General features: G+C 59.6%; 219 protein-coding genes, 2 tRNA genes and 10 pseudogenes. 127 read left to right on the top strand and 104 right to left on the bottom strand.

Annotated elements, in window-relative coordinates; genetic code table 11:
• The first annotated feature begins 242 nt into the window (after positions 1-242).
• A complete protein-coding gene (locus CWE01_RS09465) occupies positions 243-1,112 on the top strand; it encodes a GyrI-like domain-containing protein (RefSeq protein ID WP_100940262.1) in 870 nt (289 codons plus the stop codon).
• 222 nt (positions 1,113-1,334) lie between these two features.
• Here the strand turns inward: CWE01_RS09465 and ilvD are convergent, their stop codons facing one another.
• On the bottom strand, positions 1,335-3,215 hold the full coding sequence (gene ilvD / locus CWE01_RS09460) for a dihydroxy-acid dehydratase (RefSeq protein ID WP_100940261.1): 1,881 nt from the start codon (positions 3,213-3,215) through the stop codon (positions 1,335-1,337).
• Between the two features lie 101 nt (positions 3,216-3,316).
• Between ilvD and CWE01_RS09455 the strand changes: the two genes are divergently transcribed.
• Positions 3,317-4,234, top strand: a complete 918-nt coding sequence (locus tag CWE01_RS09455) for a LysR family transcriptional regulator (protein WP_100940260.1) — start codon at positions 3,317-3,319, stop codon at positions 4,232-4,234.
• A gap of 52 nt (positions 4,235-4,286) precedes the next feature.
• On the opposite strand, the gene CWE01_RS09450 is transcribed toward CWE01_RS09455, so the two are convergent.
• From CWE01_RS09450 to hpaA, 6 genes are all read right to left on the bottom strand, one after another.
• Positions 4,287-4,640, bottom strand: coding sequence for a VOC family protein (locus CWE01_RS09450; RefSeq protein ID WP_100940259.1), 354 nt, complete (start codon positions 4,638-4,640; stop codon positions 4,287-4,289).
• A 256-nt stretch (positions 4,641-4,896) separates the two neighbouring features.
• Positions 4,897-5,712, bottom strand: a complete 816-nt coding sequence (locus tag CWE01_RS09445; protein ID WP_100940258.1) for a DUF4824 family protein — start codon at positions 5,710-5,712, stop codon at positions 4,897-4,899.
• Positions 5,709-6,776 carry a DUF2157 domain-containing protein gene (locus CWE01_RS09440; RefSeq protein ID WP_100940257.1) on the bottom strand — a complete coding sequence of 356 codons (1,068 nt, stop codon included), beginning with the start codon at positions 6,774-6,776 and terminating at the stop codon, positions 5,709-5,711. The genes CWE01_RS09445 and CWE01_RS09440 overlap by 4 nt, the downstream gene beginning before the upstream one ends.
• Positions 6,777-6,958: 182 nt before the next feature.
• Positions 6,959-7,759: a PhzF family phenazine biosynthesis protein gene (locus CWE01_RS09435; RefSeq protein WP_100940256.1), complete on the bottom strand. Its 801-nt coding sequence runs from the start codon at positions 7,757-7,759 to the stop codon at positions 6,959-6,961.
• A gap of 706 nt (positions 7,760-8,465) precedes the next feature.
• Positions 8,466-8,888: a homoprotocatechuate degradation operon regulator HpaR gene (gene hpaR / locus CWE01_RS09430; RefSeq protein WP_100940255.1), complete on the bottom strand. Its 423-nt coding sequence runs from the start codon at positions 8,886-8,888 to the stop codon at positions 8,466-8,468.
• A 237-nt stretch (positions 8,889-9,125) separates the two neighbouring features.
• Complete coding sequence (gene hpaA / locus CWE01_RS09425; RefSeq protein ID WP_100940254.1) at positions 9,126-10,028, bottom strand: 4-hydroxyphenylacetate catabolism regulatory protein HpaA; 903 nt, start codon at positions 10,026-10,028, stop codon at positions 9,126-9,128.
• 189 nt (positions 10,029-10,217) lie between these two features.
• Between hpaA and CWE01_RS09420 the strand changes: the two genes are divergently transcribed.
• The 7 genes from CWE01_RS09420 (at position 10,218) to hpaI (ending at position 16,201) form a co-directional block, all read left to right on the top strand.
• The gene (locus CWE01_RS09420; protein ID WP_100940253.1) at positions 10,218-10,874 is read left to right on the top strand and encodes a fumarylacetoacetate hydrolase family protein; all 657 of its coding nucleotides are present in this window, start codon (positions 10,218-10,220) and stop codon (positions 10,872-10,874) included.
• Positions 10,875-10,885: 11 nt separating this feature from the next.
• Complete coding sequence (locus CWE01_RS09415; RefSeq protein ID WP_100940252.1) at positions 10,886-11,656, top strand: fumarylacetoacetate hydrolase family protein; 771 nt, start codon at positions 10,886-10,888, stop codon at positions 11,654-11,656.
• Between the two features lie 5 nt (positions 11,657-11,661).
• Positions 11,662-13,122, top strand: a complete 1,461-nt coding sequence (gene hpaE, locus CWE01_RS09410; protein ID WP_100940251.1) for a 5-carboxymethyl-2-hydroxymuconate semialdehyde dehydrogenase — start codon at positions 11,662-11,664, stop codon at positions 13,120-13,122.
• Between the two features lie 107 nt (positions 13,123-13,229).
• Entirely contained in the window at positions 13,230-14,087 is an 858-nt protein-coding gene (gene hpaD, locus CWE01_RS09405) for a 3,4-dihydroxyphenylacetate 2,3-dioxygenase (RefSeq protein ID WP_100940250.1), read from the top strand.
• Positions 14,088-14,136: 49 nt separating this feature from the next.
• The gene (locus CWE01_RS09400; RefSeq protein ID WP_100940249.1) at positions 14,137-14,529 is read left to right on the top strand and encodes a 5-carboxymethyl-2-hydroxymuconate Delta-isomerase; all 393 of its coding nucleotides are present in this window, start codon (positions 14,137-14,139) and stop codon (positions 14,527-14,529) included.
• 49 nt (positions 14,530-14,578) lie between these two features.
• Positions 14,579-15,382 (top strand): 2-oxo-hept-4-ene-1,7-dioate hydratase, encoded by an 804-nt coding sequence (hpaH, locus tag CWE01_RS09395; RefSeq protein ID WP_100940248.1) that lies wholly within the window; start codon positions 14,579-14,581, stop codon positions 15,380-15,382.
• 18 nt (positions 15,383-15,400) lie between these two features.
• Positions 15,401-16,201 (top strand): 4-hydroxy-2-oxoheptanedioate aldolase, encoded by an 801-nt coding sequence (gene hpaI / locus CWE01_RS09390; RefSeq protein WP_100940247.1) that lies wholly within the window; start codon positions 15,401-15,403, stop codon positions 16,199-16,201.
• Between the two features lie 102 nt (positions 16,202-16,303).
• On the opposite strand, the gene hpaR (CWE01_RS09385) is transcribed toward hpaI, so the two are convergent.
• Positions 16,304-16,726: a homoprotocatechuate degradation operon regulator HpaR gene (gene hpaR, locus CWE01_RS09385; RefSeq protein WP_100940319.1), complete on the bottom strand. Its 423-nt coding sequence runs from the start codon at positions 16,724-16,726 to the stop codon at positions 16,304-16,306.
• A 233-nt stretch (positions 16,727-16,959) separates the two neighbouring features.
• Between hpaR (CWE01_RS09385) and CWE01_RS09380 the strand changes: the two genes are divergently transcribed.
• From CWE01_RS09380 to CWE01_RS09355, 6 genes are all read left to right on the top strand, one after another.
• The gene (locus CWE01_RS09380; RefSeq protein ID WP_100940246.1) at positions 16,960-18,258 is read left to right on the top strand and encodes an FAD-binding oxidoreductase; all 1,299 of its coding nucleotides are present in this window, start codon (positions 16,960-16,962) and stop codon (positions 18,256-18,258) included.
• Between the two features lie 50 nt (positions 18,259-18,308).
• Positions 18,309-18,674, top strand: a complete 366-nt coding sequence (locus tag CWE01_RS09375; protein ID WP_100940245.1) for a cupin domain-containing protein — start codon at positions 18,309-18,311, stop codon at positions 18,672-18,674.
• Between the two features lie 52 nt (positions 18,675-18,726).
• The gene (locus CWE01_RS09370; RefSeq protein WP_100940244.1) at positions 18,727-19,386 is read left to right on the top strand and encodes a helix-turn-helix transcriptional regulator; all 660 of its coding nucleotides are present in this window, start codon (positions 18,727-18,729) and stop codon (positions 19,384-19,386) included.
• An 85-nt stretch (positions 19,387-19,471) separates the two neighbouring features.
• On the top strand, positions 19,472-20,293 hold the full coding sequence (locus CWE01_RS09365; protein WP_100940243.1) for a molybdenum cofactor biosynthesis F family protein: 822 nt from the start codon (positions 19,472-19,474) through the stop codon (positions 20,291-20,293).
• Positions 20,286-21,086 (top strand): SDR family NAD(P)-dependent oxidoreductase, encoded by an 801-nt coding sequence (locus tag CWE01_RS09360; protein WP_100940242.1) that lies wholly within the window; start codon positions 20,286-20,288, stop codon positions 21,084-21,086. Before CWE01_RS09365 ends, CWE01_RS09360 begins: the two co-directional genes overlap by 8 nt.
• Positions 21,079-21,846 carry an SDR family oxidoreductase gene (locus CWE01_RS09355; protein WP_100940241.1) on the top strand — a complete coding sequence of 256 codons (768 nt, stop codon included), beginning with the start codon at positions 21,079-21,081 and terminating at the stop codon, positions 21,844-21,846. Before CWE01_RS09360 ends, CWE01_RS09355 begins: the two co-directional genes overlap by 8 nt.
• Positions 21,847-21,907: 61 nt before the next feature.
• Here CWE01_RS09355 and feaR read toward each other — a convergent pair whose 3' ends face one another.
• From feaR to CWE01_RS09325, 6 genes are all read right to left on the bottom strand, one after another.
• Positions 21,908-22,870, bottom strand: a complete 963-nt coding sequence (feaR, locus tag CWE01_RS09350) for a transcriptional regulator FeaR (protein ID WP_100940240.1) — start codon at positions 22,868-22,870, stop codon at positions 21,908-21,910.
• 123 nt (positions 22,871-22,993) lie between these two features.
• On the bottom strand, positions 22,994-23,578 hold the full coding sequence (locus CWE01_RS09345) for a DUF3156 family protein (RefSeq protein WP_100940318.1): 585 nt from the start codon (positions 23,576-23,578) through the stop codon (positions 22,994-22,996).
• A complete protein-coding gene (locus tag CWE01_RS09340; RefSeq protein ID WP_100940239.1) occupies positions 23,559-25,058 on the bottom strand; it encodes an APC family permease in 1,500 nt (499 codons plus the stop codon). The genes CWE01_RS09345 and CWE01_RS09340 overlap by 20 nt, the downstream gene beginning before the upstream one ends.
• A gap of 260 nt (positions 25,059-25,318) precedes the next feature.
• Positions 25,319-26,224 (bottom strand): PAS domain-containing methyl-accepting chemotaxis protein, encoded by a 906-nt coding sequence (locus tag CWE01_RS34065; protein ID WP_100940238.1) that lies wholly within the window; start codon positions 26,222-26,224, stop codon positions 25,319-25,321.
• A gap of 146 nt (positions 26,225-26,370) precedes the next feature.
• Positions 26,371-27,327, bottom strand: coding sequence for a p-hydroxyphenylacetate 3-hydroxylase reductase component (locus CWE01_RS09330; protein WP_100940237.1), 957 nt, complete (start codon positions 27,325-27,327; stop codon positions 26,371-26,373).
• Positions 27,328-27,395: 68 nt separating this feature from the next.
• Positions 27,396-28,565, bottom strand: a complete 1,170-nt coding sequence (locus CWE01_RS09325; RefSeq protein ID WP_100940236.1) for a p-hydroxyphenylacetate 3-hydroxylase oxygenase component — start codon at positions 28,563-28,565, stop codon at positions 27,396-27,398.
• A gap of 273 nt (positions 28,566-28,838) precedes the next feature.
• Between CWE01_RS09325 and CWE01_RS09315 the strand changes: the two genes are divergently transcribed.
• The gene (locus tag CWE01_RS09315) at positions 28,839-30,326 is read left to right on the top strand and encodes an aldehyde dehydrogenase family protein (protein WP_100940234.1); all 1,488 of its coding nucleotides are present in this window, start codon (positions 28,839-28,841) and stop codon (positions 30,324-30,326) included.
• 312 nt (positions 30,327-30,638) lie between these two features.
• Here CWE01_RS09315 and CWE01_RS09310 read toward each other — a convergent pair whose 3' ends face one another.
• Positions 30,639-31,610, bottom strand: a complete 972-nt coding sequence (locus CWE01_RS09310) for a helix-turn-helix domain-containing protein (RefSeq protein ID WP_100940233.1) — start codon at positions 31,608-31,610, stop codon at positions 30,639-30,641.
• Positions 31,611-31,855: 245 nt separating this feature from the next.
• On the opposite strand from CWE01_RS09310, the gene CWE01_RS09305 reads away from it, so the two are divergent.
• From CWE01_RS09305 to CWE01_RS09280, 6 genes and pseudogenes are all read left to right on the top strand, one after another.
• Entirely contained in the window at positions 31,856-32,389 is a 534-nt protein-coding gene (locus tag CWE01_RS09305) for a 2,4'-dihydroxyacetophenone dioxygenase family protein (RefSeq protein WP_100940232.1), read from the top strand.
• Between the two features lie 22 nt (positions 32,390-32,411).
• Entirely contained in the window at positions 32,412-33,662 is a 1,251-nt protein-coding gene (locus CWE01_RS09300; RefSeq protein ID WP_100940231.1) for an MFS transporter, read from the top strand.
• A complete protein-coding gene (locus CWE01_RS09295; RefSeq protein WP_100940230.1) occupies positions 33,659-34,723 on the top strand; it encodes a 2,3-butanediol dehydrogenase in 1,065 nt (354 codons plus the stop codon). The genes CWE01_RS09300 and CWE01_RS09295 overlap by 4 nt, the downstream gene beginning before the upstream one ends.
• Before the next feature lie 43 nt (positions 34,724-34,766).
• Complete coding sequence (locus tag CWE01_RS09290) at positions 34,767-36,035, top strand: carbohydrate porin (protein WP_100940229.1); 1,269 nt, start codon at positions 34,767-34,769, stop codon at positions 36,033-36,035.
• 33 nt (positions 36,036-36,068) lie between these two features.
• A complete protein-coding gene (locus tag CWE01_RS09285; RefSeq protein WP_100940228.1) occupies positions 36,069-37,745 on the top strand; it encodes a GMC family oxidoreductase in 1,677 nt (558 codons plus the stop codon).
• Positions 37,746-37,757: 12 nt separating this feature from the next.
• A pseudogene (locus CWE01_RS09280) lies at positions 37,758-37,943 on the top strand (GyrI-like domain-containing protein); the annotation flags it as partial.
• Between the two features lie 130 nt (positions 37,944-38,073).
• Here the strand turns inward: CWE01_RS09280 and CWE01_RS09275 are convergent.
• Entirely contained in the window at positions 38,074-38,526 is a 453-nt protein-coding gene (locus CWE01_RS09275) for a helix-turn-helix domain-containing protein (protein ID WP_100940227.1), read from the bottom strand.
• A gap of 146 nt (positions 38,527-38,672) precedes the next feature.
• Here CWE01_RS09275 and CWE01_RS09270 point away from each other — a divergent pair, with 146 nt between their 5' ends.
• The 5 genes from CWE01_RS09270 (at position 38,673) to CWE01_RS09250 (ending at position 42,854) form a co-directional block, all read left to right on the top strand.
• Complete coding sequence (locus tag CWE01_RS09270; protein ID WP_100940226.1) at positions 38,673-39,641, top strand: SDR family oxidoreductase; 969 nt, start codon at positions 38,673-38,675, stop codon at positions 39,639-39,641.
• An 84-nt stretch (positions 39,642-39,725) separates the two neighbouring features.
• Entirely contained in the window at positions 39,726-40,667 is a 942-nt protein-coding gene (locus tag CWE01_RS09265; protein WP_100940225.1) for an SDR family oxidoreductase, read from the top strand.
• A 113-nt stretch (positions 40,668-40,780) separates the two neighbouring features.
• Positions 40,781-41,401, top strand: coding sequence for an NADPH-dependent F420 reductase (locus CWE01_RS09260; protein ID WP_100940224.1), 621 nt, complete (start codon positions 40,781-40,783; stop codon positions 41,399-41,401).
• Positions 41,402-41,685: 284 nt separating this feature from the next.
• On the top strand, positions 41,686-42,099 hold the full coding sequence (locus CWE01_RS09255; RefSeq protein WP_100940223.1) for a hypothetical protein: 414 nt from the start codon (positions 41,686-41,688) through the stop codon (positions 42,097-42,099).
• 287 nt (positions 42,100-42,386) lie between these two features.
• Positions 42,387-42,854: a GNAT family N-acetyltransferase gene (locus CWE01_RS09250; protein ID WP_100940222.1), complete on the top strand. Its 468-nt coding sequence runs from the start codon at positions 42,387-42,389 to the stop codon at positions 42,852-42,854.
• Positions 42,855-43,298: 444 nt separating this feature from the next.
• On the opposite strand, the gene CWE01_RS09245 is transcribed toward CWE01_RS09250, so the two are convergent.
• On the bottom strand, positions 43,299-43,619 hold the full coding sequence (locus tag CWE01_RS09245; RefSeq protein ID WP_100940221.1) for a hypothetical protein: 321 nt from the start codon (positions 43,617-43,619) through the stop codon (positions 43,299-43,301).
• Positions 43,620-43,860: 241 nt separating this feature from the next.
• Entirely contained in the window at positions 43,861-44,211 is a 351-nt protein-coding gene (locus CWE01_RS09240; protein ID WP_157815202.1) for a hypothetical protein, read from the bottom strand.
• An 852-nt stretch (positions 44,212-45,063) separates the two neighbouring features.
• Between CWE01_RS09240 and CWE01_RS09235 the strand changes: the two genes are divergently transcribed.
• From CWE01_RS09235 to CWE01_RS09225, 3 genes are read left to right on the top strand one after another with little or no spacing between them, the layout of a single operon-like run.
• Positions 45,064-46,416 carry a hypothetical protein gene (locus CWE01_RS09235; protein ID WP_100940219.1) on the top strand — a complete coding sequence of 451 codons (1,353 nt, stop codon included), beginning with the start codon at positions 45,064-45,066 and terminating at the stop codon, positions 46,414-46,416.
• A 12-nt stretch (positions 46,417-46,428) separates the two neighbouring features.
• Entirely contained in the window at positions 46,429-47,346 is a 918-nt protein-coding gene (locus CWE01_RS09230; RefSeq protein ID WP_100940218.1) for a DMT family transporter, read from the top strand.
• Entirely contained in the window at positions 47,346-48,239 is an 894-nt protein-coding gene (locus CWE01_RS09225) for a hypothetical protein (protein WP_100940217.1), read from the top strand. Before CWE01_RS09230 ends, CWE01_RS09225 begins: the two co-directional genes overlap by 1 nt.
• A 39-nt stretch (positions 48,240-48,278) precedes the next feature.
• Here CWE01_RS09225 and CWE01_RS09220 read toward each other — a convergent pair whose 3' ends face one another.
• The 3 genes from CWE01_RS09220 to CWE01_RS09210 all read right to left on the bottom strand — a co-directional run bounded on the left by CWE01_RS09220 (position 48,279) and on the right by CWE01_RS09210 (position 49,977).
• The gene (locus CWE01_RS09220) at positions 48,279-49,187 is read right to left on the bottom strand and encodes a LysR family transcriptional regulator (RefSeq protein WP_100940216.1); all 909 of its coding nucleotides are present in this window, start codon (positions 49,185-49,187) and stop codon (positions 48,279-48,281) included.
• A gap of 174 nt (positions 49,188-49,361) precedes the next feature.
• Positions 49,362-49,613 (bottom strand): hypothetical protein, encoded by a 252-nt coding sequence (locus CWE01_RS09215; protein WP_100940215.1) that lies wholly within the window; start codon positions 49,611-49,613, stop codon positions 49,362-49,364.
• Between the two features lie 91 nt (positions 49,614-49,704).
• A complete protein-coding gene (locus tag CWE01_RS09210) occupies positions 49,705-49,977 on the bottom strand; it encodes a hypothetical protein (RefSeq protein ID WP_100940214.1) in 273 nt (90 codons plus the stop codon).
• 546 nt (positions 49,978-50,523) lie between these two features.
• On the opposite strand from CWE01_RS09210, the gene CWE01_RS09205 reads away from it, so the two are divergent.
• The 3 genes from CWE01_RS09205 to CWE01_RS33280 all read left to right on the top strand — a co-directional run bounded on the left by CWE01_RS09205 (position 50,524) and on the right by CWE01_RS33280 (position 52,680).
• Positions 50,524-50,871 carry a DUF6124 family protein gene (locus CWE01_RS09205; RefSeq protein ID WP_100940213.1) on the top strand — a complete coding sequence of 116 codons (348 nt, stop codon included), beginning with the start codon at positions 50,524-50,526 and terminating at the stop codon, positions 50,869-50,871.
• 462 nt (positions 50,872-51,333) lie between these two features.
• Positions 51,334-52,164 carry a hypothetical protein gene (locus CWE01_RS09200; RefSeq protein WP_157815201.1) on the top strand — a complete coding sequence of 277 codons (831 nt, stop codon included), beginning with the start codon at positions 51,334-51,336 and terminating at the stop codon, positions 52,162-52,164.
• A gap of 324 nt (positions 52,165-52,488) precedes the next feature.
• On the top strand, positions 52,489-52,680 hold the full coding sequence (locus tag CWE01_RS33280) for a hypothetical protein (protein WP_157815200.1): 192 nt from the start codon (positions 52,489-52,491) through the stop codon (positions 52,678-52,680).
• Here CWE01_RS33280 and CWE01_RS09195 read toward each other — a convergent pair.
• Entirely contained in the window at positions 52,677-55,607 is a 2,931-nt protein-coding gene (locus CWE01_RS09195) for a DEAD/DEAH box helicase (RefSeq protein ID WP_100940211.1), read from the bottom strand. The genes CWE01_RS33280 and CWE01_RS09195 overlap by 4 nt on opposite strands.
• Positions 55,608-56,216: 609 nt before the next feature.
• On the opposite strand from CWE01_RS09195, the gene CWE01_RS33275 reads away from it, so the two are divergent.
• Both CWE01_RS33275 and CWE01_RS09190 read left to right on the top strand, forming a co-directional pair.
• Positions 56,217-56,510, top strand: coding sequence for a hypothetical protein (locus CWE01_RS33275; protein WP_157815199.1), 294 nt, complete (start codon positions 56,217-56,219; stop codon positions 56,508-56,510).
• A gap of 100 nt (positions 56,511-56,610) precedes the next feature.
• On the top strand, positions 56,611-57,396 hold the full coding sequence (locus CWE01_RS09190; RefSeq protein WP_100940210.1) for a hypothetical protein: 786 nt from the start codon (positions 56,611-56,613) through the stop codon (positions 57,394-57,396).
• Between the two features lie 245 nt (positions 57,397-57,641).
• Here the strand turns inward: CWE01_RS09190 and CWE01_RS09185 are convergent, their stop codons facing one another.
• From CWE01_RS09185 to CWE01_RS09175, 3 genes and pseudogenes are all read right to left on the bottom strand, one after another.
• Positions 57,642-57,992 carry a hypothetical protein gene (locus tag CWE01_RS09185; RefSeq protein ID WP_100940209.1) on the bottom strand — a complete coding sequence of 117 codons (351 nt, stop codon included), beginning with the start codon at positions 57,990-57,992 and terminating at the stop codon, positions 57,642-57,644.
• 178 nt (positions 57,993-58,170) lie between these two features.
• Positions 58,171-58,661: pseudogene (locus tag CWE01_RS09180) on the bottom strand (transposase); the annotation flags it as partial.
• 152 nt (positions 58,662-58,813) lie between these two features.
• Entirely contained in the window at positions 58,814-59,221 is a 408-nt protein-coding gene (locus CWE01_RS09175) for a helix-turn-helix domain-containing protein (protein ID WP_157815198.1), read from the bottom strand.
• A 226-nt stretch (positions 59,222-59,447) separates the two neighbouring features.
• Between CWE01_RS09175 and CWE01_RS09170 the strand changes: the two genes are divergently transcribed.
• Positions 59,448-59,909: a DUF697 domain-containing protein gene (locus tag CWE01_RS09170; protein WP_157815197.1), complete on the top strand. Its 462-nt coding sequence runs from the start codon at positions 59,448-59,450 to the stop codon at positions 59,907-59,909.
• A gap of 375 nt (positions 59,910-60,284) precedes the next feature.
• Here the strand turns inward: CWE01_RS09170 and CWE01_RS09165 are convergent, their stop codons facing one another.
• Complete coding sequence (locus CWE01_RS09165) at positions 60,285-61,307, bottom strand: phospholipase D family protein (protein WP_157815196.1); 1,023 nt, start codon at positions 61,305-61,307, stop codon at positions 60,285-60,287.
• A 388-nt stretch (positions 61,308-61,695) separates the two neighbouring features.
• Between CWE01_RS09165 and CWE01_RS09160 the strand changes: the two are divergent.
• Positions 61,696-62,855 (top strand): annotated as a pseudogene (locus tag CWE01_RS09160) (IS30 family transposase).
• Positions 62,856-63,444: 589 nt separating this feature from the next.
• Here the strand turns inward: CWE01_RS09160 and CWE01_RS09155 are convergent.
• The 12 genes and pseudogenes from CWE01_RS09155 to istA all read right to left on the bottom strand — a co-directional run bounded on the left by CWE01_RS09155 (position 63,445) and on the right by istA (position 72,344).
• The gene (locus CWE01_RS09155) at positions 63,445-64,761 is read right to left on the bottom strand and encodes a hypothetical protein (protein ID WP_100940205.1); all 1,317 of its coding nucleotides are present in this window, start codon (positions 64,759-64,761) and stop codon (positions 63,445-63,447) included.
• A gap of 372 nt (positions 64,762-65,133) precedes the next feature.
• Positions 65,134-65,853, bottom strand: a pseudogene (locus CWE01_RS09150) (inositol monophosphatase); the annotation flags it as partial.
• A gap of 71 nt (positions 65,854-65,924) precedes the next feature.
• Positions 65,925-66,335 carry a fosfomycin resistance glutathione transferase gene (gene fos, locus CWE01_RS09145; RefSeq protein WP_100940203.1) on the bottom strand — a complete coding sequence of 137 codons (411 nt, stop codon included), beginning with the start codon at positions 66,333-66,335 and terminating at the stop codon, positions 65,925-65,927.
• Positions 66,336-66,437: 102 nt separating this feature from the next.
• On the bottom strand, positions 66,438-66,662 hold the full coding sequence (locus CWE01_RS33830) for a type II toxin-antitoxin system ParD family antitoxin (RefSeq protein ID WP_100940317.1): 225 nt from the start codon (positions 66,660-66,662) through the stop codon (positions 66,438-66,440).
• Between the two features lie 80 nt (positions 66,663-66,742).
• A complete protein-coding gene (locus CWE01_RS09135) occupies positions 66,743-67,111 on the bottom strand; it encodes a hypothetical protein (protein ID WP_100940202.1) in 369 nt (122 codons plus the stop codon).
• Positions 67,111-68,079 (bottom strand): hypothetical protein, encoded by a 969-nt coding sequence (locus CWE01_RS09130; RefSeq protein WP_100940201.1) that lies wholly within the window; start codon positions 68,077-68,079, stop codon positions 67,111-67,113. The genes CWE01_RS09135 and CWE01_RS09130 overlap by 1 nt, the downstream gene beginning before the upstream one ends.
• Positions 68,080-68,237: 158 nt before the next feature.
• Positions 68,238-68,417, bottom strand: a complete 180-nt coding sequence (locus CWE01_RS33825) for a YhfG family protein (RefSeq protein ID WP_100940316.1) — start codon at positions 68,415-68,417, stop codon at positions 68,238-68,240.
• Between the two features lie 82 nt (positions 68,418-68,499).
• Positions 68,500-68,943, bottom strand: a complete 444-nt coding sequence (locus CWE01_RS09120) for a hypothetical protein (RefSeq protein ID WP_100940200.1) — start codon at positions 68,941-68,943, stop codon at positions 68,500-68,502.
• Between the two features lie 171 nt (positions 68,944-69,114).
• Entirely contained in the window at positions 69,115-70,008 is an 894-nt protein-coding gene (locus tag CWE01_RS09115) for a DUF3158 family protein (protein WP_100940199.1), read from the bottom strand.
• Positions 70,005-70,622, bottom strand: a complete 618-nt coding sequence (locus CWE01_RS09110) for a PFL_4669 family integrating conjugative element protein (protein ID WP_100940198.1) — start codon at positions 70,620-70,622, stop codon at positions 70,005-70,007. The genes CWE01_RS09115 and CWE01_RS09110 overlap by 4 nt, the downstream gene beginning before the upstream one ends.
• Before the next feature lie 17 nt (positions 70,623-70,639).
• A pseudogene (locus CWE01_RS09105) lies at positions 70,640-70,810 on the bottom strand (ATP-binding protein); the annotation flags it as partial.
• A gap of 19 nt (positions 70,811-70,829) precedes the next feature.
• Positions 70,830-72,344 carry an IS21 family transposase gene (istA, locus tag CWE01_RS09100; RefSeq protein ID WP_100940197.1) on the bottom strand — a complete coding sequence of 505 codons (1,515 nt, stop codon included), beginning with the start codon at positions 72,342-72,344 and terminating at the stop codon, positions 70,830-70,832.
• A gap of 34 nt (positions 72,345-72,378) precedes the next feature.
• Here istA and istB point away from each other — a divergent pair, with 34 nt between their 5' ends.
• Positions 72,379-73,134 carry an IS21-like element ISPsy14 family helper ATPase IstB gene (gene istB, locus CWE01_RS09095; RefSeq protein ID WP_100940196.1) on the top strand — a complete coding sequence of 252 codons (756 nt, stop codon included), beginning with the start codon at positions 72,379-72,381 and terminating at the stop codon, positions 73,132-73,134.
• Positions 73,135-73,301: 167 nt separating this feature from the next.
• On the top strand, positions 73,302-73,625 hold the full coding sequence (locus tag CWE01_RS09085; protein WP_100940195.1) for a hypothetical protein: 324 nt from the start codon (positions 73,302-73,304) through the stop codon (positions 73,623-73,625).
• Positions 73,626-73,973: 348 nt separating this feature from the next.
• Here the strand turns inward: CWE01_RS09085 and CWE01_RS09080 are convergent, their stop codons facing one another.
• The 4 genes and pseudogenes from CWE01_RS09080 to CWE01_RS09065 form a co-directional block, all read right to left on the bottom strand.
• Positions 73,974-75,542, bottom strand: a complete 1,569-nt coding sequence (locus tag CWE01_RS09080; protein ID WP_100940194.1) for a hypothetical protein — start codon at positions 75,540-75,542, stop codon at positions 73,974-73,976.
• Positions 75,539-80,425, bottom strand: coding sequence for an AAA domain-containing protein (locus tag CWE01_RS09075; RefSeq protein WP_100940193.1), 4,887 nt, complete (start codon positions 80,423-80,425; stop codon positions 75,539-75,541). Before CWE01_RS09075 ends, CWE01_RS09080 begins: the two co-directional genes overlap by 4 nt.
• Positions 80,426-80,655: 230 nt before the next feature.
• Positions 80,656-83,034, bottom strand: coding sequence for a DUF4238 domain-containing protein (locus tag CWE01_RS09070; protein ID WP_100940192.1), 2,379 nt, complete (start codon positions 83,032-83,034; stop codon positions 80,656-80,658).
• 334 nt (positions 83,035-83,368) lie between these two features.
• Positions 83,369-83,587: pseudogene (locus tag CWE01_RS09065) on the bottom strand (IS3 family transposase); the annotation flags it as partial.
• Between CWE01_RS09065 and CWE01_RS33820 the strand changes: the two are divergent.
• Both CWE01_RS33820 and CWE01_RS09055 read left to right on the top strand, forming a co-directional pair.
• Positions 83,588-84,152: pseudogene (locus tag CWE01_RS33820) on the top strand (nucleoid-associated protein); the annotation flags it as partial.
• Between the two features lie 74 nt (positions 84,153-84,226).
• Positions 84,227-84,439, top strand: coding sequence for a hypothetical protein (locus tag CWE01_RS09055; RefSeq protein ID WP_100940191.1), 213 nt, complete (start codon positions 84,227-84,229; stop codon positions 84,437-84,439).
• 396 nt (positions 84,440-84,835) lie between these two features.
• On the opposite strand, the gene CWE01_RS09050 is transcribed toward CWE01_RS09055, so the two are convergent.
• Positions 84,836-85,906: a hypothetical protein gene (locus tag CWE01_RS09050; RefSeq protein ID WP_100940190.1), complete on the bottom strand. Its 1,071-nt coding sequence runs from the start codon at positions 85,904-85,906 to the stop codon at positions 84,836-84,838.
• A gap of 48 nt (positions 85,907-85,954) precedes the next feature.
• Here CWE01_RS09050 and CWE01_RS09045 point away from each other — a divergent pair, with 48 nt between their 5' ends.
• A complete protein-coding gene (locus CWE01_RS09045; protein ID WP_100940189.1) occupies positions 85,955-87,475 on the top strand; it encodes a DNA cytosine methyltransferase in 1,521 nt (506 codons plus the stop codon).
• Positions 87,476-87,782: 307 nt separating this feature from the next.
• On the opposite strand, the gene CWE01_RS09035 is transcribed toward CWE01_RS09045, so the two are convergent.
• Positions 87,783-88,013: a hypothetical protein gene (locus CWE01_RS09035; protein ID WP_100940187.1), complete on the bottom strand. Its 231-nt coding sequence runs from the start codon at positions 88,011-88,013 to the stop codon at positions 87,783-87,785.
• Positions 88,014-88,334: 321 nt separating this feature from the next.
• Here CWE01_RS09035 and CWE01_RS09030 point away from each other — a divergent pair, with 321 nt between their 5' ends.
• The 9 genes from CWE01_RS09030 to CWE01_RS08990 are packed head-to-tail and all read left to right on the top strand — an operon-like array spanning position 88,335 to position 92,293.
• Positions 88,335-88,976, top strand: a complete 642-nt coding sequence (locus CWE01_RS09030; RefSeq protein WP_100940186.1) for a hypothetical protein — start codon at positions 88,335-88,337, stop codon at positions 88,974-88,976.
• Complete coding sequence (locus CWE01_RS09025) at positions 88,973-89,167, top strand: hypothetical protein (RefSeq protein ID WP_100940185.1); 195 nt, start codon at positions 88,973-88,975, stop codon at positions 89,165-89,167. Before CWE01_RS09030 ends, CWE01_RS09025 begins: the two co-directional genes overlap by 4 nt.
• Positions 89,160-89,525: a hypothetical protein gene (locus CWE01_RS09020; RefSeq protein ID WP_100940184.1), complete on the top strand. Its 366-nt coding sequence runs from the start codon at positions 89,160-89,162 to the stop codon at positions 89,523-89,525. Before CWE01_RS09025 ends, CWE01_RS09020 begins: the two co-directional genes overlap by 8 nt.
• A 46-nt stretch (positions 89,526-89,571) precedes the next feature.
• Complete coding sequence (locus CWE01_RS09015; protein WP_157815195.1) at positions 89,572-89,883, top strand: hypothetical protein; 312 nt, start codon at positions 89,572-89,574, stop codon at positions 89,881-89,883.
• The gene (locus CWE01_RS09010) at positions 89,876-90,337 is read left to right on the top strand and encodes a hypothetical protein (RefSeq protein ID WP_100940182.1); all 462 of its coding nucleotides are present in this window, start codon (positions 89,876-89,878) and stop codon (positions 90,335-90,337) included. The genes CWE01_RS09015 and CWE01_RS09010 overlap by 8 nt, the downstream gene beginning before the upstream one ends.
• A gap of 52 nt (positions 90,338-90,389) precedes the next feature.
• The gene (locus CWE01_RS09005) at positions 90,390-90,629 is read left to right on the top strand and encodes a hypothetical protein (protein ID WP_100940181.1); all 240 of its coding nucleotides are present in this window, start codon (positions 90,390-90,392) and stop codon (positions 90,627-90,629) included.
• A 32-nt stretch (positions 90,630-90,661) separates the two neighbouring features.
• Complete coding sequence (locus tag CWE01_RS09000) at positions 90,662-90,931, top strand: hypothetical protein (protein ID WP_100940180.1); 270 nt, start codon at positions 90,662-90,664, stop codon at positions 90,929-90,931.
• Between the two features lie 37 nt (positions 90,932-90,968).
• Entirely contained in the window at positions 90,969-91,181 is a 213-nt protein-coding gene (locus CWE01_RS08995) for a hypothetical protein (protein WP_100940179.1), read from the top strand.
• Positions 91,181-92,293, top strand: coding sequence for a phage integrase Arm DNA-binding domain-containing protein (locus tag CWE01_RS08990; protein WP_100940178.1), 1,113 nt, complete (start codon positions 91,181-91,183; stop codon positions 92,291-92,293). Before CWE01_RS08995 ends, CWE01_RS08990 begins: the two co-directional genes overlap by 1 nt.
• A gap of 87 nt (positions 92,294-92,380) precedes the next feature.
• Here the strand turns inward: CWE01_RS08990 and CWE01_RS08985 are convergent.
• From CWE01_RS08985 to thrS, 9 genes are all read right to left on the bottom strand, one after another.
• Positions 92,381-92,457, bottom strand: a tRNA-Pro gene (locus CWE01_RS08985).
• 91 nt (positions 92,458-92,548) lie between these two features.
• Positions 92,549-92,905, bottom strand: a complete 357-nt coding sequence (locus CWE01_RS08980) for a MerR family transcriptional regulator (protein ID WP_017128239.1) — start codon at positions 92,903-92,905, stop codon at positions 92,549-92,551.
• Entirely contained in the window at positions 92,886-93,188 is a 303-nt protein-coding gene (gene ihfA / locus CWE01_RS08975; RefSeq protein WP_002553164.1) for an integration host factor subunit alpha, read from the bottom strand. The genes CWE01_RS08980 and ihfA overlap by 20 nt, the downstream gene beginning before the upstream one ends.
• 3 nt (positions 93,189-93,191) lie before the next feature.
• Complete coding sequence (gene pheT, locus CWE01_RS08970; RefSeq protein ID WP_100940177.1) at positions 93,192-95,573, bottom strand: phenylalanine--tRNA ligase subunit beta; 2,382 nt, start codon at positions 95,571-95,573, stop codon at positions 93,192-93,194.
• Between the two features lie 35 nt (positions 95,574-95,608).
• Positions 95,609-96,625 (bottom strand): phenylalanine--tRNA ligase subunit alpha, encoded by a 1,017-nt coding sequence (gene pheS / locus CWE01_RS08965; protein ID WP_100940176.1) that lies wholly within the window; start codon positions 96,623-96,625, stop codon positions 95,609-95,611.
• A gap of 110 nt (positions 96,626-96,735) precedes the next feature.
• Positions 96,736-97,092 carry a 50S ribosomal protein L20 gene (gene rplT, locus CWE01_RS08960; RefSeq protein WP_100940175.1) on the bottom strand — a complete coding sequence of 119 codons (357 nt, stop codon included), beginning with the start codon at positions 97,090-97,092 and terminating at the stop codon, positions 96,736-96,738.
• A gap of 27 nt (positions 97,093-97,119) precedes the next feature.
• Positions 97,120-97,314, bottom strand: a complete 195-nt coding sequence (gene rpmI, locus CWE01_RS08955) for a 50S ribosomal protein L35 (protein ID WP_002553160.1) — start codon at positions 97,312-97,314, stop codon at positions 97,120-97,122.
• 60 nt (positions 97,315-97,374) lie between these two features.
• Entirely contained in the window at positions 97,375-97,926 is a 552-nt protein-coding gene (infC, locus tag CWE01_RS08950) for a translation initiation factor IF-3 (protein ID WP_177103717.1), read from the bottom strand.
• Positions 97,926-99,848 (bottom strand): threonine--tRNA ligase, encoded by a 1,923-nt coding sequence (gene thrS / locus CWE01_RS08945; RefSeq protein ID WP_100940174.1) that lies wholly within the window; start codon positions 99,846-99,848, stop codon positions 97,926-97,928. Before thrS ends, infC begins: the two co-directional genes overlap by 1 nt.
• 372 nt (positions 99,849-100,220) lie before the next feature.
• On the opposite strand from thrS, the gene CWE01_RS08940 reads away from it, so the two are divergent.
• Positions 100,221-100,520: a hypothetical protein gene (locus CWE01_RS08940; protein WP_100940173.1), complete on the top strand. Its 300-nt coding sequence runs from the start codon at positions 100,221-100,223 to the stop codon at positions 100,518-100,520.
• 293 nt (positions 100,521-100,813) lie between these two features.
• Entirely contained in the window at positions 100,814-101,026 is a 213-nt protein-coding gene (locus CWE01_RS08935) for a cold-shock protein (protein ID WP_003179963.1), read from the top strand.
• 71 nt (positions 101,027-101,097) lie between these two features.
• Here the strand turns inward: CWE01_RS08935 and CWE01_RS08930 are convergent, their stop codons facing one another.
• From CWE01_RS08930 to CWE01_RS08890, 9 genes are all read right to left on the bottom strand, one after another.
• Entirely contained in the window at positions 101,098-101,424 is a 327-nt protein-coding gene (locus CWE01_RS08930) for an I78 family peptidase inhibitor (RefSeq protein ID WP_100940172.1), read from the bottom strand.
• Positions 101,425-101,595: 171 nt separating this feature from the next.
• A complete protein-coding gene (locus CWE01_RS08925) occupies positions 101,596-101,901 on the bottom strand; it encodes a hypothetical protein (protein ID WP_100940171.1) in 306 nt (101 codons plus the stop codon).
• Positions 101,902-101,906: 5 nt separating this feature from the next.
• Positions 101,907-102,935 (bottom strand): nucleoside hydrolase, encoded by a 1,029-nt coding sequence (locus CWE01_RS08920; protein WP_100940170.1) that lies wholly within the window; start codon positions 102,933-102,935, stop codon positions 101,907-101,909.
• A gap of 28 nt (positions 102,936-102,963) precedes the next feature.
• Complete coding sequence (gene rbsD / locus CWE01_RS08915; RefSeq protein WP_100940169.1) at positions 102,964-103,368, bottom strand: D-ribose pyranase; 405 nt, start codon at positions 103,366-103,368, stop codon at positions 102,964-102,966.
• Positions 103,365-104,285: a ribokinase gene (gene rbsK, locus CWE01_RS08910; protein ID WP_100940168.1), complete on the bottom strand. Its 921-nt coding sequence runs from the start codon at positions 104,283-104,285 to the stop codon at positions 103,365-103,367. Before rbsK ends, rbsD begins: the two co-directional genes overlap by 4 nt.
• Before the next feature lie 23 nt (positions 104,286-104,308).
• Complete coding sequence (locus CWE01_RS08905; RefSeq protein ID WP_100940167.1) at positions 104,309-105,328, bottom strand: LacI family DNA-binding transcriptional regulator; 1,020 nt, start codon at positions 105,326-105,328, stop codon at positions 104,309-104,311.
• 3 nt (positions 105,329-105,331) lie between these two features.
• Positions 105,332-106,309: an ABC transporter permease gene (locus CWE01_RS08900; protein ID WP_100940166.1), complete on the bottom strand. Its 978-nt coding sequence runs from the start codon at positions 106,307-106,309 to the stop codon at positions 105,332-105,334.
• A complete protein-coding gene (locus CWE01_RS08895) occupies positions 106,306-107,859 on the bottom strand; it encodes a sugar ABC transporter ATP-binding protein (protein ID WP_100940165.1) in 1,554 nt (517 codons plus the stop codon). The genes CWE01_RS08900 and CWE01_RS08895 overlap by 4 nt, the downstream gene beginning before the upstream one ends.
• Before the next feature lie 55 nt (positions 107,860-107,914).
• The gene (locus tag CWE01_RS08890; protein WP_100940164.1) at positions 107,915-108,874 is read right to left on the bottom strand and encodes a sugar ABC transporter substrate-binding protein; all 960 of its coding nucleotides are present in this window, start codon (positions 108,872-108,874) and stop codon (positions 107,915-107,917) included.
• A 358-nt stretch (positions 108,875-109,232) separates the two neighbouring features.
• On the opposite strand from CWE01_RS08890, the gene CWE01_RS08885 reads away from it, so the two are divergent.
• Entirely contained in the window at positions 109,233-109,511 is a 279-nt protein-coding gene (locus CWE01_RS08885; protein WP_100940163.1) for a DUF1654 domain-containing protein, read from the top strand.
• A gap of 4 nt (positions 109,512-109,515) precedes the next feature.
• Positions 109,516-110,205: an endonuclease gene (locus tag CWE01_RS08880; RefSeq protein WP_100940162.1), complete on the top strand. Its 690-nt coding sequence runs from the start codon at positions 109,516-109,518 to the stop codon at positions 110,203-110,205.
• Between the two features lie 3 nt (positions 110,206-110,208).
• On the opposite strand, the gene CWE01_RS08875 is transcribed toward CWE01_RS08880, so the two are convergent.
• A complete protein-coding gene (locus CWE01_RS08875) occupies positions 110,209-110,592 on the bottom strand; it encodes an SPOR domain-containing protein (RefSeq protein WP_256579331.1) in 384 nt (127 codons plus the stop codon).
• 250 nt (positions 110,593-110,842) lie between these two features.
• Between CWE01_RS08875 and csrA the strand changes: the two genes are divergently transcribed.
• On the top strand, positions 110,843-111,034 hold the full coding sequence (gene csrA, locus CWE01_RS08870) for a carbon storage regulator CsrA (protein ID WP_100940160.1): 192 nt from the start codon (positions 110,843-110,845) through the stop codon (positions 111,032-111,034).
• Positions 111,035-111,124: 90 nt separating this feature from the next.
• Here csrA and bkdR read toward each other — a convergent pair whose 3' ends face one another.
• Positions 111,125-111,613 carry a Bkd operon transcriptional regulator BkdR gene (gene bkdR, locus CWE01_RS08865; RefSeq protein ID WP_100940159.1) on the bottom strand — a complete coding sequence of 163 codons (489 nt, stop codon included), beginning with the start codon at positions 111,611-111,613 and terminating at the stop codon, positions 111,125-111,127.
• Positions 111,614-111,808: 195 nt separating this feature from the next.
• On the opposite strand from bkdR, the gene CWE01_RS08860 reads away from it, so the two are divergent.
• The 4 genes from CWE01_RS08860 to lpdA are packed head-to-tail and all read left to right on the top strand — an operon-like array spanning position 111,809 to position 116,775.
• On the top strand, positions 111,809-113,044 hold the full coding sequence (locus tag CWE01_RS08860) for a 3-methyl-2-oxobutanoate dehydrogenase (2-methylpropanoyl-transferring) subunit alpha (protein ID WP_100940158.1): 1,236 nt from the start codon (positions 111,809-111,811) through the stop codon (positions 113,042-113,044).
• Between the two features lie 3 nt (positions 113,045-113,047).
• Positions 113,048-114,103, top strand: coding sequence for an alpha-ketoacid dehydrogenase subunit beta (locus CWE01_RS08855; protein ID WP_100940157.1), 1,056 nt, complete (start codon positions 113,048-113,050; stop codon positions 114,101-114,103).
• Positions 114,104-115,384, top strand: a complete 1,281-nt coding sequence (locus CWE01_RS08850; RefSeq protein WP_100940156.1) for a dihydrolipoamide acetyltransferase family protein — start codon at positions 114,104-114,106, stop codon at positions 115,382-115,384.
• Positions 115,385-115,386: 2 nt separating this feature from the next.
• The gene (lpdA, locus tag CWE01_RS08845) at positions 115,387-116,775 is read left to right on the top strand and encodes a dihydrolipoyl dehydrogenase (protein WP_100940155.1); all 1,389 of its coding nucleotides are present in this window, start codon (positions 115,387-115,389) and stop codon (positions 116,773-116,775) included.
• A gap of 151 nt (positions 116,776-116,926) precedes the next feature.
• On the opposite strand, the gene CWE01_RS08840 is transcribed toward lpdA, so the two are convergent.
• The gene (locus CWE01_RS08840) at positions 116,927-117,712 is read right to left on the bottom strand and encodes a class II aldolase/adducin family protein (RefSeq protein ID WP_100940154.1); all 786 of its coding nucleotides are present in this window, start codon (positions 117,710-117,712) and stop codon (positions 116,927-116,929) included.
• 74 nt (positions 117,713-117,786) lie between these two features.
• A complete protein-coding gene (locus CWE01_RS08835; protein WP_100940153.1) occupies positions 117,787-118,830 on the bottom strand; it encodes an ABC transporter substrate-binding protein in 1,044 nt (347 codons plus the stop codon).
• Positions 118,831-119,038: 208 nt separating this feature from the next.
• Between CWE01_RS08835 and CWE01_RS08830 the strand changes: the two genes are divergently transcribed.
• The 5 genes from CWE01_RS08830 (at position 119,039) to CWE01_RS08810 (ending at position 126,047) form a co-directional block, all read left to right on the top strand.
• Entirely contained in the window at positions 119,039-121,000 is a 1,962-nt protein-coding gene (locus tag CWE01_RS08830; protein WP_100940152.1) for an FAD-dependent oxidoreductase, read from the top strand.
• 113 nt (positions 121,001-121,113) lie between these two features.
• Entirely contained in the window at positions 121,114-121,710 is a 597-nt protein-coding gene (locus CWE01_RS08825; RefSeq protein ID WP_100940151.1) for a cupin domain-containing protein, read from the top strand.
• Between the two features lie 94 nt (positions 121,711-121,804).
• Positions 121,805-122,905, top strand: a complete 1,101-nt coding sequence (locus CWE01_RS08820; RefSeq protein WP_100940150.1) for a DNA alkylation repair protein — start codon at positions 121,805-121,807, stop codon at positions 122,903-122,905.
• Between the two features lie 70 nt (positions 122,906-122,975).
• Complete coding sequence (locus tag CWE01_RS08815; protein WP_100940149.1) at positions 122,976-124,358, top strand: nucleobase:cation symporter-2 family protein; 1,383 nt, start codon at positions 122,976-122,978, stop codon at positions 124,356-124,358.
• A gap of 336 nt (positions 124,359-124,694) precedes the next feature.
• Complete coding sequence (locus CWE01_RS08810; protein ID WP_100940148.1) at positions 124,695-126,047, top strand: OprD family outer membrane porin; 1,353 nt, start codon at positions 124,695-124,697, stop codon at positions 126,045-126,047.
• A gap of 186 nt (positions 126,048-126,233) precedes the next feature.
• Here the strand turns inward: CWE01_RS08810 and CWE01_RS08805 are convergent, their stop codons facing one another.
• Positions 126,234-126,449, bottom strand: coding sequence for a DUF2790 domain-containing protein (locus CWE01_RS08805; RefSeq protein ID WP_100940147.1), 216 nt, complete (start codon positions 126,447-126,449; stop codon positions 126,234-126,236).
• Between the two features lie 979 nt (positions 126,450-127,428).
• Here CWE01_RS08805 and gspE point away from each other — a divergent pair.
• The 13 genes from gspE (at position 127,429) to CWE01_RS08740 (ending at position 140,050) form a co-directional block, all read left to right on the top strand.
• Complete coding sequence (gene gspE / locus CWE01_RS08800; protein ID WP_256579336.1) at positions 127,429-129,120, top strand: type II secretion system ATPase GspE; 1,692 nt, start codon at positions 127,429-127,431, stop codon at positions 129,118-129,120.
• A 2-nt stretch (positions 129,121-129,122) separates the two neighbouring features.
• Positions 129,123-130,331 carry a type II secretion system inner membrane protein GspF gene (gene gspF, locus CWE01_RS08795; protein WP_100940145.1) on the top strand — a complete coding sequence of 403 codons (1,209 nt, stop codon included), beginning with the start codon at positions 129,123-129,125 and terminating at the stop codon, positions 130,329-130,331.
• A 12-nt stretch (positions 130,332-130,343) separates the two neighbouring features.
• A complete protein-coding gene (gspG, locus tag CWE01_RS08790; RefSeq protein WP_100940144.1) occupies positions 130,344-130,766 on the top strand; it encodes a type II secretion system major pseudopilin GspG in 423 nt (140 codons plus the stop codon).
• 2 nt (positions 130,767-130,768) lie between these two features.
• The gene (locus CWE01_RS08785) at positions 130,769-131,224 is read left to right on the top strand and encodes a GspH/FimT family pseudopilin (RefSeq protein WP_100940143.1); all 456 of its coding nucleotides are present in this window, start codon (positions 130,769-130,771) and stop codon (positions 131,222-131,224) included.
• Entirely contained in the window at positions 131,221-131,619 is a 399-nt protein-coding gene (locus CWE01_RS08780) for a type II secretion system protein (protein WP_100940142.1), read from the top strand. Before CWE01_RS08785 ends, CWE01_RS08780 begins: the two co-directional genes overlap by 4 nt.
• Positions 131,616-132,245 (top strand): prepilin-type N-terminal cleavage/methylation domain-containing protein, encoded by a 630-nt coding sequence (locus tag CWE01_RS08775; RefSeq protein WP_100940141.1) that lies wholly within the window; start codon positions 131,616-131,618, stop codon positions 132,243-132,245. The genes CWE01_RS08780 and CWE01_RS08775 overlap by 4 nt, the downstream gene beginning before the upstream one ends.
• Positions 132,242-132,952, top strand: a complete 711-nt coding sequence (locus CWE01_RS08770; protein ID WP_100940140.1) for a general secretion pathway protein GspK — start codon at positions 132,242-132,244, stop codon at positions 132,950-132,952. The genes CWE01_RS08775 and CWE01_RS08770 overlap by 4 nt, the downstream gene beginning before the upstream one ends.
• On the top strand, positions 132,949-134,040 hold the full coding sequence (locus CWE01_RS08765) for a PilN domain-containing protein (protein ID WP_100940139.1): 1,092 nt from the start codon (positions 132,949-132,951) through the stop codon (positions 134,038-134,040). The genes CWE01_RS08770 and CWE01_RS08765 overlap by 4 nt, the downstream gene beginning before the upstream one ends.
• Positions 134,015-134,638: a type II secretion system protein GspM gene (gene gspM / locus CWE01_RS08760; protein ID WP_100940138.1), complete on the top strand. Its 624-nt coding sequence runs from the start codon at positions 134,015-134,017 to the stop codon at positions 134,636-134,638. Before CWE01_RS08765 ends, gspM begins: the two co-directional genes overlap by 26 nt.
• The gene (locus CWE01_RS08755; RefSeq protein ID WP_100940137.1) at positions 134,635-135,126 is read left to right on the top strand and encodes a general secretion pathway protein GspN; all 492 of its coding nucleotides are present in this window, start codon (positions 134,635-134,637) and stop codon (positions 135,124-135,126) included. Before gspM ends, CWE01_RS08755 begins: the two co-directional genes overlap by 4 nt.
• Before the next feature lie 58 nt (positions 135,127-135,184).
• Positions 135,185-137,452, top strand: coding sequence for a type II secretion system secretin GspD (gene gspD / locus CWE01_RS08750; protein WP_100940136.1), 2,268 nt, complete (start codon positions 135,185-135,187; stop codon positions 137,450-137,452).
• Positions 137,453-137,541: 89 nt separating this feature from the next.
• Positions 137,542-139,401: a DAHL domain-containing protein gene (locus CWE01_RS08745; RefSeq protein WP_100940135.1), complete on the top strand. Its 1,860-nt coding sequence runs from the start codon at positions 137,542-137,544 to the stop codon at positions 139,399-139,401.
• A gap of 70 nt (positions 139,402-139,471) precedes the next feature.
• A complete protein-coding gene (locus CWE01_RS08740; protein ID WP_100940134.1) occupies positions 139,472-140,050 on the top strand; it encodes a DUF4337 domain-containing protein in 579 nt (192 codons plus the stop codon).
• Positions 140,051-140,119: 69 nt separating this feature from the next.
• Here CWE01_RS08740 and CWE01_RS08735 read toward each other — a convergent pair whose 3' ends face one another.
• The 8 genes from CWE01_RS08735 to CWE01_RS08700 form a co-directional block, all read right to left on the bottom strand.
• Entirely contained in the window at positions 140,120-140,440 is a 321-nt protein-coding gene (locus tag CWE01_RS08735; protein ID WP_100940133.1) for a hypothetical protein, read from the bottom strand.
• Between the two features lie 225 nt (positions 140,441-140,665).
• Entirely contained in the window at positions 140,666-141,988 is a 1,323-nt protein-coding gene (locus tag CWE01_RS08730) for an AAA-associated domain-containing protein (protein WP_100940132.1), read from the bottom strand.
• A gap of 14 nt (positions 141,989-142,002) precedes the next feature.
• Positions 142,003-143,751, bottom strand: coding sequence for an ABC transporter permease subunit (locus CWE01_RS08725; protein ID WP_100940131.1), 1,749 nt, complete (start codon positions 143,749-143,751; stop codon positions 142,003-142,005).
• A 353-nt stretch (positions 143,752-144,104) separates the two neighbouring features.
• Positions 144,105-144,848, bottom strand: a complete 744-nt coding sequence (locus CWE01_RS08720; protein ID WP_218177118.1) for an ABC transporter permease — start codon at positions 144,846-144,848, stop codon at positions 144,105-144,107.
• A 20-nt stretch (positions 144,849-144,868) separates the two neighbouring features.
• Complete coding sequence (locus tag CWE01_RS08715; RefSeq protein WP_100940130.1) at positions 144,869-146,068, bottom strand: ABC transporter substrate-binding protein; 1,200 nt, start codon at positions 146,066-146,068, stop codon at positions 144,869-144,871.
• Positions 146,055-146,876 (bottom strand): ABC transporter ATP-binding protein, encoded by an 822-nt coding sequence (locus tag CWE01_RS08710; RefSeq protein WP_100940129.1) that lies wholly within the window; start codon positions 146,874-146,876, stop codon positions 146,055-146,057. Before CWE01_RS08710 ends, CWE01_RS08715 begins: the two co-directional genes overlap by 14 nt.
• Positions 146,873-147,943 (bottom strand): acyl-CoA dehydrogenase family protein, encoded by a 1,071-nt coding sequence (locus tag CWE01_RS08705; protein WP_100940128.1) that lies wholly within the window; start codon positions 147,941-147,943, stop codon positions 146,873-146,875. Before CWE01_RS08705 ends, CWE01_RS08710 begins: the two co-directional genes overlap by 4 nt.
• A 49-nt stretch (positions 147,944-147,992) precedes the next feature.
• On the bottom strand, positions 147,993-148,553 hold the full coding sequence (locus CWE01_RS08700) for a carboxymuconolactone decarboxylase family protein (RefSeq protein WP_100940127.1): 561 nt from the start codon (positions 148,551-148,553) through the stop codon (positions 147,993-147,995).
• A gap of 105 nt (positions 148,554-148,658) precedes the next feature.
• Here CWE01_RS08700 and CWE01_RS08695 point away from each other — a divergent pair, with 105 nt between their 5' ends.
• On the top strand, positions 148,659-149,570 hold the full coding sequence (locus CWE01_RS08695) for an AraC family transcriptional regulator (RefSeq protein WP_100940126.1): 912 nt from the start codon (positions 148,659-148,661) through the stop codon (positions 149,568-149,570).
• Between the two features lie 209 nt (positions 149,571-149,779).
• On the opposite strand, the gene CWE01_RS08690 is transcribed toward CWE01_RS08695, so the two are convergent.
• Positions 149,780-150,127, bottom strand: a complete 348-nt coding sequence (locus tag CWE01_RS08690) for a DUF6124 family protein (RefSeq protein WP_157815194.1) — start codon at positions 150,125-150,127, stop codon at positions 149,780-149,782.
• Between the two features lie 356 nt (positions 150,128-150,483).
• On the bottom strand, positions 150,484-151,974 hold the full coding sequence (locus CWE01_RS08680; protein ID WP_100940123.1) for a hypothetical protein: 1,491 nt from the start codon (positions 151,972-151,974) through the stop codon (positions 150,484-150,486).
• Positions 151,975-152,201: 227 nt separating this feature from the next.
• On the opposite strand from CWE01_RS08680, the gene CWE01_RS08675 reads away from it, so the two are divergent.
• Positions 152,202-152,906 (top strand): cyclase family protein, encoded by a 705-nt coding sequence (locus CWE01_RS08675; protein ID WP_100940122.1) that lies wholly within the window; start codon positions 152,202-152,204, stop codon positions 152,904-152,906.
• 29 nt (positions 152,907-152,935) lie between these two features.
• On the opposite strand, the gene CWE01_RS08670 is transcribed toward CWE01_RS08675, so the two are convergent.
• Complete coding sequence (locus tag CWE01_RS08670; protein ID WP_100940121.1) at positions 152,936-153,901, bottom strand: NAD-dependent epimerase/dehydratase family protein; 966 nt, start codon at positions 153,899-153,901, stop codon at positions 152,936-152,938.
• Positions 153,902-154,008: 107 nt separating this feature from the next.
• On the opposite strand from CWE01_RS08670, the gene CWE01_RS08665 reads away from it, so the two are divergent.
• Entirely contained in the window at positions 154,009-154,929 is a 921-nt protein-coding gene (locus tag CWE01_RS08665) for a LysR family transcriptional regulator (protein ID WP_371917132.1), read from the top strand.
• A gap of 68 nt (positions 154,930-154,997) precedes the next feature.
• Positions 154,998-155,819 (top strand): cyclase family protein, encoded by an 822-nt coding sequence (locus CWE01_RS08660; protein ID WP_100940119.1) that lies wholly within the window; start codon positions 154,998-155,000, stop codon positions 155,817-155,819.
• An 18-nt stretch (positions 155,820-155,837) separates the two neighbouring features.
• Here the strand turns inward: CWE01_RS08660 and CWE01_RS08655 are convergent, their stop codons facing one another.
• Together CWE01_RS08655 and dmeF are read right to left on the bottom strand one after the other, a co-directional pair.
• On the bottom strand, positions 155,838-157,712 hold the full coding sequence (locus CWE01_RS08655) for an ATP-binding protein (protein WP_100940118.1): 1,875 nt from the start codon (positions 157,710-157,712) through the stop codon (positions 155,838-155,840).
• A gap of 210 nt (positions 157,713-157,922) precedes the next feature.
• Positions 157,923-158,858: a CDF family Co(II)/Ni(II) efflux transporter DmeF gene (gene dmeF, locus CWE01_RS08650; RefSeq protein ID WP_100940117.1), complete on the bottom strand. Its 936-nt coding sequence runs from the start codon at positions 158,856-158,858 to the stop codon at positions 157,923-157,925.
• 73 nt (positions 158,859-158,931) lie between these two features.
• Between dmeF and CWE01_RS08645 the strand changes: the two genes are divergently transcribed.
• A complete protein-coding gene (locus tag CWE01_RS08645) occupies positions 158,932-159,207 on the top strand; it encodes a metal/formaldehyde-sensitive transcriptional repressor (RefSeq protein WP_100940116.1) in 276 nt (91 codons plus the stop codon).
• 104 nt (positions 159,208-159,311) lie between these two features.
• On the opposite strand, the gene CWE01_RS08640 is transcribed toward CWE01_RS08645, so the two are convergent.
• From CWE01_RS08640 to CWE01_RS08630, 3 genes are all read right to left on the bottom strand, one after another.
• Entirely contained in the window at positions 159,312-160,250 is a 939-nt protein-coding gene (locus tag CWE01_RS08640) for a class I SAM-dependent methyltransferase (protein WP_100940115.1), read from the bottom strand.
• A 114-nt stretch (positions 160,251-160,364) separates the two neighbouring features.
• Positions 160,365-161,378: a GlxA family transcriptional regulator gene (locus CWE01_RS08635; protein ID WP_177145475.1), complete on the bottom strand. Its 1,014-nt coding sequence runs from the start codon at positions 161,376-161,378 to the stop codon at positions 160,365-160,367.
• A gap of 72 nt (positions 161,379-161,450) precedes the next feature.
• Complete coding sequence (locus CWE01_RS08630; protein ID WP_371917134.1) at positions 161,451-162,371, bottom strand: LysR substrate-binding domain-containing protein; 921 nt, start codon at positions 162,369-162,371, stop codon at positions 161,451-161,453.
• Between the two features lie 139 nt (positions 162,372-162,510).
• On the opposite strand from CWE01_RS08630, the gene CWE01_RS08625 reads away from it, so the two are divergent.
• The 3 genes from CWE01_RS08625 (at position 162,511) to CWE01_RS08615 (ending at position 165,449) form a co-directional block, all read left to right on the top strand.
• Positions 162,511-163,386, top strand: a complete 876-nt coding sequence (locus CWE01_RS08625; RefSeq protein ID WP_100940112.1) for an aldo/keto reductase family oxidoreductase — start codon at positions 162,511-162,513, stop codon at positions 163,384-163,386.
• A gap of 144 nt (positions 163,387-163,530) precedes the next feature.
• The gene (locus CWE01_RS08620) at positions 163,531-163,770 is read left to right on the top strand and encodes a hypothetical protein (RefSeq protein ID WP_100940111.1); all 240 of its coding nucleotides are present in this window, start codon (positions 163,531-163,533) and stop codon (positions 163,768-163,770) included.
• A gap of 287 nt (positions 163,771-164,057) precedes the next feature.
• Positions 164,058-165,449, top strand: a complete 1,392-nt coding sequence (locus CWE01_RS08615) for a glycerophosphodiester phosphodiesterase family protein (protein WP_100940110.1) — start codon at positions 164,058-164,060, stop codon at positions 165,447-165,449.
• Between the two features lie 265 nt (positions 165,450-165,714).
• Here the strand turns inward: CWE01_RS08615 and CWE01_RS08610 are convergent, their stop codons facing one another.
• From CWE01_RS08610 to CWE01_RS08600, 3 genes are all read right to left on the bottom strand, one after another.
• Entirely contained in the window at positions 165,715-166,794 is a 1,080-nt protein-coding gene (locus CWE01_RS08610; protein WP_100940109.1) for a Fic family protein, read from the bottom strand.
• A gap of 238 nt (positions 166,795-167,032) precedes the next feature.
• Positions 167,033-167,512: a Bro-N domain-containing protein gene (locus CWE01_RS08605; protein ID WP_100940108.1), complete on the bottom strand. Its 480-nt coding sequence runs from the start codon at positions 167,510-167,512 to the stop codon at positions 167,033-167,035.
• A gap of 347 nt (positions 167,513-167,859) precedes the next feature.
• Positions 167,860-168,801 carry a LysR family transcriptional regulator gene (locus CWE01_RS08600; protein WP_100940314.1) on the bottom strand — a complete coding sequence of 314 codons (942 nt, stop codon included), beginning with the start codon at positions 168,799-168,801 and terminating at the stop codon, positions 167,860-167,862.
• A gap of 115 nt (positions 168,802-168,916) precedes the next feature.
• Here CWE01_RS08600 and CWE01_RS08595 point away from each other — a divergent pair, with 115 nt between their 5' ends.
• On the top strand, positions 168,917-169,321 hold the full coding sequence (locus tag CWE01_RS08595; RefSeq protein WP_100940107.1) for a RidA family protein: 405 nt from the start codon (positions 168,917-168,919) through the stop codon (positions 169,319-169,321).
• 110 nt (positions 169,322-169,431) lie between these two features.
• Here the strand turns inward: CWE01_RS08595 and CWE01_RS08590 are convergent, their stop codons facing one another.
• Positions 169,432-169,638, bottom strand: coding sequence for a hypothetical protein (locus tag CWE01_RS08590; RefSeq protein ID WP_100940106.1), 207 nt, complete (start codon positions 169,636-169,638; stop codon positions 169,432-169,434).
• A 260-nt stretch (positions 169,639-169,898) separates the two neighbouring features.
• Here CWE01_RS08590 and CWE01_RS08585 point away from each other — a divergent pair, with 260 nt between their 5' ends.
• On the top strand, positions 169,899-170,357 hold the full coding sequence (locus CWE01_RS08585; protein WP_100940105.1) for a hypothetical protein: 459 nt from the start codon (positions 169,899-169,901) through the stop codon (positions 170,355-170,357).
• Between the two features lie 101 nt (positions 170,358-170,458).
• Here the strand turns inward: CWE01_RS08585 and CWE01_RS08580 are convergent.
• Positions 170,459-170,546: transfer RNA gene (locus CWE01_RS08580), tRNA-Ser, on the bottom strand.
• 122 nt (positions 170,547-170,668) lie between these two features.
• On the opposite strand from CWE01_RS08580, the gene CWE01_RS08575 reads away from it, so the two are divergent.
• The 7 genes from CWE01_RS08575 to CWE01_RS08545 all read left to right on the top strand — a co-directional run bounded on the left by CWE01_RS08575 (position 170,669) and on the right by CWE01_RS08545 (position 174,921).
• Positions 170,669-171,337: a Bax inhibitor-1/YccA family protein gene (locus CWE01_RS08575; RefSeq protein ID WP_100940104.1), complete on the top strand. Its 669-nt coding sequence runs from the start codon at positions 170,669-170,671 to the stop codon at positions 171,335-171,337.
• A 111-nt stretch (positions 171,338-171,448) separates the two neighbouring features.
• A complete protein-coding gene (tusD, locus tag CWE01_RS08570; protein WP_100940103.1) occupies positions 171,449-171,841 on the top strand; it encodes a sulfurtransferase complex subunit TusD in 393 nt (130 codons plus the stop codon).
• 1 nt (position 171,842) lies between these two features.
• A complete protein-coding gene (tusC, locus tag CWE01_RS08565) occupies positions 171,843-172,205 on the top strand; it encodes a sulfurtransferase complex subunit TusC (RefSeq protein WP_100940102.1) in 363 nt (120 codons plus the stop codon).
• Positions 172,205-172,504: a sulfurtransferase complex subunit TusB gene (gene tusB / locus CWE01_RS08560; protein ID WP_100940101.1), complete on the top strand. Its 300-nt coding sequence runs from the start codon at positions 172,205-172,207 to the stop codon at positions 172,502-172,504. The genes tusC and tusB overlap by 1 nt, the downstream gene beginning before the upstream one ends.
• Positions 172,501-172,836, top strand: coding sequence for a TusE/DsrC/DsvC family sulfur relay protein (locus CWE01_RS08555; RefSeq protein ID WP_100940100.1), 336 nt, complete (start codon positions 172,501-172,503; stop codon positions 172,834-172,836). The genes tusB and CWE01_RS08555 overlap by 4 nt, the downstream gene beginning before the upstream one ends.
• Positions 172,833-173,834 (top strand): glycosyl transferase family protein, encoded by a 1,002-nt coding sequence (locus CWE01_RS08550; protein ID WP_100940099.1) that lies wholly within the window; start codon positions 172,833-172,835, stop codon positions 173,832-173,834. Before CWE01_RS08555 ends, CWE01_RS08550 begins: the two co-directional genes overlap by 4 nt.
• Positions 173,835-173,922: 88 nt before the next feature.
• The gene (locus CWE01_RS08545) at positions 173,923-174,921 is read left to right on the top strand and encodes a glutathione S-transferase family protein (RefSeq protein ID WP_100940098.1); all 999 of its coding nucleotides are present in this window, start codon (positions 173,923-173,925) and stop codon (positions 174,919-174,921) included.
• Positions 174,922-175,113: 192 nt separating this feature from the next.
• On the opposite strand, the gene cysG is transcribed toward CWE01_RS08545, so the two are convergent.
• From cysG to CWE01_RS08515, 6 genes are read right to left on the bottom strand one after another with little or no spacing between them, the layout of a single operon-like run.
• Positions 175,114-176,508 carry a siroheme synthase CysG gene (gene cysG, locus CWE01_RS08540; protein WP_100940097.1) on the bottom strand — a complete coding sequence of 465 codons (1,395 nt, stop codon included), beginning with the start codon at positions 176,506-176,508 and terminating at the stop codon, positions 175,114-175,116.
• On the bottom strand, positions 176,509-177,789 hold the full coding sequence (gene serS / locus CWE01_RS08535; protein WP_100940096.1) for a serine--tRNA ligase: 1,281 nt from the start codon (positions 177,787-177,789) through the stop codon (positions 176,509-176,511). It lies immediately after the preceding gene.
• 15 nt (positions 177,790-177,804) lie between these two features.
• Positions 177,805-178,179 (bottom strand): fluoride efflux transporter CrcB, encoded by a 375-nt coding sequence (gene crcB, locus CWE01_RS08530; protein ID WP_100940095.1) that lies wholly within the window; start codon positions 178,177-178,179, stop codon positions 177,805-177,807.
• On the bottom strand, positions 178,176-179,501 hold the full coding sequence (locus CWE01_RS08525) for a replication-associated recombination protein A (RefSeq protein ID WP_100940094.1): 1,326 nt from the start codon (positions 179,499-179,501) through the stop codon (positions 178,176-178,178). Before CWE01_RS08525 ends, crcB begins: the two co-directional genes overlap by 4 nt.
• Positions 179,502-179,520: 19 nt before the next feature.
• The gene (gene lolA, locus CWE01_RS08520) at positions 179,521-180,144 is read right to left on the bottom strand and encodes an outer membrane lipoprotein chaperone LolA (protein WP_100940093.1); all 624 of its coding nucleotides are present in this window, start codon (positions 180,142-180,144) and stop codon (positions 179,521-179,523) included.
• A gap of 57 nt (positions 180,145-180,201) precedes the next feature.
• Positions 180,202-182,613: a DNA translocase FtsK gene (locus CWE01_RS08515; RefSeq protein WP_100940092.1), complete on the bottom strand. Its 2,412-nt coding sequence runs from the start codon at positions 182,611-182,613 to the stop codon at positions 180,202-180,204.
• A gap of 157 nt (positions 182,614-182,770) precedes the next feature.
• Between CWE01_RS08515 and trxB the strand changes: the two genes are divergently transcribed.
• The 4 genes from trxB to infA all read left to right on the top strand — a co-directional run bounded on the left by trxB (position 182,771) and on the right by infA (position 185,576).
• On the top strand, positions 182,771-183,721 hold the full coding sequence (gene trxB / locus CWE01_RS08510) for a thioredoxin-disulfide reductase (RefSeq protein ID WP_100940091.1): 951 nt from the start codon (positions 182,771-182,773) through the stop codon (positions 183,719-183,721).
• Entirely contained in the window at positions 183,721-184,401 is a 681-nt protein-coding gene (aat, locus tag CWE01_RS08505) for a leucyl/phenylalanyl-tRNA--protein transferase (protein ID WP_100940090.1), read from the top strand. The genes trxB and aat overlap by 1 nt, the downstream gene beginning before the upstream one ends.
• Before the next feature lie 102 nt (positions 184,402-184,503).
• Entirely contained in the window at positions 184,504-185,211 is a 708-nt protein-coding gene (locus CWE01_RS08500; protein WP_100940089.1) for an arginyltransferase, read from the top strand.
• 146 nt (positions 185,212-185,357) lie between these two features.
• Positions 185,358-185,576 (top strand): translation initiation factor IF-1, encoded by a 219-nt coding sequence (gene infA, locus CWE01_RS08495; protein ID WP_002553999.1) that lies wholly within the window; start codon positions 185,358-185,360, stop codon positions 185,574-185,576.
• 125 nt (positions 185,577-185,701) lie between these two features.
• Here infA and clpA read toward each other — a convergent pair whose 3' ends face one another.
• Positions 185,702-187,972, bottom strand: a complete 2,271-nt coding sequence (clpA, locus tag CWE01_RS08490) for an ATP-dependent Clp protease ATP-binding subunit ClpA (protein ID WP_100940088.1) — start codon at positions 187,970-187,972, stop codon at positions 185,702-185,704.
• Between the two features lie 28 nt (positions 187,973-188,000).
• Positions 188,001-188,363 (bottom strand): ATP-dependent Clp protease adapter ClpS, encoded by a 363-nt coding sequence (gene clpS, locus CWE01_RS08485; RefSeq protein ID WP_040069302.1) that lies wholly within the window; start codon positions 188,361-188,363, stop codon positions 188,001-188,003.
• Positions 188,364-188,590: 227 nt separating this feature from the next.
• On the opposite strand from clpS, the gene cspD reads away from it, so the two are divergent.
• A complete protein-coding gene (gene cspD, locus CWE01_RS08480; protein WP_100940313.1) occupies positions 188,591-188,866 on the top strand; it encodes a cold shock domain-containing protein CspD in 276 nt (91 codons plus the stop codon).
• 75 nt (positions 188,867-188,941) lie between these two features.
• Here cspD and icd read toward each other — a convergent pair whose 3' ends face one another.
• Entirely contained in the window at positions 188,942-190,198 is a 1,257-nt protein-coding gene (gene icd, locus CWE01_RS08475) for an NADP-dependent isocitrate dehydrogenase (protein ID WP_100940087.1), read from the bottom strand.
• Between the two features lie 496 nt (positions 190,199-190,694).
• On the opposite strand from icd, the gene CWE01_RS08465 reads away from it, so the two are divergent.
• From CWE01_RS08465 to yegQ, 23 genes are all read left to right on the top strand, one after another.
• Complete coding sequence (locus tag CWE01_RS08465) at positions 190,695-192,920, top strand: NADP-dependent isocitrate dehydrogenase (protein ID WP_100940085.1); 2,226 nt, start codon at positions 190,695-190,697, stop codon at positions 192,918-192,920.
• A 71-nt stretch (positions 192,921-192,991) separates the two neighbouring features.
• On the top strand, positions 192,992-193,438 hold the full coding sequence (locus tag CWE01_RS08460; RefSeq protein WP_100940084.1) for an NUDIX hydrolase: 447 nt from the start codon (positions 192,992-192,994) through the stop codon (positions 193,436-193,438).
• A gap of 60 nt (positions 193,439-193,498) precedes the next feature.
• On the top strand, positions 193,499-194,632 hold the full coding sequence (gene mnmA, locus CWE01_RS08455; RefSeq protein WP_100940083.1) for a tRNA 2-thiouridine(34) synthase MnmA: 1,134 nt from the start codon (positions 193,499-193,501) through the stop codon (positions 194,630-194,632).
• Positions 194,629-195,252, top strand: coding sequence for a high frequency lysogenization protein HflD (hflD, locus tag CWE01_RS08450; protein WP_100940082.1), 624 nt, complete (start codon positions 194,629-194,631; stop codon positions 195,250-195,252). Before mnmA ends, hflD begins: the two co-directional genes overlap by 4 nt.
• Positions 195,253-195,364: 112 nt before the next feature.
• Positions 195,365-196,735: an adenylosuccinate lyase gene (gene purB / locus CWE01_RS08445; RefSeq protein WP_100940081.1), complete on the top strand. Its 1,371-nt coding sequence runs from the start codon at positions 195,365-195,367 to the stop codon at positions 196,733-196,735.
• An 84-nt stretch (positions 196,736-196,819) separates the two neighbouring features.
• A complete protein-coding gene (locus tag CWE01_RS08440) occupies positions 196,820-197,986 on the top strand; it encodes a cupin domain-containing protein (RefSeq protein WP_100940080.1) in 1,167 nt (388 codons plus the stop codon).
• The gene (locus CWE01_RS08435; protein ID WP_100940079.1) at positions 197,979-198,404 is read left to right on the top strand and encodes a GNAT family N-acetyltransferase; all 426 of its coding nucleotides are present in this window, start codon (positions 197,979-197,981) and stop codon (positions 198,402-198,404) included. The genes CWE01_RS08440 and CWE01_RS08435 overlap by 8 nt, the downstream gene beginning before the upstream one ends.
• A 135-nt stretch (positions 198,405-198,539) precedes the next feature.
• Positions 198,540-199,340: a secretin N-terminal domain-containing protein gene (locus tag CWE01_RS08430; RefSeq protein WP_100940078.1), complete on the top strand. Its 801-nt coding sequence runs from the start codon at positions 198,540-198,542 to the stop codon at positions 199,338-199,340.
• 490 nt (positions 199,341-199,830) lie between these two features.
• A complete protein-coding gene (gene aceA / locus CWE01_RS08425) occupies positions 199,831-201,156 on the top strand; it encodes an isocitrate lyase (protein ID WP_100940077.1) in 1,326 nt (441 codons plus the stop codon).
• 641 nt (positions 201,157-201,797) lie between these two features.
• Positions 201,798-202,211, top strand: coding sequence for an NADH-quinone oxidoreductase subunit A (locus CWE01_RS08420; RefSeq protein ID WP_010444610.1), 414 nt, complete (start codon positions 201,798-201,800; stop codon positions 202,209-202,211).
• Between the two features lie 10 nt (positions 202,212-202,221).
• The gene (locus tag CWE01_RS08415) at positions 202,222-202,896 is read left to right on the top strand and encodes an NADH-quinone oxidoreductase subunit B family protein (RefSeq protein ID WP_100940076.1); all 675 of its coding nucleotides are present in this window, start codon (positions 202,222-202,224) and stop codon (positions 202,894-202,896) included.
• A 73-nt stretch (positions 202,897-202,969) separates the two neighbouring features.
• Positions 202,970-204,754, top strand: coding sequence for an NADH-quinone oxidoreductase subunit C/D (gene nuoC / locus CWE01_RS08410; RefSeq protein ID WP_100940075.1), 1,785 nt, complete (start codon positions 202,970-202,972; stop codon positions 204,752-204,754).
• A 2-nt stretch (positions 204,755-204,756) separates the two neighbouring features.
• Positions 204,757-205,254, top strand: a complete 498-nt coding sequence (nuoE, locus tag CWE01_RS08405; RefSeq protein ID WP_100940074.1) for an NADH-quinone oxidoreductase subunit NuoE — start codon at positions 204,757-204,759, stop codon at positions 205,252-205,254.
• A complete protein-coding gene (gene nuoF / locus CWE01_RS08400) occupies positions 205,251-206,606 on the top strand; it encodes an NADH-quinone oxidoreductase subunit NuoF (protein WP_100940073.1) in 1,356 nt (451 codons plus the stop codon). The genes nuoE and nuoF overlap by 4 nt, the downstream gene beginning before the upstream one ends.
• A 129-nt stretch (positions 206,607-206,735) precedes the next feature.
• Positions 206,736-209,450, top strand: coding sequence for an NADH-quinone oxidoreductase subunit NuoG (gene nuoG, locus CWE01_RS08395; protein ID WP_100940072.1), 2,715 nt, complete (start codon positions 206,736-206,738; stop codon positions 209,448-209,450).
• A complete protein-coding gene (gene nuoH, locus CWE01_RS08390) occupies positions 209,447-210,454 on the top strand; it encodes an NADH-quinone oxidoreductase subunit NuoH (RefSeq protein ID WP_100940071.1) in 1,008 nt (335 codons plus the stop codon). Before nuoG ends, nuoH begins: the two co-directional genes overlap by 4 nt.
• A gap of 11 nt (positions 210,455-210,465) precedes the next feature.
• Positions 210,466-211,014 carry an NADH-quinone oxidoreductase subunit NuoI gene (gene nuoI, locus CWE01_RS08385; protein ID WP_032627864.1) on the top strand — a complete coding sequence of 183 codons (549 nt, stop codon included), beginning with the start codon at positions 210,466-210,468 and terminating at the stop codon, positions 211,012-211,014.
• A 9-nt stretch (positions 211,015-211,023) separates the two neighbouring features.
• Positions 211,024-211,524: an NADH-quinone oxidoreductase subunit J gene (gene nuoJ, locus CWE01_RS08380; RefSeq protein ID WP_100940070.1), complete on the top strand. Its 501-nt coding sequence runs from the start codon at positions 211,024-211,026 to the stop codon at positions 211,522-211,524.
• A gap of 3 nt (positions 211,525-211,527) precedes the next feature.
• Positions 211,528-211,836: an NADH-quinone oxidoreductase subunit NuoK gene (gene nuoK / locus CWE01_RS08375; protein ID WP_100940069.1), complete on the top strand. Its 309-nt coding sequence runs from the start codon at positions 211,528-211,530 to the stop codon at positions 211,834-211,836.
• The gene (gene nuoL / locus CWE01_RS08370) at positions 211,833-213,686 is read left to right on the top strand and encodes an NADH-quinone oxidoreductase subunit L (protein ID WP_100940068.1); all 1,854 of its coding nucleotides are present in this window, start codon (positions 211,833-211,835) and stop codon (positions 213,684-213,686) included. The genes nuoK and nuoL overlap by 4 nt, the downstream gene beginning before the upstream one ends.
• Positions 213,687-213,726: 40 nt before the next feature.
• Complete coding sequence (nuoM, locus tag CWE01_RS08365) at positions 213,727-215,259, top strand: NADH-quinone oxidoreductase subunit M (protein ID WP_100940067.1); 1,533 nt, start codon at positions 213,727-213,729, stop codon at positions 215,257-215,259.
• 7 nt (positions 215,260-215,266) lie between these two features.
• Positions 215,267-216,730, top strand: a complete 1,464-nt coding sequence (gene nuoN, locus CWE01_RS08360; protein ID WP_100940066.1) for an NADH-quinone oxidoreductase subunit NuoN — start codon at positions 215,267-215,269, stop codon at positions 216,728-216,730.
• 216 nt (positions 216,731-216,946) lie between these two features.
• A complete protein-coding gene (gene yegQ / locus CWE01_RS08355) occupies positions 216,947-218,281 on the top strand; it encodes a tRNA 5-hydroxyuridine modification protein YegQ (protein ID WP_100940065.1) in 1,335 nt (444 codons plus the stop codon).
• A 174-nt stretch (positions 218,282-218,455) separates the two neighbouring features.
• Here yegQ and CWE01_RS34245 read toward each other — a convergent pair whose 3' ends face one another.
• The 4 genes and pseudogenes from CWE01_RS34245 to CWE01_RS34230 form a co-directional block, all read right to left on the bottom strand.
• Entirely contained in the window at positions 218,456-219,211 is a 756-nt protein-coding gene (locus tag CWE01_RS34245; protein WP_371917133.1) for a methyl-accepting chemotaxis protein, read from the bottom strand.
• A gap of 102 nt (positions 219,212-219,313) precedes the next feature.
• Positions 219,314-220,057, bottom strand: a pseudogene (locus CWE01_RS34240) (cache domain-containing protein); the annotation flags it as partial.
• Between the two features lie 126 nt (positions 220,058-220,183).
• Positions 220,184-220,939 carry a methyl-accepting chemotaxis protein gene (locus CWE01_RS34235; protein ID WP_371315600.1) on the bottom strand — a complete coding sequence of 252 codons (756 nt, stop codon included), beginning with the start codon at positions 220,937-220,939 and terminating at the stop codon, positions 220,184-220,186.
• A gap of 102 nt (positions 220,940-221,041) precedes the next feature.
• A pseudogene (locus CWE01_RS34230) lies at positions 221,042-221,776 on the bottom strand (cache domain-containing protein); the annotation flags it as partial.
• A 410-nt stretch (positions 221,777-222,186) separates the two neighbouring features.
• On the opposite strand from CWE01_RS34230, the pseudogene CWE01_RS34225 reads away from it, so the two are divergent.
• Together CWE01_RS34225 and CWE01_RS34220 are read left to right on the top strand one after the other, a co-directional pair.
• Positions 222,187-223,476: pseudogene (locus CWE01_RS34225) on the top strand (HAMP domain-containing protein); the annotation flags it as partial.
• Positions 223,477-223,578: 102 nt separating this feature from the next.
• Positions 223,579-224,334 carry a methyl-accepting chemotaxis protein gene (locus CWE01_RS34220; protein WP_371315599.1) on the top strand — a complete coding sequence of 252 codons (756 nt, stop codon included), beginning with the start codon at positions 223,579-223,581 and terminating at the stop codon, positions 224,332-224,334.
• Between the two features lie 3 nt (positions 224,335-224,337).
• Here CWE01_RS34220 and CWE01_RS08335 read toward each other — a convergent pair whose 3' ends face one another.
• From CWE01_RS08335 to CWE01_RS08325, 3 genes are read right to left on the bottom strand one after another with little or no spacing between them, the layout of a single operon-like run.
• Entirely contained in the window at positions 224,338-225,651 is a 1,314-nt protein-coding gene (locus CWE01_RS08335; protein ID WP_100940061.1) for an ATP-binding protein, read from the bottom strand.
• Positions 225,648-226,316: a response regulator transcription factor gene (locus tag CWE01_RS08330; RefSeq protein ID WP_100940060.1), complete on the bottom strand. Its 669-nt coding sequence runs from the start codon at positions 226,314-226,316 to the stop codon at positions 225,648-225,650. The genes CWE01_RS08335 and CWE01_RS08330 overlap by 4 nt, the downstream gene beginning before the upstream one ends.
• Complete coding sequence (locus tag CWE01_RS08325) at positions 226,316-226,624, bottom strand: PepSY domain-containing protein (protein WP_100940059.1); 309 nt, start codon at positions 226,622-226,624, stop codon at positions 226,316-226,318. The genes CWE01_RS08330 and CWE01_RS08325 overlap by 1 nt, the downstream gene beginning before the upstream one ends.
• Before the next feature lie 286 nt (positions 226,625-226,910).
• Between CWE01_RS08325 and CWE01_RS08320 the strand changes: the two genes are divergently transcribed.
• Positions 226,911-227,990 carry a hypothetical protein gene (locus tag CWE01_RS08320; protein ID WP_100940058.1) on the top strand — a complete coding sequence of 360 codons (1,080 nt, stop codon included), beginning with the start codon at positions 226,911-226,913 and terminating at the stop codon, positions 227,988-227,990.
• 84 nt (positions 227,991-228,074) lie between these two features.
• A complete protein-coding gene (gene queD, locus CWE01_RS08315) occupies positions 228,075-228,431 on the top strand; it encodes a 6-carboxytetrahydropterin synthase QueD (RefSeq protein ID WP_100940057.1) in 357 nt (118 codons plus the stop codon).
• Positions 228,432-228,506: the final 75 nt, after the last annotated feature.

Raw genomic sequence — 228,506 nt, 5'->3', positions numbered from 1 at the left:
CAGTTTATGACAGCCCTACTCCAGATGTCTCGGTGGGTACTTTGGCGGCTTGGGGCACCTGCAAACGGCATCGGCCTCACGGGGTATCTGGTTTCACCAGACCACGACACAAACGACAGGGGAACGCTTTGGAAGAGATCGTATTGGCCAACCCAAAATGGGTCTTGAGCAAGCACGGCTAGGCGCGTTCGCGCCGCTATAGTCGATTCTATTGCCGACCGTACTTCCAGGAGCTTTTCCCAGTGCCCGACATGCCGACCCATTTCGCTTACACAAAACGCTTCAACGCCGTACTCGCCTACATTGATGCCAATCTCGAAGGTGACCTGTCGGTGAAGACGTTGAGCCATGTGGCGAACTTTTCGGTGTTTCACTTCCATCGACAATTCACCGCGTTCGTTGGCGTGCCTGTCTCACGTTATGTGCAACTGATGCGACTACGACGCGCGGCACATCGCCTGGCCGCCCTCGCCGATCACTCGGTACTGGACGCCGCACTCGGTGCCGGCTTTGAAAGTCCCGAGGCATTTTGCAGGGCGTTCAGGCGGGCATTCGGTACGACGCCGAGTGCGTTCAGGAAGGAACCGAACTGGCAGGTCTGGAATGCGGTATTCGCAATCCCTCATTTTTCCAGGACCATCATCATGCAAGTACGAATCGTAGATTTCCCTGAAGTCAGGGTAGCAGCGCTTGAACACTGCGGACCACCCGGGCTCGTCAATGAGAGTGTGCGCACCTTCATCAAGTGGCGTATGCAGAGCGGGCAGTCGCCGGTGGCATCGAGTCGCAACTTTGGCATTCCCTATAACAACCCCGATACGACACCACCAGAAGCTTTCCGCTTCGCAATCTGCGGCGAGATTCACGAGGCCGTGGCGCCGAATGAGTTCGGCGTGCACGAGATCGTCATTCCTGCCGGTCGCTGCGTCGTGGTGCGACACGTGGGGTCACCGGATCACATCGGCGAAACGATCTATCCGATTTACCGCGATTGGCTTCCTGCCAGTGGAGAGGAACTGCGTGACCAGCCGTTGTTCTTCAATTACCTGAGCGTCTATCCCGAGACACCACAGGATCAATGGCAAACAGATGTGTATGTTCCGCTGCAATAGCGGAGCAAGCAGAACCTTCGACCCTGAGCTGACGCTGACGAGCGTCCGTTCAGGATCGATGCAGCCTGTCGCGAAAGGCTGCAGCATCCCAGTAAGCAAACGCCTGCCTTTGAACGTGCAGGTCCGGTTTGGCCCATAGCTGAGGTTTGTGTCAGCGCTGTTTGCCCGCGATAGCGCTTTTGACAATGCAATTGCGGACAAACTCTGTTCACGTAGCATTTGCTAATCCTGCGTCGCTTGCCTGCCGCCAAACCGACGCTGAACCTGCGCCACATCCCTGACCGCGCCGCGAGCCGCGTTCGATGTCAGCGCCGCATATGCCTGAAGCGCAGGCGACACTAGTCGCGCCCGTGCAGCTGGCTGCCAGGCTTGCGCCTCCCTGGCATCCATTGAGCGGTAACGCTGGTTCAACGTCGTTTCCTCGACCATCAGTTCAACAGTACGGTTGGGAATATCAATCTTGATCAGATCCCCTGTTTCCACTAGGCCGATCAATCCACCTTCCGCAGCTTCCGGTGATACATGTCCGATGGACAGGCCGGAGCTGCCGCCCGAAAATCGCCCATCCGTCAAAAGAGCACAGGACTTCGCCAGCGCTTTGGATTTGAGATAACTGGTGGGATAGAGCATTTCCTGCATACCAGGACCGCCCTTGGGGCCTTCGTAGCGGATGACCACGACATCGCCCGGCACTACTTGGTCACCGAGGATACCGGCCACGGCCGCTTCCTGGCTTTCGAAGACCACGGCCTTGCCTTTAAACACCAACATGGAGGGGTCGACGCTGGCTGTTTTGACGATACAGCCCTCCGGCGCCAGGTTGCCAAACAGTACCGCGAGGCCTCCGTCCTTGCTGAAGGCTTGTTCAGCGCATCGGATAGCGCCCGTTGACCTGTCTGTATCCAGCGCTTCCCAGCGGGCCGACTGACTGAAAGCCCTCTGGGTGCGGATATTGCCCGGCGCCGCACGGAAAAATGTCTGCACCTGTTCGTCCGGGCTACGGGCGATATCCCAGCGGTCCAGCGCGTCTTTCAAGGTGGGGGCGTGGACGACAGGCAAACCCGTGTCGATCAAGCCAGCACGGTCCAACTCGCCAAGGATCGCCATGATACCCCCGGCTCGATGCACGTTCTCGATGTGCACATTGTTACTGGCGGGCGCCACTTTACACAGCCACGGGACTTGGCGAGACAGCCGGTCAATGTCCGCCATGGTGAAATCCACGCCGCCTTCGCGCGCAGCTGCCAATAGGTGAAGGACGGTGTTGGTCGAGCCGCCCATGGCGATGTCCAGGCTCATGGCGTTTGAAAAAGCAGCTCGGTTGGCAATGTTGCATGGCAATGCCCGCGCATCGTTCTGTTCGTACCAACGCTTGGCTAGCTCGACAATCAGCCGCCCGCTCTGGCGAAACAATCCCTCACGCTCGACATGGGTCGCCAGCACCGTACCATTGCCCGGCAATGCCAGGCCAAGTGCCTCCGTCAGGCAATTCATCGAGTTGGCGGTGAACATACCGGAGCACGAACCGCAGGTAGGGCAGGCAGCGCGCTCGACTGCCGAGACCTCCTCGTCGCTATAGGAGTCATCGGCGGCGATCACCATTGCGTCGATCAGGTCCAGAGACTGGAGCTTGCCTTTGATCACCGCCTTCCCGGCCTCCATCGCACCACCAGAAACGAACACGGTAGGGATGTTCAGGCGCATGGCAGCCATCAGCATGCCGGGGGTGATTTTATCGCAGTTGGAGATGCACACCAGTGCATCGGCGCAATGGGCATTGACCATGTATTCAACGGCATCGGCGATCAGTTCCCGCGATGGCAATGAATAGAGCATGCCGTCGTGGCCCATGGCGATGCCATCGTCGACAGCGATGGTATTGAACTCCTTGGCCACGCCACCGGCCTGCGCCACTTCGCCGGCAACCAGTTGGCCGAGATCCTTGAGGTGTACGTGACCTGGGACAAACTGCGTGAAGCTGTTGGCGATGGCAATGATGGGTTTGCCGAAGTCATCATCCGTCATGCCTGTGGCTCGCCAAAGGCTGCGGGCGCCGGCCATATTGCGGCCGTGGGTGGTGGTTCTCGAACGATAAGCGGGCATTGAGTCCTCCTGGGCTGACGGTATGGACTCAGGCTAACGATTGAGTGGATGATATTAAAATATATTATTTATGGCTTATTAAGTCCCTGGAGATATAAGAGATGGACGTTCGCCAGCTCAGGCACTTTGTAGCTGTCGCCCAGACCTTGCACTTCAGCCTGGCAGCGCAACGCCTGTGCATGACCCAACCACCGCTGAGTCAGTCGATCATGGCGCTGGAGCGCGAAGTCGGCGCTTCGCTGTTCGTACGCACCAAGCGCAGCGTGGCGCTGACTCCGTTCGCCGAGCAATGGCTACCTCAGGTACGGGCCGCGCTCGACGCGATCGATGCGCTTGGTCATACGGCGCAAGCCATTCTTCGGGGCGATGCCGGCACGCTGGAACTGTCTTTTGTCAGTACCGCCGACTACAGCATTCTTCCCGTGCTGGTCCAACGATTTCGCAGCCTGTATCCAACGGTGGAACTATCGCTGATGGAGGCCACCAGTGACCTTCAGATAGCGGCGCTGGTCGAGGGGCAGGGGCACGCGGGCATCGTGATCGCTAACCCTTGGGCCTCTATTCCCGATCGATTGGCCTACCGATCTTTGGTAGTCGAACCACTGATTGCCGCTGTGCCGGAGACGTGGATGCTGGACGGACGCCTGGTCGAGGTTGATGGACGGCTATCTTCAGATGCGATGATCTCTTGCCCCTTGGTGGTATTTCCCAGGCGTGCGGCACCGGCGTTCTATGATCTGGTCACCGGCTACTACACAGCGTGCGGCGGTAGCCTGCATATTGCCCAGCATGCTATCCAGATGCAGACAATCATCAGCTTGGTATCGGCAGGCATGGGCATCGCGCTGGTGCCTGCATCACTGCGTCACCTGGCGCGCTCGGGGGTGCGCTATCTCACGTTGGAGAATAATGCGCCGCATCTGGAAACAGGCCTGGTCTACCGCCGCGACGATACGACACCGACTCTCGCCAACTTCCTGCACGTGGCCAGTCAATTACTCGAACTGGACATAAGCTGATCCCAGGCCGAGCATGGGCGGCCCCTGCCCTTTCGAGAGGAGCAGGGACCTACTACTGAGCGGTCCAAACGGCCAGCTCATAGCCATCTGGATCGATGAAGTGGAACCTGCTTCCGCCAGGGAACGAAAAGGTTTCGCGGGAAATAACAGCCCCCAACGCTTTGAGCCGCTGCTGCGCCCCATCGAGATCATCCGAGTACAAAATGATCAAAGGACCGCCGGGCCGAACGGGCTCCCCCGTAGTGAAGCCCCCCGTCAGGCGACCATCACTGAACTCTGTATAGGCAGGGCCGTAATCGACGAATGTCCAGCCGAACGCCTCGCCGTAGAAGGCTTTGCTACGGGCGATGTCGCCGACGTTGAACTCGATGTTGTCGATCTGTCGGTCTTTACCACGAACGCTCATGGGTGCCTCCTTGGCTGATTTCGGAGAAACGATAATAACGCATCGACCGTTACGGCTCGTAGGCATACCACTGGCATTGCCGGCGGGATAGGAATCACAAAACCAAATCGGCCAGCGCGATTGGACAACCTGGCAAAGGCAGGTGGCGAAGCGCACCATATAGCGGCGCCCAGGGCAGCCGTTCGGTGCATATGTGGCTGCAGACATATGTGTGGCTGCAGCAAGGCAACCCCAGCAAGGTCAATGACAGCTATTACTATTTTGCCGTCGCCGCCACCATCCATGGTTCAAGTCGTTTACCAAAAGCAATCGCGGCCTCAAATGAAGGCGACCCGCTATTTGATGCGGAGTAACCGTTTTCCTGAACGGTTCGCTGCATCGGCTCAAATACAGACCTGAACGTAAACGGCACGTTGATGTTTTCAGCCCCCCTCTGATTGACATAACCTATAAGCATTGCCTGATTATTATGAGTGTAAACCATCGCTCGGACCTGTCCACGGACAATGCTGTATTGAGTCGTATCCGGGTACTTCGCACGCAGGGCTTCGCGGCTTACGCCAGCGTCAACAATGAATAGTCGACTGCTCATACTCTGCTCTCTAGCCAGCGTTGTTGGCTGTTTTTTATTTAATTCGGCGGCTTCCATTTTCCTGGCAACCTCAACCGCGTGTTGATATGCTCGACCATTAAATTCCAAAACTACAAATACCTGTCTGGAATGTTGCTTTTGATAGTAAGCGCGGCCTTGTTCTGTATCGATCGGTGCTGAAACATCAAATCCCAATTCGGCAAGCTTCTCCTTGCCAAACCATCCATCACTGTCCTCTTCGCCGGAAGCCCCCATGCTAAAAGGGCCGGTAGACCTCGCTATCAGTCTTAGCGACATCCCACTATTGTCAGCACCTTCCCTTCCACCATAAGGAACTTGCAATTCACGCTGCGACAACTTAAGCACACTCTCGGGCGTTCCACTTTTGTTGTATGCAACGCCCAGCAGCACGACCACATTTGTGATCAAAATCAACCCTACTCCGGCGATCAACGAGTGTCGACGCGTCCAGTTCATCATTTCGCCTCCCCGGATTGTGCTGTCCTCAACCGCTTGAGAACAACGAGTATGAGCACAGCCGTCAGAGCCAGCACGAAAAAGAACAAATATTTCGGCATAGACGCCCACCACCAATCGTAAAGTTTGGTGTAAAGGAAAACCACGAAAAACGTCATGCCAGTGTTCACCACTTCCGGCCAATAATTTCGTATACCGAGCCAAATTGCGCCGCTGCTAAAAAGGAAGCCTGCGACCTGATAGCAATGTTTGATAAACACGGGATCAGCTTCAAAATAACTGCCACCGCCCCAATTGGCCAATACCAGCATGGGCAGAAACAATGTCAGAAAAGAAAAGACTCGGTATATCACAGCAAACCCGGAAAAATTCCGGTGCGGCACAAATAGCGCCACAAGAAAGAGTAAAATCGCAGCAGGAAAAAAATTCTCTGGTCGATCACCAAGGTCGAGCCAATACATGCCACCCCACGTCCCGGCACGAGCAGCAATGAAGCCAACAAGGCAAAGAATGCCGGCGGCAAGCAGCAAACGCAACTTGCATGTATATGCCAGAAGGAGTGCTAATGCCGCCCAGACAATCAAGGCGTTGTCAGATGAAGTAATATTGAAGATTTGCCCAAGCATCGTAATATCGAGAACGAAACAGGCAAATGCCACCAGGGCCGCTAGTTTAGTGAAGTAACCGGTAGCGTCGTTACTTTGTATCCACATCGTGCCAAGAAAAGTGCCCAGCGGGGCCCATACCAGTGTCGTGACCTGCGCCGGGGTAGAGAGCATCCCCCAGAACTTATAGAAGAGGAAGAAAATGCTTGCCGCCAAGGCCAGCGCCCCCAGAAACGAGGCAGCACGCATGCCGATCGAGAGTTGCCGAGATGCCGTCGTTCGATCGATGTCGAACGAGCGAGTATAGCTGTCCAGCAAGTCGCGATGATGGTAGGCCACCGAGTCCCGCTGCTCTTCTGAAAGCGTAAGTACACCATGCTGCTCAAGCCGTGCCAGCTCTTGCTGGAATACCCTGATATCGTCTGCGCGCTGCTGTGCATCTGTTTGCGTGAATGCGGTCATAGAGACATCCATTTCTGAGGCGAACGCTTGATGGGTAGCTCGAAAACCCGATGCCACGTCGCAACCTAGTCAATCACATGCCGCATGTCCACATTGCGCGATCCAGCCTGTCTCCGATAGGTGAGTAGGCGGTTCCCCATTGCCACAGGTCGTGGAGCCGACGTAGCAGGGAAACGCTGTTGTCATACCTTGTAAACCAGGCCCCCAACGCTGATCAATCCCTCACAATTCGACGCGCTGATTTGACACCGATTACCCCGCATGGCGCCTTGGTACAGGATGATGTTTCTTGCCAGGAGTACGCTGAGCGCGCCCGCGGCCACCCCCGTCGCAGCATCCTCCAGGCTCTCTTCCAGATGATTGAAATTACGTCCCTCGTACTGATTCATTTCGCGGTGCGCGTAGGCGTAAATGCCGCTCACGGCTGCCCTCTGCCCCCATGCGACTATCCCATTCAGGTGGGGGCGCAACGCGTACAACGCCTCGGGACTGACCATTTCAACCAATAGCTTGGGGCTGCCGATTGACGCGATGGCCGCCGGGGTCTTGATCGCTGACTCAGTGCAGCCAAGCAGTTCTGCGACGGCGCCGACAGTGGGCACAGGCCTTTTCACATGATCAGGCTCGACGCTGGTACGCAGCTCATTTCCTGCGTGCGCAAAGGTCAATACCTGTTTGCTCATGGACGTCAGTGCTGACCCTGAGTACTCAGCGACATGATGGGTTTGCATGTAATGCGCAGCCGCCAGGGATGCGTGCAGACAGAGGGGACTTCGAGCATGCGGATAATAAAAATCGAGAACGCACGGTCCGATACCGTCTTCCATTGTGTTGATGAAGACGCAGGCATTGGCCTTCTGTTCGGCTGCGAATTTTTGCCGCTCAGCGACCGACCATTCGGAGGAACCCCTTTGAAAAATGACCAAAGCTTCATTTCCACTGTCCGGGCCTGTTCCGAAACATCTAAATCGCTTTAAGTGCATTTTTTACATTCACACGCGGTGGGTAATGGGTATTCAGGGTAGAGAACGCCACAAGCATCGTCCCATCCGTTTGGGTCAGCTTACTTTTTGTCTAACGGGTGGTTACGTCCGTTACTCACCGGCACCCTGCCCAAGTCTGCCGGGTCAACACCGTCCAAGCAGCCAACGTTGTAGGCGCACTGTGACGGATCGATTCGCCTGATGTGATGGGTGTAAACCCCACAGACGGAGCAGAAATAGTAGCAGGCCTGCTGGGTATTGAAGCGATACGCTTGATCATCGATTTCGTCCTTGTACGACTCGGTTGACTACGTGGTACTCGCAGATTATCGAAGCGCCAGGCTGGGCGCACCTGATTGACCAGGGACTCCGCTTTGCAGGGCTGTCGTGCACTGCATACGCATGCATTCGGCAAAGCCCATGCACGGGAGGAAGAAATGAGTTCAGTCCTTACAACCAAAGCCTGGCTTCTCGCTCACTCGGGTCTGAAGTTCAATAGCCGTGTCAGCCCCCCACCGTGGCAATCAGGGGAGGCTGGATTAGTACGTATCGATGGATAAAGGGGCAAAGGAAGCAAGAGCCGCGAGAAATACGATCAGACGTTCAGGGTGAGAAATGGACATCAGCGTTCCACGGCGAGGTCATAGGGCAGTACAACGATAACATGTTAACTTTATAACTTGAGCCCTTCCCGCTCAGCGCGTGATCACGGTTTGATATTTTTCAGCTCATTGAGCAGAGCCAACAACTGATCCATTTTTTCCGCACCAAACTGTTCCTGGATTTTAAGATAGTTGCTTTCCATGCCTTCGCTCATGGAGACGAAGCATTGTTGGCCTCGCTCTGTCAGCGCGACAAACACACGCCGTTGATCTTGGCTGGACTTCTGCCGACGCACGAGTCCATCGCGCTCCAGACGGGTCAAAACACCCGTCATGCTCGGCTTGAGAATGCATGCCTGCTGCGCAAGTTGATGGCTCTCAAGTTCACCCTGCTGACGCAATATCCGAATGACCCGCCACTGTTGTTCCGTCAGGTCATGCTGGTTAAGCGATGGCCGAAAGAATGCCATCGCAGCCTCACGGGCTTGCAACAGGGTCAGTGTCAGTGAAGGTCTGGGGTTTGCCATAATCGAACTACTTGAGTGGGCGAGTCGGCAGCTTAGTGTCGCCAGCAAGCCGGTGCAAGGTACTGGCCAATGCCCGACCGCTGCCTTGCCAACCTGCTCCACATAACGAATACCGTAGCCCCTTCCCGGGTTGCGACGACCTATGAAAAGTGCAATTCATTCCCTGTAAACGCCATTCTGTCGCACCTGACCTGTTGCCATGATCCAGCGCAAGATCAACGCAATTAACCCGCCAGTTCAGCGCAACCCTGATTGGCGCTGGCGGTACTCTCCCGGAGTGACATGCGCATAGCGTTGGAAAAAACGACTGAAATAGGCTGGGTCCTTGAATCCCAGTTGGTAGCAGATTTCATTGGCCGAGCCACCGGTGAACAGCAACAAGCGCTTGGCTTCCTGCATGACGCGTTCAAGGATCAGTCGCTTCGACGGCAGATCGGCAATACGCCGGCAGACATCGTTGAGCCTGGCCTCGGTCACACCAATGCCATTGGCATAGCGCGACAGCGGCCAATGCTGCAGGTAATGGTCTTCGATCAACTCGTTGAAACGATGAAAGATCCGCAAGTCTTCATGGCGGGCCGGGCGGGCCTCCAAGGAGTTGGCGCAAAGCCTGAGCAGGCTGATCATGATCAACCGCGTCAGGCTGTCCAGCGCCGCTCCGCGTCCCGGGCCTTCAGCATTGATCTCGCTGCACAGCTCTTCGAACAGAAACTCCAACCTCCTGACCTCGGGATGGAACTGCGGTGCCAGCCGCGCCAACGCAACACAAGCGGCCGGCAACTGCGGGCCGGGCGCCAGGCTCGGATCGGCATCGATCAAGCCCCAGACCAACTGCTGACGCACCGTCAGCACATGCCCATCCGCATCCGCTTCGGTGACGAAGGCATGGGCCACCGTCGGTGGCGTGAGGAAAAACATCGGCCCCGACTCGAGGTACTGCCGGTCATCCAGATAGACCCGCACCGCGCCGCTCTTCACGTAATGCACCTGGAAGAACCGGTCGTGGCGATGCACCGGCATGTTGCGACCGAAGAATCCCGCCAGATTGCCGAGTTTGTCGTAGTGCACCTCGGCATCGCTGTAGCGCTGGTCGTAGACCTGACCGATGTTGATATTGGGGATCGGCTGATGATCGATCATCGCTGGAGGCTCTTTCTTGTTGGGGGTGTTGGCCGTGCAAGGGTTTCATCCTGCGCCGGTTTGCCACGGCTCACCAGCGCTGGAAGAGTTTGCCACGCTTGACGATAGTTAACATATTAATTATAACGTTAATAGGTTAACGATTATCCAACGGAGCAGTCACTGCCCCGCCACTGCCAGGAGAAAAGCATGAGCCGTGCCCTGCATGATCTTGCGAACGGCACCCTGTTCGGCGTTGCGCTGAACTACCAGGGGTTGCTGAACCAACGTATCGCCGAATTCGAGCAAGCGCCTTACCAGAAACCGCCCGTCAAACCGGTGCTGTTCATCAAGACGCCCAACACCCGCAATAGCCATGACGGCGTGGTGCTGCATCCCCACGGCGAACGCCTGCAGCCGGGTCCGGCACTGGGTGTGGTGATCGGTAAAAGCGCCAGCCGTGTCAGCGTTGAAAGCGCGCTGGAGCATGTGGCCGGCTACACCATCGTCAATGAGTTCAGCTTGCCGGAAGACAGCTACTACCGTCCGGCCGTCAAGGCCAAGTGCCGTGACGGCTTTTGCGCGCTGGGCCCGGAACTGGTGCCCCATGACCAAGTCGCCAATCCGCATCAGTTGGACCTGAAACTGTTCGTCAACGGTGAGCTGCGCCAGCAGAACTCCACGACCAACTTCGTGCGGGGTATTCCCCAACTGATCGCCGAAATCAGTGAGTTCATGACCCTGCACGAAGGCGATGTGCTGATCACCGGCACCCCGGAAGGCCGTGTCGATGTCCAGCCCGGCGACACCGTCGAAGTCGAAATCAGCGGCCTGGGCCGCCTCGTCAACCACATCGTGGCCGAGTAACAGGAGCTTCCATGAAACACGCCCGTATCCGCTTTGAAGGCGAAGTCCACCAGGTCCAGGTCGAAGCGCAGAACGCCGTGCGCCTGGCTGATGGCCGCCTACTGGCTGAGTCCCAGGTCGAATGGTTGCCGCCGGCCACCGGCAGCATGTTCGCCCTGGGTTTGAACTACGCCGACCACGCCGCCGAACTGGCCTTCAAGCCACCGACCGAGCCCCTGGCCTTCATCAAGTCCCCCGGTACCTACACCGGCCACAACCAGACCACCTGGCGCCCGGATAACGTCGCCTACATGCACTACGAGTGTGAGCTGGTGGCGGTGATCGGCAAGCCAGCCCGCAACGTGAAGCGCGAAGATGCGCTGCAATACCTGGCCGGCTACACGGTGTGCAACGACTACGCGATTCGTGACTACCTGGAAAACTACTACCGGCCCAACCTGCGGGTGAAGAACCGCGACGCCACGACGCCGGTCGGCCCCTGGATCGTCGACGTCACCGATGTGCCGGACCCGAGCAACCTGAAACTGCGCACCTGGATCAACGGCGAACTGCGCCAGGAAGGCTCGACCTCGGACATGATTTTCGACATCCCTTACCTGATCGAATACCTGTCCAGCTTCATGACCCTGCAACCTGGCGACATGATCGCCACGGGCACGCCGGAAGGCCTGGCCGATGTGGTGCCGGGCGATGAAGTGATTGTGGAAGTGGAAGGCGTAGGTCGCCTGGTCAACCGTATCGTCAGCGAAGCGGAGTTCTTCTCCGCCCGGAAAGAGGCTTGAGCACTATGATCAAACATTGGATCGACGGCCGCGAGGTCGAAAGCAAAGACGTGTTCGTCAACTACAACCCGGCCACCGGTGAGGCGATCGGCGAAGTCGCCAGCGGCGGTGCCGAGGAAGTGGCTCAGGCGGTAGCTGCAGCCAAGGAGGCCTTCCCGAAGTGGGCCAATACCCCGGCCAAGGAACGCGCCAAGCTGATGCGCAAGCTCGGTGAACTGATCGAGCAGAATGTTCCGCATTTGGCGGAGCTGGAAACCCTGGACACTGGCCTGCCGATCCATCAGACCAAAAACGTGTTGATCCCGCGTGCCTCGCATAACTTCGATTTCTTCGCCGAAGTCTGCACCCGCATGGACGGTCACAGTTACCCGGTCGACGACCAGATGCTCAATTACACCTTGTACCAACCGGTGGGTGTCTGTGCGCTGGTCTCGCCCTGGAACGTGCCGTTCATGACGGCGACCTGGAAGACCGCGCCGTGCCTGGCACTGGGCAACACCGCTGTACTGAAGATGTCCGAGCTGTCACCGCTGACCGCCAATGAGCTGGGGCGCCTGGCCGTCGAGGCCGGTATTCCCAAGGGTGTGCTCAACGTCATCCAGGGCTACGGTGCCACGGCCGGTGATGCACTGGTCCGCCACCCCGACGTGCGGGCGATCTCCTTCACCGGCGGCACCGCCACCGGCAAGAAAATCATGCAGACCGCCGGCCTGAAAAAGTACTCCATGGAGCTGGGCGGCAAGTCGCCAGTGCTGATCTTCGAAGACGCCGACCTGGACCGCGCCCTCGACGCAGCACTGTTCACCATCTTCTCGCTCAACGGTGAACGCTGCACCGCCGGTAGCCGGATCTTCATTCAGGAAAGCGTCTACCCGCAGTTCGTCGCCGAGTTTGCCGCCCGCGCCAAGCGCCTGATCGTCGGCGACCCGCAGGACCCAAAAACCCAGGTTGGCTCGATGATCACTCAGGCCCACTATGACAAGGTCACTGGCTACATCAAGATCGGTATCGAGGAAGGCGCCACCTTGCTGGCCGGCGGCCTGGCGCGTCCGGCCAACCTGCCGGCGCACCTGAGTCGCGGGCAGTTCATCCAGCCGACGGTGTTCGCCGATGTGAACAACAAGATGCGCATTGCCCAGGAAGAGATCTTTGGTCCGGTGGTGTGCCTGATCCCATTCAAGGATGAAGCCGAGGCCCTGCAGTTGGCCAACGATACCGAATATGGTCTGGCGTCCTATATCTGGACCCAGGACATCGGCAAGGCCCATCGCCTGGCCTACGGCATCGAAGCCGGCATGGTCTTCATCAACAGCCAGAACGTGCGCGACCTGCGTCAGCCGTTCGGTGGGGTGAAAGGTTCCGGTACCGGCCGTGAAGGCGGCCAATACAGCTTCGAAGTCTTCGCCGAAATCAAGAACGTCTGCATCTCCATGGGCAGTCATCACATCCCGCGCTGGGGTGTCTGAACCACCGGTAGCGGCTGTTGAAGACCAGATGGGCCGGACATCGGCTTGTCGCAGACTTCACTGCCCGCCCGATTGAATCGAATAACAACAATTTCAGGAGAATCATCATGGGCGAAGTCGTCCTGGCCGCGAAGATCTGCCACGTTCCATCGATGTACCTGTCCGAACTGCCCGGCAAACATCACGGTTGTCGCGAAGCGGCGATTGCCGGACACAAGGAAATCGGCCGTCGCGCCCGCGAACTGGGGGCCGATACCGCGGTGGTGTTCGACGTGCACTGGCTGGTCAACAGCGGCTATCACATCAACTGCGGCGAGCAGTTCCAGGGTATCTACACCAGCAACGAACTGCCGCACTTCATCAAGAACATGGAATACGCCTACCCGGGCTGCCCGGAACTGGGCGAGTTGATCGCGGCCGAGGCCAATCTGGCCGGGGTCCGCACCATGGCTCACAACATCCCGAGCCTGGAGCTGGAATACGGCACGCTGGTGCCGATGCGCTATATGCACATGGGCGTCCCCGATGAGCAGAAATTCAAGGTGATCTCCATTGCCGCCTGGTGTGCCTGGCACCGCCTGGAAGACAGCTTTGCCTTTGGCGCCGCCGTACGCCGGGCCATCGAGAAGAGCGACCGCAAGGTGCTGGTACTGGCCTCAGGGTCGCTGTCGCACCGTTTCTCCGATGACCGCGAAGCCGAAGCCAACATTCATAACTGGACCCGTGAGTTCGACAAGCAGATGGACCTGCACGTGGTCGAGATGTGGAAGCAAGGCCGCTTCAAGGAATTCTGCGCGATGCTCCCGGACTACGCAGAGCATTGCTTCGGCGAAGGCAAGATGCACGACACGGCCATGCTCCTCGGCCTGCTCGGCGCCCCTGAGTACAACAAGCCGGTGGAAGTGCTGACCGAGCCCTTCGGCAGTTCCGGTACTGGTCAGATCAACGCCATTTTCCCCCTCTGATACGCGCTCGCGGGCCCCCCTTCGGGTGCTCGTGGCCCGGGAGACGCACATGCCGCATTTCATCGCCGAGTACACCGACAACATCGAACAGCAGGCCAACCTGCCCGCGTTATTCGAAAAGGTACACGCCGTCCTGGGAGACAGCGGCGTATTTCCCCTGGGTGGGATTCGCAGTCGCGGAGTGCGCCTGGACACCTGGCGCATGGCAGACGGCAAACACGATTACGCCTTCGTCCATATGACCCTCAAGGTCGGCCACGGGAGGGATCTGCCAACCCGCCGGGCCGTCGCCGAAGCGCTGTTCAAGGTCATCACCGAACATTTCGCCGAACTGCAAGCACAGCGGTTGCTGGCGCTGTCGTTCGAAATGATCGAGCTGCACCCCGAGCTGAACTTCAAACAGAACAACGTGCATGCCTTCCTGAAGAACCAGGCGGGCTGATTCACACACTTGCCGAACACGGTCGTCCTCACAGTAAGAGATCCTCGTCATGCTCGATCAACAGCAAATCCAGCAGGCCGCCGCACAACTGGACCGCGCCGAACGCTCCCGGGAGCAGGTCCGACAATTTTCCCTCGATCACCCGGCGATCACCATTGAAGACGCCTACGCCATCCAGCGCGCCTGGGTCGCCCAGAAGATCAAGGACGGGCGCAAGCTGGTCGGGCACAAGATCGGCCTGACCTCCCGGGCCATGCAAGTGTCCTCGAACATCAGCGAGCCGGATTACGGCGCCCTGCTCGATGACATGTTCTTCGACGAAGGCACCGACATTCCGTTCAAGCGCTTCATTGTGCCGCGGGTGGAAGTGGAGCTCGCGTTTATCCTTGGCAAGCCGCTCAAGGGCCCGAACTGCACGATTTTCGACGTACTCGACGCCACCGAATGGGTGATCCCGGCGCTGGAAATCATCGACGCTCGGATTCAACAGGTCGACCCGCAGACCCAGGCGACCCGCAAGGTCTTCGACACCATTTCCGACAACGCTGCCAACGCCGGTGTGGTCATGGGCGGCCGCGCCGTGCGACCCACCGAGATCGACCTGCGCAAGGTGCCGGCAGTGTTGTACCGCAACGGCGTGATCGAAGAGTCGGGGGTTTCCGCCGCAGTACTCAATCATCCAGCCAAAGGCGTGGCCTGGCTGGCGAACAAGCTGGCGCCTTACGACGTCACCCTGCAACCGGGGCAGATCATCCTTGGCGGCTCCTTTACCCGACCGGTGGCGGCCAGCCCGGGCGACACCTTCCATGTCGACTACGACATGCTGGGCTCTATCTCCTGCCGCTTCGTCTAATCCCTGGAGGACCGACTTATGGACATGCCCATCAACCGCTTCAAGCAACGCCTGCAAAGTGACGAAACACAGATCGGCCTCTGGCTCGGCCTGGCCGATGCCTACTGTGCCGAGTTGGCGGCGAATGCCGGTTTCGATTGGCTGCTGATCGACGGCGAACATGCCCCGAATGACCTGCGCGGGATGCTCGGCCAATTGCAGGCCGTCGCCCCCTACGCGAGCCAGGCGATCATCCGCCCGGTCATCGGCGATACCGCACTGATCAAGCAGGTCCTGGATATCGGTGCCCAAACCTTGCTGGTGCCGATGGTCGAAAGCGCCGTGCAGGCCCGCGAGCTGGTGCGCGCGATTCACTATCCGCCCCAGGGCATTCGCGGTGTTGGCAGTGCACTGGCGCGGGCATCGCGTTGGAACAGCATTCCCGGTTACCTGGAGCAGGCCGATGCACAGATGTGCCTGCTGGTGCAGATCGAGAGCCGTGAAGGCCTGGCCAACCTGGATGCCATCGCTGCGGTCGAGGGAGTCGACGGGGTATTTATCGGTCCGGCGGATTTGAGTGCGTCCATGGGCCATCGTGGCAACCCCGGGCACCCCGAGGTGCAGGCGGCCATCGAGGACGCCATCGTGCGGATCAGGACCGCCGGCAAGGCGGCTGGCATTCTCAGTGCGGACGAGGCACTCGCCCGACGCTATATCGAGCTGGGGGCGGCGTTCGTCGCCGTGGGTGTCGACACCACGGTGCTGATGCGTGGCCTGCAAACCCTCGCGGCCAAATTCAAGGATGCTCCGGCTCCCACGAATACGGGCGGCGTCTATTAAGACAAGGCCTTGACGTGATCCCTTTGGAGCAGGGCTTGCCCGCGTAGCTGTTGACGGCCCCAAGGGCCTTTCGCGAGCAAGCTCTGCTCCCACAGGTTTGATTCAACGCTTGATGGTCTTCAACTCATTGAGCAGCCCGAGCAAAGTCTGCAACTTCTCCTCGCCCAACTGCGCCTGCAACCGCTGATAGTTCTCCTCCATGCACTGGCTCATGGACTCAAAACTGACCTTGCCCTTCTCGGCCAAGCTCACCAGCACACGCCGCTGATCCTGCTCGGCCTTGCGCCGATGGACCATACCCGCCGCCTCCATGCGCACCAGCACGCCGGTCATGCTCGGTTTGAGAATGCAGGCCAGCTCGGCCAGTTGATAGATCTCCAGCTCATCGTGCTGGCTCAGAATGCGGATAACCCGCCATTGCTGCTCGGTCAAACCATGCTGGTTGAGCGAGGGTCGGAAAAAACTCATGGCCGCTTCACGGGCTTGCAAGAGGGTCAACGTCAGGGATTGTCGGGGTTTGAGCATCGGCGTCAGGATCACGGCATATTTAGTTAATAGTTTAACGAAATTCTAGCACTGTCCAACCCATGACACGCCATAACTTGTGGGGCTGGCGAAGGCTCTGGCGCGCTGAATCAAAAAGCCCGGCACAGAGAATCAAGACATCCGGCGCGCCTTGGCCCTTAATAAGCCTTATCCGCGACAGAGCTTCTTGAAGTCCCTGCATTGAGCTTTCCTTCACTTTTTCAGGCTGCGCCATGATCAATATCGAAACGCCTACCTATTACACGGCCACCAAGAAATACAACCTCAGCTTCCCGACCCTGGAACAGGATGTGGAAGCGGACGTCGTGATCATTGGTGGCGGTTTCTCCGGCATCAACACCGCCCTTGAGCTCGCCGAAAAAGGCATCACCAATATCGTCGTGCTGGAAGCGCGTTACCTGGGCTTTGGCGGCACCGGGCGCAATGGCGGGCAGATCATGGCCGGTATCGGTCACGACCTTGAGAAGATCAAGAAGGACGTAGGCGAAGACGGCCTGCGCCAGATCTTCGAAATCAGCGACCTGGGCGCCGACATCATCAAGAACCGCATCGCCAAGTACGACATCGATGCCGATTTCTGCCACGGCTACGGTTACATGGGCTTCAATGCCCGCCAGGAAAAAACCCTGCGGGCCTGGGAAAAAGACTTCAAATCGATCAATACCCAACATGAGATCCGCTTTCTCGGCGGTTCCGACGTCAAGCAGATCATCGGCTCCGACGCCTACAGCAGTGCCCTGCTGCATATGGGCGGTGGCCATGTCCACTCGCTGAACCTGCTACTCGGTGAAGCCAAGGCCGTGGTCAGCCACGGCGTGCGGATTTTCGAGAACAGCCCGGCCCTGGAAGTCAGCTACGGCGAACGCATCACCGTGCGTACCGGACGCGGCTCGGTCAAGGCCAGCAAGCTGCTATGGGCCTGCGACAGCTTCCTCAACAAGCTGGAGCCCGAGCTGCACCGCTCGACCATCAACACCTATGCCTTCCAGATGATGACCGAGCCGCTTTCGGACGAGCTGATCCAGCGTATCAGCCCGATTCGCGGTGCCTACAGCGACATCCGCCCGGTGATCGACTACTACCGTGTCACCAACGAAAACCGCCTGCTGTTCGGCGCCGCCACCCCGCTGGTCGAGCATATCCCCCAGGACCTCAAAGCCTGGAACCGCAACCTGATGCTGAAGATCTTCCCCTACCTCAAGGACGTGAAAATCGACCTGGCCTGGGGCGGCCCGATGGCGTGCAGCCCGAACCTGTTCCCGCAGATCGGCACCCTCCCCGGGCGCCGCAACGCCTTCTACGTCCAAGGCTATTCCGGTTTCGGCGTCACCCCGAGCCACATCATCTGCAAGGTGCTGGCCGAAGGCATGAGTGAAGGCTCGGCACGCTATGACCTGGTCAGTTCGATCCCCCGCCCGACCATCATCGGCAAGGACGCGATCCGCCCAGTGATACTGACCGCCGGCAAATCCTGGCACCAACTCTCGGGTTACTGGAACGGGCGCCGCTAACGCTCAAGGCGCTCTTCCCTTTCAATTTTTACTCATCAGGAGCAACTGCCATGACCCTTACCACCCTCAAGAAAGACATTCAGCTCTCCGAACTCGACGCCTGGGGCACCGTGGCCGACCTCGGTTCGCAGATCCTCGAAGGCGAAGTCAAAGCCTTCGGCAAGATGACCTTCGGCGCCCCTACAGACGCGGTCAGCAGTGCCTACTTCGGCACCACCCAGGGCAAATTCAGAATGGTCTACCCATTCGCCGAGCAAGCCACCGTGGTGACCGGCGAAGTGATCCTGACCGACGAAGCCAGCGGCCAGAGCACCCGTTACAAGGCCGGTGACAGCTGGTTCGTGACCAAAGGCACGCCGGTACTCTGGGAAGTCGTCAGCGAAAGCTTCGTCAAGCACTACTTCGCCGTTGCTTGATCGACACGGCTGCCGGTACCCACCGGCAGCCCCTTGGCGCAGGTCAACAAGCATGAACGCCATCCCCTCCCAAGAAGTCGCCAGCCATTGCCTGCAGGCTTTCACCCAGCTGGTACCTGTAAGTCAGGCGGCTTTCTACCGTGTCGACCGACATCTACAAGCCCGTGACTTCCAATTGCAAGGCATGAGTGACGACATGCATCGCGACTATCTGGACAACTACCGTCAGTTCGACCCACTGCAACCACGCAACTGCCTGTCCAGCGGGCTGACCGTGGTGCCCCTGGGACTGGCCATGTCCCGCCAACCGCCACGGGACAGTCGTCGCTATCAACATTTCCTGCAGCGCTACGGCGTAGTCGACGTGGTGGAGGTCCTCGCCCAGCGCGCCGGTCAGCCGCAGGCGGCGATCTCGCTATTGCGTACCGCCGGACAAGGCGCCTTCACCGGCGATCAACTGGCCCAACTCAATGCCTTGCAATCCCTGCTGCAAATGGCTGTTGCCAACATGCAGCCCTGCGAAGACGCATTGCTCGAACTCACACCCAAGGAGCGCCAGATCGCACTCTTGCTACGCCAGGGCGCCAGCAACAAACAACTGGCCCAGGAGCTTGCAGTGGGTCTGCCGACGATCAAGACCCATCTGATCAACCTGTTCCGCAAGACCGGGGTGAGCAGCCGCACCGAGTTGGTCGTCAGCCTGTTTCTATAGTCCGCTTCAACCATTCGGTTGATGGGCGGGCCACTCGCAGAGCGGCATGATCCGGGAGGTTCATTCACCCAACCGGAGCCTGCTCATGACCACACCCTCAGACTGGATCACCGTTGGCGCCCTGGCCGACGGCTTTGCCCCAGAAGCCTTCATCCTGCCCAACCTGGCCGACCTGCACGGCAAGACCTTCACCCTGTACTTCGCCAATGGCTGGCGGATCGAGCATCGCTTCGACCGTGACACACTGTCCTGGAACGCGGCCGACGGGCACTCCAGCGGGACAGCGGGCTATCGCGCCACCTCGGTACGCCCGGGCCTGTACCTGGTGGACTTCATCAAACGTGAAGGCGCCCGGGCCTGGTCGGTCAGCCTGGTACTCGATACCGCCCACGCGGCCTTCACCGCCGTGGTCGGCCGTATGCCGAGCCAGGAGCAAACCCGTGAAGGCCTTTACAGTCGCGCCCTGGCCAGCAAGCCGCTGACCTCGGTGGAAGTGAATTTCCTGCACGGCAGCCTGGATCAAGCTTGGCAGGAGGGCCACTGCCCTCACGCACCGACCCGCGAACTGATCGGCCTGCGCAACCTGTATCGCTACAGCCCGAGCGAAGTCTACGAACACATCTACCTCAACGATCAGTTCTATGCCTGGCAGTGTCTCAAGGGCGTCGAGCAGGGCCTGTGTGACACCGACCGCTGCCACTATTACAAAATCGCCCATGAGCTGTACCTGTTCGTCTGGCGTGAAAAGATCATTCCGACCCTCGGCCTGGTCCTGATCGACCTGCAACAACACCGTAGTGACGGCAAGATCTTCGGCTATGCCGGGGCGTCCTTCGATGAACTGTCGAACTTTCCCATCAGTTCCTACTGCCAGGTGCTCAACCGTACGGAGTATCCCGATGCTTGAGCCACGTACCGTCGTGATCACCGGTGCTGGAACAGGCATCGGTGCCGCCTGCGCCCGCCTGTACGGCGCCGAAGGCGCCAACCTGGTGCTGATCGGCCGGCGTCGCGAACCGCTGGAACAGGTCGCCGCAGCAACCGGTGGCCTGGTGCTGGTGGGGGACGCCGCCTGCCCAGTCACCTGGGACGGTTTTATCACCCAGATTCGTCAGCGCTACGGCCGGCTCGATGTGCTGCTGGCCTGTGCCGGCGGCCATGGTTTGGGCAATGCCACTCAGACCAGCCCGTCAACCTGGGCAGCGGCGCTACGCAGCAACCTCGACAGCGCCTTTTACAGCGCCCGGGCGTGCCTGCCGCTGCTGCTGGAGAAGGCCGGCAATATCGTGCTGATCGGCTCGATTGCCTCATTGGCAGCGGGGCCGGAAGTCTGCGGCTACACCACAGCCAAGCATGCGTTGCTCGGCCTCAACCGGTCCCTGGCCAGGGATTACGGCCCACGCGGGGTACGCGTGAATGCCGTGTGCCCGGGCTGGGTACGTACGCCGATGGCTGATCAGGAAATGCAGCCGCTGATGGCGTTTTATGACGAGACGCTGCAGCAAGCCTATGACCGGGTCTGTGCCGACGTGCCGTTGCGCCGGCCGGCCAGCGCCGAGGAGGTTGCCAGAGTATGTCGCTTCCTGGCGTCCAGCGAAGCGTCGATCATCACCGGCGCGACCCTGGTGGCCGACGGCGGCTCGAGCATCGTCGACGTACCGACACTGGCCTATACCCATATGGAGCCGTCCCATGCCTGAAGACCTGGATTTCAGCGGTCGTACCGTACTGGTGACTGGCGGTGCCCAGGGCATCGGCCGCGCCATCGTCGAAGCCTTTGCCCTGCGCGGCGCCCATGTGGTGATCGCCGACTTGCAACTGCCCCAGGCTCAAGCGCTGGCCGACGAGTTGTCCGGGCAAGCGTGTCAGGTCGAAGCCGTGTGCGTCGATCTGGCGGATGCCACAGCAGTGTTCGAACGGGTCCAGGATCTGGAGCAACGTCTGGGGCGTCTGGATATCCTGGTGCACAACGCCGGGTATTTTCCGCTGACACCGTTCGCCGAGATCACTCCCGCTATTCTCGAACGTACCCTGGCGGTCAATCTCTCGGCGTTGTTCTGGCTGACCCAGGCGGCGTTGCCGATGTTCCGTCGTCAGGGCCAGGGCTGCGTGCTGGCGACGTCATCGGTCACCGGCCCGCGAGTGGCCTACCCCGGGCTGAGTCACTACGCAGCGTCCAAGGCCGGGGTCAACGGCTTCATCCGCAACGCCGCACTGGAGCTGGCGGGGTACAACGTACGGGTCAACGGCGTCGAGCCGGGCATGATCGCAACGCCGGCCATGGGCAATCTGGGGAATGAGCAACTGAACGAGACGATCGCCACCCGGGTCCCCCTGGGACGGCTGGGCAAGCCTGCGGATATTGCCGGGGCGATGCTGTTCCTGGCATCGGATCTGGCGACTTATATCACCGGACAGACGCTGGTGGTCGATGGTGGCTCGACCTTGCGGGAGGTTTGATACAAGGTTCTTTCCTACTGGAAAGGGGGCTTTGCAAAGCCCCCTATTTACATCCAGAGGTTCACGCAGCGCCCATAGCCTGCTGCAAATGGCTGGAACGAAAATCCTTGGGTGACAGCTCGAACTGTTTCTTGAACGAGCGGCTGAAGTGCGCCGAATCGGTGAAGCCCCACTTGTAGGCGATCGAGGTAATCGACTCGCTGCGCAGGAACGGATTGGTCAGGTCATCGGCGCTGCGTTTGAGCCGGGCCCGCTGTATGTAGCGGCAGACACTGTCGTCCTGCTCTTCGAAGAGCCGATACAAATGCCGCACCGAAATATTCAGGCGATTGGCCAGGCCTACCGGGCTCAGGCCTGGCTGGGTCAGGGACTCATCGATGACTTTCTGCACATAGTTGCGCAGGCTGTTGCCTTGCAGCGGCGCAACCTCATCCCCCGACACCGGGTCCCGCTCGAATGCCGAGCCGAGCAGCGAGACGAACGCCGACTGCAGCGCCTCGCCCTCGCCGACCGCACCCTCACCGACCCAGGTGTCCTTGCACAGCTGATCCATCAGCACATGCAGCATCCGCCCACAGGCCTTGCTTGAGGAAATCTTGCCGAACGTCTTGGATTGGCTGCCGAGTTGTTTGCACACCTCATGGCGTGACAACGAGACCGACACGTGTTCGATCAGTCCCAATGGGCTGATTTCGATGGATCCCGCCGAATCCATGAGCAGCAGGTCACCGGGGGCCAACTGGATACTCTGGCCGTACTGGGTAATCTGGCAATGACCGCCGCGCTGGCTGACCAGAAAGCAATCCTGTTCGTTGTCGTGATCGGCGTTGGGCTTGTCGCGCTTGATCAGCCCGGCATTGGTACGCAAAGTCGCCAAAGGCAGGCCCCCGCGAGAAAACTCGGAGACCTCGCCAATGAACAGCGTGCGGTTGTGGGCCAGTTCTGTGTCGAAATGACCACAGGCTGCTCGCAGATCCCGGGTCCAGGTTTCCAACCCGTCTTGCGCAGACTGATGGATGCTCATGGGGCTCTCCATAATGGCTTCTTGTTTTTGTTGGACAATAGTTAACATGTTATCTATATGTGCGCAACAAGTACGTGATGCCCTATGCAGAAGCACTAACAATGCCAATTTTCGCGATCCGAATCAGAGGTTGCGCAAGATCCGTTGAAAACCCGCCAACGTGTCGAACAGGCTGTTGCGCTGCTCGCCGCTCAAAGCAATATAACGCCGGAAGGCCGGCATCCGATTGATCACCTCGCTACCGCCCATATGCTCCAGCCGCACGCACCACTGCTGCCCTTGCAGCCCGATGCGCAAGCGTTTGAAGTCCAGCGGCATCAAGGCCTGGTACAGCGCGCCGTCGGCCTGCAAGCGGGCTTGCAGCTCGGCCAATAGCGCGGTGTCCCCCACCCGCTGGCGACAGCGGATCCCCGTCCGCCGAACAGCTCCGGTATGGTGCAACTCGAAGGTCGCCATGCCCGCCCGCGAAGCAGGCACCCGGATCACGAACTCGGTCATGACCAGGTGCATCAACAACTGCGACTCGGTGCGTTCGACGATCTCCACTTGCAGGCCGTCAACGTCCAACGAGACCTGTGCAGCCGTGGGTCCGGTCTGATCAAAACTGGCCAGGCCAAGGTTGCGGCGCAGATGCTCGAGGGTTACCCCCGGCCGATAGCCGGCCGGGGCGCGCCGGGCACTGAACAGCTCAGACAGTTTTTGCAGCATGCTCGCCATACCCGCTGTGAGGGTGCCCCGGCTCATTGGAAAACTCCTTGGCCAGCACGTCTTCCACCGAAGCCGGCTTGAATGGATTGACCTTCTGCACGACCAAGGTCCAGAACAGCGCGTACAGCGCCGTGCAGCCGAGCATCACGCCAAAGGGGACATAGATGTCAGCTGGGTTCATGCCGGGCGGCGTAATAAACCACATGCCCAGCAGGATGCCGACGCTCGAGACAATCTGCGGCAGCGGGAACCACGGCGAGCGATAGGCCCGAGGCAAATCGGGACGGCGGATTCGCAGGATCACCACCGACAGCGTCACCAGCAGGTAGGCAAAACTCCAGGCACATACGGCGGCCAGCACCAGGTGCATGATGTTGTCGGTGTTGCCGTGTAGGTACAGCGCATGCAGGCAAGGAATCAGCATCGCCACCAGAATGCACAGCAACGGGGTCTTGAAGCGTGGGTGCAGGTAGGTGAAGACCTTGGGCAAAGCGCCGTCGACCGCCATGCCATAAAGAATTCGCGGCACCCCGGCCATCAGCGTGTTGATGGTCGCCGCGCCGGCAAACAGGAAGCCGATACCCAGCCACATCGGTCCGATATGCCCCATTACCTGCTCGGCGAATTTCGGAATGGCCATGGGTGTATCCAGCAGATGCACGCCGTTGGCCGCATCCAGCATCACATTTTCCACCTGGCGTTTCATTGCCGCGCCGTAGACAAACATACAGGTCGCTACGCCGAGCAGCCCCAGTATCATCGCCATGGGCATGACCTTGGCCGACTGACGCAGGTCAGGTGCCAGGGGTGTGACGAACTCGCAACCGACGAACATGAACATGGCCATGCCCACCAACGACAGGATGGTCACCAAGTCGGTGCCCACCAGCGACACGCCAAACCAACCGTCCAACTGCACCGCCGGCGCAGCAATCAACCCGAGCACGCCAAACACCATCAGGGTGGTCCACATGCCGAACGTCAGGATGATCTCGGCCCGGCCGAAGGCGCTGACGCCAAAGGCATTGAGAATACCGAACACAATGACGAAGCCCACCCCCAGCAACCAGGAGCCACCGGCCGACTCGGCCAGGGTATTGAGGTGCTCGAAGTTCACCAGCGCCATGACCCCGGACAGGATGGTTTCCGCGGTGCCGGCAAAGACATGGACGATCAGGTAGGCCGACAAGGTGCCGGTGATCGCAAAGAAGCGGCCCATGCCGCAATTGATGTAGTCGTAGACCGAGCCGGTGGTCGGCAGGATCGATGCGGCTTCGGCAAAGGTGGTCGCCTGGGCCAGCATCATCACCACGGCGATCAGCATCGCCACCGCGAAGGCGCTGCCGCCGATGCCAAAGCCCATGGTTGCGGTGAGAATCACCGGGCTGGCCATGATCAGGCCGATGGTGCTGGCCAGCGCGGTGGGAAAACCAACCGTACCCCGGTTCAAATGCTCGGTGAGTCTGTCATTGATCGACATGCTGCAGATCCTCGAAAGCGGATTTTTATAGTGAATGGAGCGAGCCGTTCAGGGAACCGGCGCTCATGCCCTCCCCAGCCAGTCCCTGATCGAAACGGCGCCCTGTGCCCAAGCACTTTGCACCCCTCCCACTCTGATGGTCTTGCCCATGTCTGCCGCTGGTTTTGTTGCTCCCTGCCAAGATTCCACGCTTGGCGGGCAGGATCAATGCCTACAAACCCTTGGCCATCAGGAGCCGCCCGTGCAGCGCCTCAACCGCGTCATTGCTTGTGCTGATGCAACATGGTCTGGATCTGATGCGTCGCCTGGCGAGTGCTTTCCGCCAGTTTGCGCACTTCGTCGGCCACCACGGAAAACCCGCGCCCGACCTCGCCGGCCCGGGCCGCTTCGATGGCCGCGTTCAGGGCGAGCAGATTGGTCTGGTCGGCAATGCCCTTGATCACCCCCACCACCATGGCTATCTGGCCATAGGTGGCCTGGTTCTGCTCAAGCATTTGCCGATGGCTCGCCTTGGCCGAACGCTCGTCGCTGATATCACGTACCGCGCCGATCACCCGACAGAGCCGGGCCTGCTCATCGCGTACCGCACGACCGCGCTCACGGCACCAGATGTAGTCACGGGTCTTGTGGCGCATCCGGTATTCGAAGACGTATTCGCCGCTGCCATGGCTGCCGAGGATTTCGCGGTCGAAGATCGCCATGATTTTCGGCAAGTCTTCAGGATGGGTGATGCCAACCTGGGCATCCCAGCCATCGGGCAGCTCATGCGGTGCATAACCCATCAGGAGGCGGAACTGATTGGAAAAGCGCATGCAACTGGCCGGATCCTGAACATCGCCATTGACCACGGTGATATCCCAGCAGCCTTCAGTCAATGTCGACTGTAACAACTCCCAGATCTGCGCTTGCTGCTGGTGTTGGCGGGACTGCTGAACCTGCTGGCTCAACTCGATCTCAAGGGTCTGCTCGCGATGCCGCGCCTGAGCCATTTGCTGGCCCAGCGTTGCGAGGGTCTGCTCACTGCGCGCCAGCTGGTAGGTCTGATCCTTGACCAGCGCCTCAGCCCGCTGCAAGCGCTGTACGAATTGGGCTCGTTCTTGCGCGAACTGCTCCAGCAGTAAAGCCTCGGCGAGCGCTTGCCGCTGTTTATGTCTCTTGAAGAACATCAGCCTGTCCTTTGTTCATCGAGTCGAAACACTGGATCTGATCGCAAATCCTGGGTGATTGCTTGCATGAGACGGCTGTCACGTTTGTTCCTGCCTGCCATACATCAAAACGGCGCCATCAGGCGCCGTAGAGAATCACAGGTCAGTCAGCAATGGCTGATGAGTGTCTTCAGGACCATCTTGAAAGTTTCGATCTGTGCTGCGCCGAAATCGGCGAAGACCTTGTCCTGCTGCTCGCGGGCAATCGCCCAGAGATCTTCGGTCTGCTCGATACCGGCGGCGGTCAAGCGCACACGGCCATCATCGTCATTGACCAGACCTTTGCGCCTGAGGTTGGCCACCGCTTCATCGATTTCCCGTACGGGCATCGCCACCTCACGCAACAGCTCGCTCGTGCTCAGGCCCGCATCGCTCTCCAACACCATCAACATCCGCGCCTCGCTGGTACGCAGGCCGGTGGACAATTGCCGAGGCTGGTAGCTGGATTGATAGGCCCGCACCGCCTGAGTCATCAGGTAATACAGGTTGTGGCCCAGACGGCCCTGGAAATGGCTGCTTGGCGGCTGGCTTTCATCCCGTTTGGTCATGCGGGTATGGGGCAGGACCATGGAGTAAGCACCTTGGTGATAGAGCAAAGGGGAGCGGCCAAAGTCATCGAAGGCGACGACCTTGCCGATCATGATCCAGTGATCGCCACCATCCACCTGCTGGTATTTCTCGCAGTGAAAACGCGCCGAGCAGTCGGCGAACACCGGCGAGCCGCCCTCACCCGCTTCAAATTCGATTGCTGCGAAGCGATCTTCCTTGGGGCGGGCGAAATTGTTCGAAAGGTCGATCTGATCCGCCGCCAGCACGTTGACCGCAAAATGGCTGGCCTGCTCGAAGACCTCATGGCTGTTGGAACGTTTGTCGATGCTCCACAGCACCAGGGGCGGATCCAGGGACACCGAGTTGAAACTGTTGGCCGTGACGCCAACTTTGCGTCCGGAGGCAGTGGCGGCGGTGACCACGGTCACGCCAGTGGCGAAATTGCCCAGGGCCCGGCGAAACGCTCGTGGATCGAAGGTCGTTTCAGGGGCGGCGCAAACGCTGTTCTCAGACATGCAAGACTCCCGGACTGCTTCCAGGAGCAGTCCTGATTGTTGTTATGGGGACTGTGTAGCGGCTCGGCTCAGATCATGCTCGGATCGGGCTCCAGGCCCATCAGCTCGCGGCCGAGGATCTGCGCACAGACGTCATAGTCGGTGTAGGCATGGGCGCCGGTCATGTGCGAATCGCGGAACAGGCGCTGCATCTCGTTGTGCTCGAACCAGGCATTGCCACCGGCGGCCTCGAACAGACGGTCGACAGCCTGGATGCACATCTTGGTGGCGTACGCCTGGTTGGTGCGCCAGAACGCCAGGGTCTCGCGGCTCGGATAACGATGCTGCTCACTGTGCTCGGCATGCTCCTGCCAGGTCTTTTCGAGAAAGGCCCGGGCCGCGGCAACCTGATGGGTCGACTCGGCCAGGCGCATCAACGCCGGGGTCGCCGCGCCGACCGCCGCACCGGTGTAGGCGCGCACGCGGGTCTTGGTTTTTTCGCGGAATACGTCAAGCATCCGCTCCGCCACCCCCAGGCTCACCGTGGAGAACCCACTGGCGAAGTAAGGGCGGTAAGGCGAGTAGAAGATCTTGCTGTCCGGGTACAGGCCGAAACCTGCGGACTTGCCTTCCATCATGTCCTTGGCTTTCTGGATCCGGTGTTCCGGCACCAGCACGTTGTCGATGATCAAGGTCTTGGTGCCGCTGCCTTTCATGCCGGCGGCGAACCAGTCGTCACGGATCTGGTAGTCGCTGCGCGGCAGTACTGCGAAACAGTAGTCCTGGCTGCCCTCGGCGTTTTTGCGACGGAAACCGACAATCGCCCACTCGGCGTGATCGCAACCGCTGCTCCAGCCCATTTCGCCGCTGAACAGCACCCCGCCTTCGGTTTCTTCGGTGCGGCCGAACGGCGCGATACTGCTGCTGGCCGTGGCATCCGGGTTATTTCCCCAGACCTCCTGCTGCAGTTTGGCCGAGAACAGCGCCAATTGATGGCTGTGGGTACACAGCAGGCTCATCGCCCACGCGGTACTGGCACAAACACCGGCGAGCAAGGCAATGCAGTCGGCAAATTGTGGTAGCGAGATTTCCATGCCGCCGAACTGGCGGGGCTGGAAGGCACGGTGCAGACCGATGCTCTTGAGCAGCGCAATATTCTCGTCGGGGACCTTGCGCTCCTGTTCGGCCCGGAAGGCATTGGCAGCGATGGTCGGCAGAATGGACTTGAGGTCTTCGAGGAGCGGGTTTGGCTTTTTCATGGACGGCCCTGCTTATTATTGGATGTCCGACAGACGTTCGAAGTCGCAGAACGACGCTGGATGCAGGCCTAGTATGGTGAGGGCGATCAAGGCGGAAAATGCATCTTCCAGAGCCAAGATTGCACTTTCCAAAGACCATGACACAGGCCTGGGGCTCACACCTGCAATCGATCTGGCAGCCACAGACATGGCGTTCGGCAGGCACAGTCAAGCCGATGCGGTCACCTTTGATTAACCTCGGGCTTTTCCCTTGTTTGCCACCAGGAAAACCCCATGACCGATATTGCGCTGCTGCCCCAAGTTGAAGCCTTCCTCCGTCGAAGCCATGCCTTGTTTATCGACGGTGGCTACGTCCGGAGTCACTCCAGCCAGACGCTGGAGGTGATCAATCCTGCCACCGGCCAGGTCATCGCCCAGGTGGCCGACGCCGATACGGCCGATATCGACGCGGCAGTCGAGTCAGCCAACCGCGGTTTCAGGCACTGGTCCCAGGTCGCTCCGGCGGTACGCGGCAACGTGCTGCTGAAACTGGCCGACCTGCTGGAACAAAACCGCGAAGAACTGGCCCAGATCGAAACCTGCCAGTCGGGCAAGATCATCCAGATTTCCCGGGCCTTCGAGGTCGATCAGGCGGCGCACTTCCTGCGTTACTACGCCGGTTGGGCGACCAAGATCAGTGGCCAGACCATCACTCCGTCCCTGCCCTCCTTCGCTGGCGAACGCTATACCGCGTTCACCCTGCGCGAACCGGTGGGCGTCGTGGTGGGCATCGTGCCGTGGAATTTCTCGACCATGATCGCCATCTGGAAGCTCGCCTCGGCGCTGGTGACCGGGTGCAGCATCATCATCAAACCCAGCGAGTTCACCCCGCTGACCATCCTGCGGATCGCAGAACTGGCCATTGACGCCGGTCTGCCGGCGGGCGCGCTGAACGTACTGACCGGCGGCGGACAGGTGGGCAAAGGGTTGATCGAGCACCCAGGGACCGACAAGGTTTCGTTCACCGGCTCGGTACCGACCGGTATCGCCGTCGGCCGCAGTGCCATGGGCGCCGGCCTGACCCGCGCGACCCTGGAGCTGGGTGGCAAGAACTCGGCGGGGTTTCTGCGCGATGTCGATCTGGACAAGGCGGTCAATGGCATCATCGAAGCCGGTTTCCTGCACTCCGGGCAAATCTGTGCCGCCGCCGAGCGCTTCTTCGCCCACCGCTCGCAGATCGAACCGATCATGGACAAACTGGCGCAACGCCTGAGCCAGTTGAACATCGGCTCGCCACTAGACGAACGCACCGAGTTCGGCCCGGTCACCAACCGTCAGCATCAACTCAAGCTCGCCGACTTCTTCGCCAAGGCCCGTGCCGAAAACAACACCATTGTCCACGGCGGCAAGCTGATCGACCGCCCCGGCTGCTACGTCGAACCGACTGTGATCCTCGCCAACACCGTCAACGACACCTTGCTCAACGAGGAGACCTTCGGCCCGATCGCCACCTTCTTCCCCTATGACACCGAGGAAGAGCTTCTGGAGCTGATGAACAACACCGCCTATGGCCTGAGCGCCAGTCTCTGGACCAACGACCTGAGCAAAGCCCTGCGCATGGTACCCGCCATCAACGCCGGTACTGTGTGGGTGAACATGCACACCCTGCTCGACCCGGCGGTGCCATTTGGCGGCAACAAGTCCTCGGGCGTGGGACGCGAATTTGGCAGTGCCTTTATCGAGGATTACACCGAGCTCAAGTCGGTGATGATTCGCTACTGATCGCGGTTGGACCGGGGCCCGGACATCGGGCCCCGGGCACGTTTGCACTACGGCAGCATTTTGCGAAGACCTTTCATGGCAGCAACAGCCAGGCCAGTGCCGCTATTGTGCCGAAAATGGCTAATGACGACGCTGTAGCCTACCCAGGCCATACCGAAGATCCACTACCACTACCTCACGACCGTGTATCCATTGTCTCCCAAACCGCCTCAGCCAGAGGAAAGTGGGGTTGGCTGTGGGAATGCCGCCATAGATCGCGCTCTACATCAATACATCCTTGAGCAGTTCAGATGGAACGTGTTTGTAACGTTCTTAATCGCCCAAGGCTGCCGCTCGAACCTCGCTGGGTGTCTGCCCGTAACGCGCCTTGAAGGCCCTGGCGAAATGCGCCTGGCTGGTGAAACCATGACGATAGGCAACCTCACAGACATCCAGCCCCCTGACCTGTTCACTGCTCAGTAAACGGTGGGCCTGCTGCAGGCGCTTTTCCAGGATGAAGCGCCGTGGCTGAGTATCTTCCAGGGCAAACAACCGCGCCAGATGCCGGGTAGAGACGCCGGTTTGCAGGGCGATCCGCTCACAGTTCAAGGTCGGGTCGGCCAATTGCTCGCTGATGCATAGCTTGGCGGCCAGCAAATAGGAGGCACTCAGCGCATTGATCCGGCGCTGTCCGACCTGGCCGGCAATGATATTGCCCAGCAACTCGAACGTATCGTCTTGATAGCCCTCCGCGTCCTGGCTCAACGGCTGCGCGAAAAAGCCCCGGGTGCGCTCGCCCAGTGTGCGCAAGAGCAGGCGTTGCACACCTGTGTGGGCGCTGACTTTCAGGGCGTTTTCGAAGTGGCTCAAACAACGACTGGCAAAGACTTCCTGGGGAATATCAAAGATGAACTGGCGCATGGGCCCGGAGAATCCGAACAAGTAGGGCTTATCGGTGCGATAGACCACCAACTCACCGGGCTCGAGCAAATGGCAGTGGCCGTTCTGAAAGAAAAACGAACCGCTGCCCAGCACAAATGATACGAAAATCGAGGCCTTGGGCACCGCGCGAATCATTGAGCCATCACGCTCCACCACATGCTCGTTGCCGACGATATGAGCCAGATGAAAGTGTTCCAGGCTCAGATTGTCCTGAGTGGCGGTAAACCCGCCCTCGCTGTAAGTGGAGCACCTGAGGCCCACCAGGGTGGTCGCGTTGTACTGCTCCCAAAAGGCCAATCGCTGGTCAAGGGGAATGCTCTCGGTACTGGCTCGACGGGTATCGAGCATGGCGCATGGAGTCATTTTTATTCTTCTCATGGCTGCGGGAGGTTCGCCGGGCCAGGCATGGCGGATTCCGGGGTCTCTAGAGAACTCATTAACATATGAACAATGACCAATGTCAACTTATCGTTCCAACTCGGTCGACCACCGGACAAGCAGAAAACACCAGGTCCGATTCAAGCAACAATCACGTCCGTTGCGATCAAACCGACTTCGCTTGCGCGCCCTAGAGTGGCTCCTGCATCCCCCACAAGCAGAGGCCGAACATGCCCGAATCAGCCAGCACTGAATTTTGGAAAGACCTGCAGCCCATTGCTAACTGCTTCAAGCCAGACGCCAAGCCCGAGGTCTACCTGCCTGACGCCGCCAGTGACGATCTACGGCTCTATGTGCCCTTCACCGAAACCGTGTCTTCCCGCCCGTTATGGATCTCCCCCAGTGAAAACCGTTGGTGCGACATCTTGATGTCCAGCCGCGCCGGCCTGGTCAATCGGCATTACCACCCTCACGAGGTGTTCGCCTACACCCTCTCCGGCAAGTGGGGCTACCTGGAGCATGACTGGACTGCCACCGCCGGCGACTTTGTCTACGAGACCCCAGGCGAAGGCCACACCCTGGTGGCGTATGACCACAAGGAACCGATGCGCGTGTTTTTCATCGTCAAGGGCCCACTGATCTGGCTCGACGAACAGGGTGAACCCAACGGTTACTTCGACGTGCACGCCTACATCGCCCTGTGCCGAGAGCACTACGAAAAGGTTGGCCTGGGTGCCGACACTGTGGACCGCCTGTTCCGCTAAACCCGTTCTTCGGAGAACCACTATGGCTGACAACAATAATAAAGCCGGTTATGAGAACACCTTGCTGTGTGTGCTGTTCGTGACGTTTGGCTTCGTGTTTTTTGATCGTCTGGCACTGGCCTTTCTGTTTCCGTTCATGGCCAAGGAACTGCAACTGAGCAACAGTCACCTGGGCATGCTGTCGTCGGTACTGGCCCTGGCCTGGGCACTGTCCGGTGCGCTGGTGGGCGCCTGGTCGGACCGTCGAGGGGTGCGCAAACCTCTGCTGGTCATTGCGGTCATCCTGTTTTCACTGTGTTCGGCGCTCTCAGGGCTGGTCACCGGGTTTCTTAGCCTGCTGCTGTTTCGCGGGATCATGGGACTGGCCGAAGGACCCATTTTGCCGCTGTCCCAGTCGCTGATGGTCGAAGCCTCGTCACCTCATCGACGGGGCCTGAATATGGGCTTGCTGCAGGGTTCGGCCGCAGGCCTGTTAGGCGCGGTGATCGGACCGCCGGTGTTGATCGCGCTGGCCGAAGCCTATGGCTGGCGACATGCGTTCGTTATTTCACTGGTGCCCGGCCTGGTGATCGCGGGGTTGATCTGGCGCTACGTGCGCCCAGACGAACCGCGCCACGCACCGGTGCCCAGCGATAAACAATCCGGGCATCGCCTGGCCTTGCTCAAAAGCCGCAACATTGTGCTCTGCACCTTGATCAGTTGCGTGTTCCTGACCTGGTTCATCACCCTGATCTCCTTTACCCCGAGCTTTCTGGTCAGTGTTCGCGGCTACAGCCCTCCCACCATGGGTGCGATCATGAGTTGCCTGGGCGCAGCCTGGGTGCTCTGGGGATTTGCGGTTCCGGCCATTTCCGACCGTATCGGCCGCCGCCCAACCCTGGTGATCTTTTCGCTGATTGCCGCGTGCTGCCCGATGGCGCTGCTGTACGCCCCCTCATCGATGATTCTCGGCGTGCTGATGGTGCTGACCTACACCGGGCTGGGCTGCTTCACCCTGTTCATGGCGACCATTCCGGCCGAAACCGTGCCACGCGAGGTGATAGCCACCGCCCTGGGCATGATCATGGGCGTGGGCGAACTGATCGGCGGTTTTGTCGCGCCCACCGTGGCCGGTTTCGCCGCCGACCGTTTTGGCTTGTCCATCGTGATGTGGATCTCCTGTGGCGGTGCCCTGCTAGCGGCGGTGTTGTCCTTGTTCCTCAAGGAAACCGCCCCCGCCGTGATCCGCCGTCAGCCATCAGCGACGCCTATCCTGCAAGGAAACCAGCCATGAAAGCACTGCGTTGGCATGCGGCTAAAGACCTGCGCCTGAGTGATCTGCCCGAGCCATCCCCTGGCCCCGGCGAGGTCCTGGTGCAAGTGGCCTACTGCGGGATCTGCGGCAGCGACCTGCACGAATACCACGATGGCCCGCATTCTATTCCCCAAGCTACACCCCATCCGCTGTCCGGCTGCCGTGCACCGCTGACCCTGGGTCATGAGTTCTGCGGCCAGGTCATCGCTCTCGGCGCAGGGGTCAGCCATGTGCAGATCGGCAGCCGTGTCGCGGTCGAGCCGGAATACCGCTGCGGCCATTGCGTTTATTGCCTGGAAGGCCGCTACAACCTCTGCCAGTCCATGGGGTTTATCGGTTTGATGGGCGATGGCGGCTTTGCCGAGCGTGTCGTGGTGCCGGTCTACATGACCCACCCGTTGCCGGACTCCGTGAGTTTCAAACAGGCCGCTGTTTTGGAGCCCGCCGCCGTGGCCTTCCATGCGCTGAACCAGAGCAGTTTGCAGGCCGGTGGCAGTTGCGTGGTGTTTGGTCTCGGCCCTATCGGCCTGCTGTTGATCATGCTGGCGCGTCTGCGCGCAGTGGAACGGATTTACGCGGTGGACATCAGCCCTGAACGCATGCAACTGGCCCTGGCGCTCGGCGCCAGGGAAGTCTTCGATGGCCGCGATGCCGATCTGCTAGAGCGCCTGCGGGCAATCAGCGACGGCGGTCTCGACAGCGCTTTTGAGGCCGCCGGCAGTCAACAAACCTTGAGCACTGCCCTGCAGTGCCTGCGCAAAGGCGGCGAGGCGGTGCTGGTGGGGTTGATGGGTGAGGTGCAGATCGATGCCTTTCACTTGGTCAACAACGAGCTGCGGCTGCTCGGCAGCGTCGGTTATCGCGATACCTACCCGGCGCTGATCGAATTGCTGGCCAGCGAGCGCCTGGACCTGACCCCGATCGTCACACGCTGCGTGACCATGGAACATGCCATCGAGCAAGGCTTCGAGGGCCTGTCAGCCGACAAGAGCCAGATCAAGGTGTTGGTTAATCCCACCCCGTCGCTGGCGCAGTACTGAAACACCCGCTCATCACAACAACAATAAAAACGAGTAACTGATCATGAACCTTCCAATACGTTTGTGCACATTTCTGCTGGCGGTTTCCCTGTATCCCCAAGCCTGGGCGCAAACCCGTGAGGGCCCGCTGGCGGACCTGGGCGACCAACTGGCCGGTTACGGTATCCAGCCTCATGTGCAGTTCTGGACTCTGTCGATGAAGAACCTCGACACCGGCCCCAGGCCTCACAACTTTGGCAACAGTGGCGACGTATTCGTCGGCGCTGATGTCGATCTCGGCACCCTGGCCGGCCTTGATGGCGCGGCGGTTCATGTAGAACAGAGTGTGTTCATTCTCGACCAGGGCACCGGACAACCCACCTCGCGCAACTGGCAAGGCGCCGCCGGCAGCTACTTTGCCGGAGCCCCCATTCACAATGACATCACCAGCAACCAACTGAGCCTGCTGACGTTCGAGCAGAAAGCGCTCGATGGCCGACTCGATATGCACCTGGGACGCACCAACGCCCGGCGCTATTTTTATATCTACAACTGCAACACCGTGGTGACCTGCAACGACCCGATCATCGACTCTTCCAGCGGTGTACTACCACCCCCCTACGGCGCGTGGGGTGGCTACCTGAAGTACCAGGTGAACCCAAGCCTGTATGTGCACGCCGGTGCGTTCGAATCCAACCCGGTGGACTATCTGAAAAAGCGCCAGGGCTTGGACTTCAGCACCGACGACGCCAGCGGCACCAGCTTCCTGTTGGGGATTGGCAGCAAGCCTGGCGACGCCACCACGCAGTACGAACTCAACGCTTACTTCAACTCATCAAAGCAGGTCGACCCCTTGACCGGCGCCAGCGACTACGGCACTGCAGGGGCCTTCTTTAAATTCCGCCAGACGCTCTGGCGCGCCAACCAACAAGGCCTGCAAGTGTTCGGTTCGTTGTCGACGGCAGCGGATGACAAGCAACCCTTCAGCCATTTCGCTGAAGTCGGGCTGACCTACCTGGGCCCCTTCGATCGGCCTCAGGACACACTCAACTTCAAGACCAGCTACCTGCGGATCAATCCCCACCAACTGGCGTTCCAGCAACAGCAGCGCATCGATAACAGCGGCGATCCACACCTCGGTGAGCGGGATGTCTACGCCCTGGAGGCCAGCAGCCACTTTGCGCTGAGCCGCAACCTGGCGATCGAGCCGAGCGTGCAGTACCTAATCAATCCGGACAACTACTACAACCCCAGTGCCCGGGAACTGAGCGGCAACGGCTTCGTTGTCGGCCTGCAAGTGATGCTGGATGTGGGCTCGATGCTTGGACTCTGAACACTTTTTTCTACTACCGACGAGGTAACTGTCATGACTCAATCCCCTGTTCACAGCTTCGACTACATCGTAGTGGGGGCGGGTTCGGCCGGTTGTGTGTTAGCCAACCGACTGTCTGCCGAGCCCGGGGTTTCGGTCTGCCTGGTAGAGGCCGGGCCCAGTGATCGCACGCTGTTTCCCGCGGCCTATATCCGCACGCCAGCGGGCATTATTCGTTTAATTGCCAACCCGAAATGGAACTGGATGCATCAGTTCGCGCGTCAACCCGACAGCGGCGACAAACCCATCCCTTGCCCGCGCGGTCGGGTCTGGGGGGGGTCGAGTGCGATCAATGGCATGATCTATATAAGGGGCCACCGCAGTGATTACGATAGCTGGGCGACAGCGGGCAACCGGGGCTGGAGCTACGACGAGCTGTTGCCGTACTTTCATCGTTCCGAACATTTCGAGCCAGGCCCTGCTCCCTATCACGGGCAGAACGGCGAACTGAATGTTGCCTGCCAACGTAGCCCGAGCAAGGTCAACACTGTGTTTTACGAGGCCGCTGCGCAAATGGGCTGGCGTTACAATTCGGACTTCAACGGCGAGGAACAGGAAGGCTTTGGGGCTTTTCACGTGACCCAGATCAATGGTGAGCGCTGCAGCGCCGCTCGGGCATTTCTCTACCCGGCCCTGTCGCGGCCGAACTTGACCGTTTTCAGCGAGACCTTGACCCATCGGGTCTTGCTGGATGGCAAGCGTGCCTGTGGTGTCGAAGTGAGCCAAGGCGATCGGGTATTCACACTCAAAGCGCGCCGTGAAGTCATCCTCAGCGCCGGCAGCATCAACTCGCCGCAGTTGCTATTGCTGTCCGGTATCGGACCGGCTGACGAACTGGCACGGCATGGGATTGCCCTGCGCCATGAACTACCCGGGGTGGGTCACAACCTGCAGGATCACCAGGACATTGTCTTGATGTACCGTAGCGACAGTGACCTGGGCTACGGCTTATCCCCGCGTGGGGTGCTGCCCTTGGTGGCTTCGCCGTTCCAGTATCTGATGGCGCGCCGCGGTCCGCTGACCTCCAACACGGTTGAATCAGGTGCCTTTTTGCGCCTGCACCCCAGCGACGCGGCGCCGCAGTTGGGACTGATCGTTGCCCCGGCATTGAAGAACCAACCCCAACGCCTGGTTCCCGTGGGACAGGGCATCAGCTTGCACATGGCGGTCATGCACCCCAAAAGCCGTGGCCGGGTGGGATTGCACTCAGCGGACCCAAGGGACAAGCCGCGAGTGGAAGGCAACTTTCTCAGTCATCCAGACGATTTACACACCCTGGTACAAGGCTTTCAACTGGTGCGCCAATTGGTGGCGACCGACGCCTTTGCCAAGCGTTTGCAAGGCGAGTTGGTGCCGGGGCCGAAGGTCACCAGCACGGCGCAGATCGAGCAGTGGATCAGAGAAAACCTGGGCACGGTGTTTCACCCAGTGGGCACCTGCAAAATGGGCAATGATCCCATGGCGGTGGTCGATGACCAGCTACGCGTCCACGGCCTACAAGGGTTGCGCGTCGCGGACGCATCGATCATGCCGACCCTGGTGACCGGCAATACCAATGCTGGCGCGATCATGATTGGCGAGAAAGCCGCAGACCTGGTGCTTGGCAAGGTGCCGCCGAAGCAGACAGTATTGGCTGAACGACAGTTGCCTGCGCTCTCACACTGTCGCTAATGCCTCAAACCCGTTGTAGTGCGACACGTGGGGTCACCGGATCATATCGGCGAAACGATCTATCCGATTTACCGCGATTGGCTTCCTGCCAATGGAGAGGAACTGCGTGACCAGCCGTTGTTCTTCAATTACCTGAGCGTCTATCCCGAGACACCGCAGGATCAATGGCAAACAGATGTGTATGTTCCGCTGCAATAGCGGAGCACGCAGAGCCTTCGGCCCTGAGCTGACGTGGACGAGTGTCCGTTCAGGGTCGACTTTTTCAACAGAGTCGACCCGTTGCTGCCGGTCGCGAGGTTTCTGACCTCGTTTTTGCTGGCCGTCTGGTTCATTCCTTGATCTCGGGAAAGATACATCCGCCATTGCGGACCAGCGCCTTCAGCTCGTCGCTCACCTGCGTGGGGTTTTGACTTATTCGAGTCACGAACGCCTCGAGGTTCCGTGCGTATGACTTCGAATCGTGCTTCGCGCTCCAAAGCACGATATTGAGCACGATGGGAATGAGGTCCAGGCCTTTCTCTGTCAGCGTGTAGAAATCCTTGCGCCTATCGTCGGGGTTGGGTGCCTTCGAGAGAATGCCTTGCCCCTCAAGAAAGGCAAGGCGAGAAGCCAGGACATTAGACGCGATTCCCTCTTCCGATTTCAGAAACTGGCCATACGTCTTCTTACCCACAAAAACGATGTCGCGAATGATCAGCAGCGACCACCGGTCGCCGAAAATCTCCACGCCATAGTTCACTGCGCAGTGGGACCGAACGTCTTCTTTAGAGGTTGTTTTCATAGCCAGATCTTAACATCGCTTGCATGGAGCAAGTAAATCCCTGTCATTCACTTGCTTTTTGCAAGTGAAGCGACCAGCATGGCTCGTACGCTGAGCGCAGTCGCACCAGCATGTTTCGTATCACACTGCTCAGAAGGGCCAATCACATGCTCGTTTTCGTCACTGGCGGCACCGGCCACGTCGGTTCGTACGTCATCCCCGACCTCATCGCAGCCGGCCACGAGGTCGTCGCTCTGGCAAGGTCAGACGCGTCCGCGGCAGCGGCGACCGCGCTCGGCGCCAAGGTGCGTCGTGGAGATCTTGCCGACCTCAAAGGGCTCAAGGCGGCGGCGGTTGAGTCCGACGGCGTCATCCACCTTGGATACCGGGCCGAACTGCTTCCGTCCGGCGGGATCGCCGCCTTGGCCGAATCGGAACTCGCGACCGTCCTCGCGTTCGGCGAGGCGCTGGCGGGCACGAATAAGCCACTGGTCGTTGCAGGCAGTATCGGCACGCCCATGAACGTGGGCAGGGCGGCGCCTATCGGCGCACCGGTCAGTCTGGGCCGCCCGGCGACCGAGGATGATCCCGCTCTACCCTGCGGCCTGATCGATTCAGGCACTCTGTTGGCACGCAATATCGTGGAAACCGCCGTCGTGGGCCTCGCCGAGCGAGGTGTCAGATCGTCGGTCGTACGGATTCCCACGCTCTTACACAGTGCGACCGGTCGCCTGCAGCTGATCATGCTCGCGAAAACAAAGGGTTTCGCCGGCTATCCGGGAGACGGCAAGAACCGCTGGCCCGCCGTGCACGTCCGCGATCTTGCCTCTCTGTTCCGCCTGGCGCTCGAGAAGGGAGCCGCAGGCAAAACCTGGCACGCGATCGGCGACGAGGGAATCCCGTTCCGCGAGATCGCCGAGGCTATAGCCGCTCGCCTGGGAATACCCGCCGTGAGCATCCCCGCGGACGAACTGATGCTGCCGGGCTACTTTGGTTTCCTGGCGGCAGTGGCCACGCTGGACCTCCCCGCGTCGAACGCCATCACCCGCCAGGCTCTTGGCTGGGCCCCCGTTCAGCCCGGTCTGATCGAGGACCTGGATAACGGCCATTACTTTCCGCCGACTGACTTGAGCTGACGGCGGGGCGCTGGATCGCCAATGCGCCCGGCACAGTCCCCTGGCACCTTTTCTCGCACCCCATCACCCACGAGGAGCACGCATATGCGCGTTTTTGTCACTGGCGGCACCGGCCACTCCGGTCCGTACATCATCTCCGACCTTATCGCCGCCGGCCATGAGGTCACGGCCCTGGCTCGGTCCGACAAGGCCGCCGCGCAGGCGGCGGCGCTCGGCGCCAAGGTACATCGCGGCCATCTCGAGGATCTCGACGGGCTCAAGGAGGCGGCCGCAGCCTCGGACGGCGTCATTCACCTCGCGCACCGGCAGGACCTGATTCCAACCGGCGGGATCAACGCCGTTGCGGCCGCGGAGCTTGAGATCATGCTCGCCTATGGCGAAGCACTGGCCGGAAGCGGAAAGCCGTTGGTCGTGTCTGGAAGCGTCGGCTCGCCCGGGTGGGAGGGCCTGGGCCGGGCGGCCACCGAGGAGGATCCGCCCCTTCCCGGCGGCGATCCGTACAAAAATACTCTGCGGGTTCGGAACATCGTGGAAACCACGGTGATCGGTCTCGCCGAAAAGGGCATACGGTCTGCGATCGTGCGGATCCCTGAGATCATGCACAGCTCCACCGATAACGCCGGCTTCCTTCCGCTGTTGATCGGGCTGGCCAAGGAAAAGGGTGTCGTCGGCTACCCCGGAGACGGTGCCAACCGGTGGGGGGCCGTGCACGCCCGTGACCTCGCCACCGTGTTTCGCCTGGCGCTGGAGAAAGGCGCCGCGGGCAAAAGCTGGCATGCAATCGCCGAGGTGGCTGTCCCGTACCGCCAGATCGCCGAAGCCATTGCCAGCCGGTTGAATCTGCCGGCCGTGTCTATTCCCGCGGACGTGCTGATGCTGCCTGGCTACTTCGGGTTCCTGGCGAATCTGGTCACGCTGGACACCCCGACATCGAACGCCATCACGCGCCGGGTTCTTGGTTGGGAACCGACCCAGCCCGGACTCTTCGCCGATCTTGATAACGGTCATTACTTCCCGGCCGGCTGATGAGGTGACGGCACACCGCCGGGTCGCACTGCGCCCGGCGGGTGGCCGAGCCGCGACGGCGTAACCCGTCCAGAAAAGACGAAAAATACCTGATTTCAGAACGGAGATTGCACATGAGCACTATCAGCATCATCGGTTCGGGAGGCATGGCCACGGCGATCGCCGGCCGTATCGCCAAGGCCGGACACACCGTCGAGGTGTTCAGCCGCGATCCCGCCAAGGCGCAGGCACTTGCCGACAAGCTCGCATCCGGAGCGATCACAGGGACTTACGGCGCCACTCCGGCGGGCGACATCGTCATTCTCGCCGTGCCGTACAGCAGTGCGGTGGCGGTACTGGCCGACTTTGGGAAAGCGCTCGACGGTAAGGTAATCATCGATATCACCAACCCGGTCGCTCCCGATCTCTCGGGCCTCGTTACCCCCCACGGCAGTTCCGGTGCGCAGGAGATCGCCAAGGGCGCCCCCGCCAGCGCGCATGTCGTCAAGGCGTTCAATACCCTCTTCGGCCAAGTACTTGCCAAGGATGAACGCCTCGACGCGTTCATCGCGGCGGACGATGCGGGCGCCAAGGCGCGCGTCTCGACCTTCCTCGAGAGTCTCGGGCTGCGTCCGTTGGATGTTGGCGGCCTGCCGATGGCCCAGACGCTCGAGTCGCTCGCTCTGATGATGATCGGCCTGGCCAAAAACGGCGCCGGCAGCTGGGACATCGCCATGAAAGTCGATATCGGCTGAATCACTGGGAGCATGTCCTCACCAGCAGGTCCACAACGTGTCCGATGAGATCGGACACGTTCTCAGGTAGTCACGAAGCCATGCTGGTCATGGTCGAATGCAAGCAGGTGGTCATGACCGTGCAAATACCCATCTGTGAAATTGCGCCTCACTTGACCGTCTGATGGCATCGAAAGCCATCGCGCACAAATGGCTGATGTCGACCAGAAATCGCGACAAGTAGCTCAAACAGAGCATGAGACAATACGGTTCACAGTCATCTACCGGACCATCAGGGCCAATCTATGCAATTCGACGGTTTTGTATTTGGAGACATCGAGGTTGAGGTCCAAGGACGCGCCTACGATCTGCATAACTTCTATAGGGCTGACGCGATCAACTACGCAGTCGTGGATCGCACGATCCTACTCAGCTTTTCTCGTCGTACCGACGATTGGGTACCGCCCGAAGAAGCAAAGCAGATCACCATCACGTTCTATGAAGTCAGTTATTTTTCAACGGATGGCCGAGATCAGAGCCCAATCGGAGAAGACGATGGTGTTATTCATTCGATTGGCGCTGTGGAGCCCGATGCCGGGACTGAAGCGTTTTACCTCACGGATAACATCCCTCATGACCATCACTTGGTCGTGAGCTTCAAATCGGGTCTGACATTACGAATACAGGCAAGTGAAGCACGGTGTGAAATTGGTTTCTGAAGGTGCCGAAAATGACGCCCCCTAATGTATGTTTCGGGTCGTTACCGCTATTGAGCTCAGGAATGAACCTTGACTCCGCCCCGAGATTGACAAGTCTGATCATCCAGAACACCATTTGCCCATGATCCATACAACCAACATGAACATGATGTACACCTCGATGACCGCCTCTGGCGGGCACTGAGGTTATGCGCGCTTAAAACATGACGTAATGACCCCAAGGCCCCGCCAGAATATGGACGGGGCTTTTTAGTTTTCCGTCCGCCTCTGGCTAACGGAGAATAAAAATGTTCACGATTAGACGAGCAACGCAAAGCGACTCCCAAACAGCATTCGACATTCGCCTTCTGGCGATACGGCACCAATGCGTCGGCGCCTATACCACGGAGCAGATACTGGCCTGGACAGCAGGATCGCCTGAGAATGGGTATAGCGAACTGATGGAAAAGCACTTCTATCTGGGATGTATTCGGGGTAACCCCGTGGCGACAGGCATGCTTGATCTGGAGAAAAGTGAAATCGGCGCGATCTTTGTACTCCCAAGCTTTACGCAGCAGGGCATCGGCAAGAGAGTCCTGGGCCACCTTGAACACCTAGCTCGCGACTTGGGGCTGGAGAAAGTCAACCTGGACGCGACTTTGAACGCTGCAGAGTTTTACCGGCGATGCGGTTTCGTTGGTGATGCCCCTGCGATTTACCATTCGCCCTCCGGGCTTCAACTGGCTTGTGTTCCTATGGTGAAAGAGCTGGTGTAAGTTTCGGAGTCGATCCGCCGCGCCTGGCATATCGACACGCCGACAACGGTCCTGCACGTAAGGGATGTTCCAGTCCGTTCCAAACGTCCGACTCTGTAGTGATCAAAGAATCCCGGCTACAACGTTAAGTATTTGCTCGAGCCCCCACCGCTTTTAGCCTGTCACAAGTGTCACCGCCGACTCCGGTGGTGACACAGGCCGTCCAGAAATCAGGCGTCGGTTCAAAAATACGCAGACACCATCGCTTAATGCTGGAGTTCGGAAGGTGTATTGACTGGACGCCTGCCCATCAGCGCCCCGCTCCGCCGTTTCAAGGTGGATTGCCTCGGCGTGTTCTTGAAGGTGGCGAGCCTTTACCCATTCCAATGGGATACCGAGCAGGTGCAGCAGATGGACTGCCGAGGGCGAATACATCATCAACAGCCTCAGAGAGGATCGTGTCTGTCACGCTGATGGCGTAAAAAGGGCGTTTTGTAGTTCCTGCCGAGCGAGAGGAAATTCCTCAAGCGCCATCCGGACGCTCAGCGTATCGCGGGCTTTAGCCAGCGCTTCAGGCCCCATGATCACAATGGCTCGTATGGCGGCCCAGCGCGTGAAATGGTTCTCCTGGTCTGAGACCAGCAAGAGTACTTTTTCAAAGTCTGCATCGTCTGATGCGTGCTCTGCCAACAGCCTGGCCATGCCGAAAATATCAATGGGGTAGGCAATCTGATTCACACCCAAATACATCGCCCTGTCGATCAATTCGTCAAAAGAACAGTCCATGAAACCTCATAAGGTAAACAAAAATCCCCCACGCACCTGAGTCCACTGGTAGCCCAGTCAGCCCCTAAAAGTGCAACCGTAATGGCCAAGCTTACCTGCCCGATCTGCCTGTGTCTGGGATCGTAGATACCGCTGGGGCTTGACCAATCACTCGTGGTCAAAAGCCACCTACCGAGCAGCCGGCGGACTCGACTCAAAGCCGACGCAGACGCTGAAGGTGCGCTGGTTTTCAGCGAGCGGCTTAACCTGGGTGCTGGGCATGATCATTCAGCTTTTGCCAGCGTCGAGCGAAACCGAAAGCTTTGTGCCGTATGGACTGCGAGAGCGTTTTCCGAGAGGAGCACTGAAGCAATAGCTCGGACAGCTTGTGATCAACAGGAAACCCTTCGTCCAACCATTTGATCGCCAACTGAGGCCAGTACTCAGAGTCAGACTCCAGCGCCGTGACAAGCAACTCGTGCAGCGAGATTTCTACTGGCAATGGCCTTTTAATTTCCAACGCTGATAGAGCGGCAGAAAGGTCAAGCTGTACGGACTCGTACGGCTTTTCAAGCAGTGGCAGCAGCCACACGTAGCTAAAACGCAGAGTCATCGTCTCAAGAACCTCATATGGATTACTCGTTGATGGCCAAGCCCCCTTGAGCTGACTCATTGGCCCCAGGCATGTAACTCAGTGCCAACTCCCTTCGTCGTATTACGACTTTTCCCACTCTCGCTTCATGGCCGCCTCGCTGGGACGGCCATAAGCCGAACACGAAAACCCGCATGCTGCCTCCTGGTGTTTCAGCGGCCGAACAGAGGCATGAGTGCATCATGCGTCTGAAAATATGCCATTGCTCAACGCCTGTCGAAGGCGACTGACAACGGCAATGGAAGCTAGATATTAAGGAGCAATACATAGGATTTCTAACAGGCAAGCGCGTCCTGATCGTCGGTGTCGCCAGCAGCCGTATCGTCGACTGGGACGATCTGATCTCCTTCAGTCCGGTTTCGCGGTCGAAACCATCCCAACTGTTAACCAGTACCTCCCAGTCTTTCGCCTGGAGTGGAGGCACCTGCTCTGGCGGTAGCGGGAAAACGGGCTCAGCCACAATAGGATCTTGACGTTTACGAGTGAGTCCTTTCAGCCAAAACCTCCACATCAACACTGTCCCTGAATATGAATCCACCAAGCACGCCCCTTCCTTCCGGGGCATCAGTTGGCGGAGAAGTCGTAAGAAAGATCCATGTATTCGCCCCCACGGAGAGAGGCTCGACAACATCACCTCAGTCTTGCTGTGCTTGAGCCGTAGAGACAAATGTACGACCCCTGCGCCCGATCATTCGTTTTCTTCGAATTGACCCAGCAAAATAACTCGATATTCGTGCTGCCAACACCTTCGTAAGCTTCCTTCACCGAGCAAGACGCTCGGTTTTTGGGTTTGAAAGCTGAAGGAATATTGAAGTGTTTGACCGTTATCTGGATAAAAGTGTAACGCTGACTCCCACCGCCATCCCCGAACAGGGCGGCACCCTGGGTGCACTCGAATGGGCCTTGTCCAGCCCGCAGGAAAATCGTCCTATTCCGCTTTATGTAAATGCACTGCGTCAACTGCGCAAGGCGTCACAAGGCATCAGCGGACACCGGGATGAAATCCAGTTTTCTAGAACGGTCCAGTCCCGACTTTCTGATCTGTCGCAAGAGCTTGGTCTACACGGGACCCATTTCCAAATCGTTAACGACGGCGACCCATTGATCGTGAAAGAAGCAGCCGGTGAGCATCTGATCTCACCCACTCATTTCGAAAATGGCGCCTACTTCAGCCATCCTCACGCCGACCATCAGCTGGATTACGGCGCGCAGCAATTGCCAAAAATCCAAGTGGGCAGATACGTCCGATTCGGTCGCAACGCGGCCATAAACGCAGGAGGCGATGTTCGCATCGGCGATGGCGCTTGGCTGTCGCCAGGATCCCAGCTACTGAGGCAAGACCATGATCCTTATGGCCGGCTCTCGATCGGCTCCAGAACCGTTGCCATGACGCGCCTCCCCCCCGTACGACTCTGCGATTACGCCTGGGTAGGTCGGGAAGCTATCGTTGGCTGGAACGCGGACTACTTGGGCAAAGGTAGCATCGTGGGTCTACGCAGCTTCGTGAACAGTTGGGTTGGGGACTACTCGATTGTTGGCGACCAGGGAAAGATTCTTCAGTACCTACCCTACAAGTCTTGGCTGATGGAAAGCTTTCAGCCGACCGTGGAGCAAACACTCCAGATCAGTGATTGGGAGGTGGTCAATGCCGACTGGCTGATCGCCTATCGCGATGAAGAACCTTTGGACTGCGAAACGCCTACCGAACTCAAGGCAGCGCTCAAAGAGCTCACTGGCCAAGCCTGCGCCCTGTTAATCGGGCCTGACGCCCAATGGATGGCCCCGTGGTTCGCAGATCGAGCCACCGACATCATCAGTGACTCGCGCGATGGTTTTGCCAGACTGTTGCAGTGGGCTCAGGATGCTGGGCAACGACGCCTGCGGGTACGCGCGGACCTGAATGCGGACGCGCTGCCCTTCGTCACCGGAGGTCACTACCACTATCGCCGAAAGCTGGGCTATGGCGTCGTCGTGGTGAGCGCTGTCGAAGGTCAACCACCCACCACGTTGGTTGATGAAGCCCTTAGAGTCTGTGCCCCTGGAGGCCTGCTCCTCTATCCACTGACGGCATTAGGCGCCCTTGGTGACTCGGCGTCTCCCCTATTCATTCGCCGCGCAGACATCAAGCTCGGTCATCTGGAATTCGCTTGCCTGGAAAAGGTCTAAAGGAGCCAACCCATGCCCTATCTTTATCTCTCTCTGGCCGCCGTCTTTTGGGGTGGCAACTACGTCGTTGGCAAGCTGATGGTCATCGACATTGATCCCGTGCTGCTATCGCAAGCCCGATGGCTGCTGACCAGCGCGTTGCTGCTGATCATTAACTATCGACCGCTGACCCGATCAATGGGGGCGATTCGTCAGTCCTGGAAAACACTGACGATGCTCGCGATCTGCGGCCAAGTGTTGTTCCCGCTGACCCTGTATATAGGGCTGCAGTACACCACGTCGTTGAACGCTGCCATCTATCTCTCGGCAACACCGTGCCTGGTACTGTCAATCAATCGCTTTGTATTCGGCGACCACATCTCGCGTGGCAACTGGCTTGGCGTCATAGCCAGTACGTTAGGCGTCATATGGCTGGTTACCATGGGCCACCTTTCGGACCTGCGCTTCCTCAAGCAATTCAACAAGGGTGACCTATGGACCATGCTGTCGGCTGCCAGTTGGGCAATGTACTGCGCCTTTCTGCGGACAAAGCCCAAGACTATTCCTGGCAGCGCCTTTGTCACCTACTCGGCACTGGTGGGCACTTTACTGCTGATCCCCTTCACGCTCGTGACGATATACCTGACACCAGACAGCCTTCACACGATGCTGAACGGCACCGTCAGCTTATGGGGGCTGGCGTACTTGGTCATCTTTCCATCATGGCTGTCTTACCTGTTCTGGAACCGCGGCATCGCTGAAATCGGAGCAACACGTGGGGAGATTTTTACACATATCGTTCCATTGTCCGGGGGCATCCTGAGCATCATTTTCCTGGGCACGCCACTCCATGCCTACCACTGGGTGAGCCTGGTGTTTATCGCCACCGGCGTTGTGATGTGCTCGGCCAAACCCAAGCCGAAACTGATGAGCAACGTAGAGACTGCCTGATGAACAAATTGATAGAACGGGTGGACGATAACGGAGTTCACTGGATCAGCATCGCGCAAGGAAGTGCGGCTGCGTACGGGTATCGTACCCTCAACGGCTTCGATAGCGGGCTCGATCTCATGCTGCAAAAGATTGCCAGCGGGCTGGATTTCGAAGCATTCAGTGAGCGCCTGACGTTCGACACTCAATTGAGTCCCCCGTGCCTCAACACCTGTCCCGTTATCCCACTAAAGCCGAGTGAGCCAAGGGATTGCTATGTCAGTGGGTTTGGATACACGCACACCCACGTCAACGCAGTGAAGGCCCCCGCTCGTGAGGCGCCGGACTGGTACTACAAAGGGAACGGTAACAGTTTGGTGGTTGCCCAGAAGATCGTGACGACCCCGTTTCACGCCTGCAGTGCAGGCTTCGAGGTCGAGTACATCTGCGTCTATGTCATCGACCACCTTCGCAACCCCAGATACTGTGGCTATACACTCGCTTTCGACTTTTCGGACCCGGATCTGCGTCATCGACATCCCAGCCTGGCGGGCCTGTCAAAGCTGCGTCAAACAGTGGTGTGCCCCGAGCTGGTCCTTGGCGAACTTCCGCAACAGACCACCGTTAGCAGCTCGGTCATCAGAAAGGGAGAAGTCGCCTGGAAAAAATCTTCGCAGCTAGGCTCAGCTCAATTGAACATCAGCAAACCCGAACTGGAAACGATGTTGTTCCAACATGACACGTTATGCGAACCGGGGACCGTCCACTTCGTTCTTTTGGGCGCCGCAATCAGCAGTGATCGCGACGGTTTTCAACTCAAGGACGGGGATTTGATTACTGCCTGTTCAGATCTGGATTCACTTGAGATCAGCGTGAGCTATGAGGACGAGGCAGTACGTTGCTCCTGTAACTAATAGGTCCATCCGCAGATAGCGGCGCACGAAGAGCCATGGTTAGCCGTGGCTCATCTCTACTCGCTGCCCAACCGTCGACCTAACCTCACATGGCTCACTTTCAAGAATCCATTCGGTAAGCCGCCTTGCAGCAGAACCCAGTGACGCATCCAGAAAGACCATTTCAGTATTGAACGTCGCATAGGGGCCCGTCAGTTCCAGGCTAAGCACTTTGTGGGTGGGTGCAAAGACTTCAACCAGTGCTTGGGGCACCAGTGAGACACCAGCGCCATTCGCTACCTGAGAGAACAACAACGAGTAGGAACCGCACTCAACGATCCGGTCAGGTGTTGCACGATGAAGCGTCAGCAACTCTTTAAGGTTGCGCTGCGAGGCACTCTGCCGGCTGTTGACCAAAAAGCTGCACCCATCCAAGGTATCCAGCGATACCGGAGCATGCGACTCGCCATAAATCAGCGTGAGCCGATCTTCGAACAATCCAAGGCGCGTCAAATGCCCAGGTGCGATTCCCGCGCCGACGATGGCGGCGTCGCAAATGCCCGACTCCAATGCATCGATCAGATAGGTGGAGTTACCCAAGGTAATATCGATATCCAACGCTATCGGATTGCTCATTATTCGCTGCAATAACGGCTGACGAGAAAGCGTGAAGTTTTCGATCACCCCAAGGCGCAGCCTCTGAGGACCGCTGCCCTGCCCAAAACTAGCCTCGGCCTTCGCTACCCACTCAAGGATTTGCGAGGCATAGCCATACAGTTCGTTGCCAGCAGCCGTCACTACAATGCGGCGCCCTGAGCGTTCGAACAAGCGGGTGCCCAGCTTGGATTCCAGCGTCTTGATACGGAATGAGATGCTTGATTGCACGCGGTTGAGCTTCAGCGCGGCCTGAGTGACACTGCCGTAATCGACAATAGCCTTGAAAGCTTCCAGCTCGGCGTTTTCCATCATGGAAAAATAGCTCCCGTTCCAATTTATCCTTGCAGCGTTTACTGCCGGGCGATGATAGCTTTTTGCCCTTTTGCTAAAGATGAAGAATGCTCTATTCAGGTAACGAACTTTCGTTAAACGCTAGAGAGGGGCAACACCACCCAGTATCCATCAGACGAGTGATCCGACCCGCGATCAGTTGATGACGGACCTGAAGCTTGCGCCAGACAGGGCATAGAGAGCCCAGACCGTGAGGATCAGCGCGATTCCAATTGTGACGATTGCCGGAAATGCTCTTCCCGCCTCCGCTGCGCGAACAAAGCGTTTTCCTGCGCCGGCAAACTGGTATCCGGCAGGACCTGCAATGACAACGCCTATGTGTAAAGCGGCAGCCATGGCGCTGCAGGCTGCACCTATGATGAGTGCTTGATTGTATTCCTCGACCACGTTTTATCCTTCCTTGAGTGCCCGAGACAGAGACATCTCGGAACGGGCCCGCGTCGCCGCTTACGGAGATGGCGGAACCAAACGATGACGTTTATTTATTGCTCTTGCGATGCAGCAGGACAAACAAACCGATCAGTTGCATCCCCACCACGACCATGACCACCCTCTTCCCTCCGATGCCGAGGCCAGCCACCCAGTCGATAAAAAGCAGCAAGAGCGCTACGCACAAGGGAAGCATGCAAAGGATGTACAACACTCTGATCAGCTTCCGATTACGTCGTGCCCATGTGGACGGCCCGTCTGCTTGGGCTACAGAGTCCAGAGGGCCCAGGAACTCCAGAAGAGCAATGAATAGATCGATCATGATGTGTTCTAGCGCAATGGTTTCGACAGGAGGTGTGAGGTTTCAATTGGAACGCGCCTTTGTAACGGCTGCGTTTGAGTTTTCTGCATCCTCCTCATGACTACCAACGCCCACCTTGGCTCGAAAGCCGCCGGCCATCAACGACACCTTTCAACCAGTGGGATCGAACACAGGGTCAATGGCGCTCACAGCCTCTCACAGAAGTCGGTCATTTCAGCGACCAGCAAGAGTTATCTCTTTCCCTTGAGTGAAATTTCCTAGAAAATCCTGACCGCTTGCGCCTGCCCATATCGCTGGTTATCTTCGATCCGTCACTGCACATCAGTGACAGGGTTTGGTAGCCCTCGGTGTAACTAGGCGCAAAGCGCCACCTTGAGCAAGGCGCTTTTTTTGGCCTCAGCTTTTATGGTGGTCGTGCGCAGGGCGTCCGCGGACGCGCCGGGTTCCTAGTGCACCGGTCTACCAACCTGCGTACGGCCGCCACCCTTCAATCGTTTGGTAGCGATGGTGACGGCTTCAATACATGCACTTGGAGTACCTCGTACTATGTTCAAGCCCACCCCCAATCCGCCTGCAACCTCCAACATCGAAAGCATCGATCCTCGTATTGCCGACCGTGCTTTGTCTCACTACAACCTCGGTCCGAAGGCAGGTACCAAACCAGCGCCTGTTACCGTGTTGCATGATCATCTGAATGAGCCCGGGAGCCAGGAAGACGCTCTGACCAACGTCTACTCGATTCTGCAATCCGCGGCGGCCACGGCCTATGAGCACGCCGACAACCAGACCGGTTCGAACCGCAAGGTGGCGATGGGTGTGGTGCATCTGATCGAGCTGGCACAGCTGAAGATGGACTCAGTACTGGATGGGCAAGCGGTCAGCACCGGCGGCTGACCACGTTCTACGGAGAGCGGAAAGCCTGGCTTTCCGCTCGTTCGGCTCCGAAGTTCAACGGCCATGTCAGCCCCCCTCAGTCGATTGCCTGCGCCCTGCTCGGACCGCCCCCATGCAGTGTGCGACGCAGTTGAACCACCACAGGCTGAATCAAGATAATGATCGCTGCCGCCGCATAAAGGGCTGCCGTTGCGCACCTGTGATGCCTGTTCGCTGACCGGCTGTCAACTTGCTGAATGGATTGCTGAATGTTCAAGCAAGCGGTCTGAGAAACTTCACTTGGACCGAGGATGATGTCAAGGTAATAGCCTAGTGCCTTGATCCATTCGGCCAGAGCCACTTACTTCACCGCTTGGTCAATTTCAAATGGACTTGCTGTGTTAGACATTCAGGGAAAATGTGATGCTTATGCGCTGGTGTGCCCCGTGGCTTTTGTATCTTGCTGTGAGCCAGGTTTGGGCCGTGGAAGCCGAACCCAAGACACTGATCACTTCAACCGTCGGCGATACGAGCATTCAAGTGTCCGTGCTGAAGGCGACGTCTCAGTCGGATGACGACAAAAAAATCGTGACCTTGACGCGAGAAGGTTCACAGCCGATCACGCTCAAAAATGTCTACTTCGACGTGCTCTATACAGACCCCGACCCCACCCATGCGCCGAATATGATCGTGGGCAGCCACAGTGGGGGTGCCAACTGTTGCTATACGTTGCACATCATCAGTTTTGCTCCATCACTGCATAAGCAAGATATCGAGGCTTACAATTCGAATCTGATCGATATGCAAACGGTCGCTCGTGGTGGACCAACATTGGGTTTCTTAGATTTTAGTTTTGCGTTTTGGTATCACTCATTCGCAGGCAGCCCTGCACCACCGGTCTCGTTAAGTTGGGATGCCGTACAGGGACGCTATGTACTGAACGTCGCTGGCATGCGCAAACCGGCGCCATCGGATGTCGAGCTGAAGGAAGATACGCAGGCGCTCCTGCTGGAAGAGGTCGGTACCAACGATCTGTGGCCACCCGCCCTGCTATGGCGTGACATGCTGACGTACATCTATTCAGGCAACAGTGCGTCGGCCCGAACCTTGATGGATACAGCATGGCAACCGAAATGGGGTGAAAAACAGCTGTTTTTTACCTGCTTTAGCCAGAAGCTGCACGCAGGCTGGCTCTGGAACTACATGGACATCGGTCACTTAATGAAGGCCGACGGCGACTTTCCCAAACCGATAAGTGTACCGGCGGGCTGTACACAGTCAGCGCCGGAGCGGACCCCGACGAGCCATATATAACAAAGTCCTCGCCGGTTGTAAGTCGTATACCATTTCCGTTTTTTGGCAAGGATATGCCATGCCCCTCCGAGACTGAACACCTAGCAAGCAGTTTATTGATCTGTATGGGAAATTGCACCCTACTTGACCACCCGTTTGCGTTGCATATGACCACCCATTTGCATTGGACCTGACCAGCTGTTTGCATGGGACTTGACCAGATGCTTTGAATGGATTCCTCAGAGCATGAGGATTTTGCTCTCGGCCATATTCAGATCACAGTTGGGTAATTGCACGAGGTTGCCCCCCATTTGCTTTCGACCTGACCAGTCATGTGCACCGTATTTGACCAGCAAGACTTGTGGAGACATGACCGGAAGAGAACGGCCAGAAGCTGTCATCGAGCACCTTGGAAATTTAGGACGCTTCAGGCTGTCACAAGCTCGTGATGGCAAAAGCGAAGTCGGTATCGGAACCGCAGATAACAGCATGACATCAGCGAAATCAGCTGCAATTCCGCTGGTGCAATTTAATTAAGGGCTGACAATGACCTTGATGTCCGAGCCCGAGATACTCTTGATGTATGAGTAGCTCGTTCCCAAGACGGCCAACTGTTCCTTCGACACCTTCTTCGCTGATATCGCGGGTTGGACGATCACAAATTTGAAGATCAGCTCATGGTCGTGGCATTTGTTGCGCAGTATCTCCAACTGCTGAGGCGTGCCCTTCAGGATTCTGTCGAAGTCCTTCAGCAGTGATTGCTGGTAACGATCCATCAGTCGGTTGAAGAACTTATCGTCCGTGTACAGCCATTTCACCGATCTCGACGCCTGACCGCATACTTCATAGACGTCGGCGACGCGGGCCCCGGGGGCGTCCGTCACGGGGCAGAATTTGCAATGGTAAAGGTCGACGTAAATGGCGTCCTTGTTTTCCCGAATTGCCACGAGATCAGCAATTTCGCCTTTGCCGTCATCGTTGAAGACTATGGAGTAGTCATCAGCGATCTTGTCAAAGGTGAAGCCTTGTACTGAGTCCTTACGTCGGTCTGCACGCATGGACTCTTGATGGATTTTCGTCGTTCCCCAATCCCAGGGTTCGAGCAAACCGGCAGGCAGTTTTACATCCATGCTGTTGAGCGAGTACTGACGGTAGTTGCCTTGCACCATGGAACCGTCGACCTTGAGCAAAACAAGCGGCTCTGCATCCAGGTAGGAGTCCAGTGGCATTTCGTGGGGGTAAAGGATCTTCACACCTGGGCAGGAGGTCTTGTATCCGTCCTCCAACAACTTGATGGCGATGGTAGTGAGGCGACGTTCTTCGCCATCGTTACCCACGACAAGGACGGGGATCTCCAGCGTCCGCACTCCACTGTACTCAGGCTTACCAAGCTCGACGTCGAGAAGGTTGAAAGTCTCTCCCTGAAAATATAGCGAGATCCTTTGCTCGTTTTCGATCGCGATCGACAGAGGCCAGTCGGCGTAGAACAGGCCTTCTGGCCATCTGTCCTTGATTTGGTCAACACGCATGACATTTTTGAGTACGTCAGCAGGGTCGATGGTGTTGTCGTTGAGTTTGACCGACATGCGCTTGCACCACTCGACCCAGTAGTTGATTGGAGAGGAGTTCATCTCCCAAATCTTGCCCTTGTGCGAGCAGCCCACAGTGGTTCGTTCTCCATCCTCAAAACCGGTGGCGAAGATGTTGGACTTTGTCGCATTGCCTTTCTCGATGTCGCTAATCACCTGGTTGATATCGCGCCCCACGTGCATCGTGAATCGCAGGTCTTTCCGGGCGCGGGACAGGCCAACGTTCTGCAGCTTCATCAGCTTGATGTCGTGGAGCGCACGGAAGGTCGGCTCACCATTGATGCGACGAGGGTCTTTGGCTACCAGGTTGAGAAAGCGAGTTGCCTGGGTATCGTCACCTGAGGTGTGAATGAACAGGGTTTTCTGCGCCTTGTTATAGAAAGCAATGTACAGATTCCAATTGGTATCGACGATTTCTTCGGTTTGAGCCCACCCAACCATAGTCTCTCGCCGAGTCACGGCAATGACGGTATCGGCCTGATCATTGATCGAGATGTACTGCAGTGTTTCCCTGCGTCCATCCAGACCCTGCGCACGCTGTGGTGTCCAGTCCTTAGAGGAGACGTGATACGCCACGGCGCTGATTTTGGGGTTCGGGTTCAGCCCAAAAATCACTTGGGCATCGTCACCGTCAGCAAACTGCTCGTTGAAGTCAGCCCTCTCAATTTCCCGACCTACCTTTTGCTCGCTCACGTTGCGAATGACTGCACCCCAGTCAGCACTCTCCTTGTAGAGTTCTGCCATCTGGTGGTCGGTTTTCTGATTAGCGATGTTCGCCACGAACTTGGCATCACCAAGGGCGGCATCAACCCTCGTCAACCGACCAATGAACTGGAGCGTCACCGCGGGACTTTGATGTTGATCATGAATTGCGGCGATTTTGAGCTCAGGCAGATCGAAGCCTTCCCCAAGCATGTCGACGCAGACGATGATCCGGTGCTTCTTCTCGACGATCTCCGCCATCACTCTGGCTTGGTTCGGCACCTTGCTGTGAATCAGGACTGGCGTTAGGTCGACGTGCTGCTTATAAATCTCAAACAGGTCTGTCGCCCGCTTGTGCGACTTGGCTCGCACCATCATCAAATGGTTGTACCCAGCCTTGAGGTCAGCCCGGAGCAGCTCAACAGCCTTGTCTGCGATGGCCTGGTCAGACAGCTTGAGGTTGTATTCTCGTACCGGATGGAACTCGATGCCTTTGAAATAGCCATCAAGCTGCGCATCCCGGAGCGGGTAGTTGTAGATGATCTTGCCGGCCAGAGCCAGACCATCCTCTCGGAATGGCGTCGCTGTGAACTGAATACAAGGTTTGCCGCTGAAGGCGGTTTTGATTCGGTTCCAACTCGCTGCCACCACATGGTGAGCCTCATCGATCATCAGGTGGCTGCACATGTTCACCAGCGCCCCCAAGGCAGCGTCTTCGAATAGCAGTAGGGCCTGGGGGGTGGCCACAATGATGTTGGCAGTAGCTAATTTTGCAACCTGCGCCTGAGACAGCTTCGAATCGATGGCTGCAACAATGGGGTTGCGCGCTATGTCCGATACCGCCCCCACGGTGCGGAGTGTCTTCATCTCCGTGCACTTGCCCACCAACTGTGTTCTGAGGGCATCCGAGGGAACCAGGATCAAGGTTCTGGCCATCCTCGCAGCGATGATTAGTGCGAGCATGGTGTCAGTCTTCCCTGTACCGGTCGGCATGACCACTGTGGCGGTCGAAGAAGGATCAACCACCAGGTGCCCCAAGGTGGCGTAAAGCGCAGCCAGTTGCGGCTTGCGCAGCCCGGGTGCGTTCGTCTTGGGATCGTCGATACTGAAATTGAAGAGATGGTTTTGCCAGCTCTGGTACACATCCAAATGCGTTATGACTACATCGTCCATGGCGAATACCTAGAGGCAGAAAAACTTCTTGGGAAAAGATGGCGATATGGTAGCACGCCCCTATTTTTTCCATGACCTTAACCGCTTAGAGATACGGACAAAACGAGTCGAGCCCCACGCAGGATGGCCGAACTGTCGTGCCCGCTTTTGCCGAAAGCTGTCGTACGTGAGCGTCGGCTATCGGCCAAAAGTGGTCATCAAGTGCTTAAAAGATCAGCGGCGATTCACTGATCCAGAGGAATCGAACCCTCTGTTTCTGCCTGCGTTATCCCTGCTAAGCCTTGCTATTCATGAGGCCTAGCTAACACACATCTGTTTTGATCCGCTTTTGTTCGCTGTGATTTCTACATTTTTTCGACACGTCAACTAGACAACCTTGAGACCGATCAGTAGCGTCTAGCAATTACGATGCCTTGGCTAATTTGGTACGTGTGGTTTTTCACGTCGTTTTTTCACCTGATCTAGTCGCGCTTGCCATTTTCTCGTCTGTGCAAATCAAGGGTTTACTATATGACAACGGACGTTATCAGACATCTCAAGGTATGTTATGCGACAGCAATGTCGCCTAATCAGTAGTTATATAAAATCAATCGGAACCGGTGAAACGGCATGACTACATACGTTGCAATTATAGTAATAGTGTCAATCGCCAGCGGATTTATTTCCGCGGGAAGTTGGCTGTACGCAAGCATTGTGAAAGTCAGCCATGAAAGAGAGATGGAGCGCCGTCGAAAAAAAGCTGAAAGGAAGGGCGAGAAACCCAATTTGGCGTCCATAAGCCTGGATGGATGGGATATGTCTTCAACTTTTTCTGCCCAATCTCGATGGAATGCAATTGGCGCTATATTTGCTGCAATTTCAATATTGCTACAAGCACTTATTCAGCTCCTTGATTTCGTATAACAATTGGTTCAAATCGCTCGCTTCGCTCACTGGGTCGTGATAAAGCCCGCCCCCCATCCAAGCGTTATGTTTTCCCACTTTGATCAGAGTTAGCATTAAGATGAGCTTCAAAAAAACGCTTCACAACCTTGAAGATATAACCAGCGGCTTTGATAGGTTAATTGGAAATCTGGAAATTCTCCTTAAAGAGATCAGGCCTAGAACGAATGTAAAAAACACTCGAATTGGGCATATTCGCCGTGATTTAGATAAAATTTTTGAGCTTGATATTCCTGAAATGACGAAGCTCTTTGAGATTATTATTAAATTGAACCAGCTTAACGTTGTCTTTGATAATAAAATAGAATTTAACAAGGAAGATGCAATAAGACTAGTCGAAGGTAAGTATGACCTAATAAATGATGACAAAGTTCAGTCCCATGATTTTGTTTTTGAGTTTTTAATGGGGGCAAGGTTTGCTTTGGCTAATGGTGGCAGCAATAAGGTTAGCTTGTCTGGACAAGGGGATATTACTGTTGAAGGAGAAATTGCAGTTGAGTGCAAGAATATCCGAAGTCTTAATAACCTAGTCAAAAATGTAGATAAGGCTAAAGATCAAATTGAAGAAAGAGCTACTAAGGGCGAAGTTAAGTTTGGCATTATCGCTTTAGATATATCAAATGTTTACCCAATGGAAAAAGCTCAAGAATTTATCCAAAGAATCTTTGAGGGTTTCTACAGGAATCACGCAAAAGTTAAAGAGTTTCAGCGCTTTGATCAAGATATTATTGATAGTGTGTTGGAAGATAGAAATCTTCAGAATATTATTCAAAGCTACATAATGCATGAAGCGGAGAGCGCGCTATATAGCGCCTTACCCCTTAGATACAATATGGGGGGGGGATGACATTAGGAATAATCTTTCAGGCAGACAAGTGCTTTGTTATTTCAGGCAATGAGCGATATATTCCAATCCCCATTAGAGGTATGACTTACATTTTAAATAATGGATTACCAGAAAACAGCCATAAAAATGTTAAAGAATATATTCATAGCCTAGCTGTTGGCTTTTAGAAAACATAACAACAGGTTCAAATCGTTCGCTGCACTCACTGGGACGGGCTAAAGCCCGTCCCTTAAATGTCATTCAAGCTAAGGTGATACAACTCCCTTTTTACGCATATTCGCGATGAATGCGGGTCCGTCCCCGGTGAGGTGACTTCCATCATCTTGTTGACCAGCATTTGACCGCCCGGCGGTTAGAGGGGTATCAAAAATTCTTTTATGTAGCTCTAGGCAGCGTTGCCCTATGCCAAGCCCCTTGCACCCGTCTAAGGCCAAGTGCGTAATGTGGTAGTGTTCCCAGTCACCATCTTCGTCGCGGAGGTCGAGGCTGATGGAACCTAGCTTTTGGCCAGTCTTATAAACTGATATTTCATATCCCTCATCATCAAATAAAATTGTATAGTCATTGTTGTCTTTCGCTGTGAATGTGAATTCCATTTTTTATCTCTTTAACTTGTGATTATTTTTAGCTCGAAAATTTCGAATCGCCTATCCTCTACATACGGTCAGATAGGCTGCATTTCAATCAGTGCGCAGCTCAGAGTAAGCAGTTCTTCAAAGAGACCGCCGCAATGCTGCATAGCCATTTAAGGGCCGCGATGGGTCGGTTGACCGGTTCATCGCCCGGCACGCCGCGCTGCCGACTCGCATCCGCCTTGATAATGCTGGCGTCCACGGCAAAGCCTTCGCCCTTGACCAAACCCGCATCCATGCAGCGACGCAGCACCTCATTGAACAACAAGCGAAACAGATCGCTGTCCCGGAAACGGCCGTGCCGGTTTTGGAAAAGGTTGAGTGATTAGGAACTTCATCTTCAAGACTCAACCGGCAGAACCAGCGATACGCCAGGTTCAAATGGGCCTCTTCGCACAACCGCCGCTCGGAGCGAATGCCGTAGCAATAGCCCACGATCAGCATGCGAATCATCCGTTCAGGATCAATCGACGGACGCCCAATCGGGCTATAAAAATGGGCGAGGTAGTGGCGCAGGTCGCTCAGATCGAGACACTGATCAATGCTGCGCAGAAGGTGATTGGAGGGGATGTGATCTTCAAGGTTGAACGAGTAAAACAGTCGCTCCTGCCCACTCGATAACTGTCCCATCATGCTGCGTACTTCCCTGCTGCCGATGCGAGAATTTTGCCGCAGGCCAGACAGGGGAGCTACTTTTTCAACAAAATCGGCCAGGAGCGGTCATTGGGAATAGGCCGTATTACGCTCCAGCGCCTCCCAGTTGAGTACGCAAAGGCAGCAGACGATTATTTCTTGGTCGCTTTCTCGATCTGAGATTTTATTGTGGCCGCAACAATGCCGCTCAACATGCTTCCGACTACCGGTATGAGGCCAAGCGCGATAGCACCAGCAGCTGCGGTCCACTGTGCCTGGCCGACTGGCTCGCGTGCAATACCTTTATCAGCCGTCACTTTCTCTGCCACATCCACCATCTCGAGGATCCGGGAAGGCGGCATCTTCAGCGCGTCGGCTGCCAACTTCAGCTGATCAGTCGACAACGAGCTTTCGCCCTTCTCAATGCGAGACCATGTCGATGGACCGACACCTACAGCCTCTGCAAGATCGCTTTGCTTCAATCCGTTGGCCGACCTGATCTGTCCAAGCACAGCTCCGAGAATCGCACCGTAGGTTGTCACCGTCTTCATTTCAGTCATAGCAAACCCCGTCAAAACGCACACTCACATAATGCAGTAATTTCCCCTCCTGGACAAGCCAGCTCTAAATCGATAAATCTCTTTAGCCTCACTATTTCTCCAAAACGCACACTTGCATGTAATGCATATGGTGCTGTACGGTACATCTACCGCCGAGCGGCTGGTACCCAAACGCACCCTCTACCACCAGAGAGCTCTGAGCTCGCTAGCAGACAAGGAAAAGAACATGAGCAGCAATGACAAGTTGGAGCAGCAATCCAAGGCAATCCTTACGAAATACGTGCTGGCCGCCACCGCTACGGGAGCAGTTCCAGTGCCCGCTGTCTCGGCAGCGCTCGTCGCCGAGAACTCCTTGATGATCAATCACATCGCCGCCATCTATGGTTGTGATATTAGCGTCGGGACTGTCGTTGCGGCGATTGGGGTGCTCGGGACCGCCAACATGATTGGTCGCCAAGTTTTTATTGAAGCGGCACGTTTATGTAGTTGGGGTGTAGCGTTCACCGGAGCACCATTGCTTGTTTCTGCAATCGGAGCCGGAACTGCGGGTCTGCAAACCTACCTGATCGGGCTCATCGCAATTGAGATTGCGAAGGGTGGCGGTGAGATGCTTTCGCGCAATGTTGTGAAGGGTATTTTTCGCAAAGGGAAAGATGACTTCGATGATTTCATCAAGGCTTCTGCCTAATGCCATTCGAGAAGCGGCGCCGTCTTCCTAAGGACCACGTCGGCGAGACGGCACCGCCTCCGATTGAACACCATTAAGACACCATGACCGCGCGAACGAGATTGGTGAAGGATTCTGGAACCAGGATGTGCGTTATATGAATAAGCATCCGGATTATTGGATCACACCAATGAGTGGATCGCCCCTCTCGGGGCTTGATCAGCTCTGCAAGAAGATGGGTCACACCCTCTGTTAACCGAACGATTCCGGGGCGAGGGGCTGGTCGTCTCTAGTAAGCGGACAGCCACGGCCAGAGCGTGAAGGGCCGCACCTGGCCGTTTTCAGCCCATGGTGAGCGACAGCTTTGCTTTGATAGCTGACTCTCATCGGCTCTGCTCAAGGCAAGAGCAACTCCTCCTGAAGCGCCTCGACTGGAATTGCGTAGTGGTTACACATTCCCTTTTCGATGAGACGCACGATGGCTGCCTTGATTGCTGGAGTAAGCTCGAAAGGCTGTGCGTACCGACCCTTGCGGCGCTCTATCATGAAGTCAAGCCCGAGGTCAGCTTTTCGGACAACAACGTCAAGCTGCATAAAGCGCATATACGCACCATTAGCTTTTGTGGCGAGCACTACCGTATTCGGATCAAATTGAGGTTTTGAGCCATCGCTCGCCTCAGTAAGGAAGTCCCGATAAGGCCGTACCTCGGAATCGGCAGATTTGCTTGCATTTCCAGCGGCATGCTCGGCTACACCATCTTGGTCGTACATGATTCGGGCTGCCTCAGCCTTTACCGCCTGGGTATGGGTCTCTTCCCAGACAAACAACGGGATCGTGAGGAAACCCTGCTTTGCCCATACATCAAAGGTGGGTACTTTGCGAGTGCGGCTTCGCGAGACGGATTGTGATCCTTGCCGAGCTATTTGCAGGGCTGCTTGGTTGCGGTTGTGTTGCTCGCGGTGACGCGCAAGGGCATCATCAAAGCCGAAAGATCCCCCATCCATTACCTCGCTATCCCTTTTTAGGATTTTCAGTTGTTGCTGATATTCCTCAAAAAGATGACCGTTCTGAATCACGACACAAGTGTCTCGGCCCATCCCAATGCCCTGGTTAGTGAAGTTTGCACTTCCGATGACCACGATATCAGGCGAGACGAGATAGAGCTTCCAGTGGATGCTAGTGGTACCCCGAAAATCCACCCAAAGCCGCCGGCGGAGCAGCGTTCGAGCGTCGTCAATGAATGTCGGAGAGGTGAACGCGTTGATCGTACCCACAATCACTTCGACGTCATTCTCAGCGGCGATAGATTTCAGGAGTTTGACGGTGCCGGAGGCAAACGCGGAGACGATTGTGATGCTTCGTCCGCATTGTTTAAGTAAGAATTTTTCAAGATCATTTTCGGTATGAAGCCGTTCCATATTCTTCCCTACTCCTAATATTGTGCCGAGCGCCGTACTATCCTGCTCGGCACAAAACTGAAAATCTGTCCCGCCAGAATCTGCACCTTTTTGCGAGTTTCTTTGGGTGCCCAAATGGCGGGATTGCGTAACCTTGTATTTGGTCGGAGTGTCGCGCCACAAGCACGGCATGAGGGAGGCGGGTAAACGACATGGTTTTTAAGCAGGCTACGGAGTCATTAGCGGTAAGTCCATGGTCTGCTTGTGGCCGTTTTCTGCCTGTCGCGACGGGCAGAAAACGGCCACAAGACGCCCCTAGATGTTCATTTAACTGGCCGACTTCGCCGGGGCGGGCTCAACCGGTCGACGCAACGTACACTATTCGTCCGTTGGTTGGAGCTAAGCAAGAATGTCACGTCGCGAGAGATATGGATTTTCCGCCGAGCAGAAATCAGAGCTCTGGAGGCTATGGCGCAAAGGTGAGACTCTGAGTGCCATAGCCATGGCGATCCAGAAACCCACTGGCACCGTGCATAGATTGCTGGCCCGCAACGGTGGGATTTCTCCTCGAACCCGACAGCGTTCGCGGCTCGCGTTGACGCTTCTTGAGCGTGAAGAAATATCTCGAGGGATGGCAATCGGTCAATCCGTCAGGTCCATTGCCTTGCAGTTAAATCGTGCACCTTCGACCATTAGTCGTGAGATATCCCGAAATCGGGGGCGTGATCTGTATCGAGTGGCAGACGCCGATGAACAAGCTTGGGCCCGCGCAGTTCGGCCCAAAGATTACCGCTTAAACCAGAGCCCTGAGCTGTGTGAATTGGTATCGAGTAAGCTGAAGCTCTATTGGTCACCTCAGCAAATTACAGGCTGGCTTAAACGTAAATATCCCGACGACCTCACGATGCAGATTTCTCATGAAACTCTTTATCGGTGTCTGTTTATACAGGCCCGGGGCGTATTGAAAAAAGAACTGGTGGCCGTCCTACGCTCCAGACGCATGATGCGCAAAGCGAAGACGGCTACGAGCAAGGGACAGCCCCGCGGCCACATCATTGATGCTGTCTCGATTAGCGAGCGACCCCAGAGGCTTCAGATAGAGCCGTTCCCGGACACTGGGAAGGTGACCTGATCACCGGTTCGAAGAACAGTCACATTGCTACCTTGGTGGAGCGCAGCACCCGCTTCCTGGTACTGGTACGAGTCGAGGGAAAAGACACCAAGAGTGTTGTCGATGGCTTAATACGCGAGGTTGGTCAAATGCCGGAGCATCTATGGCGCTCTTTGACATGGGATCGAGGAACAGAGCTTGCTCAACATAAACGGTTCACCATGGACACGCATGTTGATGTATTTTTCTGTGATCCGCGCAGCCCTTGGCAGCGCGGATCAAACGAAAACACTAATGGGTTATTACGTCAGTATTTTCGCCCAGGCACCGATTTAAGTGGTTATACCCAGGCAGAGCTCAATGCGGTAGCCTTGCAGATGAATCAGCGACCACGTGAGACCTTGAACTTTGAAACACCGGCTGATCGCTTACAGCATCTTGTTGCGCTGACCGGTTGAGCCCGCCACGCCTTTTTTCCTAATGGACTTGATTGGAAGCTTGGCTTGGATGCTGAAATTTTTTCGTAAACACTGGCCATTTGCAATAGAAACTGAGATCTGAATCCCGGTTTTTTTTGGGTCCATTTCTCTGATTCTATTAGCTGAATTGCGGTTTCTAACCTCTTTGCCAGATCAATAACTGACCCTTTACGTGGCGGAATTGTAGGCCCAATATTTTCTTTTTGAGCCCGATCATTGCGATTAGCGCACTCCCAGTCCAAGGCACGAGCCATATTGCCTCCTAGCTATAAATAGGTAACACAAATGGGGGTTTTCCCTCCAATTGTGCCCGATTATGTTCATTTTCTATGTGTAACACCTTAATAAGCACGAGTGTCGAGTCAAAAGCGACAAACTCTGCACATTGCATAGTCATTGTAGCGCGTCCATGGGCGGCGGTTATTGCCCGCTGCCTGTCACAATCGGGCAGCAGTTAGCGGATATTTGCCTATCGCCACCGTCAGCTATGGGTTGATAGCGGTCACCAGCGACAGGCAGCTTTCAACCATAGCAGCCTCCTGCCCTTGCCGCCTGTTGATCTATAAATTTAGTATCTGGCAAAATCTGGATAGGAGAAAAGTTCGCCACTCCTAGATCTTTCAAGCCATTTGAGTGATGAATCAACTTGATATCTATCAACAATAGCTTCAGCCAAAACATTGTGACCTAACGCAAAAAGCGAAGTTACCATGTTAGATATTGCATTCGTTTTATCAAAAATACGCATAAAGCTTTCTTTCACACTTTGAATGCCAAGTCTAAAATTTCGATTAATTTCCGGGATCGTACTTTCATATAGCTCGTCGTAAAACTCTATGTATAACCTGTCGCGTGCAAAATAAAACAAAGTATGTAATCCTGCGAGATATTCAGGAGTCAGCCTCGCTTCAAATTCACTCCAAACTAAACTCCTAGTGCTGGCTCTTTCCTTTATGCTGTCAAGCATTGACCCCGTTCGATCCCAGCAATCTAGACCAAGGCTTGGTGCTTCTGGGATTAAGCTCTTGGCATTCTGAGGTGCCCACTGATCAAAGAAGAAAAATAGCTGATCTGGGATTATGCCTTTAAGTGGTAACGGCTCGCCTATCACAGAAGAAAGAAAATAATGTGATTTTATTTTTTCAACAGCTTTCGACAAATCTCTGCTACCAATGGCGTACTTACACATAATCTGTTGTTTGATATCTTTAAATCCTGGTGTTGCCCATTCAGATTTCGGAGGTAGATCTCTGGCCAGTCTATAAATCATTGGGCGTGAAAGCCTTGATGTAAAAGTTCCTTGAGCATATTCATCCTTAAGCCACAGATTCAAATTATGTAGCTTATCCAAGTTGCTTTCTAGCTGCCCAAATTTTTCTTTTAAACGGAAAAAATTAATAGATGCGACGTCAGTCAGGTGTTTTTTGCTTTCATTGCTTAAAGGGTAACGAAACGTCTGCCCGGTGGCGTCTACCTCTGCAATATCTGAGATGGTTTCGGCAATTAGGTTGTTAATATCTTCATAACGGCCATCCAGAATCTCAGAGTTAAGCTTGAAAAAGCCCCAAATGTTTCCAATATCATGCGACCCGGATAAATCGAACGAAAATTCGTATTTTTTCGCTTTGGCTACGAACGACAGTTCCTGAATTGCTCCTTTCAGCCTTAACTCCACCGAATGGCGCATATTGAAACACACGGGATATACTAGATCATCAATTTCCATATCCATTTCCTTGGAAAGAACTTGATCAATCAGTAAGTTAGCAGCGGTGGAAAAACCTTTGGAATACTCAAAATAGCCTGGGCTGCCGTTGTCTCCTACGCAGGCATTTGCCCATGTAGGCTCCGAACCACAGAAAGTTGAATTTTTATTTCCGACCATGATTAAACCCTATTTTTACTTCGGCGCGTGTGGACAGTGCTCAGCTAATGATTTTGCCGAAAACAGCTAGCCGTGACTATGATTCCGTTCAGTGCTTGCGATGGTCAGCAGCGTAGCTGACTCTGCCCTGTAGCGGTCACCCGTGAGAGGCAGCTATTGGCCGTTCTCTACCTATCATGGTTGGAAAGCGTGTTGGTCAAATCCGATGCAATCGATGGCCCGAACGAATGCAAATGACTGGTCAGGTCGAATGCAAACGGGTGCTCAAGTGGAGTGCAATTTCGCATACAATGGAACGTCGAAGCGTTGATGACACTACACGGGGTACGCAGGTTGTACTCGGAACACGCAGCTGTGCTTTCGTATGAAATGTTATCGAAGCACTCGTTCCCATTCACGAGTTGCTAATTTGTGACACGCTGAAGGTGATCCGCCGAAGCATCGTTTCGATACAGTCGCCATTTCGGCCTCTGTCGTGTAACGGATACAGACTCCGTTTTCGTCCAGCAACACCCCTCCTGCACCTCTCAATAGCGCATGCCCAGCTACGACGTCATGAGCTGAGACAGGATAGAGCGAGACACCACATACAGCATCGCCGACGGCGACTCTTGCTAGTCTGTATGCAATTGACGGCATTGCATGAAAACACGCCGGTGCGCACAGCTCACGATTGAGCTCCGGTTTATTCACCGCCGCGGCGCTGACCATTACTGTGCTGCCTTTCGAGAGCTTTTTATCAGCAAGACGTACGCTTACTGGTTTGCCGTTGCGAATCAAGTGTGGAACACCTTCTGCCCAACCGATGCAATCAGGAAGCCCCTCAGGAGTGACAGGGGCATACACAACCCCGAGCACTGGGATAGTCTCATGCAGCAGACCCACCGACAGAGCAGACCCCTTTAGCCCCTTCAAGAAATCACTTGTGCCGTCGTTTGGGTCTACAACCCAACACCAGGCATGCCCCGTGAGCAAGTGCCCCGTCTCTTCACCCCAAAAATCGCACCCAAGTAGGTTGAGAAGTTCAGGCCTCAAAATATCTTCGATTTCTACGTCAACTAAGGCCTTGTCGCCCTGGCCGCGGGGTCCATCCGAGGCTTGTCTCCATTAGCCGTTGGTTGGTGCCAATGAAGGCGTTTTCACACAACCTGGGCCAGCAGCGGTCAGTCGAAAAACTCCATACCCTCGTAAGGTCGGAGCCGACATTGATCAAGTCGAGAAGTAAGGCTGCCCACGTGCACCTCTAGCCGATGACCATCAGGGTCTGAAAAATAAAATGAGTCCCCTTCGCTCGAATTACTTTTCCACTCAACGACGTTAAGTGCTCGCAGGTGTGCGGTTACTTTTTTGAAATCTTCCTGTTCGACCGAAAGCGCGTAATGCGTGTAATCCATATTCTTTTCCGTCTCCCTGCTCTTATCCAGAGACAGACATAGCCAGAGATCGCCCAGAGAAAGATACGCCCCCGCCACCCAGCGTGCGGTCAATCGAAAACCAGGTAAAGACTCATAGAACTCGACGCTCCGAGAGAGGTTCGCAACCGCCAACGTGAGATGATTCAGACCAGTCAACATGAGCCATTATCCAGAAGAAATCTCGGGGGGCACTGAGGATATCAACATCCTTGATTGACTGCGTCACATGGATTTCAACCGGTTGCAGCGCACGCCTAGATATCACCAATATCTGGCACGTAGGGACTCGAAGTAATCGCCATCCACAGGAGCAGTGGGAGCCGATTCGGCCCCAGCCAGCAGTAGGCCACGCAAGTGCTGCCGATCCTGATCCTTGCGAATCAGCTCCCGGACATATCCGCTACCGGTGCAGCAACCTCGCTGGCTCACTTGAGCATCGGCAAAGGACTTGAGGGCATCCAGTAGGGAGACGCTCGTAGTGTTCATGGTTTTGTCCATCTTTGCCAAAATCCCCCATTGCCGTACCTCGCCAGTGCAGAAGGATCGCGCGGCCATCCAAGGAGATCTCACTGGAATGGGTGCCATATCCAAAAGGCAATCATGCCGAAGAATAGAGGAATCTCAAGATACAAAGGTGCCTTGCTCCATCGTTTGAGCCCCTGCGGTATCGCGTCAAGTTCTTGCTGGGTGACGAGTCTGCGCCAGATGAACACTCTGGGAAACATGATAACAATGCCGATCAGACATAACCTCATTGAGCGATGCTTGTAAGACTTGCCGCCCCACCATTTGCGGTCACCGATCATCATTTCGTTATTATCGAAATAGGCTTCGACCAAATCCAGCTTTGTTTTAGTGATATAGGCTGACAAGCCAAGACTAAAGAACAATAGAAACAGAAGTAAAAAAACACTCATCACCTCCAACGTAATCATCAATGCGCTCCCTCATAAATCAAATCACCAGCAAGCTCTCCCAGCCCTCCAAATATTATTCCGCCAGTATATCCACCTACGACCCCACCAATAATTCCGCAGCTCAATGCTCCCCACCCGCCCGATACAACACCCAACCCAACCGCGCACACCAATCCCCCTGCACGCGCCCCAAGCTTTCCTCCGAAGTGAGAACCAGCAATTCCTCCCGCCACCTTACCGCCCTCCACATACCGGGCCTTTCTGCACTGCTCCTCCCGCCCCGTCGAACACGCCTCCTGAATCGCCAGCCCCGCCGCCCCCACGTCCAGGGCCATGCCCACATAGCCGCCTTTGCTCAGAAAGCGCGAGGTGCTGGCAATCTTGTTGATCCGCTGCGCATAGCCGTCGATGGTCTGGCGATGCAGGTAGCGTTGGGTGGAAATGCCGAGCATTTTCTTGATCGACTCGTTGTGTCGCAGGCTGGTGCCGTAATGGCCCACGCCCTGGAGTTGAGTGTCCAGCCTCTGGAACAGGGCCTGGCGCTTGACGATAAATTCGCTCCTGGCCGAGCTACCGCCTTTTAAATGCTGCTGATGCAGTTTTTCGATGTCCTTCAAGGTTTCCTCGACCCCAGTCAAATGCCGTCCCCAGGCCGCCGTGGTGCTGCCGATGCCAATCGAGCTATAGCCTAGCAAGCCCTGTAACAAATCATAGTTGTTCAGAACCTCGACACCGGCCTTGGGGTCGAGGCTCAAGGCCAGATCGATTTCCCGCGCCCGGGTCATCAGCCAGGCTTCTTCGAAGGTGCAGGACGCAGTGCTGTCATCGGGAACTATCACCAGTTGTCCCGGTGTCACCATCGAGCGGCGCAGATGGCTATTGATCGTGTCGAACTTGGTCTGTGCATGTGAACCGCGCTGTATCAACAGTTGGTTTTTCAGACTGGGGTAATGGATGGTCTTTTCATTGATGAATCCGTTCGCCATGCTTCACATCCTTGATGTATGAAAGATGGCGTCAGATATAAAGACAGATAAAGAGCGAAAAGAAGAGCAATACCGCTGTTTGCTACAGATCCCAACTAACTACCAAAAATGTCCTACATGGCGACCAACATCGATAGGAAATTACGGAAAATGCTCTTTCACTTGGTTCGCCTTGAGTTCTTGGAGAAAGCCTCCAGGACCTCCTCACGCGACGGCAGGCTTTTCTCACCATCTGCGGGGGTCGTTTTGAAGCCTTCCAGACGCAGACTGGCCGCGTAGTTGGATTGGCGAGTCTTTGCCGCATAGGCCTTCTTGGCTTCAAGGCTGATAGCGCCTATTGCATTGGACCTCAATTGTGTTCATCGAGTAATTAAAAGAGATCAAGCTGCCAAGTGCTTGATCTCTTTCAGCGCAACGACCTCAATCAATCGGGCGGTTATCCAACGCGGACAATAGCTGACGGGATGGGGATGCCCCCTCAAGCAGCGCATCCACCACTGCCCGCGCCACTTCCACCGAATGCAGCATGCCCCAGAACAACGCCCGTTCGACGGGGTTGGTGTGCAGGCTGATTTCGTCGCCATTGAGTTCTGCCGTTTCGAGCAGATTGGAAACGTAGGTCAGGGCGTCCTGGGCAGTTACGCCAGGTTGAATGGCAAACAGAGTGGGTTTGTACGGGGCTTCAGGGATGACCGGTTTGGAGCACGTGAACGCAAGGGTATCGAGCAACCGGTGCGTGTTTGCTGGAACCGGCTCAGGTTCGCTGGATGGGGTATCAGAGTGTTTACGCAGGTACATCGCCCTGTCGGCAGTGCTGAGGGCCTTGCGAATGGGCGGCGGATCAGGGGTTATCTTCTTGGTCATGGAGAGTCTCCTACTTAGGCAAGGGATTCATCCACTCCTGCTGCGACACAAGGGTGGCGAACTGCACGCAGGTTCGCAGACCGGTAAGTAGGAACCGGCAGGGCTAAGCCTCCTGCGCACAGCTCGCCATAACGCGAACACCAAAAAGCCGCTTTACGCGGCGCTGTGCGCCTACTTACGACCGGGCTGCGAAACCCGCATCGCTGAATTTGCAGCGACAGTCGAACTGTAGCCCCTCGACCACGCCCTGCTCATAGCCCTGCATCCCTGAGCGCTCAGGTGCTGGCGCGTAAAGTGGCATTCGTTGGCGTGCTCCGGGCCTGTGCCGGCGAACCGGGCCTGGTGGAAGTCATCGGTCGTTTCCCTGCGTTTGATCGCCAGCTTGCGCTCACCCTTACCTGGGCAACAACACGTGGCGTGAGTGCGACCATAGGCCGTCTCCAGCACGGACTTCCAGCCCTTGGCGAACTGATCTTCCGTTTGAAAGGGCTTCGAGAAGGGTTGGCCGTCGATCACGACCGTGAAGCGCTCATTGAGCATGGAAGCACCCTCCTTGTACGAGGCTAGCCAGCGCTTTAGGAACGCCTGGCGACTGATGCTATGGGTCAGGCTGATCTGCATGTTGATCACGATCCGCTGAAGCTCCAGCGCATAGAGATCGGGCACCAGGTTGATGGACGTGCGCTCATTGCGGATCAACTCCACCCATAAATCGACGCCCATCTTGCTGCGGTCTACTCGACTCCAACGCAGGAACACCGTGCCCGCCCCAGTGGACTGTCTCGTCAATCGAACGGGCAACAAGGTGAACGGATAACGCCCCGCTTGAGCCAGCACCCTCTGAATGGCCAGCTCGACCAGACTGTCCGTCAGTTGACTGCACGTATGCCCGAACTCGACCAGTTCCCCCTTACCCTTAAAAGGCTTTAAAAGCCCTTTAAGGAAGGCTGTGTGTTCCAATGCCTGGAAGGCAGTGTGTTGCAGTGGCTGGAAGGCAGTGTGTTTTGCACCATCCCCCGGTGCTGCCGAGTGTTCACCACCAAAAGCATCTCCTGAAATACTCATGGCATCACCCTCCCAGGCGCTAGGAGTCCATCACTTTTCTCAACCAAACCAGCCCCCAAAAACACCTGGCTCTCCCTCGCATCGTCCCCAACCTCAGCCTCGTCCTCGTTCTCGTCTTCAACGACCTCTGGCGGCCTTTCATCGCTCACCCGACACCGAATAATCTGAGGCGCATATTCAGAACGCCGCGTGCCCACCAGCACATCCGCCGGCAACTCCCCAAGCCGCTCCCGGGCTTCACGCGCCGCGGCATTGTTGGCGATGAAATCTTCACGCATCGTTCCGGAGAGCCTCGCCTGTTGAGCCAAGCTGAACAGACTGCGCAACACACGACCACCGGCATTGATCCAGCGCTCCATGTCCCTACGCCCCATCAACGCGGTGTGGTACGCCAACAGCAAGCGAAGGACGATGTTGTCGTAGTCGATCAGCCGGTACACGGCCAAGAAACCCAACGGGGTATTGATGAACAGTGGCATCGTGACAGGGTGAACATCGAGGTTGTCACCCACTCGAGCCGACGTGGGCAGCCGCCCCATCAGCTCATTCAGTTGATCCCACATCATCGCCAACGCCGCCCTCGATTGCTCCAGCTTCTCGCGGATACGGATCATCCAGTAATCGGCATAAGGGTCAGGCGGGCGTCTTCGCGCTCGGTCAGCTCGCGGTCGACCATCAGGCCGAGCCGTTCATCGAAGCTGAGGTCGTTGATATCGGGCGTTGCATGTTGCTCGCCGAGCGCCTTGATCATCCCGTGCAGTCGTAGGGCTTGCAGCTTGTCGAGTGTCGGATTGGGCAGCATGTTCGTGCTCCTTTTTCAGTCAGTGGTAGTAGCCGGGGCCACGCAGGTTGATGTGCTCGTCGGGCAGCAGCGGCAGGTTCTGCTGGGCCAGCGGTAGCCGTTCCAACCCCTGGCGCAGGATCGATTCGAGGCTTTTGTAACTGCATGCGCCCAGTGCCAGCGCACGCTGGCAGGCGGCTTCCAGCCGCTCTTCGCCGTGCTGTTTGCTCAGGCGCAGGATGCCCAGGCAGGCACGGAAGCCGTGCTGCGGATGGATTCGTCGTTCAAGGATGTAGGCGATGACGCCAGCGGTGTTGGGCCCGGTCTGCTCTGCCCAGCGGATCAACCGTTGCGGTGTCCATTCGGCATGTTCGCGGTGGCTCTTGGGCATGTGCTCGGTTTGGGTGGTGTGGCGGCCTTTGTGCAGCGAGCGCAGGTGGCTGGCCACACGCTGGTTGGCGTGGAAACACTCGACGGTCTGCGCCGTCAGCCGCACTTCGAGTTGGTGCTTCACCAACTGGTATGGCACTGAGTAGAAGTGACCGTCGACCTCGACGTGGTAGTCGATGTGGACTCGCACCTTTTTCCATTCGGCATAGACGTATGGGTGCTCCGGCAGCGCTTGCAGCGCCGGTTGGTCGAGGGTCTCGAAGGCTGACCGGCGTGAGCCGGGCAGCTTCTTGAAGGGCTTGTGATTGAGGCGATCCAGCAGCAGTCCGATGGCTATGTTGAGTTCGCCCAACGAGAAGAACTGGCGGTTGCGCAGCACCGCCAGGATCCAGCGCTCGACCACTTGGACGCCGACCTCAACCTTGGCTTTATCCCGAGGCTTGCGGGAGCGAGCAGGCAATACGGCTACGCCGTAATGCTCGGCCAGGTCGCGGTAACTGGGGTTGATATCCGGTTCGTAACGGTGAGCCTTGGTAACGCCGCTGCGAAGGTTGTCGGGCACCAGGATCTGCGAGGTACCGCCGAGAAAAGCGAAGCAGCGCACATGCGAGCCCAGCCAATCAGGCAACTTCTGCGACCAGGTGGCTTCGGCGAAGGTATAGCTGGAGGCGCCGAGGACGGCGACGAAGATCTGTGTCTGGCGGATTTCGCCGGTTCGCCGGTCGATGACCGGCACGGTCTGGCCCGCGTAATCGACGAACAGCTTCTCGCCGGCGCGGTACTCCTGGCGCATGACCACGTCGACCTTGGCAGCCCAGAGGCGGTAGTGCTCGCAGAACCAGCTGTACTGGAAGCCTTGCGGGTGAGCGAGTCGATACTCTTGCCAAAGCAGGGCCAGAGTGACGCCGGGGCGGCGCAACTCGGCATGGACATGAGTCCAGTCCGGAGTCGGACGTTGATCGCTGGGTGCAGGCACTGTCGGCGGAAAAAGGCACCGATTCAGTTCAGCATCGGAGAGATTGATGGGCCATTTGAGGCCGCTAGCAGCGAAGCGACAAAGGTAATCTCCCGCACTCGAATGGCCGATACACAAGCTTTTCGCAATCTTGCGCACGGACAGGCCGACGTCGAACTTTAGGCGCAGTACCTCTCGGATTTTACGCATGGATACTACCACTGACTGAAAAAGGAGCACGAACATGCTGCCCAATCCGACACTCGACAAGCTGCAAGCCCTACGACTGCACGGGATGATCAAGGCGCTCGGCGAGCAACATGCAACGCCCGATATCAACGACCTCAGCTTCGATGAACGGCTCGGCCTGATGGTCGACCGCGAGCTGACCGAGCGCGAAGACGCCCGCCTGACCACTCGACTCAAAGCCGCCCGACTGCGTCATAACGCTTGTCTGGAAGACATCGACTACCGCAGCCCGCGTGGCCTGGACAAATCCCTGATCCTGCAACTGGGCAGCGGCCAATGGCTGCGCGACGGCCTGAACCTGATCATCGGCGGCCCCACCGGCGTGGGCAAAACCTGGCTCGCTTGCGCACTGGCCCACAAGGCCTGTCGAGATGGTTACAGCGTCCGTTACCTGCGTCTTCCGCGCCTGATGGAGGAGCTGGGCCTGGCCCATGGCGATGGACGCTTCGCCAAACTGATGGCGGGGTATGCCAAGACCGACCTACTGATCCTGGACGACTGGGGCTTGGCGCCGTTTACCGCCGCGCAACGTCGCGACATGCTTGAACTGCTGGATGACCGCTACGGCAACCGCTCGACGCTGGTCACCAGCCAGATGCCGGTGGACAAATGGCACGCACTGATCGGCGATCCAACCTTGGGCGACGCGATCCTCGACCGGTTGGTGCACAACGCTTATCGAATCGAACTGAAAGGCGAATCGATGCGCAGACGAGCAACGAAATTGACGGCAACAGGGACTTCAGACTAACAATGCAAACCTGCGTCGCTGCGCTCCGACTGCCTGTCCGAATGAGCGTGGAACGAGTGTCCGGATGTTGGTGGACTGAGTGTCCGGATGGCGTGGAATCCGCAGGCTATTCGCTACGTTGTGTAATCAACCTGATTCTGCATCACCATTTTGAGGAAACAACCCAGATGATGTTGCAGCACCTGGACAGTGACGCAACGGGTGATGTAAGCGGAATTTTCGAGGTGCTCCGAAAACTTGATACCCCACCATCGACCGGGCTCATGAATTCAACGCTGGTATGTCTGTGTTCCGACAATGAAAAAGCCAGTGAGTCAGCAACCGAACTTCTCTGTCACTGGCTCAATCAAGGTATCCCTATTGACGAAGCGCCCGTCGCCAAGGCTGTGGATCAGTGGGGCGGCCGTGACGGGTACATACACCATAGCTTCACCAGTACGCCGCTCCTTCCCTTGATTGAGCTTCTGAATAGAATCGAGGCGGCTCAATGATCGCCGATACCTCCGGATGACGGTTGACCTCGACCATCAATGGTATGAAAGCAAGCGGTTGGGAGGATGACGGGGCGGTGGACAGGTATCCATTTGCTCACGACGCTGGCGTTGATACCGTGGCAAGGCGACGTTGGCCACCGCAGCGCAGATTGGAGGCGTTCCTGGACGACCAGAGCTTTGAAGCGTTTGGGGTAGGAGTTTCGTTGGCGCATGGGGATCCACTTGCAGGATTGGGGATGACACTGAACCAGAATTTCGATTTCACATGTAATCCCACCTACATGGTGACGATCCCCGCAGGCCCGGGGAACTCCGGGCTTTCTAGAGGCTAATAGAACTGGATACTCACAATGTTTTTTTCAAACTTAACAATGGCCGGCCACTCCTAGTCGGAGTCACTACCTCACTCGAATTGGATAGCCGATCGACCAGAGCGAGCAAGTCTTGGACCGCAGCCGAACCACCCTCCTCCTTCATGACCGAGATCGTGTCAGGCCTCATGCTGATCTGCCGAGATAGCAATGCAGCAATCGTGCGTAGGTGATCCGGGTGGGAGGACAAAAAACCTATAGGAATCGTTATGGATTGGTGAGCTAGATGGAAATGAAATAATGCGCAGACCAGACATCCCGGTATGAGCAGTACCTCAAGATTACCCTCCATCAGAGAAAAGTTCCCCGCATAGAGCCGCGAAAACTGATCCACATAGGTAGCAAGTCGCTCACGGGGTGCCCCCTGTTCTACTGGTAGGAGCACCCGCAATCCTCCTCGTTGTGGGGAGGTTCCATCGGAGTGAGGCATGAGCGATCGGTCCAGCTTTTGGGCTAGTTGACGGGCGCTACGCGAACGCGCCCAGAGCGTCGATTTAGGTGCGCACCACAAGGCATCCCAGTTTAGTTTTAGTTTTACCTTTCCACCCCGATCTTCTGGATCCTCGCAGACATCCAAATCCTCTGATTCGGCCTGGTCGGCTCGCTTCAATTCGGCCTGAATACGGTCCAGCAATAGCTCAGTGTTACTTGGCAAATGCAAAGCACCCAGCAATGGCATCACCCGATCATCGTCATAACCACCCAGCTTCGTGAGATGAACTTGCTGCACATAACGCCGTAGGTCAAAAGTATCATCTGAAACATACCGACCTAGAAGCTTGTCATCAAAGATACGAATGAACTCTCTTAAGCTCTCATTGTTTCCCCTCTCCTGATTGGCGAGCGCATCTGTGATCGATTCGGAGATTTCAAGCCGGCTGCCAAAACTCTTATCGTCAATACTTCTTACGACACTCATTTGCCCATCTAAGTCGAGGTGAAAGGTACAAGACAGAGGAATGCTAAAGCGCTCGCCCGGATCAATCGCACTGATCTTGTAGATCTCAGCCTTCTCTTTTGTACATATCTGGCGGAAGTTCTGCTGGAAAGATTGCTCTGCAAATTGAAGTGTACGCGACTGCTTGTCAAAATTACGCGTAGCAAGTTCGACCTGTGAACGCACGCGTCTTATTCTTGAAGGGCGGGCTGCTGGGCTGAAGCTGATTAGATCAAACACAACCTCCGCGCTCCAGTCCTGAATCTTGAAAAACCGTGGGAGGTTGTCGGAGCTATCCTGAAAACGTGTCAAAGCATAGTTGGTCAGCTCTAGATGTTCTTCATTCCACTTGATTAGTCGCTCGCTCAATAACGCCTGGATGACTGCATCAACCTCTTTGTTTGAGAATCCGAAGAAGTCCTGAATCTGAGCTGGACTAAGACTACCGCATACGTACGCGATACGGAGCGCAAACTCAGTGACTACCGGCAGCGTCTCCTCAGCGCTAATTGCGCAGGAAATCCCGAAACTCTGTGCTGGAATGGCAAATGTGATCTCGTCGACAGCAAGCTGCTCTTGGAGTTGACTTTCTTCGACCGTGATCATGACCGCCCTCCGGTGATACCTGATGTCTCAACAATGGCAAACGCATTACCATCTCGATGCTGTTCGATGTAGGCGAGAACCCGGCCCATGGGTGCCTCCTGATTCCGCTCGCGCCACATCCGTGCTGCACCGATGATAAACAACCGATCCATCGCGCGTGAAATGGCAACGTTTACGCGCTCAATACTGCTCAGGAAACCTTGGTCGTACAATCTATTGTTACGCGTGGTGGATACAATGATTATTCGATTCTCTTTGCCTTGATAACTGTCGACTGTGTCTATTTTGATCAGCCTGCGGTAACCGGTCGCCCAATCCTGCTCACTTAGGAGCCGCTGGAGCAACTTTTTCTGTTCCGCGTACATGCAAATCACACCGATAGGTTTCTCATCCTCAGAGCTGTCCTGCATCAATTCTTGAATAAAGTTTCCACTGGTGCATATCGAACGCAGCAGATCAATTATCTCGCGCGCTTCATAGGCGTTGTCGAAGCCTGGGTTCTTCGGACGGTCGTAAGATTCGCGCCCTGCCTCAGAAGTATCTATCCAGGTTACGACTGCGCGGAGGGGGTCAGGCAATTGATCAAACCAAGCCACGGGGGCACCACGACCTGGCGCCAACGGTATAGGGTAGAAGCAAGCCGACACTAATTCACCAATAGGCGGTGCCATTCGGTATTGCGTGCGCAGGGTCGCACCTACTTGCCGTCCGTAACTGGATTCGAAAGCGCGCTCGAAGTCACTACGGGTCAGCATGGAGCGATCCCGCCATAGCAAGTCTGCTGCAATCCTCTGTACAACTTGCTTGGTATAGTGTGGTGGTAATTGTCGATGATCCCCCACCAGCAAAACTCGCCGTGCTGACTGAATTGCGATAGCCAATTCGCCTGGCGTAGCGCGTGCTGCCTCGTCCACAACGACCCAGTCATATTTGATGTTCGCCACGCCGAATTGTGAACGGCCCATCCCAACACAGGTGCCACATACGAGTGTGCGTGTCTTAGCCAGGAACTCCTCGAAATTACCTCGAAGCGTTCCCAAACGATCTACCCACTCTTGAGAAATCGCGATCACCTGATCCAATCGGGAGACTGCGTCAAGCGACGTCACAGCGTGGGCAGCCATTGCAGTGCGCCGAAGGTACTCGATGACCTCAGGTGGCTCTGCAAAACTAGTATAAAAAAACTTCTCTTCCGCCAGAGTTCGAAAACGTTCTCTACGCTGAGATATACGCTGGGTCAGCGATTTGTAAGCATCGCCAAACGGATCAGTTTGCGCCCTTTTTGATTCTAACCGGTCGATCTCCCGCATGAGACGTCCGAGATGAAACTCAATGTCAAACCATACAGTCACAAACGGGTTTGGTAGTCCCAGATTGCGGTTAAGCGCAGTGACGCGCTCGCGCATTTCAGCCCGAAATAGATCTCGGTAAGCCTGCAGAATTGAAGCCGAATGGTGAGGTAGCAACTGTTCCGATACCATGCCCTCCGCCCCGAACCGAACGACATCTAGTGGCATTTCGGTGCGCTGGCATAGTTCGATGACCTTTTCCGCGGCGTTGTTGACCGCCTCATGGGATTGGCTGGTTAGCAGTATGCTCTGGGCGCCATGTGACATGGCGTAGTGAATGAATGAGGCGATAAAAGAAGTTTTCCCTGTTCCTGGGGGACCTTGCAACAAGCTCAGAGGGCCTTGTGCCCAGAGCTTAGCGAAAGCCTCACGCTGTTGCTGGTTCAGAGAAAAAATTAACCGACCTTCATCGTCGTAACGGTTGTAGGCGTTGAGTTCTGTATCTGTCGGTGGAGGCTGCAGCTCTAGTGGGGCTGGACAATTCGCCGGATCGAAATAGTCGATGAGATTTGGAAGAACTGCTTCGCGAGCCAAGATACGCGTGACGGCCTGGCGCCGGCGCCGGAAAGATGACAGGTCTTGCTGGCTGCGTAGCTTGATTCTATCTCCCTCATTCAACTGCATGCGAATGCGGGTATTGTCGAGTACAAGTATGGCCTGCGTTGTCTCACGAATGTCGACATAACCCACGCGGACCAATTCACCATGAATCTCCTGCAGTGCTTCTACCTTGTTATCAGCTCCATAGTCTAAGGGCTCACCTTCCTTGGTATAAGGAATACGAACCTTATCGCGGTGCCGACCTATATCGCGATCTACCGCTCCTGCGACTTCAACCTCTGGCAGGGTAGCCTCTTCAGCTTCAAGGATGGATCGCCAGAGATCTTCAGTGCGCAGGCCTTCACTCGTCAGTTCCTCCCCTTTTCCATCATAAAGGTCATCGGCAGCCGTTGGGTGATCCAGGCCTAAGATTTGGGCGCGAACCAGTTCTATGGTCGCCTTGATATCCGGGATTGCTTGAAGCAACTCTAAAAGCTCACTTACGTTGTCCGCAGACGCTGGCGCAAACAGGATGTCAGCCTTCAAGGTTGCCACGGCCTGGGAAGCAGTGTGGACAAACTGGCTGTGCGGCATCTCTTGAGTGCGTATATTTACGAAGTCGAGCGTTGTAGGCTTAAGCATAATCTGCAGACGTGCTCGCACACCGGCCACCGATATCACGACGTTCGGCTGACTCTTCGGGTCGCGTACGTTCTGAGCCAACACCCCAATGTGATACACCCCATTATCACCTTGGAAAGGTTTGCTGGCGGTAAGCCGACGCAGCTGGACGGCCAATTGCGGTCCGGAATTGGGGCGCGGTGGATTTAGCAATAATTCTAATGCATCGTCGATGCGATCCAGGGCATACACCCGTAGTTCTCGGCTCAGACAGCGCTGAATCTCCAAGCGCACTGGCCCCACATCGTGGTCTTCCCATGCAGGACAACGGTCAAGCAACTCACCACACATCTTGGCCACTGCGTAACAATCACGCTGATCGAGAGCGATTGACTCATAATCCGCTGGAACGTAAGCAGGGGTGTGGGTCTCAGTCACGCTGCCCGACACCATGTCGATGGTATCGATGAAGTGCAACGAACTCCCTTCCAACATAACGTTTCCGGGATGGATATCTCCATGCTGAAGACCCAAGCTGTGTAAATGCAGCGTGGCCTTCACCAGTTGATGGCATAGGTCAAGGACTTGCTGGCTCGACGAGAACGAATCAGTCGCTGTATCCAGTTCTGATCCATCCACCCATTGCTGTACAAGGAAGGTGCCCGCATCCGAAATACCAAAATCGATCACTTCTGGAAGTGAAGAGCACGGCTGCGTTTTCAAGAGTCGAGCTTTTTCCAGAAACGCCTGCAGTTGCTGCGTATCCTCGGGGCGCTTTGGATCAGGCTGACGCCCATACCAAACCTTAACAGAGACAGATCGCCCTCCCACGGATGATTTGTAAAGGTGACTGTGGCCTTGTTTTAGGTTCTCCAATAGTGGGTAAACAACCATCGGTATCAAATCGCTTCGATAGGCTTCGAAGACTCGGAGATCAACACCTCTAGCTGAGGGTGTCTCTAACGGTAGGGAGTTCAACGCGTCAAGCATGGCTCGGGCATTCGCGAATCGCTCTGAAGGAATCATCTCCAGTGCCTGCTCGAACCAAGCGGATACATTGGAGTCACACCCGGAAACTTCTGTTGGTTCCCATAGAAAAAGCCCGTCATCTTGGCGCGGCAAACGTAGAAAAAGCAGATGGTACGCTGCTACCCCGAGCAGATAGACATCGCGTCGAAAAGGGTCGCTAGCCTCGCCTCGACCAATTTCAGAATCCTCCGGGAGCAATGCCTTACCTGCGCGCAGATTGTCTCGTAGTGGGCCGACTGTGCCCGCCTCCGGAAAATAGGCCGTCAGGAAGCCCGATATAGAAACCTTTGAAGGTCGCTCAAACCACAGGCTATGGTCGCTGACATCACGGTGAGCAACGCCAGTGTCATGCAGATCAGCAAAGTGCGAGAGTAAGACTTTGACAAGCGAAATACGTTCTGCGAAGGAAAGATCCTGCCCATGCCGATGAACGAACTCATTGAGTCGCAGTTGCCGTGATGGCAATCGGTATAGCTCGCAAAAGTCAGCATCGATATCGTCACGCGTCGGATGGGACAGCGGCTGTAGCACCACGCCATCGAGCTGCTCGTTTTGCTCATGGATGAAGCCGAGTACCTTATGCTCACGTAGCGCGATACGTGCACGTTCATCGACAGTGTCAGCCACCCCCGTCAGCGCTGAAAAATCCCAACGTCTCAACAATGCCTCATGTCGATGATCATCTTTTTTGACGGATTTGTACTCTTTATACAAGCCATCAGGATGTGGAAAGCTCGCCTCTCCTACGATCTGAAAATTATTGAATGAAAAACCTGAAGGCTTGAAATCCTTGCCACGAAAAAATGGCGTAAAAGTCTGCACATACTGATTCGGCGTGCCGCTCCTCGAGTCCTTGAACTCTTGACGATATCCGCCCGACTTAGCGATTCGCAGAAACTGATCGAGCGTAAGGACAAACGCTTTCTCGTCCTCAGGAATGGCTGAAAAGTCCGCGCTACCGCACATGACCACCCGATAGTCGATATAGACGGACTTGGCCGGATCGGAAAGCCTTGCCTGAATCTTAGAAGAGAGGATCTTCCATTTGTCCGCCAATACTTTAACGGGGGAACGCCCCATGTCCTCACTGCTACGCAACCAGTGATCCTGCATGGGCTCTATCTTGCCGCGCCACTTCTTAAGCTCGACTATGAGAAGGCGGTCATGGGTTAGCAACACCAGATCAATTTCACGATCTCGATAGGTGGTATCCATCATCATGAATCCGGCATAGCCGTGCCACTTTTGGCTGAATTCTGATGCATTGAATGCTTGGCGCATCCGCTCCAGTGCATCCTTTTCAGATGCATGAATACCGTCACTGCTGATGCAATCAATTTTCATTGTTCTGACCGCTCCTCTATGAAGAGGTAAGACAGAATGTCAGGAAATTGCAGCGAGCTTCGCGAGCGAGTCATAGGTCCCTCTAAAATCAGATCCGAACAAAAAAGATAGCATAAAGCTATCTCGCTCAGAGGCATCATTAGCAAGCGGTTGGCCCGCAGCGCCCCCCTTCGCGTAAAGCGTCTGAGGTTTGCGTCTCCTCAGCCAATGTTTACGATACTGGCTACTGCTTATCCGCCTCGTCTCTTCATGAATAACGTCATCGGAACACACCGCTCCGCTGTGTCGGGCCCGTAGCTTAATGCCAAGCGCTGCACCGGCGTGTAGACGAGTCCTCCGCAGGGGATAGCGCATTCCACATCATAGATTGCAGTTGAAAGGTGCTCAGGCCCTTCGTATCGCGCCCTCATCTCATGCAATGCGTTCGTTACTTTTTCGGCGATCTCGACGGCCTTTTCCGGACTTACCTGTATGGCTGACTGCAGGGCCCTCATAAGCTCACGGAAAGCCTCCCTCAGGCTGATAGCAACAGGCTCCGCTCTGATCTGGAAGACCTCAAGCGGGTCAAACGGTATTACAAACTCAGCTGTTTCAATTGCCGCAACCAAAGGCGTCCATAGCACATCGGCGGGCACAGTTGCCGAGGTAACTGCGTTTTGTAATAACCGCCAGAATGGTAAGTGGTCGGCATACAAGACAGCCCCCATGAGCTGTGCGGTAAGCATTCCTAGCTCAAGATTCATGCTGCGTACGATCAATAGATCACCGTCGCCCGGAGGCTGTAGCAAAGCGAAAGGGTCGAGACGTCGTAGCTGCTGCATTTCAATTGCAGCCCGCGTCGCTTCGTCCAATGGCACATGCGGGTTCGCCTGGCGAATGTGACTGATCACACTTTCCAAAGGGCGCTGAGTAATCGCCCGTGACGTGTCTTCTTTGAGCAACCTCTCAAATAGCCCGGTCTCGTCCTCTCCAAGTCCCGGGATTTCAGATTTATCTCTGGCGATAGCCATGAAAGCACGACGAAAGCTCAGGTCTAGATCAGCAGGGTCGGGAACCAGGTGAACGATTCCCGCCTCGATGAAGGGCTCAAGCTGCATCAGCAAAAATACATTTTTGAGCGTCTGTGCTTTGTGCTGTCTAGGATTCTCGATGGGGTTGAATTTTGGAGTGACGCTGGAGGGGTTTGGGAATGGATTGAGTAAGACGATCTCATCGAAATACGTCGTCCAGTTGAGCACACTATCGATCACTGTTCGTGGATCAATCAGCCCCATATACACCCCTCGAAATTTATTCGGGTTAGGTCGCGGCCATAGCTCGCGTAGATTCGTATCCTCCGGCCAAATCGTGGTTATTGCCTTGTGGATCTCAACGACCTGTTCGTCGCTTAGCTCGGTCTGTATGTCGATCCACTCTTTACCATCGTCCAGTCCAAGCACGCTGCAGACTCTACGAATGAATATCAGATTGCGCTCGCGCAGGCTGGCGACAGTCCAACTAGGACGCATCGCTGCGGGAAGAAGCTTGCAACACTCGGCATAAGCGCTCCCGTTGCCACAACCACATAGGTGGTCATCCTCCAACGAAGCTTCATCTACCTTTTTGGCAAGATACTCATGACTTTTCGAGCTTCGTCCATAGGAGTCCTGATAATCGACCGAGCCATCCTGATACCCGATGTACATTTCACCGCCAAAGTTAAACAGCCCATCATCTGGAGGTTTTAACACTGCTGCGATGTCCACCCAATTTCCTGCGAAGTGCTGCTCAGGGTACAGCCAGGATTTATCCACAGCAGCCAGGTATTGGCAGGCGTTCACCTTGAGGACATGGTTGATGCTGATCACCTCTTCACGCGAGAGTGACCTGGTTCGAATCCAGCTCTGGGTATTAACCAGCGAGCGACCTACACTCCGTGAATTTATCCGGTCGGCTAGCAGATCAAGGTTTGGTTGCGTCTTGGCATAGTCGAGGTGTGTGAGAATTAACAGATGGTCGGCATCGAGCGCGTAGATGATCTGCGTGCCATTCCAATGGGATGAGGGCTCGCTTGCGAGGTTCTCTTCCGGCAGGTAAGCAGGGTTGTAAAGCGTAACAGGGCTATCCGTGATAAGGAATTTTACGTCCGAATCCTTGGCTGACACGATCTCTCGAACGCCTTCACCCCACAGGGTGAGATTCAAGTTCAATAAATGCTGCATCTCTCCCATGAGCGGATTCTGCTCAAGCCCAAGATACCGCTCCTTGATCCAGTCCAATGCCTTGGGTGTTCGCATCCGTTGCGCCCCCAAAAAAGTGAAGAACGGCTCAAACGCGTGATGCACCTCAGCAGGACTCCCCGTTACAAGCTGTTTAACAGCGACTGCACCCGTGTTATCGAGGTCGCCGAATAGCAGCCGCTCGATCTCATCGTTGGCCGCAACACCGAACCAAGTGGTATAGAGATCCGGGGCTGCAAAACAGCCCTTTGGAGATCGCTTGGTTATTGCCTGTGCCGGTATTGGAGCTCGCAAGTCGAGGTAAAAAAATCGAACACCGGGGGCAGGCAAAAATCTTTTTTGGTACCAAACCGGTACGTAGTGATTGTGACGCGATTTTTGAACGCTCATGGCATGCTGGCCTCTAGAGCCGTCTGGATTTGCGATTAGGTTGTCCGGGGCTCGATCTAAATCATCAGTAGAAAAAAATGGCCAAGAATCGGCCCCCCGTACACACCTTCACACTCGCGGCTTCCGCCCACCTTACAACGAGTCATGGCCACTTAGCATCAGTGATGCCCTCAAATCTGTTGCGTATCCTTGTGCCAGAGTCACTACGCCCAAGCACGCCAGCGCGTACGCAGCCGCTTCACGTGCAGGCCGTCGACCACAGTCAGCAACACCACGAATTATTCCTCTCTATGTCGGCGGCGTTTTTCAAGGTAGTTGTCGCGTCACCGTCTAACTATGCCGCTCTTTTCTCGACCTGCGGCTCCCGATCAGGGTTCAACAGCACCGTACCCATCGGCTCCCAGTTTCGCGTCTGTCCAGACCAGCGTTCCGGGCTTTTCTCCCGGGCTTGCTCGTACAGCTCATGACGCCGAGCCAGGATCTGATGATCCTGGCCACGGTGCCGTTCGGCCGGGGTCACGAAGCGGATTCGGCTGTGCCGGTGCTCGTGGTTATCCGCCTGGCCGCGCGCATCAACATCAGCGAGTGGAAGAACAACCCGCGGTCACGCCAGTACATCTCGTACCTGAAGGGCAAACAGGGACGCAAGATCAGCGACTACTTCCGCGACTTCATCGGCTGCCAGGAAGGGATTGACGGCCCGGGCGAGACCCGCACGCTGCTCAAGGCGTTCAGCGATTTTGTCGAAAGCGAGGACTTGGGCGAAGAGTCGACCCGCGAGAAGACCCACGCCCTGGTCAGCTACTCCTTGGCTCAGGCCAAGTTGGGCGAACCGGTTAGCCGGGACGAGTTGTCGGAGCGGATCGACGAGGACAACCCCAAGGCCTTCGCCGACTTCATCCGTGACAAGGACTACGGCCTATCCGCTGACCATCCCAGCCGATAAGAAGACCATCAACCGCTTCCGGCGCTTCACCGGGCGCGCCGAAGGGCTGTCGATCAGCTTCGAATCGCACCTGCTCGGCGACAAGATCGAGTTCGACGAAGCAAACGGCACCCTGGTATTGCGCCGGCTGCCGCAGTTGCTGAACGACCAGCTCAAGCGCGCTTCCGCCTGACGTCCACCGCATCGCCGCACCAAAACGCATCGAAAAGATCATGGGGGGGGGCTACGGTTCGCCAGCTCTCGCCCATGTTCGACGCCCCGCAGTACGCCGAGCAGTTCATTGAGCTCGCTCGCAAGACCTTGAGGTGCCGCGACATGCGCATCAAGGCCAAGGCCGTGCTGGTGGACGCCAAGGGCGAGCCGATCATCAACCCGAAGACGAAGGCGCCGAAGGTCGGTTTCACGGACTGGCCGCCGAAGCCGCAGGTGCAGGTGCAGGTGCAGCAGGCGGCGGCCTGAGCCAGGCTTCGCCTACTACCGTAAAAACCACAGCAACTCAGTAGGAAATGTACGCAAGAATTGCCTGAAAAACTGCAGATGCCGCAGCGAACCCAGCTGCCCATTTATTCCATTGAGTCTGTAGGTCTGCTGTCGCAATGATGTCAAAAGCACCTTTATCTGTGATTTGGGTCAACGATGCTTGAGTCCATCCGTCTTCGTTAGTTTTGTCGACATATGGAGCTTTTACAGTTGCAGACCGGATCCATAGCAGGCACGAAATCAGCGCACATCCACAAAGAAGAACAGTGCAAAAAAACCTAAAGTTTAAACATTGCATCGAAGCACTCCGCTATTTTCAAGAATTATTTTCCTCACCTCAACGAATCATGCCAGCCGGCGAGGGAGCCTATCGGCTTACTTGCGAATTTTTCCCACTAATTCGGCAAGCTTATCTAAGCCATCGAATGTTGAAGGTATAGCACTTTCATCATTAACGATACCGCTGAAGACAACCTGCTCAAAACGCTCTAGCAACCCAGCACTACCTTCAGGTGCGCCTTTTGAGTATTCAGCATAACTCTGTACAAACTGACATAGTGTCATCCGCAAATCAATCTGAAGCAACTGGGCCTTAATAGAACGAAAGTTTTGAAGGGCGACCCTAAAAAAATAGAGGAGCAGCAATTCCAAACCAGCCAGAGCAGCAAGTCCAATGAAGTCCGGGTCAGATTTTGCAGCAGCACCGAGCACACTAAAAAATTTAACAACCATGGGAATCAACAACAAAAAACCAAGCACCAAAAGAAAGGAAAAATTCCACCTCCTCTCCGAAACCTTTGTTGCCCTCAGATTTTTGAAACCCGAATAAAGGCCAACAAAATTAAATGCAGTTTCATACGTCTCAAGCTTTTCGGCCAAAGCGCTCACTCGGGTTTCTCTATCCAAGATAGATTTTTCAGCGTCCTTTTGTTGGCTTTCAGAGCGCTTGATAACTTCCGGCAAATCTTTTAAGGAGGTCAGACTTGGGTGATACAAGTAATGCTGAACGATATTAATTAACATTTGATGACCAGCATATCTAACTTGCGTAGCCGCAACCCCGTATTCGAAATCAGACACACGAGACAGAAGCGAGAGTAGATCGGACGAAATCGGATGAGGACTACTAAGTTGATACTCGATTACAAATCTGTAGCAGTGTGCAAAAAGATACTCTGCATCTACCTCACCCAAGTCAAACTTTCTCACTTCCTCCATAAATCTATCCCCCAAAGAAGCAATATTCATAATGCATCTTTCGTCAAAGCTCTCGGGATAACTCTCAACGTGAGAAAGTGTAACCCCGATAAACTCAAGCAGGAACTTATACTTAGCATTATCGCTATCTCTTAATGCATCCAACCCACTACGAACCTTAATCACCATATTAGATAGAATTTGCTTGTTGCGATCAGTGTCGAAATAGCTAGCCCTTGGAATACTCATACTCCCTCCCATCCCCCAAAAGACCAAATATACAGGCGAGGCGCCACTATGCCCATCTCCTACGGCTCTGTTTGCTCCGGCATTGAGTCTGCGACACAAGCCTGGCACCCGCTGGGCATGCGCGCAGCCTGGTTCGCCGAGATGGAGCCCTTTCCTTCGGCGGTCCTGGCGCACAGCTACCCCGGCGTTCCAAACCTCGGCGACATGACCCGCCTGGCGGCTCTGGTGCTGGCCGGCAAGATCACGGCGCCCGAGGTGCTGATCGGCGGTAGGCCATGCCAGGCATTCAGCGTGGCCGGAATGCGCGAAGGCCTGGCCGATCCGCGCGGTGCCCTCACCATCAAATACGTGGAGCTTGCAGATGCAATTGACTATGTTCGAGTCGCCGACGGAAAGCCGCCAGCCGTTGACGTCTGGGAAAACGTCCCGGGCGTCCTCTCCGACAAAGGCAACGCGTTCGGCTGCTTCCTCGGCGCTCTGGTGGGCGAATCCCAAGAACTTCAGCCGCCAGGGGGAAAATGGAAGGACGCTGGTTGTGTGTATGGACCCACGAGAACAGCCGCATGGCGGGTTCTGGACGCCCAATATTTCGGCCTGGCCCAACGACGCCGTCGTGTGTTCGTTGTCGCAAGTGCTCGAGACGGGTTCGATCCCCTCGAGGTACTTTTTGAGCGAGAAGGCGTGCGCCGGGATACTGCGCCGCGCCGAGGCGAGGGGCAAGACGTTACCGGAACAGCTCCTTTCGGCCCTGCGCTCCAGTGCGGGTGCAGTTACGTCTTCGGAGAAGACCTAGGCCCATACGGGTGCCCGAACTGCGAGGGAGATGAAGGCCCGGCGGTTGAAGTGTTCGCTGGAATCCCGGCGTTCGGTGGGCACAGCCTGGAAGGCTCGGTTGAGCGGTCGGCCACACTGACCGCAAAGGACAGCCGTCTGGATATGGAAAGCGAGACGTTCTTCATTGCGCCAACACTCGCCGGCGGCGGCAGAAAGTCCGGAGGGTATTCGCTCGACGACATCCCCATCACCGCACCCGCACTCAGAGCCCAGGCCCAGAGCAGTCACCGCGCCGACTCGGAAGCGTTCATCGTGGCCGGAACGCTCAGCGCCAATGGCAAAGCGGCCAGCAGCGCCACCAACCAGGACGCAGAATCGGGTCTGCTCGTTGTGCACGGAACGCAAGACCCGGGCACCAGCAGCACCACGGCGTTCGCCTTGGGCCGAAACAACGGCCAAGAGAACGCGCTCATGGTTGCTGCGTTCGCCGAGAACTCGCGCGCCGAGGTGCGCTACGAAGACGGTGACGGCGGAGTTTCTGGCTCACTATCTGGAGGCGGCGGCAAAGCCGGCCAAGGCATGCCAACCGCACAGGTCGGCGCTTCGGTACGCCGCCTGACTCCTCGCGAGTGCGAGCGCCTCCAGGGCATGCCCGACAACTACACGCTGATCCCCTGGCGCGGCAAGCCAGCCGAGGAATGCCCTGACGGCCCGCGCTACAAGGCGATCGGGAACAGCAAGGCGGTCACTGTGGTGCGCTGGATCGACCAGCGCATTCTTCGCCAAATGGCCTGACAACGACCCTGTATCAGGAAGAAATCAGCTGATGCCTGGGCGCGTCAAAGCTCGAGATAATTGGCGACGCCGTTGCGACTTTGTTCATCGCTATCCAAGTCCTCGTGCGCTCCACATCAAACGACTGCTTCTGGCTCGCCATAGTGTCAACAAGCGTCCGGGATACCCGATATCGGCCACACTCAGCGCAGTTGCGCTCATGCCAATCGCCACCAGACTCGTAGGTCTCCGCAGCCCCTTTGCAAATTAAGCAGGTCATTTTCCAGCCCTCCTTGTGAATGACCTAGCAACTGTAGCCGATCCCTAATTATCCGCGACTCTTCACCAGCTTCGCACCCAGCTCCCGGCCGGCGACCTGTGCCAGACCACGGTCAGGAAAGATTCGGTCGCCCGCAATGACCGGCACCACCACCGCTCCACCCCGTTTCACCTCGACGTTGATACGCCAGGTCTCCCGGCCCTCATCGTCTTTGTCGCACTCCATATAGTTCCAGAGCTGAAAGCCTTCGTGCTCATCATAAATGTCGTGCTTTGTCATGGGCCAGCCCGCTTGAGGAAGGCACCATCGTAGCACCTCGACCCGCCGGGCATGTGCCGGGCAGGAATAGCCATGGGTCGAGATGGCTCTGTAATCCTTGGCTACCCGCGAGGGCGATGAGCACCGTAGCCAAGTGGATCGAGGCTGCGATCAGGTTTATCCATTCGGTCAGTCGTTTCATGTTGAGCACCGCTTAGTTGAAGTGCCACTGATTCTGATGTCACGACGGATTGGCTTGTATACCTGGAACCTTTTCTTCCGTTTCCTAAAACTTTCCCCCTTGACATCACTTCCGGTCGTGACGGCCGGCGAGGACGACTCATGCCCACAGAAAACAAACCCGCCGAGGTGCTGAAGGTTGAGCGCTCCACGGTAACGAAGCTGGTCATCACCGGCGCCCCGCGGCTCGATCCCATCACCGTATTCCTCGAAGACTTCGGACGCCGCGCCTGCCCGACCGAATCCAACCCGAACTACCAGACCGCTCAGGACAAGATCACCATCAATTGCCGGGACAACAGTTGGAACGCCTATTGGGGAGGCATGGGGCCGCGTACCGCCGCAGAGTTCGTCTCCGACTGCGACTGGCACTACATCTTGAACTGCTTGGATCACGGGATCGGCGCTACCGTGTTCAGTGGTGACGCGTTGTATACCCTGGCCAAGAAGTGCATCTTCCAGCGCCGGCGGCAACAGACCGGGCGCCACGACTGGGAGCTGGGCGAGCTGAGCAAAGGTGAAGCTCGTGAGCTTTGGCATGACATCGACGCTCTGCGCGGCATCGAGAGCTCAAACGAATGCTGGCACCACAGCAGGCTGCTGACCGAGCTGTTCGGCGAGGAGTGGCATTACTCCATCGATGGCAAGGCTGTCGAAGAAAACCAAAAGTTCACGTACCTGCGCCGGGTTGTCGAAGCGGTCCAGCAGGCGCTTAGCCAGGAGCAGCAGCTGGTGACCACATGAAGCGCATCCACCCCAGCGGCCCCATGACCGGCCTGCCCGACGACCCGTACGATCGTTTCAAGGCCCGCCAGCAGAAGAAGGCAGGTAAGTCAGCAGAATCCCGACAGGAGTACATTTGTACCCCTGTCCGCAGTAACGCCTCCCCCTTCAAGTCAGCCGCCGAGCAGCGGCCAAGGAATCGTCATGCCTGAAGAAACCGTTTTGATCCAACCGGTGCCGGTCGAGCGCGACACTGATAGCTGGTGGTCACACCCTGACTACCTGTCGGAGTTCGACGACGAGATTACTGAGGCGCAATTCCAGGAATGGTGCCTGCGCCACCAGGTGGAAACCAAAATCACCTACATGGAAAGCGATGTGCCCGTCGACGTGTTCGATGCTTACATGGATGACGGCCAGTGCGACTGCTCCAAGTGGGATATCCAAGCCCCAGCGGAAAGAGGCTGGTTCATCCTGTCGATCCACGACGCCGAAGATGGTCCGGTCTGCATCTGGGGGCGCCGCGCAGTGCCGGTACCGAAATTTCCCGTCCAGAGGGTGACGCCATGATCGCCCTCGCCTACATGGCCTGGCTCATCTACAAGGGGCCGAAGCCGTGAAACAGACAATGCAGGAACAGTTCGAACAGGCGTTCAGCGAGGACAACAGCGGTGTGCCGGTGACATTCGTCAAGCTACAGCGCCAGGGCGATAGCTACAGCGAGCCTCGGACCGCCCGGGCCTGGTACTGGTTCAAGCGATCCCGCGAGACCCTGGTGGTGGATCTGCCAACGGTCGACCCTGAACCGGAACCACCAGAAGACGCGATCGATGACAGCTGGCTGGACGCCCACCATGCTGCGATCCGCATGCGCAATGCGTGCTTCAAGGCCATTGATGCCGCCGGCGTGAAGGTGGGCCATGAGTGACGCCCCCACTGAGCCCCAGGAGTATCTGTACGGCGTGAAGGTCGTGCAGATCGAAGACCTTCGGGTTGCCCGGGGCATGACGCGCCGCCCGGGAAGCGCCTGCCGACACAAGAGGCTGGTCTACGACGACAAAGAAAGGCGTGTCTGGTGCAGCGACTGCGAAGCCGAGGTCGAGGCATTTGACGCTTTCATAGGGATTGTTGAGGTGTTCAGTGCCGGAATGAGTTCGCTGAAACGCCGGCGTAGCGAACTGGACGAGGCCGAGAAATTCCAGATACGCAGCCGGGCCGCGAAAGTGATGGATGACGCCTGGCGCAGCACGAAGATGGCACCGCTCTGCCCTCACTGCATGACCGCGATTCTTCCTGACGACGTTGCGGGTGGCGTTGCCAAAACGTCCAAGGCCTTGGTCCTCGCAGCGCGCAAGCGTCAAGACAGCAACAAGTCGAAGTAATCCCATTCAACTCTATGACAGCCCGCCGGCCGACGGCGGGCGAGGAATCCGCATGCCCGCCTGGAAACTGTTCGTCGCCCTCATGGGTGCATTGGTCTACCTACTTATTACCGGGGCCTGGTTCTTTATGTTCGCGCCCGAGCAACTCGGCGCCGCAACGGTGAAAGGCCTGGTCATCGCATTCGTCGGGACCATGGCCTGGTTCATCGCCTCCCTGTGCATCGCTATTCACATCATTCAGAACGCTTGGCCAGCCCCGCCAGGGCCCGATAGTGACAAGCAATCTAATTGACCCACTGCCGCCATGGGCGGCGAGGAATCCTCATGCCCCACATATTTGGCAGCCGGCCGCTGCTGGCCCGACTCAACTCCCGAATCCAGAAATACAGCGGCTGCACCACTGTGGCACTGGGCACAGATATCGCGCTGCACCGGCAGTCGGTGGAAGAACTCGTCCGGTTACATGCCAATCAGGAAGAGCTGCTGTCGGCCGCCAGGGAAGCCCTTGCCGTCATCAACCGTATAAAGCCGGCCGGCAACGGCAATGGCACTCAAGTCAGGCTCGCCGAGGCAATCGCAAAGGCCACCCAATAACCACCTTCTTCCGCCATGGGGCGGCATTGAGCAAAAAATGAAAAGAGAGCTGATCAAGATCAGTGAGTTTCAGCGCCGGCGCTGGGGGGAGAATGGAACTCCGCCGTGCCCCCAGGCAATTCGAAATCACATTCGTAACGGCCAGATTCCTGGCGAGCAAATTGGCAAGCTCTGGTACATCGACTGGGCGGCCTTCAGTAAGTCGGCCGGAAACGATCTTGTCGCAATGGTATTGAAAGGAGCCGCATGATGGTCCCACGGCCGCGCAACAAGGCGAACAAGAGCCTCCCGCAGAACCTGTACTTCGATTCTCGGCGCTCAACCTATCGCTACCGGCGGCCCACCGACGGTAAGTGGTTTCAATTCGGCACCGATCGCATCAAGGCCATTGATGCAGCAAAGCAATTAAATCTGGAGTTCATGCGCGGTGCCGACCTGGTCGGTGCCGTACTGTCAGCCTCGTCGGCGTCATTCTCTGGCTTCCTCGACAAATACGAGAGCGACGTATTGCCTCCGCGCGAACTTGCCGCGGGCACCCTGGGCCTGTATGCAGTGCACTTCAGGCGCTTTAGCAAGCAGTTCGAAGGAAAGGCCGTAGACCAGATCACGATCCGCATGATTGCGGAAATGCTGGATGAGCTCACCCCGAGGACGGCCAACCAATGCAGGGCACTGCTGGTGGATATATTCAACCACGCAGCAGCCAAGGGCCTGTGCCCTGACAATCCAGCCGCCAGCACAATCAACCGTATCGAGAAGAAGCAGCGCAAACGCCACACGGTAGATGGCCTGAAAGCCATTCGCGAGAAGTCCCCGTCCTGGTTGCGAAACGCTATTGATCTTGCGCTGATCACCGCTCAAAGGCGCACCGACATCCTCGATATGCGCTTCGACGGCGTTCGAGAGGGCTTCTTGTACGTCGTGCAGAAGAAAACAGCTAAGGCCGGTGACGCCGCCTGGATTCGTTTTCGGGTGACAGCGGAGCTACAGGAAGTGATCAGTCGGTGCCGAGACAACATCGCTTCGCCCTACCTGGTGCACCGGAAGCCGGACCGCCTGAAACAGAAGCAGGCACAGACCAAGGATCACTGGACCAAGGTTGAAGAACGATATTTGACGCGGGCATTCAAGGAGGCCAGGGAGGCGGCCGGGTGCTACACGGGGTGGAAGGAGGAGGAGATGCCGGGCGTTCATGAAGTCAGGGCGCTTTCACTGCACCTGTACCAGAAGGCCGGAAAGGACGGTCAGAAAATTGCCGGTCATGCGAGCGAGGGCATGACCAAAAACTACCAACGGGACCATGAAGAAATCGTCTGGTCTGAGGCGATTCCTGACCTAAATATCAGTGAACTCACCGGGTAGTTTTGCGCAGGTATTGCGCGAGTTTTGCGCAAGCCAGAAACGAGAAAGGGGATCATTCACCTAAGTGCTTGATCCCCTTACGAAATATGGTCGGGACGGAGTGATTCGAACACTCGACCCCTAGCACCCCATGCTAGTGCGCTACCGGACTGCGCTACGCCCCGACTAGGCGTGAAACTGGGTTTTGCTTCTTGTGGAAGCGAGGAGAAATATACCGCAAGCTTTTGAAATGTCAAAGTATTTTAAAACCTTGAATCACTTCTTCAGCACCACCAGCACATCCTCAAGCTCCGAGATCATCTGGCGGATCAGTTGCTTGTACTGGGTGCTGTCATCCTTGGCCTCATCGCCGGAGAGACGCAGACGCGCCCCGCCGATGGTGAACCCCTGGTCGTACAGCAACGCGCGAATCTGCCGGATCATCAGCACATCATGGCGCTGATAATACCGGCGATTGCCACCACGCTTGGCGGGGTTGAGTTGAGGAAACTCTTGTTCCCAGTAACGCAGCACGTGCGGTTTGACCGCACACAGCTCGCTGACTTCACCAATGGTGAAGTAGCGTTTGCCTGGGATCGGCGGAAGCTCGTCGTTATGACTTGGTTCCAGCATAGGCCTCAACTCGGGCTTTCAACTTCTGCCCTGGACGAAAGGTGACCACACGGCGAGCCGTGATCGGGATTTCTTCTCCCGTTTTTGGATTGCGGCCAGGCCGCTGGCGTTTATCCCGCAAGTCAAAATTGCCGAAACCCGACAGTTTGACCTGCTCGTTGTCTTCGAGAGCGTGTCTGATTTCTTCAAAAAACAGTTCGACCAATTCCTTGGCCTCCCGTTTGTTCAGACCCAGCTCCTCGTAGAGACGTTCCGCCATTTCAGCTTTCGTCAGAGCCCCCATACGTCACTTCCTTAACGTGGCGTTCAACCTGGTTTCGAGCGAGGTGAGGATATTTTGCGTCGTGGAATTCACCTCATCGTCATTAAGAGTGCGCGATGGATGCTGCCAGGTCAAGCCAACTGCAAGGCTTTTTCTATGCGGATCAATGCCTTTACCCTCATAGACGTCAAAGAGCCTGAGCTCTGTGAGCCATTCGCCTGCATTTTCACGGATTACGTCCAGCACGGCACTGGAGGCCACACCTTTGTCCGCCAGCAACGCCAGGTCACGACGCACTTCAGGAAAGCGCGACAGCTCGCTGAATTTAGGCATTTTTCCCAACGCCACTTCAGCCAATACCAGCTCGAAAACGAAGACCGGACGGTCGAGACCGAGGGTTTTCGACAATTCGGGGTGGATTGCGCCGATGAAACCGACCAGACGCCCTTCCCGCTCGATGCGCGCGGTCTGACCCGGGTGCAACGCAGGGTGTTTGCCCGGCACGAAGGTGAACGAATCCAGTGCACCGGCAAAGCCCAGCAGCGCTTCCACGTCAGCCTTGACGTCGAAGAAGTCGACGGTGTCGCGACCCTGTGCCCAGCCTTCTGGCAGACGGCTGCCGCACACCACGCCAGCCAGCATCGGTTCTTGCTTCAGGCCTTCCAGCTGACCGACAAAACGCAGGCCGCTTTCGAACAGACGCACGCGATCCTGCTGACGGTTCAGGTTGTGCTGCAACGCCTTGACCAGACCTGGCCACAGGGACGAGCGCATGGCCGCCATGTCGTTGGAGATCGGGTTGGCCAGCAGCAACGGCTCGACGCCCGGGTTGAACAGTTCGAACTGCTTCGGATCGATGAAGCTGTAGGTGATCGCTTCCTGGTAACCGCGGGCCACCAGTAGACGACGCAGCTCAGGCAGGTCGCTACGGGCTTCAGCCTTGGCTTGTGGCGCCAGGCGGGCTTGTGGGTAACGAACCGGCAGGCGGTTGTAGCCGTACAGGCGCGCCAGTTCTTCGATCAGGTCGACTTCCAGGCTGATATCGAAGCGATGGCTTGGTACTTCTACCTGCCACTGCCCTGCTCCGCTGGCGACAATGCCCAGGCCCAGGCCGGACAACAGGCGCTCGACCTGCGGTGCATCCATTTCCATGCCCAGCATCTGGGTGATGCGTTCGGCACGCAGGGTCACCGGAGCAATGGAAGGCAGGTGCGCTTCGCTGACGGTTTCGATGATCGGGCCGGCTTCGCCACCGGTGATTTCCAGCAGCAGGCCAGTGGCGCGCTCCATGGCTTCACGGGCCAGTTGCCAGTCCACGCCACGCTCGTAGCGGTGCGAGGCATCGGTGTGCAGGCCATAGGAACGGGCCTTGCCAGCGACAGCGATCTGATCGAAGAACGCGCTTTCGAGGAAGATGTCACGGGTGGTCGCGGTGTTGACGCCGCTGTGCTCGCCCCCCATCACGCCGGCAATCGCCAGGGCGCGGGTGTGGTCGGCAATCACCAGGGTATCGCTACGCAGGGTGACTTCCTGGCCGTCGAGCAGCACCAGCTTCTCGCCTTCTTCAGCCATGCGCACGCGGATGCCGCCATTGATCTCGGAAAGATCGAAAGCGTGCAGCGGCTGGCCCAGCTCGATCATCACGTAGTTGGTGATGTCGACGGCGGCGTCGATGCTGCGCACGTCGGAACGACGCAGGCGCTCGACCATCCACAGCGGGGTCGGCTTCGAAAGGTCGACGTTACGGATCACACGGCCCAGGTAACGCGGGCAGGCTGCCGGCGCCAGGACTTCAATCGAACGGACTTCGTCGTGCACGGCAGGCACAGCCGGTACTACCGGGCGGGCGACCGGAGCGGCATACAGCGCGCCGACTTCACGGGCCAGACCGGCCAGGGACAGGCAGTCGCCACGGTTCGGGGTCAGGTCGACCTCGATGCTGGCATCGTCCAGGCTCAGGTAGACACGAATGTCTTCGCCGACCGGCGCATCGGCCGCCAGCTCCATCAGGCCGTCATTGCCTTCACCGACCTGCAGCTCGGCTTGCGAGCAGAGCATGCCGTTGGACTCGACGCCCCGCAGCTTGGCCTTCTTGATCTTGAAGTCGCCGGGCAGTTCGGCACCGATCATCGCGAACGGGATCTTCAGGCCCGGGCGCACATTCGGCGCGCCGCAGACCACCTGGAAGGTCTCCGAACCATTGCTGACCTGGCACACACGCAGCTTGTCGGCATCCGGGTGCTGTTCGGTGCTGAGGACTTCACCGACGACCACACCACTGAACGCGCCGGCGGCCGGCGTCACGCTATCGACCTCAAGACCGGCCATGGACAGACGAGCGACCAGCTCGTCGCGGCTCACTTGCGGGCTTACCCAGCCACGCAGCCATTGTTCACTGAATTTCATCCTGCTCTCCTAATAGATTCGTTACGGGTCGCGACCTAGCGAAATTGCGCGAGGAACCGCAAGTCGTTGTCGAAGAACAGGCGCAAGTCGTTCACGCCGTAACGCAGCATGGCCAGGCGTTCAACGCCCATGCCGAAGGCAAAGCCCTGGAACTCTTCCGGGTCGATCCCGGACATGCGCAGCACGTTCGGGTGAACCATGCCGCAGCCCATGACTTCCAGCCAGCCGGTCTGCTTGCAGACGCGGCAGCCTTTACCGCTGCACATCACGCATTCCATGTCGACTTCAGCGGACGGCTCGGTGAACGGGAAGTAGGAAGGACGGAAACGCACCGCCAGTTCCTTCTCGAAGAACACCCGCAGGAACTCTTCGATGGTGCCTTTCAGGTCGGCGAAGTTGATGTCGCGATCGACCAGCAGGCCTTCGACCTGGTGGAACATCGGCGAGTGGGTGATATCCGAGTCGCTACGGTACACACGGCCTGGGCAGACGATGCGGATCGGCGGCTTTTTCGATTCCATGGTGCGGACCTGTACCGGCGAGGTATGGGTGCGCAGCAACATGTTGGCATTGAAATAGAAGGTGTCATGCATCGACCGGGCCGGGTGATGGCCTGGGATGTTGAGCGCTTCGAAGTTGTGGTAATCGTCTTCCACCTCGGGACCTTCGGCGATGCCGTAGCCGATGTGGGTGAAAAATTGTTCGACACGTTCCAGAGTCCGGGTGACCGGATGCAAACCACCGGAAGTCTGGCCGCGGCCAGGCAGGGTCACGTCAATGGACTCGGCCGCGAGCTTGGTGGCCAGGTCGGCCTCCTCGAACGACGCCTTGCGCGCATTGAGAACCTCTGTGACACGCTCCTTGGCGACGTTGATCAGCGCACCGACTTGCGGACGCTCCTCTGCCGGCAAGCTGCCCAGGGTCTTCATCACCTGAGTCAATTCGCCTTTCTTGCCAAGGTAGTGAACCCGGATTTGCTCCAGGGCATTGATATCTTCAGCGCTTTGCACAGCCTCGAGAGCTTGAGAGACCAGCGCGTCCAGGTTTTCCATGTACAGACTCCAGATACGAAATAGGGGAAGAGCTTAAAGGCTCTTCCCCTATTTATGACGTTTGACACCGAACCTCACAAAAGCGAAGCCCGGTGATTGTCGGGGGGTACTTAAGCCAAGGTGGCTTTAGCTTTCTCGACAATCGCAGCAAACACCGCTTTTTCGTTCACAGCCAGATCAGCCAGAACCTTACGGTCGATTTCGATCGACGCTTTTTTCAGGCCAGCGATGAAACGGCTGTAGGACAGACCGTTGATACGCGCACCAGCGTTGATACGAGCGATCCACAGAGCGCGGAACTGACGTTTTTTCTGACGACGGTCGCGGTAGGCGTATTGGCCTGCCTTGATGACCGCTTGCTTGGCAACACGGAATACGCGCGAGCGAGCGCCGTAGTAGCCTTTTGCAAGTTTCAGAATCTTTTTGTGACGCTTACGGGCAATGACGCCACGCTTTACACGAGCCATGAGTTACTTCCTCTATTCAACCAAAAATTAACGAAGGCGCAGCATGCGCTCGACTTTTGCCACGTCAGACGGATGCAGCAAGCTGCTACCGCGCAGTTGACGCTTACGCTTGGTCGACATTTTGGTCAGGATGTGGCTCTTGAAAGCGTGCTTGTGCTTGATGCCGTTAGCAGTTTTCAGAAACCGCTTGGCAGCACCACTTTTAGTTTTCATCTTTGGCATGTTCGGATACTCCGCATTCAGTTGATAAACATAACCGCAAGGCCTGCCGTGCCCTGGTGGTTACTTCTTCTTTTTCGGGGCGATGACCATAATAAGCTGGCGTCCTTCCATCTTAGGATGCTGTTCGACCGAACCGTACTCGAGCAGGTCACCTTCAACCCGCTTGAGGAGTTCCATCCCCAGCTCCTGGTGGGCCATCTCACGACCGCGGAATCTCAAGGAAACCTTGGCCCTGTCCCCATCACTCAGGAAACGTACCAGGTTGCGCAGTTTTACCTGGTAATCCCCTTCCTCCGTCCCTGGACGAAACTTGATTTCTTTAACCTGCACTTGCTTCTGGTTTTTCTTCGCAGCAGCAATTTGCTTTTTCTTTTCGAAAATCGACTTGCCGTAGTCCATCACCCGGCAGACGGGTGGCACTGCATCGGCGGAAATTTCCACCAGATCCAGTTTGGCTTCTTCGGCAATCCGAAGCGCTTCATCAATCGAGACGATGCCAATCTGCTCGCCATCAGCGCCAATTAACCGAACCTCGCGTGCCGAGATATTCTCGTTGATCGGGGCCTTCGGTGCAGCTCGTTTATCTTGTCTCATTTCACGCTTAATAGTAATTACTCCGAATCTGGGCGACCACGCCGGGAAACCGCTTGCGCGAGGAACTCGGCGAACTGGGCGACGGGCATCGAGCCCAGGTCAGCACCTTCACGAGTACGCACAGCGACAGTCTGCATCTCGACTTCCCGATCTCCGATAACCAAAAGATAGGGAACCTTGAGCAAAGTATGCTCGCGGATTTTAAAGCCGATCTTTTCATTTCTCAAGTCAGACTTGGCACGAAATCCGCTTTCGGCCAGAGTTTTTTCCACTTCGAGGGCAAAATCAGCCTGCTTGTCCGTGATATTCATGATCACGGCCTGGGTTGGCGCCAGCCAAGCAGGGAACGCACCCTCGTAGTGCTCGATCAGAATCCCGACGAAACGCTCGAAGGAGCCGAGGATCGCCCGGTGCAGCATGACCGGGTGCTTACGGCTGTTGTCTTCGGACACGTATTCGGCGCCCAAACGGATCGGCAGGTTGAAATCGAGCTGCAGGGTACCACACTGCCACACGCGACCGAGACAGTCCTTGAGCGAAAATTCGATTTTCGGACCGTAGAAGGCGCCCTCGCCCGGCTGCAGGTCGTACGGCAGGCCGGCGCTGTCGAGCGCGGCAGCCAGTGCGCTTTCGGCGCGATCCCACAGTTCGTCGGAACCCACGCGCTTTTCAGGGCGGGTGGACAGCTTCATTTCGATGTCTTTGAAGCCGAAGTCGGCGTAGACATCCATGGTCAGCTTGATGAACGCCGCGGATTCAGCCTGCATCTGCTCTTCGGTGCAGAAAATGTGGGCGTCGTCCTGGGTGAAAGCCCGCACGCGCATGATGCCGTGCAGCGCACCCGATGGCTCGTTGCGGTGACAGGCACCGAACTCGGCCAGGCGCATCGGCAGCTCGCGGTAGCTCTTCAGGCCCTGGTTGAACACCTGTACGTGGCACGGGCAGTTCATCGGCTTGATGGCGTAGTCGCGGCTTTCCGACTGGGTGGTGAACATGTTTTCGGCATAGTTGGCCCAGTGCCCGGACTTCTCCCACAGGGAGCGATCGACCACTTGCGGGGTCTTGATCTCCAGATAGCCGTTGTCACGCTGCACCTTGCGCATGTACTGCTCGAGCACCTGGTACAGGGTCCAGCCGTTCGGGTGCCAGAACACCATGCCCGGCGCTTCTTCCTGGGTATGGAACAGGCCCAGGCGCTTGCCAATCTTGCGATGGTCGCGCTTTTCCGCTTCTTCGATACGCAGGACGTAGGCGGCCAATTGCTTCTTGTCCGCCCAGGCAGTGCCGTAGACGCGCTGCAGCTGTTCGTTCTTGGCATCGCCGCGCCAGTAGGCGCCGGACAGCTTGGTCAGCTTGAAGGATTTCAGGAAGCGGGTGTTCGGCACGTGCGGACCACGGCACATGTCGACATATTCTTCGTGATAGTACAGCCCCATGGTCTGCTCATTCGGCATGTCTTCGACCAGGCGCAGCTTGTAGTCTTCGCCGCGCTGGGTGAACACGTCGATGACTTCGGCGCGTGGCGTGACCTTCTTGATCACGTCGTAGTCTTTTTCGATCAGCAGCTGCATGCGCTGCTCGATCGCGGCCAGGTCGTCCGGGGTGAACGGACGCTCATAGGCGATATCGTAGTAAAAACCTTCATCGATGACCGGACCGATGACCATTTTCGCCGTCGGGTACAGCTGCTTGACCGCGTGGCCAACCAGGTGCGCGCAAGAGTGGCGAATGATCTCCAGCCCCTCTTCGTCCTTGGGCGTGATGATTTGCAGGGTAACGTCGCTGTCGATCAGGTCGCTGGCGTCGACCAGCTTGCCGTTGACCTTGCCGGCCACGGTGGCCTTGGCCAGGCCCGCGCCAATGGAAGCGGCGACTTCGGCTACGGAAACCGGATGGTCGAACGAACGTTGACTGCCGTCGGGAAGAGTAATAGTGGGCATGGCGCCTCCTCTCCTAGTGGTGACCCCTACCAAAGGTCACGTGGGTTGGGATGAGCAGCCAGTACGCGATTCGTCCAGCCGTTTAATCAAAAACGCCTGCCGCACAGTGGCAGGAGCCGTAAGGCCAACCGGAAACGAACCAGAGTGACTGGAGTTCAAAAAAGGGTTGATGGCTCGGTATCGAGCGCGAGACACGACTGCAATACCAAAAATAACCAAGTCTGGGATGCTAGCACAGATGAACGGTCATCGCCTCGTTCACAAACTGCTAAAGTCGCGGGGGTTTTGTGCCCCGGGGTGAACTTGCCCCCCGCTCAGCCCCTCAAATGCCAAGCAACACGGTATTCACCTGTCTTCAAGGAGTATTCGAACATGCGCCTGATTCATCTTTTCGCTTTTGCCGCCCCGCTCGCCCTGCTGCTGCCACTGAGCGCACAGGCCGCCTGGCCGCCCGGCGCCAAAGCCAGCTACATGAAAGACTGCGTTGGCGCGGCCAGCCAGAGCGTCAACCCGACTGTGGCCCAGCAACACTGCACCTGCGGTGCCGATGTCATCGAGAAAAAATTCACCTCCGTGGAAATCACCCAGTTGATGAACTCCAAGACCATGCCGCCGGAGGAGCTGCGCGACCGCGCCTTGAAAGAAATCGCCGTCTGCAAGGTGCAGAAGTAACCCGCAGCCACGGGGTTTTTAGGCCTCAAACCGGGTGAAAAACACCGGAAAAGGTGATTTTTATCAATATTTACGCAGCTTTTATGGGTTTTTTTAGGGGCTGTCGTTTTCAGTGAAAGCCTTTAAAACCGGGGCCTCCAGCCAATAAAACGGCTAAACAAAGCGCGACGGATGGGCAATCCGCTGCTGGGGGGGGCTCCCAAGTCGAACATTTCGACTATGATAGCCCAGTGTGCCCAGTTGGCCTGAGCAGCACAGTACTACTGAAAATATATGTTTCTTGGAGATACACCATGTCTAATCGCCAAACCGGCACCGTAAAATGGTTCAACGATGAAAAAGGCTTCGGCTTCATCACTCCTCAAGGTGGCGGTGACGACCTGTTCGTACACTTCAAAGCTATCGAAAGCGACGGTTTCAAAAGCCTGAAAGAAGGCCAGACCGTTTCCTTCGTGGCTGAGAAAGGCCAAAAGGGTATGCAAGCTGCACAGGTTCGTCCGGAGTAAGTTTCCGCGAACTGAAAAAACCCCGTCCATGCGACGGGGTTTTTTATGGGCGCTACAAAAGCCCGGAGGCCTCAGCCACAGTTGGCGCGAATGATCTTGCCGCTGCTGTCGGTGTTGAGGTTCAGACGGTCCGAGCGGTATTCCAGGGTGACCATGTCGTTGGGACCCAGGACCCGCGCGCTCTGTGCGCCGCTACGGGTGCGGGCCTGCTGCAGCAGCGCGGCCGAGGCCGTCTGGCCGATGGTGAAATCGGCGCCTTTGGCTTCGCAACGATCGTAGGTGATCTGGGCGCCCGAGTCCTTGGCCGGCTCTTTAGCCGCGGATGACTCGGAGGTGGAGCAACCCGCCAGTACCGACAGGGCGAACAGCGTCCCCAGGGATGCAAGCTTCCAAGGCATGAAGCCTCCTTCAAATAAAATAAGTAGAGTGCGTGCGACCGCGATTTGCGTCATTGGTTGCACGCAAGGGGTCAGATCATCCGATTCCGACAGCCGCCGCTGACAAGTCTGCCTGACCTGTCCCGCGACTTCTGCGGGGAATCGTGACTGAATATGAACGAGCGATTTCGTTCAGTAAATGTCGATGTAATCGAAGGGCGGGTTGGGCCAGTTCTGCTTCAAGGCATTGAATATCTGCATGACCCAGACCTCGTCGGCGGCCGCGACCTTGCCGACGTAGCCGGAGCCGGCCGCCCAGGTTTCCAGGCGGAACAGCAAGCCGTCGATCTGCGCGCCGCCGACTACCCCCGAGGAGATATACGCCAGGCCCGAGCGCGTCACGCGCAGCTGGGTATGCTCCTCATCGCTGGCCGCCGCGAGCATCTGGCGCACGGCGTCCTGGGTCAGGTTGTCAGGGTTGTTCAGATCGATCTGCATGGATATCACTTAAGGCGTGCCAGACGCTCTGTCAGCAAGTTGAAGAAGCCTTGGGCATCGCCATTCTCGACCCAGAACACGTTCTTGGGCTGTTTCAGGCCGTCGTACCAGTCGACGATGGTCTGGCCGAAGGTCGGGCCTTCACGGCTGTCGATCACCATATTGACCTGACGTCCGCTGAACAGCTCGGGTTTGAGCAGGTAGGCGATGACGGTGGCGTCGTGTACCGGGCCGCCAGGAATACCGTAGTGTTCCATGTCGCCCTTGACGTATTCGTTGAGGATATCACTGACCACCTTGCTGGCGTTGTTGTTCAGTGCCGCGATCTTCTTCAGGCGCTCGTCGCTGGTGAGGATCTTGTGGGTCACGTCCAGGGGCAGGTAGGTCAGCTTGACGCCGCTCTTGAGCACCACTTCGGCGGCCTGGGGATCGGCGAACATATTGAATTCGGCGACCGGGGTGATATTGCCACCGTTGAAGTGCGCACCGCCCATGACCACCACTTCCTTGATGCCCTGGGTGATCTCGGGATCCTGGATCAAGGCCAGCGCCAGGTTGGTTTCTGGCCCGAGCATGGCAATGGTGATGCTGTGGGGCTCGGCCGCACGCAGGGTCTCGATCAGGTAATTGACCGCATTGCCCTTGGCCAGAGGCGCCTTGGGTTCATGCACGGTGACGCCGGAGATGCCTTCCTTACCGTGGATATTCTCGGCGTAGATCGGCGTACGCAGCAGCGGCTTGGGCGCGCCGGCATACACAGGCACCTCTTCGCGCCCTGCCCACTCGCGGGCCAGGCGGGCATTACGCGAGGTCTTGTCCAGGCGCACGTTGCCGGCCACGGTGGTCAGCGCACGGATATGCAGCTCTTCCGGCGAGGCCAGGGCGAACAGCAGCGCCACCACGTCGTCGGCCCCCGGGTCGGTGTCGATGATCAGGTCGATCTTTTCCGCCGCCTGGGCGCCTGTAGCCGTGAGGAAGGACAAAATCAGCAGACTCCGAAACCAGCGTTGCAAGATCTGAGCATAGCGTTGCATAGCGCACTCCTTGTGCGAGAAAGAAAGGTTAGAACGTAACGCCGGCCACCAGCACGACGTTGCAGTAAGGCTGGCATTCGCCGGTGCGGATGACGGCCCTGGCCTTGCGGTTGAGCACTTTGAATTCTTCATGGCTGAGCAGCCGACGCTGCCCCAAGGCGCCCTCGGCGTTCAGCGCGTCGAGGTGTTCCAGGGCCGGTGGGCGCTTGAGCAGGATTTCCTCGGCCAGCACATGGCTCTCGACCTGCATTTCGCTGAGTATCGTGCGCAAGGTGCTGACGAAATCGGGGATCCCGTGGGTCAGGGCCAGGTCGATCAGTTCCACACCCGGCGGGACCGGCAGGCCGGCGTCGCCGATGACCACCATGTCGCCGTGACCAAGGGACGCGATCAGGCGCGACAGGGCAATATTGAGCAGCGGTGTCTTTTTCATGGCGATTTGAAACCTTGTACGTCGGACAAGTGGGGAATGGACGGCTGGGCACCGGCGCGGGTCACCGACAGCGCCGCCGCGACCTGGCCGAAGCGAATGGCCTCGGCTTCGCTTTGCCCTTGGGCCAGCGCCGCCGCGAAACCACCGACAAAGGTGTCGCCGGCCGCCGTGGTATCGAGGGCCTTGACCTTCGGCGCCGGGAAATGCGCAAAACCCTGGCCATCGGCGAACAACGAACCCTGGGCGCCGAGGGTGACGATCACCTTCCCTGCCCCGGCGGCCATCAGTTGGGCGGCGGCGGCCTTGGCACTTTCCAGGGAGTCCACCGGCAGGCCGCTCAGGGCCGAGGCTTCGCTTTCATTGGGAATCAGGTAGTCGATCGACGCGTACCAGTCGGCCGGCAGCGGCGCACTGGCCGGCGCCGGGTTGAGGATCACGATCTTGCCCAGCTCACGCCCACGCTTGAGCGTGTAGCCGACGGTTTCCATCGGCACTTCCAGCTGGCAGATGATCACATCCACGTCCTGGAGCACCGCGTCAAAACCCTTGAGCACTTCAGGGGAGAGACAACCGTTGCCGCCTGCGACAATCACAATGGCGTTCTGGCTGTTGTCATCGACAACGATCAGCGCGACGCCACTGGACACGCCCGGCGCAACCGTGACCGCCTGGCAATCGATCCCCTCCGCCAACAACGCATCGCGCAGTTGCGGACCGTAGGCATCGTCACCCACGCAACCCATCATCGACACCGTGGCGCCCAGACGCGCGGCCGCCACGGCCTGGTTCGCGCCCTTGCCGCCGGACACCGTGGCGAACGACTGGCCCACCAGGGTCTCCCCGGCCCGCGGCAAGCGCTCGGCACGGGTGACCAGGTCCATATTGAGGCTGCCCACCACCACTACTTTTGCTTGCATACATCAGTACCCATCAATTCGATTCAGCGGTATTGCGCAAACACACCCGGCACCGCGGCCGTCGATTCGCGCAGGACAATACTTGGCTTAACAATCCGCCGGTCAACCGCCAGCAGCGGCGTGGCGATTCGGTTCAAGAGCATTTCGGCCGCCGTCTCTCCCAACTGGAGAATCGACTGGCCGACCGTGGTCAGCGCCGGGTAGACATAACGGCTCATCTGGATATCGTCAAAGCCGATCACCGACAGCTCGCTGGGCACGCGGATATTGCGTTCCGCCGCCGCGCGCAGCACGCCGATGCCGAGCAAGTCGTTGCCGGCGAAGATCGCACTGGGCCGGTCTTTTTCCAGGAGCAAGGCCGCCGCCTGATAACCGCCGGTGCTGGTGAAATCGCTTTCCACCACCCAGCGCTCGGGCACCTGCACGGACGCCTGTTCCAGTGCCCGCCGATAACCGGCCAGACGCATCTGCGCCACGCTGGTGTCGGCCGGACCGCCGATAAAGGCAATCGCCCGATGCCCCAGATCCAGCAGGTGCCGGGTCGCCAGGTAGGCGCCCTCTTCGTGGTCGATACGCACCAGGTCGGCTTCGACCCCGGCAATGCCCCGGTCGACAATCACCATGGGCGTACGCACCGCCGCCAAACCGCCGGCAAAGCTGTCATCGCCGCCGGTGGACGTGACGATCAAACCGTCGACCCGTTTCTCCAGCAGCACCCTCAGGTAGCTGCGTTGCTTGTCCGGGTCGTCATCGGAGTTGCAGAGGATCACGCAGTAGTTGTTGCGCTCGCAGTAATCCTCGATGCCCCGCGCCAATTCGGCGAAGTACGGGTTGAGACTGTTGGGCACCAGCAGGCCGATGGTCGCGGTGGTCTTGGCTTTCAACGAACGCGCCACGGCGCTGGGCACATAGTCGAGCTGGGCAATCGCCGCTTCGACCTTGAGCCGCACCTGTTCGCTGACCGGGCGCGTCTTGTTCAGCACATGGGATACCGTGGTGTACGAAATCCCGGCCAACGCGGCCACATCCTTGATGGTTGCCATGCCTCAGACCCGCCGACGGGCGCGTTGACTGCGGTAGGTATCCAGTACCACCGCGATCACGATTACCGCGCCAGTGATGATGCGTTTGGTCGGCTCGGTGGCGCCGATCTGTGCCAGACCCGCCGCCAGCACCGAGATGATCAGTACGCCGAAGAAGGTGCTGATCACCGAACCACGGCCGCCCATCAGGCTGGTACCACCGATCACCACGGCGGCGATCACTTGCAGCTCCAGGCCGGAACCGGCATTCGGGTCCGCCGCTTCCAGGCGCGAGATCTGGAACAGCGCGGCGACACCGGCGAGCAGGCCCATCAGGCTGAACACCAGGATCTTGTAAGGCTTGGGATTGATCCCCGCCAGGCGCACGGCTTCCTCGTTGGTGCCGATGCCGATCAGGTAACGACCGAACACGGTCCGCGTCAGCACCAACTGGGCCACGACGATCACCAGCAAGGCGATGATGAACGAAGGCGAGATGCCAAAGGCCACCGGGTTCGACAGCCAGGCGAACGAGTCGCCGATATAGGCAGTGCGCGAGCCGGTCATCTGGTAGGCCAGGCCCCGGGCCATTTCCAGCACACCGAGGGACACGATAAACGACGGAATGCGCCAGGCCACGGTGATCGAACCGGTCACGGTGCCGGCCAACGCCGCGCACCCCATGCCCAGGACGGAAGCCGGCAACACGCCCCAGCCCCAGCCGAGGATCGCCACGCTGACCGCCGAAGCCGCCAGGGCCAGCACCGAGCCCACCGACAGGTCGATGCCGCCGATGATCAGAACGAAAGTCATGCCCACCGCCAGCACCATCAGGTCGGGAATCTGGTTGGCCAGGGTGCTGAAGGTGTCATAGGAGAGGAAATGACTGCTCAGGCTGGAAAACAGGATGATCATGGCGAGCAACGCGCCCGCCAGGCCCAGGTAGGTGCCCAGGCCATAGAAGTGACGCGAGGTCTTGCCGGCAGAAGGTGCAGTTTTCATAGGGTATTCCTGGGCGCCGCTTCGTTGAGCAACGCATCACGTTTTTGGTAGCCGGCGAACGCGGCGGCAAGCAACTCATCCTGGGTCCAGCGGTCACGCTCGAAGGTCTCGATCAGGCGTCCGGCCGAGAGCACGCCGATGCGATCGCAGATCAGCATCAGCTCGCGCAGGTCGCTGGACACCACCACCAGCGCCTTGCCCTGGCGGGTCAGTTCGCCCAACAAGGCGTAGATATCGAACTTGGCGCCGACGTCGATCCCGCGGGTCGGCTCATCGAACAACAGCACCGCGCAGTCGCGCTCCAGCCAGCGGCCGATCACCACTTTCTGCTGGTTGCCGCCGGACAGCTCGGACACCAATTGGTCCGGGCTGGAACTGCGAATGCGCATGGCGTCGATCTGACGCCGTGCCAGCGCCGTCTCGTCACGGCCGTTGACCACGCCGCCACTGGAAATCGCCGGCATATTGCCCAGGGCGATATTGGCGCTGATGGATTGCGTCAGCAGCAACCCCTCGCCCTTGCGGTCTTCGGTGATCAGGGCAATGCCATGGCGCACCGCATCGACCGGCGAACGAATGTCCGCGACCTGCGCCGAGGCACCAAGACCCACCGTGCCGCTGTCGGCGATATCCGCGCCGTAGATCAGCCGCAGCAGCTCGGTACGACCGGCGCCGATCAGCCCGGAAATCCCGAAGATCTCACCGGCGCGCACCTCGAAGGAAACGTCGAGCACCTTGTCCGCTCGGCTCAGGCCCTTGATGGTCAGGGCCGGCGCGCCAATCTTGCGCACGCCCATGTCCATATGTTCACCCAGCTCGCGGCCGACCATCAGGTTGACCAGTTGCTCGCTGTTGTAGTTGGCCATCGGCTCGACGCAGACCAGGTTGCCGTCGCGCAAGACCGCAATGCGCTGGGCGACCCGGGCCAGTTCTTCGAGCCGGTGGGAGATATAGATGATCGCCACGCCACGGGCTTGCAGGCGGGTGATCTGGTCAAAGAGCATTTCGACTTCGCGGGCCGTGAGCATCGCGGTCGGCTCGTCGAGAATCAGCACATGGCAATCGCCGATCAGGTTGCGGGCGATTTCCACCATCTGCTGGTGACCGATGCCCAGCTCGCCGACCAGGGTGTCCGGGTCGATGGCATCGAGGCCGACCTGGGCCATGGCTTCGATGGCGGCGCTGCGCAACTGCTTGCGACTGATCCAGCCACCGTGGCTGGGCAGGTTGTCGAGAAACAGGTTTTCCGCCACGGACAACGTCGGCAGCAGATTGAGTTCCTGCATGACCATGCGAATACCCAGCTCTTCAGCCTGGGTCCGGCTGCCTGGCGTATAGGCGCGACCGTTGAACAGCATCTGCCCGGTGGTCGGTGTGACCAGCCCGCCGATGATCTTCGACAGCGTGCTTTTGCCGGCACCGTTTTCACCGGTCAGCGCCAACACTTCGCCGCGCAGCAACGTCAGGTCGATGTTGCTGAGGACAGGTTGCGCGTAGGTCTTGCCGATACCGCTGACCGACAGGACAGCGTTCGGAGCGGAAGATGACATAGGGAGTCTCCATGCGCCCGCTCAGGACGAGCGGGCACGTTGAACGGCGAGTGGTTTACTTCTTGAGTACCAGCTCGACCGGGGTTTCGATCACGCCGTCCTTGCTGTCGACTTTTTCACCCTTGATGATTTTCAGTGCGGTTTCGATGCCGAACACCGCCTGGCGGGCCGCGAACTGGTCGGCGGTGGCGAGTACACGACCGTCCTGGAGCATCGGCTTGATGGCGTTGATATTGTCATAGCCCACCACCTGCACCTTGCCGGCCTTGCCCGCCGAACGGACGGCGGAGACCGCGCCCAGGGCCATGCTGTCGTTGCCGGCCAGCAGCGCCTTGAGGTTCGGGTATTCGTTGAGCATCGCCGAGGCGACCGCGTTGCCCTTGTCGATTTCCCAATCGCCGGACTGCACGGAGACGATCTTCATGTCCGCGGCTTTCATCGCATCGGTGAAACCGGCGGTGCGCATCTGGGCGTTGGTGGTGGTGGACACCCCTTCGATGATGCCGACCTCGTCACCGGTTTTCAGCTGCTTGGCCAGGTACTCGCCGACCAGGCGCGCGCCCTTGCGGTTGTCAGGCCCTACGAACGGCACTTCGATGCCTTTGCTTTTCAGCACGCCAGCGTCGAGCTGGTTGTCGATGTTGATGACGACGATCCCGGCATCCTTGGCTTTCTTGATCACCGAGACCATGGCCTTGGAGTCGGCCGGGGCGATCACGATGGCGTTGACCTTGGAGACGATCATCTGGTTGACGATGTCGATCTGCGCGGTGGTGTCGGTTTCGTTCTTGATGCCGTTGGAGATCAGGTCGAAATCGGCGGTGTGGGCTTTCTGGTAATCCTTGGCGCCGTCTTCCATGGTGCGGAAGAACTCGTTGGCGAGGGATTTCATCACCAGGCCGACTTTGGGCTTGGCGGCGGCGTCGGCAGCAAAGGCCTGGGACAGCGGCAGGGTGGCAGAGGCGGCAGCAAGTACGGCGACAGCAAGAAGGCGTCCAGCGAATGGCAACTTCATGGGTGTACTCCGGATCTTATGATTGTTGTGAGCAACGCCAGGAGCGTGACGGGAAATGCGTGTGCACAGCCCTGGAAACGGTTCGCGCAAACGTTTGCGTAATCCAACTATGGGAATATTGCGAGGATTTGTCAACGGTCTGTCACAGCATAGCCGCTCGTCCTACAAACAAGGCCTCCTTGACGAGGTCGGGCGAGGATTTCCCTGGCGTCGGCCCCCCGCTACCGCCGTCATACTGCGCATCCCACTGTAAAACCTAATAATTTCTTGATTGGCGTGCACCAAATCGCAAAAAGCGCTGTCAGAAGCACCTCATCATTCCCTGACAGTTGCGAAATGGCTTACAGTTAAATACTGTATGCACGTACAGCTAATTAAGGATTGTTCCGTGGCCAACTCAACTTCCGCCTCTGCAACCCCCAGCACCTACGAACGCATGGGCCTGCGCGTCCAGAAAATCATCAATTCGCCGAACGCCCAAAAAGCCAAGGCCGCCCTGCTCTTTCGGTTGCCGGACGAACCGGTGGACGAGTGGGAGCAACTGCTCGAGGAAATTGCCGAGAACGACAACGTCACGCTGGCCTACCGCGACGACGGTGGCGTGCAGATTTTCTGGGTTGTGCCGAAGGAAGACTGAACCAATGATTGTCCGCTTTATCGCTTTGCTGTGTTTTTTCTGTGTTTTACCGGCCCAGGCCGATGCACCCCGCACCTTCGCCGAAGCCAAGAAAGTCGCCTGGAAGCTCTACGCCCGGCAGTCCACGGAGTTTTATTGTGGCTGCAAGTACAACGGCAACCGGGTCGACCTCGCGGCCTGCGGCTATGTACCGCGCAAGAATGCCAAGCGGGCTGAACGCATCGAGTGGGAGCACATTGTCCCGGCCTGGCAGATCGGTCATCAGCGCCAGTGCTGGCAACAGGGCGGACGCAAGAACTGCAGCCAGAACGATGCGACCTACAAGAAAGCCGAGGCCGATTTGCACAACCTGGTGCCGAGCATCGGCGAGGTCAACGGCGACCGCAGCAACTTCAGCTTCGGCTGGTTGCCGGTGCAGAAGGGCCAATACGGGTCCTGCCTGACCCAGGTCGACTTCAAGGCCAAGAAGGTCATGCCACGCCCATCGATTCGCGGGATGATCGCGCGGACCTATTTCTACATGAGCAAACAGTACGGCCTGCGCCTGTCGAGACAGGATCGGCAGTTGTACGAAGCGTGGAACAAGACCTACCCGGTCCAGGCCTGGGAACGCCAGCGCAACCAGAGCGTGGCCTGCGTCATGGGCCACGGCAACGGGTTTGTCGGGCCGGTGAACCTCAAGGCCTGCGGCTGAGGCTCAATAGCCCGGCGCCGGCGCAGCGGTATTTTGCGCTGAGCTGTCGGCGGGCGCCTTGTGCTCCACCACCTCGGAATCCATGTTCTGCTTGTCGGCCAGTTGCGCCTTCTTCTGCTCGGCAATTTCCTTGCTCGCGAACGGCCCGGCAATGACCTTGCCATCATCGAGGATCTTGAACGGATAACCGTGTTCGATCAGCCAGGCCGTCCAGTCGGTGAGGGCCTTGGTCTTGTCATCCTTGATCAGCAGATCCCAGCCGCCGACCACTGGCGCCGCCGCCACGGCCGGCGCCGAAGCCACTTTCGCCGGCTCGACCTTGTTTCCCGAGCCATCGCCACAACCGCCCAGCACCACGAGTGCCACCATCACTGCTATTCTGCGCACAAAGCGTCTCCCGTAATGATCAGTTAATGTGATTTTATCACCTTGCAGCCTGTCTTAACCTCGTTCCACTGGCTGTGGCGGTCTTATCAGGCTGAATTACCGACGATTTTCCGACTCTGGGGAATTAAATAGAATGAAATGACGTCTGTAATGAGCCACCCGTTCGAATGCACTTAGCGGTATTCTGTGTGTAAGACCTAAGCCAGGAATGCCTGAGAAAGGCACCTTAGTAACATTCAAGGAGAAAGACATGCTGATACTCACCCGCAAAGTCGGTGAAAGCATCAACATCGGTGACAACATCACGATCACGATTCTGGGCGTTAGCGGCCAGCAAGTCCGGGTCGGCATCAACGCTCCCAAAGACGTTGCCGTGCACCGTGAAGAGATTTACCAGCGTATCCAGGCCGGCCTGTCTGCCGGAGACAAAGAGCCAAAGTAACAAGCCTGCTCCCTCGTCAGCCCTGCCATTGGCCGCGGCTGACGAAAGCTCCCCCCTCTCCTCGCTACTGGCTCAACCTCTCCCGTTTTCTCAACTGCCCAGGGTCAGACCGCCCGCCGGCAACGGCAGCGCCGTCTTGTAGCGCACCTGCTTGAGGGCAAAACTGGAGCGGATGTTCGCCACCCCCGGCACCTTGGTCAGAAAATCCATCATGAAGCGCTCCAGCGCCTGGATCGTCGGCACCAGCACGCGGATCAGATAGTCCGGGTCCCCAGCCATCAGGTAGCACTCCATCACTTCCGGTCGATCGGCAATCGCCGCCTCGAAATGCTGCAACGCCTCTTCCACCTGTTTTTCCAGGCTGACATGGATAAACACGTTGACGTGCAGCCCGAGCAATTCCGGATCGAGCAAGGTCACCTGCTCGCGAATCAGCCCCAGTTCCTCCATGGCCTTGACCCGGTTGAAGCACGGCGTCGGCGACAGGTTGACCGAACGGGCGAGGTCGGCGTTGGTGATGCGGGCATTCTCCTGAAGACTGTTGAGAATCCCGATATCGGTGCGATCCAGTTTGCGCATGAGATAAAAACACCTGTTTTTTATGGTTATGCAGATTTTTTATCTGCAAATCGTCTTAAGCGCAATGAAACAGAGAGAAATATTCTCCTTCGTCCGGCCTATGATTGTTGTAGGACAAGATTTCCCTTACCCAGGGGATGACTGCCAGCTCGCGCGCCCACTACAAGAAATTCACAAGATAGAGCGTAGAAAGCCATGACCTCAGCGTACGCACCGCTGCGCCTGCACGTTCCTGAACCCTCAGGCCGTCCGGGTTGCAAGACCGACTTCAGTTACCTGCGCCTGACCGATGCCGGCCAGGTCCGCAAACCCCCTATCGACGTCGAACCCGCCGACACCGCCGACCTGGCCAAGGGCCTGATCCGCGTGCTCGACGACCAGGGCCAGGCCCTTGGTCCCTGGGCCGAAGGCGTGCCGGTGGCGATCCTGCGCCAGGGCATGCGCGCCATGCTCAAGACCCGGATCTTCGACACGCGCATGGTGGTTGCCCAGCGCCAGAAAAAAATGTCGTTCTACATGCAGAGCCTCGGCGAGGAAGCCATCGGCAGCGCCCAGGCCCTGGCCCTGAACCTCGACGACATGTGCTTCCCCACCTACCGCCAGCAGAGCATCCTGATGGCCCGGGACGTACCGCTGGTGGACATGATCTGCCAGTTGCTGTCCAACGAGCGCGATCCGCTCAAGGGCCGGCAACTGCCGATCATGTACTCGGTGCGTGACCACGGCTTCTTCACCATTTCCGGCAACCTGGCCACGCAGTTCGTCCAGGCCGTCGGCTGGGGCATGGCCTCGGCGATCAAGGGCGATACCAAGATCGCTTCCGCCTGGATCGGCGACGGCGCCACCGCCGAGTCGGACTTCCACACCGCCCTGACCTTCGCCCACGTCTACCGCGCCCCGGTGATCCTCAACGTGGTCAACAACCAGTGGGCGATCTCCACCTTCCAGGCCATCGCTGGCGGTGAAGCCACCACCTTCGCCGGGCGTGGCGTGGGCTGCGGCATCGCTTCGCTGCGGGTCGACGGCAACGACTTCATCGCCGTCTACGCCGCCTCCGTCTGGGCCGCCGAACGGGCCCGGCGCAACCTCGGGCCGACCCTGATCGAGTGGGTCACCTACCGTGCCGGCCCGCACTCCACCTCCGACGATCCGTCCAAGTACCGTCCCGCCGATGACTGGAGCCACTTCCCCCTGGGCGACCCGATCCTGCGCCTCAAGCAGCATCTGATCGCCATCGGCCAATGGTCCGAGGAAGAGCACGCCGCGGTCAGCGCCGAACTGGAAGCCGAGATCATCGCCGCGCAGAAGGAAGCCGAACGCTTCGGCACCCTGGCCGGCGGGCAGATGCCCAGCGCCGCGACCATCTTCGAGGACGTCTACAAGGACATGCCCGAGCACTTGCGTCGGCAGCGTCAGGAATTGGGGTTATAAGCCATGAACGATCACAGCAAACTGCAAACGGAGAACGCCGTGGCCACCAGCACCATGACCATGATCCAGGCCCTGCGCTCGGCCATGGATGTGATGCTCGAGCGCGACGACAACGTGGTGGTGTTCGGCCAGGACGTGGGCTACTTCGGCGGTGTGTTCCGCTGCACCGAAGGCCTGCAGGGCAAATACGGCACCTCGCGGGTGTTTGACGCCCCGATCTCGGAAAGTGGCATCGTCGGCGTCGCCGTCGGCATGGGCGCCTATGGCCTGCGCCCGGTGGCGGAAATCCAGTTCGCCGACTACTTCTACCCGGCCTCCGACCAGATCGTCTCGGAAGCGGCGCGGATACGCTACCGCTCCGCCGGCGAGTTCACCGTGCCGATGACCCTGCGCATGCCCTGCGGCGGCGGCATCTACGGCGGCCAGACCCACAGCCAGAGCCCGGAAGCGATGTTCACCCAGGTCTGCGGCCTGCGCACGGTGATGCCGTCCAACCCCTACGACGCCAAGGGCCTGCTGATCGCCGCCATCGAGAACGATGACCCGGTGATCTTCCTCGAGCCCAAGCGCCTGTACAACGGCCCGTTCGACGGCCACCACGAACGTCCGGTGACGCCGTGGTCCAAGCACCCGGCCAGTGCCGTGCCCGAGGGCTACTACACCGTGCCGCTGGACTGCGCGGCGATTGTCCGCCCGGGCAGCGAAGTGACCATTCTCACCTACGGCACCACCGTCTATGTGGCCCAGGCCGCCGCCGAGGAAACCGGGGTCGACGCCGAAGTCATCGACCTGCGCAGCCTCTGGCCGCTGGACCTGGAAACCATCGTCAATTCCGTGAAGAAAACCCGTCGTTGTGTCGTCGTCCACGAAGCCACCCGCACCTGCGGCTTCGGTGCCGAGCTGATCGCCCTGGTCCAGGAGCATTGCTTCCATTACCTGGAAGCGCCGATCGAGCGCGTCACCGGCTGGGACACGCCTTACCCCCACGCACAGGAATGGGCTTATTTCCCCGGCCCGGTGCGGGTCGGTGCGGCCTTGAAACGGGTCATGGAGGTCTGAATGGGTACTCATATCATCAAGATGCCGGACATTGGCGAAGGCATCGCAGAAGTCGAACTGTCCCAGTGGCACGTGCAGGTCGGTGACCTGGTGGTCGAAGACCAGGTGCTGGCGGACGTCATGACCGACAAGGCCATGGTCGATATCCCCTCGCCGGTGCACGGCAAGGTGATTGCCCTGGGCGGTGTGCCCGGTGAAGTCATGGCGGTCGGCAGTGTGCTGATCAGCATTGAAGTGGAAGGCGCCGGCAATCTGCGCGAAGGCACTGAAGCGCCGGCGCCGAAAGCGGCGCCTGCCGCCGTCGTGGAAAAGCCGGTTGCCGAAGCTGAAGCACCGAGCAAGCCCGTCGCCAAACCGGCGCCGGCCATTGCCGCAGCGCCTCGCCCTGCCCCGGTGGCCCGTGCCGCCGATGAACGTCCGCTGGCCTCCCCCGCCGTGCGCAAGCGCGCCTGGGATGCCGGGATCGAATTGCGTTTCGTCCACGGCAGCGGCCCGGCCGGGCGCATCCTGCACGACGACCTCGACGCTTACCTGGCTCAATCCGAGCAACCGGCCCCGGCCGTTGCCAGCTATGCCAAGCGCACCGACGAACAGCAGATCCCGGTGATCGGCCTGCGCCGCAAGATCGCCCAGCGCATGCAGGACGCCAAGCGTCGCGCCGCTCACTTCAGCTATGTCGAGGAAGTCGATGTCACCGCCCTCGAAGAGCTGCGGGTGCACCTGAATCACAAGTACGGCGACAGCCGCGGCAAGCTGACCCTGCTGCCCTTCCTGGTGCGGGCGATGGTCGTGGCCCTGCGGGACTTCCCGCAGATCAACGTGCGTTATGACGACGAAGCCCAGGTCATCACCCGCCATGGCGCGGTGCATGTCGGGGTTGCCGCGCAGACTGACGGTGGCCTGATGGTGCCGGTGGTGCGCCATGCCGAGAGCCTCAACCTCTGGGGCACCTCGGATGAGATCAACCGCCTGGCCCAGGCCGCCCGTAGCGGCAAGGCCAGTCGTGATGAAATGTCCGGTTCGACCATCACCCTGACCAGCCTCGGGGCGTTGGGCGGGATTGTCAGCACACCGGTGCTGAACCTGCCGGAAGTGGCCATTGTCGGGGTCAACCGCATTGTCGAGCGGCCCGTGGTCATCAAGGGCCAGATCGTCATCCGCAAGATGATGAACCTGTCCAGCTCCTTCGATCATCGGGTGGTCGACGGCATGGACGCGGCCCAATTCATCCAGGCCATTCGCGGCTTGCTCGAACAACCCGCCAGCCTGTTTGTGGAGTGATCATGCAACAGACCCAAAACACCACCCTGTTGATCATCGGCGGCGGCCCTGGCGGTTATGTCGCGGCGATTCGTGCCGGCCAACTGGGCATTCCCACCGTACTGGTGGAAGGCCACGCGCTGGGCGGCACCTGCCTGAACGTCGGCTGCATTCCGTCCAAGGCGCTGATCCATGTGGCCGAGCAGTTTCATACCACCCAAAGCTACAGCGGTGGTACCTCGCCCCTGGGGATCAAGGTGTCGGCACCGACCCTGGAGATCGGCAAGAGCGTCGAGTGGAAGGACGGGATTGTCGACCGTCTGACCAGCGGCGTCGCAGCGTTGCTGAAGAAGAATGGCGTCAAGGTGATCCATGGCTGGGCCAAGGTGATCGACGGCAAGCATGTCGAAGTCGATGGCCTGCGTATCCAGTGCGAGCACCTGCTGCTGGCCAGCGGTTCGCAGACGGTGAACCTGCCGATGTTGCCGATTGGCGGGGCGATTATTTCGTCCACCGAAGCCTTGGCTCCGACTTCGATTCCCAAGCGCCTGACCGTGGTCGGCGCCGGGTATATCGGCCTGGAACTGGGGATTGCCTACCGCAAGCTGGGGGCCGAGGTGACGGTAGTGGAAGCTCGCGACCGTATCTTGCCGACCTATGACCGTGAACTGACCCAGCCAGTGGCTGAGTCGATCAAGGCCCTGGGTATTACCGTGCATCTGGGACACAGCGTCGAAGGCTTCGATGCCGCGTCAAACACCCTGTCGGTGCGCGATCCCCAGGGTGAAACCCTGCAACTGGTGACCGATCAGGTGCTGGTGGCCGTGGGCCGCAAACCGCGTACCCAGGGCTGGAACCTGGAGGCATTGGCGCTGGAGATGAACGGCGCGGCGATCAAGATCGACAACCGTTGCCAGACCAGCATGCGCAATGTCTGGGCCATCGGCGACCTGACCGGCGAACCGATGCTCGCACACCGGGCCATGGCCCAGGGCGAGATGGTTGCCGAGGTAATTGCCGGCCAGCATCGCGAGTTCAATCCGACCGCGATTGCGGCGGTGTGCTTTACCGATCCGGAGTTGGTGGTGGTCGGTAAAACGCCGGATGAGGCCAAGGCCGCCGGGCTGGATTGCCTGGTGTCGAGCTTCCCGTTTGCGGCCAATGGACGGGCCATGACCCTGGAATCGAAAAGCGGTTTCGTACGGGTGGTGGCGCGGCGTGACAATCATCTGATTGTCGGCTGGCAGGCGGTGGGTGCCGGAGTTTCGGAACTGGCGGCGGCGTTCGGGCAGTCCCTGGAAATGGGGGCTCGTCTGGAAGATATCGCCGGGACCATCCATGCCCACCCGACCTTGGGTGAAGCGGTGCAGGAAGCGGCGTTGCGGGCGTTAGGGCATGCGTTGCACCTCTAAACACCGCTGATCCATGGGCTGAACACGGACACTGTGGGAGCGGAGCTTGCCCGCGAATCTCGAGAACACGCGGAGTATCAGATACACCGCGTTATCGTTCTTCGCGGGCAAGCTCCGCTCCCACAAAAACGAGTCCAACATTCCCTAAGTGTTAATCCCGATACCCCGGCGCCACCCGATCCAGCAACCGCAACATCGCCGCCCACGCCAACCCCATGGCATCCGGATCGGTCAACTGCCCCTCCTCCACCGGCCGGCCCGGATCGTTGAACTGTCGCTCGGTATGGGCGCACACCGCGTCCGACGGCAACACCAACTCCCCACACGCCTGGGCCGCAATCTGGATCTCGCAGGCCTTCTCCAGGTAATACATGCGGAAAAACGCCTGGGCCACGCTCTCGCCCACCGTCAGCAAACCATGGTTGCGCAACAGCATCACCGACTTGTCACCCAGGTCCTGCACCAGCCGCGCCTGCTCATCCATGTCCAGCGCCACGCCCTCATAGTCGTGATAAGCCGTGCGCCCGAAAAACTCCATGGAAATCTGGTTCACCGGCAACAACCCGCACTTGAGCGCCGCCACCGCGCAACCCGCGCGGGTATGGGTGTGCAGCACGCACTGCGCATCTCCCCGGGCACCATGAATCGCACTGTGAATCACAAACCCGGCCGGGTTCACCGGATACGGCGAGTCCTCCACCGCCCTTCCGTCCAGGCCAATTTTCACCAGGCTCGACGCAGTGATTTCCTCGAACATCAGCCCATAGGGGTTGATCAGGAAATGATGGTCAGGCCCGGGCAAACGCAGGGAGATATGGGTGAAGATCAGGTCGGTCATGCGAAAGTGCGCGATCAACCGGTAACAGGCCGCCAGTTGCTCACGCAATTGACGCTCGATGGCCACCGGTGCGGCAGCCGTGTGCAGAAGGTCGTTCAAGCGGGTAACTCCCTCAGGCAGGATGGATCGAATCAGGCAGCCGGTGCGCTCGACGGCGCCCGGCTGCCCCTACTCTACTTGCTTGCCCAGGCATTGAAACGTTCTTCAAGCTCCTCGCCGTGATCGTTCCAGAACGCCACGTTCATCGACAACGCGCCCTTGAGGTTCTGCGGCGCCGTCGGCACCCACTTCGCCAGGCTCGGATCCAGCCGCGCGGCCGCCTCGGTATTGGTCGGACCATAGGGAATCTGCCGCACGTAATTGACCTGGGCATCGGCCTGGTTGGCAAAGGCAATAAAACGCTTGGCCTGGTCGACGTGTTTCGAGCCCTTGATGATCGCCCAGTAATCCATGCCATACAGGCTCTGCGGCCAGACCAGGGCCAGATGGCTGCCCTGCTGCGCGGCGGCGGCCACACGGCCGCTGTAGGTCGAGGTCATGACCACATCACCCGCCATCAGCCACTGCGCTGGCTGGGCGCCCGCCTCCCACCACTGGATATAAGGCTTGAGCTGGTCGAGCTTGGCAAAGGCCCGGTCGACCCCTTTCGGTGTGCTCAACACCGTATACACATCCTCGGCCTTCACCCCATCCGCCATCAGCGCGAACTCCAGGTTGTACACCGCCCGCTTGCGCAGGCCGCGCTTGCCGGGGAAGGTTTTCACATCCCAGAAGTCGGCCCAGGAAGTCGGCGGCCGCGCCACCTTGTCGGTGTCGTAGGCAATGGCGACACTCCACACCAATGCCGCCGAACCGCATTCCTGGGCCGCGTCGGGGATCAACTGGTCGGCATGGCCGATCTGCTTCCAGTCGAGGCGTTCATACATCCCCTCGTCACACCCGCGCATCAAGTCCGGTCCTTCGATCTGCACCACATCCCAGTCCACGCTGCCGGTGTCGACCATGACCTTGATCTTGGCCATTTCACCGTTGTATTCGCTCTGGATCAGTTTGCTGCCGTCCTTGGCGCTGAAAGGCTGGAAGAACGCCGTGTCCTGGGCTTTCTGCCCGGCGCCGCCATAGCCGACCACCACCATGTCCTGGCCGGCCTGGACACCGCCCATGGCCAGCGTCAGGAGCAAGGGATAAAAACCGTACTTGCGGGTGTTCGATTTCATCGATGAGTCCTCGTGCGGTATCGCCCGGGCCCGAAGCGCCTGGCGATCCATTTTTTTGTTGTATGAGGTACGCCCGGCCATCAGGCGTGATTTGAAGCTAACCCAAGGCAAAGTAAAAAAACAAGTTGATTTTTTACTACAGGTAAATTTTCATGGAGCAATAATAACAACTGCCCGTCCTAGATCCCGGGCCGCCTGGAGCCTTGCCATGTCGACGTCGCCGCACGCCTTTCGCCATCTGTTCGAACCCTTGCAGCTGCGTGGCAAGCGCTTGAAGAACCGCATCATGTCCAGCGGGCACGACACCTCCATGCCCACCGACAACCTGGTCAACGAGCAGTTGATCGCCTATCACCGGGCCCGCGCCGAGGGCGGTGTCGGCCTGATCGTGTTGCAGGTGGCGGGTGTTCACGACAGTGCGCGCTACACCTCCCATGTGCTGATGGCCACCGACGATGCCTGCATCGACGGCTATCGGCGGCTGGCCGAAACCTGTCATGCCCATGACACCCTGGTGCTGTCGCAGATCTTCCATCCGGGCCGGGAAATCATGGAGTCCAGCGACGGCCTGCTGGCGGTCGCCTACTCGGCGTCCTGCGTGCCCAACGAGCGCTTCCGGGTCATGCCGCGAGCCTTGGACCAGGCGATGATCGACGAGATCGTCAGAGGCTACGCGGCGGCAGCGCGGCGCTTGTACCAGGCCGGGATCGATGGCGTGGAAGTGGTCGCCAGCCACGGTTACCTGCCGGCGCAGTTCATCAACCCACGGGTCAATCGGCGCACCGATGGCTACAACGGCGAGCTGGAACAGCGCCTGCGTTTCCTTCGGGAAGTGATCGCCGCCGTGCGCGCGGCCACCGACGGGCAGTTCATCATCGGCCTGCGGATTTCCGCCGACGAGCGTGATGCCGAAGGTTTGACCGAGGACGAATCACTGGCCGCCGTGGTGCAACTGCAAGGCGAACTGGACTATGTGCATATCGTCGCCGGGACTTCGGCGTCCCTCGGTGGCGCGGTGCATATCGTCCCGCCGATGGCCATCGAAGCCGCCTACCTGGCGAAGGAAGCCGGCACGTTCAAGGCCAGTCTGTCGATTCCGCTGTTCGTCACCGGGCGGATCAACCAGCCCCAGGAGGCCGAGTTGATCCTCTCCCGTGGTCAGGCCGATGTCTGCGGCATGACCCGGGCGCTGATCTGCGACCCGCTGATGCCGAACAAGACCGACAGCGGCCACAGCGAGGATGTCCGCGCCTGCATCGCCTGCAACCAGGCCTGCATCGGACACTTCCACAAGGGCCTGCCGATCAGTTGCATCCAGCACCCGGAAACCGGGCGCGAGTTGCAGTACGGGCAGTTGATTGCCACGGCCAAGCGCAAGCGCGTGATGATTGCCGGTGGCGGCCCGGCCGGGATGAAAGCCGCGGCCGTGGCGGCGCAGCGTGGGCATGAGGTGACCTTGTATGAAGCCTCCTCGCAACTGGGGGGCCAGGTGTTGCTGGCGCAATTGCTGCCACGCCGTAGCGAATTCGGCGGCGCCAGCACCAACCTGCAACGGGAAATGGAACTGGCCGGCGTGCGGGTGGTGCGCAATACCCGGGTCGACCGGGCGCTGGTGGAGCGCGAGCAGCCGGACCTGGTGATCGTCGCCACCGGTGCCGAACCTTACTGGCCGGCTTTCGAGCGCGGTGGCGAATTGCAGGTGGTGGATGCCTGGCAGGTGCTGCGTGACGAAGTGCAGATCGGCCGTTCGGTGGTGGTGGTCGACTGGCGTTGCGACTGGATCGGGCCGGGGATTGCCGAGCGTCTGGTACGGGCCGGGCACCAGGTGCAACTGGCGGTCAACGGCACCCATTGCGGCGAGAGCCTGCCGCTGTATGTGCGCGATCAACTGGCCGGCGAGCTGCACCGCCTGGGCATTCCCATCACGCCGTATGCCCGGCTCTATGGCTGCGATGACAGCACCGTATACCTTCAACATACCGCCAGCGGCGAGCCGATGCTGTTCGAAGAGGTCGACACCCTGGTGCTGTGCCAGGGGCATCAACCGGTCGATACCTTGGGTGATGAATTGCAGGGTTTGGTGGAGTTCCGCCGGATCGGCGACTGCCTGGCGCCGCGCACGGTGGAAGAAGCGATCTACGAGGGGCTGAAAGTCGCCTGGGAGATCTGACCGCATGTGTAGGAGCGTTCAGCCTGGCACACCGTGATCCGAGGTTTCAGGGCTCCCCCGCAGCACCCGACAAGTGCCTTATACTGCGGCCCTTTCAAGGATTGGAGCAGGCCATGAGCAACGCCCCAACGCCCGCCGGTGACAGCGCCGCCGCGGGCCCGCAGTTTCTCGGTACGCGTATCCGCGGCCTGCGCAAACGGCGTGGCATGACCCTGACCGAACTGGCAACCCAGGCCGAACTCACCGCCGGCTATATCAGCCAGCTGGAACGCAACCTCGCCTATCCGTCGATCCCGGCCCTGTTCAATATCGCCCGTAGCCTCGGCGTGACCATCCAGTGGTTCTTCGCCAGCGAAGCCATCACCGCCCCCGAAGACAACGGCTACGTGGTGCGCAAGAACAGCCGCCTGAGCGTGCACTACGAAGACGGCATCGTCGACCAGTTGCTGACCCCGCAACCCAACCGCCAACTGGAAATGCTCCATTCGCGCTTCCCCCCCGGCACCTACAGCCAGCAAAGCTACAGCCATGAAGGCGAAGAAGCCGGCTACCTGCTGTCCGGGATCTTCGAGCTGTGGGTCGGCGATCGCCACTTCCAACTGGTCGAGGGCGACAGCTTCAGCTTCTCCAGCCAGGAACCGCACCGCTACGGCAACCCCGGCGACGTCGACGCAGTGGTCATCTGGGTCATCACTCCGCCAACGTTCTAGGCCCCGTACGACAAGCGCCTGCGCGACGCTTATGCTGCGTTAAAAACAGGCTCGGTGAGTTTTCCAGCAGCCCCAAACCCGACAAGGTCCCGCCATGAGCACCGAACAAGCCGCCCCGGCGCTGAAGGAAATCTTCAACAGCGAACGCCTGCTGCATATCGCCCACGAAATGCGCGCGGTGTACCCCGACTTCGACAGCGCCGGCTTTATCAGCCGCACCCACCAGGGCCTGGACGAGCTGTCGATCATGCAACGCCTGGCCCGGGTCAGCGAAAGCCTGCACGCGGTGCTGCCCCTGAGCTACAAGCAATCCCTCAAGCTGCTGCGCAAGCTCGCCCCGCGCCTGAACAGCGCCTTTGTCAGCATGTGCCTGCCGCATTACGTGGCGAGCTACGGTAGCGAAGACTTCGAACTGTCGATGGACGCGCTGAAGTACTTCACCGCCTTCGGCTCCTCGGAATTTGCCATACGGCATTTCCTGCTCAATGATTTCGAACGCACCCTGGCGGCGATGAAGACCTGGTCCCTGGACCCCGACGAACATGTCCGCCGCCTCGCCAGCGAAGGCTCGCGACCGCGTTTGCCGTGGTCCTTCCGGCTGGCCCGGATCCAGGCCGACCCGAACCTCGCCGCCGACATCCTCGACACCCTCAAGGCCGACGACAGCCTGTACGTGCGCAAATCGGTGGCCAACCACCTCAACGACATCACCAAGGAGCATCCAGACTGGGTGCTCGAATTGATCGAGGGCTGGTCGCTGGAAGACCCGCGCACCGCCTGGATCGCCCGTCACGCCCTGCGCAGCCTGATCAAACAGGGCAATCCGCGTGCCCTCACGCTGATGGGTGCCGGCGCCAAGGCCCAGGTCGATGTGCTGGACCTGAAGGTCGAACCCGCGGTGATCCACCTCGGCGACAGCGTCACCCTCTCCTTCACCCTGGCCTCTAGCGCAACCGCCAGCCAGAAGCTGGTGATCGACTACGCTATCGACTACGTGAAGGCCTCAGGCGCCACCTCGAGCAAGGTGTTCAAGCTCAAGACCCTGCACCTGGCCGCCGGCACCCGTGAAACCCTGAGCCGTCGCCAGCACATCCGCGAGCTGACCACCCGCAAGCACTACAGCGGTCATCACGCCGTGCATTTGCTGGTCAATGGCGAGCGCCTGGGCAGCAGCGGTTTCGATATTCTCGAATAAGCCCCACCGAAGCTGGGCGACCCGCGCCAGGCCCAGTAGAATCGCGACCTCATTTTTCCAGGGCCCCGCCATGACCGCTCACCAGACTCCGCCCGCCGCCGAGCCCCAGGCCAGCGAACTGATCCTCGGCCTCGAGGACCGTCCCCACCTGCTGATCGGCCTCCTCGCCGCGCTGCAGCACCTGTTGGCAATCATCGTCCCCATCGTCACCCCCGGCCTGCTGATCTGCCAGGCCCTGGGCGTGTCGGCGCGGGATACCAACCTGATCGTCTCGATGTCCCTGGTGATCTCCGGCATCGCCACCTTCGTCCAGTGCCGCCGCTTCGGTCCCTTCGGCGCCGGGCTGCTGATCGTCCAGGGCACCAGCTTCAACTTCGTCGGCCCGCTGATTGCCGGCGGCGCGCTGATGGTCAAGCAAGGCACGCCGGTGGAAGCGGTGATGGCGGCGATCTTCGGCGTGGTCATCGCCGGCTCCTTCGTCGAGATGGGCATCTCGCGGATCCTGCCCTTCGTCAAACGCATGATCACCCCGCTGGTGACCGGCATCGTCGTGCTGATGATCGGCCTGACCCTGATCAAGGTCGGCCTGATCAGCATGGGCGGCGGCTTCAGCGCCATGGCCAACGGCACCTTCGCCAACGGCGAAAACCTGCTGCTGTCCGGCGTGGTGCTGGCGATCATCGTGGTCCTCAACCGCATCCCGCTGGTGTGGATGCGCAGCTGCGCCATCGTCATCGCCCTGGCGGTCGGCTATGCCCTGGCCGGTTACCTGGGTCGGCTGAACTTCACCGGCATGCACGAGGCCGCGCTGTTCCAGATCCCCACGCCGCTGCACTTCGGCCTGGGCTTCTCCTGGGCGTTGTTCATTCCGATGCTGGTGATCTACCTGGTGACCTCCCTCGAAGCCATCGGTGACGTCACCGCCACCAGCAAGGTCTCGCGCCAACCGGTGGAAGGCCCGCTGTGGATGCAGAGGATCAAGGGCGGCGTACTGGTCAACGGCGCCAACTCGCTGCTGGCCGGGCTGTTCAACACCTTTCCCAGCTCGATCTTCGCCCAGAACAACGGGGTGATTCAGCTGACCGGCATTGCCAGCCGGCATATCGGCAAATGGATCGCCCTGATGCTGGTGCTGCTCGGCCTGTTCCCCTCGGTGGCCGGCGCGATCCAGGCGGTGCCCGAGCCGGTGCTCGGTGGCGCGGCGATGGTGATGTTCGGCGCGGTGGCAGCCTCGGGGATCAATATCCTCGCCAGCATCCACCTGGACCGCCGGGCGCTGCTGATCATCGCCGTATCCCTGGCCCTGGGCCTCGGGGTTTCCCAGGTGCCGGAGTTCCTCGCCCATATGCCGGCGGCGTTGCGTAACGTGCTGGAGTCCGGCGTGGCCACCGGCGGCATCTGTGCCCTGGTGCTGAACTGGTTCCTGCCGGAAACCCACAAGACAGGCGAGTGATTTCAGCGCGCGACACAGCCGTGGGCGGGAGACTTACCGCCCACTGTCCCCTGTGTAGGAACCGGCTTGCTGCGGGCGGCGTTCCGACGATAGCGACCGCAAAATTGGCGTAAAGCTCCCTGGCCTCATCGCCAGCAAGCCGGCTCCTACAGGGTCCGTGTTTCCCCCATGAAATCAGCGGTCTACAGCCTCGCAAAGGCTCTAGACCGGCCCTTCATGAATTTAATTTCATCCGCCAAAACCTGGGTTTGACTCGGAACTGTCACATGGCCACTCCTTAATTGTTTCAAGAGTTTGCTGCTCTTATTTCAATTCTGTGACTAGGATCCGAACCCAATGAACAAGCTGTTGAGCCCCTTAGTGGGCGCCGCCCTGGCGAGTGTCACGATCTACGCCCATGCGGACTTCATCGATGACAGTCACGCCGACGTGACTCTCCTTAACCGTTACCTGAACCAGGATGGTCAAGGCGTCAGTGGCAGCACGGCCAAGGCCAAGAGCTATCACGATTGGGGCCAGGGCTTCCAGTTCGACTTCAAGTCCGGCTACACCGAAGGCACCATCGGCCTGGGCCTGGACCTGCAAGCGTTCTATGGCCTGAAGCTCGATTCCGGCGGCGACCTGGACGACAAGACCCACCAGGGCCGCTACCCCGGCAGTATGTTCCCGCTGGACGACGGCAAGTCCGTCGACCAGTTCGGCGTGCTCAGCCCGACGTTCAAGGCGCGCTTCCTCAAGGATGAACTGCGCGTCGGTACCCTGTACCAGAACAACCCGATGCTGGCCAACACCGACGGCCGCCTGTACCGCCAGACCAACACCGGCGCGCAACTGGTGTCCAAGGACCTGGATAACTTCACCTTCACCGTCGGCGATATCACCCAGACCAAGATCCGCAACGAAACCGGCGACACCGGCATGATCACCGCCGGCGGCACCAAGAAAAGCGATCGGTTCCTCTACGGCGGTGCCGACTACTCCGGTATCCCGGGCACCACCCTGAGCGCCTGGTACTCGAACCTGTCGGACTACTACCAACAGGCCTTCCTCGGTGCCAAGCGTCATGACGCCCTGCCCGTCGGCGCCATCGACAGCGACTTCCGCGCCTACCGCAGCCTGGGCACCGGCGGCAACGCCGATGGCGACAGCCAGTACTCGGCCGCCGGTTACTACGGCAACGGCCTGACCAAGGGCCGGATCAACCAGTCGACCATCAGCCTGATGGAAAGCTACAGCCTGTCCGGCCACACCGTCGGCCTGGGCGTGCAGAAGAACAGCGGCAACAGCGACTTCCCGTACCTGGACTCCGGCCTGAACAGCGGTGCCGAACTCCAGGGCCCGGGCTCGGGCGCCGACACCCCGGCACTGACCAACATGCAATTGAACAAATTCCAGCACGCCGGTGAGCGCAGCTGGTTGGCCCAGTACAAATATGACTTCGCCCAGTTGGGTGTGGATGGCCTGGTGTTCGCCACCACCTACGTCCATGGCGACCAGATTCGTACGCCGGCCAACCCCGACGCCAACGAATGGGAACGCGATATCTCCCTGGCCTACAACGTCCCTACCGGTGAGCTGAAAGGCCTCGGCGTGCGCTGGCAGAATGCCCATGCCAGCCCGGACATCACCGGCCAGACGATCCAGGACGAAAACCGCTTCTACGTGAGTTATGTGATCCCGATCTGGTAAGAAACCGTGGGGCTTGGAAAACCCTGATGCCGTTCAATCAGGGCCGAACACGGTCCTTGCAGGAGCAGAGCTTGCTCGCGAAGAGGCCCTTGAGGCCGCCAATAGCTTCGCGGGCAAGCTTCGCTCCCACATCAGGTGATATGACGTTTTCAATAATCCAGACTGCTTAGCAACCGACTCAATCCATCAATCCCCGGAACAACCGCTGCCCCAGGTCTTGTACTTGTATTCCTTGATCTCCCCGGTCGGGGTCTTGTAGGTCATCTTCGCGTCGACAATGCCACAGGCATAAGGATCGGAGTCCACGCGGATAACTTGCGCAATGTCTTTTCTGTCCAGGGCAAAGGTTTGGGCACTGAAAAGAACGGCCGCAACGGCCAGGCACTTGGTATAGATATTCATGGGAATGACTCGATATGAGAAATAGGGAATAACCCGCCGCGCTGGGCAGACTGCACCTGCGCAGGCTCTCAATCGATCATTATCTCTGGATTAAGGAATTGGCAGAGCTTATTAACTAATAGTTTATAAACGCCCTGACACTTAGCCAATTGAATTCTATCCAGCATTCATCATCACCTCCGCCCACTGGAAAGATGACAAAATATTTATGAAACATGGCTTTCTCTAACGAACAGCGCTGATCTCACCGAGCAACGGCGGGCTGTACCACACTCCTTTCAGCAAAATCCAAATTTCTTCTTGATTCTGCCCTCAGCCGTATTCGGAGTGCAGCTGGCTGGGGCCGAAGGTGGGGTGTAATCGCCTATTTCTTCATTCCGCAGCGCTGAGTAATTTTCATCGGTAATAAGCTGTTTTTTAAAATGCTCCTCACCCCAACTCACTATTAAATACTGATGCCAGGTCATGCACGGGTTGAGAGTGCGCCAGAGAAGCAAACCCTCCGACAAAGCAGACCGCGACAAACAGTAAAAGTGGCACGAACACTTTTCTTCCACGCAGATCAGGCCCGGACACAACATCAGCCTTTAACATCATTTTATTGAATACTCCGGCCACATCCCTCTCCTCGAAAATCCACGCGCGCAACTTAAAACCTCTTTCATAAATCAGCCTGCCCCCAAACCCTCAGGCTGCCTACTGTCAGAAATGACAGTTCGTATAGCCGCTCGTCTGAAATGGCCATTCGTTCTTCATCTGACAGACCGACTTCGAAACGGTGGCACACCGCCGCGGGCATCAGCGAGACCACCGGCGAAATCGCCGATGCCGATAGGGAGGCCCTGTAGCTCAACAATGCCGGCTCCGACCCGACCAACGGTCAGCAGAACTGTCATTTCTGACAGTAGCCGCCCAGGCGCTTCGGGGTCAGGCTATTCCCAAAGGCATGGAGCCTGGAGAGAGCACCATGAACGCCCTGATGTCCCATGACCTGGGCAGGCTCGCCGTCGACTGGCTGGTCGACGCCGGCCGCCTGAAACCCGCCGATCTCGACCGGGCCCAGCAGCTGCAGGATGGCGGCGCGCGGCAGGACTCGACCGAGCTCCTGGCGCGCCTGGGCCTGGTCTCGGAACAGGACCTCGCCCAGGCCTGGTCGACCCTGCTCGGCGCGCCTCTGCTGACGCTGGCGAGTGCGCCCGATCTGCTGGAGAACCCGCCCGAACTGGCGCCACGCTTTCTCAAACAGCATTGCCTGGTGCCGCTGTCGGCGCCCGACAGCGAGTTGCACGTGCTGATCGCCAACCCGAACCAGCCCCATGCCCTGCACGCGCTGGAATACGCCTGCCAATGCCCGGTGCGCCTGTCCATCGGCCTGCGCAGCGATATCGAGCAACTGATCGAGCGCTACTACGGCCAGGGCCGCACGGCGATGGGCACGCTGATCGAGAACCTGGAAGACGACAGCGGCAACCAGAAGACCGATATCGAGCACCTCAAGGACCTCGCCTCGGAAGCGCCGGTGATTCGCCTGGTCAACCTGCTGCTGCAACGGGCGGTCGAGCAGCGCGCGTCGGATATTCATATCGAACCCTTCGAGAACCAGCTCAATGTCCGTTACCGGGTCGATGGCGTGCTGCACCTGGCCGAAGCCCCGCCCGTGAGTTCCTCGGCGGCGGTGATCTCGCGGATCAAGATCATGGCGCGCCTGGACATTGCCGAACGCCGCCTGCCCCAGGACGGCCGGATCATGCTGCGGGTGCAGGGCAAGGAACTGGACCTGCGGGTCTCCACCGTGCCCACCAGCTTCGGCGAGTCGGTGGTCATGCGTTTGCTCGACCGCCAGACCGTGTCCTTCGACTTCCCCAGCCTCGGCTTCGATGGCGCCCGCCTCGACGCCTTCCTCGACGTGCTCGAACGGCCCCACGGCATCCTGCTGGTCACTGGCCCCACCGGTTCGGGCAAGACCACCACGCTGTACACCGCCCTCGCCCGGCTGAATACCGCCGAACGCAAGATCATCACCGTCGAGGACCCGGTGGAATACCAGCTGGAGGGGATCAACCAGATCCAGGTCAAGCCGGCCATCGGCCTGGACTTCGCCGGGGTGCTGCGCTCCATCGTGCGCCAGGACCCGGACGTGATCATGATCGGCGAAATGCGCGACCTGGAAACCTGCCGGATCGCCATCCAGTCCTCGCTGACCGGTCACCTGGTGCTCTCGACCCTGCACACCAACAGCGCCGCCGCGAGCATCACCCGCCTGCTCGACATGGGGGTCGAAAGCTACCTGATCGCCTCGACGGTCAACGGCATTCTCGCCCAGCGCCTGGTGCGCCGGCTGGCCCCGGAATGGCGGGAAAGCTTCGAGGCGCCGGCGGAGCTGGTGGCCGAACACCAACTGCAACGCTTTACCGACGAACGCCCGATCCGCCTCTACCGCCCGCGACCGAATGCCCCCGGCAACGGTTATCGCGGGCGCAGCGCCCTCAGCGAACTGCTGGTGATGAACGAGACCCTGCGCTCGCTGCTGATGCGCCATGCCGATGCCGCGACGCTGGAGCAGGCCGCCCGGGCCAATGGCCTGCGCACCCTCTACGAAGACGGCTTGCGCCAGGCCCTGGCCGGGATCACCAGCCTGGAAGAGGTGCTGCGCGTCACGCGCGGCGATTGAGCATGGAACATTATCGTTATCGCGCCCTCGACCCCACTGGCAGCACTGTCAGCGGTGCCCTCGATGCCGAAGGTGAAGACGGCGCCGCCAGCCAGTTGCAGGAGCGCGGCCTGCTGGTATTGCAGCTCGAACCGGCAGCCGCCGGCAGCGCACCGGGCGGCAGCTGGTTCAACCGCCCGCCGCTGAATACCGACGCCCTGGAACGCTTCACCCAGCAACTCGCCACCTTGCTCGACGCCGGCCAACCCCTGGAGCGGGCCTTGAACACCCTGGTCCGCCAGCCGGGCAAACCCCAGGCCCATCGCCTGCTCGAACGCATCCGCGACCGGGTCAAGGGCGGTCAGCCGTTGTCGGCGGCGATGGCGCTGGAAGGCCCGCCGTTCACGCCGCTATACCTCAGCCTGGTGCGCGCCGGGGAAGCCGGCGGTGCGCTGGGCGAGACCCTCGGGCAATTGGCGGCCTACCTGGAGCGGGCACAGAAAGTCCGTGGCGAAGTGGTCAATGCGCTGATCTACCCGGCCTTCCTGCTGGTCGGCGTGCTCGGCTCGCTGGTCCTGCTGCTGGCCTATGTGGTGCCGCAATTCGTGCCGATCTTCAGCGGCCTCGGCGTGCCCGTGCCACTGATCACCGAAGCGATCCTCGGCCTCGGCCAGTTCCTCGGCCACTACATCCTCTACCTGCTCGCGGCCATGGCCGTGCTGGTCGGCTGGCTGGCCCGACGCCTGCGCACGCCGCAAGGCCGCCTGCAATGGGATCGCTTGATGTTGCGTGCCTGGGTGATCGGGCCGTTGCTGCTGCGCCTGGAAACCGCCCGCCTGGCCCATACCCTCGGCACTCTGCTGAGCCAGGGCGTGGCGTTGATCAGCGCCTTCGATATCGCCCGCCAGGTCTGCCGCAACCAGGTGGTCCGCGACGCAGTGGAACAGACCATCGTCCGGGTCAAGGACGGCAGCCGGCTGTCGGCGGCCATGGAAACCACCGCGACCTTCCCGGAACTGGCGCTGCAGATGATCCAGGTCGGCGAGGAATCCGGGCAACTTGACCGCCTGCTGCTCAAGGTCGCGAGCATTTTCGACGCCGAGGCCAAGCGCCATATCGATCGCCTGCTCGCCGCCCTGGTGCCGTCCCTGACCCTGGTGATGGCCGCCCTGGTCGGGCTGATCATGCTGGCCATCATGCTGCCGCTGATGAGCCTGACCAATAACCTCTGAAAGGAAGCCGCCATGACCGCCAGTCGCTCGCTGCGTTACCGCCACCAAGGTTTCACCCTGCTGGAAATGCTCGCGGTGATCGTCCTCCTCGGCGTGGTCGCGACCATTGTCGTGCGCCAGGTCGGGGCCAATGTCGACAAGGGCAAGTACGGTGCCGGCAAGGCGCAACTGGCCAGCCTGTCGATGAAGATCGAGGGTTACGCCCTGGATGTCGGCACCCCGCCCAGGGACCTTGTCGACCTGACCACCGCGCCCGCCAATGTGCACAACTGGAACGGGCCCTACGCCAAACCCAGCGACCTGCTGGACCCTTACGGCCATCCGTTCGGTTATCGCTATCCCGGTGCCCACGGGCCCTTCGACCTGGTTTTCTATGGCAAGGACGGGCAGCCCGGCGGCGACGGCTACAACACCGATGTCGGCAACTGGGAATAGCCATGGCCAAGCCACGCGGTGTCCGGGCCTTCACCCTGCTGGAAATGCTGGTGGTGATCCTGATCATCTCCGTCGGCGCCAGCCTGCTCGCCCACAGTGTCGCCGGCGGCCTGGAAAACGCCCGTGACCGCCAGGCCAAGCGCGAACTGAGCCTGGCGCTGCGCAACGTGCGCAGCCAGGCGGTGCTCAATGGTCAACCGGCCGCCCTGCACTTCGACCTGATCCGCAACAGCTATCGGGCCGCGGGCCAGGCCGAGCATCTGCTGCCCGCCGGCATGCACCTGCGCCTGACCACCGCTGCCGAGCTGTCGTCATCCCGCGACGGGGTGATCGAGTTCTACCCCGATGGCGGTTCCAGTGGCGGCAATGTCTATCTGGAACGCGGCCCGAGCCATTGGCGGGTGGATGTCGCCTGGCTGACCGGCAAGGTCAGTTGGCAGGACGGTGCCAGCCCATGAAAACACCCAGCCAAGGCGGTTTCACCCTCCTGGAAATGCTCGCGGCGGTGGTCTTGCTGAGCATCGGCTTCGCCGTCTACCTGAATGCCATGGGCTCCACGACCCGGGCCCTGCTGCGCGACGAACAGAGCACGCGCATGGCGCAACTGGCCAAGACCCTGTTCGACGACCAGAGCCGCAAACTGCTCAAGCCAGGACACTGGCAGGGCAACCTGGCCCGGGTGCAATGGCAACTGACCACCACCGCGCAGCCTGCTACCCCGCAACCTGGTACCCCGCCGGTGGACCTCTATCGCCTGGAACTGGTACTGGAACAGGGCAGCCGCCAGGAACGCTTCGTCACCTGGCGCGCCCAGGGCACCACGCCAGGAATCATGCCGGGAGCCACGCCATGAAATCGCAACCACGGGGGTTCACCTTGCTGGAGGTGCTGGTTGCCCTGAGCCTGCTCGGGCTGCTGATGGTGCTGATCGCCTCGGCCCTGGTCGCCAGCAACCACACCCAGGAGCTCGGCGAACGTTATTCCAATCGTCTGAACGAAGTCCGTTCGGCCCAGGACTTCCTCAGGAGCGCCGCGCAACAGGCCTATCCGATGGTGTTTCTACGGGACGCGCAGAACCTCGCCGAGGTGTTCGACGGCGAAGCACAACAGATGCGCTTCGTCGCCCCGCTGCCGGCGCGCCTGTCCGGTGGCCTGCAATTGCACGCGTTCTCCCTGGTGGACAACCGCCACGGTTCAAAGGACCTGCAAGTGGCGTTCTTCCAGTTCGACGCCCAGGGGCTGCATGCCTGGGGCGACCCGCAGATCCTGCTGCCCAACCTGGACAGCTGGCAGTTGAGCTACCGTGGCCTGGACCCACGTTCACAGCCCACCGGCTGGCTGCCACGCTGGCCCTGGCCGGAGCGCTTGCCCCTGGCGATACGCATCGAACTGCAGGCCAGCGGCCCCATCCCCTGGGCGCCGCTGGTGGTTGCCATCCGCTTGAGCACGGGCCTCGATGAAGCCCAGGTCTCGCGATGAACGGCCAACGCGGGGCCGCCCTGGTCCTGGCGCTCTGGGCCCTGGCGCTGCTGAGCCTGATGATGGCCGTGGTGGTCGGCACCGTGCGCCTGGAAAACCGCCAGAGCGCCTATGCGCTGCAACACGCCCGCGCCCTGCTCGCCGCCGAGTCCGGTCTGGCGCTGGTGGTGCAGAGCCTGGCGGCCAAGGTACCGGGGATGATCGCCGACGGGCGCGTCTATCACCTGACCCTCGAAGACGCGCAACTGACCGTCGAACTGCGCAGCGAACGCGGCAAGCTCGACCTCAATCAGGTCACCCCCGAAGCGTTCAACCAGGTGCTGGGGTATCTGGGCGCCAGCCCCGCCCAAGGCCGCAAACTGACCCAGGAGCTGCTGGCTCGCCGCACCGGCAACAACCCGCTACAGACCATCGAGCAGCTTCAGGGGTTCGCCGCCATGGACCGAACGCTCTATGGGCAACTGGCGCCGAACCTGACGATCTGGACCGGCCTGCCCCAGCCGGACCCGACCTATGCCACCGGCCCGCTACAGGCAGCGCTCAAGCTGCCGGCACCGCTGGTCGAAAGCCCGGCCGGCCCGATCTACAGCGCACAGATCCAGGCGGTGCTGGTGGCGCCTTTTACCGCCGACCTGAACGTGACCTTCCTCCTCAACCCACAAGCCGAGGGCACGCAACTCTATCGCGTGCTGCGGTGGCAGGAATGAAGGCACTTCAAAGCCCGTGGCTCGCGCCACTGCAAACCACCACAGCCCGGTTCGCGCAACACTGGCGGGCCTCCCGGTTGCCCGTGTTCCTGCACTGGTGGCGCCGGGAACTGATTGCCTGCCTGCCCCGGCGCTGGCGCGAGCGCCTGGAATCGTCGAACCAGGAGCACCTGCTGCACTGGCACGAAGGCGCCCTGCGTCACCCCGCCGAATACGCCGACTCGACGGCAACAGCCCCAGCCCGACGCCAGGTCCTGCTGATGCCCTGCGAACAGGTCCTGCTCAGCCGCGTGCAACTGCCCCTCGCCGCCTCGGCTCAGGCCCACGCGGCACTGGTCTTCGAGATGGACAAGTACACGCCGTTCAAGGCCGCCCAGGTCTATTTCGATACGCTGCGCGACCCGCGCGAAGACCGCACCCGGCCGGTGTTCGAACTGACCCTGGTGGTCGCCCTGCGTGAACGCATCGACGCGATCCTCGATGAAGCCGCGCGCAGCGGCCTGCGCATCGATGCCATTGACGCGCTGGACCGCGATGGCGCGCGCCTGCACGTCAACCTGCTGCCGACCCAGCGCCGCCCCCAGGAGCTGCATCCGGCCCGGCGGCTACGGCGCCGACTGATCTGGCTCGCTGCGAGCCTGCTGCTGGCCGCCATGCTGATGTGGGTGCATAACCGCCAGTTGGCCCTGGACGCCATGAACGCCGAGGTCGCCGCACTGCGCAACGACACCCAGCAGATCCAGGGGCTGCGCCAACAGCTCAACGAGCGGCTCGACACCGGGCGCTACGTGCAAACGCAAAAGACCCTGGCGCTGTCCAGGACCGCCCTGCTGCGGGAACTGACCGCCTGCATCCCCGTCGACACCTGGCTGGAACAGTTGGATATCGATGCCCAGGGCACCCTCACCCTCAGCGCGCAAAGCAGCCAGGCCGGTGACCTGATCGGCAAAATGAAAACCTGCACGGACCTGCGCAACCTGCAGTTCCAAGGGGTGATTCAAGCCGACGCCAGCACCGGCCAGGACCGACTCAACCTGACCGCCCACCTGGGGGAGGAGCGCCATGCCCCTACGCCTGACACGCCGTGACCAACGCGGGGCGGCCTTGCTACTGGCCGCGCTGGGGCTGATCGCCGCCTACTTCATCGGCATCCATTGGTGGTTCACCTCGCCCTTGCAGTCGATCAGCGAGGACATGGACACCCTCCGCGCCCAGCGCCAACGCTACCAGGCGCTGGAGCTCCAGCGTCCGATCCTCGAAGCGCAACTGGCGCAAGCGCGCAACGCGCCGAGCAGCAATGACAGCCTGCTGCCGGACACCGATGCTGGCGCCGCCACCGCCCAACTGATGCAACTGGTGGCGGCCAAACTCCAAACCCTGGCGCCCGAGGGCGGCGGCTGCACCATCACCAATCGCATGCCGATCCCGGTCGTCAACAGCGCGCCGTACCGCCAGGTCAAGATCAGCATCAACCTCGACTGCGCCATCGAGCCCCTGGCGAACCTGCTCTATGAACTGGAAAACCAGCCGGTGGCGCTGTTTGTCGAAGCCTTGAGTATTCGCCGCAACCCCATGCCGGCCCCCGACGCCAATCACCGCCTGGCGGTGCAACTGCAAATCGGCGCCTACCTGAACAACCCGCCGGAGAAGAATCCCCCCGTCAGGAAAGGGGAGCCCGCCACATGAAAACCCCGGGCAGACCAACGTTCTGGCTGGGCGTCTGCGTGGTGTCGCTGGCGGCCCTCTGTCTCGCCCTGTTCGAGGGCCTGGGCGCGGGCATCGAGTGGTACCCCGAGTTGGCCCATACCCCGCCGACCTCGCCTGCCACGCCGGCCGCGGTCGAAGCCACGCCGGCGCTGGCGGCCTATGCCGAGATCTGGGGGCGCTCGCTGTTCAATCGCGACCGCAAGCCCGACCCGGTGGCCGGAAACGAACGCGACACGCAATCGCTGGCCGGTTTTTCGCTGAATGGCATCGCCGTCTCGCCGGCCTTGCGCAAGGCGCTGTTCAAGACCAAAGAGGGCAAGAGCCTGAGTGTCGCGGAAGGCGAAACCTTGCCCAATGGCTGGCGGATCGAACGGATCACCGCGCAAACCGTGTCCCTGAGCTTCAAGTCCACCCAGCAGGAACTGAGCCTCCCCGTTTTGAAATTGCCGGCCAGCGCCGTGCATTGAGACCGCCTCGGTGCCCCGCACCGCAGGTGCCGTAAGGGCCGTACAAGGATGAATCACTGTGATCGAACGTGCCGTCTACCCCTGCCTCCTCAGTTTCATCCTGCTCTCGGGCTGCATTGCGCCGGTGAACAATGACGATCTGCATGACGACCAACTGCTCCGTGACGGCCTGTCCGGCACCGGCCCGGATCGCCTGCCCCTGGCGACAAGCGTAGCGCAGGCCGGCATGGCTGCCGCGCCCGTGGCGACGCCGACCTCGGGGTCACAGATCATCCGCGGCAGCCAGAGCCTGGTGGCACGCGGCGGCACCGCGCCCAAGCCGCCGACGGCGTCCCAGGGCAATGACGGCACGATGTTCAATTTTGCCGGCGTGCCGATCCAGGCGGTGGTCAATACCATCCTCGGCGATGTGCTCAAGGAGAACTACAGCATCGGCCAGGGCGTGACCGGCGAGGTGACCTTCTCGACCTCAAGGCCGGTGGACAAGGCCCAGGCGTTTTCCATTCTCGAAACCCTGCTGTCCTGGACCAACAATGCAATCATCCGCCAGGGCGAACGCTACCTGATCCTCCCGGCCAACCAGGCGGTCGCCGGCCAGCTCACGCCCCGGCAGTCGATCCCGGAACCGGGCAGCGGCCTGACCGCGCGCTTTTTCGTGCTGGAGTACATCTCGCCGCTGGAGATGCAGAAGCTGCTCAAGCCATTTGCCCGGGAGAGTGCCTTCCTCGCCGTCGACACCTCGCGCAATGTACTGGTGATGGCCGGAACGCCGGACGAACTGAACAACTACCAGCAGACCATCAACACCTTCGACGTCAACTGGCTCAAGGGCATGTCCATCGGAGTGTTCGGCCTCAAGCGCGCCAATGTCAGCCAATTGATGCCCGAGCTTGAGCGCCTGTTCGGCCCCCAGAGCGGCACGCCGCTGGCCGGCATGCTGCGCTTCCTGCCCATCGAGCGGACCAACGCGATTGTCGCTATTTCGCCGCAGCCGGAATACCTGAACGATGTCCGTCGCTGGATCGACACCATCGACCAGGGCGGTGGCGACGAGCCGCAGATGTATGTGTATGACGTGCGCAACATGAAGGCCACCGACCTGGCCCGCTACCTGCGCCAGATCTACAGCGATGAAGCAGTCACCGAAGAAGGCGCGGCCCAGGTCGCGCCGGGGCTGCGCACCGTGACCCTGACCAGCAACGGTTTCGGCACTGGCCTGGGCAGCACCCCCGGCAGCAGCCCGGGTTTACCCGGCAGCCCCAGCGGCCAGGGCCTGCCACCGCCCGTCAGCAGCACGGCGGGTACCCCACAGGAAAAGGCCGACGACTTGCAGCTCGGCCCGCCCGGCCAGGCGAATGCCGCGCGCGCCCCGGTCAATGCCAACAACCCGACCAACTCGGTGCGCATCACCGCGCAGAAAAGCAGCAACCAACTGCTGGTGCGCAGCCGGCCGACCCAATGGGCCGAGATCCAGTCGGCGATCCAGCGGCTCGACAACCCGCCCCGGCAGGTGCAGATCGAAACGCGGATTCTCGAAGTCGGCCTGACCGGCTCGCTGAACCTCGGCGTGCAGTGGTACCTCGGGCGCCTGGTCGGCCACTCGACGACCGCCGGCATCGCCAACGCCTCCGGCAACCAGGGCGCCCTGGGCCAGGGTGGCGCGGGCCTCGGCGCCACGGACTCGTTGTTCTACTCGTTTGTCAGCAACAACCTGCAAGTGGCCCTGCACGCGCTGGAAACCAACGGCAATACCCGGGTGCTGTCGGCGCCCTCGCTGGTGGTGATGAACAACGAACAGGCGCAGATCCAGGTCGGCGACAACATTCCGATCAACCAGACCACCATCAACACCAGTACCACCACCATCAGCACCAGCTCGGTGCAGTACATCCAGACCGGGGTGATCCTCGATGTCATCCCACGGATCAACCCGGGCGGCCTGGTGTACATGGAGATCCAGCAACAGGTCAGCGATGCCAGCACCACCGTCGATGCCAACGGCAACCCGACCATCTCGACCCGCGCGGTCTCGACCCAGGTGGCGGTGCAAAGCGGGCAGACCATCCTCCTCGGCGGCCTGATCAAGCAGAACGAAAGCGCCACCGACAACAGCGTGCCGTACCTGGGCAAGATCCCGGGACTGCAGTGGTTGTTCGGCAATACCCAGCGCCAGCACGGCCGCTCGGAACTGATCGTGCTGATCACCCCGCGGGTGATCACCGGCAACAGCGAGGCCCGGCAGGTCACCGACGAGTACCGCCAGCAGTTGCAGTTGATGAAACCCCTGGACGCCCGCCCCGGGATCGGCGCCCATGCAAAGAAATGACACTTTTCCAGCACCTGGAGACCCAGCGGCACTACACTTTGCGACAAGAGCCCGAAGCCGCCACGTCAACCGGACACAGGAAGTACGCAATGATGCGATGGAGCCGATACAGAAGTGCGGCGCTGGTCACCCTGTTTGCCATTCTGGTCAGTCTCCTGGCGTTCCTGCTGATCAAGGCCTTTTCCCGGGAAACTTCCACCTATTTCGAGTCCCGCGACCTGCTCCGCCAGCTCAAGCAGCTGGATGCCAGGCTCGACGCGAAGATTCTCAAGACCCGGATCAGCGACGAATACAATTACAACCTGCTGGCCATCCCCATCGCCGACTCCAGCCGCCGCTGGGACCAACTGGTCGCGCAGAACAGTAGCCTGGAGAGCTCCAGCATCTGGCAGGCGCGCAAGCAGGCCTACCTGGACGCCACGGCGGAAAAGAACAAGCTGATCGAGCAGTTCCAGGCCCACAACACCGCCTTGCGCGATGACCTGGAAACCCTGTCGGCGATCGAAGACACCGTCCAGACCGACCTCGAACCCTTCAGCGCCGAGCACCCGGTGGAAACCCTGAGCGTGCTCTACAGCGCCTCGAAGCTGACCTTGAGCGCACTGGAATACGCGCAACACGTGTCCAATGGCAAAGCCGACAAGATCGAGCGACAGATCCAGCACCTGGCGGCGCAAAAGACCAGCCTGCCGGCGGCTCTGGGCCCTTCCATCGACAAACTGATCGACCAGGCCAATGTGGTAGTCCGCGAACAACCCCAGGTCAATGACCTGCTCGACCGCATCGGCTTTATCCCGGTCGCCGCCAGCCTCGACGGCATCAACGAACTGTTGAATGAAATCCAGCGCCGCGCCGAGCTCCAGGACCGCCAGTACCTGATCTATCTCAGTGTCTGTGCGGCCCTGATGGCCGTGCTGGTGTTCTACCTGATCCTTCGCCAGCTGCGCAGCTATGCGCTGATAAACCAGATGAACAGCGCCTTGCAGCTGTCCAACGACCGCCTCGAACAGCGCGTCGAAGAACGTACCCGCGAGCTCAAGGAAGCCCAGAGCGAGCTGATGGACACCGCGCGTACGGCCGGCATGGCGGAAATCGCGACCAATGTCCTGCATAACGTCGGCAACGTGCTCAACAGTGTGAACATCTCCGCCGACCTGGTGACCCGCAAGATCCGCTCCAGCAAGGCCCAGGGGCTGACCAAGGCGGTGCAGTTGATGAACGAGCACGCCGCGGACCTGGGGGACTTTGTCAGCCATGACGAAAAAGGCAAGCTGCTGCCCGCCTACCTCAACCAGCTGGCCGCGGCCGTCGCCACCGAGCAGACGGAGATCATCCAGGAACTGGCGCAACTGAGTAAAAGCGTCGACCACATCAAGGAAATCGTCGCCACCCAGCAATCCTATGCCGGCGCGGCCAAGCTGCTGGAAGCGGTGAACATCACCGACCTGTTCGAAGATGCCCTGCGCATGAACTCGGGGGCCCTGAACCGGCACAAGGTCACGGTGCTCAAGGACTACCAGCCGGTTCCGACCTTCCTCGGCGACAAGCACCGGCTGCTGCTGATCCTGATCAACCTGATCAGCAACGCCAAGTACGCGGTGTCCGACCTGACCAACCGCGAACGGGACATCACCCTGAGCGTGCGGGTGGTCGACGGCAAGACCCTGCGCATCAGCGTCAAGGATGAGGGCGAAGGCATTCCGCAGGAAAACCTCGCGCGGATCTTCACCCATGGTTTCACCACCCGCAAGGACGGCCACGGTTTCGGCCTGCACAGCTGCGCCCTGGCAGCGATCGAGATGGACGGCCGCCTCTACGTGCAAAGTGACGGACCGGGCAAAGGCGCGCTGTTCACCCTGGAGATCCCCCTGCAAACCCTCCACATGCAAGACGAGCAGCCGTCGACAAATGCCTCCCACACCTCGGCCTATTCGAATATTCATCAATGAGAGAGAGCCTTCCGCCAGCACTCGCTTTACACTTTGCCCCCGCCCTTTTTCACCCAAAGATCCGTCCCTGATGACCGAAAACTTCGAAGTCCCAAGCCCTCACGAAAAACACGTCGAACACACCACCGAACACGCCCATGCCCGCGGTGACGGCTTTGCCAGCCGGATCGCGGTGATGACCGCGATCATGGCCACCATTGGCGCCATGCTCAGCTACCAGGCGGGCTCCACGGAAAGCGAAGCGGCGATGGACAAGAACAACGCCGCGATCCTCAAGACCGAAGCCGCCAACCAGTGGAACTACTACCAGGCCAAGTCCAGCCGGCAGAACCTCTCGGAGATGGCCAGCCATATCCCCGGCCTGGACGCTGCGCATTACACCGCCGAGGTCGAGCGCTACAAGAAGGAAAAGGAAGTCGTGCGGCAGAAAGCCGAAGGCCTGGAAGCCAAGAGTCGCGAGTGGGATGACAAATCCGAGGAGGTCCTGCACCAGCACCATCGCTGGGCCCAGGCGATGACGGCGATCCAGATTGCCATTTCGCTGGCGGCGATCACCCTGCTGACCCGCAAGGAATGGCTCAAGCGCATGGCCTACACCGCGGCGGGTGTCAGCGTGGTGCTCGGCGGCCTGGCCGCGGCGCATATCTGAAACGGTAGAGCCTGGCGTCAGTCAACCCGGTACAGGCCGGGCTGACTGATGGAACCGTGTGACCGCGGCTTACGCCTTGGTATTGATGGTTTCGCCGATCGGCTGGCCGCTGCCGTTGGAAACGGCTTTCGGCGTGTCAGTGACCGTGGTGTTGTGATGTTGGTGCTTTTGCACCAGTTTCTGCGCTACGCGGTCGCCATGGCTGGCTTCCTGGGCGGTTTCTGCCGCGGTTTCAGTCGCTTCCTTCATGGCCGTGGCGAGCGCGGTGGGAGCTGGGGTGGCGGTAGTGGCGGTGGTGGAAGTTTTCTGCGCGGGTGTCGGGGTCGCCTGGGACTGACCGGCAATACGCACAGAGACTGGATTTGCAGCCGGAATTGCGCCGATGGACATCGGACTCTCCTTAAGTTGGGATCAGAAAACGTGCGCCGGTCATGACTTCAACCGGCGCACGGTTCACTACGACTTGGCGTCTCGACCCTTGAAACTGGCCCGCCTCCGGAACAACCGGAGGCGAGGGAGACATTGATCCTCGGCATGTACCCGATCCGTTACGATCAGGTGAAAACTTCGTATATCCCGGATCTGCGAGGGGTTCGCAGTCAGGTACAGGCGGTGTCAGATCTCGCCTTCCACGTCTTCCAGGCTGAAGGTTTCGGTGGTGTCGTTGTAGGAGAAGATCTCGGCGTAACGGCCCCAACTGATCACGCTTTCCAGGGTCTGCTCGACGAAGTCTTCGCTGAGGGAGTCTTCCAGTTCCTGTTCGAAACGCACCCGTGGCGCCCAGTGCCCGTTACGTTCCTGCAACACCTGGCGAATACGCGCCGCCAGGGGCACGGTGCGCAGCAGGTGCTCGGCAAACATCACCTTGCGTTCCTGGGTGCCGTCCTCGGCAAAGCGCTTGCCCGAGTCGGTGAGCTTGATATCGGCCCCGCGCAGTTCGGCAAAGCCCAGGTGCTCGAGCATCTCGGCCACCGGAAACAGGTCATCGACCTCCAGCAGCAGTCGCTCGGCGACGTTCGGCAGACCGGCATGGCCATGATACGGCTCGGCCGCCAGGGCTTCGATCAGACCGGCCATCAGGTTGGTCGGCACTTCCGGCAGGCGGCTGCCCAGTTGCAGCTCGGCCTTGCCGGTGCGTTCGTCGGCACTGCGACGGTTGGTCATCAGCGCGTAGATATCGTCGACCATCTTGCGGAAGATCGGGTCCAGGCGGTTGCGCGGGTGGGCGAACGGCACCTTGATCTGCGCCACGACGCGCCCCGGGTTGGACGACAGCACCAGGATGCGGTCGCACATCAACACCGCTTCCTCGATGTTGTGGGTCACGATCAGGATCGACTTGATCGGCAACTGGCCGCCGCTCCACAACTCCAGCAGGTCGGTCCGCAGGTTTTCCGCGGTGAGCACGTCGAGGGCGGAAAATGGTTCGTCCATCAGCAGCAGGGTCGGGTTGACCACCAGGCCGCGGGCAAAACCCACGCGCTGGCGCATGCCACCGGACAGCTCGCGCGGATAGGCGTTCTCGAAACCGTCGAGGCCGATCAGGTCGATGGCCGCCAGGGCCCGCTTGCGCGATTCCTTGGGCTCGACCTGCAAGGCCTGCAAGCCGGCCTCAACGTTTTCCAGCACGGTCAGCCAGGGAAACAGGGCGAAGGTCTGGAACACCATCGCCACACCCTTGGCCGGGCCGTCCAGGGCTTCGCCGTTGTAGAGCACTTCGCCGGAAGTCGGCTGGATCAGGCCGGCAATGATCCGCAGCAAGGTCGACTTGCCGGAGCCCGAGCGCCCCAGCAGCCCGACGACTTCGCCTTCGTGCAGGTGCAGATCGACTTCGCTGAGGACCTGACGCTCATCCTTGCCGTTGCCAAAGCCCTTGCTCACATTGGTGAGCGAGTAGATTTCGCGGGCGCTGCTGGTGTATTCGATATGACTGTTCATAAGAGCGGCTCGGATTAATTCAGACGAAGTTTGTTTTCGGCGATGGCGTACATCGGCCGCCAGAGCAGACGGTTGAAGGCCACCACAAAGACCGACATGACCACGACGCCCAGGGTGATTTTCGGAAAGTCGCCGGCGGCCGTGGTCTGGGCGATATAAGCCCCCAGGCCATGGGCCACGACCTTGTCCTGGCCCCAGGAAACGAACTCGGAAACGATACTGGCGTTCCACGCACCACCGGAGGCGGTGATCGCACCGGTCACGTAATACGGGAAGATCCCCGGCAACATGACCTTGCGCCACCACTGCCAGCCACGGATATGGAAGTTCGCCGCGGCTTCACGGAAGTCGTTGGGGAAGGCGCTGGCGCCGGCAATCACGTTGAACAGGATGTACCACTGGGTACCGAGCACGATCAGCGGGCTCAGCCAGATATCCGGGTTCAGGTTGTAGTGCAGGATCACGATGACGAACACCGGGAACAGCAGGTTCGCCGGGAACGCCGCGAGGAACTGCGCCAAGGGCTGGATCTTCTCGGCCAGGTGCGGACGCAGGCCGATCATCACCCCCAGGGGCACCCAGATCACCGAAGCCACGGCGATCAGCAAGGTCACCCGGACCAGGGTGATTGCCCCCAGGCCGACGACTTCGCCGACATCGGCGAGGGTCACTTCACTGCCGACATAAATAGCGATGTGGTACAGCGCATAGGCCGCGAGCAAGGTGATGAAGACACCCCAGACCCAGTCGATCATCCGCGACGTCGAGGGGCTGGGCGCACTGGCCCGGGACTTGAGCCGGGGCAAGGGCAGGCTCAGGCGCATATGGCCGACGCGGGTGAAGAAACGTGAAATCGGCCGGATCAGACGCTGGATAATCCGGGTCCGCTGGATCAGGTTGAGCACCCAGGATTCCGGCGCACCGCCCTGGGCCGCGGTGTCTTCCATGCGGAACTTGTCCGCCCAGGCCACCAGCGGACGGAACAGGAACTGGTCGTAGACCAGGATCACCACCACCATCGCCAGGATCACATACCCCACGGCGGTGAGGTCGCGCTGTTCGATGGCGGTGGCCAGGTAGGAACCGATCCCCGGCAGGGTGATGGTCTTGTCGCCCACGGTAATGGCTTCCGAGGCCACCACGAAGAACCAGCCGCCGGACATGCTCATCATCATGTTCCAGATCAGACCGGGCATGGCGAACGGCACGTCAAGCTTCCAGAACTTCTGCCAGCCGGACAGGTGCAGGCTCTCGGAAACCTCCGTCAGGTCCCGCGGCAGCATGCGCAGCGACTGGTAGAAGCTGAACGTCATGTTCCAGGCCTGACTGGTGAAGATCGCAAAGATCGCCGCGCACTCGGCGCCCAGCACCCGCCCCGGAAACAACAGGAGGAAAAAGGTCACGGTGAACGAGATATAACCCAGCACCGGCACCGACTGGAGGATATCCAGCACCGGCACCAGCAGTTTCTCGGCGCGTTTGCTCTTGGCCGCCAGGGTCCCGTAGAGAAAAGTGAAGATCAACGCCGCGACCATCGCCGCGAGCATGCGCAGGGTGGTGCGTATGGCATATTCCGGCAGGTTGCCCGGATCGAGGGAGATCACCTGGGTCTGCAAGGTCGAGATCGGTGCCCAGGTTTCCCGCGCGCCGATCGAGAAAAACAGCAGGAAACCCACCACCAGCGGCAGCGCGATCAGGTCCCAGCGATTGGGCAGCAAGCGCCGGGTACTGGCCGGGATGTAATGGCGTAATACTTTATTCATCGTCAATGATTCCAGCAGCGTTCTGAAATACAGGCCCACGAACTCCAGGGTACAAACGCATAAAGCGCTGCGGTGCCGGCAGTCTAAGCACAGCACATTCTGGAGATGTGGTTGGAAAATCGTCGAAGCAAGGCCACGTACTGAACGCTACAGACTGGATACCGGGGCGACGGCTGCGCACCGGCGGTATCCCTTTGTAAATCCCGCTACGTGGCCTACCGAGAATGGGCAGGGTCCAAGTTCGAATCTCCTGGGGGTGGCGGTTGAAACGTGGGGGGGTATGGCTCAGGGCGGAAGTATACATTTCAAAATGTTACAGATATGTATATTCCGCATAATTTGTCAGGTTAGCGTCAGGAATGCGCCCAACGCCGATGCAGGCCTCGCGCCAGGGCATCGAGCATGAAACCCAGCACGCCGATCAACAGCACCATGGCCATCAGTTCCGAATAGGCCAGGCGGTCACGGGTATCGAGGATAAAGTAGCCAAGCCCGGCGCTGACCCCGAGCATTTCGCAGGGCACCAGCACGATCCAGAGAATCCCGATGGACAGCCGCACGCCGGTCAGCACATGGCCGAGCACACCGGGCAGGATGACCTGGCGCAGGGTTTCCCAGCGGGTTGCACTGAGGCTGCGGCTCAGTTGCAGCCAGCGTGGATCGAGCTGACGGACCCCGGCCACGGTGTTGAGCAGGATCGGCCAGACGGCGGCAAAGGCCAGCAGGAAATAGATCGGCTGGTCACCGACCCCCATCAGCATCACCACCACCGGCATCCAGGACAGCGGCGAGATCATCCGCAGGAACTGGAACGCCGGGGTGGTCGCCGCTTCGAGATGCCGATAGCTGCCGATCAGCAACCCCAGCGGCACGCCGACCAACAGGGCCAGCAACAGCCCGATCAGAATGCGCTTGAGGCTGACCAGCACGTTTTCATAGAGCTCGGCACGGCCGAGCAACTCCACCAGGCTGGTCAGCGTCGCTTCGGGCGAGAAGCGCGCCGACAGCCCGTCGGGGCTGCCGAACAGGTGCACGCCCAGCCACCAGAGCAGCAACAGGCAGAACAACCCCGCCAGGCCCAGCCCCCAATGCAGCAGCGATGAGGAAGGCTTGCCGATCAAATGCCGAACTCCTCGCTGCGCTCAAAGCTGTCCGGCAAGCCGAAGGCCTTGAGTCCCCCCACCGCCGCCAGACTGTTGCGCACGAAGCGGTCGTCCACCAGGTCGCGAGCGGTCTGCTGCGGATCGAGGCCGGCGAGAAAGCCCTTGTCGCCCTCGATCAGGGTGTTCTTCAGGCGCTTGACCAGTTCCTCGGTGTAGCTGGGGAACGGATACGGCTGGAAGTCGATGCGCTGCTCGTCCCAGTTGCCGTGCTGGATCGCCCCGCTGGCCAGATAGGCGTCACGATCGGCCGTATTGGGCACCAACACCCGATTGAGCACCTGAGTGGTGTGCGGGGTGTAGCGATTGGCGCCGTCCTTGGACAGCAACTTAGCCGCCTCGGCGCGGTTGTCACGGGTCCAGAGCTGGGCCTTGACGATGGCGTTGACCACCTTCTGCGACCATTCGGGGCGGTTGTTCAGGTCCTGCTCGTGCATGAACACCACGCAACAGGCGTGATTGCGCCAGAGATCGCCGGTGAAACGCTGCACCCGGCCGACCTTCAGTTCCTCGGCCAGGGCATTGAAGGGCTCGGCGACGATATAGCCGGCAATACGCTTGCTGGCCAGGGCCGGCGGCATGTCCGACGGCGGCAGCACCACCAGGTTGACCTCGTTGGCAGCAAGCGTGCTGCTGGCCGGCTTGCTCACCGGTTGCAGGCCGTTGTCGCGCAGCAGTTGCTGGACCACCACGTTGTGGATCGAGTACCAGAACGGAATCGCCACCGACTGCCCGCCCAGTTGCTTGACCTCGGTGATCTCCGGCCCCACGGTCAGGCCGGAACCGCCGACATGGTTCCAGGCCACCACCTTGGCCGGCACCTTGCTGCCGTAGCGCGCCCAGACGGTCATTGGCGACAGCAGGTGGATCACGTTGACCTGCCCGGAAATAAACGCCTCGATCACCTGGGCCCAACTGCGCAGCAGCACCGGACGCTCGGCCTGGATGCCTTCGGCCTCGAACAGGCCGTTGTTATGCGCCACCAGCAGCGGCGTGGCGTCGGTGATCGGCAGGTAACCGATCCGCACCGGCGCATTGGGCTCCGACGCGGCGCGGGCCTGCAGGCTGTTGAGCAGCGGCAAGGCGCCGCCGGCGGTCAGCAAGGCGCTGAGTTTGAGGAAGTCACGACGTGTGTGGGTGAAGTCATCCAGGCACATGAGCCATCTCCGACGTTTCGAGCAAAGAGTGAGGGGGTGAGGTGCGGCTGGCCCGCCGAAGGGTCTTGAGAATCTCGATACGCAGGGCGCCCAGTTCCTCCACCAGCTCGGCCCGTGGCTGAGGCAGGTCGATACGCCACTCGCCGAGGGTCCGCGCCGGGCTGTGGCCCAGTAGCAGGATCCGCTCGGACAGCAGCAGGGCTTCGTCAATGTCGTGGGTGATCAGCACCGCGGCGGTGTTGTGCTCGGCGATCACCTTGAGCAGCAGTTGTTGCATATCGGCGCGGGTCACCTCATCCAGGGCGCCGAAAGGCTCGTCGAGAAACAAGACCTGCGGCTGGCGGGCCAGACAGCGGGCCAACGCCGTGCGCTGGGCCATGCCGCCGGACAACTGCGCCGGGTACTGGCCCCGGGCGTGTTGCAGGCCGACGGCGGCAATCGCGTGGTCGATCCGCGCCTTGCGCTCCTGGGCATCCAGGTGCGGCTGGCGGGCGAAGTCGAGGCCGAAGGCGACGTTCTTTTCCAGGCTCAACCAGGGCAGCAGGCTGGGGTCCTGAAAGGCCACCGCCACCCGTGGGTGCGGGCCGTCCAGGGGTTCGCCGAGGAAATGCACTCGGCCTTCGTGAGCCGTCTGCAAGCCGGCCAGGACCCGCAACAGGCTGGATTTGCCGACGCCGCTGGGGCCGAGGATCGACACCACCTCGCCGGCTTGCAGTTGCAGGTCGAAACCTTCCAGCACCGTTTGCCAGCCCTGTTCGCGGGGGTAACCGAGGCTGATCTGCCGGGCCTCCAGCAGCGGCCCGCTCATGCCGCGGTATCCCGGGCCTGGCGTTGCAGCTCGGCGCGCAATTGCACCAGGCTCGGGGTGACGATCGGTACAAACGCCGACTCGCGCCAGCGCCGGGCGAAGCCACTGCCGTATTCATTCAGATAGGCCTTGCCGCCGCTGGCCTGCAACTCCAGTTGCACCGCCTGGGCGACCGATTCGGCCAGGCTGATGCGGATCTGGAACAAGGCACTCGGCTGGGCCAGAAAGCGTCCGTCGCGCAGGCCGTTCTTGAGTTCCTCCACCGTTTGCTCAAGGGCCTGGCGCTGTTCCAGCAAGGGCTCGCGCAGAATCGAGCGGGCATCTTGCAGGTGGCTGTCCACTTCCTTCAGCGCCTGCCGAGCCAGGCCGATGGACATACCGCACTGCAAGCCGAGGAAGGCCGGGCGCACCGCCGGCAGAAAGATTCGGGCATCGTCATGCAGCAACCAGTCGCGGCTGACTTCCACCTGCCTGAAGTCCAACGCGGCGGTATTGCTCGACTGCAGCCCCATCAGTTGCAAGTCATCCGAGCGTTGCAGGCCACTCAGCGCATCCGGCATCGCCAGCACAAAGGGCGTACCGCCCTCCTCCCGCTCAATGGCGGCCGCCACCACAAAGCCGCTTTTGCGCAGATTGGTCACCCACTGCAGGCGGCCATTCAGGCACCAGCCATCACCTTGATCGCGGGCCCGCAGTTGCAGCGACTCGATCCCCGAGAGGAACTTCATCGCATTCGACAGCCCGGTGGCGCCGGCCAGTTCGCCGTTGAGCAGGGACGGCAGCAGATGCTCGCGCAATGCCGTATTGGGACTGTGCAGCAGGTATTCGATAAAGGCCCGTTGGCCCCAGAACACAAAGGCCGCGGCCAGGGAATGGCTGGCCACCTGGGCGATGCTTTCCACCCCGTCGGCCACCGTCCCGCCGCTGCCGCCCAGGGTTTCTGGAACGCCGATCCGCAGCACCTTGGCCGTCGCCAATCGGGAAATCACATCCTGTGGGTCGCACTGCCCCAGATCCAGAGCCTGGGCTTGTACGTCGAGCCATTGACTCAATGCCGGATTGAGCATGTCGTTTTCTCCTTGAAGACACCGTCGAATAATAGCCGACCTCGGTGAATCATTGATCTGTCGACTGCCAACGATACTTCGCCAGCTCAGGATTGAGGGGTGTACGGGCAAAAACATTGGCGAAATTGCACAACGTGGCCAGGCTCACCCCGAGAATCACTTCCAGGGCATTGCCCTGGGTGTAGCCGGCGGCGAGGAATTCGCTGAACACCGCGTCGCTGACATTGCCGCGGGTGGCGATCACTTCCCGGGCGAAGGCCGCCAGGACTTCGAGCTTTTCCTGGGGCAATTCGTCCTGCCCGCGCAGGGCGTCGACCACTTCGGCCGGCAACTTGGCCTTGTTCAAGGCCACCGCCGTATGCCCGGCGACGCAGAAGTCGCAGCCGTGGGTGGTGGCGGCCACCAGTTGCACCACCTCGCGCTCGGCCAGGCTCAGCTCGGCCTTGCCATTGAGTGCCGATACCGTAACGTAGGTTTCCAGCGCCGCCGGGGCATTGGCCAGTACGGCAAGCAGATTGGGGATAAACCCGGAGTTCTTCTGGGCATTTTCCAGGAACGGCCTGGCCGCTTCGGGAGCGCTTTGCAGCGTATGGAGAGTGACGCGCGACATGGAGTGGACTCCTGCTGTAGGGTGAGTCCGGTAAGTCTGTTGGTTATAAGAATTCCGATCCATATTCAAAAGTAGCGTTTCCTTGCTCCTGAGTGTTTCCATTAGATGATTTCGTCGAGCCCACTGGTTGATTGGTTATTAGAAAGCCTGGAACTGGATGCGAGCCTGTTCCATGTGGGCCGTTATTGCGGCGGCTGGCACGCCAGCACCCACGGCTTGGCGCGGGCGAGCTTCCACCTGATCGTGCAGGGTCATTGCTGGCTGCATATTGATGAGCAGCAAGAGAGCCTGCGGCTGGAGGCCGGGGACGCGGTGTTTTTGCTGCGGGACCTGGATTATCGGTTGTCGAGCGCCCAGACCAGCGTAGAGGCGCAACACTTGCCGCGCCAGGCGATGACCGGGCTCGACAGCGCCGCCCAGGATGGCGTGGGGCTGGTGTGCGGGTTCTTTCATTTCAAGTCCGGGCTGTCGTCATTGATTATCGACGGGCTGCCGGACTGGATTGTCCTGCGTGCGGGAGATCCGTCGTTGAGCGCGGCACGGGCGTTGTTCGGGTTGATCCTGGCCGAGTGCGAGCGGTCACCGGCGCCCTCCTCGGCGCTGCTGGAGCGTTTGAGTCACCTGCTGTTTCTGTATGTGCTGCGCCAGCAGGTGGCGGATAACCAGAGCCTCGGCGGGCTGGTGGCGCTGGCCCGGCATCCGGGGTTTGCGCCGTTGCTGGAACAGTTGATCGAACGGCCAGGGGAGAGTTGGTCGCTGGAGAGCATGGCGGCTTGTACCGGGATGTCACGTTCGGCGTTTTTCAAGCGTTTCAACGAACTGGCCGGGCAGTCGCCGGGGCAGGTGCTGCTGGCGTTGCGGATGCGTCATGCCTGCCAGCTGTTGCGGGCCAATAACACCGTGGAGCAAGTGTGTGCGGCGGTGGGGTATCAATCGATTGCGGCGTTTACCCGGGCGTTTGCCAAAGCGCTCGGGGTGCAGCCGGGGGCTTATCGGCGGCAGCATGAGGGGCGATAAGTCGCCATATCCGAGCGCGATATTGTGGCGAGCGGGCTTGCCCGCGCTCGGCTGCGAAGCAGTCGTAAAACCTGCCGTCGCGATTTGCCTGATACACCGCGATTACCGGTTTTTAGGGCCGCTTCGCGCCCCAGCGCGGGCAAGCCCGCTCGCCACAAATCTGCGCCAGATCTGAGATCGCTTTGGACAGCACCTGCCCTTGTCTGCGATCAGCGCGCGCCGCTGGTGAACTCATCCTCCAACACCGAATCCACCCGCCCCTGCGCCAGTTCGATCAGACGCACCACGCCCATTGCCACCTTGCGATCAGGGCCTGTGAGGTTGTCGGCGTGTTCGTAGGCGGTGGCCGCCGCTGACTCCAGAATCGAACTGGCGTCGACCAGGATTTCTTCACGACTTTCAGGTTCGGCGTTGATCTTGCGGGTTGAATTGGCACCGCATCGCTTCGGACTCGTGCCTTGCGGCAAATTGTAATAAGCCAATGCACGGTCGACGATGTGCGGATCGATGCTTTCGACGCGAAGTGATACAGGGGGATTGGGCGTGATCTTGAACATGTCTGAAACTCCTAACAGAGATAAGGAGCCGACACCTTCTCGCTTGCACACGAATGAGGGTGGCAGCTGTACGCAGGTGTGCAAGACCAGGTCTGTTAGGACACCCGGCAGACCCGAAGGTCTCCCACGCACAGCCACCATAAAACAGGCGGACTGCAAAAACGCCCAGGCATGACAAGGGCGTTGTGCGTCATAACAGAATTCCGGACTTGCACGTCCGTATCACCGTTTTTTGCGGTGACAAGATGCAGACTAGCCACCGGTTCTGCCAGGAGCAACAGGGTAGAAGTTTCTAGGAAATTTCACTCAATGGAAAGCGAGCCGTCTTGCAAGACAAGCACAAGACGATCCAGCCCTCACCGCAAACCATAGGAATAAACCCCAGCATCGTTGCTGTTGTACCAGTTGCCCTTGGCCCAGATCACCCGGTCCTGCGCACCTTGAAAGCCGAGGATCCCCAGGTAACCGTCGACCGCCAGCCGTTGCCAGGAATGCCCCCAGTCCTTGGAGTAGAACACGCCGTCGGCGGAGATGCGTGCATCCGACCACCAGTACAGCCAACGCGGCGGCCGGTGTTCGCTCGTGGTGTTGATCAGCAGGCTGTTCTGCCCCATCCAGAAATTCCCCCCGCGCAACTGGCTGTCCGACGCCAACGGCGAAAACACGCTGGGCAATTCGCCCACGGGCTTCCAGGTCAGCTTGGCGGTATCCAGTTCGGCGACCACATCTTCGCCGTGCTCGCCCTGATCGATCAGGCCCATCACGCGCCCGGCGTCGTTCGCCACCAGCTCATCGATAAACAGGCCGTCCTCGCGCTGCACGCTCCCGACCTGCCACTGCCCCGCCTTGCGCTGTAGCTGCGCTCGTGTCGTGACGTTGATCGCCAGGCTGCCGCTTTCGCTGTCCGGATTGCTTCCCCAGAAGCGTTGGGACACCCAGATAAACGCGCGCTGGGCATCCAGTTGGACGACATGGGTCTGGACTTCCCCATAAGTGCCCAGGTCCGTGCGCCATTCAACAATCTCAGGCCGCTTGCCCCGGGCATACTCGGCAGGCACCAGCAGCGACTCGGCAGCGAATAGCGGGGTACTGCTCGCGCCGCGATCAGCGGAGTAGAACACCCCGGTGGCGATGGCGCCCGGCGTGTCTTCGCCGCTCTCGTTGTCGGTGCCGCTCGGGGTACTCCAGGCCCAGAGGTCATCCTGGCCATGAAAGTAGAGTTTCAGGTTCCAGGCCAGTTGGTTGGCCTTGGGAAACAGACCTTTGGCCAACCAGCTCCAGTGCTTGCCCTGGTCGTCGCTGCGAAAGACCACGGTCTGGTTGATGTCATCGCTGCTCGCGGTAGCGGCTTCGGGTCGGTTAAGCCCTGTCAGCAGGAAAACACTGGCCCCATCCGGACTGGCCACCAGGCAGGCGGCGTCGCCAACATGGGCCACCAGTTGAAATTGCCCCTGAGCGTCAAGACGGGAAATGAAGGAGGTTTCCTTGTCGTTGTGGGCGAGATAGCTGGAAAAGGCCGCCGAGTCTTCCGGCGCCTGATCCTTGCCCTCAATCGGCTTGCCATTGACTACGGCATCCAGGTCCACCACGTCGGCAGAAGTTTGCAGCTGCTGGGTATCCCCGTCCAGGCGCCCCACCAGCCAGGTGCCCTGTGGGGTTACCACCACACCGGTGCAGTATTGGGTCATCGCGCGCTGCCGGGTGTCCTGCACGGCACCGATCTGCTGCTTGTCCGGGCTGCTTCCGCCCCACTCCAGCTTGGCGCTGGCAATCATCCACATGTACCAAAGCCCGGCGCCGACCAACAGTGCGACAAACAGTTTGGAGAACAACTTTGATCGAGACATGAGGGGGGATCCGAATCCATGGAAAAGGCTGAAAAGCCTTTTCGCATTTCTTTCGTCGGGAGTAAATTTTTATTGCTCGTGAACAGCAGATTCCGGGCGAAAAATTGTCAGCGCTGTGATGCCGGTTCCATTCATCGCACCCGGAAAATGTGCCGCCACGACGGCAGTACGGGCAGAAATAGACCGCTATCCTCCACCCTTTCGCCAAGGACCCGGGAGTCAAAGGAATGCAGAACATCCAGTTTCAAAAAGTCATCGATCTGAGCCACGTCATTACGCCGTCCATCCCCCTTTGGCCCCATGACCCTCCCGTCGCGTTCAGCGGGGTGGCCTCACAGGCACGGGACGGTTACTACCTGCGCAGTTTCAGCATGGGCGAACACAGCGCCACCCATATGAATGCGCCCAACAGTTTTCACCCCGATGGCATCGGGATCGATGCCTACACCCCGGAGTCGCTGGTGCGCCCGGCCGTGGTGATCGTTGTACGGGCGCAGGCACAGGCCGATCCCGACTACGTGATCAGTCCTCAGGATATCGAGCGCTGGGAGCAGGCCCATGGTTGCATCCCCCAGGGTTCCGTCGCGCTCTTCCATACCGGTTGGCAAGCGCTGTGGAGCGACCCCAAGCGTTTTTTCAATGAGGATGACCAAGGCGGCCTGCACTTCCCCGGGGTCGGCGCCGATGCGGCAAGACTGCTGGTCGAAGAGCGTGAGGTCGCCGGGGTCGGGATCGATACCCACGGGGTCGACCCTGGTCAGAGCACGGCATTTGCCACCAACTGCCTGGTCCTGGCGAAAAATGGAATCATCCTCGAGTGCCTGACTCATCTGGATCAATTGCCCGCCAACGGCACAACGCTGGTCATCGGGATCCTGAAACTCAAGGACGGATCCGGCTCCCCCGCCTCCGTGCTGGCCTTTGTGCCCTGATCTTGTCAGGGTTCGAGCGCCTGATCCCCCTACAAACAGCCCACGCCCTTCAGTGTTACTTCCACCGCCTGATCCAGCGGTGTATGCGGCTCGGCCCCCAGCACGCTCAACAGATAGGCATTATTCATCCGCACCGGCGTACGCCACAGGTAACGCATCTCCAGCATTTCCCGAAAGGTGGTCACCAACGGCGAGGCCAGTCCTACCAGCCACCAGGGAAAGCGCCGCAGCCTGGTCTGGCCACCCGCGCGCTCGACCACGCGGCTGATAGCGGCTGCTATCTGGGTGCCGTCGGCGTCCCAGTAGCCCTCCATATGAAAGGTCGCGAAGGGAGGCAAGGCCCCTCGACGCGCCACCAGTTCGACCATGGTCCGCGCCACGTCCGGCAGATAGGCCCACTGATGACCGACGCCCGGATCGCTTGGCAGATTGATCACTTTCACCGCCTGCCCGGGCTTGATCATCCCCTGGGAAAACCAACTGTTACCAGCCTGCGGGCCGAAGAAGTCGCCCGACCGCACGACAATCGCCCGCACCCCGTCTCGCGTCGCATCCTGCAAGCGTTGCTCAAGCTCGACGCGAATACGCCCCTTGCGCGTCAACGGACGTTGCACCGCCTGTTCATTCAATTCGGCAAAGGCATCCGGGCCGTAGTTGTAGACCGTGCCCGGCAACACAATGGTCGCGCCGGCAATACGCGCCGCCGCAATCGTATTGTCGATCATCGGCAGCACCTGCTCGGCCCAATGCCGATAGCCCGGCGGGTTGACCGCATGCACGATCACGCTGCAACCCTGCGCCGCCCGCACCACGTCGTCACGGTTGAGGGCATCGCCGCGCAACCATTGAATGCCGTCGCGCTGTTCTGCCGCCGTCGCCAAACCTCGTTTGAGCGCCTGCACCTGCCAGCCGCCGTCGCGCAGTTGCCGCGCCACTTCGCCGCCAATGCCGCCGCCGGCGCCCAGGACCAAAACCTTGTTGCTCTGCACTGCCATGTCAATTCTCCAGGAAGGTAACGATGAGCAGAGTCTGGCCCTGCCCCTCCAGGAAATAAATTGCCTGGCACGAGCTATCCGCCATACATTTATGCATGGACCAGATCATGAGTTGGGAACTGTACCGAACCTTGCTTGCCGTACTGACGGAAGGCTCGCTCTCGGGCGCCGCACGGGCGCTGGGCATTGCCCAGCCCACCGTGGGCCGGCATATCGCCGCGCTGGAGGCGTCGTTCAAGCAACCGCTGTTCACCCGTTCGCAGACCGGCTTGCTGCCCACCGAGACCGCCCTGGCGCTGCGCGGCTATGCCGAAGCCATGCAGCACACCGCCGCCGCGCTGGAGCGTGCCGCCACCGGCCAGGGTCAGACGGTGAACGGCACGGTGCGGATCTCCGCCAGCGAAATCATTGCCATCGAAGTGCTACCGCCGACGTTGGCACTGCTGAGCCAGGACCATCCGCAACTCAAAATCGAGCTGCTGGCCACCGACAAGGTGCATGACCTGCTGCAACGGGAGGCCGATATTGCGGTGCGCATGACCGCGCCGAAACAGGATCAGTTGATCGCCCGACGTGTCGGCCAGGTGGAACTGGGGCTTTACGCACACGCGGACTATTTGCAACGACAGGGCACGCCCAGTGCAATGGCCGATCTGTCCCAGCATGCGCTGATCGGCTTCGATATCACCACCCCCTTTATCCGCGCCGCCAGCAAGCAAGTGCCCGGCTGGAGTCGCGAGGCCTTCACGCTGCGCACCGACAGTACCCTGGCGCAGTTGGCGATGATCCGCGCCGGCTGCGGCATCGGCATCTGTCAAACCGCCCTGGCGATGCGTACACCGACACTGGTGCGGCTGCTGCCGGAGCAGTTCAGGTTCCAACTGGAAACCTGGGTGACCATGCACGAGGACCTGCGCACCAGCCCCCGTTGCAAGGCAACCTTCGACGCGCTGGTGGAGTGTTTGCTGGCCCATACTCGCCTTGTCCCCCCCTCTAACCCCTCGAATCTGTTTGGCGTCATGGCGTAGAGAATGGATAGACTCCGCCGGAACCATGGGCAAGGGCCCTCTGGTCTGCCAAAGGAGTAGGTAACGTCATGGAACCATCAAAACAACACGGGGCGCGGTTCAGGCAGTTATCTGTCGGATTACTGACGGCATGGCTGGCGACCGGTATCACCTACAGCTTCGCCGAGGATAAGAGAGTCAAAGGAATGCAGAGTATCCAGTTTCAAAAAGTCATTGACCTCAGCCACGTCATTGCGCCGTCCATACCACTTTGGCCACACGATCCTCCCGTCACCTTCAACGTGGTGGCTTCACAGGAAAAAGACGGTTACTACTTGCGCAGTTTCAGCATGGGGGAACACAGCGCAACCCATATGAATGCCCCCAACAGCTTTCACCCCGACGGTATCGGGATTGATGCCTACAAGCCGGAGTCACTGGTACGACCGGCCGTGGTAATCGATGTCCGGGCGCAAGCAAAGGCCGATCCCGACTATGTGATCAGTCCTCAGGACATCAAGAACTGGGAACACGACCATGGTCGCATCGCCCAGGATTCCGTGGTGATCTTCTATACCGGGTGGCAAGCCCTGTGGAACGACTCCAAACGCTTTTTCAATGAAGATGACAAAGGCGCTTTGCACTTCCCCGGAGTCGGCGCCGCCACGGCAAAACTGCTGGTCGAGGACCGTCAGATCGCCGGGGTCGGTATCGACACCCACGGAGCCGATCCGGGCCAGGACACGGTATTTGCCACCAACAGCCTGGTTTTGGCGAAAAATGGAATCATCCTCGAATGCCTGACCAACCTGGATCAGTTGCCCGCCAAAGGCACAACGTTGGTCATTGGTGTCCTGAGGCTCAAAGACGGCTCCGGCTCCCCGGCGTCCGTACTGGCATTTGTGCCCTGATCTCGTTCTGACGAGAGATCATTCGACTACCGGAGCGCTGGTCTGGAACTGCTTCCGGTAGTCCGCCGAACGGCGTAGCACTTCACAAAAGCCCAGGAAGCTCGCCGGCTTGGTCAAAATATCATTCGCCCCTGCGCCTCTGAAACGCTCTATCTCGCTCGAAAAAGCACTCGCGGTAAAAGCCACGATGTAACACCTGTCACCCAGTGGCAGCCCACGTATTCTGCGAATGGCCTCCAGGCCGTCCATACCGGGCATGTTGATATCCATCAGGATGACATCCGGAGTCGATGTCATGCAGCGCTCGAGCGCCTCGAGGCCATCTGAGGCCAGATCAGGCGTATAACCCAACGTCTGCAGCATGGCCATGGCCACCTTCTGATTCAACGGATGGTTCTCGACCAGCAGGATATCCAGCGGGTAATGTCGGGCAAACGACGAATCGAAAACCACCGCTGGACGATCGACCGCAAGGGCTATTTCCGAATCAGAGAAAAGTTCGTTCGCCAGCGAAAAGGAAAACGTCGAGCCGACACCCAACACACTGCTGAAAGACAAGACTCCACCCTGGGCCTCGATCAGATTCTTGCAGATGGACAGACCGAGCCCGCTCCCGGTAAAGCGCTGATTGGTCGATCCTTCAAACTGAGTAAAGGGCTTGAACAGACTGCCTTGCCGCTCCACCGGAATCCCTATACCGGTATCGCGTACCGAAAAGCAGAGTCGGGATTGAGCGCTTTCGTCGCCGAGGCTGACGGTGAGCGACACCTCCCCGGCTTCGGTGAATTTGATCGCATTGCCCAGCAAGTTGATCAGTACCTGACGCAGGCGATCAGCGTCGGTTTTTACCAGTAAGGGCACATTCGGCTGCACAGTGACTTCAAGCGTAATGGGCTTGTCCTGAATATTTTGCCGAACCATTTCAACGCTCGAAGCAATCAAGGTGCGCAACTTGAACACACAAGGCCTCAAGTCCAGTTTTCCCGATTCGATCTTGGCAAGATCAAGAATATCGTCGATCAGCGATAACAGCGTCTTGCCACTGGCATGAATAGTGGTCAGCAGGTCACGTTGCTCTGGACTCAAGGACGTCGCCGCCAGCAGATCGGTCGCACCGATCACGCCGTACATCGGTGTACGAATTTCATGGCTCATGGTGGCCAAAAATTGGCTTTTCATGCGATCCGCCTCTTCAGCGGCACTTTTTGCCTGTTTCAACACCTGCTCGTTGACTTGCAGTTGCCGAAGATGAGTGCGCAGGCGTATGGCGTCAATGACAATCAAGAGACTGAAAGCGAGAAAGATCAGAAGAGCCAGTACGATATGGTGCAAGGAGTCTTGATTAAGTTGGTCATAATAGTCCGCTAGCGTAATTTCCGCACCGGCAACATAAGCCGTGCCATCCTGGGATTTCAAGGGAACAAAGACCGCACGAAAATCCCCCCAGTGGTCCGTGTAGTCGATCCAGCTCGGTGTCGTACGCTCGAAGCTATCAAGCAAGGCCTGGCTGGCATCGGGGTAGGGATCGAAATAGCGTACGAAGTTATTCTCCCGGATTTCCTTGGCTGAGGCACTGGAACTGACCAGGATCGCTTCTCCTCCCCGTTTCACCACGGTATAGACGAACGCCGTGCCCATGGATTCGTTGAACCGGGACAGGGTGCGAATCGTATTTAAATCCTCGGCTTCCGACTTTGAGTTTTTGTCGATCAAATGATCATGGTATCGATCACCGAGAATAGCCGAAGCGCCCAAGGCGGCATGCAGAAGTTTATCATTAATACTCTGCGTCAGAATCGCCTGGGCCTGAGCGTGAAGATAGTAAATATAACCACTGACACCAACAATATAGAGAAACAACAAAATCCCTATATTGCGTCTGACGTTGAACATGCGTCACGGCCTCCATTGCCATCAAACTCAACTCGCTGAAATCACGCTCCCTGCATTGCTTATTTAGAATAAATCAAGCATGGGCTGAATACAACATTTGAGTGTTGACAACTCCCAAGGGAGGCCTAACGAACCCTTCAAATCGAAAACACTGATTACGCCCTGCGATATATGTCCACCCGTTCGAGTATTACTTTGGGTGACAATCCATCAGGCCGTTTGGTGAAGCTCGACCGTCACATGCACCAGCTCCTCGTGGATCGCCAGTTGCGCCTTGAAGTAGTCCGGCGTGGCCGGCAATTGCGTCACCAGGCTTAGCACGCAGGCGAACTGCCCCTTGCCGACCCGCCAGACATGCAGGTCGCTGATGGTGGCCGGAATCGGGCTGGCCGCGATGACCTCGCGGATTTCCTCGACCACCGGCGCATCCATTTCCGCGTCCAGCAAGACACGGCTGGTCTGGCGGATCAGCCCATAGGCCCAGCTCGCCACCAGCCCCGCTCCGACAATCCCCATCAACGGGTCAAGCCAGGCCGCGCCCCAGACCTTGCCGCCGATCAACGCCAGGATCGCCAGCACCGAGGTGGCCGCATCAGCCACCACATGCAGGTAGGCGGAACGCAGGTTCAGATCGTGGCCGTGATCATGGCCGTGATCATGATGATGGTCGTGGTGGTGATCGTGGGCATGGCCGTCCTTGAGCAGCCAGGCGCAGGCCAGGTTGACCATCAAGCCGACGATGCCGATGACAATGGCTTCGTCATAGTGGATGGCCGCAGGCGAAATCAGCCGCTCAACCGATTGATACAGCATCAGCCCCGCCACCATCACCAGGAACAACGCACTGGTGTAGCCGCCGAGCACTTCGATCTTCCAGGTGCCGAAGGCAAAACGGTTGTCACTGGACAGGCGCCGGGCAGCGCCATAGGCCAACACCGACAACCCCAGCGCCAACGCATGGGAACTCATGTGCCAGCCGTCGGCGAACAGCGCCATCGAGTTGTAGTACCAACCGCCGGCGATCTCGGCGACCATCATGATGGCGGTCAGGATCATGGCGCGCCGGGTGTTGGTCTCCGCCAGGGGATTTCCATCGTTGAGGATTTTCGAATGGCAATTCTGGTGAGTAGCATTGGGCGAAGACATTGGGCTACAGTCCTGATGACAAGGTCGAAATATACTATACCCCAGTATAGATAACACACAATGGGACAATTCCATGCCGCATACCATCAAGGATAAAAAACGCCTGCTGACCCGTGTCAGGCGTATCAAGGGCCAGGCCGAGGCGCTGGAAAACGCGCTGAATATGGAAGTCGAGTGCACCGCCGTGCTGCAACAGATCGCGGCGATCCGTGGGGCGGTCAATGGTTTGATGACCGAGGTGCTGGAAGGTCATATCCGCGAGCACCTGGGCGCGGACGATGTCACGCCGGCCCAGCGTCGCGAGGATGTGGATGACGTGGTGTCGGCGCTGCGCTCGTATTTGAAGTGACTTCGGCGGGCCTGTGAGGGCCGCGCAGCGCACTTGGGAAGAACCAGCACGTCCAGGCTGACGAGCTGGTGTTGGCTGACTAAAAGGGTTGGAGCCAGAAGAAACTAGACATTGCTCCGGCCATCAAACTCGAACCAGAAACTGGCACCGCGGCTTTCAGACTGACCATGCATGAGTGCGGTCAACAGATCATGATTGAAATGTTGGTGATACGCGCTGCCAAACAGCAGTTTCGTCCGCGGGTTATCCGTCATCAGCGCCAGCAGCAGGTACTGTTCCGTCCAGTAGATCTGATGCTCGATCAACCAATGCGTCGGAAGGCCGAAGGGCAGGAAGACATCGTGCACGTGGACAAAGATTTTCTTGGTGATTTTCGGCAGCAGGCGCAGGTAGATATGCAGGCAGTCGCTGCCGGTTTTTACCGTATGCGTGGAATCGATAAACAGGATATCGCCGTCTTCCAGCGTGGCATTCAACCACTCGACGGTCAGCTCCTGGGCACGCATCGATTGCAGTTCAAGTGCCCCTTCGCTGGCCAGGGTGGTGATGAACGGCCTTGGAAAGGGTTCGATGCAATGCAGCGTCCCTGACCCGTTTTTGCGCAATGCTTCCACGGCAATCAGCGACGAGAACCCGCTGCCGATTTCAACGATAGTCTTGGGACGGATGCGCCTGATATAGGCGTAATAGGCCATACCATCACTGCAGGTAAACTGACCGTTTTTCCAGAAATACGAGGTCGCGGTTTCTTTATCGCCGACTTCAGCCGGCGCGAAATCGGCCCCATATGGAATCAGTTCGCTGATCTCCGCCCGCAGCCTTTCCTGGTCGAACAGGCCGCAATTCAAATAAGGCGGTTCCGACTCGGTGTATTCGTAGGAACTGGCGATCTCGGAAAGCGATGGCGTGCTCGAGTAGAAATTCGAAGGGGTCACATTAAGACCTTGCTCCTGCAGCCGCGCCCTGTCCTGCGGGTCCGCCCAAAGCAGCTTCTGCATCACCGGCAAGGCCGCATCGAACTCTTTATCCGTTACACGCGCCATCTTCTAGAATTCCCGTTCCAAGCTATTTTTGGCAGAACACTACTGGGTACGGGCAAAGCATAACGCATGCCACGCGCGCCCTCCTATTCGGAACGCTAGCCTGAACCGCTCACCTTATTTAACCAGGCGCTTTTCCTTGGAGGGCCGGTAGCCGAAATACGAGCTGTAGCATTTGCTGAAATGACTCGGCGAAACAAAACCACAGGCCACCAGCACATCGACCTGGGACAGCTCGGTGTGCTGCAACAGCCGACGCGCTTCGGTGATCCGCAGTTCCAGGTAATAGCGTTGCGGCGTGGTGCCCAACTGCTCCTTGAACAGACGCTCGAGTTGCCGACGGGAACGGCCGGCGTAGGCCGCCAGTTGCTCCAGTTCCAGGGGCTCTTCGAGGTTGGCGTCCATCAGCTTGACCACCTCGCGCAGCGGTGCGCTCACGCACACATTCTCGGCCGGCTTGATGCGCCGGTAGCGCGACTCCTCGAACGCCAGGATGTCCTCGATACCCTCGACCAGGGCTTTATCGTGCAAGCCCTTGATCCAGTCCAGCGCCATATGGAACGCCCCCGAGGGGCTGGACGCGGTGAGCCGGTCGCGATCGATGACATAGGCCTCGCTGGTGACATGGGTCGCCTTGGAGATCTCCGCGAGTGCCGGCCGATGTTCAGGGTGAATCGCACAACGGTAGCCGTCGAGCAAACCCGCGCTGCCGAGGAACCAGGCGCCATTCCACAACCCGGCCAGGCTGACACCCTGGTCTGACGCGGCCCTCAGCAGGCTGATAAGCGAGTCATCGGCCTTAAGCTCGGTGCGGTAGCCACCACAAATGACCAGCAGATCGAGGTTCTGAATGGCCGCAAAATCGATACGGGCATCGGGGCGAATCACCAGGCCGAGGTCGCTGATGACCTCCCCTTCGCTCAGGCCGAAGGTTCGCGAAGAGAACAACCCGGGGCGCAGAAGGTTCGCCGTGACCAGCGTATCCAGGGCCTGGGTGAATGCCGGCAGGGAGAAATGCTCGAGCAGCAAAAAACCGGTCCGGGTCATTTGCGCCGGCTGGCCAGGATTGTCATTCAGATAGCGGAGGTTTTTTCCCTTCATGCCTCCACTGAATTGGCGTCGTTCGATCAAGGTCTGAATCACTCGGTGGTGTTAACCACTCTATTGTTAGGTGTGTTGATGAGTCCCCGATTGTAATCAGACTCAGGCTTGCAAGGGCAGCGTCGCCGACAGCTCATGCAGATAGTCGACAAATGCCCGCAACGGCGCCGGCAAATGGCGCCGTCCAGGGTAATACAGGAACGGACCGGAAAACGTCTGCCACCAAGGTTCCAGGATGGGTTCGAGCTCGCCGCTGTCCAGTTGCGGTTGCAGCAGATCCTCAAAAAGATGCACCACCCCAAGGCCGGCGACTGCGGCACTGACCGTCAGGTCCAGCGCGCCACTGGGCGTCACCAGCAGGCGTTCGGGCGGGTCGAGCTCAATCTGCTCGCCATCACGCTCGAATTTCCAGGTGGGTTTGTTACCGCCGGAGAACTGGCAGCGTAGGCAGGAATGCGTCAACAACTCACTCGGATGAGCCGGCCGACCCTGCAAGTCCAGATAGCCGGGCGCCGCCGCTGTGACGAAGCGCTGCACCCTGGGACCGATGGGAATGGCGATCATGTCCTGCTCCAGCCTTTCGTCGTAGCGAATGCCGGCATCGCAACCCGCCGAGAGCACATCGACAAAGCCGTCTTCCACCACGACCTTGATGCGGATATCCGGATAACGCCTGAGAAATCCGGCGATGACCTCGGGCAGCACGATGCGCGCGGCGCTGGTGGACACATTGAGCCGCAGCGTACCGGAGGGCTTATCGCGAAAGCCATTGAGCACATCCAATGACGCTTCCATTTCGGAAAACAGCGGCTCCAGCCTGGCCAACAAGTGTTGTCCGGCTTCGGTCAAAGCCACACTCCGTGTGGTGCGGTTCAACAGGCGCAAATCCAGCAGCGCCTCAAGACGCTGCACGGCTACGCTGAGGCTGGCAGCGGAAACGCCGCCGCTACGCGCTGCCTCACGGAAACCACCCGCCCGCGCGACCGCGACAAAGGCCGCCATATCGTTAAATTTCATGGCAATTGTTCACTAATTTAAACAGCCCGTAAACTTTATGCCCGATTATCAAACAGTGCAATTGGAACTATATTCGGTCCATCGAAGCCCGCCGCGGAACGCTCTGCGACCCGTATCGAAACCGACCCAATAGAGGAAAACCCATATGAGCACCTCCGCCCTCCACTCCCATTTCAGCTTCGCGGGTCGTCAGGTCCGGCGAATGGGCTATGGCGCCATGCAACTGGCCGGACCACACGTATTCGGACCACCGAAGGATCGGGCCGCCTGCATCGCCGTGTTGCGCGAAGCCATTGCTGCCGGCGTCGACCATATCGACACCTCCGACTTCTATGGTCCCCACGTCACCAACCAGATCATTCACGAAGCGCTGCATCCGTATCCCGACAACCTGACCCTGGTCACCAAGATCGGCGCGCGCCGCAACGACAAGGGCGACTGGCTGGCCGCCCAGAGCCCGCAAGAGTTGCGCAACGCCGTCGAGGACAACCTGCGCCATCTCGGCCTGGCCTCCCTGGACGTGGTCAACCTGCGTGTCTTTGGCCATGGCCTGACTCAGGAGAGCATCGGCCATCTGGTCGAGGTCACGGCGAAGTTGCAGCAGGAGGGGCTTATCCGTCATATCGGGCTGAGCAACGTAACCGCCGAGCAGATAAAGGAAGCCCAGGCGATCGCCGATATCGTCTGCGTACAGAACCAGTACAACCTGGTCCACCGCGAGGACGATGGGTTGATCGACGACTTGGCGGCGCAGGGTATCGCCTACGTGCCGTTCTTCCCCCTGGGCGGATTCACCCCCATCCAGTCAACGGCGCTGTCGGAGATCGCAGCCCGCCTGGAAGCCCAGCCGATGCAAGTGGCGCTGGCCTGGTTGCTACACCGCTCGCCCAACATCCTGCTGATTCCGGGCACATCCTCGGTCGCGCACCTGCGCGAAAATCTGAAAGCCGGGCAGTTGCAGCTCACGCCGGACACGCTGGCTGAACTCAATGCAATTGGCGAGAAAGCAACAGCAGGTTGAGGGTGGACTGATAAACTGCAGAAATGAAGAAGCCCCGGATTCCGGGGCTTCTTCATTTGAGGCCACGACACCGTCCAATAATTGGTGCACCGTGTCCCCTACCCCACATATGCATCACAGACCCACCTTATATCTGGACGTCACATGACACCCAACGCAGAGCACTACAATCCCTCCACCGAATATGCCGACAAGCTGATTTCGCGCATCGGACAAACCCCCTCCTGGATCGCCAAACGCATCGGCGTGACCGACAAGCGCATTCGCTACATCCTCGATGGCGAAAGGACCGTCAAGGGAGAAACCACTCCCATTCAGATGACGTACACCGAGCAGTTTGCCCTTGAGTGCCTGGCCGCTGAGGCGGCTGCCAAGAAGAAATAGAAGTTGATCAGGAAGGGCCGTCGACCCGGACCTTGACGAATACAGCATGGCCGCCGAAATGGGGCGACAAAGAGCTGTTTTCTGCCTGCTTTAGCCAAAAACTGCATACAGGCTGGCTCTGGGACCCCATGGACCTCGGTAACTTATGGCAACTTTCCCAAACCAATAAGTGTACCTGCGGCCAGTTGACGGTTAGTCCCGGAGCGGCCCCGATGAGCCATGATTTTGTCATGTGTTCGTGATTACTATCGGTTGATAACCGCTCTTCCCATCTTGAAGGACTACACATGCACACTCGCTCAGGTCTGCCTCTTGCCCGCTTTATCGCTCTCGGATGCAGCCTGTTGGTGAGCGCTTGTGACGGTACGAACGGGAGCTTACCTGGCGCAGGGTCAAGCGCCTCCGCTTCGTTCAAGACGCTTGACGGCGCACCACCCTTGATTATCGGGCATCGCGGCCTGCCAGGGTTGTATCCGGAAGAAACCCGGGCTTCTTACGAGAATGCCGCCGATGCTGGCGCAGATTCGCTCGAACTGGATCTGCACATGACCAAGGACTGCGTATTGGTGGCTCGACACAACCCCTGGTTGAGCGACAACACCAACATCAGCGAAGTCGCGAAGACCAACGCCGACGTTGCACGCCGCAAGCGTACTGTTCCAGGCGTGTTGGTCAATGTCAGATACCCTGCCACCGCAGAAAATGGTCCAGCACAGTACCTGAGCGACTTGACCGACCCCAACGATCCAAAATCAGTCTTGAAATCATTGGTCGTTGATGGCGAAGACCATACCAACGACTGGTCAATCAGCGATTTCACCATGGCCGAACTCAGGCAATGGATAGGTGGCACCACTTACGATGCCCGCGACCAGCGCCCAACAGAACTGAACGGCAAGTTGCCGATCCTGAGTTTTCAGGATGTGATCGACATTGCAAAAGCTAAAAGCGCAGCGACAGGCCGCGTCATTACAGTCTATCCAGAAAGCAAAAATCCAATCTGGAACAATGCCCAGGCCGTTGCCAATGGCTGCGGCGCCCCGGGCACTCATCCGTTTGAGAAGGCCTTCCTCAAAACCCTCAACGACAACGACCTCAATCGCAAGGAAGCCCCGGTCTTTGTGCAAAGCTTTGACCCCGCCAGCTTGAAATACCTGCGCTCTATCGGCCTGAAATCCAAAGCCGTTCAACTGGTCGATGGAAACGGCATAAACTTCAAAACGGGCGAAACCATTTTCATCACTGACAAACCCAACACGTTCGTCAGCGGCCGCCCCTATAGCTGGACCGTCGCGGGCGACCCACGCCCCTTCGGTGCGATGCTGACGCCAGCCGGATTGGCCGAGGTCAAAACCTACGCCGACGGCATCGGTCCGTGGAAGCCACAGGCAATGTCGCTCACCGTTGCGGCAGCTCAGGATTCGTCATCCAACGCCAGCCTGGACAAGGTCGACACCCTCAAGCCAACCAACCTGATCAGCGACGCTCACAAGGCCAATTTGTTCGTTCATATATTCACCTTCCGCAACGAAGCGAAATACCTGGCAGGTGTCTATAAGGGGGATCCAGCGGCAGAATACCTGGCCTTTTACCGAGCCGGTGTCGACGGTGTATTTACCGATTTCACGCCTAACGCAGTTGCTGCCCGCAAGATCTATCTTAAGGAAGTAGCGCGTTAAACGACGGAATCCATGCCCTGCTGATGGGGGCTCATTCTTGTCTCGTCTTCAAGGGGCGTTTGGCGAAAGGGAAATTCAAGTACGCGAAGCTGGGAACAGCGGCCATAGCAGCCTGAATTCTCCCGTCGCCATTGAGGCTTAGCTTCTGCCCGCACCGCTCAGCCAAGCACCTTTAGGGGCAGGACGACGGCATCAGGCAATTTCAGTTCAGAGATATCCGAACGAAAGCAGCGACTGAGCATCACTCATCGCCTCGTAACATGGGCTACTGACCTTCGTTAATTGTGTGACCAACGCCGCCCGACGGGACGCGCTTCCACTTCGCACTACGCCCCTTGCCCGTTGACTCGATCAGTCCCTCCGACTTCATTGCCCGCAGCACCAGCCGTACCATGTCACGACTCACACCAGGGCAGCCTTCCTCAATCTCTGAAATCGAAAACGGCAGACTACGCGCCAGCACGTCCGAACGCACACGACCCCCTTTGGTGCGACCTCGATCGATTGTCCCGACACGCTCCTCAAACTCACGGAACGCCCTCAACAGAGCGCTCCAGAAGTAGTCAAGCCAGGGTTTGACGTCGTGCCGCCCCTCATGCCAGCCCTGCGAACTGGCTTCCAGTGTTTCGTAATAACCTTCCTTGGTTTCCTCAAAGATGCGCTCCAGGCTGATGTAACGGCCCACGGCATAATCGAAGTGGTAAAGCAGTAACAGCGTCAATAACCGGGACATACGGCCATTGCCGTCCGGAAATGGGTGGATGCACAGGAAGTCGAGCATCACCAGCGGCACCAATACCAAAGGGTCAGCCAGATGTTGGTCCATTGCGGTGGCATAGTTCTGGTTCAAGTCAGCTATCGCCATCGGCGTCAGATGTGCAGCGACCGGCCGGAAGCGCAGACGCGATGAGCCGTCTGGGTGGCGCTCGACAATGTCGTTGTTGGTCGCCTTCCAGCGACCGCCCTCCTGCGGTAGGTAACGGTAAAGGATGGTGTGCAATTGCAGCACCAGACCTTCACTGAAGGGCATGTTCGCAGCGGACTCGTGAATCAACGACAATGCATCGCGGTAGCCCGCGATCTCCTGTTCAGATCGATTCTCTGGCGCTGCATTACGAATGACCAAGGACTTCAAACGTGAGGGAGCTACGACAACACCCTCCAGACGGTTCGACGACTCTGTGGACTCGACCACCGCAATCTGGCGCAATCCCTTGAGAACTTCAGGAGACTGCGCCACGTAGAGCTTTTGCTTGCCCTGATACTCACCCAACAAACGCAGCGTAGCGACCTGTCTGCCATCGAAGCGCAGCGCAGCCAGATACTCGGGGGTAATTGAGTTCATAAAGATGTAAACCCTCCTTGTCGAAATGGGGTAATCACAAGCTTAAACAGGGTAATACCCCTATAAAATACCCCATTTAAATGCCCCATTACCCCATTTGCGACGGGTCTGAGAGCCTGTAAAGACAAACTACAAAGGAAACGGAACACAAGGGACAACAAAACAGGCTTACCCAGGACTAGGGCCGTACCACTGCCTCCGGCAATGGTACGGCTCACCGCAACCGGACAAACAACGATCAGTTCGGCCACTGAGCTGGAGCACACTCAACCGACGGCACCAGAACGGGCATATCCCGCCATCTGATCCAGGGCTCGTTCTGCCAATGCAGCAGGCTCACTGAATGCCCAGCCCACTGCAGGGAGCTGAGGCTGAGGCCGTGGTTTGCCACGGTGGATGACATATTGCGCAAAGCGGGTATGACTTCAAGGCTGAACCACTGCCGCAGGTACTGGTTTTCCGGGATATGGTGGTGAATCAGCAGCGCGTACATACCAGACTCGCTGACCATCAGCGTGTTCTGGATTTTGCCGTGGTAGTTCATCCAGAGATACCGCTGCTGATCAGCATCAAGCTTACGGGTCAGGCGTTCATCCAGCGCACGGCCCATCATGCGGCCGAGGTCGGTCACGCTGAACCAAGCTTGCGACTCCAGCATCAGGCCATGGATAAAACGGTTGTGACGGGGAAAACGGATGGGTTCGAAATGTTCGATCATGATGAAATCTCCAACTAGCGTTGAAACCGCCGTCTGACGCCAATCAGGGTGGGCGGAACCGTATGGGTTGGCGTACCGGCTAGTTGGACCCCGGCGCATCCGAAGATGCCCACATACGGCCCGCCCATAACAGGCAGCCACACATAGGACACGAAAAGCCGCTATGGCGGCTTTTGTGTCTTCCGAACCAGCCAGGACGCCAATCCTGTATCGCTGAGATTCAACGACACTTTGACCTTAACGCCTGGCGGACAGTTGGAGATATCGGATATGGGAGCACATATCGTACGAAAAGTCTTGGATTACACCCTGAACGAGAACCGCTACCTGATTGGCGGCATTTGCATTTATACGTGGTCCGCTGGTGGCTTTGGCAAGCTCACCAGCGGCACATGCCCAACCATCAATTCCACAACCCAGTCCATGAAGACTCGCAGTTTCCGGCTCACATGACGGTTAGGCGCATAAGCCATATATAACGGCATCGGCGTCATGTCCCAGTCCTCGAACAGCGCTACCAGTTCACCGTTCGCCAATGATTGTGCAGCCATATAGCGTGGTAGCCACAATATCCCCAAGCCAGCCTGCCCGGCGGCCAGATACGCATTACCATCGTCCACGGCGAGCATATGCCGTCCGCGCACTTCCAACTGCTCGCCCATGCGCTTCAAGACATAAGGAAGCGCCTTGCCCGTTCGCGCCCAGCGATACCCCACCACATGGTGTTCTCCCTCTTGCAACTCACGGGGATGCGCCGGCAAGCCAAATCGCGCCAGATAGCCGGGCGCGGCGTATACGCCCAGCGGCAAGTCGGCGATATGTCGCGCAATCAGCGAGGTGTCGGTGATCTCTCCCCCACGGATCACACAATCGACACTTTCATCGATAAGGCTGACCTGACGGTCGCTGACGCCCAGGTCCAGCTGGATATCCGGGTAACACTCCTGAAACGCCGGCAGCGCGGGGATCAGCAGCAGTCGCGCCAGTGGACTCGGCACGTCCACCCGCAAGCGTCCACGGGGCACGGCGGCAGCACTGGACAGTGCCGTTTCGGCATCATCCAGCGCCGCCAGCAGATATTGCACGCGCTCATAGTAGGCGGCGCCATCGGAGGTCACGTTCACCTTGCGCGTGGTGCGATTGAGCAGCTTCACACGCAAGCGTGCTTCCAACTGCTGGACCAGTTGGCTAACGGTGGTTTTGCTCATATGCAGGGTGTGGGCGGCCTGGGTAAAGCTGCCGGTTTCCACCACCCGTGCGAAAGCTTGCATGGCATCGAAGCGATCCATGGTGCTCCCCATTGTTTGGTAATCGCTGACAATCCTCACCAGCATTGCCTGTTTATTGAGGGGGAGCAAGCGACATAGAGTGGCCAGATCGTTTCCCAATCCATGGAATTTTCAGATGAATCAACGCGATGTGGTATTTCCCGCCGGCCGTCAGGCCCTCTATGAGCGCAACCGTTATTCAGCCGCGGTGCGCGCCGGTGGCCTGCTCTTTGTCTCGGGCCAGGTGGGCAGCCGTGAAGACGGATCGCCCGAGCCAGAACTCAAGACTCAGGTTCGCCGCGCTTTCGAGAACCTCAACGCGGTATTGGCCGCGGCCGGTTGCACCTTCGATGATGTTCAGGACGTGACGGTCTTCATGGTAGAGCCGCAGAAGATCTTCGAGGAGGTGTGGGAAGTGGTACCGGAGTATTGGGGCGAAGCGCCTTTTCCCACTTTGACGGCGGTTGGCGTCACTTGGCTGTATGGCTTCGATGTCGAGATCAAGGTTGTTGCCAAACTCCCTGAGCTTCTGGAGCGGTAAGCAGGTCTACCGCGATATCGAAGGACAGGCCAACCCAAAGCCAACCCGCCAGGCAGCTGTTTTGATCGGCAAGCCAGAAGCTGGCGCGCCGGTTGGCAAGGTCGACGCAGTCAGAGCAAACAGCTGGCTGCCTGTCCGAGCTGATTGTCCTGCGCTGCGGAGATGAGGTGCAGCGGAATATGCTGTTGAACTTCACTGGATGGGATTTCGAAGCTACACACTATCTGGAGGTGTAGCTCACTCAGTCCGGTCGACTCTTCTTCCTTTGCCTTGGCCATTCTCGCGTGGTTCGCTGCGATTTCATTGAGAGTTGACACGGTACATCTCCCGGTGACTGACCAAGCGTATCGCTGGAGTCCTGAAGCATTGATTGGATTGCTGCCGCGTCAGAATTACGTCGTTCTGGGGCTGCTACGAGCGTCCTCTGCAAGCCGCAAGCCAGACAGCTCGTGCACTGCGCGCCAGTTTTTTACAGGCGACGAATGGTGTCACGGTGTTGCATTACCCATGAGCCAGGACATCATAAGGCACTCGCTGACCGGCATAATGCGGCTCCCATCATCCAAGGAGCCGGGCCATGTTGTTTTCTGCCTATACCGAAGAATCCCTGAGCGGAATCGGTCATGTTGTCCAGGACATTGAGCAAGTAAACAAATACACCGATGGGTTGCGAGAGCGTATTTCCGGCCTTTTCAAATCCGCGGAGAGCCGGTTTGGCGTGAGCTTTTCCGTTCCCTCGGGGAGCTACTTCCAGATTGAAGGCCCCTTTGGTCTAGTCAGAGCCAACCTGGTCTATGCAAATGAGGGGAATGGGACCTTCGGACGCGTGGTGCTTCGCAAGCACACGCTGGATGAGCAGGGAAGAGAGGCATGGCCAGAAATCTGGGCGTTCAGGATTCTGAAGGATGGCGATATCTTGATGGGCGACAATGGCCCGCGCCTCCACAACTCGGGGAATACGCCAGACGAGCACAGGAACGTCGCCACTCAGCCCCTGGTTGAATCAATCGTCTTGTCTGCCATGAAGCCACGATAAATCGGCAGGTTGCGCAACGCCTACGGTTTGCGCCGACACCAAAAACCCTCGCGCCAGAAACGACAAAGCCCCGGATTCCGGGGCTTTGAGGTATCGCGATATGGCGGAGGCGCAGAGATTCGAACTCTGGGACCTGTTACAGTCGGCAGTTTTCAAGACTGCTGCCTTAAACCACTCGGCCACACCTCCTATGTACTGCGGGCGCCATAATACCGGAATGAAACACACTGTCAAACTCTCGTGATAGCTTGTTACAGAGCCTCTGGTATGATCTTTGAGACTGAACATTTCAAACCCGAAGGAGTGTCGCCATGCGCGAACAGGATTACGCCGTTAACAGCGTGCAGGCTGAGCAGCTAGAAGTTAGCCGCGTCCTGCGCAACACCTACAGCCTTCTGGCCCTCACCCTCGCCTTCAGTGGCCTGATGGCCTTCATCTCCCAGCAGATGCACGTCGGCTACCCGAACGTGTTCGTGGTGCTGATCGGTTTCTACGGACTGTTCTTCCTCACCAACAAACTCCGTGACTCGGCCTGGGGCCTGGTTTCCACCTTCGCCCTGACCGGTTTCATGGGCTACCTGCTCGGCCCGATCCTCAACCGTTACCTGGGTATGCAGGGCGGCGCTGAAGTGGTCAGCTCGGCCTTCGCCATGACCGCACTGGTCTTCGGCGGCCTCTCGGCCTACGTGCTGATCACCCGCAAGGACATGAGCTTCCTCAGCGGTTTCATCACCGTCGGTTTCTTCGTCCTGCTGGGCGCGACCCTGGCCAGCATGTTCTTCCACATCAGTGGCCTGCAACTGGCGATCAGCGCCGGTTTCGTGCTGTTCTCCTCGGTCTGCATCCTCTTCCAGACCAGCGCCATCATCCAGGGCGGGGAACGCAACTACATCATGGCGACCATCAGCCTGTATGTGTCGATCTACAACCTGTTTATCAGCCTGTTGCAGATCTTCGGCATCATGGGCCGCGATGATTGATCGCAACTGTTAGGCAAAAAGCCCGCTTCGGCGGGCTTTTTCTTGCCCGCGATTTAGCTTCTTGGGGGTTCTGGCTTTATCATGACGGCAGGTTTGCTGACAGAGTCCCCCATGAAGTTTGCCATTGCGCTGTTTTCCGCGCCCCACGCGCCCTCCTCCCGCCGCGCCCTGCTGTTCGCCCAGGCCGCGCTCGCCGGTGGGCATGAGATTGTGCGGCTGTTCTTTTATCAGGACGGCGTGCACAGCGCGTCGAGCAGCGTGGTCACGCCCCAGGACGAGCAGGACCTGCCCCGGCAATGGGCGGATTTCGTCAGCGAACACCAGCTCGACGGCGTGGTCTGCATCGCCGCGGCCTTGCGACGCGGCGTACTGAACGACGAAGAAGCCCAACGCTATCAACGCTCGGCGGTCAATCTGAGTGCGCCCTGGGCCTTGTCCGGCCTGGGCCAGTTACACGATGCGGTGCAAACCGCCGACCGCTTGATCTGCTTTGGAGGGCCTTGAAATGCCCAAGTCCCTGTTGATTATCAGCCGCCAGGCGCCCTGGTCCGGCCCGGCCGCCCGTGAAGCACTGGATATCGTGCTGGCCGGCGGCGCCTTCGATCTGCCCATCGGCCTGCTGTTCATGGACGACGGCGTGTTCCAGTTGATGCCCGGACAGAACGCCAAGGCCCTGCAGCAGAAAGACCTGACCGCCAACCTCCAGGCCCTGTCGCTGTTCGGTATCGACGAGCTGTACGCCTGCGCCGACAGCCTGGCCGACCGGGGGATTTTCCCGACCCAGGTCGCCGGCGAAGACCTTGAGGTGCTCACGGCTGAAGAGCTCAGTGCGCTTGTTAACCGTTATGACCAGGTGATCACCCTCTGATGTCGACCTTGCATGTGTTGTCCCACTCCCCTTTTACCGACAGTCGCCTGGGCAGTTGCCTGCGCCTGCTGGGCAGCGAGGATGCGCTACTGCTCTGCGGCGACGCGGTGCATGCCGTGCAACCGCGCAGCCTGCCGCTTGAAGCGCTGGAAGAACGCAGCGAAGACCTGCGCCTGTTCCTGCTCGACGAAGACCTGCAAGCCCGTGGCCTGGAGTGCCCGACCTGGGCCACCAGCGTCGACTACCCGGCATTTGTCGAACTGTCGATCCGCTACGACAAGGTCAATACCTGGCTATGAACACGTTGACGGTGAACGGGCAGTCCATCGCCCTGGACAAGGACGGCTACCTGGTGGAGCTGAGCGACTGGTCGCCGGAAGTCGCGGCCGCCCTGGCCACGCGCGAGGAGCTGGAGCTGAGCCCCGAGCACTGGGAAATTCTTGAACTGCTGCGGGGTTTCTACCGCGAGTTCGACCTCTCCCCCGCGACCCGCCCGCTGATCAAGTACACCGCCTTGAAGCTGGGCACCGACAAGGGCAACAGCCTGCACCTCAACCGCTTGTTCAAAGGCACTCCCGCCAAACTCGCCGCCAAGCTGGCGGGCCTGCCCAAACCGACGAACTGCTTATGACCGAGTACACGCCGTTGATTATCGAAACGCCCGCCGAGCACCCGTTCGCCCAGTTCGTCCGCATCCTCGGCAAGGGCAAGCGTGGCGCCCGCAACCTGACCCGCGAAGAAGCCCGCGAGGCCATGGGCATGCTGCTGGACGGCAAGGTCGAGGACACCCAGCTCGGTGCCTTCCTGATGCTGTTGCGCCACAAGGAAGAAAGCCCGGAGGAGCTGGCCGGTTTCACTGAAGCCCTGCGCGAGCGTTTGCAAGCACCCAAGCTGGCGATCGACCTGGACTGGCCAAGCTACGCCGGCAAGAAGCGTCATCTACCTTGGTACCTGCTGGCTGCCAAGTGCCTGGCACAGAATGGCATCAAGATCTTTATGCACGGCGGCGGCGCCCATACTGCGGGCCGTCTCTACACCGAACAGTTGCTCGAGACGCTGCAGATTCCATTGTGCCGCGACTGGCCGGCCGTCGAGCAGGCGATCGGCCAGGGCAATATCGCCTTTATGCCCCTGGGCGACTGGGCCGCGCCTTTGCAGCGGATGATCGACCTGCGCAACATCCTCGGCCTGCGTTCGCCGATCCATTCCCTGGCGCGATTGCTCAACCCGCTGGGCGCCCGCTGTGGCCTGCAAAGCATCTTCCACCCCGGCTACCAGGCGGTGCACCGCGATGCCAGCGGGTTGCTGAGCGACACGGTGATCGTGATCAAGGGTGACGGCGGCGAAATCGAGGTCAACCCGGACAGCAGCAGCCATCTCTACGGCACCACCGGCGGCGAAAGCTGGGATGAGGAATGGCCGGCGCTGTCCGAGCAACGCCATGTGAAACCGGCGACCCTGGAGCCCGAACACCTCAAGGCAGTCTGGCGCGGCGACGTCGAGGACAGCTATCCGCAACTGGCCCTGATCTCCACCATGGCCCTGGCCCTGCGCGGTCTTGGCACACCGCGCGAACAGGCCTTCGAACAGGCCCGCCGTTACTGGGATGCTCGGGATAGATCGATCTGATCGATCATTAACCCCCAGGGTTTGCGCTATTTTTTCGAACGAAGGCCTTTAGACTGAACTCCAATGCACACTTGCCGAGGAGTTTCCGATGGGCCTTTTGATCGACGGCCGCTGGCATGACCAGTGGTACGAAAGCAGCAAAGACGGCGCGTTCCAGCGCGAACAGGCGCAGCGCCGCCATTGGCTGACCGCCGACGGCAGGCCCGGCCCCAGCGGCGAAGGCGGTTTCAAGGCCGAAGCCGGACGTTATCACCTCTATGTCTCCCTGGCCTGTCCCTGGGCCCACCGTACCCTGATCCTGCGCAAGCTCAAGGGCCTGGAAAGCCTGATCGATGTGTCGGTGGTCAGTTGGCTGATGCTGGAAAATGGCTGGACCTTCGACAAGGCCCATGGCTCCAGCGGCGACAAGCTCGATAACCACGCCTTCATGCACCAGCGCTATACCGCCGATACCGCCGACTACACCGGCCGCGTCACCGTGCCGGTGCTGTGGGACAAGCAGTTGCAGCGCATCGTCAGCAATGAGTCGTCGGAAATCATCCGGATGTTCAACAGCGCGTTCAATGGGCTGACCGGCAATCAGCTGGATTTCTATCCCGAAGCCTTGCACCCGCAGATCGACAGCTGGAACGAGCGTATCTATCCGGCAGTGAACAACGGTGTTTATCGGGCTGGATTTGCCACTTCACAGGCGGCTTATGAAGCGGCCTTTGATGATGTGTTCGGCGGGTTGGAACAGTTGGAGCAGCATCTGGCGGAGAACCGTTATCTGGCCGGGGAATACCTGACGGAAGCGGATGTAAGGCTGTTCACCACGCTGATTCGTTTTGACGCGGTGTACTACGGCCACTTCAAATGCAATCTGCGGCGGATTGCCGATTATCCGAACCTGTCGAACTGGCTGCGGGAGCTGTATCAATGGCCGGGCGTGGCCGAGACGGTGGATTTTGCCCATATCAAGGGGCATTACTACGCCAGTCACCGGACCATCAATCCGACGGGGATCGTGCCGAAGGGGCCGCAGCAGGATTTTATGGCCAAGCATGATCGCGAGCGGTTGGCGGGGCGTGGGGTGATGGGCGCCTGAGTGGCGAACGGTTTCGTTCAGTTAGGGATATTTGAAGCCGAACACGGTCCTGTGGCGAGCGGGCTTGCCCGCGCTGGGGCGCGAAGCGCCCCTAAAATCGGTGAACCCGGTTTGTCAGGTAGACCGAGATGACCGGTTTTGCGACTGCTTCGCAGCCGAGCGCGGGCAAGCCCGCTCGCCACAGAGACTCGATCAAACCTGGGATTGCGCGCCTTCGAACCAGGCCAGTTTCTCGCGAAGCTGGACGACCTCTCCGACAATCACCAGCGTCGGCGCATGTACTTCATGTTCCGCCACCAGCTGCGGCAAGTTGGCCAAAGTCCCGGTAAACACCCGCTGATTCGACGTAGTGCCCTGCTGGATCAACGCCGCCGGGGTCTGCGCCGAACGCCCATGGGCAATCAACTGCTCACAGATCACCGGCAAGCCAACCAACCCCATGTAGAACACCAACGTCTGACCCGGCGCCACCAGATCCACCCAGGGCAGGTCCGTGGAGCCATCCTTCAAATGCCCGGTAACAAACCGCACCGACTGAGCGTAATCGCGATGGGTCAACGGAATCCCGGCATACGCCGAACAACCGCTGGCCGCCGTGATCCCCGGCACCACCTGGAACGGAATACCCTGGGCCGCCAGTTCCTCGATCTCTTCGCCGCCACGGCCGAAGATAAACGGATCGCCGCCCTTCAAACGCAGCACTCGCTTGCCCTGTTTCGCCAGATCCACCAACTGTTGGTTGATCTGATCCTGAGGCACGGCGTGATCGGCGCGACGCTTGCCGACATAGATCCGGTCCGCATCACGGCGGCACAGCTCCAGAATCGCCGGCGCCACCAGACGGTCATACAGCACCACGTCCGCTTGCTGCATCAAGCGCAAGGCACGGAAGGTCAGCAGGTCCGGATCACCCGGCCCCGCCCCCACCAGATACACCTCACCCGGCGCATTCGGCGGCGCACCGTTGATCTTCTCCAGCAGCAGGCGCTCGGCTTCAGCGCCCTGCCCGGCCAGTTGCCGGTCGGCAATCGGGCCCTGGAACACTTCTTCCCAGAACGCCCGGCGCTGCTGCACAGCCGGAAACAGGCCTTTGACCTGGGTCCGGAAACGCGCCGCCAAACCGGCCAACTGGCCGTAGGTCGAAGGAATCCAGGTTTCCAGCTTGGCCCGGATCAAGCGCGCCAGCACCGGCGCATCGCCGCCACTGGACACCGCGATAATCAACGGCGAACGATCGACAATCGCCGGGAAGATCACGCTGCACAAGGCCGGCGCATCCACCACATTGACCGGCACGCAGCGCCGATGGGCATCCGCCGAGACCTGGGCATTGAGCGGCTCGTCGTCAGTGGCGGCAATGATCAGCCCGCAACCGTCGAGGTCGGACTCAAGGTAACCACGCAACAGCAACTCACCGCCGCTGCCACTGACCAGCTCGCGCAGCTGGCCCTCGACCTCGGGCGCGACCACCCGCAGCACCGCGCCGGCATCGGCCAGCAGGCGGGATTTGCGCAAGGCAATCTCCCCCCCGCCGACCACCAGCACACGGCGGCCGCGCAGGTTGTGGAACAGCGGCAGAAATTCCATTTAGCCGATGACCTCGATGCCGCCCATGTAGGGCTTGAGCACTTCCGGTACACGGATCGAACCGTCGGCCTGCTGGTAGTTTTCCAGCACCGCCACCAGCGTACGGCCCACGGCCAGGCCGGAACCGTTCAGGGTGTGTACCAGCTCGGGCTTGCCGGTTTCCGGGTTGCGGAAACGCGCCTGCATGCGACGGGCCTGGAAATCGCCGCAGTTGGAACACGACGAGATTTCACGGTATTTGTCCTGGCTCGGCACCCAGACTTCCAGGTCGTAGGTCTTCACGGCGCTGAAACCCATGTCGCCAGTGCACAGTGCCAGAACGCGGTACGGCAGCTCCAGCAGTTGCAGGACCTTCTCCGCGTTGGCGGTCAGGCCTTCCAGGGCTTGCATGGAGGTCGACGGCTCGACGATCTGGACCATCTCGACCTTGTCGAACTGGTGCTGGCGGATCATGCCGCGGGTGTCACGACCCGACGCACCGGCTTCACTGCGGAAGCACGGGGTGTGGGCGACGAACTTCAGCGGCAGCAGTTTCGAGTCGACGATTTCGCCGGAAACGATATTGGTCAACGACACTTCGGCGGTCGGGATCAGGTACAGGTCGGCCTCGCCTTCGCGGCTGATCTTGAACAGGTCTTCCTCGAACTTCGGCAACTGGCCGGTGCCCTGCAGGGCCGGGGCCTGGACCAGATAAGGCGTGTAGGCCTCTTCGTAGCCGTGCTCGGTGATATGCAGGTTGATCATGAACTGCGCCAAGGCGCGGTGCAGGCGGGCAATCGGACCGCGCAGCAGGGCGAAACGGGCGCCGGACAGCTTGGCGGCGGTTTCAAAGTCCAGCCAGCCGAACTTCTCACCCAGGGCAACGTGGTCCTGGATCGGGAAGTCGAAAGCGGTCGGCGTGCCCCAGCGGCGCACTTCGACGTTGCCTTCTTCGTCGGCGCCGACCGGCACGGACTCATCGGGCAGGTTCGGCAGGCTCAGCAGGATCGAGTCCAGATCGGCCTGGATCGCGTCCAGCGCGACCTTGCCTTCGCTCAGCTCGGAGCCCATGGTCTCGACACTGGCCATCAACGGCGCGATGTCTTCGCCGCGCTGCTTGGCCTGACCGATGCTCTTGGAAACCGCATTGCGCTCGGCCTGCAATTGTTCGGTGCGGGTCTGCACCACCTTGCGCTGGTTTTCCAGCGCTTCGATGCGGGCGACATCGAGGCTGAAGCCACGGGAGGCCAGGCGATCCGCTACGTCCTGAAGGTTGCTACGTAACAGTTTGGAATCGAGCATGTCGGTTTCTCGTTATCAGAGTTTGGTCAAGGACAGGCCGGCCCAGGTCGCGAGCAGCCCGCCGAATACGCTGAGGGCCGCATAGCCCAGGGCAATAAGCACCTGCCCGCTTTCCAGCAGGCGCACCGTATCCAGTGAAAAGGATGAAAATGTGGTCAGGCCGCCGACAAATCCCACGATCAAGCCGGCGCGGATCTCAATCGGCACCTCGGGGCGCAGCAAAAACAGACCGTAGAGCACGCCAATCACCAGGCAGCCCACGATATTAACGGCCAATGTCGCGGTATAGAAGTGCCGCGGCCAATTGGCGTTGATCAGGTTGCCGGTGGCGAAGCGCACCAGGGTGCCGATAATGCCGGCGAAGGAGACGGCAAGGACGGTGCGGATCAAGGCTTTCTCCGTTGTTTCGGGCTGTTGCGGTCAAGGGCTGCGAGGTGGTTGAGCTTTTCGCCGATCTTCAATTCCAGCCCGCGTGGCACCGGCTGGTAGAAGGGCTGGGGCTCCAGTTCTTCGGGGAAATAGTCCTCACCCGCCGCGTAGGCGTCGGGTTCGTCATGGGCGTAGCGGTATTCATCACCGTAGCCCAGTTGTTTCATCAGCTTGGTCGGTGCGTTGCGCAAGTGCAGCGGCACTTCCAGCGAGCCATGTTCGGCGGCGCTGCGCATGGCGGCCTTGAAGCCCATGTAGACGGCGTTGCTTTTCGGTGCGCAAGCCAGGTAGGTGATGGCCTGGGCCACCGCCAATTCGCCTTCCGGGCTGCCGAGACGTTCCTGCACATCCCAGGCCGCCAGGCACAGGCTCAAGGCCCGTGGATCGGCGTTGCCGATATCTTCGCTGGCCATGCGCACCACCCGGCGGGCCAGGTAAAGCGGGTCGCAACCGCCATCAAGCATGCGCGCAAACCAGTACAGGGCACCATCGGGATTGGAGCCGCGCACCGATTTGTGCAAGGCGGAAATCTGGTCGTAGAACGCCTCGCCGCCCTTGTCGAAACGCCGACGGGTATCGCCCAGCAGGCTTTGCAGCAGCTCGACGCCGATCTCTTCACCGTCTTCGGCCAGGTCCGAGGCGTTTTCCAGCAGGTTGAGCAGCCGCCGGCCATCGCCATCGGCCGCCGACAGCAGCATCTTGAAGCCTTCCTCGCCCAGGCTCAGCTGGCGCTTGCCGAGGCCGCGCTCTTCGCTCAGGGCGCGCTGCACCAGCTTGTTCAGCGCCGCTTCGTCGAGGCTTTTCAGCACATAGACCCGCGCGCGGGAGAGCAAGGCGTTGTTCAGTTCGAACGAGGGGTTTTCGGTGGTGGCACCGATAAAGATCAGCGTGCCATCTTCCACATAGGGCAGGAACGCATCCTGCTGGGACTTGTTGAAGCGGTGCACTTCGTCGACGAACAGGATGGTGCGCTTGCCGTACTGCCCGGCCTGCTGCTTGGCGATTTCCACCGCCTGACGGATCTCCTTGACCCCGGCCAGCACCGCCGAGACGGTTTCGAAGTGGGCGTCCGAGACTTCCGCCAGCAGCCGCGCCAGGGTGGTCTTGCCCACGCCCGGCGGGCCCCAGAAGATCATCGAATGCAGCGCGCCCTGCTCCAGGGCTTCGCGCAACGGCTTGCCACGAGCCAGCAGGTGCTCCTGGCCGACGTACTCATCCAGGTTGGTCGCGCGTAAACGGGCGGCCAGTGGCTGGGCAATCGGGGCACGGCTGAACAGGTCCATGGCGGGCGTCTGAAACCTCTTATTCCTGGATCACGTCCGCACCCTTGGGGATGACGAACTTGAACTTGGCGGCGTCGATGGGTGCATTGGCCGTGACCCCGGTGAACAGCAGGTTGGTGCGCTGGCCGACGCTGTCGACCAGTTGCATGTCATTGATCAGGCCATTGCGGAACGACAGGCGCAGGCTGTCGAACAGGGTGTCCTTGGTTTTCGGCTTGAGGACGAAGTCGATCACGCCGCCGGCTTCCTTGGCACTGATATCGAAGCTTTCGCTGATCTTGGAGACATCACCAGACAGCAACAGGGCCGGGGTCTGGGTCAGGCGCAGGTCGAGCTTCTTGATGGTGACCTGTTCCAGGTCCGGGTCCCAGAGGGTGACTTTCTGGCCATCGGAGATCATGGTCTGTTCCTGCGGCGCATCGGTGTGCCAGTAGAACAGGCCCGGGCGTTGGAGGCTCATCTCGCCAGCGGTTTCCTGCAACTGGGTGCCACCGCCGTCCAGGGTCAACTGCGAGAAACGCGCGGTCAGGGTCTGGGACTTTTCGAGCAATTGGGTCAAACGCGCCACGTCCTTCGGATCGGCGTGGGCCGACAGCGTGGTCAGGGCCAGAACCGGCAGCAACAGCATGCGGATAAAACGCATGGGAATCCTCATTGAACTCGTTGAAAGGGCGCGCCGCGTGACTCCACGCGGCACGGATCAGTCGCGCGACGGCCCGGGGGCGAGCACTTCACGCGAGCCGTTGGTATTCATGGCGGTCACGACCCCGGCCATTTCCATGGACTCGATCATGCGGGCGGCCCGGTTGTAGCCGATCTTCAGTTTGCGTTGCACCGCGGAAATCGAGGCCCGACGGCTTTCCAGCACGAACTGTACGGCTTCGTCGTAGAGCGCGTCGGTTTCGGCATCGTCGCTATCGCCACCACTGCCGCCGCCGTCGAAGCCGCTGCCGGCCTCTTCGACGCCATTGAGGATGTCGTCGTTGTATTCCGGCGCGCCACGCAGTTTCCAGGCCTCCACCACGCGGTGGACCTCATCGTCGGAGACAAAGGCGCCGTGCACACGAATCGGCAGGCTGGTGCCCGGCGGCATGTAGAGCATGTCACCGTGACCGAGCAATTGCTCGGCGCCGCCCTGGTCGATGATGGTCCGCGAGTCGATCTTGCTCGACACCTGGAACGCCATGCGGGTCGGGATGTTGGCCTTGATCAGGCCGGTGATCACGTCCACCGACGGCCGCTGGGTCGCGAGGATCAGGTGGATACCGGCGGCCCGGGCTTTCTGGGCGATCCGGGCGATCAGTTCTTCGACCTTCTTGCCGACGATCATCATCATGTCGGCGAATTCGTCGACCACCACGACGATGGTCGGCAGTTTCACCAGCAACGGCGCTTCATCGTGAATGCTTTCGCGGTTGTACAGCGGGTCGGTCAGCGGCGTACCAGCGTCCTGGGCTTCCTTGACCTTGTGGTTGAAGCCCGACAGGTTACGTACGCCCATCTTGGCCATCAGCTTGTAGCGCCGTTCCATCTCGGCGACGCTCCAGCGCAGGGCGTTGGCGGCGTCCTTCATGTCGGTGACCACCGGGCAAAGCAGGTGCGGAATACCTTCGTAGATCGACAGTTCGAGCATTTTCGGGTCGATCATGATCAGCTTGGCGTCTTCCGGGCCGGACTTGAACAGGATCGACAGGATCATCGCGTTCACGCCCACCGACTTACCGGAACCGGTGGTACCGGCTACCAGCAGGTGAGGCATCTTCGCCAGGTCGGTGATGACCGGCTTGCCGCCGATATCGTGACCCAGGGCCAGGGTGACCGGGGATTTCGCGTCGTCGTATTCCGGGGTCGAGAGCACTTCGGAGAAACGCACGATCTGGCGGTCCTCGTTGGGGATCTCGATACCCACGGTGGTCTTGCCGGGGATGACTTCCACCACCCGAACGCTGGTGACCGCGAGCGAACGCGCCAGGTCCTTGGCCAGGTTGGAGATCCGGCTGACCTTGACCCCCGCCGCCGGTTGAATCTCGTAGCGGGTAATCACCGGGCCCGGGTGGATGGAGTCCACCGAGACTTCGACACCGAATTCCTTGAGCTTGATTTCCAGCAGGTGGCCGACGGCCGCCAGGGATTCCGGCGAGTAGTTGAGCTGCTTCTTTTCCGCCGGATCGAGGATCGAGATCGGCGGCAAGGTGCCCTCCACTGCGCTGTCGACAAACAACGGCGCCTGTTTCTCTTTCTCCACGCGCTTGCTCTGTTGCACAGGTTTTACCGGTGCAGGGGCAATCACTGGCGGGATCTGCTTCTCGCGCTCGGACATGTGCTTGCTGAGGGCCTGCTCGCGTTCGATCAGGCGCTCCTTGACCTTGGCCTGCTCGCGCTTGTCGGGAACGCTCGGCGCCACCACGTCGTGAACACGGTCGTCGACCTCACGCAGTTGCGCCACCAGTTGCTTACGCTCGACCCGGGACGACCACCAGCGATTCATCGCACCCTGAAACAGTTCGAAGAGGTCGAGGGTGATCTTGCCGGTGACGTCCATGACCTTGAACCAGGACAGATCGGTGAACACCGTCAGGCCGAACAGGAACAGGGCGATGAACAGCAGCGTGCTGCCCTGGATATTCAGGGCGTTTTTCGCCAGGTTGCCGAGGCTTTCGCCCAGGGCACCGCCCGCCCCTGCCGGCAGGCCGAAGGGCTGATGGAAATGGATATGGGCCAGCGCGGCCCCGGACAGCACCAGGAATACCAGGCCGATCAGCCGCCAGGAAAACAGCCAGCCGCTCCATTGCCAGGGTTCGTGGCGCTGACGGAAGATCTGGTAGGTCTTGATCGCCAGCAACAAGGGGAACACATAGGCGAAATAACCCAGCACCATGAACAGGATGTCGGCGCTGTAGGAGCCGGCGGGACCGCCGAAGTTCTGCACGTTATCGATCTTGCTGTTGTGGCTCCAGCCGGGATCGTCCTTGCCATAGGTCAGCAAGGCCATCATCAGGAACAGGCACAACGCGCCGATAGCAATCAGCGCACCTTCCTTGAGGCGATAATGCAGCTGCTGCCGCCAGAGCGGAACGACTGCTTTAGAGGGTGTGGCGGTGGATTTCTTCAAAATGATTCACTGCTTCATTACATAACCGGCATTGTACGGATTTGTCCGCCCGATGCCACGCTGTCACCGCATGGGTGTAGCATAACCGACAGCACTTTTCACGCGGTTCAATTTGAGCACGCATTCTCTTTTGTGACAAAGGCTTATGAGGTGTTTTATGAGCGCAACCAAGCATTCACGCCTGATCATCCTGGGTTCCGGCCCTGCCGGTTACAGTGCAGCGGTTTATGCCGCCCGCGCCAACCTCAAGCCTTTGGTCATTACCGGCCTGCAAGCCGGTGGTCAATTGACCACCACCACCGAAGTCGACAACTGGCCCGGCGACGTCGAAGGCCTGACCGGCCCGGTGCTGATGGAGCGCATGCAAAAACACGCCGAGCGTTTCGACACCGAGATCGTCTATGACCACATTCACACCGCCAAGTTGCAGCAGCGCCCGTTTATCCTGGAGGGCGACAGCGGTATCTATACCTGCGACGCATTGATTATCGCCACCGGCGCCTCGGCGCAGTACCTCGGCCTGCCGTCCGAGGAGGCCTTTGCCGGCAAGGGTGTCTCGGCCTGCGCGACCTGTGACGGGTTCTTCTACCGCAACCAGGTGGTGGCGGTGGTCGGCGGCGGCAATACCGCAGTCGAAGAAGCCCTGTACCTGGCCAATATCGCCAAGGAGGTGCACCTGGTGCATCGCCGCGACAAGCTGCGGTCGGAGAAGATCCTCCAGGACAAGCTGTTCGAGAAAGCCGCCAACGGCAATATCCGCCTGCACTGGAACGAGAACCTCGATGAAGTGCTCGGCGATGCCAGCGGCGTTACCGGTGCCCGCCTGCGCCACAGCGACACTGGCGAAACCCGCGAGCTGGAACTGGCCGGGGTGTTTATCGCCATCGGTCACAAGCCCAATACCGATCTGTTCGAGGGTCAGTTGACCATGCACAACGGCTATTTGCAGGTACAGGGCGGCAGCGAAGGCAATGCCACGGCGACGGAAATCCCCGGAGTGTTCGCTGCCGGCGATGTGGCCGACCACGTCTATCGCCAGGCCATTACCTCGGCCGGTGCCGGCTGCATGGCGGCGCTGGATGCCGAGAAGTTCCTGGACGACAACTGATGCTGACCTGGTTACAACGCAACTCCCTGACCTTCCCGCCCCTGGCCAAGGCCATGCGCGAACCCAACGGCCTGCTGGCCGCCGGCGGCGATCTGTCCGCCGATCGGCTGATCCAGGCCTATCGCCATGGCTGCTTTCCCTGGTTTTCCGAAGGCCAGCCGATCCTCTGGTGGTCGCCGGACCCGCGCACCGTGCTGTTTCCCGATGAGTTGCATGTCTCCCGCAGCCTGAACAAGCTGTTGCGCCAGCAACGCTACCAGGTCACCTTCGATCGGGATTTCGCCGCCGTGATCAGCGCCTGCGCCGCCCCGCGCACCTATGCCGACGGCACCTGGATCACCGAAGCCATGCAAACCGCCTATCTGCAATTGCATGAGCGCGGTTTTGCCCACTCGGTGGAGGTCTGGGACAACGATGAGTTGGTGGGCGGCCTCTACGGCCTGGCAATGGGCCAGTTGTTTTTCGGCGAATCCATGTTCAGCCGTGCCGACAACGCCTCGAAATTCGGTTTTGCCACCCTGGTCCGGCACCTCAAGGCCTCGGGATTCGTCCTGATCGACTGCCAGATGCCCACCGATCACCTGCATAGCCTCGGCGCCCGGGCCATTCCCCGCGACGACTTCGCCCGCTACCTGGGCGAACACCTGGACCAGCCCAATAGCGCGACCTGGCTGCCCTGACCTACTTCGATCAGGTAACCTTCACACAGCGCCTAGGCGTCTTTTCCCAGGCTGGCTTACACTTGATTCAACGCAATTGAAAGCTTATTCCGAGGGTCGATCATGACCGAGCTGGCGCGCTTGAAGTTTTATGCCACTCAACCCCACTCTTGCAGTTATCTGCCCGAAGAGCAGGCCACCACGCTGTTCCTCGACCCTAGCCAGCCCATGGACGTGCATGTCTACGCAGACCTGTCGGAAATGGGTTTCCGTCGTAGCGGCGACCACCTGTACCGGCCCCACTGCCAGAACTGCAACGCCTGCGTGCCGGCGCGGATCCCCGTGGCGCAGTTCCAGCCCGATCGCCAGCAGAAACGTATCTTCAAACGCAACGCCGAGCTCAAGATCAAGGCCGTCAAGCCGGGATTCAGCGAGGAATACTTCGACCTGTACCAACGCTACATCGAACAACGCCATGCCGATGGCGACATGTTCCCCCCCAGTCGCGACCAGTTTTCCACTTTTCTGGTGCGCGACCTGCCGTTCTCACGTTTCTACGAGTTCCGCCTGGAGGGGCGCCTGCTGGCCGTCGCCGTGACCGACCTGCTGCCCAACGGCTTGTCGGCGGTCTACACCTTCTACGAGCCCGCTGAGGAGCGTCGCAGCCTGGGGCGCTACGCTATCCTCTGGCAGATCGGCGAAGCGCAGCGGCTGGGGCTGGAGGCGGTCTACCTCGGCTATTGGATCAAGAACTGCAAGAAAATGAGCTACAAGACCCAATATCGGCCGATCGAACTGCTGATCAACCAGCGCTGGGTCACCCTCAGTTGAGTCGCCAGCCCCCGCGCAATTGAACTGTATTTCCCAGGCAGGTACTAACCCCTTGGCGTGAACCCCCTTTTTCGGGCACAATGCACGCCGCTTTTGCCTGGCGCAGTTGCACCGGGCCATTCACTGGACACCGAGGGCTTTACTGCATGTCGAAAGAAGACAGCTTCGAAATGGAAGGCACTGTCGTCGACACCCTGCCGAATACCATGTTTCGTGTGGAATTGGAAAATGGGCACGTCGTAACCGCGCATATCTCCGGAAAGATGCGCAAGAACTACATTCGTATTCTCACCGGTGACAAAGTGCGCGTCGAGCTGACGCCCTACGACTTGAGCAAAGGGCGCATCACCTACCGCGCCCGCTAAGCAAGTCGATACAAAAACGCCCGGCATTGCCGGGCGTTTTTGTTTGTGTGCATTTTGCGGCGCTTCAAGACCCAGAAACAACAAAGGCGCCCGAAGGCGCCTTTGTTGTGTTTGCGGGACCTACATCAAGCCATTTCAGCCGTGGTCTCGAACTCGAAGGTCAGCTCGCCATCCTTGATGTCGATGTACACCACACCGCCATGGTCGGACAACTCGCCGAACAGGATCTCTTCGGCCAATGGCCGCTTGATCTTGTCCTGGATCAGACGCGCCATTGGGCGTGCCCCCATCGCCGCGTCGTAACCCCCCTCCGCCAGCCAGCTGCGTGCCGCATCGCTGACTTCCAGCTGCACACGTTTGTCTTCCAGCTGCGCCTGAAGCTCGGTAAGGAACTTGTCCACCACGCTCTTGATCACCTCATGGCTGAGGCGACCAAACTGGATAATGGTGTCCAGACGGTTGCGGAACTCTGGCGTGAAGCTCTTCTTGATCACTTCCATCGCATCGGACGAGTGGTCCTGATGCGTGAAGCCAATCGACGCACGTGCCGCGGTTTCGGCACCGGCGTTGGTGGTCATGATCACGATCACGTTGCGGAAATCCGCCTTGCGCCCGTTGTTGTCGGTCAGGGTCCCGTGGTCCATCACCTGCAACAGCAGGTTGAAGACTTCCGGGTGGGCCTTCTCGATTTCATCGAGCAGCAGCACGCAATGCGGTTGCTTGGTAATGGCCTCGGTCAGCAGGCCGCCCTGGTCGAAACCGACATAACCCGGAGGCGCACCGATCAGACGCGAAACGGTGTGGCGCTCCATGTACTCGGACATGTCGAAACGCACCAGCTCGATCCCCATCGCCTTGGCCAACTGCCGCGCCGCTTCGGTCTTGCCGACGCCGGTAGGACCTGCGAACAGGAACGAACCGACCGGTTTGTCCGGCGACTTCAAGCCGGCACGGGACAGCTTGATGGCGGTCGACAGCGAGTCGATGGCCGCATCCTGACCGAACACGGTCAGTTTCAGGTCGCGCTCCAGGTTACGCAGCAGTTCCTTGTCGGAGCTGGTGACGTGTTTTGGCGGAATCCGCGCAATCTTCGCCACGATGTCCTCGACCTGAGGCACCTCGATGCGTTTGACCCGCTTCTCGATCGGCTGCAGGCGCTGGTAGGCACCGGCCTCGTCGATCACGTCGATGGCCTTGTCCGGCATGTGCCGATCATTGATATAACGCGACGCCAGTTCGGCGGCGGCGCGCAAGGCCTCGTCGCTGTACTCGATATTGTGGTGCTGCTCGAAACGCCCTTTCAGGCCGCGCAGGATACCGATGGTGTCTTCCACCGAAGGCTCGGACACGTCGACCTTCTGGAAGCGCCGCGCCAAGGCCCGGTCCTTCTCGAAGATGCCACGAAATTCCTGGAAGGTGGTCGAACCGATGCAGCGGATATCACCCGAGGAAAGCAACGGCTTGAGCAGGTTCGAGGCATCCATGACGCCGCCGGAAGCGGCACCCGCACCGATGATGGTGTGGATTTCGTCGATGAACAGGATCGCCTGCGGACGTTTTTTCAGCTCGCCGAGCAACGCCTTGAAGCGTTTCTCGAAATCGCCGCGGTATTTGGTACCGGCCAGCAGTGCACCGAGGTCAAGGGAGTAGACCACGCTGTTGGCCAGCAGGTCCGGCACCTGGTTGTCGACGATGCGTTTGGCCAGGCCTTCGGCGATGGCCGTCTTGCCCACGCCCGCCTCACCCACCAGCAGCGGATTGTTCTTGCGCCGACGCGCGAGGATCTGCGCCACGCGCTCGACTTCCATCTCACGCCCGACCAGCGGATCGATACGACCCTGGCGCGCCAGTTCGTTCAGATTGCTGGCATAAGCGTCCAGTGGATTGCCTGAAGATGAAGACTCACCGCCCTCTTCGTCCTGCATATCTTGCTCGCCTTCGGAGTGATCGCCGTGCCCGGGCACCTTGGAGATGCCATGGGCGATGTAGTTGACGACATCGATACGTGCAACGCTTTGCTGCTTGAGCAGGAAGACCGCCTGGCTTTCCTGCTCGCTGAAGATCGCGACCAGCACGTTGGCGCCCGTCACTTCACGCTTACCGGAACTCTGCACATGGAAGACAGCACGTTGCAGGACACGCTGGAAGCCCAGAGTCGGCTGGGTTTCGCGATCCTCGTCATGGACGGGGATCAGCGGCGTGGTGGAGTCGATGAACTCCTGCAGATCGTGCTTGAGTTTATCGAGATTGGCGCCACAGGCACGCAGGACGGTGGCGGCAGCCTCATTATCCAATAGGGCCAGCAGCAGGTGCTCGACGGTCATGAATTCATGACGCTTCGAGCGAGCCTCCTTGAAGGCAAGATTGAGGGTGACTTCGAGTTCGCGGTTTAACATAGTTCACCTCATACCCAAGTGGTCGGCATTAACCGTCCTTCTCGATTTCACAGAGTAGCGGATGCTGGCTTTCCCTGGCGTACTGGTTGACCTGCATGGCCTTGGTCTCGGCGATGTCGCGGGTAAACACTCCACATACTGCCCGTCCTTCTGTGTGAACGGCCAGCATGACCTTGGTCGCCAGCTCGCGATTCAGGTTAAAAAACACCTCGAGCACTTCGACGACGAAATCCATCGGTGTGTAGTCATCGTTGAACAAAACCACCTTGTACATCGGTGGCGCCTGCAACGCGGGCTTGGATTCCTGTACAGCAATACCCGCTGAATCGTCGTCGTGGGAATCCGGGCGATCCTGATTGAATGTTAGTCGAATCTGGCTGATTGCATGCATGGAAAGAAAGGTTCGTCAGTTGAGCAATTGCAGTGATGGGGGCACTTCGGACAGATTTCAACACTGACCGTCATGTCACCTTGACTATCGGCAAAACGGTGTTACAACCAATAGAGCCCACAGTGGGTAATAAAGGTCCATACCGTCAACCGTTTTTCTGGTTCACGCAGTGAAGGATGAACTGGATGATACTCCAGTGATGGGGTCGTTTGCAGAGGGATATGAGCATGCTGAGTGGTAAAGTCAAGTGGTTCAACAATGCCAAGGGCTACGGCTTCATCATTGAAGATGGCAAGAATGAAGATCTGTTCGCCCATTACTCGGCCATCCAGATGGATGGCTATAAAACCCTTAAGGCTGGCCAGGCAGTAAGCTTTAAGATCATCCAGGGGCCCAAAGGCCTGCATGCGGTCGACATCAGGCAGCTGGTGACCACCGCCGCACCTGCGACCAAGCCGCAGAACGCCGGAGCGCAAGCCCCGGCAGAAACGGCCAGAGCCTGAAAGCAGACACTTTCAGATAACGAAACGCCCGAGCCAATCACTTGGCTCGGGCGTTTTCGTTTACCGTCGGTCAGCTTACATGTGCTTGATCAGCGCATCGCCAAAACCGGAAGACGACACCAGCGTCGCACCGTCCATCAGACGCTCGAAATCATAGGTCACGGTTTTCGCGCCAATGGCGCCATTGGTGCCCTTGATGATCAGGTCGGCCGCTTCGATCCAGCCCATGTGCCGCAGCATCATTTCCGCGGACAGGATCAGCGAACCGGGGTTGACCTGGTCCTTGCCGGCGTACTTGGGCGCAGTGCCGTGGGTCGCTTCGAACATCGCCACGGTGTCGGACAGGTTGGCCCCCGGCGCGATACCGATACCGCCCACTTCGGCGGCCAGGGCGTCGGACAGATAGTCGCCATTCAGGTTCAGGGTCGCGATCACGTCGTACTCGGCCGGACGCAGCAGGATCTGCTGGAGCATGGCATCGGCGATGGCGTCCTTGACCACCACGTTGCGGCCGGTTTTCGGGTTCTTGAACTGCATCCACGGACCGCCGTCGAGCAGGGTCGCGCCGAACTCCTCGGCCGCCACTTCATAGGCCCATTCCTTGAAGGCACCCTCGGTGAACTTCATGATGTTGCCTTTGTGCACGATGGTCAGCGACTTGCGATCGTTGTCGACGACATATTGCAGAGCCTTGCGCGCCAGGCGCTGGGTACCCTCTTTCGACACCGGCTTGATGCCGATCCCGCAGTCCTGGTCGAAACGGATCTTGGTGACCCCCATTTCTTCCTTCAGGAACTTGATGACCTTGGTCGCTTCCGGCGAACCGGCTTTCCATTCGATACCGGCATAGATGTCTTCGGAGTTCTCACGGAAGATCGTCATGTCGACATCGCCAGGCTTCTTCACCGGGCTCGGCACGCCCTCGAACCAGCGCACCGGGCGCAGGCAGACATACAGGTCGAGTTGTTGACGCAGGGCCACGTTCAGCGAACGGATACCACCGCCCACCGGCGTGGTCAGCGGGCCCTTGATGGAGACAACGTAATCCTTGACCGCGTCCAGGGTTTCCTGGGGCAGCCAGGTGTCCTGGTCATAGACCTGGGTGGCCTTCTCGCCGGCAAAGACTTCCATCCAGGAAATCTTGCGCTTGCCACCGTAGGCCTTGTGTACCGCCGCATCGACGACCTTGATCATCACCGGGCTGATATCGACGCCAATACCATCGCCTTCGATAAAGGGGATGATCGGGTTGTCAGGAACATTGAGAGAATGGTCTGGATTGACGGTGATTTTTTCGCCGACGGCCGGAACCTGAATCTTCTTGTATCCCATGTTGAACTCCATCTATGGATTGAACATCTGGCAGCGCTCGAGCGTACCCCAGGTGCTTGCCCGAGGGAACCTCACACCCGACTCATCTGCCGCGAAAAGCCTCGATTTCGCGGCCTACAAGCTTGAAATCAAAGGTAAAAGCGCCAAAGTCGAGCACTTCTTGCGACACCTCGCCGCAGGGCACCCTGCGACCTTTAGACCAATGGACGAGTGTAGTCGCTTATGAAGCATCGGCGTTTTGCCAGCAACCTATGTATAATCGCGCCGCTGACCATTGAGTCACGCCGGCCGACCTCTCTACAACGAGACTTTCCGCCTGAAAAAGCCGGGTTGTTATCGCAATCCGACCGCTTGACGCTCGACTGATGCACCCAACATCACCGCGCGCGAAGAAACCTCGACATTCGGCTCATGGATGACTTTTGAACGAACGCGCTTACCCGGCGCATCTCGAGTTTCTGCGCATGCTTTAGCAAAGAAGAGAGTTAATCCGAATATGCCCAACCGTTCGAAGATCATCTACACCTTCACCGACGAAGCCCCTGCCCTCGCCACCTATTCACTGTTGCCTATCGTAGAGGCCTTTACCGCTTCGGCTGATATCGCCGTGGAAACCCGCGATATCTCGCTGGCCGGACGCATTCTCGCAAGCTTCCCTGAACAACTGGGCGCCAAGGCCGTGCCGGACCACCTCGCCGAACTGGGCGAGCTGGCTATCACCCCTGAAGCCAACATCATCAAGCTGCCGAACATCAGCGCCTCGGTTCCACAACTGCAGGCCGCGATCAAGGAACTGCAAGCCCAGGGCTTCAACATTCCGGACTACCCGGAAACCGTCAGCAACGATGCCGAGAAAGATGCTCGCGCCCGTTACGACAAGATCAAGGGCAGTGCCGTGAACCCGGTACTGCGCGAAGGCAACTCCGACCGCCGCGCACCGCTGTCGGTCAAGAACTATGCCCGCAAGCATCCGCACAAGATGGGCGCCTGGGCAGCCGACTCCAAGTCCCACGTGGCTCACATGAGCACCGGCGACTTCTACGGCAGCGAAAAAGCCGCACTGATCGACACCGCCGGCAGCGTCAAGATCGAGCTGATCGCCCAGGACGGCACTGCCAGCGTCCTGAAAGAGAAAACCAGCGTACAAGCCGGTGAGATCCTCGATTGCGCCGTGCTGAGCAAGAACGCCCTGCGCAGCTTTATCGCCGCTGAAATCGAAGACGCCAAGAAACAAGGCGTGCTGCTGTCGGTTCACCTGAAAGCCACCATGATGAAGGTCTCCGACCCGATCATGTTCGGCCAGATCGTTGCCGAGTTCTATAAAGACGCCCTGGCCAAGCACGCTGACGTGCTGGAGCAGATCGGCTTCAACCTGAACAACGGCATCGGCGACCTGTACGCCCGCATCAAGGCCCTGCCTAGCGATCAGCAGGCGCAGATCGAAGCCGACATCCAGGCGGTCTACGCTGCCCGTCCGTCGCTGGCCATGGTCAACTCCGACAAAGGCATCACCAACCTGCACGTGCCGAGCGACGTCATCGTCGACGCCTCGATGCCAGCCATGATCCGTGACTCCGGCAAAATGTGGGGCACCGACGGCCAGCTGCACGACACCAAGGCGGTGATCCCGGATCGCTGCTACGCCACCATCTACCAGGCGGTGATCGAAGACTGCAAGCAACACGGCGCCTTCGACCCCACCACCATGGGCAGCGTACCGAACGTCGGCCTGATGGCGAAGAAAGCCGAAGAGTACGGCTCCCACGACAAGACCTTCCAGATCAAGAGCAACGGCGTGGTTCGGGTTACCGACAACACCGGTCGCACCCTGCTGGAACAGTCCGTGGAAGCGGGCGACATCTTCCGTATGTGCCAGACCAAGGACGCGCCGATCCAGGATTGGGTCAAACTGGCCGTCAACCGTGCCCGCGCCAGCAGCACTCCAGCGATTTTCTGGCTGGACCCAATGCGCGCCCACGACGGTGTAGTGATCGAGAAGGTCCAGACCTACCTCAAGGACCACGACACCACTGGCCTGGACATCCAGATCATGTCGCCGGTCGACGCGATGAAGTACACCCTGGCCCGTACCCGCGAAGGCAAGGACACCATCTCGGTGACCGGTAACGTGCTGCGCGACTACCTGACCGACCTGTTCCCGATCATGGAACTGGGCACCAGCGCCAAGATGCTGTCGATCGTGCCGCTGATGAACGGCGGTGGCCTGTTCGAAACCGGCGCCGGCGGTTCGGCACCGAAACACGTGCAGCAACTGGTGGAAGAGAACTTCCTGCGCTGGGACTCGCTGGGTGAATTCCTGGCCCTGGCCGCGTCCCTGGAACACCTGGGCGTGACCTACAACAACCCGAAAGCCCTGGTGCTGTCGAAGACCCTGGACCAGGCCACTGGCCAGTTCCTCGACAACAACAAGTCGCCATCGCGTAAAGTCGGCAACATCGACAACCGCGGCAGCCACTTCTACCTGGCGCTGTACTGGGCCCAGGCCCTGGCCGCCCAGAGCGAAGACACTGCGCTGCAAGGCCAGTTCACCCAGTTGGCCAAGACCCTGGCCGAGAACGAGGCGACCATCGTTGCCGAGCTCAACGCCGTACAGGGCAAGCCAGTGGACATCGGCGGTTACTACCACGCCGACGCCGAGCTGATCAGCAAGGCCATGCGTCCGAGCGCAACCCTCAACGCGGCGATTGCTGCGCTGGTGTAAGCTTCTCGGCAGTACCACAAGCCCCGGCCCAGTGCCGGGGTTTGTGTTTTCACAACCAGAGAAACCACCTTATGGAATGGCAACCCCACATCACCGTCGCCACCGTCGTCGAAGACAACGGTCGCTTTCTCTTCACCGAGGAGTGCTACGAAACAGCAACGGTCCTCAACCAGCCCGCCGGGCACCTGGACCCGAACGAAAGCCTCAGCGAGGCCGCCATCCGCGAAACCCTCGAGGAAACCGGCTGGGACGTCGAACTGACCGGCGTTGTAGGCCTCTACCTGTACACCGCCCCGAGCAACGGCGTAACCTACCAGCGCGTCTGTTTTGCCGGCAAACCGCTCAAGCACCGCCCCGACTACCCGTTGGACCACGGCATCATCGGCCCACGCTGGCTGACCCGCGACGAATTGCTGGCCCTGCGCCCGCAATGGCGCAGCGAGCTGATCATCCGCTGCCTGGACGATTATCTGGCCGGCCCCCTGCACAGTCTCGAGCTGATCCGCCCTTCTCTTTAGCCTTGCGGGCCCGGGCCTGTTAGAATCGCGTCCTTTTTCGAAGACACTCATTGAATCCCTATGCGTGATCCAGCTGCCACCGCCCCAGAAAACCTGCGCGTCATCGTCGGCATGTCCGGCGGCGTAGACTCTTCCGTTTCCGCCGTACTGCTGATGGAGCAGGGTTACCAGGTGGAAGGCCTGTTCATGAAGAACTGGGAAGAAGACGACGGAACGGAGTACTGCACCGCCATGGACGACCTGGCGGACGCCCAGGCCGTGTGCGACAAGATCGGTATCAAGCTGCACACCGCCAACTTTGCCGCCGAATACTGGGACAACGTGTTCGAACACTTCCTGGCCGAATACAAGGCCGGACGCACGCCGAACCCGGACATCCTCTGCAACCGCGAAATCAAGTTCAAGGCGTTCCTCGACTACGCTCTGATGCTCGGTGCCGACCTGATCGCCACCGGCCACTACGTGCGCCGCCGCGACATCGACGGCCGCACCGAACTGCTCAAGGGCCTGGACCCGAACAAGGACCAGAGCTACTTCCTCCACGCCGTCGGCGGCGAACAGATCGCCAAGACCCTGTTCCCGGTCGGCGAGCTGGAAAAGCCCGCAGTGCGCGCCATCGCCGAGAAACACGAACTGGCCACGGCGAAGAAGAAGGACTCCACCGGCATCTGCTTTATCGGCGAACGGCGCTTCAGCGACTTCCTCAAGCAGTACCTGCCGGCCCAGCCGGGCGAGATCAAGACCACCGAAGGCGAAGTCATCGGCCGTCACCACGGCCTGATGTACCACACCATCGGCCAGCGCCAGGGCCTGGGCATCGGCGGCCTGAAGGACGCCGGTGACGAGCCGTGGTACGTGCTGCTCAAGGACCTGGAACACAACGAACTGATCGTCGGCCAGGGCAACGAGCATCCATGGCTGTTTTCCCGCGCCCTGCTCGCCTCCGAGATCTACTGGGTCAATCCGGTGGACCTGAGCGTACCGCGCAAGCTGACAGCCAAGGTTCGTTATCGCCAGGGCGACCAGTCCTGCACCCTGGAACAGACCGAAAACGGCTATCGCGCCGTGTTCGACGAACCGCAGCGCGCGGTGACCCCGGGCCAGTCCGTGGTGTTCTATGACGGCGAGATCTGCCTCGGTGGCGGCGTGATCGAAGTCGCCGAGCCCTGGACCTTCAAGGAACCGCGCCCATGAGCCCGACCCAGGAGCAACTGACGGCGCTGGGCGGTGTGTTTCTCGCCGCGGTGCTGGTGGACAAGATCGCCAAGAGCGGCCAGTCCAGCGAGTCCGGCCTGAGCTGCATGCTCGGCAGCCTGCTGGTGCGCGACCCCAAGGACACCCTGGAAGTCTACGGTGGCGACGACCTCCAACTGCGCGACGGCTACCGCGCACTGATCGGCGCCCTGGAGCGTGATCCCAGCGCCCTGCAACGCGAACCGCTGCGCTACGCCCTGTCGATGCTCGGGCTGGAGCGCCAGTTGGCCAAGCGTGACGATTTGCTCGAGATCATCGGCAAGCGCCTGCCGCAGATCCAGTCCCAGGTCGAACATTTCGGCCCGTCCCACGAAAACGTCGTGGCCGCTTGCGGCGCCCTCTACCAGGACACCCTGAGCACCCTGCGCCAGCGTATCCAGGTGCACGGCGACATGCGCAACCTGCAACAACCGAGCAACGCCTCGAAGATCCGCGCCCTGCTGCTGGCCGGTATCCGCTCGGCGCGCCTGTGGCGCCAACTGGGTGGCCATCGCTGGCAACTGGTGGTCAGCCGGCGCAAGCTGCTCAAGGAACTCTATCCGCTGATGCGCAGCGCCTAGGCGCTGTTATCCGCGAAAAGCGCAAGACGCCGGTCGGTTGGCAACAGACCGGCGAGTATTTTCATGTATGATACGCGCCCCATTTCGTTGCCCGACTGTCCGAGAACACCCCATGCAGCTTTCTTCGCTCACTGCGGTTTCCCCTGTTGACGGCCGCTACGCCGGCAAAACCCAGGCCCTGCGCCCAATTTTCAGTGAATACGGCCTGATCCGTGCGCGCGTGCTGGTGGAAGTGCGCTGGCTCCAGCGCCTGGCCGCCCACGCCCAGATCAGCGAAGTTCCGGCGTTCTCCGCCGAAGCCAACGCGGTATTGAACACCCTTGCCGAGAACTTCTCCCTGGAACACGCCGAGCGTGTGAAGGAGATCGAGCGCACCACCAACCACGACGTCAAAGCCATTGAGTACCTGCTCAAGGAACAGGCCGCCAAGCTGCCTGAACTGGCCAACGTCAGCGAATTCATCCACTTCGCCTGCACCAGCGAGGACATCAACAACCTGTCCCACGCCCTGATGCTGCGCGAAGGCCGTGACGACGTACTGCTGCCGCTGATGCGCCAGATCGCCGAATCCATCCGCGAACTGGCCCAGCGCTTCGCCGCCGTGCCGATGCTCTCGCGCACCCACGGCCAGCCGGCCTCGCCGACCACCCTGGGCAAGGAACTGGCAAACGTCGTCTACCGCCTGGAGCGCCAGATCGCCCAGGTCGCCGCCGTGCCCCTGCTGGGCAAGATCAACGGCGCCGTGGGCAACTACAACGCGCACCTGTCGGCCTACCCGCAGATCGACTGGGAAGAAAACGCCCGCGCCTTCATCGAAGACGAGCTGGGCCTGGGCTTCAACCCCTACACCACCCAGATCGAGCCGCACGACTACATCGCCGAGCTGTTCGACGCGATCGCGCGCTTCAACACCATCCTGATCGACTTCGACCGCGACATCTGGGGCTACATCTCCCTGGGCTACTTCAAGCAGCGCACCATTGCCGGCGAAATCGGTTCCTCGACCATGCCGCACAAGGTCAACCCGATCGACTTCGAAAACTCCGAAGGCAACCTGGGCATCGCCAACGCACTGTTCCAGCACCTGGCCAGCAAGCTGCCGATCTCCCGCTGGCAGCGGGACCTGACCGACTCCACCGTGCTGCGCAACCTCGGTGTCGGCTTCGCCCATAGCGTCATCGCTTATGAAGCCAGCCTCAAGGGCATCAGCAAGCTGGAGCTCAACGAGCAGAAAATCGCCGCCGACCTGGACGCCTGCTGGGAAGTCCTGGCCGAGCCGATCCAGACCGTCATGCGTCGCTACAACATCGAAAACCCGTACGAAAAACTGAAAGAACTGACCCGTGGCAAGGGCATCAGCCCCGAAGCACTGCAGACTTTCATCGACGGTCTCGAGATGCCCGCGGACGCCAAGGCCGAGCTGAAAAAGCTCACCCCGGCGAACTACATCGGCAACGCCGTGGCCCAGGCCCAGCGTATCTGATCGCACCGTACCCGCTCTGAACGCCCGGCTGAGCCGGGCGTTTTTATTCCAGTCTGAAAAACACGCTTTTTCAATAGGTTACACATGAATCCTGATACTCCTCTGCAACTTCTGGGCGGCATCACCGCCCGGGAATTCCTGCGCGACTACTGGCAGAAGAAACCCCTGCTGATCCGTCAGGCGATTCCGGATTTCGAAAGCCCGATCGACGCCGATGAACTGGCCGGCCTGGCCCTGGAAGAAGAAGTCGAATCGCGCCTGATCATCGAGCACGGCGAGCGCCCCTGGGAACTGCGCCGTGGCCCGTTCGCCGAAGACGCCTTCAGCCAACTGCCGGAGCGCGAGTGGACCCTGCTGGTGCAGGCCGTTGACCAGTTCGTCCCGGAAGTCGCCGAGCTGCTGGAGCACTTCCGCTTCCTGCCGAGCTGGCGCATCGACGACGTGATGATCAGCTTTGCCGCGCCCGGCGGCAGCGTCGGTCCGCACTTCGACAACTACGACGTGTTCCTGCTCCAGGGCCACGGCAAGCGCAACTGGAAAATCGGCCAGATGTGCGATTCCACCAGCCCGCTGCTGGAACACGCCGACCTGCGCATCCTCGCCGAATTCGAGGAAACCGCCGAGTGGACCCTGGAACCCGGCGACATGCTCTACCTGCCGCCGCGCCTGGCCCATTGCGGCGTGGCCGTGGATGACTGCATGACCTATTCGGTGGGCTTCCGTGCCCCGAGCGCCGCTGAAGTGCTGACCCACTTCACCGACTTCCTCGCCCAGTTCCTGCCGGACGAAGAGCGCTACACCGACGCCGATGCACAACCGGTGGCCGACCCGCACCAGATCCAGCACGACGCCCTCGACCGCCTGAAAAGCCTGCTGGCCGAGCACATGAGCGACGAGCGCCTGCTGCTGACCTGGTTCGGCCAGTTCATGACCGAGCCGCGTTATCCGGAACTGGTGGTGGGCCCGGAACTCGAAGAAGAAGACCTGCTCAGCGGCCTGCAGGATGGCGCGATCCTGATCCGCAACCCGAGCGCGCGCCTGGCCTGGTCCGAAGTCGACGACGACCTGCTGCTGTTCGCCAGCGGGCAGAGCCGTCTGCTGCCGGGCAAACTGCGCGAGCTGTTGAAAATGATCTGTGCGGCCGATGCGCTGCACGCGGATAATCTGAAGCCATGGTTGGCTGACGAAGACGGACGCAGCCTGCTGTGTCAGCTGGTCAAACAAGGAAGCCTGGGATTTGCCGATGAATAGAATTCACGTACGTGTCGCGGACTGGCAAAAGGATAACGCCGAGATTCGGCGCATTCGTGAGTCGGTGTTCATTGCCGAGCAGTCGGTTCCGCCGGAGCTGGAGTGGGACGCCGATGACAGCGGCGCCGCGCATTTCCTGGCCTTCGAGGGGGACTTCCCGATCGGCACCGCCCGGCTGTTGCCGGACGGCCATATCGGCCGGGTCTCGGTCCTCAAGGACTGGCGCGGACTGAAAGTCGGTGACGCGCTGATGCAGGCGGTGATCGGCGAGGCCGAGAAACGCGGCCTCCAGCAACAGATGCTCAGTGCCCAGGTCCAGGCGACCCGGTTCTATGAGCGTCTGGGCTTCAGCATTGTCAGCGAGGAGTTTCTCGAAGCCGGGATTCCCCACGTCGATATGGTGCGTGGCGCCGCCTGACACCCACAGCTTGAGCATCACCCAGAACGCCCCGATGCCGGGGCGTTTTGCTGTCCGCGATTCAACTTGACCCACCGATGGCCGAGAAACTGTCAAACTCAACCCATTGCCCAGTCCAATGTGGAGATAACGGACATGTCCCTACGCACCCTGCTCACCGGCCTGCTACTGACCTGCACCCTCAGCGCCCAGGCCGCCACCGAAATCATTCCCCTGAACTACCGCACCAGCGCCGACCTGCTGCCGGTCGCCCAGGACTTTCTCGGCAAGGACGGCAAGGCCAGCGCCTACCAGAACCAACTGATCGTCAACGCGGAACCGGCCAAGATCAAGGAACTGCGCGACTTCCTCGGCCAACTCGACACCCCGGCCAGGCGCCTGCTGATCAGCGTCGACACCAGTGAAAACAACGACCAGAACAGCCAGGGCTACAGCGTCAACGGCCAGAGCCAGACCCGCATCATCAACTACGGCACCGCCAGTCGTGACGGCGGCATCCAGCAGGTGCAGACCGTCGAAGGCACCCCGGCGCTGATCCAGGTCGGCCAGAGCGTACCGCTGACCACCGCCATCAGCACCAACCAGACCCAGGGCAACGGCTCGAACCAGAATCAGAACCCGAACCAGCAGCCCCTGACGCAGATCCAGAGCCAATACCGCAACGTAACCCAGGGTTTCTACGTCACCGCCAGCGTCACCGGCGACATCGTTCACCTGTCCATCAGTACCAATCGTGACCGGATCAGCCAGGAGCGTCAGGATGTAGTGAACGTGCAAAGCACCGACACAACTGTCAGCGGGCACCTCGGTGAGTGGATCACCCTGGCCGGCGTCAATGGCCAGAGCCAGGCCGACCGCCAGGCGCTAACCCGCAGCTACTCGACGTCCGGGCGTAACGACATGACTTTGCGGGTGAAAGTCGACAGCCTGGACTAAAGCACCAAAAACTGACTGATGAGTCGTATTAGACTAAAGATGTAGTGCCTCAAAAAAAGCACTACAAAATGTTTGACGAGCCAAAAAACCGAAGGCATGATGGCCTCGCTCCCGCTAATCAGGGGCCCTGGCAAGGGCCTTCGGATCGCCGCTCTAACCTACCCACCTGAGCCGATTCGTGTCTGTACCGCCCACAAGGCGCGTTTGACGAGGTTGCGACTGGAACGAAGTTGTCCCGAGGGACGGAAGCGTAATAGGTAGAACGGCAAGACCTCCGAAGTCCGCATAAAGGCCCACGATGCCCCCATGCGCCCGACGACTCGCCCTCGCCTCGCTCACTTCCCCCTCGAGCCCATCGTTCAATCGTCGCCTTCCCCGCCAAACCGCACCTGAGCGCCTAAGCTTCTGGTCAGCGAGCAGCCGTTTGCACCAAGCATTCGGCGGAGCAAGGAATTCTCCACCCAAGACCTATGCGACGAGGTTTATCTCCATGGCACTGACACGCGAACAGCAAATTGCAGCCCTTGAAAAAGACTGGGCTGAAAACCCGCGCTGGAAAGGCGTGACACGCACTTACTCCGCCGCTGACGTGGTCCGCCTGCGTGGCTCGGTTCAACCTGAGCACACCCTGGCCCGCATGGGCGCCGAGAAACTGTGGAACCTGGTGACCCAGGGCGCCAAGCCGTCCTTCCGTCCGGATAAAGATTTCGTCAACTGCATGGGCGCCCTGACCGGCGGCCAGGCCGTGCAACAAGTCAAGGCCGGGATCCAGGCGATCTACCTGTCGGGCTGGCAAGTGGCCGCGGACAACAACTCCGCCGAATCCATGTACCCCGACCAGTCGCTGTACCCGGTGGACTCCGTGCCGACCGTGGTCAAGCGCATCAACAACTCGTTCCGTCGCGCCGACCAGATCCAGTGGAAAGCCGGCAAGAACCCGGGCGATGAAGGTTACATCGACTACTTCGCACCGATCGTGGCCGACGCCGAAGCCGGTTTCGGTGGCGTCCTGAACGCCTACGAGCTGATGAAGAGCATGATCGAAGCGGGCGCCGCCGGCGTGCACTTCGAAGACCAGCTGGCTTCCGTGAAGAAATGCGGCCACATGGGCGGCAAGGTACTGGTTCCGACCCAGGAAGCCGTGCAGAAGCTGACCGCTGCCCGCCTGGCCGCCGACGTGGCCGGTACGCCGACCATCATCCTGGCCCGTACCGACGCCAACGCCGCCGACCTGCTGACCTCGGACTGCGATCCGTACGACCAGCCGTTCGTGACCGGCCAACGTACCCAGGAAGGCTTCTACAAAGTCCGCGCCGGCCTCGACCAGGCCATCGCCCGCGGCCTGGCCTACGCGCCGTACGCCGACCTGATCTGGTGTGAAACCGCCAAGCCGGACCTGGACGAAGCCCGTCGCTTCGCCGAGGCCATCAAGAAGGAATACCCGGACCAGCTGCTGTCCTACAACTGCTCGCCTTCCTTCAACTGGAAGAAGAACCTGGACGACGCGACCATCGCCAAGTTCCAGCGCGAACTGTCGGCCATGGGCTACAAGCACCAGTTCATCACCCTGGCGGGTATCCACAACATGTGGCACAGCATGTTCAACCTGGCGCACGACTACGCCCGCAACGACATGACCGCCTACGTGAAGCTGCAGGAGCAGGAATTCGCTGACGCCTCGAAAGGCTACACCTTCGTCGCGCACCAGCAGGAAGTCGGCACCGGCTACTTCGACGACATGACCACCGTGATCCAGGGCGGCTCGTCCTCGGTGACCGCGCTGACCGGCTCGACCGAAGAAGAACAGTTCCACTGATCAAGCGGCGAGCAAGCGGCCATTCCAGAGCGAACCAGAACTAACTGGAATGCCTGAACACCTGACGCCCCGACTGGTTCGGGGCGTTTTTTTGCCTGCCGCTTCAGGCCCGGCAGCCGCCCCCTGCAGGAGCCGGCCTGCTGGCGATGAGGCCCTTGGTCCCGCACTGATCTCAAGGCCGCCATCGCCAGCAAGCCGGCTCCTACAAGGAATGCGTTCAGCCATGACAGTGCAAAACATTGATCCAGAGCGGTATTGATTGCGACAAAAAGCGCTAAAACGACGCGCGACACAACTTTCGTCGCACCTGCGTTTAAAGCCACTACACTTCCCTCCGCGGCCAACAACAAGCATTGGAGCGATCTAGATGATATCAATTATCATTCAATATTCACTTCGTTCATTACAATGTGGATAAAACATAATTAACAAAAAGGCCCCTAATGCCCACAGCACACGGCCTGCAAGCCATCGAGACCTCTACATGTCCTTATTCCAGCCAATAATTTCGCTATAGAAAATTTACTTGCCCGGTGTTTAGCCATAAAATCACCGGGATAGATTGCACTGCGACATATCGTCACTGCTTTTACTTCTTTATCACGCTCAGAGACCCTTGCGCTCTGTTAAGGATTACCCGCATGACCGAAGCGACCGGACTCATGGCCCACAACTGGGGCTTTGCCATTTTCCTGCTCGGCGTCGTCGGCCTCTGCGCCTTCATGCTCGGTCTTTCCAGCCTCCTCGGGTCAAAAGCCTGGGGACGCAGCAAAAACGAACCGTTCGAGTCCGGCATGCTACCCACCGGTAGCGCCCGCTTGCGGCTCTCCGCCAAATTCTATCTGGTCGCGATGCTGTTCGTGATCTTCGATATCGAAGCCCTCTTTCTCTTTGCATGGTCTGTGTCCGTCCGCGAAAGCGGCTGGACCGGATTCGTCGAAGCGCTCGTTTTCATAGCAATTCTGTTGGCAGGTCTTGTCTACCTTTACCGAGTGGGGGCGCTTGATTGGGCTCCGCAAGCTCGTCAGAAGCGGCAGGCGAAGCTGAAACAATGAGGCTTTGGCAATGCAATACAATCTCACACGAATCGACCCGGACGCGCCTAACGAGCAGTACCCGATCGGCCAACGGGAAACCGTTTCCGATCCGTTAGAAGATCAAGTCCACAAGAACATCTACATGGGCAAGCTGGAAGACGTGCTGAACGGCGCGGTCAACTGGGGGCGTAAAAACTCCCTGTGGCCGTACAACTTCGGCTTGTCGTGCTGCTATGTGGAAATGACCACCGCCTTCACGGCGCCCCACGACATCGCCCGCTTCGGCGCCGAAGTTATCCGGGCATCGCCGCGTCAGGCGGACTTCATGGTTATTGCCGGCACCTGCTTCATCAAGATGGCGCCGATCATCCAGCGTCTCTACGAGCAAATGCTCGAACCGAAGTGGGTCATCTCCATGGGTTCGTGCGCCAACTCCGGTGGCATGTACGACATCTACTCCGTGGTTCAAGGGGTGGACAAGTTCCTGCCCGTGGACGTCTACGTGCCTGGCTGCCCGCCCCGCCCCGAGGCTTTCCTGCAAGGCTTGATGCTGTTGCAGGAGTCGATTGGCCAGGAGCGTCGCCCACTTTCCTGGGTCGTCGGCGATCAAGGCGTGTATCGCGCCGAGATGCCGTCGCAAAAGGAACAGCGCCGCGAACAGCGTATCCAGGTCACCAACCTGCGCAGCCCTGACGAAGTCTGATCCAGATCCGCTCTGTAAAAAGAAACGAGAAGCTGGCTTCATTCTTTACGTTGACCCAAAGCGATAAGAAACCATGACTACAGGCAGTGCTCTGTACATCCCGCCTTACAAGGCTGACGACCAGGATGTGGTCGTCGAACTGAACAACCGTTTCGGCCCCGAGGCCTTTACCGCCCAGGCCACCCGCACCGGCATGCCGGTGCTGTGGGTGACCCGGGCCAAGCTCGTTGAAGTCCTGACCTTCCTGCGCAACCTGCCCAAGCCGTACGTCATGCTCTATGACCTGCACGGCGTGGACGAGCGTCTGCGCACCAAGCGCCAGGGCCTGCCGAGCGGCGCCGATTTCACCGTGTTCTATCACCTGATGTCGCTGGAACGTAACAGCGACGTGATGATCAAGGTCGCCCTCTCCGAAAGCGACCTGAGCATCCCGACCGTGACCGGTATCTGGCCTAACGCCAACTGGTACGAGCGTGAAGTCTGGGACATGTTCGGCATCGACTTCCCCGGCCACCCGCACCTGTCGCGCATCATGATGCCGCCGACCTGGGAAGGTCACCCGCTGCGCAAGGACTTCCCGGCCCGGGCCACCGAGTTCGATCCGTTCAGCCTGACCCTGGCCAAGCAACAGCTGGAAGAGGAAGCCGCGCGCTTCCGTCCTGAAGACTGGGGCATGAAGCGTTCCGGCACCAACGAGGACTACATGTTCCTCAACCTGGGCCCGAACCACCCTTCGGCCCACGGTGCCTTCCGTATCATCCTGCAACTGGACGGCGAAGAAGTCGTCGATTGCGTCCCGGACATCGGCTACCACCACCGTGGTGCCGAGAAAATGGCCGAGCGCCAGTCCTGGCACAGCTTCATCCCCTACACCGACCGCATCGACTACCTCGGTGGGGTGATGAACAACCTGCCGTACGTGCTCTCGGTCGAGAAGCTGGCCGGCATCAAGGTGCCGGACCGGGTCGACACCATCCGCATCATGATGGCCGAGTTCTTCCGGATCACCAGCCACCTGCTGTTCCTGGGTACCTATATCCAGGACGTCGGCGCCATGACCCCGGTGTTCTTCACCTTCACCGACCGCCAGCGCGCCTACAAGGTGATCGAAGCCATCACCGGTTTCCGCCTGCACCCGGCCTGGTACCGCATCGGCGGCGTCGCCCACGACCTGCCCCGCGGCTGGGACCGGTTGGTCAAGGAATTCGTCGACTGGCTGCCAAAACGCCTCGACGAGTACACCAAGGCCGCCCTGCAGAACAGCATCCTCAAGGGTCGTACCGTCGGTGTCGCCGCCTACAACACCAAGGAAGCCCTGGAATGGGGCGTCACCGGTGCCGGCCTGCGTTCCACCGGTTGTGATTTCGACCTGCGTAAAGCCCGTCCGTACTCCGGCTACGAGAACTTCGAATTCGAAGTCCCGCTGGCGGCCAACGGCGACGCCTACGATCGCTGCATGGTTCGCGTCGAAGAAATGCGCCAGAGCATCAAGATCATCGACCAGTGCATGCGCAACATGCCGGAAGGCCCGTACAAGGCGGATCACCCGCTGACCACGCCGCCGCCGAAAGAGCGCACGTTGCAGCACATCGAGACCCTGATCACGCACTTCCTGCAAGTTTCGTGGGGCCCGGTCATGCCGGCCAACGAATCCTTCCAGATGATCGAAGCGACCAAGGGCATCAACAGTTATTACCTGACGAGCGACGGCGGCACCATGAGCTACCGTACCCGGATCCGCACCCCAAGCTTCCCCCATCTGCAACAGATCCCTTCGGTGATCAAAGGCAGCATGGTCGCGGACTTGATCGCGTACCTGGGTAGTATCGACTTCGTTATGGCCGACGTGGACCGCTAAGCATGAACAGCACGCTTATCCAGACAGACCGTTTCGCCCTGAGCGAAACCGAGCGCTCGGCCATCGAGCACGAGTTGCATCACTACGAGGACCCGCGCGCGGCGTCCATCGAAGCCCTGAAGATCGTCCAGAAGGAGCGTGGCTGGGTGCCTGACGGCGCGCTCTACGCCATCGGCGAGATCCTCGGCATTCCGGCCAGTGACGTCGAAGGCGTCGCGACCTTCTACAGCCAGATCTTCCGCCAGCCGGTCGGTCGCCACATCATTCGCGTCTGCGACAGCATGGTCTGCTACATCGGCGGCCACGAGTCGGTGGTCAGCGAAATCCAGGGCAAACTTGGCATCGGCCTGGGTGAAACCACCGCCGACGGTCGCTTCACCCTGCTGCCCGTCTGCTGCCTCGGCAACTGCGACAAGGCCCCGGCGCTGATGATCGATGACGACACCTTCGGCGACGTCCAGCCAGCTGGCGTTGCCAAACTGCTGGAGGGCTACGTATGACCCTGACTTCCTTCGGCCCTGCCAACCGCATTGCGCGCTCGGCAGAAACCCACCCGCTGACCTGGCGCCTGCGTGATGACGCCGAGCCCGTGTGGCTCGACGAATACCAGGCCAAGGACGGCTATGCCGCCGCCCGCAAGGCCTTCGCCGACATGGCCACGGACGATATCGTCCAGACCGTGAAGGACGCCGGCCTCAAGGGTCGCGGTGGTGCAGGCTTCCCCACCGGGGTGAAGTGGGGCCTGATGCCCAAAGACGAATCCATGAACATCCGCTACCTGCTGTGCAACGCGGATGAAATGGAACCGAATACCTGGAAAGACCGCATGCTGATGGAGCAACTGCCCCATCTGCTGATCGAAGGCATGCTGATCAGCGCCCGCGCGCTGAAAACCTACCGTGGCTACATCTTCCTGCGCGGTGAATACACCACCGCCGCCAAGCACCTCAACCGTGCGGTGGAAGAAGCCAAGGCCGCCGGCCTGCTGGGCAAGAACATCCTGGGCAGCGGCTTCGACTTCGAGCTGTTCGTCCACACCGGCGCCGGGCGTTATATCTGCGGTGAAGAAACCGCACTGATCAACTCCCTCGAAGGCCGTCGCGCCAACCCGCGCTCCAAGCCGCCCTTCCCTGCCGCCGTTGGCGTCTGGGGCAAGCCGACCTGCGTGAACAACGTCGAGACCCTGTGCAACGTGCCGGCGATCATCGGCAACGGCATCGACTGGTACAAATCCCTCGCCCGCGAAGGCAGCGAAGACCACGGCACCAAGCTGATGGGCTTCTCCGGCAAAGTGAAGAACCCTGGCCTGTGGGAACTGCCGTTCGGCATCACCGCCCGCGAGCTGTTCGAAGACTACGCCGGCGGCATGCGTGATGGCTTCAAGCTCAAGTGCTGGCAGCCTGGTGGCGCCGGTACCGGTTTCCTCCTGCCCGAACACCTGGACGCGCAAATGTACGCCGGCGGCATCGGCAAGGTCGGCACCCGCATGGGCACCGGCCTGGCCATGGCGGTGGACGACAGCGTCAACATGGTTTCGCTGCTGCGCAACATGGAAGAGTTCTTCTCCCGTGAGTCGTGCGGTTTCTGCACCCCTTGCCGTGACGGCCTGCCGTGGAGCGTCAAGCTGCTGCGCGCGCTGGAGAACGGTGAAGGCCAGGCCGGCGACATCGAGACCCTGCTGGGTCTGGTCGGTTTCCTCGGCCCGGGCAAGACCTTCTGTGCTCACGCACCGGGTGCCATCGAGCCATTGGGCAGCGCCATCAAGTATTTCCGTCCAGAGTTCGAGGCTGGCATCGCACACAAAAGTGCAGCCGTCCCGCCTTTGGCGCGGCCGATCGTAGTCGGCGCATAACGTATCGAAAGGGAGGGCGGTCCGTGCCGCCCTCTTGCTCGCCTGAAGACGCACTTGTGATGCGCCAGGCGAGGACCAGGATTCCATTAGCCACGCCCGCAGACGCGGGCCAACGAAGAACTTTGAACCATGGCCACTATCCACGTAGACGGCAAAGCGCTCGAAGTCGATGGGGCAGACAACCTGTTACAGGCGTGTCTGTCGCTAGGCCTCGACATCCCTTATTTCTGCTGGCACCCCGCGCTCGGTAGCGTCGGTGCCTGTCGCCAGTGCGCGGTCAAGCAGTTCAACGACGAGAACGACAAGCGTGGTCGTATCGTCATGTCCTGCATGACCCCGGCTTCCGACGGCAGCTGGATCTCCATCGACGACGAGGAAGCCAAAGTCTTCCGCGCCAGCGTCGTCGAATGGCTGATGACCAACCACCCGCACGACTGCCCGGTCTGCGAGGAAGGCGGTCACTGCCACCTGCAAGACATGACCGTGATGACCGGCCACAACGAGCGCCGTTATCGCTTCACCAAGCGTACCCACCAGAACCAGCAACTGGGCCCGTTCATTTCCCACGAGATGAACCGCTGCATCGCCTGCTACCGCTGTGTGCGCTTCTACAAGGACTACGCCGGCGGTACTGACCTTGGTGTGTTCGGTGCCCACGACAACGTGTACTTCGGTCGCGTCGAAGACGGCACCCTGGAAAGCGAATTCTCCGGCAACCTCACCGAGGTCTGCCCGACCGGTGTGTTCACCGACAAGACCCACTCCGAGCGCTACAACCGCAAGTGGGACATGCAGTTCTCGCCGAGCATCTGCCATGGCTGCTCCAGCGGTTGCAACATCAGCCCGGGCGAGCGCTACGGTGAACTGCGTCGTATCGAAAACCGCTTCAACGGTTCGGTCAACCAGTACTTCCTCTGCGACCGTGGCCGTTTCGGTTATGGCTACGTCAACCGCGAGGACCGCCCTCGTCAGCCACTGCTGGCCAACGGCGCCAAGCTGAGCCTGGACGAAGCGCTGGATAAAGCCGCCGAGCTGCTGCGCGGTCGCAATATCGTCGGTATCGGTTCGCCCCGCGCCAGCCTCGAAAGCAACTTCGCCCTGCGCGAGCTGGTCGGTGCCGAGCACTTCTACTCGGGTATCGAAGCCGCCGAACTGGAACGCATCCGCCTGGTCCTGCAAGTCCTGAACGACAGCCCGCTGCCGGTTCCGAACATGCGCGACATCGAAGACCACGACGCCGTGTTCGTCCTCGGTGAAGACCTGACCCAGACCGCCGCGCGCATGGCCCTGGCCCTGCGCCAGTCGGTCAAGGGCAAGGCCGAAGACATGGCCGAAGCCATGCGCGTCCAGCCTTGGCTCGATGCCGCGGTGAAGAACATCGGTCAGCACGCGCTGAACCCGCTGTTTATCGCAAGCATCGCTGAAACCAAGCTCGACGACATCGCCGAAGAGTGCGTGCACGCCGCGCCCGACGACCTGGCCCGCATCGGTTTCGCCGTGGCCCACGCCCTCGACGCCAGCGCCCCGGCCGTAGAAGGCCTGGACGCTGAAGCCCTGGCACTGGCCCAACGCATTGCCGACGCCCTGCTGGCGGCCAAGCGCCCACTGATCATCGCCGGTACCTCCCTGGGTTCCAAGGCACTGATCGAAGCCGCGGCCAACATCGCCAAGGCCTTGAAACTGCGCGAGAAGAACGGCTCCATCAGCCTGATCGTGCCGGAAGCCAACAGCCTGGGCCTCGCCATGTTCGGTGGCGAGTCCCTGGACGCTGCCCTGCAAGCGGTGATCGACGGCAAGGCCGACGCCATCGTCGTGCTGGAAAACGATCTGTACACCCGCACCGACAAGGCCAAGGTCGACGCCGCACTGAACGCTGCGAAAGTCGTCATCGTTGCCGACCACCAGAAGACCGCCACCAGCGACCGCGCCCACCTGGTCCTGCCAGCGGCCAGCTTCGCTGAAGGCGACGGTACCCTGGTCAGCCAGGAAGGCCGTGCCCAGCGCTTCTTCCAGGTCTTCGATCCGAAGTACCTCGATGCGAGCATCCTGGTTCACGAAGGCTGGCGCTGGCTGCATGCCCTGCGCGCGACCCTGCTGAACCAGCCGATCGACTGGACCCAACTGGACCACGTCACCGCTGCCTGCGCTTCGAGCACCCCGCAACTGGCTCGTATCGTCGACGCCGCACCGTCCGCCGCGTTCCGCATCAAGGGCATGAAACTGGCCCGTGAACCGCTGCGTTACTCCGGCCGGACCGCCATGCGCGCCAATATCAGCGTGCACGAACCGCGTACCTCCCAGGACGTCGACACCGCGTTCGCCTTCTCAATGGAAGGTTACTCGGGCTCCGTCGAACCGCGCCAACAGGTGCCGTTCGCCTGGTCGCCGGGCTGGAACTCGCCGCAGGCCTGGAACAAGTTCCAGGACGAAGTCGGTGGTCATATCCGTGCTGGCGACCCGGGCACCCGCCTGATCGAAACCCGGGGCGACTCGCTGAACTGGTTCGCCAATGTTCCGCGTGCCTTCAACCCGGCCCAGGGTACCTGGCAAGTGGTGCCGTTCTTCCACCTGTTCGGCAGCGAGGAAACCTCCTCGAAAGCCGCTCCGGTACAAGAGCGCATCCCGGCCGCCTACGTGTCGCTGGCCAAGTCCGAAGCCGATCGCCTGGGCGTCAACGACGGTGCCCTGCTCAGCTTGAACGTCGCAGGCACCACCCTGCGTCTGCCGCTGCGGATCAACGAAGAGCTGGGTGCCGGCCTGGTGGCCTTGCCGGCCGGCCTGGCGGGCATTCCTCCGGCGATCTTTGGCAAATCCGTTGACGGTCTGCAGGAGGCAGCTCAATGACCTGGTTCACCCCTGAAGTGATCGACGTGATCCTCTCGGTCGTCAAGGCCATCGTGGTGCTGCTGGCCGTGGTGGTCTGCGGCGCCTTGCTGAGCTTTGTCGAACGTCGCCTGCTGGGCTGGTGGCAGGACCGTTACGGTCCGAACCGCGTCGGCCCGTTCGGCATGTTCCAGATCGCCGCCGACATGCTGAAGATGTTCTTCAAGGAAGACTGGACACCACCGTTTGCCGACAAGGTGATCTTCACCCTGGCACCGGTGGTGGCCATGAGCGCCCTGCTGATCGCCTTCGCCGTCATCCCGATCACCCCGACCTGGGGTGTCGCGGACCTGAACATCGGCCTGCTGTTCTTCTTCGCCATGGCCGGCCTGTCGGTGTATGCGGTGCTGTTCGCCGGTTGGTCGAGCGCCAACAAGTACGCCCTGCTGGGCAGCTTGCGCGCCTCGGCGCAGACCGTGTCCTATGAAGTGTTCATGGGCCTGTCGCTGATGGGCATCGTGGTCCAGGTCGGCTCGTTCAACATGCGCGACATCGTCGAATACCAGGCTCAACACCTGTGGTTCGTGATCCCGCAGATCTTCGGCTTCCTGACCTTCTTCATCGCCGGCGTGGCCGTGACTCACCGTCACCCCTTCGACCAGCCGGAAGCGGAACAGGAACTGGCCGACGGTTACCACATTGAATATGCCGGCATGAAATGGGGCATGTTCTTCGTCGGCGAGTACATCGGCATCATCCTGATATCGGCGTTGCTGGTCACCCTGTTCTTCGGTGGCTGGCACGGTCCGTTCGACATCCTGCCGCAACTGTCATTCATCTGGTTCGCCCTGAAGACCGCGTTCTTCATCATGCTGTTCATCCTGCTGCGCGCTTCGATTCCGCGTCCACGTTATGACCAGGTGATGGACTTCAGCTGGAAATTCTGCCTGCCGCTGACCCTGATCAATTTGCTGGTGACCGCTGCGATTGTGTTGTTGAACACGCCTGCGGGCGCGGTTCAGTGAGGATTTGACCCATGTTCAAATATATTGGCGACATCGTTAAGGGTACCGGTACCCAGTTGCGAAGCCTGGTGATGGTTTTCGGCCATGGCTTCCGCAAACGCGACACCCTGCAATACCCGGAAGAAGCGGTGTACCTGCCGCCGCGTTATCGCGGTCGCATCGTACTGACCCGCGACCCCGACGGCGAAGAACGCTGCGTGGCCTGCAACCTGTGCGCCGTGGCGTGCCCGGTGGGTTGCATCTCGCTGCAGAAAGCCGAAACCGACGACGGTCGTTGGTACCCGGAGTTCTTCCGCATCAACTTCTCGCGCTGCATTTTCTGCGGCCTCTGCGAGGAAGCCTGCCCGACCACCGCGATCCAGCTGACACCGGATTTCGAAATGGCCGAGTTCAAACGTCAGGACCTGGTGTACGAGAAAGAAGATCTGCTGATCTCCGGCCCCGGCAAGAATCCTGATTACAACTTCTATCGTGTTGCAGGGATGGCCGTTGCCGGGAAGCCGAAAGGCGCTGCCCAGAACGAAGCCGAGCCGATCAACGTGAAGAGCTTGCTGCCTTAAGGAAGAACGATGGAATTCGCTTTCTATTTCGCATCGGGTGTCGCTGTGCTGTCCACGCTGCGCGTGATCACCAACACCAACCCTGTGCATGCCCTGCTCTACCTGATTATCTCGCTGATTGCCGTGGCGATGACCTTCTTCAGCCTGGGTGCACCCTTTGCCGGTGCCCTGGAAGTGATCGCCTACGCCGGTGCCATCATGGTGCTGTTTGTGTTCGTGGTGATGATGCTGAACCTCGGTCCCGCCTCGGTGCTGCAAGAGCGCGACTGGCTCAAGCCGGGGATCTGGATCGGTCCGGTGATCCTCTGCGCCCTGCTGCTGGTCGAACTGCTCTATGTGCTGTTCAGCCACAGCAGCGGCGCAGCTCTCGGTCAAACCACCGTAGGCGCCAAGGCCGTGGGCATCAGCCTGTTCGGTCCGTACCTGCTGGTGGTCGAACTCGCCTCGATGCTGCTGCTCGCCGCAGCCATCACGGCATTCCACTTGGGCCGCAACGAGGCGAAGGAGTAATTCATGCCTGCTATCCCTTTGGAACATGGCCTGGCTGTCGCCGGTATCCTGTTCAGCCTCGGCCTGATCGGCCTGATGGTTCGCCGCAACATCCTCTTCGTGCTGATGAGCCTGGAGGTGATGATGAACGCCGCCGCCCTGGCCTTCATCGTCGCGGGCTCACGTTGGGCGCAGCCGGATGGACAGATCATGTTCATCCTGGTGATCAGCCTGGCAGCCGCCGAGGCCAGTATCGGCCTGGCGATCCTGCTGCAACTGTATCGCCGCTTCCACACGCTCGATATCGACGCTGCCAGTGAGATGCGCGGATGAACATGATCTTTCTGACTTTCGTATTCCCCCTGATCGGTTTCCTGCTGCTGTCGTTCTCCCGTGGACGCCTCTCGGAAAACCTCTCGGCCCTGATCGGTGTCGGCTCCATTGGCCTCTCGGCCATCGTCGCCGCCTATGTGATCTGGCAATTCAACGTCGCGCCGCCCGAGGGTGGTCACTACACCCTGGTGCTGTGGCAGTGGATGTCGGTGGAGGGTTTTGCCCCCAACTTCGCCCTGTACGTCGACGGCCTGTCGATCACCATGCTCGGCGTGGTGGTCGGCGTGGGTTTCCTGATCCACCTGTTCGCCTCCTGGTACATGCGCGGTGAAGACGGTTACTCGCGCTTCTTCGCCTACACCAACCTGTTTATCGCCAGCATGCTGTTCCTGGTCCTGGGCGATAACCTGTTGTTCCTGTACTTCGGCTGGGAAGGCGTGGGCCTGTGCTCGTACCTGTTGATCGGTTTCTACTACAGCAACCGCAACAACGGTAACGCCGCCCTCAAGGCCTTTATCGTCACCCGTATCGGCGACGTGTTCATGGCCATCGGCCTGTTCATCCTGTTCACCCAGTTGGGCACGCTGAATATCCAGGAACTGCTGGTCAAGGCCCCTCAGCACTTCCAGGTCGGCGACTTCTGGATTGTCCTGGCGACCCTGATGCTGCTCGGTGGTGCGGTCGGTAAATCCGCGCAACTGCCGCTGCAGACCTGGCTGGCGGACGCGATGGCCGGTCCTACCCCGGTTTCGGCACTGATCCACGCCGCGACCATGGTGACCGCCGGTGTCTACCTGATCGCCCGTACCCACGGCCTGTTCACCCTGGCGCCGGATATCCTGCACCTGGTGGGCATCGTCGGTGGCGTGACCCTGGTCCTGGCCGGTTTCGCCGCCCTGGTCCAGACCGACATCAAGCGGATCCTCGCCTACTCGACCATGAGCCAGATCGGCTACATGTTCCTGGCCCTGGGCGTCGGTGCCTGGGAAGGCGCGATCTTCCACCTGATGACCCACGCCTTCTTCAAGGCCCTGCTGTTCCTCGCGTCCGGTGCGGTGATCGTTGCCTGCCACCACGAGCAGAACATCTTCAAGATGGGCGGCCTGTGGAAGAAACTGCCGTTGGCCTACGCCAGCTTCATCGTCGGTGGTGCCGCCCTGTCCGCGCTGCCGATCGTGACCGCCGGTTTCTACTCCAAGGACGAGATCCTCTGGGAAGCCTTCGCCAGCGGTAACCACAATCTGCTTTATGCAGGTCTGGTCGGCGCGTTCATGACTTCGCTCTACACCTTCCGCCTGATCTTCATCACCTTCCACGGTGAAGCCAAGACCGAAGCCCACGCCGGCCACGGGATTTCCCACTGGCTGCCACTGGGTGTGCTGATCGTGCTGTCGACCTTCGTCGGTGCCTGGATTCATCCGCCACTGGCCGGTGTCCTGCCGGAAAGCGCCGGTCATGCCGGCGGCGAAGCCAAGCACAGCCTGGAAATCGCCTCGGGGGCCATTGCCCTGGCCGGTATCCTGCTGGCTGCCGTGCTGTTCCTCGGCAAGCGTCGCTTCGTGACCGCCGTCGCCAACAGCGGCATTGGCCGTTTCCTCTCGGCCTGGTGGTTCGCCGCCTGGGGCTTCGACTGGATCTACGACAAGCTGTTCGTCAAGCCGTACCTGGCGATCAGTCATCTGCTGCGCAAAGACCCGCTCGACCAGACCATCGGCCTGATCCCGCGTATGGCCAAAGGTGGCAACACCGCCCTGAGCCGTACCGAGACCGGTCAGCTGCGCTGGTATGCCGCGTCGATCGCCGCCGGTGCCGTCGTGGTGCTGGGCGCCATTGTGCTGGTAGCGGTCTGACTATGAACCTTGCGACATTGCGAAAGGAATTGAGCCCGTCATGATTCTGCCTTGGCTAATCCTGATCCCCTTTATCGGCGGCCTGCTGTGCTGGATGGGTGAGCGTTTCGGCTCCACCCTCCCCCGCTGGATTGCGCTGCTGACCATGTCCCTCGAACTCGCCCTCGGCCTCTGGCTGTGGGCCCACGGGGATTTCCATCTGGCACCGGCGCCTGGCGCCGCTCCGACCTTCGCGCTTGAGTTCAAGCACATCTGGATCGAGCGCTTCGGCATCAGCGTGCACCTGGCCCTCGACGGCCTGTCGCTGTTGATGATCCTGCTGACCGGCCTGCTGGGTATCCTCTCGGTACTCTGCTCGTGGAAAGAGATCCAGCGTCACGTGGGCTTCTTCCACCTGAACCTGATGTGGATCCTGGGCGGTGTCGTCGGCGTGTTCCTCGCCCTCGACCTGTTCATGTTCTTCTTCTTCTGGGAAATGATGCTGGTGCCGATGTACTTCCTCATCGCGCTCTGGGGTCACAGTTCTTCGGACGGCAAGAAAACCCGGATCTACGCGGCGACCAAGTTCTTCATCTTCACCCAGGCTTCCGGCCTGATCATGTTGGTGGCGATCCTCGGTCTGGTCCTGGTCAACTTCAACAACACCGGCGTGATTACCTTCAACTACGCCGACCTGTTGAAAACCAAGATGTCGCTGACCACCGAGTACATCCTGATGCTCGGCTTCTTCATCGCCTTCGCGGTGAAACTGCCGGTGGTGCCGTTCCACTCCTGGCTGCCTGACGCCCACGCCCAGGCACCGACCGCCGGCTCCGTGGACCTGGCAGGTATCTTGCTGAAAACCGCCGCCTACGGTCTGCTGCGTTTCGCCCTGCCGCTGTTCCCGAATGCCTCGGCGGAGTTCGCGCCGATTGCCATGACCCTGGGTCTGATCGGGATCTTCTACGGCGCGTTCCTGGCCTTCGCCCAAACCGACATCAAGCGCCTGATCGCCTTCTCCAGCGTCTCGCACATGGGCTTCGTGCTGATCGGGATCTATTCCGGCAGCCAGCTGGCCCTGCAAGGCGCGGTGATCCAGATGCTCGCCCACGGCCTGTCGGCGGCGGCACTCTTTATCCTCAGCGGCCAGCTCTACGAGCGTACCCACACTCGCGACATGCGTGAAATGGGTGGCCTGTGGTCGAAGATCGCCTACCTGCCGGCCATCAGCCTGTTCTTCGCGGCCGCGTCGCTGGGCCTGCCGGGGACCGGCAACTTCGTCGGCGAGTTCCTGATCCTGATCGGCACCTTCGTCGCGGCACCGTGGATTACCGCGATTGCCACGTCGGGCCTGGTGTTCGGTTCGGTCTACTCGCTGATCATGATTCACCGTGCCTACTTCGGCCCGTCCAAATCCGATGCCGTGCTGCACGGCATGGATGGCCGCGAACTGATCATGGTGCTGGGACTGGCGGTACTGCTGATCTACATCGGCGTGTACCCGCAACCGTTCCTCGATACTTCCGCCGCCACCATGCATGGTGTGCAGCAGTGGCTCGGCACCGCCTTCACTCAACTCGCTTCGGCCCGGTAAGAGCGCTATGGACCTGACGACTCAACACTTTATTGCGCTTGCACCGCTGCTGATCACCAGTCTCACCGTTGTCGTGGTGATGCTGGCGATCGCCTGGCGCCGCAACCACTCACAGACCTTCCTGCTCTCGGTGGCCGGTCTCAACCTGGCGCTGCTGTCGATCATCCCGGCGCTGAAAGTCGCGCCACTGGCGGTGACAGCGCTGATCCAGATCGACGACTTCGCCTGCCTGTACATGGCGCTGATCCTGGTCGCCACCCTGGCCTGCGTCACTCTGGCCCATGCCTACCTGGGCGATGGCGGCGACGGCTACCCGGGCAACCGTGAAGAACTCTACCTGCTGATCCTGATGGCCGCCGCCGGCGGTCTGGTCCTGGTCAGCGCGCAGCACCTGGCCAGCCTGTTTATCGGCCTGGAACTGCTCTCGGTACCGGTCTACGGCCTGGTGGCTTATGCCTTCTTCAACAAGCGTTCGCTGGAAGCCGGCATCAAGTACATGGTGCTGTCGGCTGCCGGTTCGGCCTTCCTGCTGTTCGGTATGGCCCTGCTCTACGCTGAAGCCGGCACCCTGAGCTTCACCGGTATCGGTCACGCCCTGGCGGCCACCGGCCTGCCAAGCCCGATTGCCCAACTGGGCCTGGGCATGATGCTGGTCGGCCTGGCATTCAAGCTGTCGCTGGTGCCGTTCCACCTGTGGACCCCGGACGTGTACGAAGGCGCGCCTGCGCCGGTGGCGGCATTCCTTGCCACCGCCAGCAAGGTCGCGGTGTTCGCCGTGATGATCCGCCTGTTCCAGATCTCTCCGGTGGCCAGCAGTGGTGTCCTGAGCAATGTGCTGGCGGTGATCGCCATCGCTTCGATCCTGATCGGTAACCTGCTGGCGCTGACCCAGAACAACCTCAAGCGTCTGCTGGGTTATTCGTCCATCGCCCACTTCGGTTACCTGTTGATCGCCCTGGTGGCGAGCAAGGGTCTGGCGATGGAAGCCATGGGCGTGTACCTGGTCACCTACGTGATCACCAGCCTCGGCGCTTTCGGCGTGATCACCCTGATGTCCTCGCCTTACAAAGGCCGTGACGCGGATGCCCTGTACGAATACCGCGGCCTGTTCTGGCGCCGTCCGTACCTGACCGCCGTACTGACCGTGATGATGCTGTCCCTGGCCGGTATCCCGCTGACCGCCGGCTTTATCGGCAAGTTCTACATCATCGCGACCGGTGTCGAGTCCCATCACTGGTGGCTGATCGGTTCGTTGGTGCTGGGCAGTGCCATCGGCGTGTTCTACTACCTGCGCGTGATGGTCACCCTGTACCTGATCGAACCGAACCTGCGTCGTGTCGATGCCCAGCTGCACTGGGAACAGCGCGCGGGCGGCGTGATGCTGCTGGCGATCGCGGTACTGGCCTTCTTCCTCGGCCTGTACCCGCAACCGCTGCTGGAACTGGTACAACACGCGGTACTGGCGAGCTAAGCAGTCGCCGGCCGTACCCGACACCCCGCCCGAGGCAACTCCGGCGGGGTGTCTTGTTTCTGGGGCCTGATGGCTTGCCAGCGATTGCGAGGGTGAATGGGACATCGCTATCGCCAGCAAGCCGGCTCCTACAGGAAGTGACGCTGAATAGACCCAGATCAATAACCCCGGCCTCCGAATGCCTTAGCCTCGCGACCTTTTGCGAACGATCCGACCATGGCCCTCCCCTCCCCCGAACTGCTGGCCCCCGCCGGTACCCTGAAGAACATGCGCTACGCCTTCGCCTATGGCGCCGATGCGGTCTACGCCGGCCAGCCGCGCTACAGCCTGAGGGTGCGCAACAACGAGTTCGACCACGCCAACCTGGCCCTCGGCATCCAGGAAGCCCAGGCCCGGGGCAAGCGCTTCTACGTGGTGGTGAACATCGCCCCGCACAATGCCAAGCTGAAGACCTTTCTCAAGGACCTGGCGCCGGTGATCGCCATGGCCCCGGATGCGCTGATCATGTCCGACCCCGGGCTGATCATGCTGGTGCGCGAGCATTTCCCGCAGATGCCGATTCACCTGTCGGTGCAGGCCAATACGGTGAACTGGGCCAGCGTGCAGTTCTGGCAGCAACTGGGGCTGAGCCGGATCATCCTTTCCCGGGAGCTGTCCCTGGAGGAGATCGGCGAGATCCGCGAACAGGTGCCGGATATGGAGCTGGAGGTGTTCGTCCACGGGGCATTGTGCATGGCCTATTCCGGGCGCTGCCTGCTCTCCGGGTACATGAACCGCCGCGACGCCAACCAGGGCAGTTGTACCAATGCCTGCCGCTGGCAGTACAAGGCGCAGCCCGCCGCGGAAAACCTGCTGGGCGAGATTGTCCAGGCGTTCGATCCCGTCGAACCGACCCTGGGCCTCGGGGCGCCGACCGAGCAGGTGTTCCTGCTCCAGGAGGCCCAGCGACCGGATGAGTCGATGCCGGCCTTCGAGGATGAGCACGGCACCTACATCATGAACGCCAAGGACCTGCGCGCCGTGCAGCATGTCGAGCGGCTGACGCACATGGGTGTGCATTCGCTGAAGATCGAAGGCCGGACCAAATCGTATTTCTACTGCGCGCGAACGACCCAGGTCTATCGCCGGGCGATTGATGATGCCGTGGCTGGGCGAGCGTTTGATCGCAGCCTGATGAATGACCTCGAGTCACTGGCCCAGCGTGGATATACCGAGGGTTTCCTGCGCCGGCATGTGCATGACGAATACCAGAACTATCAGCACGGCAGTTCGGTCTCGGAACGCCAGCAGTTTGTCGGGGAGCTGACGGGTGAGCGGCGTGAGGGGCTGGCGCAGGTCAAGGTGAAGAACCGCTTTGGGTTGGGGGATCATCTGGAGCTGATGACGCCCGAGGGCAACCTGCATTTTGATCTGGATGAACTGCGTAATGAGCGTGGCGAGCGGATCACGGTGGCGCCTGGGGATGGGCACACGGTGTACCTGCCGGTTCCAGAAGGGGTGGCGTTGCAGTTTGGCTTGTTGATGCGGGATGTCACGACCGGCGATCAGTAGTTTGAAGTCGAGCACAGTCCTGTGGCGAGCGGGCTTGCCCGCGCTCGGCTGCGAAGCAGTCGTAAACCCTGACACCTCGGTCTGCCAGATAGGAAGAGTTCGCCGGTTTTAGGGCCGCTTCGCGACCCAACGCGGGCAAGCCCGCTCGCCACAATGTTCTCCACAAACCCGCAATCAGATCCGGAACTGTCCTACCAACTTGCCCAGGCTGCGTCCCAGCTCCGCCAGACTGCGGGAGGTCTGGGCGCTGCGCTGGGTTTCATCCGCCACGCTGTCCACTGCCGAGGCGATCTGGTGCACGCTGCGGTTGATCTCCTCGGCCACCGCGGTCTGCTCGTCGGCAGCGCTGGCGATCTGCGCGTTCATCGTGTTGATGGTGCCGATCAACTGCGCCATGGTATCCAGCGACGCACCGGCCTCGTTGGCCTGATCCGAAGTCCCGTCACCCGCCTCGCTGGAACGGCGCATGGCCTCCACCGCCACCTGCGTTCCCGTTTGCAGACGATCGATCATGCCCTGGATTTCCTGGGTGCTCTGCTGGGTCCGGCTGGCCAGCGCCCGCACTTCATCGGCCACCACCGCAAACCCACGCCCCGCCTCACCCGCTCGCGCCGCCTCGATGGCAGCGTTGAGGGCCAGGAGGTTGGTCTGCTCGGCAATCGAACGAATCACCCCGAGCACGCTGACGATCGAGGTCACGTCCTGTTGCAGGCTGTCCAGGGTGGTGCCGCTGTGACGGATATCCTTCACCAGTGCATGGATCTGCTGGATGCTGCCGTCGACCACCCGCTTGGCGGTCTTGCCCTCGGCATCGGTCTGCTGCGCGGCGATCGCCGCCCCTTGGGCGCCACGTGCCACTTCCTGGGCCGCCGAGGACATCTGGTTGATCGCCGTGGCCACCTGGTCGGTTTCGTGGCGTTGACGCTCCATCGCCTGTTCCGAACGCTGGGCCTGGTCGCTGACCTGACCGACCAACGCCGTAAGCTGCACGGTCATTTCGCTGATCTGCCGCACCAGGCCATGGATCTTGTCGACAAAACGATTGAAGGAACCGGCCAACTGGCCCAGTTCGTCCTCGCTGGTGATCTCCAGGCGCCGGGTCAGGTCGCCCTCCCCGGCCGCGATATCGTCCAGGCTGAGCTTCATCAGTTGCAACGGCCGCAGAATGCCATTGCCCACCAGCGCCCCGACGACCGCGATTACCAGCAACACCACGAGGGCGATCCCGAAAATACTCAGGATCACCCCTTCCATGCGCTGATGGACCTTGGCCTCCACCTCAGCGACCTGGGCCTCGATGCCGTCGATGCTGATCGAGGTACCGACGGACATATCCCATTTGGGCAGGAATTCGGTGTAAGCGATCTTGGGTATCAGTACCTGATCATTTCCAGGTAGCGGTGCGCTGTATCTCAGGTAATGGGTTCCGTCCTTGGCCACCCGGACCAGCTCGCGGGTGTAATAGATGCCATTGGCGTCGTGGGCGTCGTTGAAATTCTTGCCGACACCCTCGGGGTTGTCACTCTTGAACACCCGCACGATCTGCGAGTCGGTGCCGAAAAAGTAGCCTTCCTTGCCATACTTGATACTCGACAGCAATTTCACCGCCTGGGCTCGGACCGCCATGTCGCCCGGGGCCGACGCATCGTAGAGCGGCTTGATCGCGGTGATCGCCAGGGTGACGTAATTCTGCAAGGTCACCTTGGCCTCCGACAGCAGACGCTGACGGGTTTCCTCCACCTCATCCTTGGCCTGATTCTGCAAGATCCAAACCATGGTCAGACTGATCACCAGGGCGCAGAGCAATACCGGCAGTACCGCGAGGGACACGACTTTGGTCTTCAGGCTCAGACGCATAATGGTTCTCTCTTATAGGAATGGACGGTCAACGGCTTTCAGCTTTTAGATCCTGAACTGCCCCACCAGCTTGCCCAGGCTGCGTCCCAGCTCCGCCAGGCTGCGGGAGGTCTGGGCACCGCGCTGGGTTTCATCCGCCACGCTGTCCACCGCCGTGGCGATCTGGTGCACGCTGCGGTTGATTTCTTCGGCCACCGCGGTCTGCTCTTCGGCGGCACTGGCGATCTGCGCGTTCATCGCGTTGATGGTGCCGATCAACTGCGCCATGGTATCGAGCGATGCACCGGCCTCGTTGGCCCGATCCGAAGTCCCGTCGCCAGCATCGCTGGAACGGCGCATGGCCTCCACCGCCACCTGCGTTCCCGTTTGCAGACGATCGATCATGCCCTGGATTTCCTGGGTGCTCTGCTGGGTCCGGCTGGCCAGCGCCCGCACTTCATCGGCCACCACCGCAAAGCCGCGTCCCGCCTCACCGGCCCGCGCCGCCTCGATGGCGGCGTTAAGCGCCAACAGGTTGGTCTGCTCGGCAATCGAACGAATCACCCCGAGCACGCTGACAATCGAGGTCACGTCCTGTTGCAGGCTGTCGAGGGTGGTGCCGCTGTGGCGAATGTCCTTCACCAGCGCATGGATCTGCTGGATGCTGCCGTCGACCACGCGCTTGGCGGTCTTGCCCTCGACATCGGTCTGCTGCGCGGCAACCGCCGCACCTTGTGCGCTACGTGCCACTTCCTGGGCCGCCGAGGACATTTCGTTGATCGCGGTGGCCACCTGATCGGTTTCGTGACGCTGGCGCTCCATCGCCTGTTCCGAGCGCTGGGCCTGATCACTGACCTGGCCGACCAACGTGGTCAGCTGCACAGTCATTTCAGTGATCTGCCGCACCAGGCCATGGATCTTGTCGACAAAGCGGTTGAAGGAACCGGCCAACTGGCCCAGTTCATCCTGGCTGGTGATCTCCAGGCGCCGGGTCAGGTCACCTTCCCCAGCGGCAATATCGTCCAGGCTGAGCTTCATCAATTGCAAGGGTCGCAAAATGGCATTCGCCATCAGCACCCCGAGAACCGCGATCACCAGCAGCACCACGGCGGTGATTCCGAGAATGCTCAGGATCACCCCTTCCATGCGCTGATGGACCTTGGTCTCCAGCTCCGCGACCTGGGCATCGATGCCGTCAAGGTTGACGAAGGTACCGATGGCCATGTCCCACTTGGGCAGGAATTCGGTGTAACCGATCTTGGGCACCAGCACCTGTTCGTTGGTGGCCAGCGACGCACTGTAGGTCAGGTAATGGGTACCGTCCTTGGCGACCTGCACCAGGTCACGGTTGACGTAGACGCCATTCGGGTCGCGGGCATCCTTGAAACTCTTGCCGACGCCATCCGGGTTGTCGCTCTTGAACACCCGCACGACTTGCGAGTCGTAGCCGAAAAAGTAACCGTCCTTGCCATACTTGATACTCGACAGCAATTTCACCGCCTGGGCCCGGGCCGTCAGGTCACCCGGCGCCGAAGCATCGTAGAGCGGCTTGATCGCGGTCATCACCTGGGTGACGTAGTTCTGCAAGGTCGCCTTGGACTCCGACAGCAACCGCTGATGGGTCTCCTCCACCTCATCCCTGGCCTGATTCTGCAGCATCCAGACCGTGGTCAGACTGATCACCACAGCACAGAGCAATACCGGTAGTACTGCGAGGGACACGACTTTCGCCTTCAGGCTCAGACCCATGATGATGCTCTCTTATAGGAATAGACGCTCAACGGGTTAGCGGCTTGGGACGGCCAAAGTTGAGCATAGTGGCTATTGATACACGCAAATGACGCACTACGGATATCAGCCAATTACGGGTTGACGTTATTCTCCCTGCGCGCCCACTCCCTGCCGCCGTGAAACGGCCTCGGCCTATCCAATAACCCTATATTTTTCAGTGAAATAGACGTTCACTGAAGGCCTTTACTTATTTTTGATTGAACAATTAAATAAAGAAAAAAAGCCGTACGCCGTTAAACCTTCCGTCTTCTGTTGCCCCCGATTAAGGATGTCACTTCATGTCGCTCAGACAGCTTTCCATTCAGTGGAAAATCACCCTGCTCGCCGGGCTCTGCCTGTCGGGCGTGGTCACCCTGCTGGTAGGTCTTTCCCTCTACCGCATGGAACACAGCTCGGAACTGGTGAAAACCTCGAGCATGGAGATGCTCAACGAAGCGGCCCAGGCGCGGATCGAAGCCCAGGGCGAGGTCCAGGCGCTGATCATTCGTCGTCAATTCATGGACGCCTACCAATACGGCAGCGGCTTTGCCCGTCAGGTGCTGTTCCTGCGTGAACAGGCGGAAAAACGCTTTCTCGATGCCTTCGACCTGCGCGAGGACCTGACCCGCCAGGTGAAGTCCGCGCTGCAAGCCAACCCGGACCTGCTCGGCCTGTCCCTGGTCTTCGAAGCCAATGCGCTGGACGGCAAGGATGAACTGTTCGCCGGCCAGAAGGAGATCGGCAGCAATGACAAGGGCCGCTTTGCCCTCTACTGGTCGCAACCGACCCCGGGCCAGCTGACCTCCATGCCGCTGCCGGAAAGCGATATGGCCGACACCAGCACCGGCCCCAGCGGCGAACCGAACAATGCCTGGTTCACCTGCCCGCGCAGTACCCTCAAACCCTGCGTGATCGAACCTTACTTCTATGCAATCAACGGCCAGAACGTGCTGATGACCAGCATCGTGTTTCCGTTGATGGTCGAAGGCAAAGTGATTGCCTCGTTGTCGGTGGATATCAACCTCAACAGTCTGCAAGCGGTCAGCCAGCAGGCGAGCAAGAAGCTCTATGACGGCCAGACCAGCGTCAGCATCCTCAGCCCGGTGGGCCTGCTGGCCGGCTACAGCCCGGACGCCAGCAAACTCAGCCAGCGCCTGGACAAGATCGATCCCCTCAACGGTGCCGCACTGATCCGCCAACTGGCCAGCAGCACCCGGACACAGAGCCTGCGCGAACAGGAACGGTTGAAGATCCTCGCGCCGTTCCAGCCGATTCCCGACGGCAAGTCCTGGGGCGTATTGCTCGATATCCCGGAAAAGGTCCTGGTAGGACCGGCAGAAACACTCAAGGCCCAACTCGACGAGCGTAATGCCGCCGGCACCCTGACCGAACTCGGCCTTGGCCTGCTGGCCGCGGTGGTCGGGCTGTTGCTGGTCTGGCTGATGGCCCGCAGCGTGACCCGGCCGATCCTGACCGTGGCGCGGATGCTCGAAGACATTGCCAGCGGCGAAGGCGACCTGACCCGCCGCCTGACCTATGACAAGCGCGACGAACTGGGCCAGTTGGCCGGCTGGTTCAACCGTTTCCTCGACAAGCTGCAACCGGTGATCGCCGAGGTCAAGCGCTCGGTACAGGACGCCCGCGGCACCGCCGACCAGTCCGCCGCCATTGCCACCCAGACCAGCGCCGGCATGGAGCAGCAGTACCGCCAGGTCGACCAGGTCGCCACCGCATCCCACGAAATGAGCGCCACCGCCCAGGATGTCGCCCGCAGCGCCGCCCAGGCGGCCCAGGCAGCGCGTGCCGCCGACCAGGCCACGCGCCAGGGCCTGACGGTGATCGACCGCACCACCAGCAGCATCGGTCACCTGGCCGCCGACATGAGCGCGGCCATGGTCCAGGTCGAAGGGCTGGCGGCCAACAGCGAGAAGATCGGCTCGGTACTGGAGGTGATTCGCGCCATTGCCGAACAGACCAACCTGCTGGCGCTCAATGCCGCCATCGAGGCTGCTCGTGCCGGTGAAGCCGGACGCGGTTTTGCCGTGGTCGCCGATGAAGTGCGCAACCTGGCCCGACGCACCCAGGAGTCGGTGGAAGAAACCCGCCAAGTCATCGAGCAGTTGCAGAGCGGGACCCAGGAAGTGGTCACCTCCATGGGCAACAGCCACCGTCAGGCGCAAGGCAGTGTCGAACAGGTCGGCCAGGCAGTGACCGCCCTGCAACAGATCGGCGAAGCGGTGACGGTGATCAGCGACATGAACCTGCAGATCGCCAGTGCGGCGGAAGAACAGAGCGCGGTGGCCGAGGAGATCAACAGCAATGTGGCGACCATTCGCGACGTCACCGAATCGCTGTCCGGCCAGGCCAATGAATCGGCGCGGGTCAGCCAGTCCCTCAACAGCCTCGCCAACCAGCAGCAGGGCCTGATGGACCAGTTCCGCGCCTAGGCTCTAGCGGCGTGGTACATCGACCGTCACCAGCAGCCCGCCCAGCGGGCTGTTCGACAAACGCAGATCGCCGCCCCAGGCCTCGACGATATCCCGCACGATCCCCAGGCCCAGCCCATGCCCGCGGGTCTGTTCGTCCAGGCGGGTACCGCGGCTGAAGACCTGCGCCCTACTCTGCGCCGGAATGCCCGGACCATCATCCTCGATCCCCAGGCGATAACCGGCCGAGACTTCGACAATACTCAGGCGCACCTGCGCATCGGCCCACTTGCAGGCGTTGTCCAGCAGGTTGCCGAGCAGTTCCAGCAGATCCTCGCGATCCCAGGGCAACTGCAAGCCAGGGACAACCTCATGCTCCAGGCTCAGGTGCTCGCCATGGATCATGCGCAGGGTCGAGAACAGCGCCGGCAGCTCCGCATCGCAATCGAAAACCGCACCGGGCAAGGTATCCCCCGCCAGCCGGGCACGCCCCAGTTCCCGCTCCAGGCGTTGCTGGATCTGCTCCAATTGTTCACGCAGGGTCTTGCGCAGCAGCGGATGAGCGTCCAGTTCGGCACTGGAGGTCAGGCTCAGCATGACTGCCAGCGGAGTCTTGAGCGCGTGGCCGAGATTGCCCAGGGCGTTGCGCGAACGCTTGAGGCTGCCCTCGGTATGGGCCAGCAGGCGATTGATCTGCGACACCAGCGGCTCCAGCTCCACCGGCACCTGGGTGTCGAGTTGCGAGCGTTGTCCCTGTTGCAACTGGGCAATCTGCTTGCGGGCGTTTTCCAGCGGGCGCAAGGCCCGGCGCACGGTGACCCGTTGCAACAGCAGAATCACGATCAGCGCGGTCAGGCCGATGCCCAGGCCGATACGCTGCATCAGCTGGAAACTACGGCGGACCGGGGTGTAGTCCTGGGCCACACTGATGCTGATCGACTGGCCGAGGCGTCGATAGTCGGAACGCAGCACCAGCAGCATCTGCCCTTCCGGCCCCAGTTGCAGGTTGGCGTGCAACCCGGCCTTTTCGACGCTGGGCAGCTCCTGGTCCCAGAGTGAACGCGAGCGCCAGTGTTGATCGGCGAAGTCGATCCGAAAGTAATGTCCGGAAAAGGGCCGCTGATAGGCCGGCGACAAACGCCGCTCATCCAGTTTCAGCCCCTGGGGGGTGCGTACCAGCGCCACCAGCAGGCTTTCGCTGTCAGCATGCAGTCCGTCTTCCAGATAGCGCTGCAGGCCCAGCTCGAACAGCCAGAGGCTGGTCGGCGCCACCACCAGTCCGGCGACGAGCAACACACTGACCAGTCCCAGGCTCAGACGGCGCTGAATCGACTTCACTGAGCCGCGCCACCAAAGCGATAACCCTGGCCCCGGCGGGTTTCAATCACGCCGCGCCCGAGCTTGCGTCGCAGGTGATTGACATGCACCTCCAGCACATTGGAATCACGCTCGGTTTCGCCGTCGTAGAGATGCTCGGCCAGATGGCTTTTCGAGAGAATCTGTTCCGGGTGCAGCATGAAGTAACGCAACAGCCTGAATTCGGCTGCCGTGAGCTGCACGTCGCCGCCCTCGCGGCTGACGCACTGGCGACCTTCGTCCAGATGCAGGCCGGCGGCCTTCAGGGTCGGCTGGTTGGCCTGGCCACGAGCCCGGCGCAGCAACGACTGGACCCGCAGCTGCAACTCCTGCGGGTGAAACGGCTTGGTCAGGTAATCGTCGGCACCGGCCTTGAGCCCTTCGATACGCTCGGCCCAGGAGCCTCGCGCGGTGAGGATCAGCACCGGCACCGCCAGGCTGTCGGCGCGCCACTTGTGCAACACCTCGAGCCCCGGCAACCCTGGCAGCCCGAGATCGAGGATGATCAGGTCATAGGGCTCGACCGCTCCCTGGAAGAGCGCATCGCGCCCATCGGCCAGCCAGTCGACGGCATAGCCTTGCCGGGTCAGGCTGGCCAACAGCTCGTCCGCCAAGGGAACATGGTCTTCCACCAACAACAACCGCATCAATCGTCTTCCTTGTCTTTTAATAAACGACCATTGCTGGCATCCAGCTCGATATCCCGAACGACACCGGCACGGGTCAACAGCTCGACGTCATAGACATAGACGTCATGCCGGCTCACCAGTTCGGCTTCCAGCAGCTTCGCTCCGGGATAATGGTTCAAGGCCTGCTGCAGCAGTTGCTCCAGCGGCATGATGACGCCCTGGCGGCGCAGGCGCAGGGCCTCGTCCTGGTTCAGGTCATTGGCCGAAACCGTGGAGCAGAAGGCCGCGAGCGCGAGCAGGGTGCAGGCGTGCTGATTCAACGTCATTGACTGTCCTGATGATCCTTGAGAACCCGCCCGCCGCTGGCGTCCGATTCAATATCCCACTCAACTCCCTGAGCGCCGCGCAGTTCTATCTGATAAGTGAAACCGCCGTCTTGCTCATTCCGCTCGGTATCGGCTGATCTGTCAGTTTCACAGGGTAAATACCGCAACTTAATCAAAACTGAATTTTTCAGAGCGGTATCAGCCCGAGTGTTGGCTTTTGCAGGAGAACCACCCTCGCAGCCGGCGAGCTCCCTTATAATCGCTGTCCCGGTAGAACGAGGCCCGTATGACCGCCATCCATATCAAGTTTCCCGCCTTGACCCTCAAGGCCGGCAAGCGGACTCTGCAACGCATTCGCGAACAGGGCTTGAAAGCCGCCGATGTCGGCACCTTGCCCGGTGCGGCCGGCGGTCCAAAGGCCCTCGGTATCCAGGGACTGGACCTGGCCCTGTTCGGTGAATGGCTGCCGGCCAGTCCGCGGGAACGCTCGCTGATCGGCGCCTCCATCGGTGCCTGGCGCTTCGCCAGTGCCTGCCTGCCGAATGCCGCCGAGGGCATTACACGGTTGGGCCAACTCTACAACGAACAGAGCTTCGCCAAGGGCGTGACCATGGCCCAGGTCAGCGAGAGCTGCCGGCGCATGCTCCATGACCTGCTCGATGGCCGCGATGCGTCGATCCTGACCAACAACCATTATCGCCTGAATGTGGTGATCGTGAAGAGCCATGGTCTGCTCGCCCATGATCATCGGGGGCGCCTGGGGCTTGGGCTGTCGTCGGTGATCGCCGACAACCTGGTCAAGCGCTCGCGCCTGTCACGGCATTTCGAGCGGATCATCCTGCATGATCCGCGACTGGCCCCTCCCCTTCAGGCGCTCACTGACTTTCCATCACGCTGCCTGCCCCTGGCCGCCGACAATCTGCGTCAGGGCCTGCTGGCCTCCGGCTCCATCCCGATGGTGATGGAAGGCGTGCGCGATATCGCCGGAGTCGGCGTCGGTACCTACCGCGATGGCGGGCTGCTGGACTATCACCTGGACCTGCCCTACAGCGGCGACGATGTGGTGCTGTATCCGCATTTCACCGACAAGGTCATCCCCGGCTGGTTCGACAAGACCCTGCCCTGGCGCCGGGGCAACCCGGACAGGTTGCAGGATGTGTTGCTGCTGGCGCCTTCGCGGGAATACCTGGCCCGCCTGCCCCACGGCAAGCTGCCTGATCGTAACGACTTCAAGCGTTATATGGGTGACGATAAGGGCCGCCAGGCCTATTGGCGCAAAGCGATGGAGCAGAGCCGGCGGCTGGGCGACGAGTTTCTCGAACTGGTCGACAATGGCCGCCTGGGTGAACGCCTGTTGGCGCTTTGAGGCGATTGCCGCCGCGCAAGCTGTTAAACTGCCGCCCTGCATTCATCGGCTGCGCGCTGGCCACCCTTCAGAGCTGACATTACCGTGGAAATCTTCAAAGAGTTTACGTTCGAATCCGCCCACAAACTGCCCCACGTGCCGGACGGCCATAAATGCGGTCGCCTGCATGGTCACTCGTTCAAGGTGGCGATTCATCTGAGCGGCGATATGGACCCGCATACCGGCTGGATCCGTGACTTCTCGGAGATCAAGGCGATCTTCAAGCCGCTGTATGAGCGTCTGGACCATAACTACCTGAATGATATTCCCGGCCTTGAGAACCCCACCAGCGAGAACCTGGCGAAGTGGATCTGGCAGGAGTTGAAGCCGTTGCTGCCCGAGCTGTCGGCGATTCGTATCCACGAGACCTGCACCAGTGGCTGCATCTATCGCGGGGAGTGAATCCCGCTTATAAAAAAACCACCTGCATGGGTGGTTTTTTATGTCCGGGATTTTCGCGGCCCAAAAACAAAACCC

The sequence above is a fragment of the Pseudomonas sp. QS1027 genome (genome assembly GCF_002814235.1).
Classification (GTDB): Bacteria; Pseudomonadota; Gammaproteobacteria; order Pseudomonadales; family Pseudomonadaceae; genus Aquipseudomonas.
This window is presented reverse-complemented; position numbering and strand designations above follow the sequence as displayed.

Coding starts and splice junctions, on each gene's coding strand:
- CWE01_RS09115 (WP_100940199.1), bottom strand. CDS start 70,008: ATGAGTATTTCAGGAGATGCTTTTGGTGGTGAACACTCGGCAGCACCG.
- CWE01_RS08600 (WP_100940314.1), bottom strand. CDS start 168,801: ATGGATCGCTTCGATGCCATGCAAGCTTTCGCACGGGTGGTGGAAACC.
- CWE01_RS09380 (WP_100940246.1), top strand. CDS start 16,960: ATGATCAATATCGAAACGCCTACCTATTACACGGCCACCAAGAAATAC.
- CWE01_RS09165 (WP_157815196.1), bottom strand. CDS start 61,307: ATGGAACGGCTTCATACCGAAAATGATCTTGAAAAATTCTTACTTAAA.
- CWE01_RS09305 (WP_100940232.1), top strand. CDS start 31,856: ATGCCCGAATCAGCCAGCACTGAATTTTGGAAAGACCTGCAGCCCATT.
- feaR (WP_100940240.1), bottom strand. CDS start 22,870: ATGAGCATCCATCAGTCTGCGCAAGACGGGTTGGAAACCTGGACCCGG.
- CWE01_RS09310 (WP_100940233.1), bottom strand. CDS start 31,610: ATGACTCCATGCGCCATGCTCGATACCCGTCGAGCCAGTACCGAGAGC.
- CWE01_RS08545 (WP_100940098.1), top strand. CDS start 173,923: ATGGGCCTTTTGATCGACGGCCGCTGGCATGACCAGTGGTACGAAAGC.
- hpaR (WP_100940319.1), bottom strand. CDS start 16,726: ATGCTCAAACCCCGACAATCCCTGACGTTGACCCTCTTGCAAGCCCGT.
- CWE01_RS08695 (WP_100940126.1), top strand. CDS start 148,659: ATGATTTCGTCGAGCCCACTGGTTGATTGGTTATTAGAAAGCCTGGAA.
- hpaA (WP_100940254.1), bottom strand. CDS start 10,028: ATGATCGATCATCAGCCGATCCCCAATATCAACATCGGTCAGGTCTAC.
- gspE (WP_256579336.1), top strand. CDS start 127,429: ATGTCCCATGACCTGGGCAGGCTCGCCGTCGACTGGCTGGTCGACGCC.
- nuoF (WP_100940073.1), top strand. CDS start 205,251: ATGACCCTGACTTCCTTCGGCCCTGCCAACCGCATTGCGCGCTCGGCA.
- CWE01_RS08550 (WP_100940099.1), top strand. CDS start 172,833: ATGACCGAGTACACGCCGTTGATTATCGAAACGCCCGCCGAGCACCCG.
- CWE01_RS08705 (WP_100940128.1), bottom strand. CDS start 147,943: ATGCTCAATCCGGCATTGAGTCAATGGCTCGACGTACAAGCCCAGGCT.
- hpaI (WP_100940247.1), top strand. CDS start 15,401: ATGGACATGCCCATCAACCGCTTCAAGCAACGCCTGCAAAGTGACGAA.
- CWE01_RS08940 (WP_100940173.1), top strand. CDS start 100,221: ATGCGCCTGATTCATCTTTTCGCTTTTGCCGCCCCGCTCGCCCTGCTG.
- CWE01_RS08555 (WP_100940100.1), top strand. CDS start 172,501: ATGAACACGTTGACGGTGAACGGGCAGTCCATCGCCCTGGACAAGGAC.
- cspD (WP_100940313.1), top strand. CDS start 188,591: ATGCTGAGTGGTAAAGTCAAGTGGTTCAACAATGCCAAGGGCTACGGC.
- CWE01_RS09045 (WP_100940189.1), top strand. CDS start 85,955: ATGCCCATCTCCTACGGCTCTGTTTGCTCCGGCATTGAGTCTGCGACA.
- istB (WP_100940196.1), top strand. CDS start 72,379: ATGCTGCCCAATCCGACACTCGACAAGCTGCAAGCCCTACGACTGCAC.
- CWE01_RS09370 (WP_100940244.1), top strand. CDS start 18,727: ATGAACGCCATCCCCTCCCAAGAAGTCGCCAGCCATTGCCTGCAGGCT.
- CWE01_RS08700 (WP_100940127.1), bottom strand. CDS start 148,553: ATGTCGCGCGTCACTCTCCATACGCTGCAAAGCGCTCCCGAAGCGGCC.
- CWE01_RS09365 (WP_100940243.1), top strand. CDS start 19,472: ATGACCACACCCTCAGACTGGATCACCGTTGGCGCCCTGGCCGACGGC.
- CWE01_RS08660 (WP_100940119.1), top strand. CDS start 154,998: ATGGAACCATCAAAACAACACGGGGCGCGGTTCAGGCAGTTATCTGTC.
- CWE01_RS08785 (WP_100940143.1), top strand. CDS start 130,769: ATGGCCAAGCCACGCGGTGTCCGGGCCTTCACCCTGCTGGAAATGCTG.
- rbsK (WP_100940168.1), bottom strand. CDS start 104,285: ATGCAAGCAAAAGTAGTGGTGGTGGGCAGCCTCAATATGGACCTGGTC.
- CWE01_RS08415 (WP_100940076.1), top strand. CDS start 202,222: ATGCAATACAATCTCACACGAATCGACCCGGACGCGCCTAACGAGCAG.
- CWE01_RS08725 (WP_100940131.1), bottom strand. CDS start 143,751: ATGAATAAAGTATTACGCCATTACATCCCGGCCAGTACCCGGCGCTTG.
- CWE01_RS09245 (WP_100940221.1), bottom strand. CDS start 43,619: ATGGACTGTTCTTTTGACGAATTGATCGACAGGGCGATGTATTTGGGT.
- CWE01_RS33275 (WP_157815199.1), top strand. CDS start 56,217: ATGACTACATACGTTGCAATTATAGTAATAGTGTCAATCGCCAGCGGA.
- CWE01_RS09135 (WP_100940202.1), bottom strand. CDS start 67,111: ATGATTACGTTGGAGGTGATGAGTGTTTTTTTACTTCTGTTTCTATTG.
- CWE01_RS09030 (WP_100940186.1), top strand. CDS start 88,335: ATGCCCACAGAAAACAAACCCGCCGAGGTGCTGAAGGTTGAGCGCTCC.
- clpA (WP_100940088.1), bottom strand. CDS start 187,972: ATGTTAAACCGCGAACTCGAAGTCACCCTCAATCTTGCCTTCAAGGAG.
- CWE01_RS09195 (WP_100940211.1), bottom strand. CDS start 55,607: ATGGACGATGTAGTCATAACGCATTTGGATGTGTACCAGAGCTGGCAA.
- CWE01_RS09445 (WP_100940258.1), bottom strand. CDS start 5,712: ATGATGAACTGGACGCGTCGACACTCGTTGATCGCCGGAGTAGGGTTG.
- purB (WP_100940081.1), top strand. CDS start 195,365: ATGCAGCTTTCTTCGCTCACTGCGGTTTCCCCTGTTGACGGCCGCTAC.
- CWE01_RS08930 (WP_100940172.1), bottom strand. CDS start 101,424: ATGCCTTGGAAGCTTGCATCCCTGGGGACGCTGTTCGCCCTGTCGGTA.
- CWE01_RS08465 (WP_100940085.1), top strand. CDS start 190,695: ATGCCCAACCGTTCGAAGATCATCTACACCTTCACCGACGAAGCCCCT.
- nuoG (WP_100940072.1), top strand. CDS start 206,736: ATGGCCACTATCCACGTAGACGGCAAAGCGCTCGAAGTCGATGGGGCA.
- hpaD (WP_100940250.1), top strand. CDS start 13,230: ATGGGCGAAGTCGTCCTGGCCGCGAAGATCTGCCACGTTCCATCGATG.
- icd (WP_100940087.1), bottom strand. CDS start 190,198: ATGGGATACAAGAAGATTCAGGTTCCGGCCGTCGGCGAAAAAATCACC.
- pheS (WP_100940176.1), bottom strand. CDS start 96,625: ATGGAAAACCTGGACGCGCTGGTCTCTCAAGCTCTCGAGGCTGTGCAA.
- CWE01_RS08745 (WP_100940135.1), top strand. CDS start 137,542: ATGATGCGATGGAGCCGATACAGAAGTGCGGCGCTGGTCACCCTGTTT.
- serS (WP_100940096.1), bottom strand. CDS start 177,789: ATGCTCGATTCCAAACTGTTACGTAGCAACCTTCAGGACGTAGCGGAT.
- CWE01_RS08595 (WP_100940107.1), top strand. CDS start 168,917: ATGAATCAACGCGATGTGGTATTTCCCGCCGGCCGTCAGGCCCTCTAT.
- CWE01_RS08880 (WP_100940162.1), top strand. CDS start 109,516: ATGATTGTCCGCTTTATCGCTTTGCTGTGTTTTTTCTGTGTTTTACCG.
- CWE01_RS09275 (WP_100940227.1), bottom strand. CDS start 38,526: ATGAAAACAACCTCTAAAGAAGACGTTCGGTCCCACTGCGCAGTGAAC.
- CWE01_RS09340 (WP_100940239.1), bottom strand. CDS start 25,058: ATGTCGATCAATGACAGACTCACCGAGCATTTGAACCGGGGTACGGTT.
- nuoJ (WP_100940070.1), top strand. CDS start 211,024: ATGGAATTCGCTTTCTATTTCGCATCGGGTGTCGCTGTGCTGTCCACG.
- CWE01_RS08585 (WP_100940105.1), top strand. CDS start 169,899: ATGTTGTTTTCTGCCTATACCGAAGAATCCCTGAGCGGAATCGGTCAT.
- CWE01_RS08670 (WP_100940121.1), bottom strand. CDS start 153,901: ATGGCAGTGCAGAGCAACAAGGTTTTGGTCCTGGGCGCCGGCGGCGGC.
- CWE01_RS08420 (WP_010444610.1), top strand. CDS start 201,798: ATGACCGAAGCGACCGGACTCATGGCCCACAACTGGGGCTTTGCCATT.
- CWE01_RS09260 (WP_100940224.1), top strand. CDS start 40,781: ATGAGCACTATCAGCATCATCGGTTCGGGAGGCATGGCCACGGCGATC.
- CWE01_RS08680 (WP_100940123.1), bottom strand. CDS start 151,974: ATGTCTCGATCAAAGTTGTTCTCCAAACTGTTTGTCGCACTGTTGGTC.
- CWE01_RS33830 (WP_100940317.1), bottom strand. CDS start 66,662: ATGAACACTACGAGCGTCTCCCTACTGGATGCCCTCAAGTCCTTTGCC.
- nuoI (WP_032627864.1), top strand. CDS start 210,466: ATGTTCAAATATATTGGCGACATCGTTAAGGGTACCGGTACCCAGTTG.
- CWE01_RS08780 (WP_100940142.1), top strand. CDS start 131,221: ATGAAAACACCCAGCCAAGGCGGTTTCACCCTCCTGGAAATGCTCGCG.
- CWE01_RS09080 (WP_100940194.1), bottom strand. CDS start 75,542: ATGATCACGGTCGAAGAAAGTCAACTCCAAGAGCAGCTTGCTGTCGAC.
- CWE01_RS09050 (WP_100940190.1), bottom strand. CDS start 85,906: ATGAGTATTCCAAGGGCTAGCTATTTCGACACTGATCGCAACAAGCAA.
- CWE01_RS08615 (WP_100940110.1), top strand. CDS start 164,058: ATGCACACTCGCTCAGGTCTGCCTCTTGCCCGCTTTATCGCTCTCGGA.
- rpmI (WP_002553160.1), bottom strand. CDS start 97,314: ATGCCAAAGATGAAAACTAAAAGTGGTGCTGCCAAGCGGTTTCTGAAA.
- CWE01_RS08920 (WP_100940170.1), bottom strand. CDS start 102,935: ATGCAACGCTATGCTCAGATCTTGCAACGCTGGTTTCGGAGTCTGCTG.
- CWE01_RS08830 (WP_100940152.1), top strand. CDS start 119,039: ATGTCGACGTCGCCGCACGCCTTTCGCCATCTGTTCGAACCCTTGCAG.
- CWE01_RS08805 (WP_100940147.1), bottom strand. CDS start 126,449: ATGAATATCTATACCAAGTGCCTGGCCGTTGCGGCCGTTCTTTTCAGT.
- CWE01_RS08905 (WP_100940167.1), bottom strand. CDS start 105,328: ATGGCAACCATCAAGGATGTGGCCGCGTTGGCCGGGATTTCGTACACC.
- CWE01_RS09230 (WP_100940218.1), top strand. CDS start 46,429: ATGCCCTATCTTTATCTCTCTCTGGCCGCCGTCTTTTGGGGTGGCAAC.
- CWE01_RS08925 (WP_100940171.1), bottom strand. CDS start 101,901: ATGCAGATCGATCTGAACAACCCTGACAACCTGACCCAGGACGCCGTG.
- CWE01_RS09130 (WP_100940201.1), bottom strand. CDS start 68,079: ATGGCGAACGGATTCATCAATGAAAAGACCATCCATTACCCCAGTCTG.
- CWE01_RS09110 (WP_100940198.1), bottom strand. CDS start 70,622: ATGATCCGTATCCGCGAGAAGCTGGAGCAATCGAGGGCGGCGTTGGCG.
- CWE01_RS09360 (WP_100940242.1), top strand. CDS start 20,286: ATGCTTGAGCCACGTACCGTCGTGATCACCGGTGCTGGAACAGGCATC.
- CWE01_RS09155 (WP_100940205.1), bottom strand. CDS start 64,761: ATGGTCGGAAATAAAAATTCAACTTTCTGTGGTTCGGAGCCTACATGG.
- CWE01_RS09355 (WP_100940241.1), top strand. CDS start 21,079: ATGCCTGAAGACCTGGATTTCAGCGGTCGTACCGTACTGGTGACTGGC.
- CWE01_RS09085 (WP_100940195.1), top strand. CDS start 73,302: ATGATGTTGCAGCACCTGGACAGTGACGCAACGGGTGATGTAAGCGGA.
- CWE01_RS08620 (WP_100940111.1), top strand. CDS start 163,531: ATGACACCCAACGCAGAGCACTACAATCCCTCCACCGAATATGCCGAC.
- cysG (WP_100940097.1), bottom strand. CDS start 176,508: ATGGAATTTCTGCCGCTGTTCCACAACCTGCGCGGCCGCCGTGTGCTG.
- CWE01_RS09240 (WP_157815202.1), bottom strand. CDS start 44,211: ATGACTCTGCGTTTTAGCTACGTGTGGCTGCTGCCACTGCTTGAAAAG.
- nuoN (WP_100940066.1), top strand. CDS start 215,267: ATGGACCTGACGACTCAACACTTTATTGCGCTTGCACCGCTGCTGATC.
- CWE01_RS08655 (WP_100940118.1), bottom strand. CDS start 157,712: ATGTTCAACGTCAGACGCAATATAGGGATTTTGTTGTTTCTCTATATT.
- CWE01_RS09290 (WP_100940229.1), top strand. CDS start 34,767: ATGAACCTTCCAATACGTTTGTGCACATTTCTGCTGGCGGTTTCCCTG.
- CWE01_RS09270 (WP_100940226.1), top strand. CDS start 38,673: ATGCTCGTTTTCGTCACTGGCGGCACCGGCCACGTCGGTTCGTACGTC.
- CWE01_RS09325 (WP_100940236.1), bottom strand. CDS start 28,565: ATGAAAAAGCCAAACCCGCTCCTCGAAGACCTCAAGTCCATTCTGCCG.
- CWE01_RS08835 (WP_100940153.1), bottom strand. CDS start 118,830: ATGAAATCGAACACCCGCAAGTACGGTTTTTATCCCTTGCTCCTGACG.
- CWE01_RS09420 (WP_100940253.1), top strand. CDS start 10,218: ATGAGCCGTGCCCTGCATGATCTTGCGAACGGCACCCTGTTCGGCGTT.
- CWE01_RS09070 (WP_100940192.1), bottom strand. CDS start 83,034: ATGAGCGTTCAAAAATCGCGTCACAATCACTACGTACCGGTTTGGTAC.
- CWE01_RS08895 (WP_100940165.1), bottom strand. CDS start 107,859: ATGTCATCTTCCGCTCCGAACGCTGTCCTGTCGGTCAGCGGTATCGGC.
- tusC (WP_100940102.1), top strand. CDS start 171,843: ATGCCCAAGTCCCTGTTGATTATCAGCCGCCAGGCGCCCTGGTCCGGC.
- CWE01_RS09415 (WP_100940252.1), top strand. CDS start 10,886: ATGAAACACGCCCGTATCCGCTTTGAAGGCGAAGTCCACCAGGTCCAG.
- gspG (WP_100940144.1), top strand. CDS start 130,344: ATGACCGCCAGTCGCTCGCTGCGTTACCGCCACCAAGGTTTCACCCTG.
- CWE01_RS09330 (WP_100940237.1), bottom strand. CDS start 27,327: ATGTCTGAGAACAGCGTTTGCGCCGCCCCTGAAACGACCTTCGATCCA.
- CWE01_RS08825 (WP_100940151.1), top strand. CDS start 121,114: ATGAGCAACGCCCCAACGCCCGCCGGTGACAGCGCCGCCGCGGGCCCG.
- CWE01_RS08995 (WP_100940179.1), top strand. CDS start 90,969: ATGAAAAGAGAGCTGATCAAGATCAGTGAGTTTCAGCGCCGGCGCTGG.
- CWE01_RS08815 (WP_100940149.1), top strand. CDS start 122,976: ATGACCGCTCACCAGACTCCGCCCGCCGCCGAGCCCCAGGCCAGCGAA.
- CWE01_RS09440 (WP_100940257.1), bottom strand. CDS start 6,776: ATGACCGCATTCACGCAAACAGATGCACAGCAGCGCGCAGACGATATC.
- CWE01_RS09295 (WP_100940230.1), top strand. CDS start 33,659: ATGAAAGCACTGCGTTGGCATGCGGCTAAAGACCTGCGCCTGAGTGAT.
- CWE01_RS08435 (WP_100940079.1), top strand. CDS start 197,979: ATGAATAGAATTCACGTACGTGTCGCGGACTGGCAAAAGGATAACGCC.
- CWE01_RS08755 (WP_100940137.1), top strand. CDS start 134,635: ATGAAAACCCCGGGCAGACCAACGTTCTGGCTGGGCGTCTGCGTGGTG.
- yegQ (WP_100940065.1), top strand. CDS start 216,947: ATGGCCCTCCCCTCCCCCGAACTGCTGGCCCCCGCCGGTACCCTGAAG.
- CWE01_RS09205 (WP_100940213.1), top strand. CDS start 50,524: ATGTTCAAGCCCACCCCCAATCCGCCTGCAACCTCCAACATCGAAAGC.
- CWE01_RS08885 (WP_100940163.1), top strand. CDS start 109,233: ATGCACGTACAGCTAATTAAGGATTGTTCCGTGGCCAACTCAACTTCC.
- nuoK (WP_100940069.1), top strand. CDS start 211,528: ATGCCTGCTATCCCTTTGGAACATGGCCTGGCTGTCGCCGGTATCCTG.
- CWE01_RS08770 (WP_100940140.1), top strand. CDS start 132,242: ATGAACGGCCAACGCGGGGCCGCCCTGGTCCTGGCGCTCTGGGCCCTG.
- infA (WP_002553999.1), top strand. CDS start 185,358: ATGTCGAAAGAAGACAGCTTCGAAATGGAAGGCACTGTCGTCGACACC.
- CWE01_RS08525 (WP_100940094.1), bottom strand. CDS start 179,501: ATGGACCTGTTCAGCCGTGCCCCGATTGCCCAGCCACTGGCCGCCCGT.
- nuoM (WP_100940067.1), top strand. CDS start 213,727: ATGATTCTGCCTTGGCTAATCCTGATCCCCTTTATCGGCGGCCTGCTG.
- CWE01_RS09455 (WP_100940260.1), top strand. CDS start 3,317: ATGGACGTTCGCCAGCTCAGGCACTTTGTAGCTGTCGCCCAGACCTTG.
- CWE01_RS09285 (WP_100940228.1), top strand. CDS start 36,069: ATGACTCAATCCCCTGTTCACAGCTTCGACTACATCGTAGTGGGGGCG.
- pheT (WP_100940177.1), bottom strand. CDS start 95,573: ATGAAATTCAGTGAACAATGGCTGCGTGGCTGGGTAAGCCCGCAAGTG.
- CWE01_RS08440 (WP_100940080.1), top strand. CDS start 196,820: ATGAATCCTGATACTCCTCTGCAACTTCTGGGCGGCATCACCGCCCGG.
- gspF (WP_100940145.1), top strand. CDS start 129,123: ATGGAACATTATCGTTATCGCGCCCTCGACCCCACTGGCAGCACTGTC.
- mnmA (WP_100940083.1), top strand. CDS start 193,499: ATGCGTGATCCAGCTGCCACCGCCCCAGAAAACCTGCGCGTCATCGTC.
- CWE01_RS34235 (WP_371315600.1), bottom strand. CDS start 220,939: ATGGAGCGCCAGCGTCACGAAACCGATCAGGTGGCCACCGCGATCAAC.
- hflD (WP_100940082.1), top strand. CDS start 194,629: ATGAGCCCGACCCAGGAGCAACTGACGGCGCTGGGCGGTGTGTTTCTC.
- CWE01_RS09010 (WP_100940182.1), top strand. CDS start 89,876: ATGAGTGACGCCCCCACTGAGCCCCAGGAGTATCTGTACGGCGTGAAG.
- CWE01_RS09250 (WP_100940222.1), top strand. CDS start 42,387: ATGTTCACGATTAGACGAGCAACGCAAAGCGACTCCCAAACAGCATTC.
- CWE01_RS08715 (WP_100940130.1), bottom strand. CDS start 146,068: ATGTGCCTGGATGACTTCACCCACACACGTCGTGACTTCCTCAAACTC.
- thrS (WP_100940174.1), bottom strand. CDS start 99,848: ATGCCCACTATTACTCTTCCCGACGGCAGTCAACGTTCGTTCGACCAT.
- rplT (WP_100940175.1), bottom strand. CDS start 97,092: ATGGCTCGTGTAAAGCGTGGCGTCATTGCCCGTAAGCGTCACAAAAAG.
- trxB (WP_100940091.1), top strand. CDS start 182,771: ATGAGCGCAACCAAGCATTCACGCCTGATCATCCTGGGTTCCGGCCCT.
- CWE01_RS08575 (WP_100940104.1), top strand. CDS start 170,669: ATGCGCGAACAGGATTACGCCGTTAACAGCGTGCAGGCTGAGCAGCTA.
- hpaE (WP_100940251.1), top strand. CDS start 11,662: ATGATCAAACATTGGATCGACGGCCGCGAGGTCGAAAGCAAAGACGTG.
- nuoL (WP_100940068.1), top strand. CDS start 211,833: ATGAACATGATCTTTCTGACTTTCGTATTCCCCCTGATCGGTTTCCTG.
- CWE01_RS09400 (WP_100940249.1), top strand. CDS start 14,137: ATGCCGCATTTCATCGCCGAGTACACCGACAACATCGAACAGCAGGCC.
- CWE01_RS08325 (WP_100940059.1), bottom strand. CDS start 226,624: ATGACGTTGAATCAGCACGCCTGCACCCTGCTCGCGCTCGCGGCCTTC.
- tusD (WP_100940103.1), top strand. CDS start 171,449: ATGAAGTTTGCCATTGCGCTGTTTTCCGCGCCCCACGCGCCCTCCTCC.
- CWE01_RS09035 (WP_100940187.1), bottom strand. CDS start 88,013: ATGACAAAGCACGACATTTATGATGAGCACGAAGGCTTTCAGCTCTGG.
- CWE01_RS09005 (WP_100940181.1), top strand. CDS start 90,390: ATGCCCGCCTGGAAACTGTTCGTCGCCCTCATGGGTGCATTGGTCTAC.
- CWE01_RS08900 (WP_100940166.1), bottom strand. CDS start 106,309: ATGAAAACTGCACCTTCTGCCGGCAAGACCTCGCGTCACTTCTATGGC.
- CWE01_RS08820 (WP_100940150.1), top strand. CDS start 121,805: ATGAGCACCGAACAAGCCGCCCCGGCGCTGAAGGAAATCTTCAACAGC.
- CWE01_RS08610 (WP_100940109.1), bottom strand. CDS start 166,794: ATGAACTCAATTACCCCCGAGTATCTGGCTGCGCTGCGCTTCGATGGC.
- CWE01_RS08810 (WP_100940148.1), top strand. CDS start 124,695: ATGAACAAGCTGTTGAGCCCCTTAGTGGGCGCCGCCCTGGCGAGTGTC.
- CWE01_RS09220 (WP_100940216.1), bottom strand. CDS start 49,187: ATGATGGAAAACGCCGAGCTGGAAGCTTTCAAGGCTATTGTCGATTAC.
- CWE01_RS34245 (WP_371917133.1), bottom strand. CDS start 219,211: ATGGAGCGTCAACGCCACGAAACCGACCAGGTGGCCACGGCGATCAAC.
- CWE01_RS09375 (WP_100940245.1), top strand. CDS start 18,309: ATGACCCTTACCACCCTCAAGAAAGACATTCAGCTCTCCGAACTCGAC.
- aceA (WP_100940077.1), top strand. CDS start 199,831: ATGGCACTGACACGCGAACAGCAAATTGCAGCCCTTGAAAAAGACTGG.
- CWE01_RS08640 (WP_100940115.1), bottom strand. CDS start 160,250: ATGGCGCGTGTAACGGATAAAGAGTTCGATGCGGCCTTGCCGGTGATG.
- CWE01_RS08430 (WP_100940078.1), top strand. CDS start 198,540: ATGTCCCTACGCACCCTGCTCACCGGCCTGCTACTGACCTGCACCCTC.
- CWE01_RS09025 (WP_100940185.1), top strand. CDS start 88,973: ATGAAGCGCATCCACCCCAGCGGCCCCATGACCGGCCTGCCCGACGAC.
- CWE01_RS34220 (WP_371315599.1), top strand. CDS start 223,579: ATGGAGCAGCAGTACCGCCAGGTCGACCAGGTCGCCACCGCATCCCAC.
- CWE01_RS08330 (WP_100940060.1), bottom strand. CDS start 226,316: ATGCGGTTGTTGTTGGTGGAAGACCATGTTCCCTTGGCGGACGAGCTG.
- CWE01_RS09265 (WP_100940225.1), top strand. CDS start 39,726: ATGCGCGTTTTTGTCACTGGCGGCACCGGCCACTCCGGTCCGTACATC.
- CWE01_RS09020 (WP_100940184.1), top strand. CDS start 89,160: ATGCCTGAAGAAACCGTTTTGATCCAACCGGTGCCGGTCGAGCGCGAC.
- istA (WP_100940197.1), bottom strand. CDS start 72,344: ATGCGTAAAATCCGAGAGGTACTGCGCCTAAAGTTCGACGTCGGCCTG.
- lolA (WP_100940093.1), bottom strand. CDS start 180,144: ATGCGTTTTATCCGCATGCTGTTGCTGCCGGTTCTGGCCCTGACCACG.
- CWE01_RS08730 (WP_100940132.1), bottom strand. CDS start 141,988: ATGAACAGTCATATCGAATACACCAGCAGCGCCCGCGAAATCTACTCG.
- CWE01_RS09345 (WP_100940318.1), bottom strand. CDS start 23,578: ATGCTGCAAAAACTGTCTGAGCTGTTCAGTGCCCGGCGCGCCCCGGCC.
- CWE01_RS08320 (WP_100940058.1), top strand. CDS start 226,911: ATGACCGCCATCCATATCAAGTTTCCCGCCTTGACCCTCAAGGCCGGC.
- nuoE (WP_100940074.1), top strand. CDS start 204,757: ATGAACAGCACGCTTATCCAGACAGACCGTTTCGCCCTGAGCGAAACC.
- CWE01_RS08625 (WP_100940112.1), top strand. CDS start 162,511: ATGAGCACCTCCGCCCTCCACTCCCATTTCAGCTTCGCGGGTCGTCAG.
- CWE01_RS08690 (WP_157815194.1), bottom strand. CDS start 150,127: ATGTTCAAGATCACGCCCAATCCCCCTGTATCACTTCGCGTCGAAAGC.
- CWE01_RS08850 (WP_100940156.1), top strand. CDS start 114,104: ATGGGTACTCATATCATCAAGATGCCGGACATTGGCGAAGGCATCGCA.
- CWE01_RS09435 (WP_100940256.1), bottom strand. CDS start 7,759: ATGCACTTAAAGCGATTTAGATGTTTCGGAACAGGCCCGGACAGTGGA.
- aat (WP_100940090.1), top strand. CDS start 183,721: ATGCTGACCTGGTTACAACGCAACTCCCTGACCTTCCCGCCCCTGGCC.
- CWE01_RS08860 (WP_100940158.1), top strand. CDS start 111,809: ATGACCTCAGCGTACGCACCGCTGCGCCTGCACGTTCCTGAACCCTCA.
- CWE01_RS09300 (WP_100940231.1), top strand. CDS start 32,412: ATGGCTGACAACAATAATAAAGCCGGTTATGAGAACACCTTGCTGTGT.
- CWE01_RS08980 (WP_017128239.1), bottom strand. CDS start 92,905: ATGCTGGAACCAAGTCATAACGACGAGCTTCCGCCGATCCCAGGCAAA.
- CWE01_RS08460 (WP_100940084.1), top strand. CDS start 192,992: ATGGAATGGCAACCCCACATCACCGTCGCCACCGTCGTCGAAGACAAC.
- CWE01_RS09210 (WP_100940214.1), bottom strand. CDS start 49,977: ATGATCGATCTATTCATTGCTCTTCTGGAGTTCCTGGGCCCTCTGGAC.
- CWE01_RS09055 (WP_100940191.1), top strand. CDS start 84,227: ATGTTCGACGCCCCGCAGTACGCCGAGCAGTTCATTGAGCTCGCTCGC.
- CWE01_RS09170 (WP_157815197.1), top strand. CDS start 59,448: ATGAGCAGCAATGACAAGTTGGAGCAGCAATCCAAGGCAATCCTTACG.
- CWE01_RS34065 (WP_100940238.1), bottom strand. CDS start 26,224: ATGTTCTTCAAGAGACATAAACAGCGGCAAGCGCTCGCCGAGGCTTTA.
- CWE01_RS09175 (WP_157815198.1), bottom strand. CDS start 59,221: ATGACTGAAATGAAGACGGTGACAACCTACGGTGCGATTCTCGGAGCT.
- CWE01_RS09190 (WP_100940210.1), top strand. CDS start 56,611: ATGAGCTTCAAAAAAACGCTTCACAACCTTGAAGATATAACCAGCGGC.
- hpaH (WP_100940248.1), top strand. CDS start 14,579: ATGCTCGATCAACAGCAAATCCAGCAGGCCGCCGCACAACTGGACCGC.
- clpS (WP_040069302.1), bottom strand. CDS start 188,363: ATGCATGCAATCAGCCAGATTCGACTAACATTCAATCAGGATCGCCCG.
- CWE01_RS08935 (WP_003179963.1), top strand. CDS start 100,814: ATGTCTAATCGCCAAACCGGCACCGTAAAATGGTTCAACGATGAAAAA.
- CWE01_RS08735 (WP_100940133.1), bottom strand. CDS start 140,440: ATGTCCATCGGCGCAATTCCGGCTGCAAATCCAGTCTCTGTGCGTATT.
- CWE01_RS08775 (WP_100940141.1), top strand. CDS start 131,616: ATGAAATCGCAACCACGGGGGTTCACCTTGCTGGAGGTGCTGGTTGCC.
- CWE01_RS09075 (WP_100940193.1), bottom strand. CDS start 80,425: ATGAAAATTGATTGCATCAGCAGTGACGGTATTCATGCATCTGAAAAG.
- fos (WP_100940203.1), bottom strand. CDS start 66,335: ATGTTGACTGGTCTGAATCATCTCACGTTGGCGGTTGCGAACCTCTCT.
- nuoC (WP_100940075.1), top strand. CDS start 202,970: ATGACTACAGGCAGTGCTCTGTACATCCCGCCTTACAAGGCTGACGAC.
- hpaR (WP_100940255.1), bottom strand. CDS start 8,888: ATGGCAAACCCCAGACCTTCACTGACACTGACCCTGTTGCAAGCCCGT.
- CWE01_RS08855 (WP_100940157.1), top strand. CDS start 113,048: ATGAACGATCACAGCAAACTGCAAACGGAGAACGCCGTGGCCACCAGC.
- ilvD (WP_100940261.1), bottom strand. CDS start 3,215: ATGCCCGCTTATCGTTCGAGAACCACCACCCACGGCCGCAATATGGCC.
- CWE01_RS09185 (WP_100940209.1), bottom strand. CDS start 57,992: ATGGAATTCACATTCACAGCGAAAGACAACAATGACTATACAATTTTA.
- CWE01_RS09255 (WP_100940223.1), top strand. CDS start 41,686: ATGCAATTCGACGGTTTTGTATTTGGAGACATCGAGGTTGAGGTCCAA.
- CWE01_RS08675 (WP_100940122.1), top strand. CDS start 152,202: ATGCAGAACATCCAGTTTCAAAAAGTCATCGATCTGAGCCACGTCATT.
- nuoH (WP_100940071.1), top strand. CDS start 209,447: ATGACCTGGTTCACCCCTGAAGTGATCGACGTGATCCTCTCGGTCGTC.
- CWE01_RS08765 (WP_100940139.1), top strand. CDS start 132,949: ATGAAGGCACTTCAAAGCCCGTGGCTCGCGCCACTGCAAACCACCACA.
- lpdA (WP_100940155.1), top strand. CDS start 115,387: ATGCAACAGACCCAAAACACCACCCTGTTGATCATCGGCGGCGGCCCT.
- CWE01_RS09120 (WP_100940200.1), bottom strand. CDS start 68,943: ATGACCAAGAAGATAACCCCTGATCCGCCGCCCATTCGCAAGGCCCTC.
- gspM (WP_100940138.1), top strand. CDS start 134,015: ATGCCCCTACGCCTGACACGCCGTGACCAACGCGGGGCGGCCTTGCTA.
- CWE01_RS08740 (WP_100940134.1), top strand. CDS start 139,472: ATGACCGAAAACTTCGAAGTCCCAAGCCCTCACGAAAAACACGTCGAA.
- CWE01_RS08990 (WP_100940178.1), top strand. CDS start 91,181: ATGGTCCCACGGCCGCGCAACAAGGCGAACAAGAGCCTCCCGCAGAAC.
- CWE01_RS08605 (WP_100940108.1), bottom strand. CDS start 167,512: ATGATCGAACATTTCGAACCCATCCGTTTTCCCCGTCACAACCGTTTT.
- CWE01_RS08710 (WP_100940129.1), bottom strand. CDS start 146,876: ATGAGCGGGCCGCTGCTGGAGGCCCGGCAGATCAGCCTCGGTTACCCC.
- CWE01_RS09315 (WP_100940234.1), top strand. CDS start 28,839: ATGACCGATATTGCGCTGCTGCCCCAAGTTGAAGCCTTCCTCCGTCGA.
- CWE01_RS09225 (WP_100940217.1), top strand. CDS start 47,346: ATGAACAAATTGATAGAACGGGTGGACGATAACGGAGTTCACTGGATC.
- CWE01_RS09000 (WP_100940180.1), top strand. CDS start 90,662: ATGCCCCACATATTTGGCAGCCGGCCGCTGCTGGCCCGACTCAACTCC.
- dmeF (WP_100940117.1), bottom strand. CDS start 158,858: ATGTCTTCGCCCAATGCTACTCACCAGAATTGCCATTCGAAAATCCTC.
- CWE01_RS08665 (WP_371917132.1), top strand. CDS start 154,009: ATGAGTTGGGAACTGTACCGAACCTTGCTTGCCGTACTGACGGAAGGC.
- CWE01_RS08500 (WP_100940089.1), top strand. CDS start 184,504: ATGACCGAGCTGGCGCGCTTGAAGTTTTATGCCACTCAACCCCACTCT.
- CWE01_RS08890 (WP_100940164.1), bottom strand. CDS start 108,874: ATGAAGTTGCCATTCGCTGGACGCCTTCTTGCTGTCGCCGTACTTGCT.
- ihfA (WP_002553164.1), bottom strand. CDS start 93,188: ATGGGGGCTCTGACGAAAGCTGAAATGGCGGAACGTCTCTACGAGGAG.
- csrA (WP_100940160.1), top strand. CDS start 110,843: ATGCTGATACTCACCCGCAAAGTCGGTGAAAGCATCAACATCGGTGAC.
- CWE01_RS09450 (WP_100940259.1), bottom strand. CDS start 4,640: ATGAGCGTTCGTGGTAAAGACCGACAGATCGACAACATCGAGTTCAAC.
- rbsD (WP_100940169.1), bottom strand. CDS start 103,368: ATGAAAAAGACACCGCTGCTCAATATTGCCCTGTCGCGCCTGATCGCG.
- CWE01_RS08645 (WP_100940116.1), top strand. CDS start 158,932: ATGCCGCATACCATCAAGGATAAAAAACGCCTGCTGACCCGTGTCAGG.
- bkdR (WP_100940159.1), bottom strand. CDS start 111,613: ATGCGCAAACTGGATCGCACCGATATCGGGATTCTCAACAGTCTTCAG.
- tusB (WP_100940101.1), top strand. CDS start 172,205: ATGTCGACCTTGCATGTGTTGTCCCACTCCCCTTTTACCGACAGTCGC.